186 protein-coding genes and 26 pseudogenes (2 of these 212 only partly in view) are annotated in these 230,686 nt (G+C 35.8%); 94 read left to right on the top strand and 118 right to left on the bottom strand.

The window, feature by feature from the left end; all coding sequences use genetic code 11:
• From accD to QWZ06_RS26345, 6 genes and pseudogenes are all read right to left on the bottom strand, one after another.
• Positions 1 to 452: the 5' portion of an acetyl-CoA carboxylase, carboxyltransferase subunit beta gene (accD, locus tag QWZ06_RS26370; protein WP_290302108.1), read on the bottom strand. Its footprint begins 403 nt before the window's first position; 452 of the gene's 855 nt are visible here — the first part of the coding sequence; the start codon lies at positions 450 to 452; the stop codon falls past the left edge of the window.
• A gap of 91 nt (positions 453 to 543) precedes the next feature.
• Positions 544 to 1,613 (bottom strand): annotated as a pseudogene (gene fbaA / locus QWZ06_RS26365) (class II fructose-bisphosphate aldolase).
• A gap of 69 nt (positions 1,614 to 1,682) precedes the next feature.
• The gene (locus QWZ06_RS26360) at positions 1,683 to 2,549 is read right to left on the bottom strand and encodes an NAD kinase (RefSeq protein WP_290302107.1); all 867 of its coding nucleotides are present in this window, start codon (positions 2,547 to 2,549) and stop codon (positions 1,683 to 1,685) included.
• Position 2,550: 1 nt separating this feature from the next.
• A complete protein-coding gene (locus QWZ06_RS26355; protein ID WP_290302104.1) occupies positions 2,551 to 3,204 on the bottom strand; it encodes a CBS domain-containing protein in 654 nt (217 codons plus the stop codon).
• A gap of 187 nt (positions 3,205 to 3,391) precedes the next feature.
• Entirely contained in the window at positions 3,392 to 3,922 is a 531-nt protein-coding gene (locus QWZ06_RS26350; protein ID WP_123869277.1) for an RNA methyltransferase, read from the bottom strand.
• Between the two features lie 5 nt (positions 3,923 to 3,927).
• Positions 3,928 to 4,548, bottom strand: a complete 621-nt coding sequence (locus QWZ06_RS26345) for a toxin-antitoxin system YwqK family antitoxin (protein WP_290302100.1) — start codon at positions 4,546 to 4,548, stop codon at positions 3,928 to 3,930.
• Between the two features lie 55 nt (positions 4,549 to 4,603).
• Between QWZ06_RS26345 and QWZ06_RS26340 the strand changes: the two genes are divergently transcribed.
• Positions 4,604 to 5,203 carry a hypothetical protein gene (locus QWZ06_RS26340; protein ID WP_290302098.1) on the top strand — a complete coding sequence of 200 codons (600 nt, stop codon included), beginning with the start codon at positions 4,604 to 4,606 and terminating at the stop codon, positions 5,201 to 5,203.
• Between the two features lie 12 nt (positions 5,204 to 5,215).
• Here the strand turns inward: QWZ06_RS26340 and QWZ06_RS26335 are convergent, their stop codons facing one another.
• Entirely contained in the window at positions 5,216 to 6,112 is an 897-nt protein-coding gene (locus QWZ06_RS26335; RefSeq protein ID WP_290302096.1) for a bestrophin family protein, read from the bottom strand.
• A 253-nt stretch (positions 6,113 to 6,365) separates the two neighbouring features.
• Between QWZ06_RS26335 and QWZ06_RS26330 the strand changes: the two genes are divergently transcribed.
• Positions 6,366 to 7,244, top strand: a complete 879-nt coding sequence (locus tag QWZ06_RS26330; RefSeq protein WP_290302095.1) for a cupin-like domain-containing protein — start codon at positions 6,366 to 6,368, stop codon at positions 7,242 to 7,244.
• 241 nt (positions 7,245 to 7,485) lie between these two features.
• Here QWZ06_RS26330 and QWZ06_RS26325 read toward each other — a convergent pair whose 3' ends face one another.
• Positions 7,486 to 8,016 (bottom strand): GNAT family N-acetyltransferase, encoded by a 531-nt coding sequence (locus QWZ06_RS26325; protein ID WP_290302094.1) that lies wholly within the window; start codon positions 8,014 to 8,016, stop codon positions 7,486 to 7,488.
• Between the two features lie 123 nt (positions 8,017 to 8,139).
• Here QWZ06_RS26325 and mutS point away from each other — a divergent pair.
• Positions 8,140 to 10,727: pseudogene (gene mutS / locus QWZ06_RS26320) on the top strand (DNA mismatch repair protein MutS).
• A gap of 21 nt (positions 10,728 to 10,748) precedes the next feature.
• Here the strand turns inward: mutS and QWZ06_RS26315 are convergent.
• The 8 genes from QWZ06_RS26315 to QWZ06_RS26280 all read right to left on the bottom strand — a co-directional run bounded on the left by QWZ06_RS26315 (position 10,749) and on the right by QWZ06_RS26280 (position 17,313).
• Complete coding sequence (locus tag QWZ06_RS26315) at positions 10,749 to 11,210, bottom strand: hypothetical protein (protein ID WP_290302093.1); 462 nt, start codon at positions 11,208 to 11,210, stop codon at positions 10,749 to 10,751.
• Positions 11,211 to 11,309: 99 nt separating this feature from the next.
• Positions 11,310 to 14,645 carry an FIDD domain-containing protein gene (locus tag QWZ06_RS26310; RefSeq protein ID WP_290302091.1) on the bottom strand — a complete coding sequence of 1,112 codons (3,336 nt, stop codon included), beginning with the start codon at positions 14,643 to 14,645 and terminating at the stop codon, positions 11,310 to 11,312.
• Positions 14,609 to 15,154, bottom strand: coding sequence for a hypothetical protein (locus tag QWZ06_RS26305; RefSeq protein WP_290302090.1), 546 nt, complete (start codon positions 15,152 to 15,154; stop codon positions 14,609 to 14,611). The genes QWZ06_RS26310 and QWZ06_RS26305 overlap by 37 nt, the downstream gene beginning before the upstream one ends.
• Before the next feature lie 11 nt (positions 15,155 to 15,165).
• The gene (locus QWZ06_RS26300; RefSeq protein WP_290302089.1) at positions 15,166 to 15,504 is read right to left on the bottom strand and encodes a hypothetical protein; all 339 of its coding nucleotides are present in this window, start codon (positions 15,502 to 15,504) and stop codon (positions 15,166 to 15,168) included.
• Positions 15,505 to 16,247: 743 nt separating this feature from the next.
• Complete coding sequence (locus tag QWZ06_RS26295; RefSeq protein ID WP_290302088.1) at positions 16,248 to 16,415, bottom strand: hypothetical protein; 168 nt, start codon at positions 16,413 to 16,415, stop codon at positions 16,248 to 16,250.
• Between the two features lie 50 nt (positions 16,416 to 16,465).
• Positions 16,466 to 16,624, bottom strand: coding sequence for a hypothetical protein (locus QWZ06_RS26290; RefSeq protein ID WP_290302087.1), 159 nt, complete (start codon positions 16,622 to 16,624; stop codon positions 16,466 to 16,468).
• A gap of 347 nt (positions 16,625 to 16,971) precedes the next feature.
• Complete coding sequence (locus QWZ06_RS26285; protein WP_290302086.1) at positions 16,972 to 17,130, bottom strand: hypothetical protein; 159 nt, start codon at positions 17,128 to 17,130, stop codon at positions 16,972 to 16,974.
• 24 nt (positions 17,131 to 17,154) lie between these two features.
• Complete coding sequence (locus tag QWZ06_RS26280; protein WP_290302085.1) at positions 17,155 to 17,313, bottom strand: class IIb bacteriocin, lactobin A/cerein 7B family; 159 nt, start codon at positions 17,311 to 17,313, stop codon at positions 17,155 to 17,157.
• 358 nt (positions 17,314 to 17,671) lie between these two features.
• Between QWZ06_RS26280 and QWZ06_RS26275 the strand changes: the two genes are divergently transcribed.
• Both QWZ06_RS26275 and QWZ06_RS26270 read left to right on the top strand, forming a co-directional pair.
• Positions 17,672 to 17,851, top strand: a complete 180-nt coding sequence (locus QWZ06_RS26275) for a hypothetical protein (protein WP_290302083.1) — start codon at positions 17,672 to 17,674, stop codon at positions 17,849 to 17,851.
• Positions 17,852 to 17,905: 54 nt separating this feature from the next.
• The gene (locus tag QWZ06_RS26270; RefSeq protein WP_290302082.1) at positions 17,906 to 18,298 is read left to right on the top strand and encodes a ribosomal maturation YjgA family protein; all 393 of its coding nucleotides are present in this window, start codon (positions 17,906 to 17,908) and stop codon (positions 18,296 to 18,298) included.
• A gap of 15 nt (positions 18,299 to 18,313) precedes the next feature.
• On the opposite strand, the gene QWZ06_RS26265 is transcribed toward QWZ06_RS26270, so the two are convergent.
• From QWZ06_RS26265 to QWZ06_RS26250, 5 genes are read right to left on the bottom strand one after another with little or no spacing between them, the layout of a single operon-like run.
• The gene (locus tag QWZ06_RS26265) at positions 18,314 to 19,231 is read right to left on the bottom strand and encodes a YARHG domain-containing protein (RefSeq protein WP_290302081.1); all 918 of its coding nucleotides are present in this window, start codon (positions 19,229 to 19,231) and stop codon (positions 18,314 to 18,316) included.
• Positions 19,228 to 19,863 carry a DUF2306 domain-containing protein gene (locus tag QWZ06_RS26260; protein ID WP_290302080.1) on the bottom strand — a complete coding sequence of 212 codons (636 nt, stop codon included), beginning with the start codon at positions 19,861 to 19,863 and terminating at the stop codon, positions 19,228 to 19,230. Before QWZ06_RS26260 ends, QWZ06_RS26265 begins: the two co-directional genes overlap by 4 nt.
• A 9-nt stretch (positions 19,864 to 19,872) precedes the next feature.
• Positions 19,873 to 20,019, bottom strand: coding sequence for a hypothetical protein (locus QWZ06_RS28075; RefSeq protein ID WP_353960040.1), 147 nt, complete (start codon positions 20,017 to 20,019; stop codon positions 19,873 to 19,875).
• Positions 20,020 to 20,045: 26 nt separating this feature from the next.
• Complete coding sequence (locus QWZ06_RS26255; protein ID WP_290302079.1) at positions 20,046 to 20,264, bottom strand: hypothetical protein; 219 nt, start codon at positions 20,262 to 20,264, stop codon at positions 20,046 to 20,048.
• Between the two features lie 28 nt (positions 20,265 to 20,292).
• Positions 20,293 to 21,495 carry a BaiN/RdsA family NAD(P)/FAD-dependent oxidoreductase gene (locus QWZ06_RS26250; RefSeq protein ID WP_290302078.1) on the bottom strand — a complete coding sequence of 401 codons (1,203 nt, stop codon included), beginning with the start codon at positions 21,493 to 21,495 and terminating at the stop codon, positions 20,293 to 20,295.
• Between the two features lie 115 nt (positions 21,496 to 21,610).
• On the opposite strand from QWZ06_RS26250, the gene QWZ06_RS26245 reads away from it, so the two are divergent.
• From QWZ06_RS26245 to QWZ06_RS26225, 5 genes are all read left to right on the top strand, one after another.
• Positions 21,611 to 22,105 carry an acyl-CoA thioesterase gene (locus tag QWZ06_RS26245; RefSeq protein ID WP_290302077.1) on the top strand — a complete coding sequence of 165 codons (495 nt, stop codon included), beginning with the start codon at positions 21,611 to 21,613 and terminating at the stop codon, positions 22,103 to 22,105.
• A gap of 81 nt (positions 22,106 to 22,186) precedes the next feature.
• The gene (gene thiL / locus QWZ06_RS26240; protein WP_290302076.1) at positions 22,187 to 23,248 is read left to right on the top strand and encodes a thiamine-phosphate kinase; all 1,062 of its coding nucleotides are present in this window, start codon (positions 22,187 to 22,189) and stop codon (positions 23,246 to 23,248) included.
• Between the two features lie 90 nt (positions 23,249 to 23,338).
• Positions 23,339 to 23,767 carry a hypothetical protein gene (locus QWZ06_RS26235; protein WP_290302075.1) on the top strand — a complete coding sequence of 143 codons (429 nt, stop codon included), beginning with the start codon at positions 23,339 to 23,341 and terminating at the stop codon, positions 23,765 to 23,767.
• 89 nt (positions 23,768 to 23,856) lie between these two features.
• Positions 23,857 to 24,156 carry a helix-turn-helix domain-containing protein gene (locus QWZ06_RS26230; protein WP_290302074.1) on the top strand — a complete coding sequence of 100 codons (300 nt, stop codon included), beginning with the start codon at positions 23,857 to 23,859 and terminating at the stop codon, positions 24,154 to 24,156.
• 171 nt (positions 24,157 to 24,327) lie between these two features.
• On the top strand, positions 24,328 to 25,536 hold the full coding sequence (locus QWZ06_RS26225; protein ID WP_290302073.1) for a multidrug effflux MFS transporter: 1,209 nt from the start codon (positions 24,328 to 24,330) through the stop codon (positions 25,534 to 25,536).
• Between the two features lie 68 nt (positions 25,537 to 25,604).
• Here the strand turns inward: QWZ06_RS26225 and QWZ06_RS26220 are convergent, their stop codons facing one another.
• Positions 25,605 to 25,739: a hypothetical protein gene (locus QWZ06_RS26220; protein WP_290302072.1), complete on the bottom strand. Its 135-nt coding sequence runs from the start codon at positions 25,737 to 25,739 to the stop codon at positions 25,605 to 25,607.
• Positions 25,740 to 25,812: 73 nt separating this feature from the next.
• Here QWZ06_RS26220 and QWZ06_RS26215 point away from each other — a divergent pair, with 73 nt between their 5' ends.
• Positions 25,813 to 26,721 carry a DUF6268 family outer membrane beta-barrel protein gene (locus QWZ06_RS26215; protein ID WP_290302071.1) on the top strand — a complete coding sequence of 303 codons (909 nt, stop codon included), beginning with the start codon at positions 25,813 to 25,815 and terminating at the stop codon, positions 26,719 to 26,721.
• A gap of 85 nt (positions 26,722 to 26,806) precedes the next feature.
• On the opposite strand, the gene QWZ06_RS26210 is transcribed toward QWZ06_RS26215, so the two are convergent.
• From QWZ06_RS26210 to QWZ06_RS26125, 17 genes and pseudogenes are all read right to left on the bottom strand, one after another.
• Positions 26,807 to 27,541, bottom strand: coding sequence for a LytR/AlgR family response regulator transcription factor (locus QWZ06_RS26210; protein WP_290302070.1), 735 nt, complete (start codon positions 27,539 to 27,541; stop codon positions 26,807 to 26,809).
• Positions 27,531 to 28,379 (bottom strand): sensor histidine kinase, encoded by an 849-nt coding sequence (locus QWZ06_RS26205; RefSeq protein ID WP_290302069.1) that lies wholly within the window; start codon positions 28,377 to 28,379, stop codon positions 27,531 to 27,533. The genes QWZ06_RS26210 and QWZ06_RS26205 overlap by 11 nt, the downstream gene beginning before the upstream one ends.
• A 285-nt stretch (positions 28,380 to 28,664) precedes the next feature.
• A pseudogene (locus QWZ06_RS28070) lies at positions 28,665 to 29,206 on the bottom strand (porin family protein).
• Between the two features lie 210 nt (positions 29,207 to 29,416).
• On the bottom strand, positions 29,417 to 29,650 hold the full coding sequence (locus QWZ06_RS26190) for a hypothetical protein (RefSeq protein WP_290302067.1): 234 nt from the start codon (positions 29,648 to 29,650) through the stop codon (positions 29,417 to 29,419).
• Between the two features lie 184 nt (positions 29,651 to 29,834).
• Positions 29,835 to 30,401: an energy transducer TonB gene (locus QWZ06_RS26185; protein ID WP_290302066.1), complete on the bottom strand. Its 567-nt coding sequence runs from the start codon at positions 30,399 to 30,401 to the stop codon at positions 29,835 to 29,837.
• A 4-nt stretch (positions 30,402 to 30,405) separates the two neighbouring features.
• Positions 30,406 to 31,653, bottom strand: a complete 1,248-nt coding sequence (pepT, locus tag QWZ06_RS26180) for a peptidase T (RefSeq protein WP_290302065.1) — start codon at positions 31,651 to 31,653, stop codon at positions 30,406 to 30,408.
• Positions 31,654 to 34,856: 3,203 nt separating this feature from the next.
• Complete coding sequence (locus QWZ06_RS26175; RefSeq protein ID WP_290302064.1) at positions 34,857 to 37,280, bottom strand: hypothetical protein; 2,424 nt, start codon at positions 37,278 to 37,280, stop codon at positions 34,857 to 34,859.
• Positions 37,268 to 38,614, bottom strand: a complete 1,347-nt coding sequence (locus QWZ06_RS26170) for a hypothetical protein (protein ID WP_290302063.1) — start codon at positions 38,612 to 38,614, stop codon at positions 37,268 to 37,270. Before QWZ06_RS26170 ends, QWZ06_RS26175 begins: the two co-directional genes overlap by 13 nt.
• A gap of 5 nt (positions 38,615 to 38,619) precedes the next feature.
• Positions 38,620 to 39,978 (bottom strand): hypothetical protein, encoded by a 1,359-nt coding sequence (locus QWZ06_RS26165; protein ID WP_290302062.1) that lies wholly within the window; start codon positions 39,976 to 39,978, stop codon positions 38,620 to 38,622.
• A gap of 6 nt (positions 39,979 to 39,984) precedes the next feature.
• Positions 39,985 to 40,299 carry a hypothetical protein gene (locus QWZ06_RS26160; protein WP_290302061.1) on the bottom strand — a complete coding sequence of 105 codons (315 nt, stop codon included), beginning with the start codon at positions 40,297 to 40,299 and terminating at the stop codon, positions 39,985 to 39,987.
• Entirely contained in the window at positions 40,296 to 40,709 is a 414-nt protein-coding gene (locus QWZ06_RS26155) for a hypothetical protein (RefSeq protein ID WP_290302059.1), read from the bottom strand. Before QWZ06_RS26155 ends, QWZ06_RS26160 begins: the two co-directional genes overlap by 4 nt.
• Before the next feature lie 29 nt (positions 40,710 to 40,738).
• The gene (locus tag QWZ06_RS26150) at positions 40,739 to 43,393 is read right to left on the bottom strand and encodes a hypothetical protein (protein WP_290302058.1); all 2,655 of its coding nucleotides are present in this window, start codon (positions 43,391 to 43,393) and stop codon (positions 40,739 to 40,741) included.
• 41 nt (positions 43,394 to 43,434) lie between these two features.
• A complete protein-coding gene (locus QWZ06_RS26145; protein ID WP_290302057.1) occupies positions 43,435 to 46,836 on the bottom strand; it encodes a hypothetical protein in 3,402 nt (1,133 codons plus the stop codon).
• A gap of 51 nt (positions 46,837 to 46,887) precedes the next feature.
• The gene (locus tag QWZ06_RS26140) at positions 46,888 to 47,319 is read right to left on the bottom strand and encodes a hypothetical protein (RefSeq protein WP_290302056.1); all 432 of its coding nucleotides are present in this window, start codon (positions 47,317 to 47,319) and stop codon (positions 46,888 to 46,890) included.
• On the bottom strand, positions 47,286 to 47,729 hold the full coding sequence (locus tag QWZ06_RS26135) for a hypothetical protein (RefSeq protein ID WP_290302055.1): 444 nt from the start codon (positions 47,727 to 47,729) through the stop codon (positions 47,286 to 47,288). The genes QWZ06_RS26140 and QWZ06_RS26135 overlap by 34 nt, the downstream gene beginning before the upstream one ends.
• A gap of 83 nt (positions 47,730 to 47,812) precedes the next feature.
• The gene (locus QWZ06_RS26130; RefSeq protein ID WP_290302054.1) at positions 47,813 to 48,877 is read right to left on the bottom strand and encodes a zinc metalloprotease; all 1,065 of its coding nucleotides are present in this window, start codon (positions 48,875 to 48,877) and stop codon (positions 47,813 to 47,815) included.
• Positions 48,878 to 48,900: 23 nt separating this feature from the next.
• The gene (locus QWZ06_RS26125; protein WP_290302052.1) at positions 48,901 to 51,024 is read right to left on the bottom strand and encodes a hypothetical protein; all 2,124 of its coding nucleotides are present in this window, start codon (positions 51,022 to 51,024) and stop codon (positions 48,901 to 48,903) included.
• Positions 51,025 to 51,655: 631 nt separating this feature from the next.
• Here QWZ06_RS26125 and QWZ06_RS26120 point away from each other — a divergent pair.
• On the top strand, positions 51,656 to 52,504 hold the full coding sequence (locus QWZ06_RS26120; RefSeq protein WP_290302051.1) for a hydroxymethylglutaryl-CoA lyase: 849 nt from the start codon (positions 51,656 to 51,658) through the stop codon (positions 52,502 to 52,504).
• A 189-nt stretch (positions 52,505 to 52,693) separates the two neighbouring features.
• Entirely contained in the window at positions 52,694 to 53,530 is an 837-nt protein-coding gene (locus QWZ06_RS26115) for a sulfurtransferase (RefSeq protein WP_290302050.1), read from the top strand.
• Between the two features lie 77 nt (positions 53,531 to 53,607).
• Here the strand turns inward: QWZ06_RS26115 and QWZ06_RS26110 are convergent, their stop codons facing one another.
• From QWZ06_RS26110 to QWZ06_RS26090, 5 genes and pseudogenes are all read right to left on the bottom strand, one after another.
• Positions 53,608 to 53,751: a hypothetical protein gene (locus QWZ06_RS26110; protein ID WP_290302049.1), complete on the bottom strand. Its 144-nt coding sequence runs from the start codon at positions 53,749 to 53,751 to the stop codon at positions 53,608 to 53,610.
• Positions 53,752 to 53,808: 57 nt separating this feature from the next.
• The gene (locus tag QWZ06_RS26105; RefSeq protein WP_027372057.1) at positions 53,809 to 54,135 is read right to left on the bottom strand and encodes an SUF system Fe-S cluster assembly protein; all 327 of its coding nucleotides are present in this window, start codon (positions 54,133 to 54,135) and stop codon (positions 53,809 to 53,811) included.
• Positions 54,136 to 54,138: 3 nt separating this feature from the next.
• A pseudogene (locus tag QWZ06_RS26100) lies at positions 54,139 to 54,839 on the bottom strand (3'-5' exonuclease).
• A gap of 19 nt (positions 54,840 to 54,858) precedes the next feature.
• On the bottom strand, positions 54,859 to 55,206 hold the full coding sequence (locus tag QWZ06_RS26095) for a tRNA-binding protein (protein WP_290302048.1): 348 nt from the start codon (positions 55,204 to 55,206) through the stop codon (positions 54,859 to 54,861).
• Positions 55,203 to 55,712, bottom strand: coding sequence for a hypothetical protein (locus QWZ06_RS26090; RefSeq protein WP_290302047.1), 510 nt, complete (start codon positions 55,710 to 55,712; stop codon positions 55,203 to 55,205). The genes QWZ06_RS26095 and QWZ06_RS26090 overlap by 4 nt, the downstream gene beginning before the upstream one ends.
• A gap of 297 nt (positions 55,713 to 56,009) precedes the next feature.
• On the opposite strand from QWZ06_RS26090, the gene QWZ06_RS26085 reads away from it, so the two are divergent.
• The 7 genes from QWZ06_RS26085 to QWZ06_RS26055 all read left to right on the top strand — a co-directional run bounded on the left by QWZ06_RS26085 (position 56,010) and on the right by QWZ06_RS26055 (position 63,327).
• The gene (locus QWZ06_RS26085) at positions 56,010 to 57,161 is read left to right on the top strand and encodes a hypothetical protein (protein ID WP_290302046.1); all 1,152 of its coding nucleotides are present in this window, start codon (positions 56,010 to 56,012) and stop codon (positions 57,159 to 57,161) included.
• 103 nt (positions 57,162 to 57,264) lie between these two features.
• Positions 57,265 to 57,939, top strand: a complete 675-nt coding sequence (locus QWZ06_RS26080; protein WP_290302045.1) for a hypothetical protein — start codon at positions 57,265 to 57,267, stop codon at positions 57,937 to 57,939.
• A complete protein-coding gene (locus QWZ06_RS26075; protein ID WP_290302044.1) occupies positions 57,905 to 60,073 on the top strand; it encodes a hypothetical protein in 2,169 nt (722 codons plus the stop codon). The genes QWZ06_RS26080 and QWZ06_RS26075 overlap by 35 nt, the downstream gene beginning before the upstream one ends.
• Before the next feature lie 19 nt (positions 60,074 to 60,092).
• Positions 60,093 to 60,455 carry a nucleotidyltransferase family protein gene (locus tag QWZ06_RS26070; protein WP_290302043.1) on the top strand — a complete coding sequence of 121 codons (363 nt, stop codon included), beginning with the start codon at positions 60,093 to 60,095 and terminating at the stop codon, positions 60,453 to 60,455.
• Positions 60,448 to 62,301 carry a hypothetical protein gene (locus QWZ06_RS26065; RefSeq protein WP_290302042.1) on the top strand — a complete coding sequence of 618 codons (1,854 nt, stop codon included), beginning with the start codon at positions 60,448 to 60,450 and terminating at the stop codon, positions 62,299 to 62,301. The genes QWZ06_RS26070 and QWZ06_RS26065 overlap by 8 nt, the downstream gene beginning before the upstream one ends.
• Positions 62,302 to 62,522: 221 nt before the next feature.
• Positions 62,523 to 63,011, top strand: a complete 489-nt coding sequence (locus QWZ06_RS26060; protein ID WP_290302041.1) for a zincin-like metallopeptidase toxin domain-containing protein — start codon at positions 62,523 to 62,525, stop codon at positions 63,009 to 63,011.
• 7 nt (positions 63,012 to 63,018) lie between these two features.
• On the top strand, positions 63,019 to 63,327 hold the full coding sequence (locus tag QWZ06_RS26055) for a hypothetical protein (RefSeq protein WP_290302040.1): 309 nt from the start codon (positions 63,019 to 63,021) through the stop codon (positions 63,325 to 63,327).
• Positions 63,328 to 63,852: 525 nt separating this feature from the next.
• Here QWZ06_RS26055 and QWZ06_RS26050 read toward each other — a convergent pair.
• On the bottom strand, positions 63,853 to 64,326 hold the full coding sequence (locus QWZ06_RS26050; protein ID WP_290302039.1) for a hypothetical protein: 474 nt from the start codon (positions 64,324 to 64,326) through the stop codon (positions 63,853 to 63,855).
• A gap of 226 nt (positions 64,327 to 64,552) precedes the next feature.
• Positions 64,553 to 65,377, bottom strand: coding sequence for a universal stress protein (locus QWZ06_RS26045; RefSeq protein WP_290302038.1), 825 nt, complete (start codon positions 65,375 to 65,377; stop codon positions 64,553 to 64,555).
• A gap of 288 nt (positions 65,378 to 65,665) precedes the next feature.
• On the opposite strand from QWZ06_RS26045, the gene QWZ06_RS26040 reads away from it, so the two are divergent.
• Together QWZ06_RS26040 and QWZ06_RS26035 are read left to right on the top strand one after the other, a co-directional pair.
• Positions 65,666 to 66,724, top strand: a complete 1,059-nt coding sequence (locus tag QWZ06_RS26040; RefSeq protein ID WP_290302037.1) for a sensor histidine kinase — start codon at positions 65,666 to 65,668, stop codon at positions 66,722 to 66,724.
• Entirely contained in the window at positions 66,721 to 67,485 is a 765-nt protein-coding gene (locus QWZ06_RS26035) for a LytR/AlgR family response regulator transcription factor (protein WP_290302036.1), read from the top strand. The genes QWZ06_RS26040 and QWZ06_RS26035 overlap by 4 nt, the downstream gene beginning before the upstream one ends.
• Before the next feature lie 414 nt (positions 67,486 to 67,899).
• Here the strand turns inward: QWZ06_RS26035 and QWZ06_RS26030 are convergent, their stop codons facing one another.
• A complete protein-coding gene (locus QWZ06_RS26030) occupies positions 67,900 to 68,490 on the bottom strand; it encodes a porin family protein (RefSeq protein ID WP_290302035.1) in 591 nt (196 codons plus the stop codon).
• Positions 68,491 to 68,795: 305 nt separating this feature from the next.
• Here QWZ06_RS26030 and QWZ06_RS26025 point away from each other — a divergent pair, with 305 nt between their 5' ends.
• The 14 genes and pseudogenes from QWZ06_RS26025 to QWZ06_RS25960 all read left to right on the top strand — a co-directional run bounded on the left by QWZ06_RS26025 (position 68,796) and on the right by QWZ06_RS25960 (position 88,953).
• Positions 68,796 to 69,260 (top strand): efflux RND transporter periplasmic adaptor subunit, encoded by a 465-nt coding sequence (locus QWZ06_RS26025; protein WP_290302034.1) that lies wholly within the window; start codon positions 68,796 to 68,798, stop codon positions 69,258 to 69,260.
• A 20-nt stretch (positions 69,261 to 69,280) separates the two neighbouring features.
• Positions 69,281 to 69,913, top strand: a pseudogene (locus tag QWZ06_RS26020) (efflux RND transporter periplasmic adaptor subunit); the annotation flags it as partial.
• Between the two features lie 29 nt (positions 69,914 to 69,942).
• Positions 69,943 to 73,100 (top strand): annotated as a pseudogene (locus tag QWZ06_RS26015) (efflux RND transporter permease subunit).
• Positions 73,087 to 74,502 carry an efflux transporter outer membrane subunit gene (locus tag QWZ06_RS26010; protein WP_290302033.1) on the top strand — a complete coding sequence of 472 codons (1,416 nt, stop codon included), beginning with the start codon at positions 73,087 to 73,089 and terminating at the stop codon, positions 74,500 to 74,502. The pseudogene QWZ06_RS26015 and the gene QWZ06_RS26010 overlap by 14 nt, the downstream one beginning before the upstream one ends.
• Positions 74,503 to 74,784: 282 nt before the next feature.
• Positions 74,785 to 75,360, top strand: a complete 576-nt coding sequence (locus QWZ06_RS26005) for a DUF4840 domain-containing protein (RefSeq protein ID WP_290302032.1) — start codon at positions 74,785 to 74,787, stop codon at positions 75,358 to 75,360.
• Positions 75,361 to 75,454: 94 nt separating this feature from the next.
• On the top strand, positions 75,455 to 77,404 hold the full coding sequence (locus QWZ06_RS26000) for a sigma-70 family RNA polymerase sigma factor (RefSeq protein WP_290302031.1): 1,950 nt from the start codon (positions 75,455 to 75,457) through the stop codon (positions 77,402 to 77,404).
• Between the two features lie 47 nt (positions 77,405 to 77,451).
• A complete protein-coding gene (locus QWZ06_RS25995; RefSeq protein ID WP_290302030.1) occupies positions 77,452 to 78,414 on the top strand; it encodes a T9SS type A sorting domain-containing protein in 963 nt (320 codons plus the stop codon).
• Positions 78,415 to 78,572: 158 nt separating this feature from the next.
• On the top strand, positions 78,573 to 79,259 hold the full coding sequence (locus QWZ06_RS25990; RefSeq protein ID WP_290302029.1) for an aspartate/glutamate racemase family protein: 687 nt from the start codon (positions 78,573 to 78,575) through the stop codon (positions 79,257 to 79,259).
• 520 nt (positions 79,260 to 79,779) lie between these two features.
• On the top strand, positions 79,780 to 80,331 hold the full coding sequence (locus QWZ06_RS25985; protein WP_290302028.1) for a hypothetical protein: 552 nt from the start codon (positions 79,780 to 79,782) through the stop codon (positions 80,329 to 80,331).
• A 111-nt stretch (positions 80,332 to 80,442) separates the two neighbouring features.
• Positions 80,443 to 82,185 (top strand): right-handed parallel beta-helix repeat-containing protein, encoded by a 1,743-nt coding sequence (locus tag QWZ06_RS25980; protein ID WP_290302027.1) that lies wholly within the window; start codon positions 80,443 to 80,445, stop codon positions 82,183 to 82,185.
• Between the two features lie 77 nt (positions 82,186 to 82,262).
• Positions 82,263 to 82,427: a hypothetical protein gene (locus QWZ06_RS25975; RefSeq protein ID WP_290302026.1), complete on the top strand. Its 165-nt coding sequence runs from the start codon at positions 82,263 to 82,265 to the stop codon at positions 82,425 to 82,427.
• Positions 82,428 to 82,641: 214 nt separating this feature from the next.
• Positions 82,642 to 83,610: a hypothetical protein gene (locus QWZ06_RS25970; RefSeq protein ID WP_290302025.1), complete on the top strand. Its 969-nt coding sequence runs from the start codon at positions 82,642 to 82,644 to the stop codon at positions 83,608 to 83,610.
• A gap of 132 nt (positions 83,611 to 83,742) precedes the next feature.
• Positions 83,743 to 85,278: a YifB family Mg chelatase-like AAA ATPase gene (locus tag QWZ06_RS25965; RefSeq protein ID WP_290302024.1), complete on the top strand. Its 1,536-nt coding sequence runs from the start codon at positions 83,743 to 83,745 to the stop codon at positions 85,276 to 85,278.
• A gap of 567 nt (positions 85,279 to 85,845) precedes the next feature.
• Positions 85,846 to 88,953 carry a non-ribosomal peptide synthetase family protein gene (locus QWZ06_RS25960; protein ID WP_290302022.1) on the top strand — a complete coding sequence of 1,036 codons (3,108 nt, stop codon included), beginning with the start codon at positions 85,846 to 85,848 and terminating at the stop codon, positions 88,951 to 88,953.
• A 97-nt stretch (positions 88,954 to 89,050) separates the two neighbouring features.
• Here the strand turns inward: QWZ06_RS25960 and QWZ06_RS25955 are convergent, their stop codons facing one another.
• The gene (locus QWZ06_RS25955; protein WP_290302020.1) at positions 89,051 to 90,274 is read right to left on the bottom strand and encodes a spondin domain-containing protein; all 1,224 of its coding nucleotides are present in this window, start codon (positions 90,272 to 90,274) and stop codon (positions 89,051 to 89,053) included.
• Positions 90,275 to 90,495: 221 nt separating this feature from the next.
• Between QWZ06_RS25955 and QWZ06_RS25950 the strand changes: the two genes are divergently transcribed.
• The gene (locus QWZ06_RS25950; protein ID WP_290302019.1) at positions 90,496 to 90,777 is read left to right on the top strand and encodes a hypothetical protein; all 282 of its coding nucleotides are present in this window, start codon (positions 90,496 to 90,498) and stop codon (positions 90,775 to 90,777) included.
• A 17-nt stretch (positions 90,778 to 90,794) separates the two neighbouring features.
• Here the strand turns inward: QWZ06_RS25950 and QWZ06_RS25945 are convergent, their stop codons facing one another.
• The gene (locus tag QWZ06_RS25945; protein WP_290302018.1) at positions 90,795 to 91,271 is read right to left on the bottom strand and encodes a YdeI/OmpD-associated family protein; all 477 of its coding nucleotides are present in this window, start codon (positions 91,269 to 91,271) and stop codon (positions 90,795 to 90,797) included.
• Between the two features lie 75 nt (positions 91,272 to 91,346).
• Positions 91,347 to 93,553: pseudogene (locus QWZ06_RS25940) on the bottom strand (S46 family peptidase).
• 86 nt (positions 93,554 to 93,639) lie between these two features.
• Here QWZ06_RS25940 and QWZ06_RS25935 point away from each other — a divergent pair.
• Positions 93,640 to 94,074, top strand: a complete 435-nt coding sequence (locus QWZ06_RS25935; protein ID WP_290302017.1) for an META domain-containing protein — start codon at positions 93,640 to 93,642, stop codon at positions 94,072 to 94,074.
• Between the two features lie 88 nt (positions 94,075 to 94,162).
• Here the strand turns inward: QWZ06_RS25935 and QWZ06_RS25930 are convergent, their stop codons facing one another.
• The 6 genes from QWZ06_RS25930 to QWZ06_RS25905 form a co-directional block, all read right to left on the bottom strand.
• On the bottom strand, positions 94,163 to 94,576 hold the full coding sequence (locus tag QWZ06_RS25930; protein WP_290302014.1) for a hypothetical protein: 414 nt from the start codon (positions 94,574 to 94,576) through the stop codon (positions 94,163 to 94,165).
• Positions 94,577 to 94,582: 6 nt separating this feature from the next.
• Positions 94,583 to 94,933: a hypothetical protein gene (locus QWZ06_RS25925; protein WP_290302013.1), complete on the bottom strand. Its 351-nt coding sequence runs from the start codon at positions 94,931 to 94,933 to the stop codon at positions 94,583 to 94,585.
• A gap of 221 nt (positions 94,934 to 95,154) precedes the next feature.
• On the bottom strand, positions 95,155 to 95,319 hold the full coding sequence (locus QWZ06_RS25920; RefSeq protein ID WP_290302012.1) for a hypothetical protein: 165 nt from the start codon (positions 95,317 to 95,319) through the stop codon (positions 95,155 to 95,157).
• 9 nt (positions 95,320 to 95,328) lie between these two features.
• Positions 95,329 to 97,131 carry a beta strand repeat-containing protein gene (locus tag QWZ06_RS25915; protein ID WP_290302011.1) on the bottom strand — a complete coding sequence of 601 codons (1,803 nt, stop codon included), beginning with the start codon at positions 97,129 to 97,131 and terminating at the stop codon, positions 95,329 to 95,331.
• A gap of 5 nt (positions 97,132 to 97,136) precedes the next feature.
• Entirely contained in the window at positions 97,137 to 97,616 is a 480-nt protein-coding gene (locus QWZ06_RS25910; protein ID WP_290302009.1) for a T9SS type A sorting domain-containing protein, read from the bottom strand.
• 159 nt (positions 97,617 to 97,775) lie between these two features.
• Entirely contained in the window at positions 97,776 to 98,483 is a 708-nt protein-coding gene (locus QWZ06_RS25905) for a LytR/AlgR family response regulator transcription factor (RefSeq protein WP_290302008.1), read from the bottom strand.
• A 194-nt stretch (positions 98,484 to 98,677) separates the two neighbouring features.
• Between QWZ06_RS25905 and hflX the strand changes: the two genes are divergently transcribed.
• The 10 genes and pseudogenes from hflX to QWZ06_RS25850 all read left to right on the top strand — a co-directional run bounded on the left by hflX (position 98,678) and on the right by QWZ06_RS25850 (position 109,242).
• Positions 98,678 to 99,901, top strand: coding sequence for a GTPase HflX (gene hflX / locus QWZ06_RS25900; protein WP_290302006.1), 1,224 nt, complete (start codon positions 98,678 to 98,680; stop codon positions 99,899 to 99,901).
• On the top strand, positions 99,901 to 100,530 hold the full coding sequence (locus QWZ06_RS25895; RefSeq protein ID WP_290302004.1) for a DUF4919 domain-containing protein: 630 nt from the start codon (positions 99,901 to 99,903) through the stop codon (positions 100,528 to 100,530). Before hflX ends, QWZ06_RS25895 begins: the two co-directional genes overlap by 1 nt.
• 24 nt (positions 100,531 to 100,554) lie before the next feature.
• Complete coding sequence (locus QWZ06_RS25890) at positions 100,555 to 101,832, top strand: cation:proton antiporter (RefSeq protein ID WP_290302003.1); 1,278 nt, start codon at positions 100,555 to 100,557, stop codon at positions 101,830 to 101,832.
• A 108-nt stretch (positions 101,833 to 101,940) separates the two neighbouring features.
• Complete coding sequence (locus QWZ06_RS25885; protein WP_290302002.1) at positions 101,941 to 102,879, top strand: terpene synthase family protein; 939 nt, start codon at positions 101,941 to 101,943, stop codon at positions 102,877 to 102,879.
• 56 nt (positions 102,880 to 102,935) lie between these two features.
• Positions 102,936 to 103,654: pseudogene (locus QWZ06_RS25880) on the top strand (DNA alkylation repair protein).
• 133 nt (positions 103,655 to 103,787) lie between these two features.
• Positions 103,788 to 104,456, top strand: a complete 669-nt coding sequence (locus QWZ06_RS25870) for a hypothetical protein (RefSeq protein WP_290301997.1) — start codon at positions 103,788 to 103,790, stop codon at positions 104,454 to 104,456.
• A 17-nt stretch (positions 104,457 to 104,473) separates the two neighbouring features.
• A complete protein-coding gene (locus tag QWZ06_RS25865) occupies positions 104,474 to 106,501 on the top strand; it encodes a hypothetical protein (RefSeq protein ID WP_290301996.1) in 2,028 nt (675 codons plus the stop codon).
• Entirely contained in the window at positions 106,502 to 107,740 is a 1,239-nt protein-coding gene (locus QWZ06_RS25860; RefSeq protein ID WP_290301995.1) for a hypothetical protein, read from the top strand.
• 27 nt (positions 107,741 to 107,767) lie between these two features.
• Positions 107,768 to 108,106, top strand: coding sequence for a DUF6122 family protein (locus QWZ06_RS25855; RefSeq protein ID WP_290301994.1), 339 nt, complete (start codon positions 107,768 to 107,770; stop codon positions 108,104 to 108,106).
• Between the two features lie 66 nt (positions 108,107 to 108,172).
• A pseudogene (locus QWZ06_RS25850) lies at positions 108,173 to 109,242 on the top strand (calcium:cation antiporter).
• 42 nt (positions 109,243 to 109,284) lie between these two features.
• Here the strand turns inward: QWZ06_RS25850 and QWZ06_RS25845 are convergent.
• Positions 109,285 to 109,665: a group III truncated hemoglobin gene (locus QWZ06_RS25845; RefSeq protein ID WP_290301992.1), complete on the bottom strand. Its 381-nt coding sequence runs from the start codon at positions 109,663 to 109,665 to the stop codon at positions 109,285 to 109,287.
• 143 nt (positions 109,666 to 109,808) lie between these two features.
• Here QWZ06_RS25845 and QWZ06_RS28065 point away from each other — a divergent pair, with 143 nt between their 5' ends.
• From QWZ06_RS28065 to QWZ06_RS25830, 4 genes are all read left to right on the top strand, one after another.
• Positions 109,809 to 109,949, top strand: a complete 141-nt coding sequence (locus QWZ06_RS28065) for a hypothetical protein (protein ID WP_353960039.1) — start codon at positions 109,809 to 109,811, stop codon at positions 109,947 to 109,949.
• Positions 109,950 to 109,963: 14 nt separating this feature from the next.
• Positions 109,964 to 110,779, top strand: coding sequence for an ion channel (locus QWZ06_RS25840; protein ID WP_353960038.1), 816 nt, complete (start codon positions 109,964 to 109,966; stop codon positions 110,777 to 110,779).
• Positions 110,780 to 111,268, top strand: coding sequence for a YkgJ family cysteine cluster protein (locus tag QWZ06_RS25835; RefSeq protein ID WP_290301991.1), 489 nt, complete (start codon positions 110,780 to 110,782; stop codon positions 111,266 to 111,268). It abuts the gene before it with no gap.
• Between the two features lie 253 nt (positions 111,269 to 111,521).
• The gene (locus QWZ06_RS25830) at positions 111,522 to 111,833 is read left to right on the top strand and encodes a hypothetical protein (RefSeq protein ID WP_290301990.1); all 312 of its coding nucleotides are present in this window, start codon (positions 111,522 to 111,524) and stop codon (positions 111,831 to 111,833) included.
• A 44-nt stretch (positions 111,834 to 111,877) separates the two neighbouring features.
• Here the strand turns inward: QWZ06_RS25830 and QWZ06_RS25825 are convergent, their stop codons facing one another.
• The 4 genes from QWZ06_RS25825 to QWZ06_RS25810 form a co-directional block, all read right to left on the bottom strand.
• The gene (locus tag QWZ06_RS25825; protein ID WP_290301989.1) at positions 111,878 to 112,243 is read right to left on the bottom strand and encodes an iron chaperone; all 366 of its coding nucleotides are present in this window, start codon (positions 112,241 to 112,243) and stop codon (positions 111,878 to 111,880) included.
• Positions 112,244 to 112,374: 131 nt separating this feature from the next.
• A complete protein-coding gene (gdhA, locus tag QWZ06_RS25820; protein ID WP_115968363.1) occupies positions 112,375 to 113,733 on the bottom strand; it encodes an NADP-specific glutamate dehydrogenase in 1,359 nt (452 codons plus the stop codon).
• Positions 113,734 to 113,923: 190 nt separating this feature from the next.
• Positions 113,924 to 115,033, bottom strand: a complete 1,110-nt coding sequence (gene dprA, locus QWZ06_RS25815; protein WP_290301988.1) for a DNA-processing protein DprA — start codon at positions 115,031 to 115,033, stop codon at positions 113,924 to 113,926.
• 33 nt (positions 115,034 to 115,066) lie between these two features.
• Positions 115,067 to 115,834, bottom strand: a complete 768-nt coding sequence (locus QWZ06_RS25810) for a rhomboid family intramembrane serine protease (RefSeq protein WP_290301986.1) — start codon at positions 115,832 to 115,834, stop codon at positions 115,067 to 115,069.
• 249 nt (positions 115,835 to 116,083) lie between these two features.
• Between QWZ06_RS25810 and QWZ06_RS25805 the strand changes: the two genes are divergently transcribed.
• Together QWZ06_RS25805 and QWZ06_RS25800 are read left to right on the top strand one after the other, a co-directional pair.
• Positions 116,084 to 117,013 carry a DUF3078 domain-containing protein gene (locus QWZ06_RS25805; RefSeq protein WP_290301985.1) on the top strand — a complete coding sequence of 310 codons (930 nt, stop codon included), beginning with the start codon at positions 116,084 to 116,086 and terminating at the stop codon, positions 117,011 to 117,013.
• A gap of 225 nt (positions 117,014 to 117,238) precedes the next feature.
• Entirely contained in the window at positions 117,239 to 118,162 is a 924-nt protein-coding gene (locus QWZ06_RS25800; protein ID WP_290301984.1) for a DUF3078 domain-containing protein, read from the top strand.
• Positions 118,163 to 118,373: 211 nt separating this feature from the next.
• Here QWZ06_RS25800 and sufD read toward each other — a convergent pair whose 3' ends face one another.
• The 5 genes from sufD to QWZ06_RS25775 all read right to left on the bottom strand — a co-directional run bounded on the left by sufD (position 118,374) and on the right by QWZ06_RS25775 (position 122,901).
• A complete protein-coding gene (sufD, locus tag QWZ06_RS25795) occupies positions 118,374 to 119,681 on the bottom strand; it encodes a Fe-S cluster assembly protein SufD (RefSeq protein WP_290302384.1) in 1,308 nt (435 codons plus the stop codon).
• A 167-nt stretch (positions 119,682 to 119,848) separates the two neighbouring features.
• Complete coding sequence (sufC, locus tag QWZ06_RS25790) at positions 119,849 to 120,592, bottom strand: Fe-S cluster assembly ATPase SufC (protein ID WP_290301983.1); 744 nt, start codon at positions 120,590 to 120,592, stop codon at positions 119,849 to 119,851.
• A gap of 30 nt (positions 120,593 to 120,622) precedes the next feature.
• Positions 120,623 to 121,033: a hydroxyisourate hydrolase gene (gene uraH / locus QWZ06_RS25785; protein ID WP_290301982.1), complete on the bottom strand. Its 411-nt coding sequence runs from the start codon at positions 121,031 to 121,033 to the stop codon at positions 120,623 to 120,625.
• A 21-nt stretch (positions 121,034 to 121,054) separates the two neighbouring features.
• Positions 121,055 to 122,503 carry a Fe-S cluster assembly protein SufB gene (gene sufB / locus QWZ06_RS25780; RefSeq protein WP_290301981.1) on the bottom strand — a complete coding sequence of 483 codons (1,449 nt, stop codon included), beginning with the start codon at positions 122,501 to 122,503 and terminating at the stop codon, positions 121,055 to 121,057.
• A gap of 68 nt (positions 122,504 to 122,571) precedes the next feature.
• On the bottom strand, positions 122,572 to 122,901 hold the full coding sequence (locus tag QWZ06_RS25775; protein WP_076596478.1) for a HesB/IscA family protein: 330 nt from the start codon (positions 122,899 to 122,901) through the stop codon (positions 122,572 to 122,574).
• Positions 122,902 to 123,115: 214 nt separating this feature from the next.
• Between QWZ06_RS25775 and QWZ06_RS25770 the strand changes: the two genes are divergently transcribed.
• Together QWZ06_RS25770 and QWZ06_RS25765 are read left to right on the top strand one after the other, a co-directional pair.
• Positions 123,116 to 124,072 carry a GLPGLI family protein gene (locus QWZ06_RS25770; protein WP_290301980.1) on the top strand — a complete coding sequence of 319 codons (957 nt, stop codon included), beginning with the start codon at positions 123,116 to 123,118 and terminating at the stop codon, positions 124,070 to 124,072.
• Between the two features lie 14 nt (positions 124,073 to 124,086).
• A complete protein-coding gene (locus QWZ06_RS25765; protein WP_290301979.1) occupies positions 124,087 to 124,938 on the top strand; it encodes a GLPGLI family protein in 852 nt (283 codons plus the stop codon).
• A 129-nt stretch (positions 124,939 to 125,067) separates the two neighbouring features.
• Here QWZ06_RS25765 and ypfJ read toward each other — a convergent pair whose 3' ends face one another.
• The 13 genes and pseudogenes from ypfJ to QWZ06_RS25700 form a co-directional block, all read right to left on the bottom strand.
• A complete protein-coding gene (ypfJ, locus tag QWZ06_RS25760; protein WP_290301978.1) occupies positions 125,068 to 125,928 on the bottom strand; it encodes a KPN_02809 family neutral zinc metallopeptidase in 861 nt (286 codons plus the stop codon).
• 79 nt (positions 125,929 to 126,007) lie between these two features.
• A complete protein-coding gene (locus tag QWZ06_RS25755; protein ID WP_290301977.1) occupies positions 126,008 to 126,886 on the bottom strand; it encodes a hypothetical protein in 879 nt (292 codons plus the stop codon).
• Between the two features lie 148 nt (positions 126,887 to 127,034).
• Positions 127,035 to 129,113 (bottom strand): LTA synthase family protein, encoded by a 2,079-nt coding sequence (locus QWZ06_RS25750; protein WP_290301976.1) that lies wholly within the window; start codon positions 129,111 to 129,113, stop codon positions 127,035 to 127,037.
• A gap of 214 nt (positions 129,114 to 129,327) precedes the next feature.
• The gene (ribH, locus tag QWZ06_RS25745; RefSeq protein ID WP_065395674.1) at positions 129,328 to 129,846 is read right to left on the bottom strand and encodes a 6,7-dimethyl-8-ribityllumazine synthase; all 519 of its coding nucleotides are present in this window, start codon (positions 129,844 to 129,846) and stop codon (positions 129,328 to 129,330) included.
• A 3-nt stretch (positions 129,847 to 129,849) separates the two neighbouring features.
• The gene (locus tag QWZ06_RS25740; protein WP_290301975.1) at positions 129,850 to 130,557 is read right to left on the bottom strand and encodes a YfgM family protein; all 708 of its coding nucleotides are present in this window, start codon (positions 130,555 to 130,557) and stop codon (positions 129,850 to 129,852) included.
• Between the two features lie 158 nt (positions 130,558 to 130,715).
• The gene (locus tag QWZ06_RS25735; RefSeq protein ID WP_290301974.1) at positions 130,716 to 131,252 is read right to left on the bottom strand and encodes an adenine phosphoribosyltransferase; all 537 of its coding nucleotides are present in this window, start codon (positions 131,250 to 131,252) and stop codon (positions 130,716 to 130,718) included.
• Positions 131,253 to 132,458 carry a hypothetical protein gene (locus tag QWZ06_RS25730; protein ID WP_290301973.1) on the bottom strand — a complete coding sequence of 402 codons (1,206 nt, stop codon included), beginning with the start codon at positions 132,456 to 132,458 and terminating at the stop codon, positions 131,253 to 131,255.
• Positions 132,459 to 132,639: 181 nt separating this feature from the next.
• On the bottom strand, positions 132,640 to 133,971 hold the full coding sequence (locus tag QWZ06_RS25725) for a quinol:cytochrome C oxidoreductase (protein ID WP_290301972.1): 1,332 nt from the start codon (positions 133,969 to 133,971) through the stop codon (positions 132,640 to 132,642).
• Positions 133,972 to 133,979: 8 nt separating this feature from the next.
• A pseudogene (locus QWZ06_RS25720) lies at positions 133,980 to 134,656 on the bottom strand (c-type cytochrome).
• A 1-nt stretch (position 134,657) separates the two neighbouring features.
• Positions 134,658 to 135,179 carry a DUF3341 domain-containing protein gene (locus tag QWZ06_RS25715; protein ID WP_047376185.1) on the bottom strand — a complete coding sequence of 174 codons (522 nt, stop codon included), beginning with the start codon at positions 135,177 to 135,179 and terminating at the stop codon, positions 134,658 to 134,660.
• Complete coding sequence (nrfD, locus tag QWZ06_RS25710; RefSeq protein ID WP_123858565.1) at positions 135,166 to 136,563, bottom strand: NrfD/PsrC family molybdoenzyme membrane anchor subunit; 1,398 nt, start codon at positions 136,561 to 136,563, stop codon at positions 135,166 to 135,168. Before nrfD ends, QWZ06_RS25715 begins: the two co-directional genes overlap by 14 nt.
• Before the next feature lie 25 nt (positions 136,564 to 136,588).
• A pseudogene (locus QWZ06_RS25705) lies at positions 136,589 to 139,646 on the bottom strand (TAT-variant-translocated molybdopterin oxidoreductase).
• 23 nt (positions 139,647 to 139,669) lie between these two features.
• Positions 139,670 to 141,028 (bottom strand): c-type cytochrome, encoded by a 1,359-nt coding sequence (locus tag QWZ06_RS25700; protein WP_290301971.1) that lies wholly within the window; start codon positions 141,026 to 141,028, stop codon positions 139,670 to 139,672.
• 182 nt (positions 141,029 to 141,210) lie between these two features.
• Here QWZ06_RS25700 and QWZ06_RS25695 point away from each other — a divergent pair, with 182 nt between their 5' ends.
• On the top strand, positions 141,211 to 141,768 hold the full coding sequence (locus QWZ06_RS25695) for an SPOR domain-containing protein (protein WP_290301970.1): 558 nt from the start codon (positions 141,211 to 141,213) through the stop codon (positions 141,766 to 141,768).
• A gap of 47 nt (positions 141,769 to 141,815) precedes the next feature.
• Here the strand turns inward: QWZ06_RS25695 and QWZ06_RS25690 are convergent, their stop codons facing one another.
• The 6 genes and pseudogenes from QWZ06_RS25690 to QWZ06_RS25665 all read right to left on the bottom strand — a co-directional run bounded on the left by QWZ06_RS25690 (position 141,816) and on the right by QWZ06_RS25665 (position 150,079).
• The gene (locus QWZ06_RS25690) at positions 141,816 to 143,093 is read right to left on the bottom strand and encodes a DUF6080 domain-containing protein (RefSeq protein ID WP_290301969.1); all 1,278 of its coding nucleotides are present in this window, start codon (positions 143,091 to 143,093) and stop codon (positions 141,816 to 141,818) included.
• A gap of 78 nt (positions 143,094 to 143,171) precedes the next feature.
• A complete protein-coding gene (locus tag QWZ06_RS25685; protein WP_290301968.1) occupies positions 143,172 to 144,131 on the bottom strand; it encodes a T9SS-dependent choice-of-anchor J family protein in 960 nt (319 codons plus the stop codon).
• An 85-nt stretch (positions 144,132 to 144,216) separates the two neighbouring features.
• Positions 144,217 to 145,757 (bottom strand): annotated as a pseudogene (locus QWZ06_RS25680) (protein adenylyltransferase SelO).
• Between the two features lie 75 nt (positions 145,758 to 145,832).
• Positions 145,833 to 148,206: pseudogene (locus QWZ06_RS25675) on the bottom strand (transglycosylase domain-containing protein).
• 6 nt (positions 148,207 to 148,212) lie between these two features.
• Positions 148,213 to 148,677, bottom strand: coding sequence for a gliding motility lipoprotein GldH (locus QWZ06_RS25670; protein ID WP_290301967.1), 465 nt, complete (start codon positions 148,675 to 148,677; stop codon positions 148,213 to 148,215).
• A complete protein-coding gene (locus tag QWZ06_RS25665) occupies positions 148,670 to 150,079 on the bottom strand; it encodes a PSP1 domain-containing protein (RefSeq protein WP_290301966.1) in 1,410 nt (469 codons plus the stop codon). The genes QWZ06_RS25670 and QWZ06_RS25665 overlap by 8 nt, the downstream gene beginning before the upstream one ends.
• A gap of 477 nt (positions 150,080 to 150,556) precedes the next feature.
• Here QWZ06_RS25665 and QWZ06_RS25660 point away from each other — a divergent pair.
• From QWZ06_RS25660 to QWZ06_RS25640, 5 genes and pseudogenes are all read left to right on the top strand, one after another.
• Positions 150,557 to 151,793: pseudogene (locus QWZ06_RS25660) on the top strand (OmpP1/FadL family transporter).
• Between the two features lie 10 nt (positions 151,794 to 151,803).
• Positions 151,804 to 153,359 (top strand): annotated as a pseudogene (locus QWZ06_RS25655) (G-D-S-L family lipolytic protein).
• A gap of 85 nt (positions 153,360 to 153,444) precedes the next feature.
• Positions 153,445 to 154,383 carry a ribose-phosphate pyrophosphokinase gene (locus QWZ06_RS25650; protein WP_290301965.1) on the top strand — a complete coding sequence of 313 codons (939 nt, stop codon included), beginning with the start codon at positions 153,445 to 153,447 and terminating at the stop codon, positions 154,381 to 154,383.
• 55 nt (positions 154,384 to 154,438) lie between these two features.
• Positions 154,439 to 155,092, top strand: a complete 654-nt coding sequence (locus QWZ06_RS25645) for a 50S ribosomal protein L25/general stress protein Ctc (protein WP_290301964.1) — start codon at positions 154,439 to 154,441, stop codon at positions 155,090 to 155,092.
• Between the two features lie 239 nt (positions 155,093 to 155,331).
• A pseudogene (locus QWZ06_RS25640) lies at positions 155,332 to 156,551 on the top strand (aminotransferase class V-fold PLP-dependent enzyme).
• Positions 156,552 to 156,581: 30 nt separating this feature from the next.
• On the opposite strand, the gene QWZ06_RS25635 reads toward QWZ06_RS25640, so the two are convergent.
• From QWZ06_RS25635 to hemA, 5 genes and pseudogenes are all read right to left on the bottom strand, one after another.
• Positions 156,582 to 156,704 carry a GNAT family acetyltransferase gene (locus QWZ06_RS25635; RefSeq protein WP_290301963.1) on the bottom strand — a complete coding sequence of 41 codons (123 nt, stop codon included), beginning with the start codon at positions 156,702 to 156,704 and terminating at the stop codon, positions 156,582 to 156,584.
• A gap of 151 nt (positions 156,705 to 156,855) precedes the next feature.
• A complete protein-coding gene (hemE, locus tag QWZ06_RS25630; RefSeq protein ID WP_290301962.1) occupies positions 156,856 to 157,887 on the bottom strand; it encodes a uroporphyrinogen decarboxylase in 1,032 nt (343 codons plus the stop codon).
• A 45-nt stretch (positions 157,888 to 157,932) separates the two neighbouring features.
• Complete coding sequence (locus tag QWZ06_RS25625) at positions 157,933 to 158,616, bottom strand: uroporphyrinogen-III synthase (RefSeq protein WP_290301961.1); 684 nt, start codon at positions 158,614 to 158,616, stop codon at positions 157,933 to 157,935.
• A gap of 67 nt (positions 158,617 to 158,683) precedes the next feature.
• Positions 158,684 to 159,590, bottom strand: a pseudogene (gene hemC / locus QWZ06_RS25620) (hydroxymethylbilane synthase).
• Positions 159,577 to 160,850 (bottom strand): annotated as a pseudogene (gene hemA / locus QWZ06_RS25615) (glutamyl-tRNA reductase). Before hemA ends, hemC begins: the two co-directional pseudogenes overlap by 14 nt.
• Positions 160,851 to 161,213: 363 nt before the next feature.
• On the opposite strand from hemA, the gene QWZ06_RS25610 reads away from it, so the two are divergent.
• The 6 genes and pseudogenes from QWZ06_RS25610 (at position 161,214) to QWZ06_RS25585 (ending at position 167,560) form a co-directional block, all read left to right on the top strand.
• Positions 161,214 to 162,239: a rod shape-determining protein gene (locus tag QWZ06_RS25610; protein WP_045491741.1), complete on the top strand. Its 1,026-nt coding sequence runs from the start codon at positions 161,214 to 161,216 to the stop codon at positions 162,237 to 162,239.
• Positions 162,240 to 162,266: 27 nt separating this feature from the next.
• Positions 162,267 to 163,120: pseudogene (gene mreC / locus QWZ06_RS25605) on the top strand (rod shape-determining protein MreC).
• The gene (locus QWZ06_RS25600) at positions 163,113 to 163,619 is read left to right on the top strand and encodes a rod shape-determining protein MreD (RefSeq protein ID WP_290301960.1); all 507 of its coding nucleotides are present in this window, start codon (positions 163,113 to 163,115) and stop codon (positions 163,617 to 163,619) included. Before mreC ends, QWZ06_RS25600 begins: the two are co-directional and overlap by 8 nt.
• Positions 163,616 to 165,661, top strand: a complete 2,046-nt coding sequence (locus tag QWZ06_RS25595; protein WP_290301959.1) for a peptidoglycan D,D-transpeptidase FtsI family protein — start codon at positions 163,616 to 163,618, stop codon at positions 165,659 to 165,661. The genes QWZ06_RS25600 and QWZ06_RS25595 overlap by 4 nt, the downstream gene beginning before the upstream one ends.
• A pseudogene (gene rodA / locus QWZ06_RS25590) lies at positions 165,658 to 166,886 on the top strand (rod shape-determining protein RodA). The gene QWZ06_RS25595 and the pseudogene rodA overlap by 4 nt, the downstream one beginning before the upstream one ends.
• Positions 166,887 to 166,978: 92 nt before the next feature.
• The gene (locus tag QWZ06_RS25585; protein ID WP_290301958.1) at positions 166,979 to 167,560 is read left to right on the top strand and encodes a pentapeptide repeat-containing protein; all 582 of its coding nucleotides are present in this window, start codon (positions 166,979 to 166,981) and stop codon (positions 167,558 to 167,560) included.
• Positions 167,561 to 167,727: 167 nt separating this feature from the next.
• Here QWZ06_RS25585 and QWZ06_RS25580 read toward each other — a convergent pair whose 3' ends face one another.
• Both QWZ06_RS25580 and QWZ06_RS25575 read right to left on the bottom strand, forming a co-directional pair.
• Positions 167,728 to 168,438: a C40 family peptidase gene (locus QWZ06_RS25580; protein WP_290301957.1), complete on the bottom strand. Its 711-nt coding sequence runs from the start codon at positions 168,436 to 168,438 to the stop codon at positions 167,728 to 167,730.
• 504 nt (positions 168,439 to 168,942) lie between these two features.
• Positions 168,943 to 171,135: pseudogene (locus QWZ06_RS25575) on the bottom strand (glutamine synthetase III family protein).
• A gap of 307 nt (positions 171,136 to 171,442) precedes the next feature.
• On the opposite strand from QWZ06_RS25575, the gene QWZ06_RS25570 reads away from it, so the two are divergent.
• From QWZ06_RS25570 to QWZ06_RS25550, 5 genes and pseudogenes are all read left to right on the top strand, one after another.
• On the top strand, positions 171,443 to 173,134 hold the full coding sequence (locus QWZ06_RS25570; RefSeq protein ID WP_290301956.1) for a DUF6909 family protein: 1,692 nt from the start codon (positions 171,443 to 171,445) through the stop codon (positions 173,132 to 173,134).
• Between the two features lie 152 nt (positions 173,135 to 173,286).
• The gene (locus tag QWZ06_RS25565; protein WP_290301955.1) at positions 173,287 to 173,757 is read left to right on the top strand and encodes a DinB family protein; all 471 of its coding nucleotides are present in this window, start codon (positions 173,287 to 173,289) and stop codon (positions 173,755 to 173,757) included.
• 201 nt (positions 173,758 to 173,958) lie between these two features.
• A pseudogene (locus QWZ06_RS25560) lies at positions 173,959 to 175,795 on the top strand (M1 family metallopeptidase).
• A gap of 103 nt (positions 175,796 to 175,898) precedes the next feature.
• Positions 175,899 to 176,656: pseudogene (locus QWZ06_RS25555) on the top strand (type III pantothenate kinase).
• 62 nt (positions 176,657 to 176,718) lie between these two features.
• Positions 176,719 to 177,255 (top strand): GNAT family N-acetyltransferase, encoded by a 537-nt coding sequence (locus tag QWZ06_RS25550; protein WP_290301954.1) that lies wholly within the window; start codon positions 176,719 to 176,721, stop codon positions 177,253 to 177,255.
• Positions 177,256 to 177,351: 96 nt separating this feature from the next.
• On the opposite strand, the gene QWZ06_RS25545 is transcribed toward QWZ06_RS25550, so the two are convergent.
• The 16 genes from QWZ06_RS25545 to QWZ06_RS25470 all read right to left on the bottom strand — a co-directional run bounded on the left by QWZ06_RS25545 (position 177,352) and on the right by QWZ06_RS25470 (position 193,409).
• Complete coding sequence (locus QWZ06_RS25545) at positions 177,352 to 177,783, bottom strand: nucleoside deaminase (protein WP_290301953.1); 432 nt, start codon at positions 177,781 to 177,783, stop codon at positions 177,352 to 177,354.
• A complete protein-coding gene (locus QWZ06_RS25540; protein ID WP_290301952.1) occupies positions 177,784 to 178,380 on the bottom strand; it encodes an energy transducer TonB in 597 nt (198 codons plus the stop codon).
• Positions 178,380 to 178,967: a hypothetical protein gene (locus QWZ06_RS25535; protein ID WP_290301951.1), complete on the bottom strand. Its 588-nt coding sequence runs from the start codon at positions 178,965 to 178,967 to the stop codon at positions 178,380 to 178,382. The genes QWZ06_RS25540 and QWZ06_RS25535 overlap by 1 nt, the downstream gene beginning before the upstream one ends.
• Positions 178,968 to 179,051: 84 nt before the next feature.
• The gene (locus QWZ06_RS25530) at positions 179,052 to 179,972 is read right to left on the bottom strand and encodes a helix-turn-helix transcriptional regulator (protein WP_290301949.1); all 921 of its coding nucleotides are present in this window, start codon (positions 179,970 to 179,972) and stop codon (positions 179,052 to 179,054) included.
• A 120-nt stretch (positions 179,973 to 180,092) separates the two neighbouring features.
• Entirely contained in the window at positions 180,093 to 180,383 is a 291-nt protein-coding gene (locus tag QWZ06_RS25525) for a hypothetical protein (protein ID WP_290301948.1), read from the bottom strand.
• Positions 180,383 to 182,635: a zincin-like metallopeptidase toxin domain-containing protein gene (locus tag QWZ06_RS25520; protein ID WP_290301946.1), complete on the bottom strand. Its 2,253-nt coding sequence runs from the start codon at positions 182,633 to 182,635 to the stop codon at positions 180,383 to 180,385. Before QWZ06_RS25520 ends, QWZ06_RS25525 begins: the two co-directional genes overlap by 1 nt.
• Before the next feature lie 77 nt (positions 182,636 to 182,712).
• Entirely contained in the window at positions 182,713 to 183,795 is a 1,083-nt protein-coding gene (locus tag QWZ06_RS25515) for a hypothetical protein (RefSeq protein ID WP_290301945.1), read from the bottom strand.
• Complete coding sequence (locus QWZ06_RS25510; protein WP_290301944.1) at positions 183,792 to 184,193, bottom strand: hypothetical protein; 402 nt, start codon at positions 184,191 to 184,193, stop codon at positions 183,792 to 183,794. Before QWZ06_RS25510 ends, QWZ06_RS25515 begins: the two co-directional genes overlap by 4 nt.
• A gap of 37 nt (positions 184,194 to 184,230) precedes the next feature.
• On the bottom strand, positions 184,231 to 184,380 hold the full coding sequence (locus QWZ06_RS25505; protein WP_290301942.1) for a hypothetical protein: 150 nt from the start codon (positions 184,378 to 184,380) through the stop codon (positions 184,231 to 184,233).
• Between the two features lie 44 nt (positions 184,381 to 184,424).
• Positions 184,425 to 187,943 (bottom strand): hypothetical protein, encoded by a 3,519-nt coding sequence (locus QWZ06_RS25500; protein WP_290301941.1) that lies wholly within the window; start codon positions 187,941 to 187,943, stop codon positions 184,425 to 184,427.
• 44 nt (positions 187,944 to 187,987) lie between these two features.
• Complete coding sequence (locus tag QWZ06_RS25495) at positions 187,988 to 189,724, bottom strand: autotransporter outer membrane beta-barrel domain-containing protein (protein ID WP_290301940.1); 1,737 nt, start codon at positions 189,722 to 189,724, stop codon at positions 187,988 to 187,990.
• 9 nt (positions 189,725 to 189,733) lie between these two features.
• Positions 189,734 to 190,357 carry a leucine-rich repeat domain-containing protein gene (locus tag QWZ06_RS25490; protein ID WP_290301939.1) on the bottom strand — a complete coding sequence of 208 codons (624 nt, stop codon included), beginning with the start codon at positions 190,355 to 190,357 and terminating at the stop codon, positions 189,734 to 189,736.
• A 10-nt stretch (positions 190,358 to 190,367) separates the two neighbouring features.
• Entirely contained in the window at positions 190,368 to 191,015 is a 648-nt protein-coding gene (locus QWZ06_RS25485; protein WP_290301938.1) for a leucine-rich repeat domain-containing protein, read from the bottom strand.
• A gap of 261 nt (positions 191,016 to 191,276) precedes the next feature.
• Positions 191,277 to 191,447 (bottom strand): hypothetical protein, encoded by a 171-nt coding sequence (locus QWZ06_RS25480; protein ID WP_290301936.1) that lies wholly within the window; start codon positions 191,445 to 191,447, stop codon positions 191,277 to 191,279.
• A gap of 232 nt (positions 191,448 to 191,679) precedes the next feature.
• Positions 191,680 to 192,717 (bottom strand): patatin-like phospholipase family protein, encoded by a 1,038-nt coding sequence (locus QWZ06_RS25475; RefSeq protein WP_290301934.1) that lies wholly within the window; start codon positions 192,715 to 192,717, stop codon positions 191,680 to 191,682.
• Between the two features lie 191 nt (positions 192,718 to 192,908).
• Positions 192,909 to 193,409, bottom strand: a complete 501-nt coding sequence (locus tag QWZ06_RS25470; RefSeq protein ID WP_290301933.1) for a M15 family metallopeptidase — start codon at positions 193,407 to 193,409, stop codon at positions 192,909 to 192,911.
• A 237-nt stretch (positions 193,410 to 193,646) separates the two neighbouring features.
• Between QWZ06_RS25470 and QWZ06_RS25465 the strand changes: the two genes are divergently transcribed.
• From QWZ06_RS25465 to QWZ06_RS25445, 5 genes are all read left to right on the top strand, one after another.
• Positions 193,647 to 194,336 (top strand): Y-family DNA polymerase, encoded by a 690-nt coding sequence (locus QWZ06_RS25465; RefSeq protein WP_290301931.1) that lies wholly within the window; start codon positions 193,647 to 193,649, stop codon positions 194,334 to 194,336.
• Entirely contained in the window at positions 194,303 to 194,941 is a 639-nt protein-coding gene (locus tag QWZ06_RS25460; protein ID WP_290301930.1) for a DinB/UmuC family translesion DNA polymerase, read from the top strand. Before QWZ06_RS25465 ends, QWZ06_RS25460 begins: the two co-directional genes overlap by 34 nt.
• A gap of 308 nt (positions 194,942 to 195,249) precedes the next feature.
• On the top strand, positions 195,250 to 195,456 hold the full coding sequence (locus QWZ06_RS25455) for a hypothetical protein (protein WP_290301929.1): 207 nt from the start codon (positions 195,250 to 195,252) through the stop codon (positions 195,454 to 195,456).
• 104 nt (positions 195,457 to 195,560) lie between these two features.
• Positions 195,561 to 196,382: a hypothetical protein gene (locus QWZ06_RS25450; RefSeq protein ID WP_290301928.1), complete on the top strand. Its 822-nt coding sequence runs from the start codon at positions 195,561 to 195,563 to the stop codon at positions 196,380 to 196,382.
• 89 nt (positions 196,383 to 196,471) lie between these two features.
• Positions 196,472 to 199,087 carry a DUF5977 domain-containing protein gene (locus QWZ06_RS25445; protein WP_290301926.1) on the top strand — a complete coding sequence of 872 codons (2,616 nt, stop codon included), beginning with the start codon at positions 196,472 to 196,474 and terminating at the stop codon, positions 199,085 to 199,087.
• A gap of 260 nt (positions 199,088 to 199,347) precedes the next feature.
• Here the strand turns inward: QWZ06_RS25445 and QWZ06_RS25440 are convergent, their stop codons facing one another.
• The 3 genes and pseudogenes from QWZ06_RS25440 to QWZ06_RS25430 form a co-directional block, all read right to left on the bottom strand.
• Positions 199,348 to 199,959 (bottom strand): YdeI/OmpD-associated family protein, encoded by a 612-nt coding sequence (locus QWZ06_RS25440; protein ID WP_290301925.1) that lies wholly within the window; start codon positions 199,957 to 199,959, stop codon positions 199,348 to 199,350.
• Between the two features lie 5 nt (positions 199,960 to 199,964).
• Positions 199,965 to 201,098 (bottom strand): serine hydrolase domain-containing protein, encoded by a 1,134-nt coding sequence (locus tag QWZ06_RS25435; RefSeq protein WP_290301924.1) that lies wholly within the window; start codon positions 201,096 to 201,098, stop codon positions 199,965 to 199,967.
• A gap of 120 nt (positions 201,099 to 201,218) precedes the next feature.
• Positions 201,219 to 202,759, bottom strand: a pseudogene (locus QWZ06_RS25430) (glycine--tRNA ligase).
• 568 nt (positions 202,760 to 203,327) lie between these two features.
• Between QWZ06_RS25430 and QWZ06_RS25425 the strand changes: the two are divergent.
• Both QWZ06_RS25425 and QWZ06_RS25420 read left to right on the top strand, forming a co-directional pair.
• Positions 203,328 to 204,023 carry a pseudouridine synthase gene (locus QWZ06_RS25425; RefSeq protein WP_290301921.1) on the top strand — a complete coding sequence of 232 codons (696 nt, stop codon included), beginning with the start codon at positions 203,328 to 203,330 and terminating at the stop codon, positions 204,021 to 204,023.
• 215 nt (positions 204,024 to 204,238) lie between these two features.
• Entirely contained in the window at positions 204,239 to 205,276 is a 1,038-nt protein-coding gene (locus tag QWZ06_RS25420) for a quinone-dependent dihydroorotate dehydrogenase (protein ID WP_290301920.1), read from the top strand.
• Positions 205,277 to 205,483: 207 nt separating this feature from the next.
• Here the strand turns inward: QWZ06_RS25420 and QWZ06_RS25415 are convergent, their stop codons facing one another.
• Positions 205,484 to 206,377 carry a hypothetical protein gene (locus tag QWZ06_RS25415; RefSeq protein ID WP_290301919.1) on the bottom strand — a complete coding sequence of 298 codons (894 nt, stop codon included), beginning with the start codon at positions 206,375 to 206,377 and terminating at the stop codon, positions 205,484 to 205,486.
• Positions 206,378 to 206,393: 16 nt separating this feature from the next.
• Positions 206,394 to 207,638, bottom strand: a complete 1,245-nt coding sequence (locus QWZ06_RS25410) for a DUF445 domain-containing protein (protein WP_290301918.1) — start codon at positions 207,636 to 207,638, stop codon at positions 206,394 to 206,396.
• 122 nt (positions 207,639 to 207,760) lie between these two features.
• Here QWZ06_RS25410 and msrB point away from each other — a divergent pair, with 122 nt between their 5' ends.
• From msrB to QWZ06_RS25395, 3 genes are all read left to right on the top strand, one after another.
• Entirely contained in the window at positions 207,761 to 208,288 is a 528-nt protein-coding gene (gene msrB, locus QWZ06_RS25405; protein WP_290301917.1) for a peptide-methionine (R)-S-oxide reductase MsrB, read from the top strand.
• 129 nt (positions 208,289 to 208,417) lie between these two features.
• On the top strand, positions 208,418 to 209,176 hold the full coding sequence (locus QWZ06_RS25400) for a murein L,D-transpeptidase catalytic domain family protein (protein ID WP_290301916.1): 759 nt from the start codon (positions 208,418 to 208,420) through the stop codon (positions 209,174 to 209,176).
• 96 nt (positions 209,177 to 209,272) lie between these two features.
• Positions 209,273 to 209,518, top strand: coding sequence for a hypothetical protein (locus QWZ06_RS25395; RefSeq protein WP_290301915.1), 246 nt, complete (start codon positions 209,273 to 209,275; stop codon positions 209,516 to 209,518).
• 267 nt (positions 209,519 to 209,785) lie between these two features.
• Here the strand turns inward: QWZ06_RS25395 and fabF (QWZ06_RS25390) are convergent, their stop codons facing one another.
• From fabF (QWZ06_RS25390) to QWZ06_RS25370, 5 genes and pseudogenes are all read right to left on the bottom strand, one after another.
• The gene (fabF, locus tag QWZ06_RS25390; protein ID WP_290301914.1) at positions 209,786 to 211,027 is read right to left on the bottom strand and encodes a beta-ketoacyl-ACP synthase II; all 1,242 of its coding nucleotides are present in this window, start codon (positions 211,025 to 211,027) and stop codon (positions 209,786 to 209,788) included.
• 485 nt (positions 211,028 to 211,512) lie between these two features.
• Complete coding sequence (gene fabF / locus QWZ06_RS25385) at positions 211,513 to 212,748, bottom strand: beta-ketoacyl-ACP synthase II (protein ID WP_290301913.1); 1,236 nt, start codon at positions 212,746 to 212,748, stop codon at positions 211,513 to 211,515.
• A gap of 152 nt (positions 212,749 to 212,900) precedes the next feature.
• Positions 212,901 to 214,169 carry an acetyl-CoA C-acetyltransferase gene (locus QWZ06_RS25380; protein WP_290301912.1) on the bottom strand — a complete coding sequence of 423 codons (1,269 nt, stop codon included), beginning with the start codon at positions 214,167 to 214,169 and terminating at the stop codon, positions 212,901 to 212,903.
• A gap of 10 nt (positions 214,170 to 214,179) precedes the next feature.
• Positions 214,180 to 214,785: a TetR/AcrR family transcriptional regulator gene (locus QWZ06_RS25375; protein ID WP_290301911.1), complete on the bottom strand. Its 606-nt coding sequence runs from the start codon at positions 214,783 to 214,785 to the stop codon at positions 214,180 to 214,182.
• A gap of 127 nt (positions 214,786 to 214,912) precedes the next feature.
• Positions 214,913 to 215,328: pseudogene (locus QWZ06_RS25370) on the bottom strand (OsmC family protein).
• A 256-nt stretch (positions 215,329 to 215,584) separates the two neighbouring features.
• Between QWZ06_RS25370 and QWZ06_RS28060 the strand changes: the two are divergent.
• From QWZ06_RS28060 to QWZ06_RS25315, 11 genes and pseudogenes are all read left to right on the top strand, one after another.
• A complete protein-coding gene (locus tag QWZ06_RS28060) occupies positions 215,585 to 215,746 on the top strand; it encodes a cupin domain-containing protein (RefSeq protein WP_353960037.1) in 162 nt (53 codons plus the stop codon).
• Positions 215,716 to 216,462 carry an AraC family transcriptional regulator gene (locus QWZ06_RS25365; RefSeq protein WP_353960036.1) on the top strand — a complete coding sequence of 249 codons (747 nt, stop codon included), beginning with the start codon at positions 215,716 to 215,718 and terminating at the stop codon, positions 216,460 to 216,462. Before QWZ06_RS28060 ends, QWZ06_RS25365 begins: the two co-directional genes overlap by 31 nt.
• 361 nt (positions 216,463 to 216,823) lie before the next feature.
• Complete coding sequence (locus QWZ06_RS25360) at positions 216,824 to 219,784, top strand: SusC/RagA family TonB-linked outer membrane protein (RefSeq protein ID WP_290301910.1); 2,961 nt, start codon at positions 216,824 to 216,826, stop codon at positions 219,782 to 219,784.
• 17 nt (positions 219,785 to 219,801) lie between these two features.
• Positions 219,802 to 221,532: a SusD/RagB family nutrient-binding outer membrane lipoprotein gene (locus tag QWZ06_RS25355; protein WP_290301909.1), complete on the top strand. Its 1,731-nt coding sequence runs from the start codon at positions 219,802 to 219,804 to the stop codon at positions 221,530 to 221,532.
• A gap of 64 nt (positions 221,533 to 221,596) precedes the next feature.
• The gene (locus QWZ06_RS25350; RefSeq protein WP_290301908.1) at positions 221,597 to 222,883 is read left to right on the top strand and encodes an MFS transporter; all 1,287 of its coding nucleotides are present in this window, start codon (positions 221,597 to 221,599) and stop codon (positions 222,881 to 222,883) included.
• A gap of 44 nt (positions 222,884 to 222,927) precedes the next feature.
• Positions 222,928 to 223,899: a glycoside hydrolase family 130 protein gene (locus tag QWZ06_RS25345; RefSeq protein ID WP_290301907.1), complete on the top strand. Its 972-nt coding sequence runs from the start codon at positions 222,928 to 222,930 to the stop codon at positions 223,897 to 223,899.
• 122 nt (positions 223,900 to 224,021) lie between these two features.
• Positions 224,022 to 226,252 (top strand): annotated as a pseudogene (locus tag QWZ06_RS25340) (GH92 family glycosyl hydrolase).
• A gap of 34 nt (positions 226,253 to 226,286) precedes the next feature.
• Entirely contained in the window at positions 226,287 to 227,714 is a 1,428-nt protein-coding gene (locus QWZ06_RS25330) for a glycoside hydrolase family 125 protein (RefSeq protein ID WP_290301903.1), read from the top strand.
• A gap of 108 nt (positions 227,715 to 227,822) precedes the next feature.
• On the top strand, positions 227,823 to 229,190 hold the full coding sequence (locus tag QWZ06_RS25325; protein WP_290301902.1) for an endo-beta-N-acetylglucosaminidase H: 1,368 nt from the start codon (positions 227,823 to 227,825) through the stop codon (positions 229,188 to 229,190).
• Positions 229,151 to 229,972, top strand: a complete 822-nt coding sequence (locus tag QWZ06_RS25320) for a LamG-like jellyroll fold domain-containing protein (RefSeq protein WP_290301901.1) — start codon at positions 229,151 to 229,153, stop codon at positions 229,970 to 229,972. The genes QWZ06_RS25325 and QWZ06_RS25320 overlap by 40 nt, the downstream gene beginning before the upstream one ends.
• 60 nt (positions 229,973 to 230,032) lie before the next feature.
• A protein-coding gene (locus QWZ06_RS25315) for an endo-beta-N-acetylglucosaminidase H (RefSeq protein WP_290301900.1) crosses the window boundary here: on the top strand, positions 230,033 to 230,686 show its beginning. 864 nt of this gene lie beyond the right edge of the window; 654 of the gene's 1,518 nt are visible here — the first part of the coding sequence; the start codon lies at positions 230,033 to 230,035; its stop codon lies beyond the right edge, outside the window.

Here is a 230,686-nt window from a genome sequence, read left to right as displayed (position 1 = left end):
TAATCAATCGCTCTTTTGATTTTTTCACCCATTACAGAACCTAAAGATCCCCCAATAAAAGCGAAATCCATACAAGAAACTACCATTTCAGTTCCTTTTACGGTTCCTACAGCATTTCTGATAGAGTCTGTAAGTTTAGTTTTTGCTTTTACTTCTTTTAAACGATCTTTATAAGGCTTTGTATCCTTAAAGTTCAAGATATCAATACTTTCAACATTGGCATCCAGTTCGGTAAATTTACCACCGTCAAAAAGGATGTCAAAAAATTCCGCACTTCCTATTCTTACATGAAATCCATCTTCAGGAGAAACATAGTTATTTCTCTTTAATTCATCATGTTCCACAACTTTTCCGGATGGAGTCTGATGCCAAAGACCTTTGGGAACGTCCTTTTTCTCATCAGTAGAGGTGGTAATGTTTTTTGCTTTTCTTTTAAACCAGTCGAATGCCATTTTTAATTGTATTAATGTATAAATGTAAAATGTACCAATGTGAATGTACTCCTTATGAAATACTCTTTACATTGGTACAAATGTACAGTTCTTATTTTAAAGTATTTACGTTATTTAAATCTTCAAATGCTTGTACTAATCTTGTAGAGAAAGTTTCCTCACCTTTTCTTACCCAAACTCTTGGGTCATAGAATTTTTTGTTAGGCTTTTCTTCTCCTTCAGGGTTTCCGATTTGAGCTCTTAAATAATCAATATTGTTTACCATATAATCTCTAACGCCCTCTGTGTATGCAAACTGAAGGTCAGTATCGATATTCATTTTGATTACTCCATAGTCGATCGCTTCTCTGATTTCTTCCAAAGTAGATCCTGAACCTCCGTGGAATACAAAGTTAATCGGCTTATCAGCAGTTCCGAATTTCTCCTGAACATATTTCTGAGAGTTGTCTAGGATTTTTGGAGTAAGAACCACATTTCCTGGTTTGTAAACTCCGTGTACGTTACCGAATGCAGCTGCAATCGTAAAGTTATCAGAAATAGCTTTTAATTTTTCATAGGTATACGCTACATCTTCAGGCTGAGTATATAATTTAGAGTTATCAACGTCTGAGTTGTCAACACCATCTTCTTCACCACCAGTTACTCCGATTTCTACTTCAAGAGTCATCTGAAGTTTAGCCATTCTTTCAAAATATTTAGCTGAAATTTCAATGTTTCTTCTAAAGGTTCTTCAGAAAGGTCTAACATGTGAGAAGAGTAAAGAGATTTTCCTGTTTGCTTGAAGAACTCTTCGTTAGCATCCATTAATCCGTCGATCCAAGGCAATAATTTCTTTGCACAGTGGTCTGTGTGAAGAATTACGGTTGCTCCGTAAGCTTCAGCAAGTGTATGAATGTGTTTAGCACCTGCGATAGCTCCTAAAATTGCAGACTTTTGTCCGTCATTGCTTAATCCTTTCCCTGCATTGAAAGCAGCTCCACCATTTGAAAACTGAATAATTACAGGAGAGTTCAATTTCGCTGCAGTTTCCATCACCGCGTTTACATTGCTTGATCCAATTACGTTTACTGCAGGTAATGCAAACTTGTTTTCTTTAGCATACTGAAAAATATCAGTAACTAGCTGACCTGTGGCAACTCCTGCCGGAAAAATTCTGCTCATGTTTTACTTTTTATTATAAATTTATTAGGTGTTTATTTTCGTGTAAAGGTAATCATTTTTAAGAAATCATTAATTTCTTTTGTCACGCCCCCAAAGTAGCTTCTGACGGATGGTTTCGTAGAAGCTTAAATTATTGGGCTGTACCAAAAGAAGCTGAAAATCTGCTTTCCTGATGATAATCTCCTTATCGGTTTCGATATGAATTAATCTGGAGTCTAGAGACAATGAGTATTGTGGTACTCTGCTTTCTACTCTAAATTTGATTTCTACTTTATCATTAACGACTAAAGGTCTCACATTAAGATTGTGAGGTGCGATAGGGGTGATGACAAAGTTTTCGTTATTAGGAGAAATAATTGGCCCGCCACAGCTTAAAGAATAAGCTGTAGATCCTGTTGGAGTGGAGATAATAACCCCATCGCCCCAGAATACATTTAGAAATTCATTGTTAATATAAGAATCCACCGTAATCATAGAGGTTGTTTCCTTTCGGGATACAGTGACATCATTTAATGCATATGGGAAAAATCCCTCCAGGTTTGGAGAAACCACTTGGATTACTGAACGACGGCTAGTTTTTACATCTCCTTTTAAGATGGCATCCAGCTCTTTAAAAGCTTCTTCTTTTGTAAAAAAGGCCAGGAATCCTAATCTTCCGGTATTTACCCCAACTACAGGAATTTCAAGATCTTCGATGAAGGTAAGAGAATTTACAATGGTTCCATCGCCACCAAAGGTGAAGAAAAGATCCACTTCTTTATCCACAAGATCCTGCTTATTGTTGAAAGTCTCGAAAATTTTCGAAAACTGAAGTGCTTCAGCCATTTCATCATACAGAACAGATTTTACACCTCTGGTTTCAAGTTCAGAGATAAACTTGCTTAAATATAAAAAAGTATCAAGATCTTTTTTCTGAGAATATATGGCTGCCTTCATGTTATATTTCTATAAATTTTTGGAAAAAACCGAATCGGTCTTTAAAGAGATCGGATTTCTCATCAGAATAATATTTTTCAACAATTCTGTAGTCGTACCGGTCAAAAGTTGAGTCTATCGAGGCTAAATTTTCATTGCTAATCTTGATGGTAACATGAATTACCTCATCAGACATAAAGCTAATGAATCCGCCATAAAATTTCGAATTATTGCTTTCCACAATATTAGCGATTTCCGTCATGGAGTACTTTCTGGCAGGAGCTTCTACCGTAAGAATCGCTCCAGATTCTGAAAATAACGGATAACGGGAAAGATCCTGGAAGATATCATCACAGGTAATATAGCCCAAATACTTTTCACTCTTGTTGATCACTGGGATCACATTGGTATTGAATGTATAAAACAGGCGGATACTATCCATGATATTATGATCATCCAGAATGGCAAATCTCTCGATTTGATGCTCAAGATCCTTCAAAGTTCCACCATCTTCTTCATATAAAAAGTCCTTAGCAAGGGCTCCATAAAAGTGATGGGATTTTTTGATGAAAATATGAGAATATCCGAAATCATCCAATGTATTTCTTGCCGATTCTATAGAGTCCGACAGGTTAAAGCATGGGAAATCTTTTGAGATATAGTCCTTGATAAACATTGTGCTAATTTATAAAAAATTAAACGAAACTTTTTCTGAAAACGCGACTTTTTTTAAGTTAAAACAAAAAAAGTGCCGTTAAAATTTGTTTGTAAATAAAAAAAAAGTACCTTTGTCGCCTTTCATTTTTACTTTTTATTAGATTTATTTCAAACTGCACTGTCTACTAATGACATATGCAGTTTTTTTATTTTAGGGCTTTTGCAAACTCCCACATCACAATTCCACCACATACACTTACATTAAGAGAATGCTTGGTTCCAAGTTGTGGAATTTCTAAGAATACATCAACATTAGGGAGTACCTCATCACTGATACCTTCTACTTCATTGCCTAGAATAAGGGCATATTTTTTTGATTTGTCAATTGTAAAATCTGTAATCATTTGACTCCCGGTAGTCTGCTCAATTCCAATGATCTCATATCCTTTGCTTTTCAAATCAGAGATAGCATTATTAGTGTCTTCTTCGTGAGACCAATCTACGCTTTCCGTAGCCCCTAATGCCGCTTTGTGAATTTCACGGTGAGGTGGTTGCGGAGTAATTCCGCAAAGGATTATTTTTTCAATTAAGAAGGCATCTGCCGTTCTGAAGGCTGCACCTACATTGTGCATACTTCTGATATTATCTAAAATGATGACCAACGGAATTTTTTCAACTTTCTTAAATGTTTCTACATCTATTCTGTTTAGTTCCTCCAGTTTTAGTTTCTGTACCAATTGTATTATTTTGTTGAGATTAATTTTCCGTCTTTATAGACCTCGGTTTTTTCAATGCTGCCGTCTTCACGGTAATGGATTCTGTTGCCATTCCATTTGTCATTGACAAATTCTGTTTCACGCTGTACCTTTCCCGATGGATAAAATGCTTTCCATTTTCCGGTAGCAAGTCCGTTTTCATAGGTTCCGATCTGCTTTACTGATTTTCCATCTTCATGAAAAAGTTTGGTTTCTCCATGCAGCTTTGCAAATTTATAGTTGGAAACTTCTTCCACAACTCCTTTGGGAGAATAGAAGGTACCGGTAAAACTATTGTCATAAATGTTTTTGTCTCCATTTCTATAAGCTTCCTTAGCGGTAAGGGTGCCATTTTTATCGTAATAAGACCATTCTTTTACTTTGAAGTCTTTTTTGAATTCACCCTTTGCATTTACTTTTCCATTATCATGGTAAAAAACAGCATCCCCTTCTTTTTTTCCTTTCTTCCATTCAATGACATTCTTTACCTGTCCGTTGTCATAGAACTCTTTGCAGGTTCCTTCCTGTAATCCGTCTTTATATCCACAAGGTTTCTGCGCCAAGATCATGGTAGAAGCAGAGAAAAACAATAGAAAAATGTATTTCATAGCTATTTTTATTTCAAAAATAGTAAAATACTTATATTTGATTCAAAAATATACTATGAAAAAATTACTTACTTTATTTATACTGTTGTTTGCTTTTCTGCATTCACAAGCACAGAACACCTATTATCCTCAAGCTTTCTTTGATAAAAAGCTGGCTCGTGATATGCTGGCGTTCGGAAATTCAACGATTGAAGGCGTAGCTTCTACCAAGCAAAAAAATAATTGGGGAATCAAACCTCTTCTTGGGCAAAAACATTATGCTCCGAAAGGAACCGTTATTATGCTTTTTCCTGTAACTCCTTATTTTGAAGAGTTTTATAGCATGAGAAAGAAGTATGAAAATAAAAAGACTACCGTTTATATGTCTGAGGAAGCTTTTAAATACAGAGTAGAAGCCTTAACAGATGATCATGGGCGATTTAAATTTGAAAAATTGAAACCTGGGAAGTATTATCTTGAAACCATTGTAAACTTTACAGCTACTGCAAGTTACCAGCAGCAAACAGGAACTTCAGATGCTTATAATGGGTATGGAGCTTATCTGTATTCTACTCCGATATACAGCACTTTCTTTTATGGATATGACGCTGCGAACAGGGAAAGTAAATTTGTCGAAATAAAAGCAGACGGCGAACTCAAAGAAATCAACCTTTAAAAGGTTGATTTTTTATTTTTTGCTCATAATCTGGTGAACATTTTTCTCAATATTCTGGGCGATCGTTTCCATTGGGATGTCATTCTCATCATTGTTAAAAGGATCTTCAATTTCTTCAGCAATCATTTCAAGGCTCATCAATACATAATATACAAAAACCGTAAGCGGAATCATAAAAAGCCCGATGGTGATAACGTAAGCAATAGGAAGAGCAAGTACGTATAAAATGATGAACTTTTTAATAAATGAAGAGTAAGAATAAGGAATAGGAGTGTTCTTAATTCTTTCACAGCCACCACATACTTCCAGGAAGCCGGAAAGTTGAGTGTCTAAATAAAGCATTTCGATCTCTGAAATTTTTCCTTCTTTTTTTAATTGGTTCAGTTTATGGCTTAAAAGAATCACGATTTCGCTTGGTCCATGATTTTTTAATGTTTTTTCAATTTCAGAATAATCTTCATCCAATGCCAGACGAGTAGATTCTTTGGAAAGATGTTTAGCTAAGAAGTGCGGGAAATATTTTAAATATCTTGAGATCTGTTCCGCATCTTGGCGGTTATCTCCAAGAATGGTATTCATCTTTATGGCAAAGTTTCGGGTATCATTCACCAGTTTTCCCCAAAGTTTTCTTCCTTCCCACCATCTGTCATACGCTGTATTGGTACGAAAAACCAATAAAAGAGAGAGTACAAATCCCAATAAGGAATGAATCATGCCCACATTACTGATTCCTGATTTTGCAGTAAGATGAAAATATCCCACTTCCAAATATTGAATTCCCCAAGAGTATAATCCCACCATAATCATACTAGGGAAAAGAATCTTCAGGGTATCGCTCTTGTGTAAGCTGAAAAGGATCTTAAGGAAATGTTTCGTGTTGTATACTCTCATAAATTCGCTTAATATCACAAATATAAATTTTTCATCTGAGCTCTGCTAATAAAGTAAGGATGTCTGAGACTGGAAAGGGAAATTATGGAAGCCGGGGAAGCCGTTTAAGTTGTTTAAGTTGTTTATAAATAAATTTTTATTGAATGATATATAGATGTTTACAGGCGAATAGGAACTTCCAGCCTCCCGCTCCCAGCTTTCAACCTTTTTATCTTAATTTTTTCAGTTTTCAAAAAAACACTATTTTTATTTCGCATTAAATACAAAGTACATGATCCTCGAAAACGTAGATATTGTTGATGATATCAGTAAGGAAGATTTTCAGAAAAATTATTTCAAAAAGCACAAGCCTCTTTTAATCAAGAATTTTGCGAGTCGTTGGGATGCTTTTGATCTATGGAATCTGGCTTATATCCGGGATAAAGCGGGCGATCAGGAAGTTCCTCTGTACGATAATAAGCCTGCTGATGCCGCTAAGAGTTCTGATGCTCCGGTAGCGAATATGAAGATGAAGGATTATATTGATACGATAAAAAGTAAACCTTCAGATCTTAGGATCTTCTTTTATATTATTACAGACAGGCTTCCGGAGCTTCTAAAAAACTTTACCTATCCTGATTTGGGAATTAAATTTTTCAAAAGACTTCCTACTTTATTCTTTGGAGGGAGTGAGGCGCATGTATTAATGCATTATGATGTGGATTTGGGAGATTTTATGCATATCCATTTCGAAGGGAAAAAGAGAATATTGTTATTCGATCAGAAGCAATCTCCGTTTTTGTATAAAGTTCCATTATCTGTTCATACCATCTATGATGTAGATTATGAGAATCCTGATTATGAAAAATTTCCGGCACTGAAGTATGCAAAAGGATATGAAATTTTTATGGAACATGGTGATGCTCTTTTTATTCCGGGTGCATTCTGGCATTTTAACCGATACCTTGAACCGGGGTTTTCTCTTTCATTAAGAGCGCTTCCCAATAAACCGAACGTATTTGCGAGTATGTTGTATCACGTTTTCATAATGAGATACACTGATAAGCTTATGCGTAAAATTTTTAAAGCTAAGTGGGTGAATTACAAACAAAAATGGGCATTTAAAAAGAGTTCAGAAGCAGTAGAAAGGCATTTGGAGAAAGGAAATTAATCTTAAGGGATGGAAGATGGAGGCGGGAAGAAGGACGTTATTCTTGTCGAAAAGTCACTTTAAGTATTTCATAAAAAATATTTGATTCTTATATCCAATGTTGCCTCATTGTGATTGGCCACGCCGAATTTTCGATTTCTGACGAGGGAAAAATCTTTTATATCCTTACAGATGTTTAGAATGACAAGTACCTATTTATAGACAAATAGTAATTTCCAGCTTCCTTCTTCTGGCTCCCAGCCTATCTATTAATCAGTCCAAAAATCTTAGCATCTACAAACTTTCCTTTTTCAAAAAAGTAGTCTTTAAGAGTTCCTTCTTCTTGAAAATTAAGAGAAGTTAAGAGCTTTTCAGAGGAGGTATTGGCAGGATCAATAAAAGCATCTACACGATGTAATCTCATGCTTTCAAAACCGTATGTCAGAATGGGGAGAAGCGTTTCTTTCATATAAGACTGCTTCCAGAAAAGCGGATTCAGCTCATATCCGACTTCTGCTCTGAAATGTTCGCGGTACCAATTGTGATAGCCACATGTACCAATCACTTTACCATTAGATTTTAACTGTAAAGCCCAACGGAATCCTTTTCCTTTTTCAAACTCACTGTTGAAATGTTGAATGATACGCTGTGCATCTTCAGACACTTTGAAGGCTTCAAGATCATAGTATTCCATGACCTCATCTTGGGAGAAATATTCAAACAGATCTTCGGTATCATGAAGAGAGAGTTGTCGTAAGATAAGTCTTTCGGTTTCTAAAACAGGAAATTCCATGGATGTGATTTTATGGTGAAAATACAATTAATTCCCGATAAGGAAAAGTTATTCGGGGATAAACCATGAAACAATTCTGTAACCATGGATTTATTTCTTTAAATTTGGGGCTCATTTTTTACTATGGCAAAATCGAAGAAGGAAACTCCACTCATGACTCAGTATAATACCATCAAGGGAAAATACCCTGATGCCCTTTTGCTTTTCAGAGTAGGAGATTTTTATGAAACTTTTGGGCAGGATGCCGTGAAGACTTCCCAGATATTAGGAATTGTTCTTACTAAAAGGAATAATGGTGAAGGCAGTGTTGAATTAGCAGGATTCCCACATCATTCAATAGATTCTTATCTTCCCAAATTGGTAAGAGCAGGAATGAGAGTGGCTATATGCGATCAGCTGGAAGACCCTAAAATGGTCAAAGGAATTGTAAAAAGAGGAGTGACGGAATTGGTAACACCAGGAGTAACCTTCAATGATCAGGTCTTAAACTCTAAGAAAAACAACTTCCTGCTTTCTTTGCATAAAGAAAAAGAGAAATATGGAATCGCTTTAGTAGATATTTCTACCGGAGAGTTTTTGGTAAGTGAGGGAAATCTTGAAAAGCTGTTGCATATCGTCAATACTTTTGATCCAAGTGAAATCATTTTCCAGAGAAGTGTACAGATTCCTGATCAAATAAAGAATAAAAATGCCTTTAAGCTGGAAGACTGGGCATTTCAATATAATTTTGCCTACGAGAAGCTAACCAACCATTTTAAAACGAATTCGTTAAAAGGATTTGGAATAGAAACCCATCCATTGGCTATTACAGCAGCCGGAGCTATTTTTGCTTATCTGGTAGAGGATACTCATCATAATTTACTTTCCCATATCACTAAGCTGCAGATCATTCCTCAGGAAGATTATCTGATGATGGATAATTTTACCTTAAGAAATCTGGAGATCGTTTACCCAAGTAATCCGCAAGGGAAATCATTGCTAGATATTATTGATAAAACCTCAACTCCGATGGGAGGAAGATTGCTGAGAAGGAGGATTATTCTTCCTTTAAAATCGGTAGATGAAATTGCGAGAAGACTTTCCCTGATTGATTTCTTAAACGAGAACGATCATCTTAAATATGAAATAGGACAGCTTTTAAAGTCTATTTCTGATCTTGACCGATTGATGGGGAAACTGGCAGCAGAAAAAATATCCCCTAGGGAATTGGGGCATCTGCGTCAAAGTTTAATCAATATTCATAAAATCAAAGCATTATTGCATCCTCATGCAGATGTATTGGCATGGTTAGAGCCTCTGTTTGATCTTGAAGAACTGATCAAATTCCTGCAGAACCATCTTAATGAAGAGCTTCCGGTGAGTATTGCCAAAGGAAATGTAATTAAAGGTGGGGTTTCTGAAGAATTAGACCGATTAAGGAATCTCCAGAACAAAGGTCGTGGGTTCTTAGATGAAATGTGCCAGAGAGAAATTGAAAGAACAGGTATTACAAGTCTTAAAATTGATTTTAATAATGTTTTCGGATACTATATTGAAGTCCGAAATACCCATAAAGATAAAGTGCCGGATGACTGGGTAAGAAAACAGACCCTTGTGAATGCGGAGCGGTACATCACCGAAGAATTAAAGGAATATGAAAGCCAGATTCTAGGTGCTGAAGAGAAGATAGGAGTTCTGGAAAGTCAGCTCTATAGGAGTGTATGTGCTGAAACCATGGTTTATATTGATCAGATCCAAGGGAATTCCAATATTATTGCACAGCTTGATGTTGCTGCAGGATTATCAGAATTAGCTGTTTCTGAAAGTTATACAAAACCTATTCTGAATGATGGCTATGCAATTGATCTGAAAGAAGCAAGACATCCGATTATTGAAAATGCTCTTCCTTTGGGAGAAAAATATATTCCCAATGATATCTTTTTAGATAAAGATTCTCAGCAGATCATTATGGTTACAGGGCCTAACATGGCCGGTAAATCGGCGATTTTGCGTCAGACAGCGATCGTATGTCTTTTGGCTCAGATCGGAAGCTTTGTACCCGCAAACATGCAGAAATTGGACTGCTGGATAAGATCTTTACAAGGGTAGGGGCAACGGATAATATTTCTGCCGGTGAATCTACTTTCATGGTGGAAATGAATGAAGCGGCTAATATCTTGAATAATATTTCGGAACGAAGCCTTATCCTTTTGGATGAAATTGGTCGTGGAACTTCCACTTATGACGGAGTTTCCATTGCATGGGCGATAGCAGAATACCTTCATCAGCATACTACACAAGCGAAGACTTTATTTGCCACCCATTATCATGAGCTGAATGAAATGACAGTGAATTTTGAAAGAGTAAAGAACTTCCATGTTTCTATTCAGGAAAACAAAGGGAATATTATTTTCCTAAGAAAGCTGGTTCCGGGAGGCAGTGAGCATAGTTTTGGTATTCATGTAGCCAAACTGGCGGGAATGCCTGCAAAAGTAGTCAACAGAGCCAATGAGATCCTTAAAACGCTTGAGGCCAGCAGAACCCAGGATGGAGGAGCTTCAGAGAATATCAAAAGGGTAACAGAAGAAAATATGCAGCTTTCCTTCTTTCAACTGGATGATCCGGTTCTTGAGAATATCAGGGAAGAGCTTACCAAGATTGATATCAATACTTTAACACCGATTGAAGCTTTAATGAAGCTGAACGCGATAAAAAAAATGATTGGAGGATAGTCCAATCATTTTTTATAACATTTATTCTTCTATAAATTTGTAAGTAGAATTAGGAAAGTCAAAGACCACAGTATATTTTACAAGTGATCTTACTTTTTGGCCATTTAAAATGGCCGGTTCAAAAGCCTTTGTTATAGAGAAATTTTTCATACATCTCATAAGCTCTCCTTTTGTATTAGAATCAATAGGGTTTTTAATTTCAATTCTTGATATTGACCCGTCCATTTCTGAAACAAAAGATAATTTAAAATTATTGTCGGTAGGCATCTTTTCACCATCATAAACACTGTAATCAAAGAAGACCCAATAATTTTTCTGTTTTATTTTTGCTTTTTGATCAACCTTTGTATGGATAACCATTTCAGGGTCGATCTTTTGTTGAGACAGAGGGACAGAAGGGGGTGGAGCGCCGGAAGGAGGAGTATCCTGGCTGTATAAGTAAGAAAAGGGAATAAAGAATAATAATAAAGCAAGCTTATTCATGTTTTTGATTTTTACAAATATAGAGATAGGGAAACAATGTGGATATTATTATTCTTATGTCTGTTTCAAAATTCAGAAGATGAATGAACTATAATATTTTTAGTTTCTATCTTTAACAAGAAGCCAGCCCGTAAATACTTTCCCTGTCGGGAGAGTGATGACATACCAATAAGTGGCTGTTGGTACTGGTCTGCCGGCAATGGTTCCGTCCCAATTAATTTGAGTATTTGTATTTTGCTCATAGATCAAAGCCTGATAACGGTCAAATATTTTAGCATTCGTCATTCTGTTTCCAAAAATTTGAAGATTTTTCACAATCCATTGGTCATTGTGGCCATCTCCATTTGGAGTAATCGTGTTGGCAATCAATAAAATAACTTCTTCGCGCTTAACCACACATTCTTCATCCTCATATTTTACATAAAAAGTAATAATCTCTTTTGGCAGACTGTTGAAGATATTACTGGTTTGCCATGTCAATCCATCTATAGAATAAAGGATTGTTTTAGTTCCTGTTGCAATGACTGTGCAGCTATTTCCGTTAATGTTAATTCCTTCAATAACAGGTAGGTTATAATATTTCAATTCTAATTTTCCCGTATATGAGCAGCCATTGTCTGTTGTTATGGTAAGACTGTATATCCCGACAGATTTAATATTTGACACGGTGGCAGAGGATGAGATAATATTTCCGTTTGGATCTTTCCAAACATAACTGAGAATAGTATATCCCGGAATATTTGCAGTATAGGTGAGTGAGCCATCAGGGCAGATATACTTTGTAGGCAGTGTAAAGAGGGGAGTCGGTTTTAAGGATAGATGTATTTCTGCTTTTTCGGAACAATATCCAGGAGCGCTTACTTTTACATAGATAATAGTAGGTCCTGTATTTTGATTAAATAAATAAACAGATGGGTTTACAATAGCATTTATGCCTGCATTAAGATCAGCCAAAGATGAATAATAAGAGAATATAGAATTACCACTAGAATACATCTGCTGTTCAAATTGTACTAGATTTACATTTTCAATTCCGTCATTCCCTGCATCACAAACATTGTTTAGTTTAAATGGACCTGTATTCTGAAGCGGCAATTGAGTTCCAAATACGAAACTGATACGGGCAATATCGTCACAACCGGACATCGTTTGAACTTTAACCCATATCTGTGTAGGAAAAGGCGAAGTACTGTAATTAGAAGGGTTAGCAATTGGATTTATGCCGTTTTGTGCATCCTGTTGGGAGAGATAAAAGCTGAATGTATTCAAGGCATTAGGAGTATTTACCATTGAATGGGTAAAGTTCAATAAATTAACTTCATAACTACCATCCAAATTTTCATCACAAACACTGATTGTAGAATCAATTGCTTTTGGAGGAAAATAGGTTTCCAGCTGGATTGAAGCAATAGAATAACATCCTGTGGTCTTGGATTGGAATCTTACCCAGACAGTCAATGTAGAAACATTAGTGGTTATACTGTTGCCAATCTGGCTAGCTGGATTTCCCAGATTAGCATCTGTGTTTGTAAGATAGTATGATATGATCATATCTGAAAGAGGCTGAGTATTTTGGGATGGAATAAATAATTGAGGTACAGCATCATTTAGCTGGAATGTTTCATTCAAATCAAAGTTCTTATCACAAGTACGCAATGTGGCATTATTTAAAATGATAGGTGCTAAAAATGTCATTTGTATATTGACTTTTGCTACCGAAAAACATTCACTGTTTGCAAACTCAACTTTTACATACACTACAGCGCTTCCGGTTACCAAAAACTGTCCAGGATTATTGATCTGATTTGAAAATGTATGAGTTGTATTATCATAATCCAGATAATAGCTAAAGGTCACATTTAATCCATTATAAATCTGAGGCTCAACGAGCAGTAAGCTGTATATTTCTGATCCGTCATTGTTGTTATCACAAATGTTTTTTAGAGAAATATTTACCATGGATTTAACACCAGGATTTGTTGTAAGGCTAAAATGAATAGGATAAATTTCAGAGCATTTATAAGACGTAATTTTAACAAAAATCTGTTGATTTCCTGTAACAGTCAACAGATTTACAGGATTTATCCCATTTTGCGCATCAGCCTGAGTAAGATAAAACAAAGTAGTAGCATTCTGCGTCCCAATAATGGCATCTGAATACTGAGACAGTTGTATCGTTTCAGTATTATTGTGGTCAGGATCACAAACTGTAAAATTAGACTTAAAACTAATGGGATGTACCAGGTTTACAGTGATGGGTCTTATAGTATAGCATACGTCAGATTGTTCAAAACGAACAAAATATGTTTTCACCACCAGATGGCCATCCTGTGTAATTATTTGATTGGGACTAATCGGATTCAATCCCGTGGTAGCAGAGACATAATCATCATAAAACTCTGTAACAGGAACTGAAGCGGGCGAAATAAGCATACCTGTTGAAAGCGCTGCAAGATTGATGCTGATATCATCTGTTCCATTAAAACAGATGTATTCATTTTTTTCGTCGGCAATGATTTTTGTGAAAGTTACATTCATTGTAACAGGAACAACAGCAAAACATCCATTAGGAATCTGTACTCTGATAAAAACTTGATAAATGCCTTCTTTTATTGTTGTTAAGCCTAAACCCGTACCTGCAACAGCTTCATCATAGGTTCCATATGTAGTAAAAATAGCACCTGGCTGATTGGTGATAAGCGGCCCTATATTAAGCGCAAAATCAAAAGGTTCACTATTATCCGCATTAATATCACAAATAGCATAGTCGAAATGAATGGGCGATTTTACATTTGCTCCTGGTTTAAACTGAAAACTAACAGGTCCTAGCACATAGGTACAGTTTGCATCCTGAAGTCTCACCCAAATATGTATGTTTGATGTTATGTTGGCTGTAGTAATAGCATTGGTATTGTTTTGAGCATCAGTTTGTGTTAAATGATAAGTCCCTGTAGTTCCGGCCGGAAAAAGCTCATTATTAAGCAAAGCAAGATTATAGTTTTGTTCCACATTATCATTATTGGTATCACAAATTTCGACCTTGGTTTTAAGTAAGTCCTTGGTTTGAAAATTCAATGTTAGCTTCGCTATTCTGAAACACTCGGGAGTATTGGGATTCTGAATTCTTACATATAAAACAGTATTGGTTGTAAGGGAATAAGTTGAAGGCAATGCACTTGTTCCATTCTGTGCGTTTTGTAGGGTAGAATAAAAGCTAAAGTTAAAATTAGTGGGATTTTGGGAAGTAATATTGGGTTGAAAGCTATTCAAGTTAACAGTAATAGGAGTATTTCCACAAAAATTTTGAGTAAAGTCTTTAGCAGCGGGATATGTTGGATCAAATGTCACAGGAAAATCATCTGTTAGACTAAGACTACTACTACCGCAAATATCGAAACTTACTTTTGCCGTATAGATATCATTTTGCGTGGGCAAATGGTGGTTTGTATCCCCGTTCCTATTGTTTGACCCTGAGAGTTCGTCCATGTTACCTGAGGGTCTATATTGTTTCCCAGAGGGGTAAATTTCCATCCTTCTTTTAGAATCTGCCATACTCCTGTGTTTCTTGTAGCGGGTGAATATCCAAGTGTTCCGTCATTATTAATAATCCCTATCAATGCATTTTCAAATTTTCTTGTGGAACAGGGTAACATTTTTTTGTCTACAAAAATTTCAATAATATTTGTTGTCTCATGTAAAACTATTTGTGAAGTAGATCGTTCCATACAGCCTGCTATTCTCCCTTCGTAAAAATTGATTACAAATTTTCGGTAAGGAGCATTTCCGGTGGTGGAATAGTAAATCTCTGAGGAATCTCCAGAAGAAAAGACAAGATCATGATATACTCCAAAAATAGAATTTTTAGAAAGGTCGGGGCTTGGGTTCTGCCATTGTATATTAGGGTAATTTATATTCCCTAGCTGATCAGTATTGAATGTGACCATTCCATTAGAGCCTACAACAAGGGCTTCAAAATTTTGATTGAAAAAGCAGAACTTAAAGGAAGATCCAGTTGTACAGCAAACAAATCATCATAATTGGCATTCAGAGATGTTCCTTGATCCATTGGAATGGGAGGAGCATAAGGAATTGAGTTGACCTCGTAACTGGCAGTTCTTCGTAATACAGGATATTCTACGTGAAGAGAAAGGCATCCATTGGCATCAAGATTGTGGTTGCAGCTTACATTAAAGCTTTCATTCCCATTAGCATCTTTTATCTTTATGTCTACTGGCGCTTGTGAAAAAATAAAAACGGCAAAAAACAATCCTAGTAATTGTAAAAACTTTCCCATATAGTGAGAATTTTAAATGATGAGGTATTTCTTCATGAAATTCACGAAGTTTGAGAATAAAAGGTTCGGATTTGGAATAATCTCAAACTTATATTGAGATTATTTTTCTTAGAGTATGATATGCCTGTTAATTAGATAACCTTTTTAGGTTAAGTAACTTTATCCATTTTCATAATAATTGATATCAGTCTCTTTCAAGGCTTAGAAGCTGTACTGATTTTGTATGCAGTGCCCATTTATTGCAAACATTTTCAATCTATATCTTAGTAAAAAAAATAATTTTTTCATCATAATAATTTTTTATAGAGATATGGTAATGAATATTCATTGTTTCAATGCAAATTTTTGAGCATTGTTTTTATAATTATTTCACTTTCCATAAGTGTTTTTTATTTTGATAAATCTAAACTATATTTTTTAATAAAATATAAATTGGTAATAAACTCATTACATAATTTTATTTAATGTAATAAATATGGCTTTTTAATAATAAATTTGTAAAATATTCTTAGTAAATGCTTAAAATAAAAACGAAAGCAAAGAATAGAAATCGTAAAAAATAGTGTGATTCTTTCAAAAAAGATCATTAAGAAAGAATATAATAAATGGTTTTATTTAAAAAAGAATAATAATGAAATATTGATCAATATTAAAGGAGTATCCATACAAAAGCTAGGGATAGAAATAAAAAAAATGACTGGAAATAATCCAATCATTTTTCTTTTTATAAAGGTTGAAAATACTTAACAGCAGTATCCATCTTTACCTCTAGGGCCGATAATCATAAAATGACTGCTTACTCCTCTAAGTTTGCATAGATCTTCCGCGCAGTTGGCCTTAGCGCCACCGCTGATTTCTTTAAGCTCAGCTTTGGTAAGCTTTCTTTTCTTAAGTTTTGATGTGGTTTTCATAAGACTTTTTTATTTGGATTTGATTTCGTTGTTGAGGTTTCTAAGATGCACTAGCAGCAAGGGCCATCCTGGATTCCATAGACTCCATATTGCTCGTTTCCTGTATGATCTATACAGCTGAATACTATTGGGCAGATTATTCTGGCTCCGTTAATAGTTTTCATTTCTTTCTTTGTAAGTTTCTTTTTTTGAAGGGCTGATTTTTTCATAATGATTTAGTTTTAATGAATTTAGGTGTGTCTTGTTCTATCAGTATATATTTTTTTGACAGGCAGCAATTTTGAATATTGCTATATAAGTATTCTTTTGAAAGAGACACTTAATAAAATGTGATCGGAGAAAGATCTTCGATCACATTGGATTTCTATTGAATATTATTAACAGCATCTTCCTTTAGCGGTACATGCTCTTATTGACATTTCGCCGTCAATATTGCAAAAACACGTTCCAGGACAAATTTCTGAAGCTCCACCATGAATTTGTTTTAATTCACTTTTAGTCAATTTTCTCTTTTGAGGAGTTGATTTTTTCATGATAATTTTGTTTAAGATTTTGTTTAACAGCAATATCCATCTTTTGCAACAAGGCCTTTTACCATCCTGTCTAAACCAGGAACTTTACAAAAGCCTTTCGGGCAGTATGGAGGGCCTGCACCGTTGATTTCCCTTAATTCACCTTTAGTCAATTTTCTTTTTTGAATAGTTGAGCTTTTCATGATCATTGGGGTTTAATTTTTTACTTAGCAGCAAGATCCGTCTTTTGCTACCAGACCTCTTTCGAACTCGCCTGTTTCAGGAATATAACAGAAGCCTCTTAAGCATAATGGAAGAACTCCACCGTTGATTTCCTTTAATTCACTCTTAGTCAATTTTTTCTTTTGAATGTTTGATTTTTTCATAATAAATTAGTTTTGGTTGTACCCAAATATACAAAAATATTTAATTAAATCTACAGATTGTGAAAAAATATATAAATGTAAAGTGGTAGAATATAGTGTTTTATGTTGTGTTTTTTAAAAAATTCGTATTTCAATTAAGGCGCTGTGATTAATTTCATCAACAGTTTTATCTCTGTTGTCAGAAATCTAAAACTTATTATTTTTACGTTACTCCAAGAGCTATCATTGAATTTAGTTAGTAGAAGATAAGTTCACAAAATATACTATGAAAAAAATATTTTTAATACTCTCTTTATTCTCATTATTTGGATGCAATAAAGCGGCAAAAGAATGAGCTGAGCAAAAAATTCATGATTCTGTGGCAAAAGTATATAAGGGGTATGTAGATTCAGTAAGAATTACTAATAGACGTATTGATTCTACTGAAAAGAGCAGGGAAAAACCTTTTTATCCTCGTGTAGGGATGACATTTTGTAAAAATGGAAAGGTATTTCACGTTAGAACAATTCCTGATCCTAAATCTAAAGCTAAGAAATAATATATTTGTTGAAATAATCGAAAACTTGTATCTCCAATTTTTAATAGAATATATATGAAATTCCAATTTAGTCTGAAATACCTTCTTCTTTCCATTTTTATCTTTCTGATTGAAGTACTTATCGCTACAACGTTGAAGGATATTTTCTTTGTACGAGCATATCTTGGAGATGTGATTGTGGTGATGCTTCTTTATACTTTAGTAAAGAGCTTCTTTAGAACTAACAATGAAAAACTTATTCTTGGAATTTTAATTTTTTCCTGTTGTGTAGAGATTGCCCAATATTTCAAAGTTGCGGAAATATTAGGCTTCCGGGAGGGAAGTCTAATGTATATTGTGATTGGAAATTCTTTTTCATGGATAGATATATTGTGCTATGCTGTAGGATGCCTGCTTCTTTATTTTGCGGTAAAAATGAAGCCTTCAAAAGAATTGAAGGCTTTATAAAAATGTATCTTGGTTCTATCTTCCGAAACTATCATACTTATCCTCTGCATATTTCGTAAAACGATTTAGAAGAGCAACATTGTCTTTTTCCAAAGGAGAGAGCTCATGATCTACATTGTTTGAAACAGGAATATACCAATCTGTCTGTTCAAAGAAATTTCTGTATGTTTCTTTTTTAAAGGAATAGCCGTGTCTTGCAAATACAGAGTTTTTAATGATTTCTAGATCTAATTTTCGAAGATTCTTAAGGTCTTTTTCATTCAATTTTTGTTTAGAAGCATTCAGCTTAAAAACGGCATCAGAAGCAACTCTGTTCTTTGATGTGGTATAATTTTCCGTTTTTCCGTCACCGTCTGTATATTTTTCCACAAAATCTTTAGGATTGGCCCAATCGACCAGATTAGAGTCGGGGTTTAGCATAAAATTCGGATTGTAAACAAAATCTTTCTTGGTAAGTTTAAGGGTTTTTAAAGGAGATTTTACCGCTGTTTTATTAAATGCATTCCATTTTCCGGTTAAGCTGTCTCCATTCAGTTTCACTTCAAATCTGCCATCTGTCTTGTCATTCCCGGGTTCATCGAGTACAAATGTTTTTGATGTTTCATTAAAAATACCTTTAATAGGACGTTGGTTTCCATTCACAATACTTTGGCCATACACACTATCTTTTGTAATTCTGTTGATCTTTAGGGAGATTCTTTTGTAGACACTTTCTTCGTATTCAGAACCATCTCCGTCATCAATCATTTTTTCCATGCCGGCGAAATCACCCGTGTAGATTCCATAGTATTCTTTATGGACTTCCGGAATGATCACAGAGTCTTTTTTAGCAGTCAGTGAATCTTTTCCGGATGCATTGTCCTTGCCATCCTTTTTACAGCTTATTAAAGAAAGGGTAAGCAAGGAAATAAGAGTGTAGTTTAAAATTTTCATATCTGTTTTTTTGTGATTAAATATTCAATTAATAGGATATTGGGAATCCAGCCCAGCCACGCAATGATTTGGTAAACATCCATAGGATTGGGATGAAATAAATATACGATAATAACCTTCCACATTCGCAGGGTGATGGCTGATAATGTAAAAGCAAAACTCCGCCACATCCATTGCTTGTGTTCTTTAAATCTTTTTTGCCTGGCCAGCTGATAAGCTTTGAAAGTAGAAAACCACCATGAAAAGCCCAGAATAACGAATGAAATCTTTGAAAAAATTCCCCCATTGGCAAAAAATCCCATATAAATCCCAGAAGGTGCAGCCAAAAGTAAAATGAGAAAGATATATACCTTTCCCATGTTTCTGTGTAAGTTTTTCAATCCAAAATCTTTCCGAACTATAGCTAGAAATCCTGAGAGAAGTACAAAAATACTGGTATACACATGGGTATAGAAGAAATAGAGATATTCAGGTCTTTTTTCCACTTCAGTCTGCTTAATCATTAGAAAGCTGACATTGGGATTAATTGGAATATATTCCAGCGTAATGGTAAGCATCAGCCAAAAGAAATACACAAACCCTATGATGAGAAGGATCTTTAAAAATGTGATATTTCTTTTGACTGAAAGCATACCTATGTTTTAATCAAAATTTATCGACATTGGAAGAGTATACCAATAGTCCACAGGTTTGTTTTTATAAACTGCGGGCTCCCATTTTTTGTTTATGGTATTGATGACCCGTATCAATTCTTTATTAAAGCTTTCCTGCTCTCCGTTTGCCGTCACAGAGCTCAGTTCTCCCTTGGAATCAATTAGAAACCGTACCTCTGAGTTTGCTGAGTCTGTAATGATGCTAAATTTAATTTACTCATAATGAGTGTTCTGAATACAGCAATTCCTCCTGGAAATTCGGGTCTTATATCTGCTTTATTAGTGTAATCTTTTACAGGGGATTCTGCCCGGTCTTGTTTTACCTGAGAAAAACATAATGTGAACCCAAGCGTAAATAGTAGAAATATTAATTTTTTCATGTGTCGTTATCCTTATTTTTAGTGATTGTTATAGAGAATTTAAATCCTGTGCAATCAGCCATCCCTCACTCCAGCATGCCTGAAAATTAAAACCTCCGGTTACAGCATCTATATTTAAAACTTCTCCGGCAATATAAAAATTAGGAAGAAGTTTTGAAGACATGTTTTTAAAGTTAATTTCCTTTAAATCAATACCTCCTGCGGTTACAAATTCATCTTTGAATGTCGATTTTCCGGTCACCTGAAATTTTTTCTTACAAAGATTTTCAAGGATTTTCTGCATTTCTTTTCCTGAGACATTGGCCACCTGTTTATTGAGATCAACTTTTGAGATCTCTAAGATCTTCTGCCAGAATCTATTCGTAATATCGAAAATTTTCGATTGTCCGATGGTCTTTTTAGGATTACTTTGCTTGAAGTTCTGGAAAATTTCCTCCGCATCATCCAATGCTATAGACACAAAATTGACTTCAATTTCAAAGTTGTATTTAACTTTCGCCAGACTAATGGCTTCCCATGCAGAGATCTTCAGGACAGCTGGCCCGGAAAGTCCCCAATGGGTAATCAATAAGGGGCCGCTTTCGTCGGTTTTTAATTTTGGAATCGAAATACCCGCATTTTCAAAGCTAGTTCCTGGAAGGTCTTTTAAAAGGTCATCTTTAATATTAAATGTAAAAAGAGAAGGAACAAGATCAACAATCTTATGACCCAGATTTTCAACCATTTTTAAAGATTTAGGCGAACTCCCGGTAGTATATACGATATAATCTGCCTCAAAATCACCGGAATTGGTTTTTACAAGATATTTTTCCTCCTGTTTCACAATTTCTTTTACAGTGCATTTTGTTTGTACTATTACATTTTTCTTTTGAGCTTCATTCAAAAATGTATTGATGATCGTTTGTGAAGAATTGCTTTCAGGAAAAGTCCTGTTGTCATTTTCTATTTTCAAAGGAACATTACGCTGATCAAACCATTCCATCGTGTCTCCTGGCTGGAATTTAGAAAATACGCTCAGTAATTCTTTGTTTCCACGAGGGTAGAACTGTACCAATTCTCTTGGGTCAAAGCAGGCATGAGTAACATTACATCGTCCGCCTCCGGAAATTTTAACTTTCTGAAGGACATCCGAGTTCTGTTCTAAAATTGTAATTCTGTATTTTTTTTCGTCGAGGTTAGATGCGCAGAAAAAGCCTGCAGCACCGCCTCCGATAATGATGATCTGTTTCATGTCTATGTAATCCTATGCTGAAGATTATTTTTTCAAAAGTACAATTTTTATAAACCATCTTATTTGAGTATTTTTGAAGATTATAATTTTTAATTATACCAAAAACGATTTCAGTATGATTTTCTACCATAAATTTGAAGTACGTTGGAGCGACCTTGACGCCAACAAACACTTAGCCAATTCATCATATGTACAATACTGTGCACAAGCCAGAATGGCCTTTATGACCAAGGAAAAAATGGGAGTTACCCAATTAAGCAGATGGGGAATCGGTCCTGTTATCCTACACGAAAGATACTCTTTCTTCAAGGAGATCTATGCTGACCAGATAGTTATTGTAAGTGTAGAAATAGACGGATGTTCTGATGATTCTTCTATCTACCGTTTCGTACATAAATTTTATACTCCGGACGGGATGCACTGTGCAACTGCAGAGGCAACAGGCGTATGGATCGATATGATGTTGAGAAAAATGACCACTCCACCAGATGATGTAGTGGAAGCAATGAATAAATACAAAAGCTCAGAAACAGTGGTGTTATCAAAAGAAGACTTCAAAAAGCTTCCTTTCCATCCACACAATATTGATCCGGCAGAATTTACAAAATAATTCAAAGTTCAAGGTTTAAAGTTTGAGAAGTAATTTTTAAATCATTCATACTTTTTACATTGAACATTAATACAAAAAATCATGTTTGAAGATAAATCACAGGAGCTGACGCCCATTTCAAAATTAGGAGAATTCGGTCTGATTAAGCATTTAACAGAACACTTTCCTTTATCCAATGAGTCTTCGGAGCTTGGAGTAGGAGATGATGCGGCAGTGGTTAACCCTGGCAATAAAAAAGTAGTTCTTACTACAGATGTGCTGGCGGAAGGGGTACATTTTAATTTAGGATACGTTCCATTAAAGCATTTAGGGTATAAAGCGGTAGTCGTAAACCTAAGTGATATTGCTGCCATGAATGCGGTTCCTACGCAAATTTTGGTTACTCTTGCTGTTTCTAACCGCTTTCCGGTGGAAGCTTTAGAAGAAATCTATGCGGGAATTCAAGCAGCATGTGCGAGATATAAAGTAGACCTTATTGGTGGAGATACTACAAGTTCCAACGCAGGATTAGTAATGAGCATTACTGCTGTAGGAATTGAAACTGATGAAAATATTGTGAAGAGAAGTGGTGCAAAACCAAATGATCTTCTTGTAGTGACCGGTGATTTAGGGGGTGCATACATGGGATTACAGATTCTGGAAAGAGAGCATGCCGTTTACCTGGCAAATCCAAATATGCAACCTGAAATGGAAGGGTATGACTATATTCTGGAAAGACAGCTGAAACCTGAAGCAAGAACAGACGTTAAAACGATTTTAGAAGAACTGGATATTAAACCAACTTCTATGATTGATATTTCTGACGGGCTGGCTTCGGAAATCCTTCACCTTTCAGATCAGTCTAAAGTAGGATTCAGACTGTATGAAGAAAAAGTTCCATTGGATAACCTTACGATCTCTACAGCAGATGAAATGAACTTAAACCCTGTAGTGACTGCTTTAAGCGGCGGCGAAGATTATGAATTGCTGTTCACCATTTCTCCAAATGATTTTGATAAAATGAAAAACCATCCGGATTTTACCATTATCGGCCATGCGGTTGAAAAAGAAGAAGGAAACTTTATGGTAGCAAGAGGATCAAACCAATTAGTTGCTCTTACTGCTCAGGGATGGGACGCCTTTTTAGGAAACCAGAACGGATAAAATTTATTTAATTTTAAATATTGTAGAAAACCGCAGCACTTTTTTTGCTGTGGTTTTTGTTTATAGCTTACCTATTTTAAGAAGACAGTGATGATTACACTAGAAAAAGAAATACCGATGCATCATCTTACGTCTGAAGAATTTCAGATGAGTACATTGAGTGCAGCAGGCCCTGAGAATTTTCATGATGTTCACAGGCATAATTTTTTTGAAATCATCTGGTTCAAAGAAGTCTATGAAAATAGCCGTTTAGAGCTGGATTTTGAAAGTTACAAACTTGAGAACAATCAGATCTGTATTATCGCACCAGGCCAGGCATTCAATATGAAAGTAGAAGGCGAGGAGGGCTACGCCATGGCAATAAGCCGTGAAATTTTTAATGAAGCCTGCGATATTGAATCCGTACTCACAGGAGGAGAGCTTCCGTTTTTTTTAGATCTTAACAATGAAAAAACCTGCAGTACACTTATATCACTTATTGAGCAGGAATACAAAGGAACAGCAAGGACTGAACTTTAAAGGCTTATCTGAAAGCATTCTGTATCATCATTGGAGAACAGATTAATCCACAAGAACCTTTATTGAATGACCGTCAACGTGTTCAAGACTTGATAGCACTCATCGAAAAAAATTATATATTACACAAGGAAACGGCTTTTTATGCTGAAAAGCTAAAGATAAGTACCCATCACCTGAATGATATTGTACGCCTTTTAAGAGGGACAACGGTGAAAAGAATGATCAACCAACGGCTAATCCTGGAAGCCAAAAGAGAACTGAGCTTTGGAGCACTTACGGTAAAAGAGATTGCTTTTAAACTTGGTTTTAACGATGCTTCATATTTTTCAAGGTTTTTTAAGAAACATTCAGGTCAAAATCCTGAAAGCTTTAAGAATAATGAAAAATAACAATCTTCAATATTTACAATTAGAAAGGCTTTAAATTCACAATTTTCATTTGTTATAGTATTTTAATCTTCATTTTGTCCTATACTTCCTTCAGTTCTTTTATTGTAATCATTTACTTTTTAAGGCATTTTTGCACACTGAAAAAAAACCGCCTGTGAAGGCTTACAATTTATGAAGAAGTTAGGTATCGTAGTGTTTATTTTAGCATTACTCAACACGTTAGAATCCTTAAGTATAGATCTTTATCTTCCTGCTTTCCCAAGCATGGCTGAAATTTTTAAAACCGACATCGGGCACATCCAGATCTCCATTTCGGTTTTCTTTGCAGGATTTGCCATCGGGCAATTATTATGGGGCCCTTTATCAGACAAAACAGGACGTAAGCCGATGTTGTATTGCGGGCTTTTCCTTTTTATTATAGGAGCAACAGCCATCTATTTTACCTCAGATATTTATGTTTTATGGGCGATGCGCTTCTTACAGGCATTTGGAGGAAGTGCAGGAATTGTGATCGGAAGAGCCATTATTATTGATCTTTATGATAAACAAAAATCCGTAACTATTTTCGCCCAACAATCTCAAATCAGTGGTATTGCACCAATTGTTGCACCATTATTGGGAAGTGTATTTCTAAAATATTGGGGGTGGAACAGTTCATTTGCTTTCTTATGCATTATGGGATTAATTACATTCTTTATGGTGTATAAATATGTTCCGGAAACAAATACGAGAATCAGTCTTCCCGATCATGAACTGCAGGACGAAAAAGGATTAAAAGATCAGCTGAAAATGATTATTTCCAACAAGGAGTTCATCAATAGTATGATGGTAGGAAGTATTGCTTTTGCCTCTTTGATTATCTATATTTCAAATGCTCCGTTCTTATTTATGGAACTTCACGGATTTTCCAGTGAGACCTTTAGTTTTATCTTCGCATTTAATTCATTAGCTTTAATTACGGCGGCTTATATGACACCGAGATTGATTAAGAGAATCAGTAATTCTGATCTTTTATTTGGAGCCACATTGATGCTGTTGGTGGTATGTACGCTGCATATTCTGATCGCAGCTGAAAATCTATCTGTAGCCCTGGAAATAGCCCTGTTATATTTATCACTGCTGGCTATCGGAATCCTTTTTCCTATTACTTCAGCACATGCCTTATCTCCCTTTAAAGAGGGAAGAGGTACCGCTGCTGCGTTATTAGGCTTCATGCAGTTAATGGTTACTTTTGTCATATCAGGAGTATTAGGTCTTTTAGAGGCGAGCTCTATCATTCCGATGGTCGTTACTCGTGCCGGAATGGCATTGGTTGCAGTATGGTTTGGATATCAGATCTATAAGAGTAAAAAAACTACAGTGCAGCAATCAGTTGCTTGATAAGTAAGGAAGCGGGAAACTGGAGGATGGAAGTTGTTAAGTGTTTATAAATTTCTAATAATCATTGTTTAGGATGTTTTGGATTGGAGTACTGAATGGTATGACAGCTTCCAGCTATTCAATAACACAATAGTAACTTCCAGCTTTCCTCTTCCGGCTTCCAGCTCATTGAGCTTTATCATTTCATTGTTTCTATTGGTCATACCATTCGCACACTTAATCAAGTAATTTTTGTAAAAAATAGTCAAAAGGTTCTCTTTGCATAAAATTTAAAATATGAAAAGGAACCTTTTGACGGCTTTTTGCTGTCTGTTGCCGTTAGGATACTGGGTAAGTGCCCAATCAGGAATTGCTGCTGAGCTTAAAACAGAATACATTCCAGCCTCTAATTATATCCGTCCGGAAGACAGTGTAAAGACGAATTCTAAAAGTGATTTTAAAAGAGTAAACCTTACTCTGAGTATTCCGTTATCCATAAAAAAAGATAAAGAAGGGAAGGTAAAAGCATGGTCCATGTTGCTGAGTGGATCTTATGCAAAAATGTCGCATAAGGACTATGAAACACCTTTGTTTCCTGATCAGATGCTGAACGCTCAGGTTGGATTACAACATGTGAGACCCTTAGGGAAAAAATGGAGCATGATGATGATGGCTTCAGTTGGGGTATATACTGACATGGAAAAGATAAGCTTTGATGACGTTCTGGGACAGGGAGGAATTGTTTTTATCAGACATTTTAATCCTAATCTTGCTTTGGGAGCAGGCCCGGTATTGACGACAGCATTTGGGGTTCCAATGGTGCTGCCATGGATCTATTTCGACTGGAAAACCAATGGAAAGGTCAAATTCAGAATTAATTTTCCAGAAGGAGCAGAAGCCGGATATCAGTTTTCAGATGCCTTTACCTTAAAAGCTGTAGTTAACCTTAGCGGAATGACTGTAGAAAGGAATAAAGATGGCAAATCTATCATGTTTGGTTATCAGCAGATCACCGCGGGTCTCAGACCGGAAATAAAGATTAATGATAAGCTGAGTATAGGAGTAACAGGCGGGTCAACTCTTATGAGAAGTTTCACAGAAAGTGACCGAAAGATCAAAAGCATCTTTAAAGAGAAAAAGATCGCAGACCCTAAGTTTTCCAGTACCTTCTATGCTGCTGTAGCATTACGCTGGAATTTGCCTTAATATAGGAGAAAAGAGGCCGGAGTGTATTTATTTGATCTATTTTTTAACTTGAATAATTCCCCCAAAATCTTCCGGCTTCTCTCTTTTATTTACTAATTAACTTCTTGTAAACTACCTGGTTGAGTAATTCTTCTTTTCGGGTGCGGGAAATAGGAAGCTCTGTTTTATTGATAAACAGGCGGCCTCCGGAGATCATGTCGATATGGGTAATATTGATTAGGAATGATTTGTGAATCCTGAAAAAATGCTCCGAAGGCAGGGATTCCTCTATTGCTTTCATGGTTTGATGAATGATCAGGGATTTATCCTTAAAATGCAGCTTGGTATAGTTTTGCATACTCTCAATAAATAAAATATCTACCCAGGAAACCTTGATAAAGCTATCGGATTGCCTTACATACAGAAAAGGATCATCCAGTGGAGTATTTTTCTTTAATTTTTCATTGATGATAAACTGTTGTTGCGCTTTATTGACTGCCTGATAAAAACGATTAAACGCAATAGGTTTTAAAAGGTAATCCACAACCTGAAGGCGAAATCCTTCCAGTGCATACTCAGAATAAGCCGTAGTAAAAATACATAAAGGAGGATTTTCAAGTTGTTCCAGGAAATCGATGCCATTCAGGTAGGGCATATTAATGTCCAGAAGAAGAAGGTCTATTTCGCTTTCTTTTACCTTTGTACCCGCTTCTAATGCTGTGGCATAAGTTCCTTCTACAGATAAGAAATCAATTTTATCTGCCAATTCTTTAAGATGGAATCTTGCCAAAGGCTCATCATCTACAATCAGACATTTCATTTTAGGAATATTATTGCTCATTATCAGATAATTGTAGGGTTAAAGTTACTTTGTAGACAAGATTGTCAGACTCGATTTTAAGATCGTAAGCATCGGGATATTGCAATTTCAAACGTTTCTGTACATTTTGTAACCCAATACCTCCATCTTTCTTTTTATGAACGGCTATTTCAGAATATGAATTTTCGACATAGAAGAAAAGAGTATCATTTTCTTCTTTACAAAAGATTTTCACAGAGCCGGTTTGTCCGGGAAGTCTGCAAACGTATTTAAAGGCATTTTCAATAAAAGGAACCAATAGTAAGGGAGCTATAAGTGCCTTTTTATCATTTATTTCCAATGTAGATTTTACATCTAATTCATTTCCCCATCTTAATTTTTCTACCTCAATCAGGTTTTGAAGATATTCAATTTCTTTATCCAGGGAAACGAGGTTTTGATTGCAATGGTATAACTGATACCGTAGAATATCTGAAAACTTCATCAGTAAGTAATCTGCAAGTTCCGTATCATGTTTCATCAGGATATGAATGTGGTTCAGTATGTTGAATACAACATGTGGGTTAATTTGATCCTGAAGCAATTTGAGCTGATTTTCTAAGTGAGCTTGCTGAAGAAGGATATGATCCCGTTCGATTTTTGAATGTTCCTGATAGAACCTAATGCCGCAAGAAGAGCCATTGATCAAAAAAGAGGCAGGTAAAGCCATATAAAATCCCCGCCATAAAATGGGGATCTGATCCGAAAAATAAGGAGGGAGATTTCCTTTATAGGCTTCATCAACATACGTAAATACCAAAGCATAAATTAAACTTAGAATCAGGGTGATAATAGCTACCTGAATAAGGAATCGTTTCATTTTTTTTACGCGCAAGGCCTTTGGAAGTAACGTGTTGGTAAGAAAATGAGTGAATATGAAGGAACTCACTACAATAATAATAGCCTGAATCAGTGCTGATAAACCTGTTGCCGAAACCTGAATATTACACCAGAGTACAAAGCCAAACACAAGCCAAAAAATAAATGAAAATATGTATTCTTTTAAAACAAAGGGTTTTGTCATGAGAGAAGTCTGAAGAGGGTTTACAAAAAATTAGAAACTGTAAATTCACAGTTTCTAATCAGTCAAAGATAATTCAAGTTTTTAGAATAAGAAATAACCAATTCCAAGGCTAAAGCTGTGAGGTTTGGATTTAAATTCCTTACTGATGTTGGATAGACCATGTTCGTACCTTAGATCTACCGTGAAGTTTTTATAATCTATCCCTATTCCGCCTGTCACTCCAATATTGGATTTATCAAATTTATTAAAGCCTTCCTGTATTGATTCGGAGGTTGATAACTTATTGTTGAAAGCATAGCTGTAAACACCACCAGCAAATGCTCTTACGTTAAAGTCATCGGCTTTAATGAATTATATCCTATCACTACAGGAACATCAATGGAGTTCCATGTTAGCTTTGCAGATTCTTTGTCTTTTGTTTCGTAAGATGTTTTTCTTTTGTTGAGCAAAGCTTCTCCTTGTACATACAGGCTTCCAATATCCAATCTTGCCATAGCACCTGCCTGATAACCAAAACCGTATTTCCCTTCCAAGGAAGAAGACTCCGTTGAGGTTTTTGTAAAATTTGCTCCGCCTTTGATTCCGAAGTGAAAAGCTGGAGTTTGCTGAGCCTGAGTGTCCATAGAGCATGTAATGCATAATAACAAAGAGCAGAATGCTAAAAATTGTTGTTTCATAATTTTAATTATTGTTAGAAATTTGATGCAAAACAACGAACCCGGAAGGCTGGATGAAATTTTATTTGATGAACGGCAGAAATACTTTGACAAGAATCCGTTTTTGGATGAAAAAAAAGGAAGCTATTATAGCTTCCGATAAATTGTTATTTAATTTTAAAAAGGTTGTTCTGTACAGTCATTTGGAGGAAGACACCCAGTACCTCCACCTCCTGGATTTCCGCTGCCAACACATTTTCCTGGATTTCCGTCATCATCCAGTTGACATGCTTTTCCGAAACTGCATTCGCAGTCCGTCCAGCAACTTGCAGAATCACCACCCATATGGCAGCTATCAATTATCCCATTTCCGATGATGGTGGATAAATCTTTTCTCAAAAGTTTTTTCATTGTTTTCATAATGTAATCTGATGTTAAAAATTAATAGTTTTATTTATAATGTCAAGAGTAAATATAACAAAAAAACGAATTGATTTTATCATTAACTATCCGAAAATGAGCGATATATGGAATTAGGTGTTATGCAGGGTAAGTTAGTATGAAAAAAGACCCACTCTAAAGCAGGTCTTTGTATTTATTTTTTAAATGTTAAAACTAAGGGAAGAGATACCGTAGATGATACGGGTTTTCCATTAGCTTCTGCAGGTTTCCACTTGCCTTTTTCTTTTATGCGGTAAAAGGCAGCTTCAATAAATGCATTCACATCTTCATTATTTCCTTTTGCCTGAGCGTCTAAAGCATTTCCCTTAGAATCTACTACAAAACTTAAGGTTGCCTTGTAAGAATCTGAGGCAAAATTTAAGAAAGCTAGGTCAACGGAATCATACAATGATTTTTGAAATGCCGTTTTTCCTGCTTCATATTCCGCTTCTTTTGTCAATTTTGTTTTAACGGGCGGATCATTGGCTAATGCTTTTTTGTCCTCTTCAGAAATTTTCTCCAGAGCATTTTTATAAGATGTTATTTTGTCTTCCGTAAGAAGCCACTCTAGCTTAGTTCTCAGGTCATTGGGCTTAGGGTATTTGTTGTACAATGCCGTTTTCTTTCTTTCATATTTGGAATCAGCCTTCTGGAATGCAGATATCTGAGCATTTCCGAAAGCAAAAGATAATATGAATGCTAATGCTAAGAGTTTTTTCATCTTATTAAGCTTTTACAATATTAATAATCACTTCTGTTGCCTTTTCCATACTTTCCAGTGCTACATATTCGTAAGGTCCATGGAAATTAATTCCTCCAGCAAAGATATTAGGACAAGGAAGACCCATATAAGAAAGCTGAGCGCCATCTGTACCTCCTCTGATCGCTTTGATCTTTGGCTCAATACCTGCTTCTGTCATTGCTTTTGCAGCAAGGTCTACAATGTGCATTTTACCTTCAAACTGCTGCTTCATATTTCGGTATTGCTCTTTAATCTCCACTTCGGCAGTTCCTGCACCATGTTTCTGGTTGAATTCTACTACTTTTTCCTCCATGAATTTCTTTCTTGCTTCAAATTTGTCAGCATCATGATCACGAATAATATATTGAAGTTTTGCTTCAGAGATATCAGCAGTAATATCCATTAAGTGATAGAATCCTTCAAATCCTTTTGTTGTTGCTGGAGTTTCATTAGCCGGAAGTGTTTGGGCAAACTCAGAAGCTAATAATGCTGCATTGATCATTTTTCCATAGGCATATCCTGGGTGTACACTTAATCCGTGGATTTTCACTACAGCTCCGGCAGCGTTAAAGTTTTCATATTCTAGTTCTCCAACTTCTCCGCCATCCATTGTGTAAGCCCATTCAGCGCCGAATTTAGCTACATCAAATTTGTGTGCTCCTCTTCCGATCTCTTCGTCAGGAGTAAAACCTACTGCAATTCTTCCATGCTCGATTTCCGGATGGGCGATAAGATATTCTGCAGCCGTTACAATTTCTGCGCAACCTGCTTTGTCGTCAGCTCCAAGAAGGGTATTTCCGTCAGTCGTAATCAATGTCTGACCAATATATTTTTTTAAACTTTCAAATCTTGAAGGTGATAAAGTGAATCCTGTTGTCTGGTTCAATAAAAGATCACTTCCATCATAATTTTCCCAAACCTGAGGCTTTACATTTTCTCCACTGAAATCAGGTGAAGTATCATAATGCGAAATGAATCCTATTGTTGGTCTGTCATCATTTTCAAGGTTAGAAGGAATATAACCCATAATATAGCCGTGTTCATCAATTGAAACATTTTCTAATCCTATCGTTTTTAGTTCTTCTGTGATGTAATTGGCAATATCCCACTGACGTTCAGTAGAAGGAGTTGTTTCACTCTCTGCATCACTTGTTGAATATATTTTTACATAGCTAAGGAAACGATTCAGTAATTTCTCTTTCCATAAAGGATTGAATTCTATTGTACTCATCAGATTTATCATAAATTTGAACAAATATACGACGTAATTTGTATATAGCGAGTGGATTGATTCTTTAAATCATGCCTACATGCCATATAACATACTATTAAAAAAACATTGAATAAAGGTATAGATTTATTTGTGTAATTCAAATATTAATTCTATATTTGAAGTATAGAATTGCCTCTGGTTGTTCTTATTTTATTACTCTTTAGAAGGGTAGTGAATATTAAAAAAAATCATCTCATTGTTTGAGGTGATTTTTTTTGCTTTAGGTGTGTTTTGTTTAAAGGTAGGCTGACTGTTTACTAAACTTCGATATCTAACGGTCTTGTAGATCTTACCTGTTTTCCTTAAAAATGCTATCTGAAAAAATATTGAAAAAAGTTATGTATTAATTTGTGTAATTCAAATATTATTTCTATATTTGAATTATAGAATTTCCTCTGGTTGTTCTTACTTTTATTACTCCTTTAGAAGGGTAGTGAATATTAAAAAAATCATCTCAATTGTGAGGTGATTTTTTTTGCTTTAAATGTATTTTGCTTAGAGATGGGCTGGTGGCTGTTTGTTTGACTTCGGTCTCTAATAGTTTTGTAGATCTTACCTGTTTTCCTTGAAAATGCTATCTGAAAAATATTGAAAAAAGATATGAATTTATTTGTGTGATTCAAATATTATTTCTATATTTGAATTATAGAATTTCCTCTGGTTGTTCTTGCTTTTATTGCTCCTTTAGAAGGGTAGTGAATATTAAAAAAAATCATCTCAATTGTGAGGTGATTTTTTTTGCTTTAGATGTATTCTATTTGGAGATGAGATGTTGTTTGGGTTTGGTCTCGGTCTCTAATAGTTTTGTAGATCTTACCTGTTTTCCTTGAAAATACTATCTGAAAAATATTGAAAAAAAGATATGAATTTATTTGTGTAATTCAAATATTATTTCTATATTTGAATTATAGAATTGCCTCTGGTTGTTCTTGCTTTTATTACTCTTTTAGAAGGGTGGTAAATAATAAAAAAATCATCTCAATTGTGAGGTGATTTTTTTTGCTTTAGATGTGTCTGTTTAGAGGTGGGTTTGGTCTCGATCTCTAATAGTTTTGTAGATCTTACCTATTTTCCGTGAAAATGCTATCTGAAAAATATACAAAAAAGATATGAATTTATTTGTGTGATTCAAATATTATTTCTATATTTGAATTATAGAATTGCCTCTGGTTGTTCTTGTTTTTATTACTCTTTAGAAGGGTGGTAAATATTAAAAAAATCATCTCACAATTGAGATGATTTTTTTTGCTTTAGATGTATTCTATTTGGAGATGAGATGTTGTTTGGGTTTGGTCTCGGTCTCTAATAGTTTTGTAGATCTTACCTGTTTTCCTTGAAAATACTATCTGAAAAATATTGAAAAAAAGATATGAATTTATTTGTGTAATTCAAATATTATTTCTATATTTGAATTATAGAATTGCCTCTGGTTGTTCTTGCTTTTATTACTCTTTTAGAAGGGTGGTAAATAATAAAAAAATCATCTCAATTGTGAGGTGATTTTTTTTGCTTTAGATGTGTCTGTTTAGAGGTGGGTTTGGTCTCGATCTCTAATAGTTTTGTAGATCTTACCTATTTTCCGTGAAAATGCTATCTGAAAAATATACAAAAAAGATATGAATTTATTTGTGTGATTCAAATATTATTTCTATATTTGAATTATAGAATTGCCTCTGGTTGTTCTTGCTTTTATTGCTCCTTTAGAAGGGTAGTGAATATTAAAAAAAATCATCTCAATTGTGAGGTGATTTTTTTTTGCTTTATATGTGTTTTACTCAGAAATGGGCTGGTGACTGTTTGTTTGACTTCGGTCTCTAATGGTCTTGTAGATCTTACCTGTTTTCCTTGAAAATGTTATCTGAAAAATATTGAAAAAAGATATGAATTTATTTGTGTAATTCAAATATTATTTCTATATTTGAATTATAGAATTTCCTTTGGTTGTTCTTACTTTTATTGCTCTTTGAAAGGGTAGTGAATATTAAAAAATCATCTCATTTGTGGGGTGATTTTTTTTGCTTTATATCTATTGCAGATTGGAGTGGGAGCTGGAGTTTAGTTTTTGATGATACTGTTTATTTTTCCTTGAAACTTCTTTGGAAAATAATATGTAAAAAGTTGTGGATGTATTTGTGTATATCAAATATTATTTCTATATTTGAATTATAGAATTGCCTCTGGTTGTTCTTACTTTTATTGCTCTTTTAGAAGGGTGGTAAATAATAAAAAAATCATCTCAATTGTGAGGTGATTTTTTTTGCTTTAGATGTGTCTGTTTAGAGGTGGGTTTGGTCTCGATCTCTAATAGTTTTGTAGATCTTACCTATTTTCCGTGAAAATGCTATCTGAAAAATATACAAAAAAGATATGAATTTATTTGTGTGATTCAAATATTATTTCTATATTTGAATTATAGAATTGCCTCTGGTTGTTCTTGTTTTTATTACTCTTTAGAAGGGTGGTAAATATTAAAAAAATCATCTCAATTGTGAGATGATTTTTTTGCTTTATATGTGTTTTACTTAGAGATGGGCTGGTGACTGTTTGTTTGACTTCGGTCTCTAATGGTCTTGTAGATCTTACCTGTTTTCCTTGAAAATGTTATCTGAAAAATATTGAAAAAAGATATGAATTTATTTGTGTGATTCAAATATTATTTCTATATTTGAATTATAGAATTGCCTCTGGTTGTTCTTGTTTTTATTACTCTTTAGAAGGGTTGTAAATAATAAAAAAAATCATCTCAATTGCGAGGTGATTTTTTTTTTGCTTTAGATGTATTCTGTTTAGAGATGGATTGTTGACTGTTGTTTGAGTTTGGTCTCTAACGGTCTTGTAGATCTTACCTGTTTTCCGTGAAAATGTTATCTGAAAAATATTAAAAAAAGATATGAATTTATTTGTGTAATTCAAATATTAATTCTATATTTTAATTATAGAATTGCCTCTGGTTGTTCTTACTTTTATTGCTCTTTTAGAAGGGTGGTAAATATTAAAAAAATCATCTCAATTGTGAGGTGATTTTTTTTTGCTTTATATATACTCTATAATAAGGGAATGTCTTTTAAAGTCTATTATGAATAATGCCAATACGTATATAAAAAATCCGGAGAATAGTTTCTCCGGATTGATTAATTATGGTTGTTAAATGTCTTATTTTGTTAGAGTTCTGAGATCTGTTTTAAAGTATAGTGAGTCGCTATACCATTGGTAATTAATGTAATTCGATCCATTCCTCTGTCATTCTTCGATGCGATTGCAAATTTTAATTTGTCGATATTTTTTTTAATAAAAACAGCATTATTTCCTAGATTAACAATACACTCTCGAGCTCCTGTCTGTCTGGCTCTTTTTACAGACTCACGAAGGAAATTCCCTTGGCTTCCTTGTATCGTGCCATCCCACATTCTTGTTATGGTGTAATAGCAAGCAAATTTCTTGGTATTGATATTATAAACATGAGGATTCTTTTTACGATCCGGCAATATTTCCGGTAATACGATATAACTATCTGACATTGATTTCCATAATCTAAATGTCTCACTATCTGGTACTATACCGTTAGTTGGGGTATTATAAATTGCTCCGTAAGCGTAACATGGAGAAATATAAATATTTTTACTATTGGTTAATGAGTCTGTATTAAAATAGGGTTTGTATCTCGCTAATAGAGGGTTGCTTTCAATAGAGAAAGCAAGTGGATTTCCAATTGTTAAAATATTTTCTTCCTGGCTAAGCATTCCGGATGTATTTTCAGCAACCACTTTAAAATGATGGAAAATAGGTTCATTATTGCTATCTATTGCAGGGAGAATATCAGATCCCCATGAGGTCCATGATAATGGAAGTTGAAATGAAGAAGCATTGTCTTGTACGGTCATTAGTTTTGTCCATGTTCCCTGGCTTCCCATTTTATAGAGATGGTATTTTCCTTTGTAAGCTGTTGCTGGCCAACTAAATTCGACTTCTATAATTTGTGTAGGAGTTTCTGAAGATGTAAAAGTTAATACAGGAGATTTTGGAATCACATTTTCTGTAATCGTAGTGATCATTAATTTTGAAGCTTCAGAAGGAGCATAATCGGTTACAATTACATCGGGCTGTCCCGTATAATTTGGCTCTGCGTATTGGATCTCTCTTTCTACGGTCACTTTGTAATAAAGAGGATCGTTGAATGGCACCTGATTAAGATCTGAGAAATCGTCTCCTACAGTCCACTCTGAATCCTGAATCATCCCTGTTTGTTCCAAATTGATTTCTTTAACCAACTTCATGTCCCTGATAGAAAGAGAATCCGCGATGTTAAGAGCACGATAAAGTTTTACCTTTTTTACATTATGGATCTTATCATATGAATTGATATTAACCAAAATTTTTGGACGTTCGCCGGATACCGGATTTTCTAATACGGGAAGCACTGTTTTTATTTCCGGAGTACGGAGTGGGAAAGAATTGACCATTCTTACTGGTCCTATAGCGGGACTCAGGTCACTCTGAACCATTTGTGCATTGGTTTCTTTTACTTTATAGAAATAAACATTGTTAGATGCACCATCCAGGGTATAATCTACAAATAATGTGGAATGAGGCGCTGTTCCGGTAATTTTCATCATCGGAGCCATATCAAAATCAGGAGATGTAGGATTTAATAATACCCCATTTCTATCTCTGATTACCTGTGCTTTAGGGACAGGCTGATAGCTTGAAGGATTAATATGCTGATAAATAATCGGAATTTCAGTTAAAGGAAAATATGCATTTTCAATGGTTTGTTTTATAAAATCAATGAATTTAACTTCTCCATGTTTTCCACTGGCATGTAGAGGGATAATAACGGAGTCCATATTAGCGATATCACTAAAACTTTTATGAGGAAGGGATTCTTCAAAGAAAGTATTATGCTCATCAATGAATTTATTGATTCCTTTAAACAGGTCATTATTGTTGGGAAGGGGAAATCCATAACCATTAGAAGCTTTAAACCTTGTTCTATCCGAGTCAACAATTATATCAGCTAAAGCCAATAAACGATCATTGAAAAAGGCATCATTATTTTTGAGCCTGATGTGCTGTACAGTATTGTCCTGAATAGGTTCTCCATATGGAGTCTGTTTGTATAAAGCATTCAACAGAATATTGTCATTACTTCTTAAAAAAGTAACGCTGAACGGTTTGTGTTCATATACTGTCGTAAATGCATAAGAAGAACGGCCATAATAATCAGGTCTTGTGGAGTACTTAGATCCTTTAGGCTTTTGAGGCATTTGGGGAGCTTCTATTTTTTTCGCAAACATGATTGAAGGAATAGAGATCCTTGATTTGTAATCATTATACTGAAGATCAGAGCTTCTTAACCCAAAAATAGAATATTTTTCGAGCACACCGTCCTCCTGAGGAATAATATCATTTTCCGTCAATCGACAAGGGATATTTTTATAAAGATAAACACGATATCCAGGGTAAAAGTTTACGGATGCTGGTCTTGTATTTTGAGACTGCAAAGGATCCGTACTATATGACTCGTCAAGCGCATAGACGACTAAGTCTCCAGAGTTGATATTATCAATTCTAACTACTTTAAGCACTTTCTTTCACCACCAGAGTCAGATTCTCTAGGAACTCTGATGCTTCCTCTATACCACTGAACAGAATCTGAGCCGGGAGTACTGCTAAATTGCGGGTGATTATTTAAAGTATATCCAGGGAATGTTATTTCATACATTCCTGCAAACTGAGGGTTTAATTGATCGGTAAACTTTTTAACAGTTGCATTTTTTAGAATTCCTCTAAACTTTCTGAAGTAAGTGTTTTCAGTAATATCGGGGGCTTGCCCAGACCTGATCGTTACTTCTTCTGTATGAATAGGCCATGCATTTCCGATCTTTACCTTTAAAGGGTGCGGATTGGAATTCCCCCATGTAGAAGGATTTTGCATATTTTCTACCACCATAAAAGATTCTCCGGCAAGAGGAGTTGTAAAATTAGCAGGGTCAAACGGAATGGTCAGGTTTTGTCCAAAAGCTGTACTGATCTGTTTTTTCAGCACATGAAAAGTAGGATGGTTGGCGGTTGCTCCGGTAACAATATTGTGAATAATATAATCATCAGCTCCTATTTTGAAAATTCCTCCTACATAGTTAGGGAATTGAGGAGATGGAATGTTAGGAGAAACCGTTTGGGATCCACTTACAATAGGAAGATCTTTGGTTGTAATTACTGAAACCAATGGATTTCCCGGAAGATCAGATACTGTTTCTACCATTCCGAATACTTGTTTTGGCATTTCAGGACGGAAGAAGACCTCTACATTATCTGCAAATAGTTCTTCATTGTCCGGAAGGGGATTAAAATCCGGAACAGGCACTCCATTCACTTCTTTTTGATACGTCTTCATATCCTGATTCGAATCATATTCAAAGGTTAATCTAACCAATGTTTTATCACTGTTAGTAGGCATCAATGCCAGCTGATCCTGCTCATTTTGTGAGGTTAACAGCAAAGGAAGTTCTTTCTGAATCAGGAAAGCGTTAATACTTGATGGTGGAAGCAGTGAATTAGAAGGTTTAATTTCTGATTCAACCATCCAGGTCTTGTCTGAAGAAGTAGCTCTTGAAAACCAGTTTACTCCATATGAACCATAGATGTGCTGTCCTGATCTCATTTCTTTATGTACATAAGCAGGATGGCCAAAATCAGGTAAAGAAATGGGAACAGTCTCATTTTTAGAAAGACTTTGATCGTCTCGTACGTTTTGGTACATAGGATCAGAAGGCAGTTCCGGAATTCTCCATTCATCACCTTTACGCTTGTATTCGATACCTACATATACGGGATAGGTAAATTCTGCCATAGAAAACTCATGACTGGTAAAGTAAAAAGGACTGTCTGCCGGTTCATCCGGTTTTACTTCTTCGATCATTAAGCTCAGATATCTGGCTGTTCCATCATGAGTATAGCCATCAGGGTCTGTAAGACTTGGAGCTGTACTTGCTGTAGGTTCAGAAGAAATGATTCCTGGAACCGGTTTTTCAGATCGATTGGTAACACTGAACGGGAGTCATAAATAGACGTAGGAAGAGTCATTGAAAGATGTTGTACCTCAGTTACTCCTTGTCCATCATTGAGATCGGCAATCGTCGTATATTGAGCTAAATATACGCATTGGATTCCATGTTCGGCTTCTGAACCAGTGTCTAGAACCCCAAGCCCCAGCATTCTGGCTACATGATAATCAAGTGAAGCCATCTGAAGTACAGTTAAATGCGAAATTTCTAGGGGTGCATTATCAGGATCAGAGGCATCATCATTCAGGTAATAATTTTCATTGGCTAAGGGATTAGCAGGATCATCACTAAATTTGAGATACATCTCAACAGAGTTCTTGATAAGATTTCTGGTCTCTTTAATATCCCCATTCCATTTTGTAAGGTAATTATCGACATTTACATACTCACCATCATTATATCTTGCCCATTGAGCATGGATTCGATCAGGCTGTAATCTTTCACGGATATCATCATCATTTGTAGAAAGAGCATATTTCCCTATTTCTTTCCATTGAACACTATTTAAAAAATCGTCGTAGAACTCAAATTCAAGTCCTGTAATCTGGCATCCAAAAGCTGCAAAGCGAATGCTTCTTCCATTTTCGGCAAAGATTTTTTGAGGAAATTTGGTAATATTCTTTCTAAAGGTAACATTTTTAGGCAGATTAGTTTTGTTGGCTTCTACAGAAAGAACTTCTGTTTTAATGTTTCCGCCTGCTTTTTCTCTGCTGGTACTATGGATGGTGGCAGCAAAGAAAAGCATATCTCTGCATTCCACTTCAATAATATTGCTTCCATACTGATTAATAAAAGAAAAAACATTTCCTTGCGGGTTCATGGAATTTCTGATCTGCTGATATTTATTTTTATTTCGGAAATATACATAGAACATTCTTCCGTTCACCTCATATAGCCATAGAGCTTCATTATCTATAATCGTTTGAGGATCTACTTTGGTAAAATCAAAAGAAGTGACTACAGGGTTATAGATGGCTCTTTGGATCGTAACAAAATCATCAGGCTTATTAAAGCCTTCCGGAGCATGTTGGAAATGATCTCCTTTGGGAAGGTGTTTTTCAAGAGGTCCTTTTAAAATCCATCGTAGATGATTTCCTAAAGTGCTTTCTTTTCCTTCGGAACCAGCTGCCTGTATGTACAGGCAGTTGGATTGTATGTTTTGGGGCATTCCCGCTTTTGCAATATTGTTGCTGGATTTTGAATTTATTGTTGGTGTCATTTTGGCTTAGTTTATTTGAATTTCATTAGCAGTGGCTACAGTGGATATCACATAATCAGAGACGCTATCGTCCCAAATTTTATAAATGAATTGGAAATCAAGAGTTATTTCTCTAATACCTTGAGTACCTTTCATGAGGATCGCCTGAGAGTAATCCTTGGAATAAAGGAAGGTAAACTTGGTATTTATATTGGAGCTGATTTCGTCCTTAATTCCACCAAAAGGGTTTGCTATTACTTCAATCATTCCAGATTCTTTTGTTCTTGTTAATTTTTCCAACGGAATTTTAGGATGATTAAAAGGTTCCGGATTTCTGATCAAATAGCAATTACTTTTCCGGTGTTGGTATCAATAATTTTATTGAACTCAGTCGTTGTAGCATCTTCCAAAGGAGATATATTGAATAATCCCTGGAACACTCGGTCAAACGGATGCTGGTACTGATTGGCAATCGCATCTCCCAATGGAGTTGATAAGTTCTGAATAACATTGTATGCTGCTGCAATTTTGTCTGCATCTATTGCTTTTTTGATGGTATACACTGCAGGTTTAAACTGAAGCGAATTATTTTCATCTTTATATTCCTTAAGGTAGCTGCGTACTTGTTCTCTAAAGTCTTTATATCTTGATGTTTGGAAAACAAACTTATGGACTTCTTTTCCATATTTTTGTTTGATCTCCTCTGTGATATTTGAAAGGCTTACTTCGTCTTTACCCCAATAGAAATTCATGACCTGAGCAGTATATAGCTTCTGAGGCTTTAATTTTTAGGAGTTACCAATCGATAAAGAGACTTAGGGGTTGTCAATGTTACATTCCCAGTACAGTGATCACCATTGTTCAGCATCTGAATATATTGATTTAACGCAGTTGGGATAGCAGGATTACTTTCCTGTGCCCATGCTTCAATCGTTTGAGGGATCTCCACAAAGGTTCCTTCAATTGTTTGTTCCGTAGCATCCAAATGTGGTGGGTTGATCACTTCTACACCTTCTACAGGATCTTTAATAAGGATTTTCATAGTTCCTCCCAGTCTTGACATTCCGTTATAAGAATCCCATCCGCTTAAAAGTTTAGCAGCGTATCTTGATGTAAAATACAGGAAGATCTGTGTGGTTTTATCATCGTAGAATAATGGTTTTGCATTCACAATATTTCCGTCAGCATTAGGGTAAGAACGTTGATAATCAATATAAGCCCTCAATGAAGTATGTGGATAAAGATCCGGATGCGGAGTTAGTTTGCTATCAATAACATTACCATTTGGATCTCTAATGACTCCAATTGTGTCTTCTATAACATTTGGCGAGTCTTTGATCGGAATTTCTCCATAAGTTGCATCTTTATCTAAGTGGAAGAATCCAAGAGGCCCCGCTGTTTTAAATGTGTATGCATACTCATAAGGCTCAATTTTAAATCCATTGTCTACCGTATCTTTCAACTGGAACTTTACATAATAAGCAGTATCTGGTCTCCAGATCGGCTGAATAAAATTAGTGATGGCATTTACCACAGCTCCCGTATCTTCTGCAATAGCAGGCTGCCCTGGAATATGAACATTATATTGATAATTTTCAACACTCATCCATTTCACTTCATGGAATAGGGTAAGGCATTTTTTATGATCATTACAGTTTCCAAGTCCTTTAAGAAGAGAAATGAGCTCCTGACAATATTGAGCGAACATCGCTTCATATCCTACATATCCAAAGTCTATGATTTGCTGTAAGGTCGCAAGCTGTCTGTTCAGCGTTTCTTTAAGACTGGCTTTCCAAGGATTATCCTGAATGAATTGTTCAAAGGTCTCCATGAAAGGAGAAAAATTATTATTCAAATCAAAATGAGGCTGATAAGCAAGAGCTGCACTAAGATTGCAAACACTTGCATCTTTACAAAGGTTGATGGTTTCTAAGAAGCTAAGAATTTGTTTCATTTTTGCTTTCAATAACTCGAAACGAGATATCATCTCTTCATCAGTTCCCCATCCTAAATGATCATGGAGATCTTTTAACAGGTCTTCATATTTTTGAGCATTGGCTTTCAAGAGATCCAACGGAATATTAAAATAATTAATTTTATTTAAGACTTCATCATAGACTCCTGCTTGAAGGTTTTCACGGATAAAGTTTGCATATAATGCTAATAACTCCTCGTCAGAATGGAGATTGAAGTCATCAGTCATTATAAAATTATTATTATAAATACCCACCAAAGCAGGATACAGGACACAAGCTTCCTCAAATTTCTGCTGGCTGAATCCTTCACAACCTCTTGATTGAAGTTTTTCAAGTTTATTTTGAAGTTGATCATATAAAGCTGGGTCGCTTGGTTGTACCACCCCTGATATGAAACCTCCTTGTTGCAGAGCAATCTGATATCCTTCGTTCATCAATGCTGCCATTTGTTCAAGAATAAGGTTGATTTGTACCATATCTGTGATCTCTGGAGTGATGACAATTTTTGAAGCGGCATCCAAAGCATCTACATTGAACTTAACAGGCTCTGTAAGCTCATCTCTCGAAACATTTCTATCATCTACAATTCTATATTGAACAAGTGATTGATGATCATCAATAATAGGAGCGTAGAACTTGATGTTAAGCCCGGTGCTGTAAGTGCTTAGAAGAAGTTCAATGTCCACTGCTGAAGCCGGAAGCATAATGGTAAGCGGAGTGCGGTTAGGAAACTCTAAAGATTTCATGAAATTATGAACATTAACTTCATCTGAAACCTTTGCAAAATCTCCGTTCATTGCAATACTTCCATCAGGATTTACCGTATAAAGATTATCTCCTGAAATTTGGTACGAAGCTCCCTTACTCTGGAAGAAGTTGGATGAAGAAGCATAATACTGCGTGTTCAGAGGCTTGTCCAGGAAGTCTGAAATAGAATGTTCTATATGTTGTCCTTCACAGAATAGAGTAGAAGGCAGGATGCCATATTGTTCAGGAGTGAACCATCCCGGATTTCCTTGTTCTGTATAAGAGAAAGGTGTGGTTCCAAGTAAACGGATGGCATTATACTGATTGTCTTTTTTCTGCCATTGTCCTACTTTAAGAGGAGTGTTATTCAAATGAGGATTGTTAGGATCCATTGCTCTAAATGGCTCGTAATCTACCCAACCTGCTCCGGTGTATGCTTTGATTTCAATATTATCTAGGGTATATTGATGCTTCACTTGTCTCAGTTCCAGCCCTTTCATATTTTTTTCTGGTGGAATCATGTCATTGTAGTTGCTCGCAGGATTGGTGAACCCTCCAATGGCATTGGAACTGGCTGTTGGAAGTAATCCTTTTGTTGATTTAATATCAATATAGGTATCTAAAGGAATAACCTTTTTGATCGACGCTGGCGTTAAGCCATCTAACTCACTAATCAGACGTCTTTCAAGATCAAAGGTTTCATTGGTAAGCATACTGATTCCTTTTACTAGGCTGTCTGCCTGATCTGGAGGGGCTATACCTTTAGCAAAATTAGGGTTTGGCTTAAAGTATCTATAAACGGATTGATAGGATCTCTGTCAACATCTTTATTAAACTCCCACTTCAGCTCAAGCTTCACAGAGAATGAAATCTTGAAGAACAGAATTTTGACTTTGAATGCCAGTGTGAATGCTCCATAGATGAGGAATGGCCTAGGAGATTCTACAGCTAAAAGAATAGTTACCGCTAAATAGACTCGAATGATGACAACATCAACATCAATAGTTAATCCAGCTTCAAGATAAGCTCCCATCTGCGGTTTCTGGAAACTGATTTTTCCTCCGAGTTCCAGATAAGCCAGTACAAATACTTTAATAGGTCCGAATCTTCGGTCAAATCTGAATTCCCCTCTTGCTCCTGCCTGAATTCCTTTTCCGGAAATCATTAAAAATGCTTTAAGGGTAAACAGGTCTTTTAGAAGTTTTGCTGTAATTGGATTCTGCTGGGTACCAAAATTGATATACCATGCTGAAGGGTTATTAAAGAAGAAACCAGCCTGAATTTCAGCATACAGTTTAATAACATCTCCTGTTTTTTCAGGGAATTTATAGTCTGCTCCAAATCCGAATTCCAGAGAGCTGTCTCCAAAAATAAAGAAGGCAAAGAATGGCGGATCGTCTGCAAATTTCACCCTTGAGGATAAGAGCTTCATTCTGGCATCTATCATCACCATAGATGGTAATGACAACAATAGCATGGCATTAGCAGAAATAATTGTTCCGGCAGCCATTGTATCTCCAATAATAGCACCTACTCCTAATGAGAAAGGGAAACTATAATGTTCCGTTTTATCCGGACGGTTGAATTTTTTGACATTAACACCTCTCTCCGGTGCTGTATAATATTGGTACCATGTATTCTGAGAGGTCATTCCAATGGCTTCTTTCTCTGCAACATAACGATAGCCCAATAGTCCTCTGAATCCATAAATAGAAACAGGGCCTAATGCGATTGGGTTAGGTAACTCAATATTGGCATCAATAAGAAATGCCGGATATTTAGGCGCTAAACGCATTTCTACACCTCCTGCAATACGAGGGTTCACTTTCAGGCTGACACCTCCCTGGTACTCCTGGAATTCTCCCGGTTCAGGAACGGAAAGCCATCCTTTGATCGAAACACTTGGATCGCTGGAATTAGCAGGAATGATCATATCCACATGGATGGTCTGAATGTGCAGATAAGAATCATGAGGCTTACATTGCGTTTCATCACCACCTGGTTCACAGTTCTTTATGTCGTCGTCAATTGTATAATAATACTTTATTCCGTCTCCACGGGCATCAAGACCTGCAAGACCGATGCTTACTCCACCATCAAAGCCAAAGTAATTGTATTTACGCATTTTTCCGTCTTTCATTCTTTCATGAGAACCGAAGTGGATGGCGGTAACAGATACTTCTACAGGGCCGATTGGAATCTTGATAGGTTCAGGAAGGATAAGGTTTCCTCCGTTTACGCGGAAGTCGATATGCCCGTCACTGTAAATACGAAGTGTTGAAATGCTTAAAGTTTGTCCTTTCAGTAAGGCGCCAAAAGTTCCCAGGAACTCTACATCTGCAGAGGCACCGATATAGAATCTGTCGCCTTCTTTTCCTAATTCAACAGATTTTAAATGAAGTTTGAATACCCCCGGTAAAGTGAGGGTTGGATCAAAAGGAGGTACAGCAGAGGCAGTAAGCGAAAAGTCTCCGTTACCATCAATGTGTCCTTTTACATCTATATTGGCAGGCTGTCCTTGTGAATCCGTAAACTTTGGAATGAATAAGCGGCCTTCAATATTAGAGGATACTACAGAGTTTTGTTTAAAGGTAATATCAAAAGACTTAAATCCTACTTTAAATCCATTTTCCCCGCCAACTTTTTTCCATAAAAGATTGTTATTAAGGCCGGACAAATATGTCTGATAGGCTGAAGGATTATTAAACGTTAATGAAGTAGATAGTCCATTAGGTTTTAAAGATAGCGGAAATTTAAATTCGTAAGGAGCCGTTGAACCATTATTGGTATTATTAATTTGCTGCAACGCATTTTTAAGCTCCTGATAATTATTCAGCGTAAGGGTTTGGGATTCCTGAGTAACAGGATCCTTCGTATACAAACCGATAGGATAATTAAAAGAAAACTTATCATTAAAATATTCAAATGAAGTTCCGGGATTGGCAACAGGAACAGATTCAAGCATGATCGTGCCGGAAACGCCTCCGGTTCCTATCAGCATATCATACCCTCCCAGTCTTAACGTGGTAGAGGTATTCCCTGCAGGATTATCAGCATTTGTAAACCATTTAGGCGGAAGTGTTACTGAAACAGCTCTCGCATATACTCCTGTAAAATCAGGCGAATATCCATAGGCATCCGCTTCCGGGATGTTCTTGGTTTTACTGAGGTCGAGCTTCAGTCTTTCAATCTGAATAAGCAGTCCTGTATTTCCAATCTCGGAATAGGAAGGGTTTAAGGTTCCAGCGATATCCAGATTATATCCAATTCCTTCTGTTGTATCTGCATAAAACAAAGCTTTAGCAAATTCGAAGGCTGTTTTTTTGTTAAGATCCGTTTCAGGAGTTAAAACATCGCCTACTTTTTTCCAAGGTTTTAGAATATTTCTTGGAAACTCAATAGATGCGGTGGTTTCTAGAGTTACTAAAGCTTTAGGTGTGATAATATCAAGCAGATATTGATCAATATCAGCAGGAAGAATATTCTTGAAGAATAACTTTAAATTATTTTTAGTCGTGTTTACATTGGCATTACTTAAAATATAAGTTGCAAATGCAGCGAACGCAGCTCCTTCTCCATAAGAAAGATTAATGGAATTTATAAGTTCTCTAATCTTGTTTTCTGATGTTGGATAGGGAATAGGAGAGCTTAAGTTAGTTCCAAGATTAGCATTTATATCATCTACAAATTTTTTGATTGAGTCTCCTCCTGGTGTGCTAACAAAAACATTAAGGATTTCATTAATTACCTTATCTTCGGAAAGGTTTAAACTTACCAATAGAATTCTATAAATTTCTTTAGGCGAAAATGAAAAGTTTCCTAAGTTAAACTGAGAGAAATAAGCGATTACCGGCCAGTTATATTGAACTGTAATGGGGAAGGAAGAGATTGCATTGTTTTGTGCATCTCTGTTGAGAACAAACTTGAGACCGAATGGGAGATTAAAACCTACCTGTTCTTTAGTGACAATACTCAAACTATGAAAGGCGCTACTTCCTAGTTCACTGGTGCTTACCTGGTAGTTTTTATAGTATATTTTTGAAAAAACGTCTTGGGAAAGAGTTTTTATAAATCCTAATGGTTCGGGTATTTGATCAAGAGTAATCAAATCCGAAAGCCTCGGATAGTATATTTTGGGGGTTGGTGTATTTGGCATTTTTGTTTTTTTTGTGATTCAATATGTTATCCACTATGAAACTGTTTTATTTTAGTCTCTAGGATTTACTTCTTCAATGCTTATTATTTTATTAGTTTCTGCATTAATACTGATCATCCAATAGATTCTGGTAACACCAGGATTTTCTGGAAAGATCAAAGAATATACAGGAATACTATTCTCGTTGTAGATTTTATAAACTCTAATTTTCCTATAAAAGTCATTTTTTGTTTCTAGTGCAGTCTTTAATTTTTCCTTAACGAATTGTATTTTTTCCTTTGCTGACTTTTCAATTTCACTGACCGAGACCTTCATTTGATTTTTTTCAAAATCTTCTTTTTGTTTCTTGATCCTATAATTTAATGCAGTAGTATAAAAATTATCTGGAAGATCTTTTAACATTTGCTCTTTACTTATTTTGAAATCTTCCTTATAGTTTTTTTCCAATATTAATTTGTCATTAATAAATTCCTGATAAAGCATAATGTCTTGTTTCTTGGGATCATATTTGTCTTCGATAAAATGAGTGATATAGATTTATTGTTGTTATAATCATACTTTGCATCTATCCCTTCAGCAAGATTAATAACCATAGACACTTTGTTATCTTTCTTTATTAAGCTTGCCTGTTCAATCAGGTTTCCTCCTACTGTGGTATAAATTTCTACACTCTGTCTTTCGTCTTTTACAAAAAACTCTTTATCTCCCTCCTTCAGGATAAGTTTGGATTCTGACTGTAAAGGCTCAATCCATTTTTCTTTTTTCTTTTCCTTGTCAAATAATGTTTGATTATAGTATACACCATCTTCATAAATTAGATTTTGCTTGTTTTTTTCTACCAAAGTTTCATACTTGGTCTTTATGTCACGATATTTTTGAAAAATTGTTTCCATGTTTAGATATTTTTGATTATTTAAATTTTGCTGGCTATTACAATGAATAGAAAGCAGTAGTAAAAAAAGACTTAAAATTTTCATTATTTTCTTTTTATTTTAGCATTATTATTGGTATCATATACCTTTTTCATTTGCCACATCCATATGAATTTTCTCTTTGAATCAGTGTAAAAATAATCCATTACATTATCTGTTCCATCGGCGAAGTCTGTACTGGTAGCTGAATTTTGAGTTTGGCGGAAGGTAAATTCTCCATCTATATCAAATGTATGATATAGGCCTAAAGAATGTAATGCTTCGTGTGCTATTGTATTTCCAAGTATACCACTTGTAAAAATTCGAGCTCCCTGAGCTCCACCTAAAGCATATGCTTCACCACCTAATCCAACACCTTTAGTGCCGTCTGCTTTAACAACAGCCCCATAATCATCAAAAAATAATAACACCATTGAAGCCGCTTTATCTGAATCGGTCAAAAGATTGACACAGTCTTGAAACATGATATTTGTAGATTTAATAATTGGCAGGGTAGGGAAAACATGATTATTATTAAAATTTGTTTTTGCGGTTGAAGCAGTTGCAAGATCTAATGTCTCATGTTTGAAAGTTGGCTTTAGATAAATTTGATTTAAAAAATTAGTCAATATTTCTTCTACTTTACTGTGATTACCACTAGGCAATCCTTCATTTATTGTCGTTCCGTAAATGTTTGTCTTGCAATTCACTAATAATATTTTAATATCACCCATAAGCTTATGTGAAACGAGATGCATTTTTCCTGCAATTTTACCTTTATCATCAATAACTTCGATTATCTGATCCGTATCAAACCTCTGAAGCGCTTTTACTTTGATGGTATGGTCAACCAGAGGAGTTATTTCTTTAGTAACGATAGAATCTGTGGCTGTGGCAGTTGCTGATGGGTTATCTATAGAAACGTATTTTGCATTGTATTTATAGAATAATTTGGAAGAAGTAGGAGTTGTACTTTTAGTTATTTTGCATCGAATAGTAGTTGAGTTTCCAAAATTCAAGGTAACGAAAGAATCTGTATGAAATGGGAAATCTGAGACCCCAGTTCTAAAGTTAGTTGGTTTGGGGTTATATTTATTTAATAAGCTGTAATATTCAGAACGGACTGGCATGAAATTAATTACCACACCATCTGTTAGATTTTGTGGTTTTCCACTAGAGTTAAAATATTTCCCATAATATCTCTGTATTTCTCTCTTCCATCAAATCCTATGTAATCAAATCCACATTCTTTATATCCTGTATTATGGGATGCCAAATTATGAGGTAGAAAGTCAACGGCTATATCTGCGAATGTTTCACAGTATTGGGTTGGGAAATTGTTGGCATATTCCTTTGAAAAGAAGAGAAAAGTATCTATCGTATAAATAGAAATATATACTATAGATTTTTCACGTGTTCCATCTCTTTTATCATATTCTATTTTAAGATCATATTTAAAAAAAGCACCATTAGGGGCAAGGTATTCATTGTCAAAATAAAACAATAAATTGGTAGCGTGTTCATCAGCAGCATATACAGAGTTTGTGAGCTTTATATAATCTGCTTGGGAAATACCTAATTGATGTATAGGGAATTTGCTTTCATCATTATCTTTTCTTCTATATAACAATGCTGAGATATTTTCTGCATCATATATTTTCCCTTTCCAGATTTCACCAGAACCATATATTTTTGAACAATATTCATGCGAATTATTGGCACCACTACTATAATATGTTGCATTTACATTTTGTATATCTTCAGTCTCCTGAGGAAATAAAATATAAGTTCTCAGGGTACTAGCAAGGACGGCTGGATCAGTTGGGATTGTTGTAGGGTGCGAATCAGCAAGGTATCCATCCAATATAAGTTTTAGGCTATAATTACATACATTATCTGATTGTCTGATTAATACTTTTTTTAGATTGTTAACTGCTGCGCCCAACTTACTAGTATAATCTTCACGATCAAAAATAGAAGCTAAATTGGCTGGGCCAAATAAATAATCATATTGATTGGTTGAAGAGTCATTGAAATATAAATAAGTAAAACTACTAAATACCCTAGTTCCTGAATCATTAGTGAATGGCAGATTACATTTAAAAGCTCCCATCAGTCTGGAAAATAAATATCCATTGGAGGGAGAAGAAAGTGCACTAGTAGCTGTTAAAAAAGTTGAACTATGAAAAGAATCATCAAATTTAATATTTGTAAAATCAATGCTACATTGTGATTGTGAGGTGATTATAATAGGCCATCCTGAACTGTAGTTCTGAACAGTTCCATTGATCTTTAATTCATTGGTATTATTATAGAAATTCAAGCTTCTATTTTTATTACCTTTTACATAAAAGTATGTGATATATTTGTTCTTAAACTTTTTAACGATATTGTTATAAATAGAACTCATGGAACAGTATGGAGTACTTGTGCCTCCCCCATAAATAATTCCGGTATTAGCTATGTCACTTGTATTGTCGGTAACATGAGATCCATAAAAAGCTGCCGGATCTAAAAACTTATGAATATTTTCCTTGAAAATTTTACCTGATAATTGAGTATTAGACTGTGCTCCAAATTCTGTTGTTAAATTGGCAGTTGTTGAGTCTTTAGTAGTGAGGATAGTAGAGGTGGCAGTAATAAAGGATAGATCAAAATTTAATCCTGTATCAGATTTTTCTTGTGAATAGTCTCCATCATCGAGAACAATTTCAAAGCCTCCTGAATCCTGGAAAAATTTACCTAATAGTGTTCCTTCATTGACCTTTAGAAGATTATAGTTGTTTTTGTCAAAATATTTCTTTAAGATATCTTTTGTGATTCCTGCTGTGGCATCTATTAATCCAATATCAGTACCTTTCAGATTATCAGTGGTTGCATTGAATTCAGTATAGGCCTTCCAAACTTTTTTAATTAAGTCTAAATAGCTATTTTCATTGATGAATTCTGTTCCAGCAAGATTTTTAAGAAAGTCACTGGCATTTATTCCACGGTAGATAAAATATTTAATTTTAACTCCTACGCCAATTGTTCCCGTAGGTTTTAGTATAATATTTATTTTATCTGTAGATCCAGCTTGCTTACCTATTAATAATATTCCTGCTGTTACGGCATAAGCATTTAGGTTTCCTTTAAAAGTGGTTGTAATTTGGAATCTTTCAGGATCAATAGGTCCAAAAGACTTAAGACCAGGTATAGGGGTTGTAGGATTTGTTAACTGGGTAAAAGCCGAATCCGTAAAAAAATAGGATTGAGGTGTATTTATTGTTATTGGCATTGGTGTTTGGTTTAGGTTAATAATTTCAAAGTCCTTAATAAAACTATTAAAGATTTTGGTAAATTGTAAGTCGGTAAAAAATTACAATGATTGTAAAAAATTCAGAATGGCTATTCTGAAAAATAAGAAGGGTGAGTTGGTGTTTGTTTCATATTTATTCGTTTTTCTGGTTAAATCAAATATATTAAAATACTTTATTCAAAAAAGGTCTTCATTGAGTGAAATGCAATTTTGTAATAACTTTAACTTTTTGCTTATTAATAAGTTAAATTGGTGTGAAGAAATGTTTATTTGCTCAATGATAATCTCTTTGTTTTTGTCTGAGGTAAAACTATAATGGCAAAGCGTCAAAACTTGACGTGTTATTTTTTGAACGAAAAAAAATCAATTGAGTAGTGAAAATAGAGTACCTCATTGTAATAAAACGGTTGTTTTTTAGAGGAATACAAGCCTATGCCAGCACATAATTAACCAAATCCGCGACTTTAAATCGTTTCTAGGTAATAGAATATCAATGATTGAAATTATAAATCGGATATAAAACTTTGAAAATCAAAATAATGTTAGATTTGTATGTACAGTATACTAAGTAGTTTAGTTTTATTATATTTGAGAAAATCAAAAAGTAAAAATGTTTCTTACCGAATGTCCTAGAGATGCAATGCAGGGATGGGGAGAGTTTATCCCTACTGATAAAAAAATAGATTATATCAACTCCTTAATGGATGTTGGTTTTGATGTATTGGATTGTCTGAGTTTTGTTTCTCCAAAAGCAATTCCCCAGATGGCTGACTCTGATGAGGTAGCCGAGAATATCGATAAATCCCGTTCCAAAACCAAGGTTTCTGCTATTATCGGAAACTATAGAGGGGCTGAAAAAGCGTTAAAGCATCAGTCTGTGGATATTCTGGGATTCCCTTTCTCTATTTCTGAAACGTTTCAGCATAGAAATACCAATAAAAGCCAGGAAGAAGCTTTTGAAGAGATCATTAGAATGCTTGAGCTGGTAAAAACTGAAGGAAAACAACTGAACATTTATTTCTCCATGGCTTTTGGAAATCCTTATGGTGAAATGTGGAAATGGGAAGATGTAGATCAGTGGGCACAGCGATTTTCAGATATTGGAGTTAAAGATATTCTGCTTTCCGATACAACAGGAGTGGCAACCCCTGAAACGATTGCGCTTTTGTTTGAAAAAATTCCTTCAAAATATCCTGAAATTAATTTCGGAGGACATTTCCATAACCGTTATGAAGATTCGTATTCAAAATTGAAAGCCGCTTACGACCAAGGGTGTAGAAGATTTGATAGTGCCATCAAAGGAATTGGCGGATGTCCAATGGCTAAAGATGATTTGGTAGGAAATATGCCTACAGAACAAGTGATCAATTTTATGAGTGTAGAAAAGGCAGATCACAAGCTGAATCTTTTAAACTTTGAAAGTTCTTACAATAAGGCTAAGGATATTTTTCATTTTTAGAATGAGTTGAAATTTCTCACAGAATGAGCCAATTACGCAGATAAGAAACTGAAAAATTAGGATCTGCGAAATCCGTATAATCTGCGTGAAATCAAAAAAATATAAACAGGAGCGGACTTTAGTCCGCTTTACTTCATTAATCCATTGGCTTTAGCCAAAACCTAACCAGAATAACCAAAATTCAATAATATGTCTCCAATAATTTCACCTTCCGAATTTAAAAACCTTCCAAACCATAACCTCATCATTCTTGATGCAAGGACGTGTAAAGAGGTAAAGCAAAATTATCTTGAAAAGCATATCAAAGGAGCAAGATGTATTGATCTGGATAAAGATCTGGCTGAAATAGGAGACGATGCTGCTTTCGGAGGAAGACATCCGCTTCCAACCCTGGAGAAATTTGCAGAAACCCTTGCTCATCTTGGGATCACTGAAAACTCTCATATTGTGGTATATGATGATAAAAATGGGTCAAATGCGGCTGCCAGAGCTTGGTGGATGTTAAAATCCTTTGGACTTGAAAACGTACAGGTTCTGGATGGGGGAATGCAGGCTGCAGAAAAGAATGCTATAGAATTTTCATCAGGAGAAGAAGAATTTGAAAAGACTGAACTGATTAAAAAGGAAAAATGGTCTCTGCCTCTTTCAACGCTTGAAGATGTTGAAAATGAATTGAAAAGTAGTTCTTCCACAGTCATTGATGTAAGGGATGCTTACAGATACAGAGGCGAATCTGAGCCTATTGACCTGGTTGCAGGGCATATTCCGGGAGCCATTAATATTCCTTTTTCTGAAAATCTGGATGAGAACGGATTGTTTCTTAGTCCTGAGATTTTAAAAGAAAAGTACAGCCAATTACTAGAAAATACACCTAACAATCTGATTATTCATTGTGGTTCAGGAGTTACGGCATGTCATACTATTTTAGCCTTAGTTCATGCAGGTTTCAAGATTCCGAATCTTTATGTAGGGTCTTGGAGTGAGTGGAGCAGAAGAGAAGGAAAAGAAATTGCAAAAGAAGTATAAGAATAGCCTGAATTTGAGGTTTAACAATACAAAAAAGGATGTCATGAATGGCATCCTTTTTATATTGTAATTCTACATTACTTCTTACTCAGCTGCAGCAAAGCGATAATGATAAATCCTATCCCTGTTATAAAAGGAGGTTGAGCCTGCATTTTAGATCCTAAATAAAGCATATACACTCCCAATAAAGCAAGAACGATTGCTCCTATCTTTTTTACCATAATTACTGAGTGATGGTTGTAATATTATCTTTTTATCTGCTTAGAAAATGCCTTAGATTATAGCATTCCCAGTTCAAATTTCGCTTCTTCGCTCATCATATCCTTATTCCAGCTTGGTTCAAAAGTAAGCTCTAGGTCAACACTTTTTACATGTTCTACTTCGGCTACTTTATCCTTTACTTCCTGAGGAAGAGTTTCTGCTACCGGACAGTTTGGAGTGGTAAGGGTCATTATAATTTTTACGTCAGCATCATCGGAGATCTGTACATCATAAATAAGCCCTAATTCGTAAATGTCTACCGGAATTTCGGGATCATATACGGTTTTTAGCACGCTGATGATTTCTTCACCAATGTCTGCAATTTGATCGTCTGTAAATTTCATTTTTTAATCTAAATTGATATTCCTTTTCAACAAATCTTCCTGGCGCATGCGTCGGAAAATATTTGCCAAAGTTAAGACATCTTTTTCACAATAGTCAACAATTCGCTGCAAGTCTTTCTCTATGTAGTAAATTGATGAAACCATTGAGCCGTCAATATCATCCTTCGGAGTAGGAATACCAAAGACATGAGCCAATAATTCCAGGGATACAAAACTTTTATAATCTCCAAACTTCCACAGTTCCATAGTGTCTATGTGGGGAATCTCCCAAGGTTTTTTTCCAAACATCTGGAATGGAGCAGGAGGCTGCATACCATTGATGAGGTATCTTCGCGCAATCCATGGAAAATCAAATTCTTTTCCGTTGTGGGCACAGAGAATCACATTATAAAGCCTTGGGCTGTTGAAGATTTCTCCAAATTCCTGAAGCATCTTTTTTTCATCATGCCCGGAGAAGCTTTGATCTTTAAGGTTTCATTCTTTTCAACCATTCCAATGGTGATGCAGATAATCTTTCCAAACTCTGCCATAATTCCGGCTCTGTCGTAAAATTCAGCTGCGGAAACCTCATCTTTTCTTTGAAATTTGGTCTTTTTGTCCCAAAGGTGTTGATCAGTTTCAGATAAATCATCCCAGGATTCGGCCTGTGGAACGGTTTCAATATCAAGGAATAAGACCTTCTCTAGTGGTATGTTCTGTATCATTGTGTTTTTTATTTACTATCTATCCTACCTGCATTCCGTTTTTGGAGGGTAATGAAGGTGCTAAAAGAGTGACGTCTTTTTTATCTTCGCCATATAACCCTAAGACTAAACATTCACTGAAGAAGTTGGCAATCTGCTTTTTAGGAAAGTTAACAACGGCTAAAATCTGTTTTCCGACCAGCTCTTCTTTCTGATATAATGAAGTGATTTGTGCAGATGATTTTCTGATTCCTAGATCACCAAAGTCTATTTCCAATTGATAGGATGGGTTTCTGGCTTTTTCAAAATCATTTACGGAGAGAATCGTTCCGCATCTGATGTCTATTTTTTCAAAATCTGCCCAAGTGATGTCTGGTTTTACGTTCATGGTAGTGTATTCATTAAATGTTCTACTTCTATTTTCTGTTCTGCATATTTTTGTTGTAATTCTGAATCTTCACCCATTCTTTTATAATATTCCAGGGCTTTTCCGCCGAAGAATTTTTTATGAAAGTCCGAAACTTCAGGAACTTGTGGAAAAACCTTATGAAAAAGCATTTCATAATAAGCCTGAAACTCTCTTTCATTTTTGTCTTCAATCACTTGTCCCGGAGCCTTTTGTCTTACATGAAGCATTTCGTGAGCGACCATATTAAGGACGAGATTCAGATCAAAATCAAATAAATTTCTAGGAATCATTACGGTTTGTGGCCCTCCCAGTTCACCTTCAGCTGTAAGGAGCATGGAAGTAGGAGAGAGCTCATCCCTGAATCCAAATCCTGCAAAGTTTTCATGTTCCAGATCAAAAGAATGAATCAGATATTTTGCCGCATCCAGAATCTGGTTATGCTCCTTATAAGCTTCAAGGTGTAGATTAACCTGCTCGAAATTCATTTGAAGTATGTTTTATAACAAATGTATTAAAATATTGAGAAACCCAAGGTTTTTTATATCAAAGGTTTAGGATATAAAAGTGAAAATCTTTTTTATACGTCAGCTTCTGTCGCATCTGGGGAGCATCTTTGCTTCAGAAAAACACGGGAGATGAAACTGGACTTAAAGTCGAAGAGTGGATATCTTTTGCCAGAAACCACTAAAAAAAATAAAGCTAAAACCTGAAATCGCTCTACTAAAAAGAGCTTCAGATCTTAACCTATTTAAATCAAAACAAAATTACAAAAAATGAATAATATGGAAAACAAATCTACAGAAACAACTGTAGAAAATACTCCATCACAGACCCTTTTCAGGTTTGTAAGCTTAAGAAGCCCACAATTGCTTGATGATACAAAAAATGATAAAAGATTTATTAGCATTCCAAGCGGCTTCGTAAATGATAATACTTTTTATGTTCCCGTTGTTAATGGTACGGGTTCTAAGCAAAGACTATTACAGACTTGTGCAGCAAATTATGCTAATAAACCGGAATGTATTTCTTCAGGCTCAAATAGCCAGAATAGTTTAAATGTTTTTAAAAGAGCATATAATGCTTACTATATATTTGGAACATGGTTGGCCAAAAATAAGAATACATGTACATATAAAGAGTTTATGGATCAAAGATCAGTGTTAACAAATCCACAAGCTACGCCTATTGGGCCTGATCTGATTGATTTATGGAATAATCTAATTTATCAAGTTGTCACTCAAAAAGATTTTTATGTCAAAGAAGTTGTTATGCAACAGCTATTGGTACAGCATGCTCTTTTTGTTTCCAACGAAGAAAACATGAGGAAGATATTAAGCGCCAAAATTATCCTTCCCAAAGAATTGATGATTGATGAAAAATCTCTTCCAAGCTCAAATCGTGCTTCAAGAATGGCAGCAGAAGGATCACAACAGACATCTCCATCAGAAGAAATGAAAAGACAACAGCTTATCTCCACCGCCAAAATAAAACTTGAGAGATATGATGCTTTAAGAAAGAGTCTTTCAGGAATAGAAAGAAAGTATAAAGCTGAATATCAAGATGCGTATAAGGCGAGAGAACAGGAGTATCAGCGAGAAATAGCTCCTATTATTGAGAGGTATAATGCTGAAGTAGCAGCCAATAGGGAGCGGTATTGTGAGATTAGAAAACCTGATGTAAAATATGACCCAACAGATCCATGCCAGCAGTTTCCATTAGTTCCGGAGCCAGTATTGCCGCCATTTGATTTTAATTTCAGACAGGAAATAGAACCTGAGTTGTTAACAAGAGTTTTAAAATCTGAAGATTTGGAAGCTTTATTAGATATTCTTGGTTACGATTTCTCTAAAGAACCCATTAAAGAGCGCTCAATAGCAACAGAAGCTTCCAGTCTTCATTCTTTATTGGACGGAAGAAGTACTTTCAGAAATTAGTTCTTTAATTAACGAAGCCGTTGAAACATCAAATGACAGAATTGTACAGAACACAGAGACCGATCAGGAAGCTTATACAAGTATAGGTGGAGTTATTGTTCCTATGGCAAGAACGATATCCCTTCCCTTTACCTACCAGATTTGTCCGAAATCGATTTATAAAGGCTATACGTTTGATATTTCTCTTACTGTCCCAGATTCTTCATGGGATGTACAATATATTTCCTATACTCTTATTCCTAAAAATGGTTCAGCAAGTATTACTGGTGATTATTATAAAAGATCAAGATCAGGGAATACTATTTTTTTAAGTGACCTTTGCATGCCTGGTTACGATTTTAATACGGTTCAGGATGCTGTTTTAGATCTGAACATTACTTTTACTAATGGAAAGAAGACAGGTCCTTATATTCGAGGCATACAAGCAAGAGCTTGTTTATCAGGAGATTTTTGGTTTGAAATAGAAGAAGGAGAGCCTGTTGTAATTGATGAAGATAATACATTTATTCCAGCCGGATTTGGATTTAAGCAAATTGGTATTGCAGACTATTTAAAAGTAGAGCAAACTACCCATGCTTATGTAGAAGGTGAGGTGGCTCACATTGAAAATATCATGGCACGAGAATATCGTGAAAAATCTACAAGAAGATTAAGACGAAGCGAAAATACGACTACCAAATCTACAGATAAAGAAAGAGAACAGCTTTCAGATACTACTACAGCCAATCGTTTTGAAATGCAGAATGAAATCTCAAATGATGCAGGAGTCTTCAGATAACAATACTCAATTTGGAATCAATGCAAACTATGATGGTGGAACTTATAATATCAATACTAGCTTAGGGCTAGGTAATGCTCATCACAGTTCTAAAGATGAGAGTACAAGGCAGGCTGTATCTCAAGCTCAGGATATCACTTCAAGAGCGATGGATAGAATTGTCACTAAAGTTCATGAAGAAAGAATTGAGAAGATTATTGATGAGTTTGAAGAAAACAACAAGCATGGATTTGATAACACCAAAGGAGATAGACATGTAGTAGGTGTTTACAGATGGGTAGATAAGCTGATGAAAAATCAGATTTATAACTATGGTAAACGTATGATGTTTGAGTTCATGATCCCTGAACCTGCGAGGCTTCATTTATTTGGAAAAGGAAAAAGTACACTTGTAAAGCCTGAAGATCCACGAACATCTCTGGTTATGACCATGGCGAATTATACAGCATTAGCAAATGACACTATATTTAATTTCTGGGCAGGAAAATATAATATTGCCACTATTAAAAAATTAGATCCCATTATTTATATTTCACATGCTTTTTCAGAGAAAAATATTGCAACAGATGATGCGTATGGAAATGGTAGATGGGCCGGTTTGTACCATAATAATGAGTTTAAAATTCCTGAGAATTATGAAGCTGTTTCTATAAAAGGATCGTTAGCCGGTAGTGGTGGAGTCCTATTTAACGGAGTAAGTATGTCTCAAAAAGCTACTACTTACATTTGTGGTGTCAAACAAATATCAGATAGCATCAGCATGTCTTTGGATTCTATTAGAGATAAAATTACAATTTCTTACAATTCCTGGGATATGAAAGGAGTTACTGGATCTTTGGTTGCAACCTGCCAATTAACAAAAGAGGCAAAAGCGCAATGGCAGCAAGAGGCTTTTAATGCAATCATCCAGGCATATGAAGGAGCTTTAGCAGAATATAATAATAAACTGTCTGAAGAACAAAATAAAGCCGTTGAAATTAAGGGCTCAAATCCTAACTTTTATAGAAAAATTGAAAATACAATTCTTAGAAAAAATTGTATTTCTTATATGGCAGACAGAACCTCGGGATCTACTCATGGTTATGGTTTGTCTGGATTAACAGAAGGAAGTTCATTTCTGGATTATGAAACAAAGCTGGATAAGAACCTGGACAGATACACTGCTTTTGTGAAATTTATGGAGCAGGCTTTTGAATGGGAAAATCTTTCTTATTATTTATATCCATACTATTGGGGAGATAAGCAAAACTGGGAAACACTTTACCGGGCAGAAGATACGGATCCTCTTTTTGGGGCTTTCTTACAAAGTGGAATGGCAAGAGTGATTGCTACAGTTCGACCTGGTTTTGAAGATGCTGTACAATTTTACCTGGCAACCGGTAAAATCTGGAACGGAGGAGAAGTTCCTGTCATTGGAGATGAACTTTACTTATCCATCGTAGATGAAATGAAGGAACCAAAAGGTGTAAAACAAGGAAAAGCATGGATTACGAGACTTCCTACGACCTTAAATATTCTTCAGGCAGAAAGCATTGGCTTAAAAGTGGCTCATGCATTGCCTTTCACAAATGAAAACCCTGATGATTTTGAAGTACCAGGAGAGGTTATTACAGAAGATAAATTCAACTTTGAGAAGAATGATAGCATTCTAGGAGGAAGTGGCAAGGAAAAATGGATTCAGTTTACAGCTAAAAGTTTTGATAGAGCAGGTGAATTTGACGAAATTAAAAATCTTGATGAAAAGGGCGAATTTCCAAGAAAATACTATTGTATGGGTAAAGAGATTGTAATTGATAGAGATGCAACTTGGAAGCCATATTCAAGTACTACTGTTCTTTATTATGCATTAGCAGAAAAGCTTTCAAAGATTGAAGGTATTCAAGCTTTTCCAAATGCAGAAGATGGTTATGGATTAACTTTCCGTATAGATATCAATAAAATTAAACAGTTTAAATTTGTGAAGCCTCCATATTCTGAGTTGCTGGATTCTATTGAAATAGTAGTTGGAAGTGAATCTTTAAAATTTGAAAATAATTTTATTACTTCAACAAGCAGATTGACTGATAAAAATGGAGTTGATATTACTCAGGAAGAATATTCGCAAAGTATTTCACTTTCAAGATTTCTAATCTAATTTTCTAAAAATAATAACAATGAGCCGAGTAAAACTCGAGGCTATTTGGCAGCACGAAAAAGTGCTGCCTTATATCCTCACGACCTTAAAGGATAAGATTAGTGAAATTACTGCTGTAGAAAAGATATTTCTTTTTGGAAGCAGAGGCCGGGTTCCTTTTGAAGAATGGGATACGCTGGAAGGAAAAGACTGGGATGTTTTAGTTCAGGCTAAATGTAAACTGAAAAACGCCCATGTACTTTTAGATAAAGAATATTATGTAGATCTTCTTGTGTTAGATGAAAAGAGCATAGAGAAATATCATCTAGGGAAGAATCTTAAGGTGGTTTTTCCGGAGAATGAGCTATCGCATATAATCTCTAATACTAAAGACAATGGCTGATTTTGAAAAAATTATTGAATTTCTTCGACTTTATCGAAGGTCTGAAGAAGCAGCAAAAAATGCTTTGCCACCCACAGATGTCCTTTTAACAGTTTTAGATGATAATGAAACTTATGCTGTCAATAAAAAGATTTTCGAATCAGATTTTAATAAATATAAACGGATTTTTAATATACTGAATGATCATAGTGCTGACGTTATTTACCTACTAAAAATTACGGGAGAAAGAAAGTATTATGTAAAAACATCAGGTGGAAAATATTATAATCTTTTAACTGAAACAACAGAAAGCCTATCTGATGCCTGGCTTATAGAGCTTCCCATAGAGTTTGGTACCAGCTCATATATTTATGATACTGATAAAAATTTAGTGGTCATTTTTTCTGAAAGCTTAAAGAAGATAACGATCTTTCCAGACAACATATATTATAATCCCAATGGGAAAGAACTCAAGGATATAAAAAGTGATACATATAGTTATGATTATACTGATCATGTGACCACTTTTGGAAAAATTATAAAAATTCTTTTTGAAGAGGAGCAATACTTATGGAACAATCCGGAAAAGAAAGTACAGGTTCTGAAATCTGAAAGAGAGGGGAGAATGAATTTATTTCCTTTTCTTCAAGTAGAATATGGTCTGAAGAATTTTATACTAAAATATAGATATTATGAGCAAGGAAACAGATCCAAATTATTTATGTCTGATGAAGAGTGTTCTATTATATTGAAATTTGCGAGTATAGGTGGCATACTTACCTTTTTGGATCAAACCTTATTTAACGAGGGGTTTTCTTTGCAAAAAGGAGAAAGTCAAAATGTTCAAAGAGATTTTTTCAGAGATCAATTTATAACTCAGATTATTCATAAAGTAGAAGATAGTATTAAGAGTAAAAGTACACTTGCTTACTATGATGCTATGAAAACGCTGTTTTATTTACCGGAATCTGTAGCAATAATGTTTAGCACTGATTTCTTATGGATGCTTATGGAAATGGCTATAAGCAGAGACAGTCTTACCAATAAAAAAGACCTGGCAGAGGAGAATATTTTTATAAAACTTATAAAACTTATTCAGCAGAAGGAGAGCCAGGAAGTAAAGCTTATGAATTGGTTTCTGGAGACAAAAAAAGATGGAAATAAAAATAGTACAAAATTTGAGTTTATTTATGATAGGATTAATGGTGATAATTTCTTAGAATTTTCAAAAATAGTCAGCCAAGTGTGGAAAAAGTCAAGATTTATTTATCCTGATGCAGAAAAAAATCCTGAGTATGCGACCACAGATGGCCTGTTGTTTTTGCCTTATACCTCTCAAAAGGCTTTTGGTTTTTATTTCAGTAATGTAAGTATGTCTTTTGATACCCATCAACAAAAAGAAAGATTATTAAAGACATTATATGAAACAGGTAGATTTGAAAATGAAATGAGACCAGGCTTAAAAACTGATAATTTAGTTTCTACATCAGTTGAGGTTATACATCAATTCTGGTATCATCCTTTCTATCCAATTTTTCTTAAGGATGTTGAAAATCAGGAAACAGAAATGAAACTGGATTCAGTTGTACCTGCCTTTATGTTAAAAGCTAATCGTGATAAACAATTCTGGAGTAACGTCATAACAAGTGCAGAATATGCAGCAGATATTTTAACGACTGTTTCAGGAGTTGGGAATATCGCAAAATTTAGATATCTGGAAAGCTTTGCGACCAAAGCAAGTAAACTACGTTTTGTAAGTAAAGTGGGTAATACAGTTGCTACTGCCAGAAAAGCAGTTGCTGCGACTGCAGCTGTAATTGAAATTACTAGCGGAACAGTAAATACATTATTAAACTTACAGGAGTAAGAGATGCAGCGTGGGGTAAATCATTATCTGAATATTTATTCTGGCTGGAATTATTATCTTTATCAGGTGAACTTACCGTTGCAATTCACAATGGATTAAGGAAAAGTGCAAAAGAAGTTCTGAAGCATGAAGATGATATTAGAAAATCAGCTAAGAATGTTGATGAAGCGAAACAGATTGATGACGTAATTGACGAGTTAATTGAGGTTGCGGAGCTCGACATGAGACAAATTGATCTATTTCCTGGAGGAAGTCAGTTTGAAGTTTTATCTTCTAATCTATTAAAAAAATATATTCGGGAGCTTGACAAAAAAATGATAAAACATAACTTAAAGCTTGAAGTAGTTTGGATAGATGAAGCACACAATATGTACATTACAGGATTAAAGGGTAGAGTTATGGTATATGAAACAGGACCAATCAAACTTCTGATAAGAAAGAACTGTCCTAAAATGGCGTGGTTTCATGAGATTGTTCATATCGACGATTTATTAAAATTAGGGAGAAAAAATTACAGAAAAATGGTTGCTGAAAAACCTTGGGATTTAGAATGGAATGTCTGGGAAGAGATATTCAAAACCAAAAATAAATACCGAGAAGAAGAATTAGTAAGTGCATATAAATATGTTAAGTATTTTTTTAAAGAAAATAAGCAACCCTTTTTGGAAAACCCAGAAATGGAAAGATTAATATTAAAATATTCAGATTAAAATAATTATGAAACATACGGAAGATCAAATAAAAAAAGCCATTGCCAAAGTTTATAAAGATTTAAAATTGGATCATAATGATCAGTATTCCATAAAATTAAACTTTTGGAAGAAAGAAGATAAAGATAATAGATTCAATATAGATTACTGGGCTGGATGGTATGACTACTCAAAAGGATTCCCCCCTAATGAAATGTATGAAAACTATATAATAGCTATAAGTGATGAAGATGGCAGAGCTCTATCTGTCTTAATTTTTCCTGAAGAACTGAAAATTGATATTGATAAAAATGGAAACTATGTCTGGGTAAATTAAAAATAATTTTATGTTAAAAGATAAAGAAATGCTAACCATAGCAGAACGTTATTTAAAAAGATTAGAAGAATAAGCAGGCAAAAATATTGAAGTAGTCATAATGACAGATGATATTATTGTGAAACCTTATGGCAATATTTACTATTATAATTCTAAGTAATACCTACTGACAGGAGATTTCAATAAGTCATTGAGAGGTAATGCTCCTTTTTTAGTAGAAAAAGAATCTGGGAGGGTAGTTTCTTTTGGAACAACAGCTAGATTAGAAGATCATATACGATCTTATGAAAATGGTACTATGAGCCCTAGTTTAGATCTTTACTGGCATCCAGATGAGTAAGGTCTTTTATTTATTAAAAAATATTCAGGAATAATTATGGAGCAGACAAGAAAGTAAATAGAAGAATCTATGTAAAGAATGTCTTTTTTAGGAAGAAAAACCAAATGGAAGGGGTACTTCTTGTTACTTAAAAGATAGAATTGAATATATACCACCTCACCTCGAGGTGGTTTTTCTATTCTCTCTTACAACTTCTCAAACTTCACAATCGGAATAACAGCCTTATTGTCAGGAGAATCAAGTGTATTAGAGAAAAAAGTTCCCCGTCTTGTAGCTTCCAAAAGAAACTCGCCTGTGTATAATGAGCCATCCGGATTATCACTTGTTACAGTATAAATGATTCTTCCGGATGTAAAATTATCATTCACGGTACAATTCATATTTTTAATCAGATAAGTTTGTTCGGATGGCTGTTTCTGATCCGGTTCCTTTAATATTGTTTTTATGGTAGAGTTTGCCGGATCAAGAAAGATGGCTGCTTCGATAGGTTTTTCCTGACGATTTTTTGTGAAAATCATTCTGTCTGATATCAATTTAAGTTTTTGGGTACATTGAATCTGACTATCTCCCTTATTGACTATTTGGGCAAATGATTGGATCGATCCAAAAAATAAGAAACAGATCATATACCATCGGTAATGAAAAAGAATAAATTTCATAATAACATATTTTGGTGCTTTTATAAAAATACAATTTATATTGAAATGAAGGATTATATTGTAAGTGGAATTTTATTAATCTATTTGACTATCATTAGGATGTAGTAGTCATAAAAAAACATGACCGGAGAAAACCTCCGGTCATGTTAAACAAGATTAAGTGTAAAATTTAACCCTTAAAAAAGGTAAAAAGGATAATTCAAATGTGATTTTTATTGATTGAGTCTTAATCTATGTTTAAAGGGATTGATAGTAATGGAACTTTATTCTTATAAGCCATGATGGCTGTTTTGCTTCGGTGAAAGAGAGATTCTACAAGGTTATATCGATAAGGCACCATGGTCAGTAGATCTGCGCCTGTCAATTTAACTTCCTCTTCAATCGCTTTTATAATTTCAATGGATTGGATCATCTTGAAGCTGTACTTAATGTCATCAAGATCATAGCCGGAATTCAGATCAATATCATGAATAACTTCCTGAAAATCCTCCAGCCTCTCACTTACATTGAATACCTCAACTTCCGAATTGAACTCATTAATAAAGTAATAAATATCATTCATCGCTGACCAGGTTATTGATTTATGAGTATCATACGCAAATAACACCTTTCGGATACCTGTATATTCTATATGCTCAGGAATAATTAATATAGGTTTTTTGATTCTGTGAATCGCTTTGGTTACGGTATTTCCCAGCAGTCTTTGTTCAAGAGTCTTGTCTGCCATGCCCATGACAATAAAATTGCAGTTTGTGGCTTGTATGCAGTTGTTGAGTTCTTCAATAAAATTACCCGCAGCCAGATAATATTCCGCCTTTACAGTATATAATGTATTGATTTCATTAGCTTTATTTTCAAGTTTCTTTTGATTTTTAAGCGTCTGTTCATAGAAGAAATCAGCAGAGGACTGTGCGTTCAAGGCGTGAATAGAAACGCTTTGTAAATTAAACAAAACGATATTATATTGGTTTTCCTTAGCCATGGAAGCTGCATAATGAAGAGCATTTTCAGCTTCCGGAGAAAAATCTGTGCAGACAATTATTGTTTTCATTGTACCGATTTTGATACTACAAAACTAGGGTAGGACGAGGCAGTCTTTTATTAAAAATATTGTGATGTTGCATAAAATGATGATGAAATGTACTTTTCAGGTGATGAAACGTTAGACTACATTTGAACACCTCAATTTTACGTTTCAACGATAGTTTTGGCGGTCTCGTTGAAAATAGAAGATGCCCTTCTAAAATCTATTTCTATATTTACATTCATAAAGTCCGATATGAATAGGGTTTCTACCATTAGGAAAAATTTAGTACGAGGCAAAAAGATCCTTTCCACTATGAAAAGGAGGGCATTGATCTGGGCAGTAGCTGTGGTTGCTTTCTGTGGATTTTCCTATCTCATTGATCCTTTTGATCCGGTTTGGCAAGGATATCTGGATACTCCATTGAAGATGATCATTGAAGATACTCTCTGGATATTGCTTTTTTCAGTCATTATTTCAGAGGTGAGTATATTGATTGATCTTAGTCTTAATAAACTACTCCCATGGAAGGATAAAACCATTAAACGATTACTCATTCAGGGAGGGCTTCAGATTGTGGGGAGCGTTTTGATTGTCATCATCATCAATGCCATTGTAGATTGTACATCAGATAATTTACCGGAAATGGATTACAGAAAAGAATATACTTTGCTGGGGCAGTGGATCGCTACCAATATCGTTATATCACTTATCATAAGTGGTTTTAATACAGTGGATTATTTACTTCAAAATTGGAAAAAGACAGCTGTAGAAGCAGCTCAGCACAAACTGAGAGCCTCTAAGCATAAGCAGGCTGCTATGGCTGCTGAACTTCAGGCACTTAAGTTGCAGATAGACCCGCATTTTATTTTTAATAATCTGAGCGTTCTTTCAGAACTTATCCTTTCAGACCAGCAATTAGGCTACGAATATTCAGAAAAGTTTGCAAGAGTATACCGATACTTGCTGGTAAACTCAAAGAAAGATATCATTGCAGTAGAGGAAGAACTGAAATTTCTAGACTCTTATATTTTCCTGATTGAAAAAAGAATAGGAGAAGGGGTTATATTTAAAATTGATATTCAGGAAGAATACAGATCGATGTATACCCTGCCACTATCCCTGCAGTTATTGGTTGAGAATGCTATTAAACATAATCAAACTTCAAAAGCAAACCCATTAGAGATCCAGGTTTATACCAATACGGAAGGAGAACTGGTGGTTTCCAATACCTTTTTACCATTGATCAATAAGCCGGATTCCTCTGGAGTGGGGCTCACGAATATTATTGCAAGATATGAGATCCTTGGATACACAAAACCGATTATAGAAAAAACCGAAGATAAATTTATTGTAAAACTTCCATTGATATGAAGATTAATAAAATTTTAATAGTCGAGGATGAAAGGCCTAATGCAGACCGATTAAAAAGACTGTTGCAAAAGCTTAGACCCCATATCGAAATTCTCTCTGTAGAAGATTCAATTACTTCCACCGTAAACTGGCTGGAAAACAATGTCGTTCCGGATATTATTATGATGGATATCCGTTTGGCAGATGGCTTAAGCTTTGAAATTTTTAATAAACATGAAATTAAAAGTGCCGTAATTTTTACCACTGCGTATGATGAATATGCGGTACAGGCCTTTAAATATAACAGTATAGACTACCTTTTAAAGCCTATAGATGAAGAAGAACTGGATGCCGCTCTGAAGCGTTATGAAACCTTTATGGAAGCCGTTCCTGTTGTAGGATCTGCCATTGAAGGACTCCTTAATTATATCCAACCTAAAGATTACAGGAAACGTTTTCTTATTGTTCATCGTGATGGGTATAAAACCGTATTGTCAGAAGACATTTTATACTTCTATACAGAATTAGGCATTAGTAAAGCAATGCTCAACACCGGAGTTGTAGAAAATATCCCTCAAACTTTGGAAGAGCTTGAAAAACAATTGGATCCGAAATTCTTTTTCCGTGCCAACAGACAGTTTATCATTCACATTGATTCTGTAAAACAAATCTTTAATCATTTTAACGGTAAGCTTAAACTGGAATTGAGAAAACAACCTGAAATGGAGGTGATTGTAAGCCGTGAAAAAGCTTCTATTTTCAAATCCTGGATGGATTATTAGGTAAGGAAGTTGGATGAAGGAAGTTATTGAAACCCGAATATAAAAGAAAATCATTTTTAATTAAAGCCCGTAAAAGGGCTTTAAACTTTTCTATATCTATAAAACGTTCTTTGATTCATCTAAAAGCTGACGGGTAATATTATTTGTATTTATGGGATCAATTTCATTGATTCTTTCTAAGAGAATGCATAGCGATAAAGTCACACTTCTTAGTTCCCTAAAGTAAAACAGGTGAATCCATCTGTCTTTGCGATTAAAAATAATCTATTTCATTCAACAAAAACCTTCAATTTCTGCACTTCATTCGTTCTTTGCTGAATAGTAACTTCCAGCTTCCCGCCCTGTCATACCAAAATCCCCTCACCAATTGCTAGTGAAGGGATCATATATAAAGAAAAAGCTATGAGTTAAAGATTATAAAGGAATAGCATATCCTAAAGAGATGGCGAAACCTCTGTTCTTCACATCTACACCCTTCTCATCAGAGATATTATTTAATCCTAAGTTATACCTTCCGTCTACAATTACTTTTCCGGAGCCGGCAGGAATGGCAACACCTGCTCCCATTTGTAGTCCGAAATCTATTGATCTTGTTTTGCCATAGGCAGCCTTTACTTTATCATTTTTCCCCATAAGGAATCCGATGGAAGGCCCTGCGTTTACATATACCGGACCGAAGCTGTACTTCGCCAATACCGGAACTTCTATATAATTAAAGTTGTAGGTTTCACTTCCAAAACTACCCTTAAACTTTGTTCCTTTGCTGATAAAGTTTACTTCAGGCTGTATAGAAAAATTCTTTATACCTGTCTGGATATTTACTCCTAAGCCAGCTTGAAAGGAGGTCTTTGATTTCTCACCATTCACATTTTTAATAGATTGATTGGCAATGTTGATTCCAGCCTTTGGAATCAATTCTATCCCTGATGCCTTTTTCGGTTCTGTTGTTTGAGCTTGTACCCCTAGTCCTAATACGATTGCTGTGATTGCTAAAAACTTTTTCATTTGATAAAAATTTAAATTATTGACTTATTTTTTGATGTTTTAATACAGCAAAATTAAATTGGGAAATAGCCCGATCCGGGAGTTTTAAAAGCGAAACGTATAAATTTAAACGTCAACCGTATTTCTGAAATACTAAAGCGAAAAAGCCCTTTTTTATCGATCTGAATGGTGAAAATAACCGCTTTTCTTTTCATTTTTGGTATCATACGTTTCATCTGCGATTAATTACGTTTCACCGGATTTTTAGATCAATATCCTTATTATATGAACTTATTTTGCTGCTGTAAAATTTAAAAACAAATGTTATGAATTACAGAAAAGGATATCTGGCACTTTCACTTGCAGCTGCAGCAATATTGTACTCCTGCGGTTCAGGAAATGCCCAGGAAAATGCCCAGCAAGCGGTAGCACTTCCTACAGATTTCGTTCAGGTGAAATCTGGGAATGAAGACGTTTCAACAGGATACCCTGGAAGTATAGAAGGGCAGGATAACGTAGAAATAAAAGCTCAGGTAACAGGATATCTGGAAGCTGTATACATAAAAGAAGGACAATATGTGAGCAAAGGGCAAACATTGTTTAGAATCAACCCATCTGTATACAATGAGCAGGTTAATACCAATGAAGCAGCTTTGAAATCTGCTTTGGCGGCTCAGGAAACAGCGAGATTGGAAGTGGAAAAACTAAGACCTCTTGTAGAAGGAAAAGTAGTTTCTGATATGCAGTTGAAAACAGCTCAGGCGAATTTAAAGCAGCATCAGCACAAGTAGCTCAGGCACAATCTTCTTTAGGCTCTTCAAAGATCAATGCTAATTTCACCTATATCAAGGCGCCGGTAAGCGGATACATAGGAAGAATTCCAAACAGAGTCGGAAATCTTATCAGCCCGGCTGATGCATCACCATTAACAACGCTTTCCAATATCAGCACTGTAAATGTTTACTTCTCAATGAACGAAGCAGACTTTATTGCTCATAGCAGATCCGCCGCTTCAGGGGGGAATTCAGAAAATGTAGAACTTATTTTAGCAGATGGCTCTACCTATGGATTCAAAGGAAGGCTGGAAAATGCCAGTGGAAACTTTGACAAAAATACAGGAAGTATTCAGATGAAAGCGGTTTTCCAGAATCCTGATAAATTATTAAGATCAGGAGGAACAGGAAGAGTAATGATTCACAATGAATTGGATGGTGTGGTAAAACTTCCAAAAACCTCTGTAAAAGATATTCAGGATAAATTCTTCGTCTATAAACTGGAAGGGAAAGATAAAGTAAAAATGACGCAGATTGAAGTATCAGGAAGCACTTCTCAGGATTACTTTGTGAAGACAGGAGTGAATGCAGGAGATAAGATTGCCATCAATAGACTAGATGCTCTTACAGATGGAGCACAGGTTGTGGCTAAAGTAACTCCTTCGAAATAATTTTATAATCATTCTTAGAAAATTCGAAAATGTTAAAAAAGATAATAGACCGTCCGGTACTGGCGACAGTAATATCCCTTATCATTGTCATTTTAGGGATCATAGGATTAAACCAGCTGGCGGTGACCAGATTTCCGGATATTTCTCCACCTACCATAACGGTTTCAGGTTCTTATCCGGGAGGAAACAGTGAAACGGTAATCCGTTCTGTAGTAACTCCTTTGGAAGAACAGATCAACGGGGTGGAAGACATGAGCTACATGAAATCCACGGCAAGTAATGACGGAACATTTACCATCTCAGTAATATTCAAACAGGGTGTAAATGCCGATCAGGCCGCAGTAAACGTACAGAACAGAGTACAGCAGGCCACTCCGATATTGCCTCAGGAAGTAGTGAGAATGGGATTGACGACCTCAAAACAGCAGAACAGCATGGTATTGATTTTCAATATTTATACTGAAGATAATAAACAATATGATGAAACCTTTCTTCAGAACTTTGCCAATATCAACCTTATCCCACAGATCAAAAGGGTAAAAGGAGTAGGACAGGCTCAGATCTTCGGGATTAAAGATTATTCCATGAGAATATGGCTTAATCCACAGAAAATGTCTTCCTATGGATTGGAGCCTGCTGATATTTCCCGTGCTATTGCAGATCACAGTTTAGAATCTGCTCCGGGTAAATTGGGGGAAGAATCTGATGCTGCATTAGAATATGTCATCAGATATAAAGGAAAAAAGAATAAGCCGGAACAATATGAAAACATGGTCGTTAAAAATGATGGCACCAATGTGATCAGGCTTAAAGATGTGGCGAGAGTGGAGTTCGGCTCTATTAACAATACCGGAGATAACCTTTCCAATGGGAAAAATGCGGTTACTGTTGCCATTATGCAGACAACAGGATCAAATGCCAATGAAATTGAGATAGGAGTAAATAAAGCCATTGATCAATTGTCAAAATCCTTTCCTCCAGGGATTAAATATACCAAGGTAATGAGTACCAAGGAAAGACTGGATGAAGCAACAGGTCAGGTGAAATCTACTCTGATAGAAGCATTTATCCTTGTATTTATTGTGGTTTTTGTCTTTTTACAGGATTTCAGATCTACCATTATTCCGGCCATTGCAGTTCCGGTAGCGATTATTGGTACCTTCTTCTTCCTTTTGGTATTAGGATTTACAATTAACGTATTAACGCTATTTGCCCTCGTGTTGGCAATTGGAATTGTCGTCGATGATGCCATTGTTGTAGTAGAAGCAGTGCATAGTAATATGGAAGGAACAAACCTTTCGGGAAGAGATGCTACGCACAAAGCGATGAATGAAATTACAGGAGCAGTTATCTCCATTACGTTGGTAATGTCAGCGGTGTTTATTCCAATTGGTTTCATGTCAGGTTCTGCAGGATTATTCTATAAGCAGTTTGCCTATACATTAGCGATTGCGATTATTATTTCTGCGGTGAATGCCCTTACTTTAACACCAGCTTTATGTGCGGTATTCTTGAAAAACCACCATGCAGAAGAAGGCGGAAAACCCAAAGGATTCGGAAAAAGATTTGCTGTGGCCTTTAATGCAGGCTTCAATAATATGACTGATCGCTATGCGAAAGGAGTAAGATTTTTAATTGGACGTAAATGGATTGCTGCAGGACTGGTAGCTGGAATTATAGGGCTTTCAGCATGGTTGATGACAAGTACAACTAAAAGTTTCGTTCCTATGGAAGATGACGGATTCTTTATCTATTCATTGAGCATGCCGCCAGGAACAGGATTGACCAAAACAACTGAGGTTTCCAATAAAATCAATGCTATTTTAAAAACAGTAGATGCTGTTCAGGAGAATACATCTATTACAGGATTTAACCTTTTAAGTAACAGTGCTGGGCCAGCTTATGCAATGGGATTTGTGAAGCTAAAACCGAAAAAGAAAGAGGAGCCGTTCAGGATATTGATGAGATCATGAATATTGTGAATGGAAAGCTTTCCGTCATCAAAGAAGGAAGTGTAATGAGCTTCAGAATGCCGCCGGTAGAAGGATATGGAGTAACAAATGATGCAGAAATCGTTCTTCAGGATCGTATGGGTAGAGATCCTCAGGTTCTGAAGGCGAAGGCAGATGATGTGATCGGGCAATTGATGCAGGTACCGGAAGTGGCTTATGCTTACACCATGTTTAGAGCAGATTATCCACAGCTGGAACTTGAAGTGAATGAAGATAAAGCAAAACAGCTGGGAGTAAGTATTTCTAATCTATTAAACTCAATACAGACTTATTTCTCAGGAGATCAGTCGCAGAATTTCTCAAGATTCGGGAAGTTCTACAGAGTAAATATTAAAGCAGATGGTGTTTTCAGAATGGATGAGCAGGCGTTCAACGATATTTTCGTGAAGAATGATAAAGGAGAAATGGTTCCAGCTAATACTTTGATCACTTTGAAAAAAGTATATGGTCCGGAATCTGTTCAACGATATAATCTCTATAATTCATTAAATATTAACGTGGTGCCGAAACCGGGAATCAGTAATGGAGCCCTGATGGATAAAATTGAACCAACACTGAATAAACTGCCATCGGATTACAGCTATGAATGGACAGGATTAAGTTTAGAAGAAAAATCAGCAGGAAACCAAACCGTGATGATCTTAGGACTATGTTTACTATTCGTATACCTGCTTCTTGCAGCACAATATGAGAGTTACATTCTTCCATTAGCGGTAATGCTTTCCATTCCAACGGGAATTGTAGGAGCATTCTTAGGAATCAAAGCCATTGGATTAGATAACAATATCTATGTACAGGTAGGATTGATCATGCTTATTGGATTGTTGGCAAAAAATGCGATCCTTATTGTAGAATTTGCCGTCCAAAGACGAAAATCAGGACTTTCTATTCTGGATTCAGCATTGGAAGGAGCGAAGGCGAGATTACGTCCGATTATCATGACATCATTAGCCTTTATTGTGGGGATGATCCCATTGATGATCTCTACAGGAGGAATGGCTTCAGGAAATAAATCTATCAGTGTGAGTGCTGCTATAGGAATGTTGAGTGGAGTCGTATTAGGGGTATTTGTAATTCCTATCCTGTATATGTTCTTCCAATATCTGGATGAGAAGTTTTCATCCAAAAAGAATCATCCTGTAATCCAAAATCAATTGACAAATGAGAATATTTAATATAAAGAATTTCCTTATTTCAGGCGCAATGACATCAATACTGGTGTCCTGCGCCGTGGGGAAACCTTATGCAAGAACAGATCTTCAGATGCCGGAAGCCTATAAAGAGTCTACAAAGGTAACAGGAGATACCGTAGTCCTTCCATGGAAAACATTCTTTAAGGATCCGAAACTGATCGGGTTAATAGATAAAGCTTTAACCAGAAATAATGAAGTAAATGTTGCTCTGAAGAATATAGAACAACTAGACCTCATCTATAAACAAGCTAAACTATCTCTTCTTCCGACACTGGATCTCAATGCCGGAGCGAACAGAAGCTGGGCTTCTACGAATACGCTTAACGGATCTCTTAATGAGCAGTTTGTGGGAACAAAGTATATGGATGACTTTAGTGCCAACCTGAGATTGACATGGGAAGTGGATATCTGGGGAAAAGCTAAGATGCAGAAAGAATCCGCGGCCGCAGAATATTTTGCTCAAAAAGAAAATCTAAATGCTGTAAAAAGCAGGATCATTGTTCAGGTAGCGCAGGCTTATTATAATCTGATAAGTTTAGATGAGCAGATGAAAATTGCAGAGCAGAATATTGAATTAAGCAATAATACGCTTAAAATGATGGATCTTCAGTTTAAGGCAGGGCAGATCAATTCACTCGCTGTACAGCAATCAGAAGCGCAGAAGAAAACGGCTGAGCTTTTGATTCCTTTGGCTAAACAGAATATATCCATTCAGGAAAATGCTTTGAGTATCCTTTGCGGAGAATATCCAAGTAAGATTGAAAGATCAGGAGATCTGAGAACAATGATTCCAGGAAATAAGCTTTCAGAAGGACTTCCTGCACAATTATTAAGCAGAAGACCGGATCTGAAGATGGCAGAATTTAATGTGATCAGCCTGAATTCAAAAACAGGATTGGCAAAAGCGGCAATGTATCCAAGCATTAGTCTGAGCCCACAGATTGGAGTGAATTCCAATAAATTCAGTTCATGGTTTGATATTCCGGGCTCCATAACTAAGGCTGTTGCAGCGAATTTAGCAGCCCCTATTTTTCAGAAGAAACAGTTGAAAACCGCCTATGAAACGGCATTAATTGAACAGGAAAAGGCGGCGGTCAACTTTAAACAATCCGTCATGACTGCTGTTGGCGAAGTTTCTGATGCAATGGCAAAAACCCAAGGATCTTCTGAAAGACTGCAGCTTCTAGACCAGAGAACAGCCATTTTAGATAAAGGAATTGGGGATGCTTTGAAGCTGTATAAAAGCGGAATGGCTACTTACCTTGAGGTGATTACGGCACAGAACAATAAGCTTCAAAATGATCTGGAAGCGGTCAATGTGACGCTGGAAAGATTAAATGCTGAGGTGGATCTTTACCGTGCACTAGGTGGTGGAGTAGAGTAAAAAGAGAAATAGAAAGATAACAAAGAGGAAGTTACATAGGGTAGCTTCCTTTTTTAGTTATAAAAATCTTCTTCTACCGGAATCATTATAATGTGAATTTCAGAGTATTCATTATTCTTTATTGGGTAAATATTGATTTTGTGTTAATTTTTTAACCCATATAATCAATGAGTTATGAAAAATGTTGCGTTTTTTTTAAAAATAGATGCAAGATTTCCGGAAAATGAGATTTATATCAATGAGTACTCAAAATAATTAATGTTTAATGAAAAAAATAATGCAATGAAAAAATTTACAGTATCTCAATTTTTAACAGCTATTTTACTTGTGTTCACAGGTTTTACTTTGTATTCATGTAGTCTTGATGGCCCGGAAATCAGGCCGGTAAGACTCGAAGATTTGAATGGAAACTATAAAGGAAGACTTATTACAATACAAGGAGAGCGTAAAACAGAAACAATAAAGAATTTTAAAGTAAAAAAGGATACGATCATGTTTTCTGAATTTCCGATAGAAGAAATTGTGAAAACTGTAGTAAAAGACCCTGTAAAAGCGGAAACAGCGATTAAGGCGATAGATAAGGTGAAGTATAATATTCAATATAAAGCCTCACTGAATGCTGCCAATAATGTTGTAGAATTGTCTTTGTCCCCTAAGCCTCTTGAAGTTCTGATTCCTGTAGATGGAGGAACTAAAAAGGCAGAAGTGCTATTAGCTGCTAAACAGAAAGGGTTTTATGTAGGGATGGACGGGTCGCTAAGATTTGTGGTTACAGCAGATAAAGTTACTGTAGATGGAACAGTACTTGCCCCTTACGAGACGATTGGTTATAATTTTCCGTTCTGCGTAAAATATTAATTAATGGTTATTATTAGAAATAGATTGTATTTATACGATGCAGTCTATTTTTGCCCTACAATTTAAAAGAATATATCGTATACCGGAGCAGGACATGGGAGAAAGTAAAGAACAGATTTTGGTACACCGTCTTCTGCAGAAGGAGGAAGCCGCCTGGAAAGAGCTTTTTGGAGCTTATTCAGGTAATCTGGCCTATGTATGCTCCCGATACATCACTGAAAAAGAAGATGTGCATGATGTCCTTCAAAATAGTTTTATCAAGATGTTCCGCTCGATAGAATCATTTGAATACAGAGGAGAAGGCTCCCTTAGGGCATGGATGAGCCGTATTGCAGTAAACGAATCCCTGAAACACATCAGGCAGAAAGGAGATTTTAAATCTTCCGTTGAAGTAGATGATCTTCCAGATCTAGCCAATGAAGAGGAACCAGACTTTGAAGAAATGCCAAAAGAAGATATTATGGATTTAATCCGTTCTCTTCCAGATGGATATAGAACGGTTTTCAACCTTTACGTATTTGAAAAGAAAAGTCATAAGGACATTGCTTTATTGCTGGGAATTGCAGAAAATTCTTCTGCATCACAGTTTCATCGTGCAAAAGGGTTGTTGGTTCAGAAGATAAAGGAATTTAAATGTCAAAAAAAGCACAATATGAATAACGAATGGCTCAATACCCTGCGAAGCAGAATGGAGGACCATGAAGAAGAGGTTCCGGAGGGATTGTGGGATGACATTAAAGATGAATTATTTTCACAAGAAGAGGATAATAAGCCAGTAATGGACTTTGCTCCCGCAATTGATACTGAAAACGAAAGAAAAAAAATAACAAAAGATGCTGCTGGAAGTAAGTCCTGGTTGTATCGTATTGGAGGTATTGCTGCCGCGGCTGTTTTGATTTTTATGATGATAAAGATGTTGCCGGATGAGAATCAGAAGAAGATTTCACAAAATTTGGCAGATTCTAATAAAGAGACAGATAGAAATCAGCCTTTGAAAGATGAAGAACAACAAAAAAGGATAAGCACAGAAAAGGATACAAAGGCGGATGTTTCTTTAGCTCAAAATAATGTTAATGTGGGACAGCCTTCTGCAAAAGGTATAGAACAGATTAAACCTGAGCAGGTGAGAAGAAAGACCACAGAGAATAAGGAAAATACTCAGACTATTATTAAAATGGCTGAAGTTATGGATCCTGCATCTGTGGAAAATAAACCAAGAGAAATGCCTTTGATTGATAATGGAATGAAGGATGAAAGTTTTAATAAAGAGGTAAATAAGATAGATGAAGAGTTGTCTGAAAAATATCCAGATAATACAAAGAAGAAGATAAATTCCAAATCAGAAAGAAAATGGATGCTCAGCATGCTTACAGGAAATGCATCTTCCAATTCAGCGGAACAACAGTTCCATGGTTATGCCTCCGTTAATGGAAAGCCAATGAACTTTGAACAGGTATGGAGTGCTTCTGAATATGTAGATGATCCTTTAACACAAGTGTTGCTGGCCAATCAAAGCAAACCCGTAGAAGCTAGGATCAGACATAAGGTTCCGGTAACATTTGGGCTGTCTCTGTATTATAATTTAGGTAAAAAATGGGGAATAGGAACAGGGGTGAATTATACCAAACTAGCCTCAGAACTCCATTCAGGAAGTAATGATAATTATATTAAAGGAGAGCAGGTGGTGCATTATATCGGAATCCCTGTTCAGGTTAATTATAATGTCATTCAGAAAGGAAGGTTTACAGGATATATTACTGGTGGAGCGATGTTGGAAAAGCCTATATCAGGAAGTGTTACGACAAGTTATGTGGTGCATGATGAGGTGAGGGAAACATCAAAAGAAAATATGGAACATAAGCCACTGTCGTTTTCCGTGAATACTGCAGTTGGGCTTCAGATGAAGGTAGTTAATAGGTTAGGGATTTATGCAGAACCGGGGATAGGATATCATTTCAGAGATGAGGAATCGCCTAATACTATTTACAAGGAGAAACCTCTGCATTTTAATGTGAAGTTTGGGATCAGATTGTTGATTGATTAATGCTGATGATTTTTTAAAATAGAAATCAACCTTAAATGTCAATATATATGAAAACAAAACTGATTTTTTTAACATTTTTATTATTCAACCTTCTGAATGTGAGAGCACAATGTGAGCCCACCATTACCAGCCCGAGATTAGGAGCTATGTTTGCCGATAAGATCCTGTTCTGTGATACTGAAGATGAGATTCTTTCCACTACACAAACGTATTCTTCTTATCAATGGTATAAACAGGAATGGACTTGGCAGACTCCTAATAATAATCCTTGGGTAGCAATTTCCGGAGCAACAGCCCAGCAGCTGACTATTAATGGGAATGACCAATTGTATTATTTTAAAGTAGAAGTTACCCAAGGAGATTGTATGGCTGAAAGCCCTGCAGTGATGGCAGATGGATATGTTTATGGCCTTCCTGCGATGATGTCTACGTTTGTTCCCGGAACTTACGAGATTGTAGATGGCGGAATAGTACATGTATGCTCGGAAGCGCCTGTAAAATTTGATGATGTGTTTCCTGTGGTGTATGGCCCTCATACCTGGTTTAAATGTATTCCGACTACCACTGCACCTTTTACCGGAGACCCTTGCGTGATTCCTAATGTAACCGGGGATAGCTATACTGCTTCTAAATCTGGAGTATATGGATTTTATGCCTGCACAGAATATTGCCCTACTCAATGTCAAATGTTAGATCCGTTTGCTTTTGTTGAGCTTCAATATGATAACTGGGAATTTTGTGGGGGGCTAGGAACAGGAGAAGTAAAACAAAAAGAAAATAAATTAAATATATACCCGAATCCTACAACCCAGTTCCTTTATATTGGGAAAGAATCAGAACAATATAATGAGGTTACAATCATAGATATGTCAGGGAAACTGGTTCTTAAGAAAAATGATCATCAGTACAAGCAGGGAATTGATGTAAGCCATTTAGTGCCTGGAAACTATATTATTGTTTCCAAAAGTACTAAGGGAGATGTCTATAGAAATAAATTTATAAAGAAATAAAGGATTAAATAATCTTTTCGTTAGTTTTTAATAGTGGTTAAATCGGTACATGTATTTGTGCCGATTTTATTTTACTCAAAAGCCTTGTGGTAGATGTGTTTCAGAAGAGAATTGCAGAATAAAATGACTATTTTTGTTAGTAAATCATTGGAGAAGATATGAGAAATAAGGTATTGGGGATTTTAGGAGGAATGGGCCCCAGGTCTACCACTCCTTTTCTGGAGCAGGTGTTAGATGAATGTCAGGAACAATATAATGCCCAATTAGATGAAGAATTTCCTGAAATTATAATCTATTCATTACCTACCCCTTTTTATTTAGATCGTCCTATTGATCATGAGCTTATGCAGGAGACCATCATCAAAGGATTGAAAAAGCTGGAAAATAATGGTGTTGATTGTATTGCAATGCCTTGTAACTCTGCTCATATTTATATTCATGATCTTATCAATTCGGTCAATACCCCTTTGTTGAATATCGTGGAAGAAACTTGTAAGCAATTACCTTCAACAGCTCAGAGGATAACTCTTCTTGCTACCAAAACAACATTCGATTCCAATATATATCAGAATGAAATTATAAATCAAGGGCACCAGTTTATATTTAAAGAAAGCTGGCAAGATGAAGTCATTCAGGTCATCCAAAGGATCAAAAAACAAAAAGATGATCCGGAAAATACAGTTTTATGGGAAAAACTGATGGAAAAAATAGATCAGGAAGTAGATTTCATCATTATTGCCTGCACAGACCTTAATGTTGTAATGAATACAACAGAGAAGAATCATAAACTATTAGATTCATCAAAATGCCTTGCTCATTCACTAATCAAAAACTATCTTTCATAAAAACGACCTTATGAGGATTGTTTTTTATACAGCCCAGCCTGATCTTTCGATTTCTTGAGTATCTGTCTCATTTATAGGTATAAATATTTTGTTATTTGAACCTTATTTTACATAATTGAGCATTTCTACTTGATTATCATTAATATTGAAAATAACCCATTATAAAATGGGGGGTAATATATTCTTTATGTTTCACATGAAACACTGAACGTGTTTTTTTTGTTTCGGTTGAGTTTATTTTGGTGTAAATTTTAATGTAAGATATTTATTTTAAGTAAATTATAGGAAGGATGTTTTTGTCGGTACTAGATGATATCTTCTATGGATAAAACCATTAAATCATGCTTTAATACAAAAACTACCATTTGTGGAAATTTGGATATGGACATGTGAGAATGGAAAACTTTGATCTGAGTCAAAAAATGACTGATGGAAAAAAGTTATTGTTTAAGAAAAATATTTCGTAATCTATTTGTTGGTACCGGAGAATCTAATATATTGCAATTAACATAAATAACCAATGATGCCATTGAATAGGATAGGAAAGTTCAAGTTTATATTTTTTATTTTGCTCATGTTCTCATGCAAAGATGAACAAAAGAATAACGAGCATATTGCAGCTAGTATTATTGATCAGAACTTTACAGTTTTGATGGATCATATTTCATATTTTGATATGTCTAAAATACCGGGAAGTAAAGTAAATAATGATAGCATAGTTGTTCATCTATATGCAGGAATCGGGACGATGTATTTAAAAGATGCTATTTCCTTATTTAAAGAGAAATTTAAACTAAACCAGGAAAAATTTGAGCCTTTATATTTTGGGATCACCCACATTCCGCTGAACTCTGTTGATAATTATCCTATTAAGTTAATTCAAGAAATCCCCAAACCTTATAATACTGTTAATGTTGAGTTACTAAATTGCTTAATGGATCAATCCGGAAAGTTTGCAACGATTACTGTTGTAAAGAGCCGGGGAATAGGCTCTAAAATTGAAATTTATTTTTTCAAACAAAGGAATGGGAAGTGGATATTTGATGGAAAAGAGCTTTTTGGATTAGGGTAAAATAAAAATCAAAACATTTATAATACGTCGTCTTTTGGCGCTATGGCTTTGTACTTTTGAAGACAATTAAAACCAAAATCATAAAGTACAATGGCAATTATTAAAAATTCAATGAGCGAGCTACAAAATCTAAGTGTAGCTGAGATTTCAGAACTAGTAACATCTTTTGAAGATCTAAAACCACAATATGTGCAGCTAACGGGATATTATCCGGGAATTTCTTATGATAAACCTGTTATCTATTATTTATCAAAAACAGCTGCTTCAGAGGATCATTTCAGTAGTATTAAACTCACCAACAATGGACAATACAAATTGGAAGCAGCATTTGGAGATACTGTGGATCTTGCTTATTGTGGTATTAAAGGGGATGGTCTCCCCGAAGAAATTGAAAAAGTCAATATAGCTCTTGTTAGACTATATGCTATGAACGTTAAAAATGTTATTATTTCAGGACTTTATAAAATTAATGTAGATGTAGATAAGAAAACAGTTCCAACTGCAGATTTACAAAAAAAGATTCAGCTTCAGAGTGATACCAATTATTATTTGAATGGCAGAGTTGAAGCACTACCCGGAAGTAATAATGGTTATGAATTAATTTCCTTTACGGGCACGTTAAACACTAAATTGAGTGGAGGAAAGATTAAAGGAAATAAATATAGTTTTAAGGCTAAAAATGGGAGTTATTACAAAATTTGGAAACCTAATGAATCCTATCAGGTGGATGATTATGTTTATGTAAATAATACCCCCTTGAGAGTGAAAAAAGCTGGAATCTCAGGCGGAGTGAAACCATGGGTGTATCCGAATGTACCATGTGAAGAGATAACTCCAGTTAAAAAACCATCTTATTGTAATATAGATTATAAGGAAAATATCCTGATTGAATTGACTGATGGTTCTATTAAATATGAAAGCGTAAACAACCTTGATCTCGGAGAATGGGGGTTTGGTATTAATGTACTTCAAGCTAATAATTTCATTATTGAAAATGTAGAAGTGTCAGAATGCTGGGGAGATGGTATTTATATCATAGATTCCTATAATGGTAACATTACAAATGTTATTTGTCGTGATAACCGTAGACAAGGTCTTTCAATCATAGATGGTGACGGTATTAATGTGGTAAATAGTCAGTTTATTAAAACTAGCGGAACTATCCCGGAGGCAGGAATAGATATAGAGCCTAATAAAAATCAAAAAGTTAGGAACGTTAACATTGTGAATTGTATTTGCGATCAGAACAATGGTTATGGATTACTGATAACAACTCCGGATGCAACTGCTGGAGTATCCGATGTTAATGTTTTGAATTTGGCAACAAGAAATAATGGTCTTGATGGCTTTGCTTGTAAAACAGAAGGAGATGAGTATTCTCATACGATCTTTAATATCAATGTACAAAATCTGGCATCTTCAGGAAATAAAGCATCGCAAATCTTTATTGAAGGAGCAAATGGGGTTAAAGTAAGAAATGGTAGAATTGAAAATGCATTTGACTCTCCTCTGGTTGATTTGTATAAAGTACATAATGTAAAAATTAGTGACCTTGAAATGGTAGGAAATGGAGACGGAATTAAGATTAGAAAAGGAGCTGATAACGTAACCATTGAGGGGAATTATATTGAAACAGTTAAAACATGTATTACAGACGATCATACCAATTTTAAAAAAGAAAATATTACCATTAAAGGCAATAACCTAAAGTCAGTACAACAAAGTGCTATTGATATCTTGGAATATACTTCACTTACTGTAGCAGATAATGCGATTTTGAGAACCGGCACTGACGGGATTAAAATAGGAAATACAAACGAGCAATCATTAGCGGTAATAAGACTAATAATGTAGGTCTGGCAAATAATAAAGAGTATGGCCATATTGTGATCCAGGGTGAGGCAAGTGAAATTATTTGTGAAAATAACATCTTGGCTAATTATACAGATCTAACAATTTTACCGGTAGGAATTATTGCAGAATCTCCACAAATGAATTACTGTACATTCAGAACTCTACATTCTCATAATAATAGTAACTTCGGTCCGGATAAAATTCTATCCAATTCCACAATAAAAGTGCAGGATATCAGATAATTAAAGATGTTTTATATCTAACTTATAAAGTAACGATGGCAGGTAATGCCATCGTTTTTTAGTATTTAGGGTTAGGGAAAATATTTTATTTGATCTCAAAAAATGCATCAGACTGATTCCAATTTACCATGTTGAAGACTTATTTTGTTTGATGTAAAAGAACTTTAAATTCGACTTCTTTCTAACTTTTTTACGATATTTATCAAAATGTTTAATGATGAAACTGAATTTTAAAAGAATACTTTTGCCTTTAATGGTATTTTGTACAATACTGCTGCAAGCTCAAAAAAATGCTGAAAATATTGATGGAGTGTATCAAACAAAAGGTGCTGCTTTTGTTATCAATAAAAATAAAACGTTTCTGGTCATTGCTTATGCAACGCTGATAAAAGGGACATGGAGCGTTGAAAAAGATCTTCTTTACCTTAAACCTAAAAATCCGGAATCTAAATTTTACGTATATGCCCGTAAAAATCCAGATATTAAAACAGGAATGCGTATTAATTTTACAGGAGATGGCATTGGAAACAGTAATATTGTTGTAGGTGAATTTCCCAACAAAATGCAGCCTCTTTTCAACGATGATGCCAACTGTCTGAATTATCCTAATGTTCACGTTTTCAAAGAAAAATGGACAGGCATTACCCTATTGGAAGAAAAGAACTATGAAAATGGGTTAGAAGTTGATATTCCAAAACTGATCTATAACTTCCCAACCGGTGATTATAATGATTTCATTGTTCAGCATATGCAGGATAGTCTGTATCATCATGACTTTATTTTAAAAATTACAAAAAAAGGATTGGCTGAAGTGAATAGTGAGTCAGGAGAGGTAATTAAGAAATCTACTGTAAAAGAAGTGTTTTCCAATGATAAAGAATTGGAATTTATGAATCAATCTTTCGATATGGCTTTTGATGCAGATTATAAATTGGTAAACTATGCATATAATACGAATGATGATATGAATGAAAAAATAGATCTTAATTATTATAAATATGACAAACTAAGAAATGTGTACATAAATCCTGCGGTGCCAATTAAGCAATTGAATTTTAAAAGTAAAGATTACCACTATAATGATGTATTAATGAAATTTGATAAAATTACAGCCACTTCACAGCCCCTGGTTGCCGTAAAAAAATTAGAGAAACCTTTATTTATTGCAAATTGTAATAAATAAGGATTAAATAGATTTCAAATATCCACTTTTCTTAAAACCATTTTAAAAATTCACTTTTCTGTAGAAAATTATCAGCGTAACTGTCAGATTTTTAAAATAGTATATTAATTATATTTACTTTAAAAACACACCATGCTGATCAAAATTTACGGTAGCGCCATTCATGGAGTTGCTGCCCAAACCATAACAATTGAAGTAAATGTAGATACCGGAGGCGTAGGGTACCATTTGGTAGGACTTCCTGATAATGCAATCAAAGAAAGTAGTTATAGGATTTCTGCTGCATTGAAGAATGTAGGCTATAAAATTCCCGGAAAGAAAATTACGATTAATATGGCTCCGGCGGATCTTAGAAAAGAAGGCTCCGCCTATGATCTGAGTATAGCGATTGGTATCTTGGCTGCGTCAGATCAGATTCTGGCTGAAGAAGTTCATGACTATATTATTATGGGTGAACTGTCTCTGGATGGGAGTTTACAACCCATAAAAGGAGTATTACCCATTGCTATTCAGGCTAGGGAAGAAGGGTTTAAAGGAATTATTCTTCCTATTCAAAATGCCAGAGAAGCAGCTATTGTCAGTGATCTTGAAGTATATGGAGTAGAGAATATAAAGCAGGTCATTGATTTCTTTCATGAAGGAAAGGCTATTGAAAGAATGATATTGGATACGAGAAAAGAGTTCAATGAGAAAATCAACGATTTTCCGTTTGATTTTTCAGAAGTTAAAGGGCAGGAAACAGCTAAAAGAGCGATGGAAGTCGCTGCTGCCGGTGGACACAATATCATCCTGATTGGCCCTCCCGGAAGTGGAAAAACAATGTTGGCCAAAAGAGTTCCGAGTATACTCCCGCCATTAACATTGAAGGAGGCATTGGAAACTACAAAAATCCACTCAGTAGCAGGGAAAATAGGGACACAAGCATCATTAATGACGGTACGTCCTTTCAGATCCCCACACCATACCATTTCCGACGTAGCACTTGTTGGTGGTGGAAGTTATCCTCAGCCTGGGGAAATTTCACTAGCTCATAACGGGGTTTTATTTCTGGACGAAATGCCCGAATTCAAACGGACAGTGCTGGAAGTGATGAGGCAGCCTTTAGAAGATCGGGAAGTGACCATTTCAAGAGCAAGATTTACAGTCAATTATCCTGCAAGTTTTATGCTGGTCGCTTCTATGAATCCTAGTCCAAGCGGGTTTTTTCCTGATGATCCCAATAATACCTCATCTGTTTATGAAATGCAACGGTATATGAATAAACTTTCCGGGCCACTTTTAGATAGAATTGATATTCATATCGAAGTTCAGAAAGTAGAATTTGAGCAGCTTTCAGAAAAAAGGAAGGGTGAGAAAAGTAAAGATATCAGGGAGCGGGTTTTGAAAGCAAGAGAAATTCAAAATGAACGATATAAAGATCTTAATATCAGTAGTAATGCTCAGATTGGCCCAAGGGAAATTGAAGCATTCTGTGACTTAGATGAGGTTTCTTTTAGCCTTATAAAGCTGGCGATGGAAAAGCTCAACCTTTCTGCAAGAGCATATGACAGAATTTTAAAAGTAGCTCGCACTATAGCGGATCTTGAAGGATCTGAAAAAATACTTTCCCATCATATTTCCGAAGCTATACAATATAGAAGTTTAGATAGGGAGTTTTGGAATTCTTAATGATTTTAAAATATTGCTAAAAATATAAAATTTATATTCTGTGCTTTTGACAAAAATTAAAAAGCTTTCATATAATGAATATTCTTTTGTTTATTGGGCTTTAAATGTATTTAATTGTTATTCAGTAATTTGTTTCAATAATCTAATGCGTCGTGTGGGATGACATGATAATTATGTAACGGATTATATTAATTATTATGTTAAATTTGATTATTGAATTATCAAACGTATTGCATTATTAAATTCAAATAATTAATCAGGTAATTTTGTTTTAAAACTAAAATTAAAGAATAAATATTCTTTTTCGAGAGTAATAAATAAGGTAAGACTTTATTTACAGTTCTGTTTATTAAACAGTTCATCTGAATTTTCTCTACAAGCACTTTTTATAAAACTATTATCATTACACATTGAACTCATCATTGTGCCCATTTTCTATACTCTATTATGATTCTTTTTTTTAATTAGATGATAGGCTAATTTGTATACTGACAGTTATTTATAAGAGATCGTGCTTGGCGGAAAAGCGATAAAAAAGTAGACTTTTAACCAAATTACATCATTACAATGCCAAATTCAACATCAACATTAGGATCCCAATCCTTGGGAGACGCTGTACTATTGTCTTCAGTAGACAGAGAAAAACTTTTGAAAAACTTCAATACAACGGAATGGAACTACAAAAGGGAAGAAACATTGGTTTCCCTTTTCAAAAAACAGGTAGAGCTTCATCCTGATCATATTGCAGTTGTATACAGAGATCAGACAATGACTTATAAAGAGTTGGATCAGAAGAGTAATCAACTTGCTAATAATTTAATAGACAAAGGAATACAAAAAGAAATGTTCGTTCCCGTATGGCTTGGTCGATCCCTTGAGTGGGTGGTTGCCATTCTCGGAATTGTAAAAACGGGAGCAGCTTACGTTCCGATAGATCCGGCATATCCGGTAAAAAGAGTGGAGTATATTCTTTCGGATACTACTGCTAAAATTATGATTACCAATCAGGATCTTGGAGCTCTCTTATCAGGAAATGAGAAAACTGAAGTATTTCAGTTAGATACAATGACCGATTTGGAACCTTTTTCTTTGGAACAGCCACAGGTGGAAATTCACCAGGATGCACTGGCGTATACGATTTATACATCAGGTTCAACAGGGAAGCCTAAAGGCGTGATGGTTGCACATCTTGCTATTCAGCATTTGGTAACATGGCATAATCATTATTTTCATGTGAATCAGACTTCGAAGGTAACTCTTGTGGCAGGGCTTGCATTTGATATTTCTGTATGGGAAACATGGTCAGGACTTACTTCCGGAGCAACCCTTTTTATTGCAGAAAATGAAGAAAGAACAGATGCTTCTGCTTTGGTGGAATATTTCCATAAAAATCATATTACCCATGGATTTGTACCAACAGTTCTTGTTCCTTCTTTTATAGATAAAACCAGAAGCTATAACGATCTGTCCCTTCAATATCTTTTCACAGCAGGTGAGAAACTAAAACCGGTGCTTACTACAGAATTGAGTTATGAACTTATAGACTATTACGGACCCACCGAATGTACAGTATATGCTACATTTAGAAAAGTTAAAGATAGAGAAGGTAAATATGTCTCTTCAATAGGGAAGCCGATAGCCAATGCTAAAGCATACATTTTGAGTGAAAACATGGAATTACTTCCTGTAGGAGCTATAGGGGAGCTGTTTATAGGCGGAGAAATTCTGGCAAAAGGCTACCTTAATAATGAAGAGCTTACCACTGCAAAATTTATCAATAATCCTTTCAGGGAAAATGAAAAAATATACCGTACCGGAGACCTGGCTAAATGGCTGCCTAATGGAGATGTTGAGTTTTTAGGCAGGATAGATAATCAAGTGAAAATAAGAGGTTTCCGGGTGGAGTTGGGAGAAATAGAACGTACCTTGAGCCAACAGGAAAACATACAGGAAGCGACTGTCATCACAAAAGATACCAAAGGAAATAATAAATACCTTATCGCATTTATTGTTGCAAAACCTGGTTCTGAAAAAGAGGTTACCATGGTCAGAAATCTTCTAAAGGAAGAATTACCAGGATATATGATCCCTGCCCAGATTATTTTTATAGATAAAATTCCTCTTACAGTTAATGGGAAAACAGATTCTCAGTATTTAAAAGATCTGGCGGATAAAGAAGCGAAAGATCTGGTTTCTTTCGAACCTCCAGCTAATGAAACAGAAAGAATCATAGCAGATATATGGTCTTCAGAACTGGAGCGACCTGTTATTAATACAACAGATAACTTCTTTGATATTGGAGGAAATTCTTTGTTGGTTGCTGTTGTAGCAGTTGCATTAGAGAGAAAGCTTGAGGTAAAGGTATACCTGAGAGATATCTATCAATACCCTGTATTGAAACAACTTTCAGAAGTGTTGATTAACAGATCCAAAGAAGCAAGAGTAGCTATTCCAATAGAAGATGTAGAGCCATATGTAGAACTACAGCAGGATGTTTATCTCGCTCCGGGAACTGTATTTGCAGAAGGCTTTGATCCTAAACAGCTTGAAAATCCTTCAGCTATATTTTTAACCGGAGTTACGGGATTTGTTGGAATTCACCTTTTACAAGAACTTTTAGATACAACGAATGCTGATATCTATTGCTTGGTAAGAGCTCAGGATGATTTTCATGCAAAAGAAAAGATTGATGGTTGCTTCAAACAGTTTGCTATTTCTCAAAAGAAAGAACAGGAAGGAAGAATTATTCCAATAATAGGAGATCTTGCACAGCCATCCCTGGGACTTTCAAAAGATACATTTAAGATGTTGGCTGAAAAAGCAGATGTGATTTACCATTCTGGAAGTTCTGTGAATTTTATAGAACCTTATTCCTATATGAAAGCACCGAATGTAGAAGGGCTTAGGGAAATTATAAAACTTGCAGGCGCAGAAAGAACAAAATGTCTTGCGCTGCTCTCTACGATATCGGTTTATAGCTGGGGACACTTATTTACAGGGAAAACGGTTATGTTAGAATCTGACGATATCGCCCAAAATCTGATGTCGGTAAGTAAGGATATTGGCTATGTAAGAAGTAAATGGGTCATGGAAGCAATCGCGGATCTGGCAGTAAAAGAAGGTTTGCCTCTTATTACCTATAGATTGGGTTATGCGATGTGTCACAGTGAAACAGGAGCAAGTGCTCCCTATCAATGGTGGTCTGGATTAGTGAAAAATTGTGTAGAGTTTCAGTCTTATCCGGCACTCACAGAACTGAGAGAAGGCTTAATAACGGTAGACTATATGACTCAAGCGATGGCTCATATTACAAGAAATAAAGAAGCGATAGGGAAGAAATTTAACCTTATAGCCAGCCCGGAAACGAATCTTACTCTAGAAGACTTTTTTGGACTCATGAAAAAATATTACCCATTTACATTGAAAGGTCTTCCTTACAAAGAATGGAGAAAACAATGGGAAGACGATAGTAAAAATAGACTTTACCCTTTAACTAGTCTTTTCAGAGATAATATGCATGAAGGTTTGTCAACTGTTGAGCTCTACCAGAATACTTATATGTGGGATTGCTCTAATGTGATTAAGTTTTTGGAGGGATCAGGTATTAAAGAGCCTGTATTTGATAAAAAAATATTGGATTCTTATTTGAAGTATCTTGGTATTCCAATCTCATGATTATTGTAAAACAAATCCCAGGCAGCAAAACTACCTGGGATTTTTGATAAAACCATACCTGTCAATAAAAAATTGAATAGGCTGGTTCCAGCAAACTTTAATTCACAGTTACTTTTATTACATTCTGTACAGCAGGAACCGGATATTGTGTTCCAACTTTAGAAATGACCATGTTTTCACTTTGTGGAGTTCCTCCAAATAAAGCCTGGCGATTTCCTGCACCCGGATATTGGTCTACACCCGTTCCTGAATCAAATAAGGAAGTTTTTGAAGTAAGATCTCCTTTAACATTAGCTTCAATACTTTGCTCATTAGCGTAGAACCAGTCATTAGAAAAACCGAACATCGTTACATAAGCAATCTTATCACCTGGATTTGCCTGGAAGTTCGTCATGATCTTATTTCCCGGAGGAACAGGAGCACTTCCTGCCACATAAATCCCTTTAACACCTGGAAAAGATTTTAAACTATTTTGAAGTTTACTTACATTTCCCATTTGGGCAATTTCTTTCAGTCCCATTCCGTTATCTACTTTTCCCAATTCGTAAATTGGATTTTTATCTCCTCGATAGACTACTACAAGAGTAGGAGAAAGGCCTGTCATAATTCCGGTATTGGCAGTAATTTTAGCTTTCATTTTATCAATATTTCCCATCTGAGCAATATCCGTAATTTCAGGATTGGATAAAGCATTAGGGGTAAAGAACGGAGCACTGTTTAGAAGTTGAGTGCCGTTATAATTGGAAACAGCCCAAACTCCGGGAGAAAAAGGAGTCTCATTAGCTGTGCCACCTGAAGTATTGGTTATAGTTAAAGTAAACTCAGAAGACATCTCATCGTATGCAAGGTTAAGCTTCATAAGCTGTGAAGCATTTACATTAGGAACTTGCATAATAGGCTTGCTTTCTGTCTGGCCGGTCATATTATCCTTGGTTCCATTATCCCATAATAAAACGCTTGAAGAAACATCTCCTGTAATTGCTTTTCCATTAGCATCAAACAGCTTTATTCCAGGCTGCTGAGAGGCAAAAAACCAATCTTTGGAAAGTCCATACATCGTAGCAAACATAAGAGCCTGTGTCTTTCCGGCACTGAACTTTATGGATACTGATTGCCCAGGCATAATAACCGGGGGATTTCCCATTCCCTGAAAGCTTCCGCTTTGTACGAAATCTTTAGGAGTAACAACATTTTCAAAGGTGATCGTTCTCTGATAAGAGTCGTCCATCATGTTGTTGTCTGAATCGCTACATGAAAATAGCGTCAATGCAGTTGTAACAGCTGCCGCAAATACTTTGATTTTTAAAAAAGTCTTTTTCATAACGTGAATTTTATAGTTATAACTGGTATCTACAGAGATAGTCGGGTATATTCTAAAATCCTGACGAAAAAAATAAATAATTATTGAAATAATTGTGTTAGGTGCTGTAAATCAGATCATTTGTTTTCTGGAATTTAATAAATAATACGTCGAGTTCTGTCGCTACAGACCAATATCTTTGTTTTACGATAAAGAAACATTGATAATTAAAAGGACAGTAAATGAATAATTTCATGGTATTAGCTAAAGATTTCGTAGCCAATGAAAGCATAGTTATAGATCTTAAATCATCAGGAGTTGCAAATAAGTTGAACTCATTGATTTTTCAAAACCAAAAGGGGCAAGGGGCGCAATTTTTATGGCAATCCAATAGCCTGGAAAAGAGAGGATATTTTAAAGAAATAAATAACGACCTTGGAGTAAGGGTTGCCCACTATGACGGATTTCTAACGGTTACCAATGGAGGAGGACAACAATATTTGGAAGCAAAAGTAAAGGTGTGAAATGTAGAGAAAAGAGTTTATATTCCCTTTTTACCATCCAAGATCATTTGAATCATTTTGATCTTTCGGGTTTCTCTTGTTTCCGGTTTTTTAGCATCCTCAATCCAACGAATGTATTCCTTTTTGTGAGTATAACTCATTGTATCAAATAATACTTTAGCATCTGGATTTTCATGAAAGACCAAAGCGATGTCATCTGCAATTTGAACAATGCGCTCTTCCTTATCTTCTATGAGAGAAATAGTAACCTCGTCTCCAAATGTTTTTCCAAGCTGCTTTCTGATGTCTTGGGTCAATCCTAGTATATGACAGGCAGATTTCATTTTGGCCAGGCTTCCACGATACTCAACCTTATCATCGAATGTCGCTTTAATTTTTACCTGTCCCTTTTTGTTGAATAGCTCTTCTGTTGAAAAAGGAAATTCCACAAAAGCAGCGTTCGTTTCTCCATTTTGTTTTATGATGGCAGTGAATAATGCAGGTTGGGGATTCATAATAATATTTTAATATTCAAAAATAAAAAAACCGTGAAAATTATTTTCACGGTTTCAAAAATATATCAGATAAGATTATTTTTTCTTTGTTTTCTTAGGCATTGTTGTAGTCCCAGAATTTTTAGTTTTTGTATCAGCAGGAGTATTTGCATCTCTTACAAGCTTCAACTCATCAACTATTCTTCTAGCACCTGCAAATTTATCGATTGTCCAAAGAACGAAACGAATGTCTACGTTGATGGTTTCTGCCATTCAGGCTCGAATACGATATCACCACTTAATGCTTCGCTGTTTCCGTCAAATGCAATACCGATAAGGTTTCCGTCTCCATCAATTACCGGAGAACCAGAGTTACCTCCAGTAATGTCATTATTAGAAAGGAAGTTTACAGGCATATACCCTTTTGCATCAGCATACTGTCCGAAATCTTTAAGATTATAAAGATCGATTACTCTTTGAGGAAGATCGAATTCTTCATCCCCTTTCTTGTATTTTCCAACAAGACCAGACATATCTGTATAATAGTTATCAGTAACACCGAAGTAGTTTCTGTCTTCTCTGATAGGAAGCTTATCTACAGTACCGTAAGTTAATCTCATAGTAGAGTTAGCATCCGGATAGAATTTCTTTTCAGGCATTGCTTTTACTAAACCAGCTAAGAATAGACGGCTGTTTTTAGCAAAGTTATCGTCTATCTTAACGAATCTTTCATTGCTCATTCTCTGATCTGCAACGATACCGTTTGCCGCTTTCCAAAGTGGATCAGCATCAAGCTTTAATGCATCTGGATTCAATAAGAAGTTAGTAGCAGAAGTTTTATTTGCAAAAATAGAAGAATAGGCAAGGTTAGAAACATTCTTAGCATCTAATCCTAGAATTGTAGCAGAAGCTACTTCACTATTTTTTACTCTTGCTTGGTAAAGGCTGGTCATTGCAGCAAGCATTTCCCCTTCTAAAGATGGGCTGAAATTTTCGTATGCAGCTTTAATGGCAGCTTCAGTTTTAGCTTTCATAGCTAATCTTCCCTGCATATCCTGAGCAGAATAAGCTTTTAAAGCAGAACCTACCTGTAAAGCAAGAGAAATATATTTAGCATTTCTTGAGAACTGAGAAGCATAATTTCTTTCAACATTTCTGTCAGAAACCTGTTTGTAATAAGCCTCAATATCAAGCAAAATACCATCGTAAGCCTCGTTTCCTGGCTTTGCAGACCATTTTTTGTAAACGTCTTCAATCTTTTGCTTATCAGTGATTGTACCGTTTTTCTCTACAGCATCAATGGTTCCCTGTCTGTTTTTCCAGTAGTTAGCAACAGAAGCATATTGAGAAGCATAGTTAAGCTGAGTAGCTTTATCTTTATCCATGTACTTCTTCATTACGTCCATAGCAGTTTTGGAAGCTTCAACCCAAGCCGGGTAATCTTTACCTACCATTTGCTGAATTCCGTAAGAAGTTAAATAACGGTTTGTTCTACCAGGGTATCCAAGGATCATTGAGAAATCACCAGGCTTAATCCCCTTAATAGAAACCGGTAAGAAATGCTTAGGTTTCATTGGAACGTTGCTTGGAGAATATTCAGCAGGGTTTCCTGCAGCATCAGCATATACTCTGAAAACGGTAAAGTCTGCAGTATGTCTTGGCCATTCCCAGTTATCAGTATCACCACCGAATTTTCCTAAAGATGAAGGTGGAGCACCTACTAATCTTATGTCTTTGTAATCTTGATATACAAAATAGTAGAATTCATTTCCGTTGAAGAAATCCTTTACCACCACAGTGTATTTCCCGTTTTCAGAGTTTTCTGTTTGAATAGCTTTTGTTTCAGCATCAATAACAGCTTTTCTCTCTGCTCCGGTCATATTGTTGTTTAGCTTGGATGTGATTCTTTGAGTCGCATCATCCATTCTCACTAAAAATCTTACATAAAGATCCTTTGCGTTGAACTCGTCTTTCTGTTTCATTGCCCAGAAACCATTCTTTAAATAGTCTTTTTCTGGAGTTGAAGCAGCCGCTACGGCACCATAACCACAGTGGTGGTTCGTGAATATAAGTCCTTTGTCAGAAACAATTTCTCCTGTACAGAAACCACCGAAACTTACGATAGCATCTTTTAAGCTGGAATTGTTAACTGAATAAATTTCTTCAGGCGTAAGATGTAGACCTTCTTTTTGCATATCAACACTGTTAAGTCTTTTGATGAGCATTAGCAGCCACATCCCCTCATCCGCCCTCATCTGAGCAAAGCTCAGCAAGAAAGTGAATAGTAGAAATAGTCTTTTCATTTTATAAAATAATTTTTGTGTCGCTAATTTACTAATTTTTACGAGATTCTATCTCGGGTTGGTACGAAAATGGGATGATAATCAGCATGAAAAAAATATTATTCTCCCTTTTGGCTGTGTTATGCTTAGGGCTGGTATTAAATTGCTCTGCTGTACCAGATAAAAATCCTTATTTACAAAGACAATGGATGATGGTTTCTTTTGATGGCTTTTCTAAAGATCAGCTGATTGCCCATAAAGCTGAAATTAACCTGACCGGAAAGATGGAAAAAGGTAAGATTTACGGAAGTGCTTATATGGGTTGTAACCAGATGTCCTTTACTTCAGAATTTAAGAAAGGGGGGATAGTGAAGATTTCCCAAGGGGTAAGTACATTGAAGGCCTGTCAGGATATGAATCTTGAAACTTCTTTTCAAAAGAAATTTGAAACTATGACAAGATATTCTGTAGAAGGACATTTTCTTACATTATCTGATGATCATGGAAATTCTATGAAATTTGTTGCAGCTGATTGGGATTGATAGCCTGATTATAAAATATAGGAAGTCCGCTCAATAGCGGACTTCTTTTGTTTGAAAAATTGAGTTTGATTATTAGTTTTTGCTGGCATTAGTTTTTAGGGATAGTTTTTTTTATTTCTTCAAGAGTTGCCGTATTAGGTAATCCAATGATAGTTTTATTTGTGTTCCTAGAATGCGCTGTATGAGATGCCTGTCTGCTGGGGATGCTTTTTTTAATGTCTTCAATGCTGGCCGTGTTAGGAAGCATGATGCCAGATTTGTCGGATGATGGTTTGGGTTGTGCTTCCTTATTTTTAATTTCCATTCCATAATCGGAAACCAGGCCTGTCTGGGGAGTTTCTTTTTCTATATTTTCCTTAGTTTCTTTCAGAATTTTAGCTTCCTGTTCTTTGATCTGTTTTACAGCCAATGTCTGATCTTCTGCTGGAGAAGTTTGTTTTGCTTCCTGAGAATAAATCAAGGGGCTTAAAAATAATAGTGGGATGATATATGCTATTTTCATGACGATTTATTTTATGTTAACTAATACTTGAATTTTTCCAATCTCTTTTTGATTGTAATCCTGAAGGGCCTTTCCGATAGCCTGTCCTATTCTTACCTTTTTAGGATTTGCTTTCATAGCAATACCGGCTTTAGATGAGGTAACCAAAAGATCGCCTCTTTTTATGGCTCCGTTTTCCAGACATACTTTAGTTGGAATCACACCAATTACACCCATGGGAACTTTGTTAGAAATATCAGTGTCAATGTGTTCCTCGGTCAAAAGTACTCCTGGCTTGGTAGCATATACACCAGCGACTAGATTGGAATAAGGTTTTGAAGATTTTTCTACGGTTCTGTCAGAATTTGTGGAAATCACTAATATATCACCGGCTTCATATTCAGAAATAATCCCTTCTACATCAAACGCTTCTGCAACGTCTGCGCCGCTATTTTGTGTTCCTCCATTGAAAAACCCTGTTCCTGCTTTATTAATACGGGCTACATTGGCTGATGCGCTTTGATAGATAGCAATATTGCCTGATGGTCCCTGATGATTGACAAGTAGAGTAGAACCTGTACCATTAGTAGTTACATGAACTACTGGCTGGCCATTAGCACTGTTGAAGTTAGCAAATCTACCTGCTCTACCGGTACCAAAATTGGGGATAAAACCAGAGATGGCATTACCAGATCCGTCACAGGAAGCTTCAATACCATCACCATTTCCCCCTGCATTGGCAGTAATTCCATTTCCGTTTCCATCTGTTAAGGCTAATAGAGCAGGGCCATTCCCTGCAGGGTTTGATGAGTAAATAAGCCAGCGTAACCGCCTGTTCCTGAAGAAACCCCATATATTCCGGCTGTTCCGAAATTAGCAAACTGCGAGTTGACTTCACCCTTTAACGCAGAGGAGGTTCCGGTAACCTTATCAACTTTGAAATTCCCCGCAATACCATTTCCAACGGTTTTTACCGTTATGACATCGCTGGTATTATTTTCATTAAAAATTTCAAACCTGCCCGCTCTGCCCGTAGAAAAAGTAGGTACCCATGCATAAAGGGCATTTCCTGCTCCGTCTATATTAGTTTCTACTCCGTTTCCGTCTTTACCGGCATTCGCTGTAATCGCATTTCCGTTTCCATCAGTTAGGGCGATAAGTGATGCTCCGTTCCCTGCTGGGTTTGAGGCATAAAATAAACCTGCGCGCCCTCCGGTTCCTGACGAAACTCCAAAAACAGCAGCAGCACCAAAGTTTCCAAAAATAGTATTTACTTCCCCCCTTACAGCAGCACCTACACTATTGTTATTGTTGAGCAGAAACGATGCCGCATTTCCTTTTGTGTTATCGGGAATATTCCCATTTCCGTTAGATACTACTTCAAAAGTATTTGCATCAGTATTTGTATTGTTAAAATTTTCAAATCTACCTGCCCGCCCGGTACTATTATTTATGCCTACTTGTCCATAAACACCTATACCTGTTCCGGTCGTACTAGTTGCAACAAATCCTCTTACCCCATATCCTCCGCCATCATTACGGCCTACTATAGCTCCGGCAATATCGCTGGTTGTTCTTCCGACTATAGCTTCACCAGCTGCGTTATTATCGCCTACAACACCTGCCGACGTTTGAGAGCTCGTGATTCCGTGTATCGCAAAACCGCCAACCGCTGAGCTTCTTACTCCAGCTCCATTTCCTGATGTTGTAACGTTAACAACCGTTCCGTTTCCAACGGTGGAAACATTAAGTGCATTATTGTTATTGGCATTGTTGAGCACCGAAATACTGGCAGGAATTCCGTTGTTGCTGGTTGCTGTAAGCCCGGTTCCTGTATTACTGTTGGCATAAACCCCGGTTCCGTTGCCTGTTGCATTTCCATAGATTCCGAGTCCGTTAGGGGTAGACCCATACACTCCCCATCCGCTTCCGGCTTGGCTTCCGTAAACTCCTACGCCAAGACCTCCCGTTCCGTTGTTAATTCCTCGTACCGCAGAAGAAAACCCTCCTGGAGATGCACTGGTTACGACTCCTCTTATCGCTGCAATATTGGATGTTGTTGTGTTATTGTTTCCCTCTAAGGAGGTTCCATCTCCATCATTTGTTAATGAAAATAGAGTAGCGGCATTATTTACAACATTGGTATAGGGGATTGTAAAACTGCCACCGCCGCCGCCGGCAGATTTTGCGTACATGGCATACGGAACGCTCAGCAATTGGCTGCTTCCTGTTATCGTGTAATTTGTTCCTCCCGAAGGATCAGTTTCTGTTTTTAAATAATAGTTTCCTGAAGGCCAGTCGATAGAAGTAAATGTTCCGGAAAGTATGGTTCCTGTTCCTATTTCCATAGTGATCAGCCCATTGGCGTTGGTATTGCCGGTAAGCCGTTCAGAGTATACCAAAGTACCTGCAGGAGAACCTTGTAATATGCTTGCTTTTACAGCAATTCCCTGATTGTTTAATAGCTGCCCCGATCCGTTTCTTATAACAGCCTGATAACTCATTTTTTCAGGAACCTGTGAGAGCCCTACAAAGAGCCCGGACAGAGTCCAGAACAATAATAATATTTTTTTCATGGTGATTATTTTTTGATGATTTTGAACGTTTTTATATTTTCTCCATGCTTATTAATCCTGATGATATACATCGCAGAAGGAAGTTCGGAGAAATTGAGCTCAGATTTTGACTGTAAAATCAAATCTTTTTTGATGAGTTTGCCCTGAGCATCGTATAGCTGATAATCTGCATTTTTAAAGTCATTAGTTGTAAACTCCAAGTACAGAAAATCTTTGAAAGGATTAGGATATAACAGAATACCCTCCAGGTTTGACGCTCTTGTTTCATGCGCCGCAAGTGTTGTAATTTCATAAGGCTGTTGAACACCTTCCAGAAGCTGATTGTTTGCTCCTTTATAAAGATATGCTGTCTGGCCGATACTGTAAGAAACAGACCCATTGCCTCCTGAAATATCTGCTCCCGTTGCCAGAACTGCTGATTGAGCATTCAGATTTGAAAGAGAAAAGGCAAACAGAAGAGGAAAATGAATAAATATTTTTTTCATGGATAACAGTTTTAAGGTGATGAATTAAATGTCTTTCCATTGTAATTTGGGGAAGACTAAATTACCACCTATCCGAATCTGTTCACTGAAAAATAGACTAACGACAGGAATAATCGACTAATGGCGTTTTGTGAATTATTGTAAAGATGAAATATCTTTTTAAGGCTCAAAAAAGGATAAATTTTCTTTATAAGTTCTGCCGATAGGAAGCTTAATACGGTGGATCAGTTCAATTTCATGATAACTTTTTCCACGGATGAGATGTTTGGGAACAGCATAGCTCCTGTGTATTCTTACAAAAGAATCAAAAAAGCTTTTACGCAGAAGATTACCCAGGGAATCAAGAATACAATGGTTTTTCTCAAGAGTGATGATCCGTGTATAATCTTTGAGAGCCTCCAAATAAAGAATGTCTGTCTTTCTGATTTGAAAAATATTCCCACTTTCTTTGACCTTGATAAGATCCTGACCCAGCATGGCATCATAACATTCGCATTTTTCTTTTACCTTAAAAAAATCAAAAAGCTTCTGCATAGAGTAATGAAAACGTTCTTTAGTAAGTGGTTTGGTAATAAAATCAAGAGTATTGATTTCAAAAAAACAGGATGCCAGTTCCGGACGGGAGCTTACAAAGATGCAGGCAGGGATCTTATGTGCCAGGTTTCTGAATTCAAGGCCGCTCATTCCTTTTAAATTGGTTTCAATGATCAGAAGATCAATAGGAAGTTCAAGGTAAGGAATTGCTTTTTCAGCCGAATCAAAAGAAGCGACAATTTCTATATTTTCATACTGTTTGATATAATGCTGAAGAACCAGCCTGTCCAGTTCATCATCATCAATAATCATACATCTAATATGGGTAATCATGATCTTCTGGAATTAATTTTTAATTTAAATATTTAAAAATCAGAAAATTATTATATAAAGTTATTGAATTTTTATAAAATAATAAAGTGTTGAACTTAAATTTATATTAAAAAGTGTTATTAACTAAAAATTGATTTTGTTTTTTTTCTGAAAAATATTATCTTGTAAAAATCATAAACATAGACAGAACTTTAATGTTAGAAAAGAAAGAACATAATTATGAGAAGGCAGTCCTGGTGGGTATTATTACTCAAAATCAGGATGAAGAAAAACTGGTGGAATACATGGATGAACTGGAGTTTTTAGCTTTCACAGCTGGGGCAACCGTACAAAAACGTTTCACCCAAAAATTAACACAGCCTGATTCCAAAACCTTTATTGGAAGCGGAAAAGCAATAGAGATAAAAGAATATGTAAAGGAAAACGAAATAGGAACGGTAATTTTTGACGATGAACTCTCTCCTTCACAGCTTAAAAACCTGGAAAGGGAAATGGAAGTTAAAATCCTGGATCGTACCAATCTTATCCTCGATATTTTTGCACAAAGAGCACAGACTTCTTATGCGAGAACTCAGGTGGAATTGGCTCAGTATCAATATCTTTTGCCTCGATTGACCAGAATGTGGACTCACTTGGAACGTCAGAAAGGAGGAATCGGGATGAGAGGTCCCGGGGAAACGGAAATTGAAACTGACCGTCGTATTATCCGTGACAGAATTACTCTATTGAAGGATAAACTGAAAATCATCGATAAACAAATGGCCACTCAGCGTAACAATCGTGGAAAAGTGGTGCGTGCAGCTTTGGTAGGATACACGAATGTTGGAAAATCTACCTTGATGAATTCTATTTCAAAATCTGAAGTTTTTGCAGAGAATAAATTGTTTGCAACACTAGATACTACCGTACGAAAAGTTGTAATCGGAAATCTTCCGTTTCTCCTTACTGATACTGTAGGATTTATCAGAAAATTGCCTACTCAATTGGTAGAATCATTTAAATCTACGTTGGATGAGGTTCGTGAAGCTGATCTTTTGATTCATGTGGTTGATATTTCTCACGAAAGTTTTGAAGATCACATCAACTCTGTTAATCAGATCTTAATGGATATCAATGCTCATCAGAAACCGATGATTATGGTATTCAACAAAATTGATGGCTTTAGCTATGAGAAAAAAGATGAGGATGATCTGACGCCTAGTACAAGAAAGAATGTTTCCCTTGAAGAATGGAAAAAGACATGGATGGCTAAATCAAAGCATCCAACTGTTTTCATTTCTGCTCTTACGAAGGAAAACTTCCCTGAAATGAAAAAAATGATCTACGATGAGGTCATGAAAATTCATATCTCCAGATTTCCATACAATGATTTCCTTTTCGAGTACTTCGATGACGAAGAGGATGAAAATAACAATTAATGAAATATCATTTTTTCCTTTTATTCATTCTATTTTCGGTTTTTGGGTTCAGCCAGAAATCAAAAATAGACTTTAAGGCTATTGAAAAAAGTCTAAAAAGCTCTGATTCACCGTACAATTACGAGAAACTCCTTTTCAAATATAAAGGATATCCAAAGTCTTTAGATAGTATCGAAGCACAATATCTGTACTATGGAAGAAATTTCAGAGCCGATAGGGTAACCACATCAGATGAAGGGTTTAAAAATTTGGCAGAAGCTTTTAAGCAAAACAAGTTTGAAGACTGTATCAAGCAAGGGAAGGTCTTATATGATAAAGATCCTACCAATCTCGATATTTTGCTTATTTTGCTCAGGGCTTATGATTCTTCAAAAGATGGAAACAATTTTATGCATCACCTGAATCAGTTTAGAGCTTTGGCAGATGGAATCAAAAGTTCCGGAGACGGAAAGTCTGAGAAAACCGCTTATCTTGTCAATTCGGTGGGAGATGAATATATTCTTTTGAATATTCTGAATATAGGAAATGATTATACAAGAGGATCAAAGCCTTCAAAAGACGGAATGTTTGACATTTGGGAAAAAGGTAATCAAAAAATATACATCAAGGTCCTTTACTTAGACTTATAAATTAATTTTAAAAAAGAACACTTAGTGGAATTATATTATTCATTTTCAGCATTAATCGTGCTAGCATCCATATTTGCCTACCTTAATTACAGATTTTTAAAACTTCCGAGTACCATCGGGATCATGGTGATTGCCATTGTGGTTTCTATTTTTCTGGTATTATTCGGAGAAACGATACTTCCAAGAACTTTCGGGCATCTTAATAATTTAATGGAAAGCATAGACTTTACAGAAATTCTGATGGGAGCCATGCTTAATTTCCTTCTTTTTGCGGGAGGAATTCACATTAATATCAACGATCTTAAAGAACAATTCAGGCCTGTACTGATATTCTCCACTGTAGGAGTTGTAATTTCCACATTTGTGGTAGGTTTTGGGATGTTCTATTTACTTCCTTATGTAGGCATTCAGCTTCCGTTTATTTATTGTCTTGTTTTTGGAGCACTGATTTCACCTACCGATCCGGTAGCAGTTCTGAGTGTACTGAAACAGGCTAAAGTTTCCAAATCGCTGGAAACAAAGGTGGCGGGTGAATCTCTTTTCAATGATGGTATGGCTGTTGTGGTCTTTACAGTAGTACTACAGTTAGCCGTAGGAAAAGAAGTAGATCTTGGGGTAGAAAGTATAGGACTGCTATTGCTTCATGAAGCAGGTGGGGGGCTTTTACTTGGTGTTTTGTTAGGTTGGGTTACTTCCAGGTTAATGCGTGAAGTAGATGATTATATTATTTCCGTTCTGGTAACGCTTTCCGTGGTAATGGGAGGTTATCTTATTGCAAGACAGATGCATATTTCAGGGCCATTAACGATGGTTGCCGCAGGATTATTTATGGGGAACTTTAACATGAACTTTAAAATGAAGTCTGTTACCCAGGACTATCTTATCAAATTTTGGGAGCTGATTGATGAAATTTTGAATGCTGTATTATTCTTATTTATCGGATTTGAGCTTTTAATGATTAAAGACCTGAAACATTTTATGATCCCTGGTCTACTAGCAATCTTTGTCGTTCTTTTTGCAAGATTTATTTCCATTTGGGGGCCTACGAAATTTACTTCTTTGAGAAAAAGTTTTAGTCCGCAGACTGTAAAAGTCTTAGTTTGGGGTGGAATTCGTGGTGGAGTTTCTATTGCACTGGCGATGTCTATCCCTAAAAGCGAATATAGTGAAACGATTTTGAGTATTACCTATTGTGTAGTCGTGTTCTCCATCATTGTTCAGGGACTTACGATTGCGAAGGTTGCCAATCCTAAACAGATTGTGAAAGAAGAGGAAGAGCAAGAGAATAGTGTTTCTGAATAATGGGATTAAATATTGTTATGTTTGCAATATAATTTAACATAAAATGTAAAGGAATAAAATAAAAGGATGTTTTTTTTATTATTAATTTTAAAAAAGCAAATCCTTACTATGAAAATACAAAAAATCCTTTTTGAATATCCTTTTTTATTCAAAAGCAGCACCTACGAAGACCTATCAGAACAACTGATGATTGATTTAATAGATAAATATTCTATTTTGTCAGCCTCTCAGAAGAAAATATACAAGAAAGCACGATTGGGAAGTTTGACGGCACAGGTGTATCCAAATGCTGGAATTGACAAGTTGATCGTTTTGGGAAGATGGATGTTTTTTGGATTCTGTTTCGATGATTTTTATGGGTCACGCCCAATTAATGAATTAAAGATAGCGTGTCAAAGAGCTATTGATATTCTCAAAGGAGAGTTACCTGAAGAGGGTGAACCCGAATTTTTTCATCAGCTTACTATTATCAAAAAAGAATTTTCTCCTTTTGTGACAGATTATTGGTTCGAAAGATTGATAAGACATCATCAAGATTGGTTTGAAGGAATGGAAATTGAAACTGAGTATAATAATGAGAAGACTCAGTCATTTCCTTCAGTAGAAGACTATATGTTGATTCGTGAAAAACTGGTAGGTGGTGAATTGGTATGTGACCAATTGGAGGTGGTCTCTGACTTTATAATGACTGAAGAGATTTTCACACATCCTGACATTAAAAGATACCGTCAACTTTTCTTTAGACTTATGGCATGGTTCAATGATCTTTATTCCTTCGAGAAAGAAGCCCTGAATGGGGAAAAAATGAATTTGGTATTGGTTATTGAGAATGAAAGAAATTGCTCCCGGAGTGAAGCTTATATAGAAGCTGTTCATTTTCATAACGATGATTTGGAAGAGTTTATCAGAATAGGTAAGAATATTCCGGATTTTGGAATTCAAAATGAAGGGCTAAAAAGATATGTCCACAATGCAGAACTATTCTTAAAAGGTCAGGAAGCATGGTACAAGAACGGGACAAAAAGGTATATCATCACAGAAGAGTAATTTTTAAACCTTTATTTTCCTTTTGCAGAATAGCTTTACAAGATTTATCAATTTAAATGAGTAGTATCATCAAAGAAATACAGGAAGCCCTGGCCGTTTTGTCTATTCCTGAAAAAGCCGAATTCTTTCCAAGATTTTTTAAAACGGGTAAAGGAGAATATGGAGAAGGCGACCTCTTTTTAGGAGTGAAAGTTCCCGATCAGAGGACTGTTGCTAAGGAGTATTACTCAAAAATCAATTTAAATGAACTTAGTGAACTGCTTTCTTCAAAATACCATGAACATCGGCTTACCGCTCTTTTTATATTGATTTCAAAGTTTGAAAAGACAAAAGATAAAGAGGTGAAAGATGAAATCATAGCATTTTATCTTAATCATCTACCCTGCATCAATAACTGGGATCTGGTAGATTCCACTTGTTATAAGATTCTTGGCAGATATGCTTTTGAAAATAACAAGGAAAATCTGTTGAGAGATCTTTCAGAAGCAGAAGAAATGTGGCATAAGAGAATTGCCGTTGTGGGAACCATGCATTATATCAAAGAGGATCATTTGATCTTACCAAAGAATTTGTAACGAGAAATTTGAAACACCCACATGATCTGATGCATAAAGCCAATGGATGGCTATTAAGAGAGATGGGAAATAAGGATGAAAGAGCGTTGATAAACTATCTGAATCAGTATTACAAAGAAATGCCCAGAACCTGTCTTCGATATGCTATTGAAAAACTAGATGAAGATCTTCGTCAGGATTATCTGAAAGGACGTATTTAAAAAAATCTAAAATAAAAAAGTAGTGTTGTATCTGTCAGAAAAAGTACCGGAAAACAGCTATTTATGCTCAAAAAATCAAAGATTATAAGGATGTAAGGCTAGAATTGAGTAATTTTGTCGCTTTAAGCCAATCATGAAAAATTTTCTAAAATTATTTCTTCTATTCTTTCCTTTGCTATGCCTGACAAGTTGCTTTGATATTTTGGATAAGGTAAATGTAAAGGCTGATGGTTCGGGAGAGTATACTATTATTCTTAACGCCAGCAAAAGCAAAACAAGGCTGGCTTCCATTTCCAAAATGGAAACCATCAATGGAAAAAAAGTTCCCAAAAAAGCTGAAATTGAAAACAAAATCAATGAAGCTGCCAAAATTTTTAAAGAAACTCCAGGAATCAGCAATGTAAAAACCTCTATGGATTTTGATAATTATATCATCAAGCTGAGCTGTAATTTCAAAAAAATTGAAAATATCAATACAGGTCTTGAAAAGCTGAAAGCTCAGAAGATATTAGGTAAGATGATTCCAACACAAGTCTATAGTCAGAATTTTGAGAAAAAGACATTGACACGAAATAAAGTCAATACCTTCAAAGAAGATTATGATAAGATGAGCAAAGCAGATAAGGAAGTTTTTACTGATGCCCGATATACTTCCATTATGCAATTTGAAAGTACCGTGAAATCACAAACGAATAGTACTTATGTGCTTTCTCCCAACAAAAAAGCCCTTAAACTGGAGGCGGACATATTGGATCTGATTCTTCAGAAAAGACAAATACAAAATACCATTCTTTTTCAATAAATTTCTAAACTATAGTCATGAAATCTATATTCTTAAAAACGCAAAAAATTATTTTCATACTTTTTGGTTTTACGTTGGCTTTTGCCCAAAGCAGCATGAAACTTCCGTCAGATGCCGTATTTTATATGGAAGTCAACGGAAAGGAGCTTAATAATAAAATCAACTGGAATAAACTGAATCCATTGCTGCATGAACTTAGCAAGAAAAGTAAGGAAAAGCCTACATGGACAGATTATTCCAAAACAGGAATTAAATACGATGCCGTTCAATATCACTATGCAAGTTTTAATGATTCTATAAAGACATATAATACCCATTTTATCATTGATAATAATGAAAAGTTCCAGGAGTTTGTTCATTCTATGAAGAAAAAAGGACAGGAAGTTTTCAACAGAAAGAACTATTCTTATGTAGATATTGATGATGATATTTTTGTTGCATGGAATGGTAGTAGAGCTGTTCTCAGCATGATAAGCTATACCAAACCTTATAAAGATCTTTGGTCTTCAGAGGCAGAGGCTGTCACAGACAGTACTGCTGTTGTCGCTATTGATTCGGTTGCAGTAGATGCTAGCACAGATGGTATTTATACTGCTGAACCTGAAAAACCTTTTGATTATAAAGAGGAAATTAAAAATCTTAAGGAAGATGTTAAGTACCTGAAAGAAAGTATTAAAGATAATAATAACGAGATCGCAAGAATTCAGAAAGATATCAAATACCTACAAAAGCATCATCAATATCCTGCAGAAAAAGAAAGCGCTGAAAATCCTGAAAATGGAGAAGAAATGCCTAACGAAGCTTATGATGATGAATATGAAAAAGCCTATCAGAAAGAACAGGACTCTATCCGCAGAGAAAACTTCAAAATTGTTCAAAAGAAGGCTGAAGATAGGTTTGACCAATACTTCAGTTCAAATTTAGAAATTGATGTTCCCAAAGAAATGCTGTCGTTCAGAGATGCCAATTCCGATGTTTTTGTCTATACGGACTATGGCAGAATTGTAAATGAAGGGATTTATGGGAAGATGACGAAGTATTATGCGTATGGAGAGTTCTTCAAAAATATGTACAATTCCAACTCTTCATACAATCTGTATTTTGATAAAGATAAAGTAAGATTGGTTAATAATTATCAACATCGAAACAATGATATTCAGAAAAATATATCGGCCATTTATAAAGGAAAGAAAAATAAAAAATTGCTGGAACTGATCAATGAAAAAAGCGTCGGTTACTATGCGATGAACGTAAATGGAGCGAAATGTTTTGATATGATGTATAGCCTTCTTCAGAATTCCGGAGAGCTTGAGTACAAAAAAGAAATGGAACTGATCATGGAAACCATGAAGATTGTTCTGGATGAAGAAGCGATTGCTAAAATAGCACCAGGAAATGGAATCTTTGTTTTGAATGAATTGAAATCTAAAAAAGTAGAGTATACTGATTATGAATACGACGCTGATTTCAATGAAAAAGAAGTAAAGAAAACCAAGGAAATTGCTGTTCCTAACTTTACTTTTGCTTTTGCCACAGAGAACGAAGGCTATTGGACTCGTATTTTTGATTTACTGACTACGAATAAAAAGCTGTCTAAAAGGTTCTCTAAAAAAGGAAACTTATACACCTTTAAGGAAGAGAAAAACGGAGGCTACATTGACCAGTTGTTCTTTACTGTAAAAGATGGGGTGGTATATCTGATGAGTTCTGCAGATAATATTTTACCTGTAAACCAATCTGATATTTCTAGGAAATGGGCGAAAGACTCAGCTAAATATCCTTTATCCGGAAGATTAGATATCCAAAAACTTTTAACCGGATTAGATAAAGAATTCAAAAGTCCTAAAGAGAGAAAAGCGTTGGATGCCATCAAAAAAAATATAGGCGAATTGTATTATAAAACAGAAGTAAAAGGAGAAAGTATCCAGACTGAAATGAATTATAATATCAAAAACTCTTCAGAAAACAGTTTAATGTATTTCTTTGATGTATTCGATCAGGTTTTTAAAACAAAAGAAACCGAAAAGAAGTCACCAGTCTTATAGATGAAAAAAAAGAAGATTATTATCCCGTTACTTTTATTGCTCGCTGTTGCAATATATTTTGTGATTTTTCATAAAGATAAGAACCTTAGATACATTTCTAAGCGTGCAGATGCAGTGGTTCTAATCGATAGTAAAAAATTGACGGGACAATACCTTTTTAACTTAGCTATTCATCCTTCAAAGTGGGCAGGAAGTAAGACAAAAGGAGATCACGTAAGCTCTCCGAAAAATGCAGGAATCAGGATTCCGGACTTTTTGCAGGTTTTCCACATTAAAGACACTAAGTTTTCTGAGTGGTATAGCGTTTTAGAGCTTAAAGATGCTCAAAAATTCATTTCTTTTTTAAAAAAACAAAAGTTTACAGATCAGGGAAATAATCATTTTCGAAAGGGGCAGTTTTTCCTTATGATAAAAGGGAATCATTGTATTGTAGGAACTTCTGATCATGCTTTGGAAATGATTAATCAGGAGTTTTTCCTGCAATCTGAAAACTCTGTTAGAGATGCAGATCAGTTGATTCAGAATTCATTGGGAAGTATTTCATTCATTTCAGGGCAAAAAATTCAAAGCTTTGCTATTGAACTGAACCACGATGAAATTGAAATAAAAAATAATTCAAACCCGGAAGTTTTTAATTCAATTGCTTCAAAGCTTCAAAAAGGAAATCACTTTTTTCAAGCAGAATTAGACAAAGAAAATATTATAAATTTTACCCGACTTTTCAATAAGAGCTTGGTTGATTCCTCAAGAATTACTTCCTTAAAAGGTATTGCTGATCTAGAACAAATCAACGATACTATTATCAGCTATGGGTATGATGATAACTTTAATGAAATTGAACAAAAGACCTTTCAAAAGATTACTCAGCCTACTTATACTATAGATATTCAAAGTATAGATCCTGGAAGAACATGGAAGTATTTCCAATCTCAAAAATGGATCAATGATGAAAACCAATTCACCGCAATTCCTTTTCAACCCAATACAATCAGTCAGAATAATCATGGAGTTGTCATAAAATCTACAAGAAAAACAGTAGTATTATCGCCGTCATTAAACGCAAATTACATCTTGATCCGAAATAATGCTTTGTTGTATTCATCTTTAAAAACATTGAGTAATACAGAGAAACGAATTATTTCTGAAGTTGAGTACGTGTTATATGGAAATCAGTCGCAGAATTATTGGGTGAAAATAAAAGCGAAGAAAGGAGATTTACCCTTAATTTTACGGTGGTAATTATAGAACCTGAAAAAATATCCATTAATGGCTCCATCAGAAATTGCTTTGCTTAAAACCTGCACCCATTATTTTTTGCATTTTGTTTTTCCCGTGTTTATAGCGCTGGTCTTTTATCCTAAAGATTGGAAGCGGGTATATCTTATATTATTGGCAACAATGCTGGTAGATCTGGATCATCTTTTTGCCAATCCTATTTTCGATCCTTCAAGAGAAAGTATCGGTTTCCATTTTTTACATTCCTATTATGCCATTGCGGTGTATTTTTTGATGTTATTTTTTAAAGGAAATACCAGAATTATAGGAATTGGACTTCTGTTTCATATGTTTACAGATTATCAGGACTTTAACTTCTGGCCTCATTAAAATAACATTAATATTTTCTTTTAATATTGAAAATGTTATAGATTTTTTGTATTTTGTAGTCACGATATGAAACCTAAAGAACTTTTACACTACACCTATATTTTTCCTGTCCTTGCGGTAGGTTATTACTTTTCCGGACTGATGGGAGGCGGCGTTACTTATGATATTATTGCCGGTATTTTACTCATTGGGAGTGTTTTATCGGCAGTACACCATGCTGAAATGGTGGCTCATAAAGTAGGAGAACCTTTTGGTACCATTATTTTGGCTCTTTGTATAACGATCATTGAAGTTGCGCTGATCATCTCACTGATGGTTGCCGGCGGAGATCAGGCGATCACGCTGGCCAGAGATACCGTTTTCGCTGCCGTAATGTTGATCCTGAATGGGATTTTAGGAATCTGTATTTTGGTAGGTGGTGTGAAATATCATGAACAATTCTTTGCAAGAACTTCAGCAACTACTTACCTGGTAAGTACGGTTTCAATTCTTATTCTTACGCTGGTTCTTCCTAACTTTACATCAAGTGTCAATGGGCCTTTCTATAATGAAGCACAACTTATATTTATTTCCATTGCATGTCTTGTAATTTATGGAGTTTTCCTAATGGTACAGACAGTGAGACACAGAAGTTACTTTATAGTTCCTGATGAACATCCTGAAGAACATTATATTCCTACTTTAACAAAAACCTTGATAAGCTTCGGCTTCCTGATTGTTTGTCTTGTAATTGTCGTATTAATGGCAAAAGGACTTTCGAATACGATTGAAGGAATGGTACAAAGTGCTGGGGCTCCAAATCACTTGTAGGGGTAATTATTGCAGCCGTAGTTCTTCTTCCGGAAGGTGTGGCAGCAATCAGAGCTGCAAGAAGTAATCAGATACAATCTAGTTTAAATCTGGCATTAGGATCTGCATTAGCGAGTATTGGATTAACAATTCCTGCTGTTTCCGCAGTATGTATTACATATGATATTCCATTGGTCTTGGGATTAGATAAAAAAGATATTATCCTCCTTTCCCTTTCTGTCTTTATCGTAATGCTTTCATTAAGCCGTGGAAAAACAAATATATTATACGGAACGGTACTATTGGTGAATCTAGCTGCATATATTTTTACGGTCATTGTCCCTTAAAAGAGATATCCCGAAACTCGTATCGTGAAAATTTGCAACGCATTACAGTCTTCTCGCTAATTCCATTTTAAAGGCCATCAACTTGGCAATATTTTCGGATTTATAGATCGCCATATCAGCGTTTTCACCTACAAAATTTTCCTCAATGGTCGTTCTCCATAGTTCCAGCCATCTGTCGAAGTGTTTTTGTTCCATAGCCTGTATTTCATTGATCGGAAAGTGTACTCCCATTGGATTTCCTTTATAAGTCATTTGCCCAAAAAGAATAGATTCCCAAAAAGAATACATTTTGGGAAGATGCTTATCCCAATCTACTTTGGCAACATCATTAAAGAAGAAACCAATGGTTTCATCCTTTATTACTTTGGTATAGAATGAATTGACCAGGTGTTCAATATCCTCTCTTGATTCAAGCTTTTTCATATTCCAAATGTACTGTAAAATCAAATTGAATAAGTAATGATTCGATTGATAAAATTCATGAAAACAATATTTTATCTTTGTACCCGGAAATAGAAGTAGGTGAATGATCATGGAGTAAATTATTCAGAAACAAATGATATAAGATGACAAGAGGGTTCAGAAAAAAGATCCGCCAGAAAAACACTGAAAATAGTGGTTTTGGAAGCAATGCCTCAGGAAGGTTTATCAATAAGGATGGCCTCCCAAATGTGAAAAGAACAGGAGTGAATGTTTCAACAGCCTGAGTTGGTATCACACGATGCTGAATCTATCTTCATTTCGGTTTATTTCATACCTGGTAGTGGCTTATATCCTCATCAATCTTGTATTTGCAATGATCTATTACCTGATAGGAGTAGAACACCTTACGGGAATTGATAAAAGTGACCCTTTGAATGAATTTATTGATGTTTTCTTTTTCAGTTCGCAGACCTTTACAACAGTAGGATATGGAAGAATTGCTCCTGTTGGATTTTTAGCCAGTCTGGTAGCTACTTTTGAAGCTTTTCTGGGATTGCTTACCTTTGCCATTGCAACAGGGCTTTTCTATGGAAGGTTTTCAAGGCCGAGGGCTTATTTAAGGTTTTCCGATATTGCCGTGATTGCTCCTTTTGAAGATGCTACAGCTTTAATGTTCAGATTAGCTCCCTATAAAAATAATGCCCTTACAGATGCTGATGTCATTGTATCTACAGCAATAGAAGTGGTTGAAAATGATGTTGCTAAAAGTAACTTCTACAGATTGCAAACCCATTTAAGTAAAATAAATACATTAGCATTGAACTGGACTGTTGTTCATAAAATAGATGAAGACTCTCCGTTTTATGGTTTTTCTGAGGCTGATTTTAAAAGTACAGATATTGAAATTATTGTTCAGGTGCGGGCATTTGATGAAGTGTTTTCCAATACGGTAGTTCAGAGATCTTCTTTTGTAACAGGAGAAATTGTATACGGAGCAAAATTTGTCCCTATGTATTATCCTGATAAAAATAACCTTGCTACCATTTTAGATTTGGACAAGATCAATGAATATCAAAAAACAGATCTTCCGGTTCAGGCGGGAAATAAAGAATAAATGAATTTAGATTTTTATAAAAAACAGGCTTTACAAAAGCAGAAAGAACATAAGAAGTTTTTGGACGGATTGAAGAAAAAGCCGCCCAAAAACCTAGATTATGTAGTACAGGAAACCCACGATGAAGTTTTTGAAAAAATAGACTGTTTACAATGTGCCAATTGCTGTAAAACCACCGGGCCACTGTATACGGAAAAAGATATTGAGCGTATTTCCAAACATCTTCGCATGAAGTCTGCTGATTTTGAAGCTAAATTTCTAAGAGTAGATGAAGACAATGATAAAGTATTGCAAAATCTTCCCTGTTTTTTCCTTAATGATGATAATACTTGTTCTATCTACGAAGTAAGACCGAAAGCTTGTAGAGAATATCCACATACAGACCGTAAAAAAATCTATCAAATCAATAACTTGATGCTGAAGAACACGATTATTTGTCCGGCCGCTTTTGAGTTTGTTGAAAAAATGATGAAGAATATAGGGAAGTAATCTTGAAACAGAAGAGTAATCCTTGTCAAGGTTCAAAACCTTGACAAGGATTAGGAAGGAAAACGCTAAGAAAAGTCCTTTCAACCAGGAAAAACCTCCATGATCCAGTTTCGATTCTCTTGAAAAATTCATCCGATTTATTTTTTTGTAAATTCTTCTTAAAAAATAATAAAGTCCGTTAAATAAGATACTTGCGCATAATTTTTATAAATGACATCCCGTTTAGTTTAAACAATCATTTAAATATTACATTATGAAAAAGTTATTTTTAACAGCAGCGTTTACATTAGTCGGAGTAATCGCAGTGTCGGCTCAGACACAGACTCAGAAGCCAGTAGAAAGCACGACTAATAACCCAACAACAACTCATCAAACTCAACCACAGACATCAGAAGCGAAGACGGATTGGAATTCTACCACCACAAAAAGCCAAAATACAACTGCAACGGAAGCATCAACAGCGACTCCGGCGGCAGAAGCCACTGCAACTACAGGATCCACTATGGAAGCTACTAAGCCTGCAGAAGCAACCAAAGAAGAAAAAAAGTCTAAAAAGAAAAAGTGATAGTACTTTAGTAAACACTAGTCGGAATCCTGAAATCTTGTATTTCAGGATTTTTTTTGTTCAATTTCTTTCATTTTGAACGCTAAAATTTTATCGACAAGATCTAAAGGATTCTCTTCATCGAGCGGAAACTGTACGGCGCCTTTAGAGAACTTATAATTTCTTTTTTCAAAATCTTTTTCAAAATTTTTAATACCCTCGGCTCCCGGGTAAAATCCAATATGCTTTTTGTATCCGGCAAAATAGATAAGAGGTTTTCCTTTATACCTGAAAGCGGGCATCTGGTAGCCAATATATTCTTCAAGATGGGGAACTTGAGAGGTAATGAATACTCTTAGCTCAATAAGTTTTTCCTGAGCCTCTACAGGAAACAGGAGAATATATTCATCAATATTTTTGGAGGAGTTCATCCTATAAAAATAAAAAAAGCGCTGCATATAGCAACGCTTTCTCCTTTCACTTTTTACTTTTTTCCCATTATCCCGGGAACAGGCTGTATCAAAAAAGGTCGGGAGTTTCTCCCAACCTTTATTATTTTTCGTTACACAACTCCTTGAGCTAACATTGCTTCTGCTACTTTTACAAAGCCGGCAATATTGGCACCTTTTACGTAGTTTACATAACCGTCTTCGTCTTTTCCGTAGTCTCTACAAGCTTTGTGGATACCGATCATGATTTCCTTTAATCTTGCATCAACTTCTTCAGAAGTCCAGTTAAGACGGATAGAGTTCTGAGTCATTTCTAATCCTGATGTAGCAACACCTCCAGCATTGGAAGCTTTACCAGGAGAGAATAATACTTTATTGTCTAAGAAATAGTTGATTGCATCTAGTGTAGAAGGCATGTTAGCTGCTTCAGTTACACAAAGACATCCGTTTTCAACTAATTTTCTAGCATCATCTAAATCTAGTTCGTTTTGAGTTGCAGACGGGAATGCTACATCACACTTCACTTCCCAAGGACGTTTTCCAGCGTGGAATTCAGCAGATGGATATTTTTTAGCATAGTCTTCAGCTCTGTTGTTTCCAGAAGCTCTAAGCTCTAATAAATAATCAATCTTTTCTCCGCTGATACCATCTTTATCATAGATATATCCGTCTGGGCCAGAAAGTGTTACCACTTTTGCTCCAAGCTCAGTTGCTTTTTTGATAACTCCCCAAGCTACGTTTCCGAAACCTGATACGGTTACTGTTTTTCCTTGGAAATTTTGTCCGATCGTTTTAAGCATTTGCTCTGCGAAGTATACCACTCCGTATCCTGTAGCTTCAGGACGGATTAATGAACCTCCATAAGCAAGACCTTTTCCTGTAAGTACTCCGGTAAACTCGTTTCTGATTTTCTTGTATTGTCCGAATAAGTAACCAATTTCTCTAGCTCCTACACCAATATCTCCTGCAGGTACGTCTGTTTCAGGACCGATGTGCTTGCATAATTCTGTCATGAAAGCCTGGCAGAAACGCATTACTTCCATATCAGATTTTCCTTGCGGATCGAAATCTGAACCTCCTTTACCACCACCCATTGGTAGAGTAGTTAAAGAGTTTTTAAACACTTGTTCGAAAGCTAAGAACTTAAGAACTGATAAGTTTACAGTAGGGTGGAAACGGATTCCTCCTTTGTATGGTCCAATAGCAGAGTTCATTTGGATTCTGAAACCTCTGTTAACTTGAATTTCTCCCTTATCGTCAACCCATGGAACTCTGAAAATAATAATTCTTTCAGCTTCAGCCATTCTTTCAAGCAGCTTCATTCCGGTATATTCTTTTCTCGTAGCAATGAATGGAATTACAGTTACGGCAACTTCTTTTACAGCCTGTAAGAATTCCGGTTCGTTAGGATTTTTTGCTTCAATTTTTGCAATAAACTCTTGGATTTTCTGGTCAATATTATATTGTTCCATATATTAAGGTTGAATATTATTGTCAACAAATTTAATTTTTTTTTCAAGATTCACAACACTATATTTTAACATTGTTAAAAATTAAATAATAATGTTTTGAAATATTATTAAATTGATAATTTATGATTAAAATTTATTAAAAATGAAATGTTATGTATGAAATAATGCAGTATTAAGAAATCGTTAATTCTTAAATTGCTATAAATTGCCTCCCGGAAAATGATTTTACTTTCCCCAAAAGTTCTAATTCTAAAATTATCGGTAAGATTTTATACGAAGAAATGGCAATTTCCTGTGCCAGATCATCCAATGATATCTGCGGATGACCTTTTATGAATTGATAAATTAATTCTTGATTATCAGTTAATTGTATTGTTGTTTCGCTGTGAGGAAATAGCTCTCCAATTTTTTCTTTAGGACTGTTTAATCCAAGCATACTGATAAGATCTTTAATAGTAGAAATAGCAGTTGCTTTGTTATGTAATATCAATTGATTACAACCCTGACTGTGAATATCAGTGATCTTTCCCGGAAGAGCGAAGACGTCTCTGTTATAATCATTGGCGAAAGCTGCGGTGCTTACGGATCCGCCTCCAAATCCTGTTTCCACAACGATGGTTGCCGGAGAAAGACCTGCTACAATTCGGTTTCTCTGAATGAAATTTTCACGATCAGGCTTCCTCGTTGAATTGAATTCTGTTAACAAAATACCACCGTCCTGCAGAATTTTTTCTGACAGTTTTCTATTCTTTGCAGGATATAAAAACTCAAAGCCGTGGGCAAGAACAGCAATAGTAGGCTTTTGGTTCAGGATAGATTGTTCATGAACTTCCTTGTCTACTCCTAAGGCAAGACCACTTACCGAGACATATTTTGAAGATTGGGTGGCTTCAAAAAAGTCTCCAACGAATTGTTTCCCATAGGCAGTCATGTTTCGGGTTCCCACAATGCTTATCATTTGAAGAGAATCGTCAATATTTCCTTTTTGATAAAGAATAGAAGGAGCATCAATACATTCATTAAGAAGAGATGGTACCTTTTCAAGATGCCTTAATTGGATACGAATATTGTTCTTTTCGCAGAATTTGAGCTCTTTTTCTGCAAACTTCAGATGGTTTTCATTTCCAATGTCCGAAACAGTTTTCTGCCCAATTCCGTCTAATTTTTTGTATTCTTTTTTTGCTTTTTTCCATGCATTTTCTGCACTTCCAAAGGTTTTTACAAGTTTATGGAAATTGATGTCACCAATTTGGTTGCTTTCGCGCAAAGCGATGGCATATAAATATTCTTCGGAGATCATGTGTGTTTTTTATCAAATGTAATGAATTAAGTCTTATTTTTTCCTTAATTCATCCAAATGATCCCATATATCATCTCTTTTTTTATAGGGAAGTTCCAGAAAATCTTCCGGATGATTTTCTTTGTACTCTTGCCATAATTTATCATCTTTTTCACTGTAGTAATTAGGGTACTCCCAGATGAATTTTTTCTTTTTTTCACCCACATTTTTAAACATAAAGGCTATGATACTGCCTACAATTGCTCCGGATAAATGCGCTTGCCATGATATTTTACTGGGTTCCTGCATATTGTAAAACAACTCTTCTGGAAGCATCCCCCAAATTAAACTACCATAGTATAATACAACAAGTAAGGAGATCGTCAGAAGTTTTGTATTCCATTTAAAAACGCCGCTGAAGAAGAGGAAAAAGGCCAGTACATAGACTACACCACTGGCTCCGATAGTACAAGTGTACATATATTCACCTGTCATGATATCAATAGGAGGAAGTAACCATACCAAAAGTCCTGTTGCCAGCCATCCGATAATGAAAACTTTATTGGCCACTAAAGGGTAAAATTGATATAATAAAAACATCAGAGCGGCAATCGGAATGGAGTTCCCTATAATATGATCGATATTTCCATGTAAAAGAGGAGCGGTAATCACTCCCAGAAGTCCTTCAGGAACGAGAGGTATGATGGCTCCGAAGCAACTTCCAAAAAAGCCATGCATTTGTAAAAAATATCCGAACCACATTGCGGATAGCATCAGCAAAGGGTATATAATCGCTCTTTTGGAAATTACATTTTTAAACATGAATATTTTACGTCAAATCAAAAGCCAATGCTAAATTTCGGAAAATTTGTCGATGAAAAGGTTTCTACTGATCTGATTTTAAGACAAAAGGTATCAAATTTAACTTTAGAATCAATTATTTTGGCATCAATTTTATTGAAATATTTTGTTGTCAGGGGTTGAAACTAGAAAAAGTATATTGTTTAAGGGCAAATTTTACCTTTAAAAAAAATTATATTAATATTTTTGCATTGAAAATTATTTAGAGTAATGAAGAAGTTTTTATTAATTCTTTCCATATTTATGGGGGTTTATGCAAGTGCACAAGAAGAATTGAAAAAAGATTCAGTAGTGGTAGACACCATAAAATACTGGTCGGTGCTAGGAAAAAATACTGTAATGATTAATCAGGCCGCCTTTTCGAACTGGGTAGGAGGTGGAGCCAATAATGTAGGATGGCTTGCGGGTGCTAATTATAATATTACTTATGAAAAAGACAATGATCTTTGGGAAAACATTATCATCCTTGGGTATGGGCAGAATGATACAAAAGGATTGGGCATAAGAAAAACGCAAGATGTTATTAATGTTTCTACTAACTATGGGAGAAAGTTTTCCAAAAGCTGGTATTTCTCTCTAGGTGCAGGTCTACAGTCCCAGTTTGCGCCAGGATATGAGGACGGAAATAATCCCGAAGCCAAAAAAATATCAAACTTTATGGCTCCCGGTTACCTGAACGTCGGTATGGGTATCACATACAGACCGAATGATAATCTGACGTTAACTTTACGTCCTACCAACGCCAGATGGACGTTTGTGTTGGATAAAGAGCTACAACTTGCCGGAAACTACGGTTTAAAAAGTGATGGAGCAACATCCTTATTACAATTCGGTTTCCTGGGAACAGCTATATATAAGATGAAAATTATGGAAGATATTTATTTAACAAATACAGCTTCTGTCTTTTCAAATTATCTGGATCGCCCTGATAGGCTTGTATTGGCGTATGGCGCTCTTCTTAATTTAAAAGTTAATAAATATATCTCATCCAATATCTCATTAGATCTACTGTATGATCATAACCAGATTGAAAAAACACAGTTAAAGCAAACGCTGGGAATTGGATTTGCCTATACACTGGATAATGGAGTAAAACGATCTGACCGTAAAGATAGTCAGTGGTGGATAAAAAATAAATAAGCAATCATGATTCATTCATAAAAGCACTTCATTATTGAAGTGCTTTTTTCTTTTCTAAATATTCAGATTTTAAGTTGCTTTAAGTTTGCTATGTGCAGAATGGTTTTTTAAGTGTTTTATTTTCATTTTGTTATGGCTATGACTGCTTTGGATTTCAATTCATTTTAAAGTGAATTTTATTTAGGCATAAATTATTATTTATACATTTGTAGGAAATCGTTAATTATGAAAAAAGTTTTATTAATCGCTTCCATTTCTTTTGGAGCTATGACCATGGCTCAGGAAACAAAAACTGATGCTCCCGTAACAGATACTGTTAAAGCCTGGTCTATTCAAGGGCAAAATACTTTAATGCTTAATCAGGCTGCCTTTTCAAACTGGGTAGGGGGTGGAGCCAACAATGTGGGCTGGCTTGCTGGTGTCAACTACAATCTTACTTATGAAAAAGGAAAAGATCTTTGGGAAAACATTATTATTCTTGGTTACGGCCAAAACAACACACAGGGTACCGGAGTAAGAAAAACTCAAGATGTTATTAATTTATCTACAAACTATGGTAGAGAGTTTGCTAAACATTGGTATATCTCTGGGGGGGTCGGAATTCAAACTCAATTCGCACCAGGTTATGAAGATGGTAATAATCCTGATGCAAAGAAAATCTCCAACTTTATGGCACCCGGTTACCTAAGCGTTGGAGCAGGGGTTACTTATCGTCCTGATGATAATCTTACAGTAACATTACGTCCTGCGAATGCCAGATGGACTTTTGTATTGGATAAAGATCTTCAAAAAGCAGGAACGTATGGACTTAAAAATGATGGTGATTCTTCTCTTTTCCAGTTCGGTTTCTTGGGAACAGCTATGTACAAGCTAAAAATTATGGAGAATATTACTTTGCTTAATACGGCTTCTGTTTTTTCAAACTACCTGGATCATCCGGAAAGATTAGTTCTTGGATATAGCGGAGTTTTAAGCATGAAAATCAATAAATATATTTCCACGAATGTAACACTTGATCTATTATATGATCACAATCAGATATGGAAAACTCAGTTAAAACAGACTTTGGGAGTAGGACTAGCTTATAATTTTGATAACGGAAAGAAACGTTCAGATAATAAGGATAACCAAAGCTGGTTAAAGAAATAAACTCAGATATAAAATAAAAATAGCTCTTCAAACCGAAGAGCTATTATTTTACTAATCTTTAACGAAAATATCGAACATATTGCCTTTATTTAAATAAACTTTCATGGTTTTGTTTCTTATAAGATGATAAAAAAGAGAAAGGTTGCAGTTACAATGCAAAATAAAAAAGCACTTCATTTTGAAGTGCTTTTTATGTATCAATATATAACGGTTAAAATTCTATATCTACTTCTAATTTCTCAGCCAATAGCTTTGAAATTTTTTCTTTTAGAGGCTCAATATCGATGTTTTGCATGGCATCATTGGCAAAAGCATATAAAAGTAATGCCTGAGCTTCTTTTTTGGAGATTCCTCTTGCTCTCAGGTAGAATAGGGCATCTTCATTCAACTGGCCTACTGTACATCCGTGGGAACATTTTACATCATCTGCAAAAATCTCTAACTGAGGTTTAGTATCAATGCTTGCTCCTTCACTTAGCAATACGTTATTGTTCTGTTGGTAAGCATTGGTTTTTTGAGCGATTTTATCAACAAAAACTTTCCCGTTGAAAACTCCGTGAGCATTACCATCGAAGATTCCTTTGTAGTTCTGATAACTTTCACAGTTCGGGAAGTTATGGTGAACCGCTGTATGGTGGTCTACCAATTGATCTTTTCCGATAATTGTGATTCCGTTCATGAATGAATTGATATTAGATCCATTCTGAATGAAATCCAGGTTATTTCTTACCAGCTTACCTCCGAAAGAGAATGTATTTACAGTCGTTAAACTGTCTTTTTCCTGTTTTGCGAAAGTGTTGTCGATAAGATATGAAGTATTATTATCGTTTTGAAGCTTATGCCAGTCTGCTTTAGCATTTGGATAAGTGAAGATCTCTGTAACAGAGTTCGTTAACACATATGTGTCATCAAAATTGTGGTGACTCTCAATTACTTCAACTTTTGCTCCTTCTTCTACAATTAATAAATTTCTTGTATTGTAGAATGTATTTTCATCCTGATTCTGAGAAATGTAGAAAACATGAATTGGTTTTTCAATCACTACATTTTTAGGAACCTTCAGGAAGAAACCATATTTGCAGTATGCAAGGTTTAAGTTTGTGAAAGCTAGGTCTTTGGAAGCAATCGTGTTAAAGTACTTTTCAAAGATCTCTTTATGCTTATCATCATTCAATGCATAATTGAATGAAAGAAACTCTACATTTTCAATAGAAACTTTTGAAAGCTCTTTGTGAAGTTTACCATTTACAAAAACAATCCAATCAAAGTTCTCTTCACCAAGGTGCAGTTCATCAAACTGCTCTTTAGTGATGTTATGGTTTTCTTTCGGGAAGAAGCTGTAGCTTTTTTCCGTGATCTCCTTTAGATTGGTATATTTATATTCTTCGTCTTTTTTTGTTGGAAAACCAATATTTCCAAACTTTTGAAGAGCTGCTTTTCTATCATCATCCAGAAATCTGTGACGAAGACTCTCCAAAAATTCATTATGGTTCTCTATAATTTGTTCTTTTAATGCCATTACTGGTATATCTGTGGTCTGCACCATTTTTTCTTTTTATTTGAACTAAAACATTGTCATTCCAAAGAAAGGAATTCAAATTTAATAGCAGAGATTCTTCATTTCGTTACCTTTCATTCAGAATGATGGCGAAAAACTTTTAATCCCTGAGATAATTGGTTTTCTTCTTAATTAAGAAGCCAGTCGTAACCTTTCTCTTCCAATTCTAATGCTAAAGATTTATCACCTGTTTTGATGATTTTTCCATTTGCCAGAACGTGAACGAAGTCAGGTTGAATATAGTTAAGCAATCTTTGATAGTGAGTAATCAAAAGAACTGCGTTTCCTTCATTTTTAAAGTGGTTTACCCCATCCGCTACAATTCTTAATGCATCGATGTCCAATCCTGAATCTGTTTCATCAAGGATCGCCAATTTAGGGTTAAGCATCATCATCTGGAAGATCTCGTTTCTTTTCTTTTCACCTCCGGAGAATCCTTCGTTCAGTGATCTTGAAAGGAAATCTTTTTTGATACCTAATTTCTCAGATTTTTCACGGATTAATGCAAGCATTTCTTTAGCAGGCATTTCTTGTAATCCGTTTGCTTTTCTTGTTTCGTTTAAAGCTGCTTTGATGAAGTTCGTTACAGAAACTCCCGGAATTTCCACTGGATACTGGAAAGATAGGAAGATTCCTTTGTGTGCTCTGTCTTCAGGAGCATCTTCAATGATATCTTCTCCTTGGAAAAGGATTTCTCCACCTGTCACTTCGTAATCCTCTTTTCCAGCGATTACAGAAGAAAGGGTAGACTTACCAGCTCCGTTCGGCCCCATGATGGCGTGAACTTCGCCTGGCTTTATTTCAAGGTTAATCCCTTTTAATATTTCTGCGCCGTCTTCAATTTTGGCGTGAAGGTCTTTAATTTGTAACATTCTTGCTAACTTTTTCTTTTTATAATTGTACTAGCTTCCTCTGTACGTGGAATATCCATAAGGTGATAAAGTAATCGGAACATGATAATGCTCGTTGTCTTTTATCTTGAATATTACTTCAATGGACGGATAGAAGCTTTCTATATTTTTATGTTTGTAATAATCCTCTATGAAGAATACAAGTTTGTATTTTCCATTATTACCGGCCTTTTGATATGGTAAAAAATCTGAAACCCTGCCATTATTATCAGTTTGCTTTTTACCAAGAGAAACCCATTGTTTGGTGGTTTCATTATATTTTTCCAATTCTATTTCAACTTTTCCTGCAGGCTGACCCTGTGAGATGTCAAGAATATGACTTGAAAGTTGAAATCCTGCTTTTTCCTGAGCAGAAAGGTTTAGAAAAATAAATCCAAAAAATACGAGTAAGAACTTTTTCATAGGGATCATCTTTTCAGTGGATTATCCTACTGATCCTTCTAATGAAATTTCTAATAATTTCTGTGCTTCAATAGCAAATTCCATTGGAAGTTTATTTAAAACTTCTTTACTGAAACCATTTACGATCAAAGCAATTGCTCTTTCTGTATCGATACCTCTTTGGTTACAGTAGAAAATCTGATCTTCTCCAATTTTCGAAGTGGTAGCTTCGTGTTCCAATTGAGCCGTAGGATCTTTGATTTCAATATAAGGGAAAGTATGTGCTCCACATTCGTTACCCATCAATAAAGAGTCACACTGAGAAAAGTTTCTTGCTCCTTTTGCGGAAGGCATTACTTTTACCTGTCCTCTGTATGAGTTTTGAGATTTTCCTGCAGAGATTCCTTTAGAAATGATCGTTGACTTGGTGTTTTTTCCAATGTGGATCATTTTTGTTCCCGTATCTGCATACTGGTGGTTGTTCGTTACCGCGATAGAGTAGAATTCTCCGATAGAGTTGTCTCCTTTCAGAATACAAGAAGGGTATTTCCATGTTACTGCAGAACCTGTTTCAACCTGTGTCCATGAGATTTTTGCACTTCTTTCACAAAGTCCTCTTTTCGTTACAAAGTTGAATACCCCACCTTTTCCTTCTTCATTTCCTGGGTACCAGTTCTGTACAGTTGAATATTTAATTTCAGCGTTGTCTAAAGCGATCAGTTCCACAACTGCTGCGTGAAGCTGGTTTTCATCTCTTGACGGAGCTGTACATCCTTCAAGGTAAGAAACATAACTTCCTTCATCGGCAATGACAAGTGTTCTTTCAAATTGTCCTGTTCCTGCCTGGTTGATACGGAAGTAAGTAGAAAGTTCCATTGGACATTTTACGCCTTTAGGAATATAACAGAAACTTCCGTCAGAGAATACTGCGGAATTCAATGCTGCATAGAAGTTATCTCCTCTTGGCACTACTTTTCCAAGATATTTTCTTACTAAATCAGGGTGGTTTTTAATAGCTTCAGAGATGGAACAGAAAATAATTCCTTTTTCTGCCAATGTATCCTGGAAAGTGGTTTTCACAGAAACTGAATCTATTACAATATCTACAGCAACTCCTGAAAGCCTTTTTTGCTCCTCAATATTAATCCCTAGCTTTTCGAAAGTTTTCAATAATTCAGGATCTACCTGATCAAGACTTTCCAACTCCGGTTTTGTTTTTGGAGCTGCGTAGTAACGAATCGCTTGAAAATCCGGTTTTTCATATTTGATATTAGCCCATGTAGGCTCTACCATTTTTAACCAGATTTTGAAAGATTCCAAACGCCATTCAGTCATCCATTCCGGCTCCTCTTTTTTCGCGGAGATGGCACGGACGATATCCTCATTTAAACCAATTGGGAAATCTTCATAATCAATTTTGGTTTCCCAACCGAATTCATATTTTTTATTTTCTAGATCGACTCTTAAATCGTCTTCAGTATATTTACTCATTACTATTTTTTAGATTTCAGATTGTAGACTTCAGTTTTGTCTGAAGTCTAGTATCTTATGTCTTTTCTCTAAAGACTAAATGATTCTCCACATCCACATGTTCTGGATGCGTTCGGGTTGTTGAAAACAAACCCTTTTCCGTTCAATCCTCCTGAATATTCAAGAGTGGTTCCTGCTAAATAAAGAATGGATTTTTTATCGATAATAATCTTAATATTGTTATCTTCAAAAATCTGATCCGTTTCTGTTTTTTGGTTGTCAAACTTTAAAACATACTCTAAACCAGAGCATCCGCCGCTTTTCACCCCAACTCTTATATAATCTTCAGCAGGGTTAAAACCATCTTCCGTCATAAGTTGGATGGCTTTCTCCTTTGCATAGTCTGATACTTTTATCATTGTATTTATTTAGAATGATTTAATGATGCAAAAATACGAACTAATTTCCGCAATCTCAAATCGAAGATATCTATTTTAATGATTCTGATCTTAATAGGCAATTTTAATGCCGATGATTTATGTTAAAGTTCTATAAATTTCTCCTTTAAACCTAAGGATCTGCTTTTTGATTTTAACCTTGAATTCTATTTTTGATCTATAAAGAAAATTAATCATGAGACAAAAACTGCTTGTTTTTTGTGTTTTGTTTTTGGCGATATTGTCTAATGCACAGACCATAAGATATGTATATGCAACATTGGTAAACCCGGATTCCATTAATCTGGTAAGTATGAAGAGTGAAAGAACTTTTTTGGATATTAAGAACAATAAGTCTTTGTTTATCAGTGAAAACAAACTAAAACGGGATTCTCTTTTGGCTTCTTTCAGATCAGAGATGAAAGAGAATTATAAAAAGGAAGAAAAAGATTTTTCAAAACTGGAGGGAAGAAGACCTATTGAACCTACTTTTTTTGAATATTTTATTACTAAAAGTATTCCGGAACAGAAAGTGTATTATTATGATAAAGTAGCTGGAAAACAAATTTACTATCAGGAGGACAGACCTGTCAAGTGGAACATTTCCAGTAGTATAGAAAAACAGAATGGATATTCTGCACAAAAAGCGGAGGCTAATTTTGGAGGTAGGATTTGGACAGCTTGGTTTACAAAGGATATTCCCCTTTCCGATGGTCCTTATAAGTTTTCGGGGTTGCCGGGCTTGATTGTGAAGTTGGAGGATGATAAAGGAGATTACAAGTTTGATCTGGTTCAAAAAATAAAAATTAATAATGCATTTGAAGAGCCAATAAGTATAGAAGCGAAACAAAGTACGAGAATTAATTTCCATGGAGATAAGGCGGCTTTGGAATTAGAATTAGGAAAGAATTATAGAATGATGGCTGGGAATATGAGAAATAATGGTGAGGAAACCATGGATAGTAATGGAAGCGGAAGACATGGAGGAGGAATGAATGGTGGTGGTATGAGAGGTGGTGGTCATTCAGGTGGCGGAATGCATCATGGGATGAACGGCGGCGGTCAAGGCTTTCCTACGCGAACAACAGATACGAGTGCCTTTTCTGCTAAAAGTGGAATGGGACAGAATCAAAACCCGATTGAGTTGAATTAAATAAAAAAATATAAATGAAAAAATTAGGTATTATTGCTTTAGCGCTGTTTATTCAGCAGTTTTCTGCGCAAACTAACCGATTTGTATATCAGGTAACGATGAAGCCGGATGCTGAAAATAAAGCAGATAGTAAAACTGAAAATGCATATCTTGATATTGCTCAGGATAAATCAGTTTTTTATTCTGAAAATAGGATCAAAAGAGATTCTATCATGCAGAAGGCATTTCAAGGTGGTGGTGGAAGAGGAAGTATCAACAGGGATCAGATGGAAGGTTTAAGAACAAACATAAATTATACTGTTGAAAAAGATAAAGCGAGCCAGAAGACTTATTTTAAAGACAGAATAGGACGTGATATTTATTCTTACGAGGAAGACAGACCTTTGAACTGGAAGATTTCTTCAGAAACAAGAAAGATAGGTGAGTATAAGGTTCAAAAAGCAGAAACGGATTTTGCGGGTAGAAAATGGACGGCATGGTTTACTACAGATCTTCCTTATCAGGATGGTCCTTATAAATTTGGTGGTCTTCCGGGGTTAATTGTAAAAGTTGAAGATGATAAAGGAGATTATTCTTTTGACCTGATGAAGAATTACAAGATTGCAGAACTTCCTACTCTCAATCAATTTGGAAATACCTTAAAAGTAAAAAGAAGTGATTTTGTGAAGCAGCAACAAAAGTTTAAAACAGATCCAATGTCATTTATGACTCAGCAGGGTTCCGGTGGTATGGCAACTACGATGAGAATAGGCGGTGGAAGGGGCTCAGGTGGTGGGAATCAGGATCCTGCTGAGATGAGAAAGAGAATGGAAGAAAGAGTGAAGGAGGAAGCCAAAAAGAACAGTAATCCAATTGAATTACAATAAATAAGTACGTATTCTCAATAAACCTAACAGGTTTTTAAAACCTGTTAGGTTTAAAGAAGTAAGATAGAAGAAATAAAATCGCCAGTGAAAATTTTCACTGGCGATTATTTTATAATGTAAGTCTATTTATTATTTTAAAAGCTGGTTGAATGTATCACCTTGTTTGATATCACCCGTATTATATCCTTTCATAAACCATTCTTTACGCTGAGCGGATGACCCGTGCGTAAAGCTTTCCTGATTGACATATCCTTGGGATCTTCTTTGAATATTATCATCTCCTACAGCTTCAGCAGCATCTATTGCAGACTGAATATCGCCAGGTTCCAGAATCTGTTTGTTATCATTTGTTCTTCTCGCCCAAACTCCGGCATAAAAGTCAGCTTGTAGTTCTGTAGCTACAGATACTTTATTCATTTCGGCTTCAGAATATCTTCCACTTCTTCTTAGAGCATCTACTTTTTGAGTAGTTCCTAAAAGAGTTTGTACATGGTGGCCTACTTCATGAGCAAGAACGTAAGCAATGGTAAACTCAGTGACTTTAGCTCCAAATTTCTGTTGTAACTCATTGAAGAAGCTCATATCCATATAAACCTTTTGATCGGCAGGACAATAAAACGGACCCATGGCTGATTGTGCAGTACCACATGCCGAAGTTGTCGTATTTTCAAAAAGAACGATTTTGGGAGCAGTGTAATTCATTCCATTTTCTCTGAAGATCTGTTCCCATGTCACGATGTTCCATTTTCCCATCATGTCAACCATTTCTCCTATTTGCTTTTCTTGTGTAGTAAGCTCTCTTCTTTCAGAGTTTCCTGAAGATTGTATGCTTCCAGAATTCAATATACCAGAAGGGTCGCCTCCCAAAAAGAAGACAATGGCTGCTATAATTAAAGTTCCGAGTCCGCCACCTACAATCATACCACCACCTCCGCCTCCGGAGCCACGGCGATCATCAACGTTACCGCCTCTGTCGTCTGTCCATCTCATAATAATATCTTTTTTGTGACGTAAATTTATAAAATTAAAGTTTACAATGGCTAAAATGTTAGCATCGTAATATTAAAATCTATTCTTCATTAAACTTTTCAGTGAGCACTTTTTTGTAATACTCTTTGTTATGTCCATTGATATGTTCCAGATAGTTATATTTCTGCTCAAAATATTGTTTTTGACAGTTTTGCGGTAGGTATTGGTTAATATTATCCTCATCAGTATGTTCAACAATAGGATAGGTAGGAAGTTCTGCTGACAATATAGATTTATTTTTTGCTAAAACTTCAATGACCTTGTATTGTAAGAAAGTTGTACAACTGAATCTGGGAATATCTGTTTCTATATACTTTTTGTAATAATAATTAAGAGCCCCTTTTTTAAATGTCTTCTCTAAGTTTTGTCTGTCAATAGTTATAAATAGCGTATAAAGCCAAAGATACTTGACATAATTTTTTAGTCTTTTTACAGAATGCTTATCATCCTGTGAAATAAGGATATTTGAAAGTTTAGATTTCTTTAAAATATCTACAAGAAGCAATTCTGAAACATTTTTTAATTCCCCGAGATTTTTTTTATCTTCAATACTATAGTAGGTATCCAGCTTTCCATAGGTTTCGAGGGCTAGTCTTTCGTTGATGTACTCGTGTAGAGCAGAATGATCTCCTGTGTAAATAAATTTTTTATCCTTATCTACAACAATATTTAATTTTTCTTTGGGCTCAAGAAATAAGTTAATATTTTGAGTAAGTTCATCTGGTATATGTATTGAGATTCTATCAGTTTCCGTAAATTCTTTTTTATCAAGGCTTTTGAGGGGCATTTCCTTTTTACCATTTTTTACAATGATGGAGTTATTGGTGTTATTAATAACCAAAATTTTCTGAGCCCTCAATCCTGAAAATAAAAATAAGAGGATGAAAAACACCCTCTTATTTTGAAATAAATATTTCATATTTTAAAGTATACATTCAATAGAACAGCGAATTAACTTTCATACAGTTTCTTAATTCTATTCCTGAATTTTTAATTTTGGTTACCGTTTTCTTCTCCCAAATATAAATAAAATATCTATTGACGTTGGTTTTTATAAAAGATCTATCTTATCGATTAAGTTGTTTGGTTTTTAGCCAGTAAGAAGTTGATTGGTATGCTGAAATAGCATCATCTACCAGTTTCTGATCTGTATTTTTTAATAGTTTCTCATCATAATACAATTTGAATTCAGGAGCGAGATCACTTTTTTCCAGTTCCAAAGAGTATTGTTTTGCCTTTTTAACCGGAGAAATGATGGTTAAACGATTGTCTTTTACAAATCCAAGATCCTGATATGTAGCAATATAAGCCTTCGGCTGGAATTCCGGTTTGAAAACATCCTGCCCCAGGAATTTAGACTGATAACTGAAGTTTAGCAATCCAAAAAGAGTAGGCATAAGATCAATCTGTGACATCAATGTATCAAATTTTTGTGGCTGGATAAATCCTTCTGAAAAGATCATTGCAGGAATTCTGTACTTATCCATTGGCAGTTCCGTTTTTCCGGCACTGGAAGCACAATGGTCTGCAATGATAACAAAGACTGTATTTTTATACCAATCCTGTTTCTTTGCCATTTCGAAAAACAGTTTTAGAGAATAGTCTGTATATTTTACACCGCCTTCACGGGATTTTGAAGTTCCGGGAATATCAATTCTTCCATCCGGGTAGGTGAAAGGTCTGTGGTTGGAAACAGTCATCCAATGGTTGAAAAAAGGCTTTCCAGATTTTGCCTCAGCATTCATTACCTGAATAGCTTTTCTGGCCATATCTTCATCCGCAACACCCCACACATTGGCGAAGGAAATCTCTTCCGGCTTGAAGTTGTTTCTGTCTACAATATCATATCCGTTTCCTGCAAAGAAGTCCTGCATATTATCAAAATAGCTGTATCCTCCATACAGGAATTTAACATCATATCCCTTTGATTTGAACACGCTTCCAGTAGTAAATTTGTTCTTGTTGTCATTTCTTTTGATGATACTTTCCCCGGCAGTAGGAGGAATACACAGTGTTAAAGCTTCCAGCCCACGTACTGTTCTGTTTCCTGTTGCATAAAGATTGGTAAACATTAGCGATTTATCAGCAAGACTATCCAGGAACGGTGTAATCTTCTGTGTATTTCCATAATGTTCAAGGAAATCTGCAGAAAGACTTTCAATAGAAATGAGAACTACATTCTTTTTTGCTTCCGGTTGTTCTGCCACAATATTTCTTGATAAAGTGTGCTGAGGAAACTGGCTTAAGAAATTCTTCTCAGCCTGTTGCTGATTGATTTGTGAATAAAACTGGAAGTAATCTAGCTCATTATGCGTGAAAGCCCAATAAAACTTAGGAAGTCCGTTTGCTTCAATTTCATCAGCAAAAACATTATCTGATTTAATCTGCATTAATGATGGGAGGGTCATCAGGCTGATTGCACAAAGTACAGCAAAAGATCCCAGCAAAATCAGTTTTTGTTTAAAATTAGGAAGCTCTAATAACTCATCTTTTGTCTTTTTATAAATAAACCATGTAATAGCTATTGTAACAATCATTATTCCTGAAAATAATGGGACAACCGGATAGCTTTCCATGATGTTTCCTATAACTTCATTTGTATATATCAAATAATCAACGGCAATGAAATTATAGCGTACTCCAAATTCATTATAGAAGAAATATTCACTTACTCCATTGAAGATGATCAATAGAACGTACAACAAAAGGGTGATAAAATATAAAACGTTACGAATTTTAATTCTTTGGGTAGGCAGAAAAAGCATTAAACCAAATAGGAATGTCTTTACCCCTACAAATGAAAGGGCAACTTCGGTTACAGAACCTCCGTATTGCTTGAAAATATTATTTGGAACGAGCCAGATGTACAGGAAAAAGGCAGCTAATGCTCCAAAAATAATGTATCCATAGGGCTTTTTATATTTCGAATTGGAAAGGAATAAAAAGTACAAAGCGAGGATGGCGCTGGCGAGGATAAAAACAAAAATATCGTTGATAAGACCTACAAACAGCACTTTAATGATCTCAAAAAAACCAAAAGTGGCTGTAGTAATAGGATGGAAAAAGAATATTGTCCTTATTATCAATGAAATAATCAGATAAAATACTCCTAAATATAGGAAAGGTTTTATTTTTTTTAGAAACATGGATTTATGGTCTATACGATTTTCACAAAGATAGTTGTTGTATACAAATTTTAGGTCAAAAAAAGCAAAACCTGATATTTATTAATAGGATTTTAAGAGTTAAGAGATATAATTTAAACGTGTGTTTAAAAAAATGTCTTTATTTTGAAATTTTATAACAAAAAAGGACTATTAAAAAATAGTCCCTTTATATATTGTTAAAGTATATCAATGATTAAGAATGTCCAAAACCAATGTTTCCTTTTTTATCAGATAAATTCTTTTTGAAATCGATCATTCTTAAAGCAGTTACTGCTGCTTCTACTCCCTTATTTCCAAGGTCACCACCGCTTCTGGCAATAGATTGTTCTTTGGTATCGTCTGTAAGGACACAGAAGATGGTAGGAGTATCCGTCATGATGTTACAGTCCTTAATTCCTTGTGCTACAGCAGAGCAAACATAATCGAAGTGAGGAGTTTCTCCACGGATTACACATCCAATAGAGATTACAGCGTCATATTTTCTTTCTTTGCAAAGCTGCATACTCGCATAGCTTAATTCAAAAGCTCCTGGAACCGGAAAAAGCTTGATGTTTTCAGGTTTTACACCTTCTTTCTCAAGGATTTCCAAAGCTGCATCACGAAGATTGTACGTTACAAAATCATTCCACTCAGAAAAAACAATGCCGATAGAAAAATCTTCGGCATTGGTTATATGAAGTGGCTTGTAATCGGAAAGATTAACTGTTGCCATTTTTTAATAATATTTAGTCATTTCAATGTAAGAATCAGACATTCCGTTGTCATAATCCTGATATTTCTCGTTAATTGCGGAGAAGTATTTTTTAGCATCTGCATTTTTCTTTAATCCTAATGCTACAATACCTGCTTTTCTTGTGAAGAAATAGGTCGTATAAGGATCATCAGAAGCAGTAGCAGCTTTATCTAATAATGATAACGCTTCATCATTTTTGTTCAATCCTGATTTTGCATCAGCCATAGCACCGTATTTCATTGCCATTAGCGTTTTGTTGTCAGAAGAGAATTTATCTAAAAGATCGTAAGCTTCCTGGAATTTTCCTTCTTTGAATTTCAATAAACCAGCGTTGTAAGCAGATAACTGACCGATGCTAGTTGCTGAATATTCGTTAGCAGTTCCAATGAAACCTGGGTTTGCAGCAGATTTTCCTCCTAGAGCTTCAGCATTTTTATTTTCTGTAAGGTTTTTCTGAGCAGCAAGGAAGCTTTTCATTGCTTCAACGTTTTTAGGAGCAACTACAAATTGCTTATATCCGAAGAATCCTAAAACTCCTAACACTAAAACTCCAAATACAATCCCTAGTGGTTTTGAATATTTTTCAAGAAATCTCTCAGTGTTCAAGGCCTCTCTGTCAAGATCTTTGAAGAACTCAACTGTTTCTTTACCTTCTTGCTCGTTCTGAGCATTCTTTCCCAATTTTGCCATAAGTTTTTAAAAATTGAATTGCAAATTTAATTGTTTCTTAGAGATTTACAAAATACTTTTAGAGCATTATTCTATAAATGTTATGAATTATCAATTGTTAACAAGAAAAATGCCTCGAAAACATAGTTTACGAAGCATTAATTTTTTATTTCTTGAGATTAATATTCTAAAATGTGGTAAACCTCGGCACCAAACTTTTTAAGTTTTTCATTACCGTTAAGACCTTTTAGACCAATCAGGAAACTGAATTGAGAAACAGTAGCTCCTTGTTTTTCTACCAACTTAGCAGCTGCTTCCGTTGTTCCGCCTGTTGCTAAAAGATCATCATGAATTAAAACTCTTTGTCCTGGTTTTATTTGTCCTTCACGAGTTTCGATGATAGCACTTCCATATTCCAGATCATATTTTTCTGAGATAATAGGGGGTGGTAGTTTTCCTGCTTTTCTGATTAAGATAAAAGGAACTTCCAAAGCTACGGCAATTGCAATTCCAAAAAGATATCCGCGACTTTCTATTCCGCATACTGCATCCACTTTTCCTTTACTGTTGGCAGCAAGGTCTGCAATGACATCTTCATAAAGTTTTGGATCTAAAAAAATAGGTGAAATATCTTTAAACTGGATTCCTGGAATAGGAAAATCAGGAATATTTTCAATTGTTTCTTCGAGTCTTTTGATTAGTTCTGCTGAAGCCATTTATGGGTTGATTTTATAGCTGGAAATTTTCCAGTCTCCGTTTACATTTTTAAGTCCGAAAGTTACCTTTAATGAAGTTGTCTTTCCGTTTTTATCCGTTACATCATAAGTAGCGTTTACACTTGCACCGCTTGCATTAGATGCACTGGTGGTAATATTTTTTACGCTTACATTTTTTACAGCCCCAAAGCCTGAATTAGGGTTGGAGAAAGATTCATAGCTTCCCCAGCTTGGGTTATTGGATGTATCATAAGCTGCTTTAAGGTTCTGAGAACTTACGCTGCTTAAAAACTTACTTACTGTATTCTTAGGATCTGCAGTTGGCTGTTTTGGAGCTGCCGGTGCTGCAGGAGTTGTTGTACCAGGTTCTGTAGTAGCAGGTGGAGTAGTGGTTGCCGGATTATTCGGATCTACTACTGCACTTGGTTGTTGTGGTACTGCGGTTGTATCTGTTTTTGGAACAGCAGGAACTTTCAAGGCAGCTGCATTTACATCCAATCCAATTTTAGACATTTTGAATGTCTTTGCTGTTGTTTTTACAGAAACTGTGATATCGATTTTGTTATCTACTACTTTTGAAGCCGGAATAGATGAGAACTTAAGGTTGAATCCTTTAAAGTTGTTATCCTGCATCAGGTTTTTAGCGGTGGAAAGTCTTACTCCATTACTAAATACTTCTAATGTAGCTTCCAAACCTGCTCCGGTAAATGATACAGGATTTCCTGCTGCATCTACTAATCTTGGAACGATCTGGATGGATGTTGGTGCACCGTTTCCATCATCTCCTATTGGTCTGGTTACAATGCTTAACGCCCCTGCTTTTACGTCATTAGGATCACTTTCTTTGGCTTTATCATCACCAAAGATATTCATTTCACCTAATGATGGTGGGGCAGTACTTACCCATTCAATTCCATTTTTCTGAGCCACTTCGTCTGCTAAGGTCATGATTTCAGGAACTTTTTTTCCATTAATCAGCTTTCCAAGAGCTTTTAGTTCGTTTACATCTCCATCAGCTTCTACGCCAAATGTTTTAAGGATATAAAGAGCTTCATTAAACTTAATCTGTTTAATGGTTGGTAAGCTGGAAGTCATATCATTGATACTTGACTGCAGCGTTTTAGTATTCGTAGCATCTACATGATCTTTCTTACATGCTGTAAAAAGCAACAGACTGAAAACAAGTAGAAAAGAAAACTTTTTCATTTTTATTTGGTTTGTTGCAAATTTACTAAAACCTTTATTAATAGTAGATTTTATTTTTATATTGTTTTTTCTGGAAATCATTTTTAAAATAAACTGTTGAAAATAGTTGATATATTTTAGAAAAAAAAAGACTGATCGTTTAAACAATCAGTCTTTTAGAGTTTTATTGTGTTATAAGTCCTTAGAAAGGATACTCATAAATTTCAGATTCGTGTAAGTATGGGTTTCCTGTAGGAATCAACTTCAGTTTAGATAAAGCTGAAAGTACAGTAAACATAAATAGTCCAGCTACAAATAGAACTGCTCCTAGGATTAACAAGAATACTTCAGGAGTGTTCCAGAATGGTCCTACCGTTCCTGGCATTACCATGTTGAAGTAATCTAAAAGGTGACCTAAGATAACTACTACTGCCATTGTGGTAACCACTTTATAGTTTCTCTTGATGCTGCTACTTACTAATACCAATAGTGGTAATAAGAAGTTAATAATCAGCATTGGTAAGAATGTAGTACCGTAGTGTTGGAATCTTCCGAAGAAGTAGTTAACCTCTTCCGGAACGTTTGCATACCAATAAAGCATGAACTGAGCGAACCATGTATATGTCCAAAGCATACTTGTAGCGAAAAGGAAAACTCCTAAATCGTGTAAGTGGTTGTCATTGAACTGTGGTAAGAAACCATTTTTCTTAAGATAAACACTTAATAGAATGATTACAGCAATACCACTTGAAAGGCAGCTAACCATTGAATACCAGATATACATTGTAGAATACCAGTGAGGGTCAATAGACATCAACCAGTCCCAAGCCCAAGCAGCAGAAGCAAATCCGAAGAATGCAATATATCCTACTGCCCATCTGTAAAGCATTTGATACTCAACTTTAGATTTAGTATCATCTACTTTTTTAGACTGAGCTTTAAGTTTCCATGCGAAGAAAGAAGCACCTACAACATAAATGATCGTTCTGATCGCATAGAAAGGTATGTTTAAGAATCTTTTCTTTTCGAATAAAATTACGTCAAAGTGCGCAGATTCAGGATTCGTTAATTCCGGATCCATCCAGTGGAATAAGTGGCCATTGTGAGTGATATTTAAGATCATCATAATAACCAGTATAGCACCTCCGTAAGGAATATAAGAAGCAATAGCTTCCATTACTCTTGTGATGATAATAGGCCATCCTGCGTGAGCTGCGTGCTGAATACAGTAGAAGAACAGTACAGCGCAACTTACTCCAAAGAAGAACACTGCCACAAAGTGCAATGATGCTAGAGGCTGGTTGTGGATCTGCATAGTAGCATGCTCTAAGTGAGCTTCATGATCCTGCGGTCCAACCATTTCACTTGAGTGAGTAGGAGCATCATGACCAGAAGCGTGAACAGCCTCCATCATTTGTTCTATTTTCTCAGTAGAAAGTCCTTTGTTCATAAAGAAACCAATACCAAACAGAACTAAACCTACAACAAGAAGTATTATAGAAGTTGATTTTAATTTTGGTGAAAAACTATACATTTCTTTTCTTATTTTTTAGTTTCGGTAGTCGTTTCAGTTGCTGGTGCTGCGGCTGCCGGAGCTGCTGCGCCTTTTTTGAAGGCACTCATCACATACATTGCCACTCTCCATCTATCACCAGGGTTTAGCTGTCCAGCATAAGATCCCATCGCGTTCTACCGTTTGTTAATACATAATGAACAGATCCTACAGTAATTTCTCTGTCTGCATAGTTTGGAACTCCAGAAAATGCGCCAGATTGTACGATTGGTCCTTGTCCATCACCTCCTGTTCCGTGACATGCAGCACAAGTATGGTCAAATAATACTTTTCCTCTTTCAAGATCCTTAGCTGCATTAGCTGGATTTAGAGGAGAAGCTGCCATTTTTTTAGAAGCATCATAGCCTGCGTTGTACTCGTCAACATTCTTTGGCAATAAGCTTTCTTCAAAAACTCCGTCTTTATTTTGAGCAACCGATCCTTCTACTGGAGAAAGACCTGTTGCACCATTATTTTTTACAAAAGCTGGGATTTCATTTTCATGATCTGAATACGCATCCTGAGCTTTCATCAATGGATCATAAGCTACCGGAAAATACATGTCCGGGAAATATACCAACGGAGTGTTCTCCTTTGGCCCGCAAGAGTTAAGTAAAACTGTTGTTAAACCTAAAACTGCTGTAATTCTTAATACGTTCTTTTTCATTTTAAGCGTCTTTAACAGTTATTTCTTCAACTCCAGTTTCAATTAGCAACTGCTTTACAGATTCTACATCTTCAGTTACGAATTCCATCATGAATTTATCATCAGTAGTTCTTGGGTCCGGGTTCTGAGCTGGAGCACCTGGATACATTTTGTTTCTAACTAAGAAAGTTAAAGACATCATGTGAGCTGCACAGAATACCATTAATTCGAACATTGGAACTACGAATGCCGGCATGTTGTGTGCCCAGTCAAATGCTGGTTTACCACCGATATTCTGAGGCCAGTCATGATTCATCACATACCAAGTTACAGTAGCACCGATAGTAACACCGTAAAGAGCATATAAGAATGCGGCATCAGAAATTCTAGTTTTCTTTAACCCTAAAGCCTTATCTAGTCCGTGAACCGGAAACGGAGTATATACTTCGTTTATAGCGATTCCTTTATCGTTGAATGCTTTAACGCCGTTCATTAAATCGTCGTCGTCAGCATAAAGTCCGTATACAATTTTAGTGGTGCTCATCTCCTTCTTTTGCTTTATAAGTTTCACCTGAGATTTTCAGAATCGATTTTAATTCAGCCTGTGCAATTACAGGGAATGTTCTTGCATATAATAAGAATAATACGGAGAAGAATCCGATTGTTCCTAAGTATACACCCACATCAATGATCGTTGGCTTAAACATAGTCCAAGATCCTGGTAAGTAGTCTCTAGAAAGGTTGATAACGATGATATCGAAACGCTCAAACCACATACCGATGTTGATGATCAAAGCAACGATGAATGTCCAGATAATGTTCGTTCTCGCTTTTTTGAACCAGAAAGAAGCTGGAATTACAAGGTTACAGATGATTAGTGACCAGAAAGCCCACCAATAAGGTCCTACTGCGGCACCTGGAGAAAGATATGTGAAATCTTCAAATCTAGATCCTGAGTACCATCCGATGAAATATTCAGTTGCATACGCTACCGTTACCATACCACCTGTAAGAACGATTACGATGTTCATAATTTCGATATGATACATTGTAATATATTCTTCTAAGTGACACACTTTTCTAGCGATTAACAATAGAGTCTGTACCATTGCAAATCCTGAGAAGATTGCTCCAGCAACGAAGTAAGGAGGATAGATCGTAGAGTGCCATCCTTTAATTACTGAAGTCGCGAAGTCAAAAGATACGGTAGTGTGTACTGAGAATACAAGTGGAGTTGCCAAACCTGCAAGAACCAAAGAAAGTTCTTCAAATCTTTGCCAGTGTTTTGCTTTACCACCCCAACCGAATGCAAGGAAAGTATAAATCTTCTTAGTCCAAGGAGTTTTAGCTCTATCTCTGATCATTGCAAAGTCAGGGATTAGTCCCATGAACCAGAATACAGTTGATACAGAGAAATACGTAGAGATCGCAAATACGTCCCAAAGTAGAGGAGAGTTAAAGTTCCCCCAAAGAGAACCGAATTGGTTTGGTAATGGGAATACCCAGTATCCAACCCAAACTCTACCCATGTGAATTACAGGGAAGATTGCTGCCTGTACAACCGCAAAGATCGTCATCGCCTCTGCAGATCTGTTTACAGACATTCTCCATCGCTGTCTAAATAATAATAATACTGCTGAGATTAGGGTTCCGGCGTGACCGATACCTACCCACCATACGAAGTTGGTAATATCCCAACCCCAGTTAATAGTTCTGTTAAGCCCCCATGATCCAATACCTGTCCCGATCGTATAAGCGATACATCCGAATCCATAGATGAATAGAACTAAGGCTGCATATAATGAGATCCACCATAATTTACCTGCTCTTTCTTCGATAGGTCGTGCAATATCTTCTGTGATATCGTGATAAGTTTTGTGACCAATAATTAGAGGTTCCCTTATCGGAGCTTCGTAATGTCCTGACATTTTTTACCTATTTATTATTTAAACTTTATTTTTCTACTCTGTTTCTTACTTTAGTGTGATAGAACACGTTTGGTTTGTTCCGATCTCCTCTAGTAAATAATATCTTCTGTTAGAGGCATACACCTTTCTAATTGAAGAATCTTTATCATTCATGTCTCCAAATGTCATTGCACCAGTAGAACAAGCTTTAGAACAAGCTGTCTGGAATTCTCCATCCTTCACTCTTCTTCCTTCTTTCTTAGCCTCAAGAATAGTATTCTGAGTCATTTGGATACACATTGAACATTTCTCCATTACCCCTCTAGTTCTAACAACTACGTCAGGGTTAAGTACCATTCTTCCTAAATCGTTGTTCATGTTGTAATCGAACTTGTCATTTAGGTTATAAGTAAACCAGTTGAAACGTCTTACTTTGTACGGACAGTTGTTTGCACAATATCTAGTACCGATACATCTGTTGTAAGCCATATGGTTTTGACCTTGCTTACCGTGTGAAGTAGCCGCTACCGGACATACCGTTTCACATGGAGCGTGGTTACAGTGCTGACACATTACCGGTTGGAAGATTACATCTGGATTATCAGCCGGGTGGTTCAATGCCCCTCCGTCTCCGAATGCAGTACCATACAATTCAGGTACAGCCATTCCTTCTTTTAATCCTTCGTATACTTCTACCTTTTGTCTTGAAGAATAGTAACGGTCAATTCTTAACCAGTACATATCTCTAGACATTCTTACTTCTTCTTTACCTACTACAGGAACGTTGTTCTCTGCCTGACAAGCAATGATACATGCTCCACAACCTGTACAAGAGTTCAAGTCAATAGATAAGTTGAAGTGAGGCCCGTCAGTATCATCAAATGCATCCCAAAGGTCGATTTTTCTTGCTGGAAGAGCTCCACTGATGGTGTGGTATTCCAAAGGCTTATTCCATCCTTTGTGCTCGTCATCAAATGGTACGTTGATAAATTCTGCTAAAGGAACTTCCTTAGCGATTTCGTAACGACCCATTAATGTATTTTGAAGCTGGATACCTGCGAATTCGTGATCTTCTCCTGTTTTCTCGATTTTAGCACCAGAAAGAACAAGGTTAGAACCATCGAATAAAGGATAAGCATTTACCCCTGTATCAGCAGTTGCTCCTGAGTTTTTCTTACCATAACCAAGCGCAAGACCTACTGATCCTTCTGCCTGACCTGGTTGTACGAATACAGGAACATCTTTTATTGTTACTCCGTTTACAGTAAGGTTTACAATAGAACCGTCTAACTGCATTCTCGCGTTAAGATCGTTGTCAATTGCAAACTTCTCTGCATCTTTGGAGAAATCGTCAAGTAGTTATCCCAAGACATTCTTGTGATTGGATCAGGTAACTCTTGTAACCAAGGGTTGTTTGCCTGTGTTCCATCTCCCATTGCAGTCGTAGTATATAATACTAATTCTAAATCAGAAGCTTTGAAGTTTCCTAGTTCAGCAACAGCTTGTGCAGCGTTTCCACCAGCATAAGATAATGTTGTTGAGTTAGTAGAAGGATTAATACCGTTGTACAATGCTTTGTTGAAAGAAGTACTCCCTAAAAGAGAAGCAGAGCTTGCCTTTAAATAATCGTAGTAGTTATTTGCAGCATTGTTTTTACCATTTTTCCAAACCAATAGAGATTCTTCAATCTGTCTTGATTTGTAGATCTTCTGGATCGTAGGCTGCATTAATGAATATACACCAGTCTGTGGTTCGATATCTCCCCAAGACTCTAACCAGTTTGCTACTGGAATAACAGCTTTAGCTGCTTTGTACATTTCATTTTTCTTATCAGCAACAGCAATTACGTAAGGAACTTTTGATAAAGACTTTTTGAAGTCTTCTCCTTTTGGATGAGCATAGATAGGATCTACGTTGTTAGTAACTAATACTCCAACTTGTCCACCGTTTACCCAACCTAGGAATTCCTGGTATCTTGCACCGTTGAATTCTTTTAGTAAGTTTGCTTTACCTGTGAAAGCTACTGAACCTAATTTTTGGTTGATTAAGTGTGCTAAAACCTGTGCACCTTTAGAACCGTCAGCAAAAACAACAGCTTTGCTTCCTTTTGCTTTCAGTTCGTTAGCAATTTCAGTAGCCGTCTTATCAGAAGTACCACCACCTACGATTGCATTGTAAACTTCAACTAAAGTTTTGTTTACAGCACTTGGCTTTAATCTATATCTTGAGTCAGCGTTAGCACCAGTCAATGACATGTTAGATTCCACTTGGATGTGTCTCAACATGGTTGCACTTGGTTTTCTAGCGGCTGCGTAAGAAGACTCTAAGCTTGAAGCATTGTAATCTCCTAAGAAATCAGCCTGGAAAGAAACTACCAATTCAGAACCGTTAAGGTCATAAACAGGTAATGCTCTTTGTCCGAATACTTCTTGAGCAGCATCTAGTCCTGCAGCATAAGGATAAGCATCGAAAGTTACTAATTCAGCTGTAGGATATTTAGCTTTGAATTCTGAGAATAACTTTTTGAAAGTTGGTGAAGCAAAAGAGTGTGATAAAACCACAATCTTTTTGCCTGACGCTTTAGCTTCTTCCAAACCTTTAATAACGAAACTGTCTACTTTATCGAAAGTCTCGTCTTTACCATCTAGTTTAGGCTGTTTTACTTTATCATTATCATAAAGAGAAAGTACACTTGCCTGAGCTCTTGCATTAGTTTTACCTAAATCACCACCAGCCGGGTTTGGTTCAATTTTGATAGGTCTACCTTCTCTAGTCTTTACTAAAACACTAGCGAAATCAAAGCCATCAAAATAAGTTGAAGCGTAATAGTTAGGAACTCCTGGAATAATATCATGCGGTTTTACCACATAAGGAATCGTTTTGATTACCGGAGCTTCGCAGGCAGCTAATGTAACTGCTGCTGTAGAGAACCCTAATAATTTAAGGAAATCTCTTCTTGAAGTACTTGATCCGTTTGTCTCAGCATCTCCAAGGAAATCTTCTACCGGAATTTCTTCCTGAAACTCTTTCTGAGCCAGCTTATTATTCAAAGCTGGATCTTTAAGTTCATGAATACTTCTGAATTGTATTTTGTTTGAAGCCATTTATACTTCTAATTTTTTAGTTATTAATAATGACATTTACCACACTCAAGACCTCCAATTGCATCTACAGTGATTTTACCTCCATCTTGTGGATATTGTTTTTTCAACTTGTCATGTAGATTCTTGAAGTACTCTTTATTATAACCGTTGTTCATATCAACCTCAGTAGTTCTGTGGCACTCGATACACCATCCCATAGTAAAGTCGTTAGCCATTTGAACAACATTCATTGTATCAATCTTACCGTGACAAGCCTTACATACAACATCAATTTTGTTGTTAGGATTCTTTTTGTTGAAAGAATTGATGATCGCTTGTTCACCAGCAATAACGTGCTGAGAGTGGTTGAAGTAAACGAAGTCTGGCATGTTGTGGATTCTTGTCCATTCAACCGGTTGTGTTTTTCCTGTATACTGTTGTTTAGCAGGATCCCAACCTGTTGCCGCGTAGATCTTCTGGATTTCTCCGTCATAGAATGCCTTATCTTTTCCTGGCTCCATGTAGTGATCTGCGTTGTATTCAGAAATTGTTCTGTGACAGTTCATACAAACGTTCATAGAAGGAATCTCAGATACTTTTCCGTATTTAGCACTAGAGTGACATAATTGACAGTCAATTTTCTGTTCTCCAGCGTGGATTTTGTGTGAGAAGTAGATTGGTTGCTCAGGCTTATACCCTTTGTAAACCCCGATCCACATTAACCAGTTCCAAACTCCGTAAGCAGCAAGAATAGCAAGTACAGCTATAATACCTTTTCCTACATAGTGGAACTTCTCGTACATTTCCTTGAACGAACGAACTCTCGTTTCGTTAAGCCCTGTTAATTCTTCAGATTGCCCCAGTTTCACTAATTGTCTTAGTTTAACCAAGATCCAAACTAATAAACCAGCAATGGCTAATAGGGAAATGATTACAATGTTTGTGGTTGATTTGTCTGCAGGAGCTGCCGTAGCTGTGCCAGCTGCAGGAGTTGCTTCCGCTTTTTTCTCTTCCGGAGCCGGAGGATTAGTAGTGAATGCTAAGATGTCATCAATATCCTTCTCCGTAAGGTTAGGAAACTGCAACATTTCAGTCTTATTGTACTTTTCGAAAATTTCATTGGCGTATTTATCCCCTGAAGCTCTTAAAGCTTTGTTGTCCTTGATCCACTTATGAAGCCAATCTCTGTCTACACCGCCTTCTGTCTTTACACGTTCTACAACCCCCTTTAATGGTGGTCCTATTACTTGTTTGTCCAGCGCGTGACATGCAGTACAATTCGCTTTGAAAAGTTTCTCTCCGTTTTTAGGATCGCCGTCTTGCCCGTAAAATGAAGCACTGGTTGATAGCAATAAGCCTATTGCGATCAACGTTTTTTTATAATGCTTTCTCCAACTAATCATTTAAATTATCTTATGTTAGTAAATTATTGAAACATATCAATTCCGCAAAAATAATATTTTTAACAGAAATTTAACGGCATATAGAAAGGGGAAAATATCATTTACGTTTAATTTGTATTGATTCTAAATAACTCGTTTGGTATAGTTTTTTAATTTGTATAAATTTGCGGAAACAAGTTTAAATGAGAAATTTGATCAAAATATTTTCGATATTATCATTGTTTGGTTTTTATCGTATTGAAGCCCAGCAAGTTGTTAAAAAGGATACACTTTCAGGAACGGAGCTTGTTATCTCTATGGATTCCAAAATAAATGCTGCTTTGGAAGGGGTGGAAGATAAATGTTCAAAGGTTGTCACTAATAATCCAACCAGAGATTATAGTAATAATGACTCTGGAATTTCTTCCGGAACAATTACAAAGCCTAATAAGATTTATGTGCCGAATAGGGAATTGACAAATGCTGAAATTTGTAGAAAAAATCCAAGAATTTTAGGTTTTAAAATTCAGATTACAACTGTGAAAAGTAACGAGGAAGCTAATGAGGTAAAGGCTTACTTCAGAAAAAGATTTCCTAACCTTAAAGTAGAAACGGATGCTTCTTTAAGGCCAAATTATAAAATTTTAGCAGGAAGTTATTTTACTAAGCAAAGTGCTGCTGGTGATCTTTCTAGAATAAGAGAGTACTTTAAGTCTGCCGTAGCAGTTCAATATAGAATTTTCTGTTCAGAAGCAAAATAATATTGAGCATTTAAAAATATACAAGCCGAGAATTTTCTCGGCTTTTTTTATTGATAATAGGTTTCTAAAAACCAAAAGAATTCTGACATTCTGAATAGGTTGTTGGCCAGTAAGTAAACAAACATTAAGCAGATGATGAATGTTATGAAAGCCATTGTTTTTGCAGAGGCTCGATAAGCATACAGCAGCCATCCAAGCAGTAATGGGTATACAAAAATAAAATGGCCACCGTAGATATAAGATGTATGAAGGCCGAATCTCATGATGCAATGGATGGAGATATCAATGAAGAATGAGATCATAATGACCTGCACCCATTTGTTCTTGAAATTCTTTAGATAACTCCAACTTATTAATATCAATAATATGATGATGAAAATATAAGAAAAAGGAGAGGAATAAAGATCCATATAAAGACCCTTAAAGTTAAAACCTTTCATATTATGTTTATCAGATATGATAAAACTTGGGAAAAGAATATTTCCTCCAAAAAAGAAAGAAAGGATCATGTCCCAGGTCGGCATAGATTCTACATTAGAGAATTTTTCATACTGTTGATTCGTTTTTGAGAAAATGTTCTGATATTTGAAATCAATTCTATAAAGATAAAGCAGAGCATAGAGTAAGATGGCTATTGTTCCTCTTAAAATAGCGCTGCCTAATTTTTTCCAGCTTTTAAAAAGTCCTTTTTCAAAAAATACAGGAATGAAAACTTTTACAATGTTGGTAATGGTAAGTCCTCCGATGGTAATACTTGCCAATGATAAAGCAGCTGCAGGTATTTTTTCTTCTTTTCTAAGTTTTATAGCTGCATAATGGTTATACAGTGAAAGTAAAAATAAGGTGTAAGTAAAGTTTTCTGGAGTGAAGGAGAGAATGATGTTGGTGGAAAATAGTCCAAAAAATAAAGTAATCAATAGGCAATAGGCTAATGGAAGCCTGATGATATTCTTAAGGTATTTGAAAATCTGAACAACATTTAAGGTAATGATAATATTGCTGAGCCATGCCAGGGTTAGCCTGAAGGTCATATCCATTTTTCCCCCTGATAGATATAAACAGAATTCTCTGACCCAATTGAAAAAATAATAGGATAAAGGGTGTCTTTCAAAGCTGCCTCCTGTCATCAAGATGGATTTGTTGTCAAAACTGAAGTAAGCATCCCATGGAATTCTACTGTCGAAGATAATTCTATAATGAATGGCAATATAAGATCCAAGAACCCCATAGCAAGTAATGAAAAACAAAAAAACAGCCAGTTCTGTATAAGAGGATGGAAAAACCAGCCTTAAAAAGTTAATGAATTTTGTTTTGATAAATGACACGTATCGTATTTTTTTGCAAAAGTAAAACAAAAAACCACCAGAAGTGGTGGTTTTAGGAAGATTGTATGTACACTGTGATTATTGTTTGATTATTTTCTCCGTTGCAGAAGTTCCATCAGCAAATTCTATTTTCATCAGGTAGGTTCCTTTTGGAAGGCTGGAAATATTAGGATTATCAGATTCCGTTCTGCTAAGTGTTTTTCCAGACATGTCTATAATGGAAGTAGATTTTACTTTTTTGTCCGTTTTAATATTGATCTCTCCTCGAGTAGGATTAGGGTAGATGGCAGTATTGTTTTTTGCTTTTGAAGTTTCATGGGTTCCAAGTGATCCGCCGGTAGTGATTTTTACATCATCTAACATAAACATATATTTGTTTTCAGCCATATAATTGAAACCTACTCTTATGGTTTGTCCTGCATAAGCGTCAAGATTATAAGTTACCATTTGCCATGCCGGATAGGTGGCATTCAGAGCGGTAGCTCCGGAAATGATTGTAAAGTTGCTGTCACTAATAGGGGTGCCACTTCCTGTATATACCCCTATCTTGTATTGTTCAGTATAATCTGGGGAAAGAGCTTTTACCCAGAATGTTAAAGTATTGGATGTTGCCCCTAGTGTTACAGAAGGAGTAATAAGCCAATCGTTATTAGCAATTGTCCCTAGCTGAGCAGATGCGGCCCATGCAGCAGCATATTTTAGCCCAGTATGTGGAGTGAAGTCTCTTACTTCTTCATCTACCCCTGCTACTACTGAAAGATTGTTTGTAGCATTGGACGCGGAAGGATTAAATATTTGAAAGGCTTTAGCTGATGATGCGTTAGGCCAATCGGGAGTCCATGAAGAAACAGTGGTTCCATTGATTACCGGGCCGCCACCATAAAAGGTGCCTGCTTCATCAAGATCAAGGGTAAGCCAGCTTCCAATTCCTGTAACAACAAAGTTCGGATATGTTTCAAAGCTCTCATTGAGCAAAACTGTTTGGGAATATGCGACAGTTCCCAACATTAAACTTAAAGAAAGTATAATTTTTTTCATATTAAAAGATTTTTCTAAAATTAGTGAAAATCATTCAATATGATGTTGATAATTTAATGAATATTTGAAATTTGTGTTATATTTATTAAGAACTACACGAGAGTGTAGAGCATCCGGCGGTGTCATCATACCCGGATGGTCTTTTGGTTGAAAACTCGGGATATAGCTCTGTATAAGGATTTTCTAGTGCTTGGGTTAATTTATTCAGTATTTCGTTTCTCCCATTGCTGATTTCCTCAATGCACTCATAAAGTAAATAATTTCTGAGAATAAACTTCGGGTTAGATTTTGCCATCATTTTTAAAGAATCTTCTCTTGAAATTGAATTTGAATTCAGTCTTGATTGATAATTTTCAATAAAGTTTTTAAGCTTGCCAACGTTTTCTTCATTTAAAAAAGAGTAGGAGGCGATGCTAAAGTGTTCTTTTAGGTTCGTATCAGCCGTTAAGTTTTCTAATTGAGAGAAAAATAAAGTATGATCAAATTCTAATTCTTGCATCAATCCCTGCCAGTTGGTGAAAAACTCTTCATCTTCTTTTTTCAGTTCATCAAATCCAAATTTTCTGCAAAGCATTTTGTCGTGAGCTTCCCAGAAGTAGTTACCATATCTGTTTAAGGTATCTTCTAAAAACTTTTCATCTTTAATGATGGGATGAAGAGCATTCGCTAATTGCCAAAGATTCCATTGAGAGATTTGGCCTTGTTTTCCAAAAGCATATCTTCTGCCTGGAAGATCGGTTGTATTGGGGGTGAAATTTAAATCGTATTCATCCATCATGGAATAAGGTCCATAGTCGATAGTGAGTCCCAAATCGACATATTATCCGTATTCATCACTCCATGTACAAAGCCAACCCTGAACCATTCAACCATAAGATTTGCTGTACGGGTGCAAACGTTTTCAAAAAAGTCTTTATATTTTTGAATATCAGATGATGTGATTTCTGGAAAGTAATTGTCAATGGCGAAATCCAGCAGATCTTGTAAGTTTTTATACTCCTGCTGAGCAGATAGGAGTTCAAAGTGTCCGAAGCGAAGAAAGCTTTCAGCAGTTCGGATAACTACAGCTCCTTTTTCCAATTGTGGATTTCCGTTGTACATGATATCACGAACAACATCCTCCCCAGTAAATGAAAGGCTTAAAGCTCTTGTTGTAGGAACGCCTAAGTGATACATGGCTTCACTCATAAGATATTCTCTTACAGAAGATCTGAGAACGGCTCTTCCATCTGCATGACGTGAATAAGGAGTTGCCCCAGCACCTTTCCATTGGATTTCTGTTTTTTCTCCTGAATTATTAGTGATTTCTCCTGCAAGGATTGCTCTTCCATCTCCAAGTTGACCCGCCCAGTTTCCAAACTGATGACCCGCATAAGCTGTTGCATAGGTTTGGATGTTACCAGGAAGATTGTTTCCTACTAAAAAATCAAGATCTTTATCTTCGAACTTGCCTAATCCTATTTCTTCTGATAACGGCTCATTAAAGGCTATTACCTGTGGAGTATCAAAACCTGCGGGCTGAATTGTTGAAAACAAAACCTTAGGAGTATTTCGCTGCATAGGGTTGTTGGAAAAATCTCCGGGAAATTTCTTGATAAAAGGCTGGCTGATGCGTTCGATATTCATTCTTCAAAGGTATTAATTATAAAAGAAAAGACCTTCCAAATTATTGAAAGGTCTTATGTATTTCTAAAAGAGAATTTATTTATTAAAATCTACCTCATCGTTTGAGTGAAGGTTTCATTAATGTTCTCTTCTTTCTTTTCTGTAGGTTTCTTAGGAGTTGGATCTGCTGCTCTTGGATTCTTGATCTCATCAATGGTTTGTAGACTTCCGTCATCTCCATATCCGCCGCCTAATCCTTTAAGATTTGAACATCCGTCTTTCCAGTCTGAAGGTTTGATGAACTTATCATCAGGAGTTACTCCTAGTGTTTTGTCTGCCCATACCTTCTTCATAAAAATTGCCCAGATTGGTAATGCCATTCTCGCCCCCTGACCTTCACCGGTTCCAAAGAAGTGGGTTGCTCTATCTTCCCATCCTACCCATGCTCCGGTTGCCAGTTTTGGAGTGATTCCCATAAACCAACCATCGGAGTTGTTCTGTGTAGTACCTGTTTTAGCAGCAATTCAACTGCTTTTGAGATTCCTCTTCTTCCTAGTTCTCCTGATGCCGTACCATATTGTGCAACACCCTTCATCAGTTCAATCATGGTATAAGCATACATTGGATTCATTACCTCCTTAGGCTCTACGTTTACTTCCTTAATTACTCTACCATTGGCATCTTCAATTCTCCAGATCATTTCCGGTTTATTGTGGTTTCCATAGTTCGCGAAAGTACTGTAGGCACCTAGCATCTCATAGATGGTAATATCTGATGAACCTAGTGCAATCGTATTGTTTCTAGGGATGTCTTCTGTTACCCCAAGATCTCTTGCCGTTTGGATAACAGCATCTACGCCTGTCATTTCAATAAGTCTTGCGGCAATCGGGTTTTGTGAATGCGCTAAACCATCTTTTAAAGTAAGCATTCCTCCTCTTCCTGGCACATGCCACCCATTATGATCGTATGTTCCGTTAGAAATAGTTGAACAAGGAGTCATTCCCAGCTTCATAATAGCCGTTGCATATACAAAAGGCTTAAAGGTAGATCCTACCTGTCTCTTACCTTGTTTAATGTGGTCATATTGGAAATGTTGCCAATCGATACCTCCTACCCATGCCTTGATTTCTCCGGTTCCCGGAACCATAGACATAAGTCCTGCCTGTGCAATTTGTTTGTGATATCTGATAGAGTCCCAAGGTGACATTTCAACCTCCTCTTCTCCAGCCCAAGTGAACCTGGAGGTTTTGATAGGTTTTTTGAATTCCATCATGATAGAGTCGTCAGGCATACCATCTGCTTTTAACAGCTTATATCTGCCGGTTCTCTTCATGGCCTGAAGCATTACATCATTGATTTGTTTATCAGTAAGATAATAGAAAGGTCTGTTCTTTCTTCCTCTTTGTTCTGCATCAAATCTTTTCTGAAGATCGGTTAAGTGTTCCTTAATAGCTTCTTCAGCATACTTTTGCATTTTAGAATCAAGAGTAACATAAATTTTTAAACCGTCTTTATAAAGGTTTAGTTTTTTTCCGGTTTCTTTTTCGTTGGCCTCAAGATATTTGTCAATCTCTTTTCTTAGATAGAACTTATAATAAGCAGAATATCCATCGGTAATACTTTTAATTGGGTGGAAATCTACTTCTATAGGAGTATTGGCTGCTTTTTCATAAGTAGCGGCATCAATATATCCTGTTTTTTGCATCTGATCCAATACAACATTCCTTCTTTCTTTCGCTTTTTCAGGATATCTGTAAGGGTTGTTTTTTCTTGGATTTTCAAGCATAGCTACAAAAGTAGCCGCTTCCGGAAGAGTAAGCTCAGAGGTTTTTTTATTAAAATAAACTCTGGATGCCATTTCAATACCGTTAGCGTTGAATAAGAAGTCAAATTTATTGAAGTAAAGAGTGATGATCTCTTCTTTTGTGTATCTTTTCTCAAGACTTACAGCTACTACCCATTCTTTCAGTTTCTGGAATGCTCTTTCAACTTTGTTCTGAGAGGCATTTCCTGTAAAAAGAAGTTTTGCTAATTGTTGAGTGATGGTAGAACCACCACCACGACCCCCACCATAAGCCACGGCTCTGGCAATGGAATATAAATCGATTCCCGAGTGTTCTTTAAAACGTTCGTCTTCTTTTGCCTGAAGGGCATAGATAACATAAGGAGGAAGATCCTTATAAACAATAGGCTGAGTCTTTTCCTTCTCAAATTTACCTAATGTTACCCCATCTGAGGAAATAATTTGAGAAGCGACGAAAATATCTGGGTTCTCAAGTTCTTTTACATCTGGCATCTCTCCAAGGAATCCTTGTGAAACCGCAAAGAAAAGCCCTGAAATCCCTAAAACTACCGCAATGAGCCCAATCCAAATAAAGGAGACCCATTTTTTCCAAGAGGTGTTCTTTTTTTTAGGAGGTAAAGGGAATTTTTTTCCCTTATTTCCTGCATTTTTATTGTTTACTTCCATTTATGGTTACGGTTTAGCCGTTTCTATTTTTATCCCAATATCTTCAATTCCCGGTAAGTTATCATTTCTCATAGCTTGTGTAAGCCCAATTTGATATTTTCCTTTCTCTGGAAATTTATAATTTAATTTATACTGAAACAATGTTTCCTTTGTGTCACCAAAGCCTGTACCAAGCCATTCTCCGTTTGGCTTTGCCAAGACGTAATTTAGGGTATCAGTCTCCTTTTTCTTGTTTTGAAGGTTAGTGAAATTCACAATAAACCTTATATTGCTATAGGGATAATTGTTGTTGTTTCTTACGACAAATATAATATTTTTAGGATTCTGCGGATCTGAAATTTCAAGATTAAATTTTTGTTCACTTTTCTTATTCCATTTATTGTCAACGGAATTCATAATAACATCTTCTCCAGAAGAAGAATTACAACTAAAGAAAAGGATAAAGGTGAATAATCCTAAAATTTTACGCATTTTTATCTTTTTTTGGAGGATATTTCTTCTTAAATTTTTTCTTGTTCGGGTTGCTTTGTTGAGCGTTATCTGTATCAGGATTAGCCTCAGCTTTTACTTTTTCCACAGGTGCTTTTTGTTGCTGTTGTGGTTTGGGTTGCCTAGGCTGGTTTCCTGCATTTGCATTAGGGTTTTCTGATTTTTCAGGTCTGTTAGGTCTTTCCTGTCTTTCAGGTCTGTTTTTCTTTTGTCCCTGCGCTTGTGCTTGCCCTTGTCCCTGATTTTGATTATTGTTTGGCTTGTTTTGATTGTTTCTGTTTCTGTTGTTTCTGTTTTTCTTCTCGAAGCGGTCTACATTATTCTCCTGGATCAGGTCAATACTTTGAGATGGCGTTTCTGGCTGTTTTAAATCTTCCAAAGGAAGTATTTTTTCACCTCTTTTGTTCTTGGCAATTAACTTTTTAACAAGGTCAATATCGAAATCATACCATGCAATAGAGCTTTCTACATAAGCAAACCACATTTTCTTTTTGAAAACATCAATTTTGATACAGAATGCCTTTCCTTTTTCTGTTTCCAACATGGTGGAAGAAGAAGGGAAGTTACTTAGTGCATCCAGGTAGCTATCAAGCTCATAGTTTAGGCAGCATTTAAGCTTACCACACTGTCCGGCAAGTTTCTGAGGGTTAATACTTAGCTGTTGGTATCTGGCTACGTTTGTGTTTACAGATCTGAAGTCTGTCAACCATGTAGAACAACAAAGTTCACGTCCGCAAGATCCGATTCCACCTACTTTTGCCGCTTCTTGTCTGAACCCGATCTGCTTCATGTCAATCTTGGTTCTGAAAGCTCCGGCGTAATCTTTAATTAACTGTCTGAAATCAATACGGTTGTCAGCAGTGTAATAAAATGTGATTTTTGAGGAGTCTCCCTGATATTCCACATCAGTGACCTTCATTTCAAGACCTATTCTCTGAGCAATTTTTCTTGCTTCAAGTTTTACAGCGTCTTCTTTTTTTCTTGCTTCCTGCCAGACCTCAAGATCCTTTTGGTTGGCCTGTCTGTATATTTTAAGTGCTGATTCTTCAGAAAACTTTTTCTTTTTCATTTGAATCTTTACTAATTCTCCCGTAAGGCTTACTACGCCTACATCGTGTCCCGGACTAGATTCTACTGTAATTACGCTACCAATATGTAAAGGAATATTATTTACATTCTTATAAAACGATTTTCTGTCATTTTTAAATCTAACTTCTACAAAATCACACCTGTTTGGTGCCGGATTGTTGATGTTAGAAAGCCAGTCAAAAACACTTAATTTATAACTATTCCCGCAGGTATTTACATTTTCACAGCCATTTGCGGTTTTTTTAGGACCACAAGAATGTGCAGAATCGCCGGATGTTTTGCATCCACAACTCATATTACTATTATTTATAATCTTGCAAATTTATGTATTTTTATCTTTATGCAATTCTAAAATACTCAAATAACCTGAATTCAGTGGTAAAACATGTCTGGATTTTTATAAGAGACAAATTTTAAGAGGTGGAGATAAGCCTGCTTCAGGGGATTGGCTGTTCTTTTTTAAGCTGTTTTTATTTCCAGATATCTGAAAAAAGATTGTTGATGATTTTAACATCTTTTCAGATTTACCCAATATTTATTTATCAATAGAGGTAATACCCTTGTATTGTTAAACGGTAGTTTAATATTAAACAGAAATGTATATTTGGTTTCCGGATGTTTATAATTACTTGTAAATTATTATTTTGTGGTATATTATGTTTAGAATGCTATTTTAAACATAGTTTTCTTTTTGTTTATTGTTTAAAATGTTGGCAAATATTAACAGACCTATTCAAAATAATTTTATATTTGGGTTATATAATAATAGTCTATGAAAAAAATATTAGTATCAACTGCTTTATTGGCGGGCGTTTTATCTTACGCAGGAGGCTTCAGAGTTTCTTTGCAAGGGGTAAAGCAATTGGCAATGGCGCATACTAGTGCTCATGCTGAAGATGCGAGTGTGACATTCTTCAACCCGGCAGGTATGTCATTTATTCCTACCAAGCTGAGTGTAGTAGCTGGAGGATTTGGTGCAAGTAATAAAGTTACTTTTCAGAACTTAAATACTTTACAAAGTACAGAAACGGATAACCCTATGGGAACCCCAATCTATGCAGCGATTACTTATAAACCAATAGAAAATTTATCTGTAGGTTTCAGTTTCACGACACCTTTTGGAAGTACGGTTAAATGGCCGGATACTTGGGAAGGTAAGGAAATGGTGCAGAGACTGGAGCTGAAGAGTTATTATTTCCAACCTATGGTTTCCGTGAAACTAGCTCCTTGGTTAGCTTTTGGAGCAAGTTATATTTATGCAAGAGGAAAGTAGATTGGGATAAGGCTGTAACACAATTTAACGGACAGGTAAACATTAATGATAGCAAAGCAAGCGGCCATGGATATGGGTTTGGTTTCTATTTCAGACCTGATCCAAAATTAGATATCAGTGTTGCTTACCGTTCAGCGATTGATATGAAGGCTAAAAATGGAACCGCGACATTCCAGTTCCCAACAAAAACACCTTATTCATTGTTGAAATTGAATGCTGCGGGGCAGGACGGATTCACGGCTGAGCTTCCATTAGTTGAAGAATATACGATCGGTTTAACTTATAAAGTGACACCAAAGTGGCAGGTTTCTGCAGACTTTAACTACCACGGATGGGAGAGATACAGTAACTTGTACTGGACTTTAACAATGCACCAATTGGGAATAATCCATCAGATCCAACAATACTTGTAAGCCCTAAGAATTTCAGAAATTCTAAGACATTTAGACTAGGTACTCAATATGCATTCACTAATATGATCTACGGACGTTTAGGAGCATATTATGATGAATCTCCTTATACTAATGAGAACTTTATTCCGGAAACTCCTTCATTTGATACCTATGTGATCACTGGTGGGGTAGGATTTAAGCTAAAACAATTTGGAATTGACATTGCGGGTGGATATGCAATGCCTCAATACAGATATGTAAACAATGCAAATTTAGGATTCTACGGACAGGCTAAAGCGAGAGCATTCTATTTTGGTCTAGGTTTATCTTATAATCCTTTTTAATTAAAAGACTATGAAAAAAATTATAATATCGACAATAGCAGTTTCTGCGCTTCTTTTTACTGTAACAAGCTGTAAAACTGATTTTGATACCGATGTAAAAGATATCCAGGTATCAAAAGGAAGTGCTGATTTCTCAAAATATGTTGCTTTAGGAAATTCACTGACTTCCGGATACAGAGATGGAGCTCTTTACATAGATGGGCAAAATGAATCTTATCCCTCTATGATTGCTCAGCAAATGAGACTTGTAGGTGGAGGAGACTTTAAACAGCCTTTAATGGGAGATAACAATGGTGGATTGCTTCTTACTGTAGCACCAGGAATTAACGCTCAAATTCAGGATACAAAGCTTTATATAAAAGGATTTGTTGACGGATCTCCTGATATAGGTAATATCAATGACAATAAAGCGACAAACATAGTTAATACTGTCCTTAAAGGACCTTTTAATAATATGGGGGTTCCCGGAGCAAAAGTAGCTCATTTACTGGCTCCAAATTATGGAGATGTTGCTGGAATAGCAACAAAAACAGCAAATCCTTATTTTGTGAGATTTGCTTCATCATCTACTGCGTCTGTCATTGGTGACTTCGCGAGCCAGAATCCTACATTTTTCTCTCTATGGATTGGAAATAATGATGCTTTATTATACGCTTTGGCGGGTGCAGATAGTTCTATTGAAACCCTTACACCACCTGCGCAGTTTAAGCAATATTATGATCTGTTGATTTCTAAAATTGAAGCAACAAAGCTAAGGGAGTTATTGCTAATATTCCGAGTGTAACATCTATTCCTTCATTGACAACTATACCAACAAATCCTTTGACTTCTGCAGTGTTAGGAAAAGGAAATGTAGCGGTAGGAGATGCTACAATTGATGACTTGAATAAAAATGTATATGGGCCATTAAGCCAAATTTTAACAGCATTAGGAGCTGGTGACAGAATTAAACCTCTTTCTAAATCAGCTGCTAACCCATTACTGATTAAAGACGAAAGTATTACAAACTTAGGAGCACAGATCACTGCTGCTGCTACAGCTTCCGGAAATCCAACTTTAATGGCGCTTGCTGGTTATCTTGGTGTTACTTATGGACAGGCTAGACAGGCAAAAACCGGAGATCTTATTCCTTTAACAACAAAAGCTGCTATTGGTTCAATGGAGACTCTTCCTGCGGGAATTCCAGCATCTCTTGGAGCTAGAGGAGTTGCTTACCCATTTGCAGATAAATATGTCCTAATTCCATCTGAGATCAAAGAAATCAATGATGCTATTGATGCTTACAATGTAACTATTAAAGCTGCAGCTGTAGCAAAAGGATATGCTTTTGTAGATGCAAATGCTAAACTTAAGCTATTAGCTGGAGATTCAGGTATTTCTTGGGATGGTGTAAAATATACTGCCAAATTTGTATCCGGAGGTGCATTTTCACTGGATGGAGTACATTTAACAGGTAGAGGATATGCTATTATTGCTAATGAATTTATTAATGCAATTAATGGAACTTATAATTCGTCATTACCTCTTGTAAACCCTAGTAAATACTCAGGAGTTACATTACCATAATTATTGATTAAATAAAAACTTAGAAACCACAGGAGTAAATCTTGTGGTATTTTTTTAAATTTGCAAAATCTTTTAAAAAGTAAAAATGGCCGATCAGTTAAGTTATCTATTTTGTACAAGAACCAGCAGGGACTTGGCAGAGAAAATTGCCCAGAGTTATGGGAAAGAATTAGGAAAAATCAACTTTCAGGAGTTCAGCGACGGGGAATTTGAGCCTGTTTTGGATGAATCTGTAAGAGGGGGAAGAGTTTTCCTAATCGGATCTACATTCCCTCCTGCAGACAATCTTTTAGAGCTTCTTCTAATGATTGATGCAGCAAAGAGAGCTTCTGCAAAGAGCATTACCGTTGTAATTCCTTACTTCGGACTTGCTAGACAGGACAGAAAGGACAAACCAAGAGCGCCGATCGGTGCCAAGTTAGTTGCGAACCTTCTTACTGCAGCAGGTGCAACAAGAATAATGACAATGGATCTTCACGCAGATCAGATTCAAGGGTTCTTCGAAATTCCGGTAGATCATCTTTATGCTTCTACAATTTTCGTAGACTACATCAAATCTTTACATCTTGACAACCTTACGATTGCGTCTCCAGATATGGGAGGAGCAAAAAGAGCGAAAAACTATGCAGGTCACCTAGGTGCAGAAGTGGTAATTGCTTACAAGGAAAGAAAAAAAGCAAACGTTGTGGAAGAAATGTTCCTTATTGGAGATGTAACAGGTAAGAATGTAATTCTTATTGATGACATGATCGATACTGCAGGTACACTTTGTAAAGCAGCGGATATCCTGATTGAAAAAGGAGCAAAAACAGTAAGAGCTATGGCTACTCATGGAGTGCTTTCAGGGAAGGCTTACGAGAATATTGAGAACTCAAAAATCTTGGAAGTTATTGTAACTGACTCAATTCCTGTTAAAAATAATTTGTCATCTAAAATAAAAGTGCTATCTTGCGCCCCGTTATTTGCAGACGTTATGACGATGGTTCATGAGCACAAATCAATCAGTAGTAAATTTGTTATTTAATTGATTTTAAACAGTTTGCAAATTAAATTAAGAACAATTTTTTAAATTTTTATAAATGAAATCTATTACAATTCAAGGTACAAAAAGAGAAAGCGTGGGCAAAAAGTCTACAAAAGCTTTACGTGATGCTGAATTAGTTCCTTGTGTTGTTTATGGAGGTGAAGCACCTTTGAACTTCTCTGCTGAAGAGAGAGCTTTCAAAGGATTAGTATACACTCCTGAAGCACACACGGTATCTATTGAAATTGACGGGAAGGTAATTCCTGCAGTTCTTCAAGATATTCAGTTCCACCCAATTACTGACAAAATTCTTCACATTGACTTCTTCCAATTATCTGACGATAAGCCAGTTGTTATGGAAGTTCCAGTAAGAATTACAGGACGTTCTAAAGGTGTTGTTGCTGGTGGTGTTTTACGTCAGTCTTTCAGAAAACTAAAAGTAAAAGCTATTCCTGCTAACTTACCTGACGAGATCGTTGTAGATGTTACTCCATTAAGAATCGGTAACAAACTTTACATCGGTGGTATCAAAACTGAAGGATATTCTTTCGTGCACCCAGACAATGCAGTAGTAGTTGCTGTTAAGATGTCTAGAAATGCAATGAAAGGTGGTGCTGCAGCAATGGATGATGAGGATGAAGAAGAAGCAGAAGAAGTTGCAACTCAATCTCCTGACGTTCCAACAACAGAAGAGAAATCTGCAGAATAAGTATTGCTTATTTGAACAATATAGACCTGTCAATTTATTGACAGGTTTTTTTGTATTCCTTATGAAGAAGGGCGAGCGGCATTTCGCCTTTTCAGTTTATCGGTTTTCTTTACTATAAATCATTGAATATTTCTATCGGCTGACAAGTATCAGTATCGTTCCGGATGCTTCCTTTCGAAAAAAAAGCCGTAAATTTGAAGGGTTCTAAATAAGAACTTTTTAATTTAAAAAATAAATAAATGTTTGACATTCAGGAAATAAGAAGCCAGTTTTCAATATTGGACAGAGAAGTGAATGGTAAACCATTGGTTTACCTGGATAATGCAGCTACATCTCAAAAGCCAAATTCGGTTTAGAAGTCTGTCACGCATATTATACGGAACTTAATGCTAATGTTCACAGAGGAATTCATACATTAAGCCAATTAGCAACGGAAGAAATGGAGCTTTCAAGAAGGAAGATCCAGAAATTCATCAATGCCGAACATGATTTTGAAGTAATCTTTACCAAAGGAACAACCGAAGGATTGAACCTCATCTCTTATATTTTAACACAGAAATTACAAAAAGACGATGAGATCATCATATCTTATCTGGAACACCACTCTAATATTGTTCCATGGCAATTGCTTTGCGAAAGAACGGGAGCAAAGCTTCGTGTCATTCCTATTGATGAAAACGGAATTCTTCAATTAGATTATCTTGATCAGTTCCTTAGCGAAAAGACAAAGGTAGTTTCTGTAAATCAGGTGTCTAATGCATTGGGAATTGTGAATCCTATCGAAGAGATCATTGCCAAAACAAGAAAAAATTCAGACGCATATATTGTTATTGATGGCGCTCAGTCTGCTCCGCACTTCAATATTGATGTTCAGAAGATGGATTGTGATTTCTTTGTGTTCTCCGGCCATAAAATGTATGCTCCAATGGGAACAGGTATTTTATATGGTAAACGAGAAATACTAGAAGCTTTACCGCCATTCCATGGAGGAGGAGAAATGATTGCAACATGTTCTTTTGATGGAACAACTTATGCAGGACTTCCATTTAAATATGAAGCTGGTACACCTAATGTAGGCGGGAATATTGCTCTAGGAGCTGCTGTTGATTTTATGAACAGGGTAGGACATGAAAATATTCAAAACCATGAAAATGCTTTATTAGAATATGCTCAAAGGCACCTTTTAGAAATTGAAGGTTTGAAAGTATATGGTGAAAAAGCGAAGAGAACAGGAGTTGTTTCTTTTAATTTGGAAGGAATAGGGATTTCTTCTGATGTAGGGATGATTCTGGATAAAATGGGTATTGCTGTAAGAACAGGACACCACTGTACGCAGCCTATTATGGAGTTTTTTAATATTGCAGGAACCGTAAGAGCCAGCTTTGCGGTTTATAATACCTTTGAAGAGATTGATCTTCTGGTAGAAGGAGTGAAGAAAGCACAGAGAATGTTGGGATAAAAATAAAAAGCAGCTGATTTAGCTGCTTTTTTAGTCTTCAATGCATTTGCATCTACCGTTAATAATAACTTGGTGGTATCCAATTTCGCATTCCAGGCAACGTTCACCTCCTGCCATGATACTTTTCATTTTGTCTTTGTTTAGTTTTTTCATAATAAATGGATTTAAAGTGTTAATTGTCAAATATAAAGATAAAATGATGATAAAAGAGGGTGAGAATATTTTATAGGATAAATTTCATATAAATTAAAAAGCCCTTGTCATCATCTGACAAGGGCTTTTTATATTGTATTAATTGTAATGTTTATAGGTTGGGCTTCCAATCCACAACTGCTCTGATAAATGCTTCAGCATTTTCAACAGGAACGTTTGGAAGAATACCATGTCCAAGATTAGCAATATACCTGTCTTTTCCGAAGCGGTTAATCATTTCATTTACCATTTTCTTGATGGTTTCAGGCGTAGAGTGTAATCTTGCAGGATCAAAGTTTCCTTGTAAGGTCATGGTGTGGTTGGTTAAAGTTCTTGCGAATTCCGGCTTAATTGTCCAGTCAACACCAAGAGCCGAAGCTTTAGACATCGTCATATCTTCTAATGCAAACCAGCATCCTTTTCCAAACACTACCACGTGGGTAAGTGGGCTTAATGCTTCAACGATCTGGTTGATATACTGCCAAGAGAATTCTTGATAATCCGTTGGAGAAAGCATTCCACCCCAAGAGTCAAAAACTTGTACAGCAGAAACTCCTTTTTCTACTTTTCTCTTTAAATAAGCAATTGTAGTATCAGTGATCTTTTGAAGTAACAGGTGAGCTGCTTCAGGTTGTTGGAAACAGAAAGATTTTGCAATATCAAAAGCTTTACTTCCTTTTCCTTCCACACAGTAGCAAAGAATTGTCCATGGTGAACCAGCAAAACCGATCAATGGAACTTCATTATCTAGTTTTTGAAGGGTCAATTCAATAGCATCAAAAACGTATCCTAAAGTATCATTCACATCCGGAGTTTCGATATTCTGAACTTGTTCCATTGTTCTGATAGGAGTATCCAACCATGGGCCAACAGATTCTTTCATTTTGAAATCGATCCCCATTGCTTGTGGAACTACCAAAATATCAGAAAACAAGATCGCCGCGTCTAAAGGAAATCTGCGGATAGGCTGTAAAGTGATTTCTGCAGCAAGTTCAGGTGTCTGACATCTTGTAAAGAAATCATATTTGTCTCTTAAGGCAATGAATTCCGGCAGATATCTTCCAGCCTGCCTCATCATCCAGACAGGAGGTCTTTCAACGGTTTCTCCGCGAAGTGCTTTTAAATATAGGTCGTTTTTTATCATAATCTATTTAAACTAATGTCACCGCCTAAATCGGCAACAGATATTCTAAAGTTTACTCGTAATTTCTTGTCTAATCAACTCAAATATAGAATTCAGAGTGTTTTCCTCAGACGTAAAAATGTAATCGTGAGTATAATTTCTCAGTTCCCCTGATGTAGTTTCTCCAATTGAAAACAGCTTCATATCTTTCAGGGAATTTTGCTTTGCAAAACTACGAACTCCACTTGGACTAAAAAATACTGCGGCATGATATTTTTCAGGAATTAAAGGATTGATTTCCTCAGTGTTGTAGATCGTAATCTTTTTATACTTAATATTTTGAAGAGGAAGCTCCTTATCAAGAACATTAATGGCAAGATTGCCACAGAAATGAAGAAACTGTTCATGCTGGCAGTTTCCGATAATAAATCTCGAAAGGGCGTCAGCGTTCCTCAATACCTTAAATGTTCCGAAGCCATGTTTTCTTAATGCCTTTTTTGTTTTTTCACCAACACAGTAGATCTTGTTGTAATTTTTCGCCGTAAAATTTTCATTAGGCTTAAATCTGTTTTTAAAAAACGCAGCTACACCATTTACACTGGTGAAAATCAGGGAATAGTTTTTTAATTCAAACGGGCTGATCAGAATAGGCTTGGTCTTAATTACCTCAACACAATCAGCCACGATATCCTGTCCTAATTCTTTGGATAGTATTGATGGGTCTATATTTTTGGTAAATAAGATTTTCATGTCTGTGGGTTAGAAGATGAAAAGGATCTAAAAAGGAATCTGAAATCTAAAACTGAATAAAATAATCTTAGATCTGGCTTTTGATTTCCGCCATCAGTTCTTTTCCGCCATTCTCAAGTACTACCTTTGCAAACTTTTCTCCAAAGTTTTCTTCCGGGTTGTACTCGAAGTTTTCATCAAGAGCAATGCAGTTTTTACCATTCAGCGAGCAAAGTGCTGCTGTAAAGCGAATCTGATTGTCAATAATTTCGGCAAAAGCTCCGATAGGTGCTGTGCATCCACCTTCTAAAGTGCTTAGGAAGTTTCTTTCGATTTCTACACAAATCTGGGTTGGTTTGTGGTTGATCTGTTTAGGATTTCATTGATCTCCGGCTTGTCGGAATGTCCTGCAACTGCAATAACGCCCTGAGATGGGGCAGAAATCATTATCGGTAGCATTTCGTAATCAATTTCCATTTTCATTCTTTTGATCCCAGCCAAAGATAAAATGGTTGCATCAAAATCTCCATCCTCAAGTTTTTGAAGACGGGTTTGGATATTTCCACGGATATCAGAAAACTCGGTATTCGGGAAATGTCTTAACCAAAAGGCTCTTCTTCTCAAACTGCTTGTTGCTAATTTTAGTTCGTGAAGTTCTTTGTTTTTGGCTGATTCTTTTCTGATCAGAATGTCTTGTGGATAATCTCTTTCCAAATAGGTTATCATCTCAATATTTTGAGGTAATAGGGTAGGGACATCTTTTAAAGAGTGAACAGCAATGTCTATTTCATCATTCAATAGAGCAATATCAAGGTCTCTTGTGAAACCCCTGTAATACCTAGTGAATATAAAGGTTGATTAAGGTTCTTATCGCCAGAAGAAACGATAGGAACGATTTCCGTTAAATAATTGTTGTTCTGAAGGTGCCTCGCAACCTCTCTAGCCTGCCAAAGTGCAAGTGCGGAATTTCTTGTTCCGATTCTAATGCTTTTCATTGAATTCGTTGTTTGGTTGTTCAACTAATATTTCGTGCATTAATTTACTAATTTCTTCGGCTTTTAAAGGATTATCGATGATATATTTTGCAAAACGGTTGGTGATCTTCTGGATCATTTTATCAGAAAGTTCCATATCCGTGATGTCTATATATTTATTTTTCTTGTAAAAGTTATGCATTTCATTGCGTTCCATGTTCTTTAAAACAGCTTTGAAATGATGAATGTTTGGTGCTAGTTTTCTTTTTTTCTCCCATTCAATGAAGTCTTTCATCAGTTCCTTAATGATCTTTTCAGCTTTAGGGATCTCTTTTTCTCTTTGCTGGATTGTCTCCTGGATCTGTTTTGAAAGCTCATCAACATCAATTAATGTTACATTTTCATTTTCTGTAACATTTTTTTCAACATTATGAGGAATGGAAAGGTCTATTACCAATGTTTCTTTTCCGTTCGGGAAATGAGATTGGTTGATAATCGGGTGTTTGGCTCCCGTAGCCACGATAAGAATATCGGTATTTTTTAATTCCTTGTCAAAATCAGAATAATCAACATGAGGAATATTATATTTCTGGGAAATCTTTTCAGCTTTCTCCTGAGTTCTGTTGGCAATTTTAATTTTTGGCTGATAAACATGCTTTACCAGGTTTTCAACCGTATTCTGTCCAATTTCGCCTACTCCAAGAAGAAGAATGTTCTTTTCATTGATTCTTTTCTGGCTGTTTAAATGTAATGAACAGCAGCATAAGAAACAGAAGCAGCTCCGTTGGAAATTCCGGTTTCATTCTTAATCCTTTTAGAAATCTGAATAGCAGCATTAATAGCTCTTTCCAGATATGGATTAGAATTTTGTCTTTCCTTTTTAAAACGGCTGTATGCTTTTTTGATCTGGCCAATAATCTCAAAATCTCCAATAATCTGGCTTTCTAAGCCGGCAGCGACTCTGAAAAGGTGTATTAAAGCCTCTTCTTTAGTCAGAATATTAGCAAACTGAAGAAAATCTGTAATGTTTACTCCAATCGTTTTGCAATACTCTTCTGCTACTAAAAGATAATTGGAAGAAGTAGTATAGATCTCTGTCCTGTTACATGTGGAAACCACAAATGCATCCCCAAGATCTTCCTGATGGACGCGGGAAACAAAGTTTTTGATGTTTTCATCAAAGAATGCAAACTTTCCTCTCGTTTCTACGTCGGCCTTTTCGTAGCTTATAGAAAGCACGGCAAAATTCGATGTTCGATGGATGTTGGAATACTGTAACATAAGCAACGGCAAATTTACGCTTTTTTTAATTAATCATCCTCTGATAGTGTATATGATAATTATCGTAAAAAACTATAGCATGGAAAGTGAATTTTGTGCAGGAGAAAAGCTCAAAAGTAAAGCTGCTAAAGGTAATTTTGAAAATTCACATATCAGGTCATTTGTTTTCTTTGTTTTTCTTCATGTTTTTATCCGCAAATTTCGTCGTTAATTTTAGTTGAAATCAAACTCTGTAATTGTCTAAACAGAAAGTTAATAAAGAATTATAAATTTTAATAAAATTTTAACCAAATTATGTTGCGTGGAAATTTCTTTCGTCGTGTTTAATTTATATCTTTGTAAACTTAAAATCAGAAGAAAAATATGAGTTTATTTGATATGTTTACGCAAGAAATTGCGATAGACCTGGGAACAGCCAATACCCTTATCATCCATAATAATAAAATTGTTATAGATCAACCGTCAATTGTTGCAATTGAACGTTCTACGGGTAAACCCATTGCTGTAGGGGAACAGGCTAAACATATGCAAGGTAAAACTCACGAGGATATCAAGACGATCCGTCCATTGAAAGATGGTGTTATCGCAGATTTTCACGCTTCTGAACATATGATTAAGGAATTCATTAAAAAAATTCCTGGAATCAAAGGTAAATTCATACAGCCTGCATTAAGAATTGTAATCTGTATTCCTTCTGGTATTACTGAAGTTGAAAAAAGAGCGGTAAGAGATTCTGCTCAGAAAGTAAACGCAAAAGAAGTAAGATTGATCTATGAACCAATGGCAGCTGCTATAGGAGTAGGGATAGATGTTCAGAAACCTGAAGGAAACATGATCATCGATATAGGTGGAGGTACTACGGAAATTGCTGTAGTCGCTTTAGGAGGTATTGTATGTGATAAATCTGTGAAAATTGCAGGAGATGTATTTACCAATGATATTGCTTATTACTTAAGAACTCACCATAACCTTTATATCGGAGAAAGAACAGCTGAAAGAATCAAAATTGAAGTAGGTTCTGCAGTAGAAGATCTTGATGTAGATATCGAGGATATCCCGGTACAAGGTAGAGACCTTATTACAGGTAAACCAAAAGAAATTATGGTTGGGTATAAGGAAATTGCCCGTGCATTAGACAAATCTATCATTAGAATTGAGGATGCTGTAATGGAAACTCTTTCTCTTACTCCACCGGAATTGGCTGCTGATATTTATAAAACAGGTATTTATCTTGCTGGAGGAGGTGCATTATTAAGAGGTCTAGCGGACAGAATCCACAAAAAAACTGGTCTTCCTGTATTTGTAGCAGAAGATCCGTTGAGAGCGGTAGTTCGTGGAACTGGTATTGCCCTTAAGAATATGGATAAATTCAATTTCTTAATTAAATAATTTTAACTTTTACGACTATATATCTGAATGGGATTTTTGCTGAGATTATTTTCGAAGAACACACTTTTTGTCTTCTTTATATTCCTGCAAATTATTGCTCTGGTTCTGATATTCTCTAGAAATGCCATGCAGAGATCCTGGGTTGCAGGACAAACGGCAGCGTTAAATTCATGGATTTCGGGGTATATTGATGAGGGGGTTTCTTATCTGAAGTTAAAACAGATCAATGAAGATCTTGTAGTTCAGAATAAAGCCCTTATGACAGAACTGTATGGGAAAGACGGGGCAAAAAACCCTGTTTTCAAAAGAGTACATGATACCATCGGAGGTGGTCAGATCTATACTTTTGTTGATGGTGAAATTGTTTCAACAGTATCAACAGAAGAAATAATTATTTTACAATCAACCGTGGCCGTAGAGATGGAGTCTTTCCTCAAATGGGAGTAATGGCGCCTAGAGGTATTGCGGGGATTGTTATTAATTCAACGGACAGTTACGCATTAGTACAGTCAGTATTGAGCGTAAATACGATCAGAATTAATGCTGCGCTGAAAAATTCCGGATATTTTGGAACATTAACATGGAATGGGGATAACTCCAGGGTAATGCACCTTGCTGATATTCCTAAATATGTTGCTTTAAAAATCGGAGATACCGTTGTTACAGATGGTAAATCTGCGATCTTCCCGAAAGGGGTAATGATTGGAACGGTTGCAGGGTATTCGGTAGATAATAAAACCGGTTTCTGGGATGTCTCTGTTGAGTTGAGTGAAAAAATGGGTGCCTTAAATAAAGTGTATGTTGTAAAGAATCTGAAGAAAGCCGAAGTGCAAAAGATTCAGGACACATTGAAAGCTGTAATAAAAAAGGAAAATGATTAGCAGAACTTTATTTACTGATATATTAATCATGATATTTCTTGTTGCATTACAGATTTTTGTATTGAACAGGATTACTATTTTTGGGAAATATACTCCGGTATTATATCCTGTATTTGTCATGTTCTATCCTTTTTTCAGAAATAAATTTCAGTTTTTAGCACTTAGCTTTTTAATAGGGCTCTCTATAGATGGATTCCTCAATTCATGGGGGATCAATGCTTTTGCTACAACGTTAATTGCTTATTTCAGAACATTGATATTCAGAACGTCTACAGATACCTCTACAGACTTTTTCTCCTTTCAGTCCCTTCAATGGGCGCAGTTTTTGCTGTTTTTATTTTCAAGTATATTCCTGCATCAGCTTTTAGTACAATATATAGAGTTCTTTAAGTTTAGCAGATTTTTTGAAATATTATTTAATGTGTTGGTGACCAGTGTAATTTCATTTATCTTTATCGTTATTTACGCATTAATATTTAAAATCAAACAAAAAGTTTGAACACACGTTATTTAAAAATTTTTTCCATTCTTGTTGTGATCGCCCTTATTTTTGTGGCGAGGCTTTCGTATTTACAGTTATTTACAGATCGCTATGCACTGAATGCAGCCAATACTTCTATCAAAATTGAATATGTAATTCCCCAGCGTGGAGTTATTTTTGACCGAAACGGGAAGATCATGGTAGGAAACCAACCTGCTTATGAAATTTCTTTTACCCAGGCTCTCATGAAACCTGATTTTGATACACTGGGCTTTTGTAGCTTAATGAAGATCAATAAAACGGATTTCATCAGCAAGATTAATCTTATTAAAAAAGAAAAGTACTATTCTAAACTTACTCCTATGACCTTTTTAAAGGATCTGAGCAGGGAAGATATTGCAAGGGTACAAGAGATTATTTTTAAATATCCTGCCTTTAATATTGTACAGAGACCTCAGCGTCAATATGAAGTTTCTACATCCGGAAACCTTTTAGGATATACCAGTGAAGTAAATGAAAAAGAGATTAAGAAAGACTCTGTTTACTATTTACCTGGAGATTTTATTGGGAAAACAGGTGTGGAAAAATCTTATGAGAAGGAGCTTCGTGGGATAAAAGGGATGAAGTACATTCAAAAAGATATCAGGCTTCGAAATATAGGTTCTTATAAAAATGGAACTTTGGATAAGGATGTAGTAACGGGTAAAGATATTACTTTAACTATTGATTATGATCTTCAGAGAACAGCTGAAGAAATGCTTGTTAACAAACATGGTGCAATTGTAGCTATAGATCCCAATAACGGGGAAGTATTAGTGGCCGCAACCGGACCGGATATTGACCCAAATCTTTTCACCGGGCCTTATAAATCTAAAAATTTATATGCGTTATCGAAAGATACGCTTTATGAGAATAAACCTACTTTTGATCGTTCTTTACAAGCAGGATATCCACCAGGATCAACGTTCAAATTGCTTACAGCACTTGCTGCCATGCAAATGGGAGTAATGGATGAAAAGACTGTTTTCCCTTGTGGTGGCGGATTTTTCTATAAAGGTAAAAGGATTAAAGGACATGGCGGGGCAGACCCACTCATCCCTTCTATTCAGGTTTCCAGTAACTGTTTCTTTACCTATGCATTTATAGCCATCATTAAAAAATATCCGGGAAACCCTTCAAAAGGTGTTGATGAATGGAAAAAGATTATGAGCAGCTTTGGTGTTGGGGAGTTTCTAAATAACGACTTTGCGGTGGGTGCAAAAGGTAGAATCCCTTCAGGAGATTTTTACGAGAAAAGGTTTAAGGCTATCATGAAAGCAAGTGGTTCCAAAAGAACTGACTATACAAATTGGGATGAAATGTCAACCGGAGCCATTTACAATGGGATGGGACAAGGTGATGTTTTGGTAACACCTATTCAGTTGGCTAACTATGTGGCAGCTATTGCCAACAAAGGATGGTATTACACCCCTCATATCGTAAAAGCAATTGACGGAAAGGCAAACCCAGACCCAAGATTTAAAGTTAAGCATCAAACTTTAGTGGATCAAAAACATTTTGAACCCGTTTTAAAAGGAATGGAAGCTGTAGTTTTGAGAGGAACTGCTAGAGGGTTGAAATCTAACGACTTTACACAATTAGCAAAAACAGGTACAGCACAGGTTCCACAAGGAAAGGATAACTCTATCTTCGTGTTGATTGCCCCAGCTGATAAACCAAAGATTGTTGTGGTTGCCGTAATGGAGCACGCAGGATTTGGAGCCACGTGGGCAGGGCCAGCTTGTACGGTGATTGCTGAAAAATATATTACGGGTGACTTAAAAAGAGAAAATCTATATAAAAAGATGATCACTTCGAGTTTTATGCCCGAGTATAAAAGGCAGTGGATTGCAGATTTGAAGCGTAAAGGACTTTATAAAGACCCTAAACCTGATTCAATTAAGCAGAAAAGAATAAAGGATAGTCTGGAATTGGTTAAACAACAAAAAGCCAAGCTTCAGAAAGAAATAGAAAAAGAAACTAAGAATAATAACACTGCTAAAAAACCTGTTAAGCAATGAAATGGACAGAAGGAATAGATAAACTGGGCCTTGGGCTGTATTTCCTGCTTTGCATTTTTGCTATTGCTAATATCTACAGTGTTGATCAGAAACTAGGAGAGAAGCAGTTGATATTCTTCTGTATATCTTTAGTAGTAGGGCTAATCATATTTGTAGGAAGAAGTAAATTCTTCGAAAATATGGCGGGTATTATTTATATAGGTGGCGTTCTCTTGCTGATAGGGCTTTTTCCTTTTGGAAAAGAGATCTTGGGGCAGAAGAACTGGTATAAGTTCGGAAGTCTTACTATGCAGCCTGTAGAATTTGCGAAAATAGGAACAGCATTGATGTTGGCAAACTATGTTTCGGGGCCTGACTTTAATCTTAAGAATAGGAATCTCTGCTTACGGCTTTAGCAATTATAGGTATCCCGGCTGTTGTCGTATTGGCTATTCCGGATGTAGGATCTATGTTGGTCTTTATTGCATTTTTTATTGCCTTGTACAGGGAAGGCTTAAGTGGCCTTTTGTTTGGAGTAGGATTTGTTTTTGCAGCAGTCTTTTTGGTGGCATTAGCAATTCCTCCTGTATATGTTGCAGTAGCCATTTTAATCATTGCGGGTGTTCTTATTGCGATGAATTACCATAGAATGTCCTGGGATGTGATTTCAATTTCCGGAATTTCGGGATCTATCCTTTTATTATGTGGTTTAGCATTTGGTTCGCCTTATATTTTAGAAAAACTTCCTAAGCACCAGAGAGAAAGAATTGAGGTTCTTTATAAAGGAGAAAAAGCATTTAGGGATACTTCAGGATATAACTTACTATATTCGAAAACAGCTATCGGATCTGGAGGGCTGTTAGGAAAAGGATACCGTGAAGGATCTGTTACTCAAGGGAAATTCGTTCCTGAGCAGGAAACCGATTATATTTTTTGTACCGTGGGAGAAGAATGGGGGTTCATAGGAAGTGCTACGCTTATTTTATGTTACATGGTGTATATAGGAAGAATTTACTATCTGGCAGAGAAGCAGAAATCTACTTTTAACCGTGTGTTTGGGTATTGCTTTGCCTCGATTCTATTGATGCACTTTTCGATCAATTTAGGGATGGTTATGGGGCTTTTCCCAACGGTGGGGATTCCGCTTCCCTATTTCAGTTATGGAGGAAGTTCCTTGTTGGCCTTTTCTATGATGACTTTTATTTTCTTTAAACTCAATTATTCTGATAAAAATAGTTTAGTATAGTTATTTTCTTTGTCAAAAACAAAGGATGTTTAACTTGCTTTTTTAAGTCTGCAAAATTTGTGGACAGTTGTTGCTATAAATAATTACTTGCTATGAACGATGTTTATATTTTAGATCAAAATTTTGAAAATACAGATTTTGTACAGTTTCCTTTGGATAAAGGTGAGTATGAGAATTGTGTTTTTAAGAATTGCAGCTTTGAATATGGAAACCTCTCGGGGTTCAGTTTTACAGACTGTGAATTTATAGGATGCAACCTCAGTATGGCAAAGCTAACCTCAACGTCATTCCGTGATGCGCTTTTCAACGAATGTAAAATGCTTGGTCTGCAATTTAATGACTGCAATGGTTTTGGGTTGTCTTTTACATTTGATGGCTGCTCTCTTCATAATTCTGTTTTTTACCAAACTTCTATAAAAAAAACTGTTTTCAAAAATTCTAAACTTATAGAAGTAGATTTTACTGAATGTGATCTGTCTAATGTTATATTTAGCCATTGCGATTTATCAGGAGCAGTATTTGATAATACAAATCTCGAAAAGGCAGATTTGAGAACTTCTGTTCACTATTCGATAGATCCTACTTTAAATAGGCTTAAAAAGGCTAAATTTTCGATTTCTGAAGTCTATGGACTATTGTATAAGCTAGATATTGAAATAGACAGGCATAGCTAGGTTCTGGAGGCTCGTCTTAAAGTGGCTTTTAAAGAATATAATGACATTCAATAGGAGTAGGCATTAATCCGCTTTTTATTTAGCCAAAATACAGTAGAGGATAACATCAATAAAAAAGCCATCAGAATTTCTGATGGCTTCATTATTTAAATCAATTATTTATAAAATTAAAAATTTGCTGGTGTAGCTTGAGTAGTAGAAGCTAGGTTGTTGTAAACTTCTCCTTCTTCGTTGATTACTCTTTTTGCGAATCTGAATTTAGGTCCCCAATAAGAGTCATTCAGTGAAGAAACCATTACTCCTTTAGATGTTGCTGCGTGGATAAATTTGATCTCACCTTCTTCAGTAACACTTTCTACAATACCTACGTGAGAAATTCTTCTTCCATGAGAAAAGAAGATTAAATCTCCTTTCTGTAAATTTCCTTTTTCGATTCTTTCACCTTCCTGAGCCTGAGAAGCCGCTACTCTTGGTAAAGTAAGACCTGCTGCAGCCCCGAATACAGAAAGAACGAAAGCTGAACAATCAATACCTCTTCTTGTAGTTCCTCCATATCTGTAAGGAGTTCCAAGGTATGTTTCAGCTTCTTCTAGGATACCGTCAATGGTTTTATTATGTTTGATTGCTTTTGCAATCTCAGAATTCTTAACAGCTTTTTTAGCGTTTGCTATAGATGCAGCCTTTTCAGCAAGGAAAGAGTCTATCAATTTCTGCTTATCCAGCTCCATTTTTTTGTTATCAATAGAAGCTAGTTTGGCATCTGTTTTGTATTCTTTACTGTAAGTTGCTGGTTTTGAAACTACATAATTAGTAGCGCACGATTGCAATGATACTGTAGTAACTAGAGCAACTAAATAAAACAAAACTCTTTTCTTCATATATATTTGATTAACCGTGTTAAAATGGAATATTTATTTTCAAAAGCAATACAAAAGTAGAGATTCCGAGCAAAAGACCCCTGATATGATAATTGTCAGGATCTTATTTTAACACTATTTAACATATTATTTACATATGTTAAAGAAAAATAAACCGCAACTGCCTATTTTTGGTAAGACTGCGGTTTTTTTTATTAAGATTCTTTAACAAAATATATCGATATTCTTCTATAAATCATACTTTGTAATTTAAAACTCTAATTTTCAAGGCTGTTAAGAAAACAAAATAAATTCCTTAAAAACCTAGTATTAATGGTGTTTTTGGGCTTTTTGGGTCTGCTGTCGTTAATATTAAGTCTCTTAACGGGTAAATTTGATTTAGCTCAACTTTTTTATTAAGACCGGAAGTCATTTTAACAAAGCCTATGTTGGATATTTAAGATGCGGCCATAAAAAAATTCCTCAGCAAACTGAGGAATTTAACTAATATGGAACTTTACAGAGTTATTTTGTAAACAACATCTCTCTGTATTTGTCATCGGCCAAAGCTCGTCGTCTACCATCATTTCAAGAGCATCAGAAGCTTCTCTGATGACATCAAATAATGGCTTTACTTTGTTGCAGTATTCTTCTGCTTGCTTTTGGCTGTTTGATATGCTTTTTGCCGCTTCTCTGGCTTTGATAAGATCTTCAACACCCAGCTTGATTTTTGAAACATTTTCAGAAATGCTGGTAATAAGGCTCATCTGTTCTTTTGCCAATGGCTTAAATTCTTTGTCTCCGAAAATATCCTTAAGACCTTTAACGTTCTCAATTAATCTGTTTTGATAATTTAAAGCAGAAGGGATAATGTGGTTTCTTGCAATATCACTTAAAACTCTTGCTTCAATATCAATAACGGTAGAATATTTTTCTAATTTAATTTCGTTTCTGGCCTCAACTTCTCTATGGTTGAAAATTCCGATCTCTTCATATAGATCTAAGAACTTTTTATCCATTTCCTGTTTAAGAGCTTCAGGAGTGGTTTTCAGGTTGTTTAAGCCTCTCTTTTTAGCTTCTTTTGCCCAGTCGTCAGAATATCCGTCACCTTCAAACATAATGCTTTTACACTGCTTGATGTATTCTCTTAATATATTGAAAATAGCTTCGTCTTTCTTCAGTCCTGTTTCGATCAGAGCATCCACTTCTTTTTTGAAATCACCCAATTGTTTTGCAGCAATCGTGTTCATTACCGTCATAGATTCTGCACAGTTTGCAGATGATCCTACGGCTCTGATTTCAAATTTATTTCCTGTAAATGCAAATGGAGAAGTTCTGTTTCTATCTGTATTGTCTAATAGAATTTCAGGAATTTTTCCAACTACATTTAATTTTAATTCTGTTTTTTCTTCCGGAGATAGTTTTCCGTTGGTTACTTTTTCAAGTTCTTCTAAAACGCTGAATAACTGGCTTCCGATGAATACGGAAATGATTGCTGGCGGAGCTTCGTTGGCACCCAATCTGTGATCATTACTTGCAGAAGCGATACTAGCTCTTAAAAGGTCAGCATATTCATAAACAGCTTTAATGGTATTCACGAAGAATGTTAAGAACTGTAGGTTTTTCTTTGGATTTTTTCCTGGGCTTAATAGATTTTCACCAGTGTCAGTAGCTAAAGACCAGTTGTTGTGCTTTCCGCTTCCGTTTACGCCTGCGAATGGTTTCGTGGAATAAGATATGAAAGTGGTGTTTGTGAGCAACTCTTGCCATAATATCCATCAATAAAGAGTTATGGTCTACGGCAACGTTTACTTCTTCAAACATTGGAGCAAGCTCAAATTGATTTGGAGCTACCTCGTTGTGTCTTGTTGTTGCAGGAATTCCCAACTTCATACATTCGATTTCCAATTCTTTCATGAAGTTCATTACCCTTGTTGGGATAGAACCGAAATAATGGTCATCTAATTGTTGTCCTTTTGCTGGAGAATGTCCTAATAATGTTTTTCCTGTTAATACAAGATCCGGACGCGATTGGTATAACGCTGAATCAACCAGGAAATATTCTTGCTCCCAACCTAAAGTAGGGGTTACTTTTGTTACGTTTTTGTCAAAATACTGCATTACGTTGGTTGCAGCCTCATCTACAGCATTTAAAGCTCTTAAAAGAGGAGCCTTATAATCTAAAGTTTCTCCAGTGTAAGAGATGAAGATTGAAGGGATACATAATGTAGTTCCCATGATGAATGCCGGAGAAGTAGGATCCCAAGCTGTATACCCTCTAGCTTCGAAAGTATTTCTGATTCCTCCATTCGGGAAAGAAGATGCATCCGGTTCCTGCTGAATCAATAAGTTTCCGCTGAATCTTTCGATAGCTCTGCCTCCTTCAATAGGAGTGAAGAAAGAATCGTGCTTTTCTGCAGTTGTCCCCGTTAAAGGCTGAAACCAGTGAGTGTAGTGAGTTACTCCCTTGCTCATTGCCCAGTCTTTCATTGCTACGGCAACCTGATCTGCAATGTGTCTCTGGATTTTAGTCCCTTTTTTTACCGCATCCATAATAGACTGGAATGCTTCTTTCGTTAAATATTCTCTCATTGTTTCTTCTGAGAAAACATTTTGACAGAATAGTTCTGATAACTTCGCAGGGATTTCGACATTGTTGTCTTTTCTGAAATCCTTAAATGGAAGAGTTTCTAATGCTTTGAATCTTAAGGTTGACATATTTGGGTGAATTTTGATAGGGCAAATTTACAAAAAAAACAAAACGAAAATCATCTGACCCTTATTTTTTTAGGGGTTGTTTGAAAATTTATATATTTTAAACAATTGTTTGGTGTTTTTTTAATAGGGGGGTGTTGAAATATAAAGCCTAAAGTCTAATGTTTAAGGGTGTTTTTAAAGGGGAGAAAAGTTATGAATACATTTTAGGTGATACAATCTGTAATCCTATGCGAATTTAAGCTACTTATTAAAAGATAGTTAAAATAAAATGGACAAAGATTTCGTATATTTGTGTGAAATTTATTTTATGACAAATTCTAGAGCAAGAGAAACAACAGAAGCTATTGAAAGACTATATATCTCTATGAGACACTTATTTTATAGAGGATTTTTCAAACCAGCAGGTGTTTCAGGAGAAAGTATCAGAAGCTTGTTGAAAACCATCAATCCAGAAATTTATGGAACCATGAGTGTTCCGAGTAAATTAGAACTTGATGGTCTAATGTATGTATTAGACAGGCTTCCGGAAGGGATTGAAGAATGTGCTTTTATTCATCTTACATCTGATGAAGGGTTTGATAAAGGAAGTTTCGAACCTATTGTTCCAAAGAAAAGAAGAAGAAACTGTTATAGAATAGACGAACACCAGATGAATATTGAGGTTCTTTTGGGCCGTTCCGAAATTTATGACATTCTTACCCACCTTACCTTCCTATTTATAGAAGCTGATAAAATCCGTAACCTGGCATTCATCCAGGATGAAAACTGGAAACCAACACGTGCCTTCAAAATTATTGAAGAAGTAGTGAAGGGAGAGAAGAAATTCAGCAGAAAAGAAAAAGAAGTAGCCTTGATTCATCTTTCTTCTTTAATAGGAAGATCTTTTGATGAAACATTAAGAGCTTATAATACTTTTGGTGATGATAATAACCCAGACCGTTTATTTAAAATTATCTATAATCTGGCAAAAGTAAGTCTTGAAGATGCAAAAGGAACTACGGAAAGAGAAATTCATTTCAGTGCTATATTAAAGGAAAGAGTAGGACACCACTATTTTGGTGAGAAATGGGCGAATAAAGTGAAAGAAGTTTTATTTGAGAACAATCTTCACACTCGTCCGCTGCATATTATTTCAGCCAATATGCACTCCGTAAAAAATATGCTGTATGCGAATGATGCCCTTAAAAAGAAGCATAACAATGAGGTAGATTATAAGCTGTATGAAGAAATCTCCAATAAAAAAGAGCTTCGTGACAAGGTGTTAAAATTTGCTATGGATGAAGGAATGATTCATATTGCAGATAAAAGCGGAAGTAATATTGATGTACAAATTATAGACCTTAGTAAAACAAATCTAAAAAATACCCCATTTGCAGATTGTAAATTTACAGGAGATGATGTGGTGATGGTATTCGACTATGCTTTCGGAGAGCAGGCTTTTGAGGTTATGGATGAATTGCTGAAACCTTATGAACATAAAGGCGAGGTATACATGATGCATGTAAAATCTGTTTCCATTATGGGTAAAGCAGGTATTCTTACCGGGGAAAAAGGAGATATTATGATTCCTACTTCTCACATCTTTGAAGGAACAGCAGATAATTATCCTTTTGAAAATGCATTGAAACTTGATGATTTTAATGATGATGAACTGAAGGCTTTTGAAGGTCCGATGATTACTGTTTTAGGAACATCACTTCAGAATAAGGATATTTTATCCTACTTTATGAATACTTCATGGAAAGCAATTGGTCTTGAAATGGAAGGAGCGCATTACCAAAAAGCAATTCAGGTAGCCTCTAAAATCAGACATCATATTTCACCAGATTTGTTCGTTTGCTATGCTTATTACGCTTCGGATAATCCTTTGGAGACAGGAAGTACTCTATCTTCAGGGGGGTTAGGTCTTACAGGAGTAAAACCAACCTATCTGATTACTTTAAGAATCCTTGAAAAGATCTTAAGAAGTGGAAAGAAAGAAGCTTCTGCTAAGAAATAATTATAATTTCTAATGATAATATAAACCTCAGCTGTTTTTTTACAGTTGAGGTTTTTTGGTTTTTAAAGAGAGCCTTGACAAGGTTAATAGAAATGTGAACTTAAAAAGCCCAAGCTTTAATTACTTATCTTTAGAAAAAAAGATAATTTACTATGAGTTCTGTATCACAATTAGTCAAAAGATTCAGAGAGGTCATGCTTGATGGTCTATGGATTGCCAATACCAATTTTAAAGATCAGCTTTCTGATGTAACCTGGGAACAAGCTGTAACCAAGATTGGTACTTTAAATACAATTGCCATGCTCACTTTTCATATTGATTATTATATTGCCGGAATTATCCCTGTCTTTGAAGGGGGAACATTGGAAATAAAAGACCGATATAGCTTTAATCTTCCGCCAATAGAATCCCAGGAACAGTGGGAAAGTCTGTTGAATAAACTGTGGATGGATGCTGAAAAGCTTGCAGAGTTATTAGAAAACATGCCGGATTCAAAACTTGAAGAGGTATTTGTTGATGAAAAGTATGGGACATATCAGAGAAATATTGATGGGATGATAGAACATGCATATTATCATCTGGGACAGATTACTCTGATCAGGAAATTATTGCGAGATCAATAGCTGTAGTGGTTGCATGGGTGATATCCATATTGAGCTGTGAAAACCATGCTATCCATGGTTAAAAAATATTTTAAAGTTTATTTAACAAATCAAATAAAACTACATCTAAAAAGCATATTAAAACAGTACAAAACCCTCGTATAATTCCGTATTTGAGGGTTTTGTTTAAATTACCTACCTTTAGAAAAAATAAAATTTTAAATGAGAAAATCGGCTGCAATCATTTTTGCGTTTATCATTTCACAATTCCAGGCTCAGCAAGGAGCTTATTATCAGCAGGCTGCGAAGTACAAGATGGATATTGATGTCAATGCTGAAAAATTTACCTATCAGGGAAAACAAACCTTAGAATATACCAATAACTCACCAGATGAGCTGAATGTGGTCTATTTCCACTTGTATTGGAATGCATTTAAGCCCAATTCCATGATGGATCAGAGGGTATCTTCCCAAGGGAAAAATGGTGACGGAAGGTTGCAGAAAAATGGAATTTCAACATTGTCTTCTATTCCAAAGATCAGGAAGGAGCTCAGAATATTCACTGGATTAAGCAGAATGGAAAGGATCTGAAATTTGAAGTTCAGGAAACCATTATGAAGGTATATCTTGCTGAACCTATCAAGCCAAACTCTACCACTACATTTACTATGGATTGGGATGCTGTGATTCCTCAGCAGATCAGAAGAAGTGGAAGAAACAATAGAGAAGGGGTTGATATGACGATGACGCAGTGGTATCCAAAAATTGCTGAATATGATTATGATGGCTGGGCAACTTTTGATTACTTAGGAAGAGAGTTTCATGCACCGTTCTCAGATTTTGATGTGAATATTAAAATCAACAAAGATTACGTAGTGGGAGCAGGAGGGATTCTTGAAAACCCAACGGAAGTAAAAGGGTATGATGCTGCTGCAAAGATCAAAGCAGAAAAAGATAAAAAAGCAACCTGGAGATGGACTGCAAAAAATATTCTTGATTTTGCATGGAGTGCAGACAGGGATTATTCTGTAGAAAGCTTTACTATTCCGGAAGGACCAAAAGTATATTTGGTATATCAAAAAAATGATAAAACTAAAGCTTGGGGTGAAGCTCAGCCTTATATTACAAATATTTCCAGATCATGAATTCTCACTTCGGGAAATATGTGTATCCTACTTATGCCTTTATTCAAGGAGGTGACGGTGGAATGGAATATGGAATGTGTACAATGATCCTTGGAGAAGCTAAAAATATTAAAGACTTAATGGGTTTAATGGCTCACGAAGGCTCTCACTCATGGTATCAGCAAATGCTTGCTACTAATGAATCAGTTCGTCCATGGATGGATGAAGGGTTTACAAGCTATGCAGAAGGGTATACCATGCACCAGTTGTTTCCAGAGCAACTGCCTAATCCTTTTGTGGAAAGATTGGATGCTTACAGAAACTTTGTTAAAAAAGGAATTGAAGAACCTGCAGTTTGGTTAGGAGATCACCATGACAACGGAACTGCTTATACCTATGCTTCTTATGTAAAAGGAGAGTTGTACTTGGTAGAGTTAGGGTATATTATGGGCGAGCAGAATCTTGCAGAAACGTTAAAGCAATATTATGACCAGTGGAGCATGAAGCACCCGTCTGACAGAGATTTCCTTCATATTGCTCAAAAAGTTTCAGGAATGGATCTAAAATGGTTCCACAATTACTGGATCAATACAACGAAAACAATTGATTACGGAATTAAGGATGTAAAGTATGAAGCAAAATCTACCACGATTACGCTTGTGAATAACGGTCAGGTTCCTATGCCAATTGATTTCAGTGTAATGACAACCGATAAGAAGATTGTTACTTATCAGATTCCATTGAACATGACACATACCTGGAAAGAAAAAGATACTTACGGTGAATTCAAAACGATGCCTTACTGGCCTTGGACTCAGAAAGAGTATACGATCACTGTTCCTTATACAAAATCCCAATTGTCTGTACTAGGAATTGATTTCAGCCAGAGACTTGCAGATGTTAATATGGCAGATAACTTTGTAGAAGTAAAATAAAAAGATAAACATAGAGATAAAAGGAGTATTTGTAAATACTCCTTTTATTTTTTTATAAATTTGGGATTCAAATTTTTTCAAATCCTAGCCTGTTAAAATAGAAATGAATTCAATTGTAATCAATGTAGGGAACAGCAATATCAGATTTGGCCTTTTTAATGGTGATAATTGTGATATTCCTGGGTAATCAATACAAAGCCTTACAGAACGGCAGACGAGCTTTATGTACAGATGCTGATGCTTTATCAGACCTATAAAGTGGAACCAAAAGAAATAGAGAAAGTAATCATCGGATCTGTAGTACCTCAGCTTACCAAAGTGATGAGTTCAGGAATCAAGAAGATTCACGGAATTACTCCGGTCATTGTTGATCGCGCAACTCCTTCAGGGGTACAAGCAAAGTCAAAGCAGATGGGAACGGATATTTATGCCAATCTTGTAGCTGCCCATAATCTTTATCCCAATAGGAAAAAGATTGTGATTGATTTTGGAACGGCGCTTACAGCAAGCTGTGTCGCAGAAACTGGAGAAACCTTAGGCGTAATTATTGCTCCGGGAATTGTAACTTCTTTAAATTCTTTAATCAGTCAGACGGCTCAGCTTCCTGATATTGAACTGAAAAAACCAAAATCAGTGCTTGGGCTGGATACTGTTACTTGTATGCAAAGCGGAATGGTATATGGTTTTCTGGGAATGGTAGAAGGTTTCATTAATCGTATTAATGATGAGGTAAATGATGACTGCTTTGTTGTAGCAACAGGAGGGGTTTCTCATGTATATAAGCCTTTAACAGATAAGATCCATGTAATGGACAGGCTGCATACCTTGAAAGGGCTTTACTTCCTTGGAAAAGATCTATAAGTATCATCCAAAACAGTTGAGGTAAGGTCAACTTGGTACTCAAATATAATCATGAACAAAATATGAAAGAATTAAAAGAATTTCCAAAATTAGAAACAGAAAGACTTATTCTCTCACAGTTGGAAGAGAAGGATATTCCTTTTATTGTTGAATTTCTTGAACATAGAATTTATTCGGATCTTACGTCTAATATTCCGTATCCTTATACAGAAAATGATGCTAAGCTTTGGGTGGAAATGTCCAAAGAGGTTTTTGAGGATAAAACTGGTTTTACCTTTGGAATTAGAAATAAAGAAGAGGAACTTATAGGTGCTATTGGGCTTCATGACAGAGAGGATGATAAGGCAGAATTGGGATATTGGATCGGAATTCCTCACTGGAACAAAGGATATGTAACCGAAGCCGCGAGAGCTATTGTAGATTTTGGCTTTAAGGAACTGGGTCTTAATAAAATTTATGCGACTCATTTTCTTCACAATCCTGCTTCGGGGAAAATTATGGAAAAAATAGGGATGAAGCAGGAAGCTCTTTTGAAGCAACATGCCAAAAAAGATGATGAATATTTTGACCTTGCCATGTATTCTATTTTTAAAGACTAATTGTGTAGGTACAACCTTATAAAAATAAAAATCAGAGAATATCACATTCTCTGATTTTTTTATGTTTGTCAAAAGGGACTTTTTAAAGATTTTGAATTATCTTTTGCTTTTAAAAAAGTCTTTCACAATGGAAGAGCATTCATTTTCCATAATGCCTGTAATAATTTCAGTTTTAGGATGTAAAGAAAGGTGTTTATTGATGAAACCTCTTTGTTCATCTCTGGCTCCAATGACCACTTTGGAGATCTGTGACCATGAAAGGGCTCCTGAGCACATGACACATGGTTCCATCGTTACATACAATGTACAGTCTTTTAAATATTTGCCGCCTAGGAAATTCGCAGCAGCAGTTATCGCTTGCATTTCTGCATGAGCAGTCACATCATTTAAGGTCTCAGTAAGATTATGAGCTCTTGCAATCACACGATTGTTGGCAACTACCACACATCCAATAGGAACCTCATCTTGTTCTAAAGCGGCCTCTGCTTCCTGCAGAGCCATTTTCATATAGTATTCGTCAGTGAACATTTAATCAAAGTTTAATGTTAAAGGAACTCTCATCCGGGACCTTTGAGGTTGTCCGTTCTTTAGACAAGGCTCCCATTTCTTTTGAGTGAGCAGCACTGCAAGCTCAGCCTGTCTATTAAAATTTTGGTTTTCACCAAAGCCTTTTGCTGTAATAATACTCCCGTCCTTTTCGATGATAAATATTACACTACATTGGATTGTACCTTTACCAGTCACAGCTTCACTATTAAAGTTATTAATGACTTCTTTTTTGAAAGCATCCATCCCGTCGGGATATTTAGGGAGGTTATCAACTTCATCATCTTTGGGAGTTATTAAGTTGGAATCAGCTATAGGATAAGAAGCTTGTAGCTTTTCAAGTTCTTTCTGATACTCCTGATCTCTTTTAACTTCCCGATCGTATAGCTCCCTGTCTTTTTTCAGAGCCATTTTAGCTTGTTTTCTTAAAGGTACTTTTGAGACCTGATCCAGGTATTCATTTTTTATTTTTTGAATATCAGATTCATATTTTTCTTTAATAAGTCTAAAACCGTCTGTCTGCTGCGAAAAATAAAAATTAAGGATGAATAGCAGTAAAAAGCTGCAGTATTTTTTCATTATTCGGTCATTGTTAGCGTTAGTGGGATTTTAAAACGGTATATGGTAGGATCCTCTTTAAAGGTTGCCGGAGAAAACCTTTGAGCAAGAGAGTAGAGGGCAATTTCAGCCTGTCTGTTGAAAGTAAAATTGTCTCCCTGGGCATGTACATTGCTTATACTGCCATCTTTTTCCACAATAAAGGCAACATCTGTCTTTACCGTTTTCTCTTCAGAATACACCCCGTCAATATACAGGAGATCAGCCACTTCCTGTCTCAGTGTATTGATTCCTCCGGGATAATCAGCGACTTTTTCTACCTGAAAAGATTTTTCAGCAGAGAGATCTTTTGTTTTTTTTATGGATTGAAGGTCTTCAAGATTTCTTACCCTCAGCAAAGCACCGATCATTGCTGTATTTTCAATGCTGTCCATCTTTTTCATAAAAAAAAGAAAATCACCCTTTATAGCCGCTTTTTTAAAGGTATCGGATTCTGCATCAAATTTTTTCTTAAACTCTTTATTCAGCATACTTCTGTGCTGGTTATAATAGTTTTTTACCAATCGGAATTCTTCCTTCTGCTGAGATAAGCAAAAAGAAGAAATCATACAAAAGATACAAATGAATGACGTTCTCAATAGGGGATATTTATGTAAATATAACTAAAAAATATGAGAACTATTGATGATCTCTTAGCTTTCAAGATAGCGGTTTAATGATTCCTGAAGGTGAGTGCGAATGTCATCAACTAAACCTTTCGGTTCTAAAACCGTTACCTCTTTTCCATAGGATAAAATCTCCTGCATAAAATCATAAGTAGGGTGGAGAAAAAACTCAAAATAGATTTCTTCCGGAGTTTCTTTTGTCTCTTTTTGTGATTGGTGAAGTGGGAAACTTCTGATATATTCTCCCTGGTGGCGACTGCATTTTAAGACAATATTCTGTGGTTTCTGTTCTGCCAGATTCATCACTCCGAAGGCATTTTTAAAGTGTTCTCTGAAGTTATATTTGTATTTTTCTCGGAATTGGTTTTTAGCCACATCCAGGTAATTGATTCTGTCTAATCCAAATGACTTTAAAATCTTATCCTTAGTATCAATAGCGATGAGGTACCATCTGTCTTTAGATTCTTTTAAGGCTAGAGGATGAACCTTTCTGGAAGTCATCAGTTTGTTTTTGTAATTGTAATGTTCAAAGGTTACCACTCTTTTATTACGGATGGCGAAAAACAAATCATAAAAATTTTCTATACCAGTAGGTTTACGGCTTTCAAAGAAAATGAAATTTGAAAAATCAGGGTGAAGATTCAGGGCATTGCTTACCTGGAAAGATTCCAATAGTTTTTGATTATATTCATCCACTTCCATAATAGGACGGCTCTCAATATAATATCTATTGTCCCCTTTTTTCTTATTATGAATGGAAAGATTGAAAAGATCGGATATCTCACGGATATCTCTCTGCAAGGTACGGATAGAGTAGCTTTTGATCCCAGCATCCTGGAATTCAAAAGAATTTAAAAGATAGTCCTCCAGCTGTGAATAGGTGGCCGGAGAACTTTCTAATCTTTTAATAATTAAGGCATATCTTGTCAGATAAAAATCTTTTTTCATGGTAAAACTTTGTACCACAAATATATGGGCTTAATGCGACAAAACGTGTCGTGTTTTATTTTTTTTGGAGAAACAATATTGAAAATTAATATCACTATATCTCTTAAAATCTGGAGTGATTTACAATTCTTCTTCGTCTTCCCATTCCTCAGCATAACCATGAGGTGTTGAAGTAAAAAGGACTTCTCCTTCCTCAGCATCTACAATAACAAAATGAGGGATGGGTTCCTGATATCCTTCAATTTTATAACTGACAACAAAAACATTTCGCTTAATATCCTCATATTTTCCATATTCTACAACTTTATTTTCCATGTAAATTTTATCCTTTTCTGCAATGGATACATATTCTCTTTTTCGATTTTGTAAGTATTGCTTAACAATTTCTAGTGCTTTTTCCTTTGTAATCATTATTTTAGATTTAAAATTTTATTTATATTTATTCTTTGCCTTTTTTTAGGAATATCATTTAAATTGAAAGGTAGGACTTCTACTACTGGATTACCAACTTTATCCGTTACAGATGCCTCTTTGAGGTTATAGTTAACATAATTTTCGGCATGTTTTAGCTCTCTTCTATTTATATACTGTTTGTATTCGATAACTTTATCATATACATACTTTTCTTTGTCTACTAAAGGTTTTTTTAAAAATGCTTTTTTTCCTGTTTTCATACAGTCTCTAAAGTGCATTAATTCATGCAAAACTTCATATGTAGTGGCATCCTCTCTTATAACAAATTTCATACTTATTCCATCTGTAATAAACATAGCGGCTTGATTGGGTTTTAATGTAACAACATTTCCTGATGGATAAAAATATCCATCTACCTCTACAATGCCTTTTGCTTTTCCTAATTGAAGATCAACTTTAAAATTTTTAAGAAACCTTTCAAGAAGAATAATATCTGCCTCCTCTAAAACCTGACCTATATATCGTCCTCTTTTTATCAGAGATACTCCTTCAAAAGATTCATCAATACTTTTTTTTATGGTTGGCCAACCTTTTTTTAAGAAAGTCAGAAGCTCTTGAAATCCCTCAATTACATTTTTGACTGACTTAACAATAAACTTAGTGAATGTTCTTATTTTAGTGACAGCTCCTTTTACAATACCCCATCCTAATCTAAAAATACCAAAAATCGTTTCTTCAATTTTTTGTATTATGATGGGAATATCTAATGTTCCACCACTAACAAGAGTTCCTACAATTATTTCAATAATTAATGAAATAATGAAGCCATAAATATAACCAAGCAAATAAGCACAAGGTATAGGATCAAAAGTAAGTTTTATTTTCTTCAATTTTCCATAAACATATTTTATAATTTCATCAATGCTAAGATTTTTAATAGCTTGGATGATCTCATCAAATTGTTCTAAAAGAATAGGAAGATATTTATCTATATTCTGAACAAAATCTTTACCCAATGTAATTCCATCATATATCATTTTTATCATTGAAAATAAAGCTGATACTGCATCTATAAGACTGTTCCATATACCACATAGTAGGGCATTATATACTTTTGTTCCGTATTTTAGAATCTCAATATCAGATATATTTTCCAAGTTAGAAGCTATATCATCCATAATGTAGTATGCATCCAAATATGATTTATATAAAATCTCCAACAAGCCTTTTGGTGGGTTATTGTATTTAAAATCTTTACTAATATGCAGTGATTGTTTTACTAAATTGTTTTGCTCAATTAGCATTGTTTTTAAAATGCGACTAATCTTAGTGAAATTCACTGCTCCATTCGTATTTGCTCCTGACGAAATAATGGGTTTATATCTATAATTTTTGTCAATTTGACCATTTTCAAGTTCTGGAGCATCTGGTTGCCATCTGTTCTCTTCAAGTCGTGCTTCTTCAATAGTTTCAATAACTTTTTCAAGAATGGAACTTGTAGCAGCTCTCATTGCATCATTTGTTAGAATCCCGAGGCTAGGGTGGATGAAAGAAATTCCGCTGGAAAAGAAAGAAGCAACTTTGAAGTATGTTTTGGCGACATCAATCCGAGTGTCTTCAATATATCCTTTTTGTAAAAGGCTTTTTATCTGATCATCCGTCAGTTCAGGAACTACAGCCTTTATTTCTTTATAAATTTCAGTATTGTTATAGACGTCATAGGCAAGTCTTTTCTTTGAATTCAAAAACGTTAATACTTCTTCTGAAATTTTTATTGCTCCATAAGTTCCACTAATATTGTCTTTAGAATTATCCTCTACAAATATTAAGATTTCTCTGCCTTTAGGGTTTGAAACTTCAAAACATTCTTTAAGTTTTGTTGCTTCTGTAGAAGAAAATATGATGACTTTAAAAGCAAAATTTTTAACATCCTTTACACCATAATAATAGAAGTCCTTAACTGTCGTTTTGATTACCGATGTTAAATCACTTCCGTTATCAGGAATGTAGGTAAAAGAGCCTTCTATCGGTGGGTTTCCATCCGGATAATATTTTGATTGTATATCTTCTGCTGATTGGTTAAACAGTTTTACCGTTGCCAAAGGACTTACATTACTCATTCCACGTATATTTTCTCCTATAGTAAAAGCATTTTTAAATGAAGGAAATGCAGGGAAAGGGAATTTATTATCCATTGATAATGCTTCATTACCAATGTCAAAAACATCTTTATAATCTGTGTTTTTCATTTTTAATAATTTTAAAGATTAATAAAAAAGGCAGAGTTTTTAAGTCTGCCTTCTTTAATAATAATTCTTTGCTATTTTTACAGCAATAATAATTCAGTAGGTTTTGCAGTGAATGAGCCAACACCTCCTTCTGCGCGGACTGCGTAAAAATATCTGGGTTTGGAAGGTATAGAAGTGACGGAAAATATACGAGTTCTTCCATTTACTTCAGCAGCTAAAGTAAGGAGACCATTATAGTAGGATATGTATAATACATCCACTTTTGTATTGAATCCGCCTACAGCTTCAGGATAGAAATCTAAACTTCCGGTTAATGTGACTCCATACTCCAAGCCATCATCTCCTTTCATCGTGAAACGTGTATGACCTGCGAAATTAGCTCCAAAATTGGTTACAGAAGTAGCAACAGAACATTTTACAACAAAACCATTGATCATCTGCGGTGTGTTGATCAAAACATTGGTCCTTGCACTTCCTCCAGCTGGTAGCACAATGTTGTTATTGCCATCTACCTGTGCAGTTCCTGTTAAATCTTGCCAAACAGGATTTAGTGTTGTAAACGTAATCCCTTGTTTCACTAAAAGTTCTGGGCTGCTTAGGTTGGTAAGCAGATTGTGGGTGCAAAAGAACTGGTAATAGCCCTGGGGATATTCATTCCATTTCAATCCAAAGTTTAAAACATTGGGCATGTTTTGAAGGACATTGAAATTATCAATTTTGTATTCTTCGGGAGTTGTTAAAAGATTTCCATTAATATCTTTTACACGTTTCATGACAAGTTTTGCATTGGGCGTCTGATTGTCTACAAACAAATTCAGACCAATTAATGTGATGTACTGTGTAAAGGTTAACGAGTTATCTATGAATGGGAGAATAACACTGTCGATTCTTGGCTGGCCTGTAGAATAAATTTCGTTTGACAAGCGCATTGCTTTTCTCCATGAAATCTTTTCACTATCATTTAATGATGCCGGAAGTGCCATAAAAGGTTGTTTTCCATTCGTTTTTCCAATCTGACCAGAAGCATTTTGAGCCATTAATGTATTAAATTGCACATCACCGGAAACATCTGCCAGCCCTGTAACTGAGTAGGGGCGGCCAGAGGTATTGATGCCCCATCGGTCTCCCAATGTTAACCCTGCTCCTGTTGTGGAGGTCAAAGCTGAATTAGCAATATTTTTCCTAAATCTCCGGCAGGTAGTTTGGCTGTATTTCCATTCTGATCCATACCTAAAACTTTTGGGTAATCCTGAAGATTTCCATCTTGAGCAGGCTTATTTATTTTATTTTCAAGCTTTTGTTTGGTGTCTGCATTATATTTTTTTTGAGTATTGATCCCGACAGCCAATAGTTCCGGGTCGGAAATACTGATCATGCTATCTTTTAAATCTTCTGTTTGAAGACCAACAGCAGCCGTTTTCAGATCTCCATTTTCATCAATTGCATAGTCTTTATAAGTAGCTGAACCTGGTTCAGCTACTTGATAAATGACATTATTCTCTCTTTCCTGTTGTGGAGGTAGTATATTTACCCTTATGATTTTTCCTATATTGGACATATTTTTTATTTTAGTAATTGGTTGATTGATAATTGAATTATTGCCAGTCTCCGGAAATGATTTTTTCTGAAGATGTTCCAGAATTTTGAACACCAAGTAGGTTATTATTCTTTTTAAAATTGACATCCTCTATAACTACGTCAGAAGGAACTTCAAATTCTTCGGGATTTTCCTTAGTAAATGGCAACGCTGTAAGAGTTTCTAAGCCTGCAGAACCTTCCTGTAGAATGTTCAGGGAAGTTGGAAGTACGGTAATCCATGGTTTTCCTTGTTTACTCCTACCGGCTCACGCAATTCATCTACAATACTCAGGTACATTGGATCTCCGATTACCGGTACCTCTCCGCCGCTCCAGATTCTACCTGTAGACATAAAGAATTGTACAGCATCTTCAAATCCTGGTTTAACAGTCACAATGACTCTGGCCATACCTGCCTGTAGGAAACTTCTGAATAATGGGTCCGTATTTTGAGAAAGATACATATCCTGCCATCTTTTTTTATCAGCCCAATAGTATGGATAGAAAGTATAATCCATAATGTTCCATTCGAATGCCTGCTCCATGAACTTAGCTAAAGCAGTATACTGATCAAGATCATCATTTAGAATAATACTGAAGTCCTGCATTGTTTTGGCATTGTTGGTAAGATTTTTACCTAAACTTCCATAGTCTTGTAGTAAGTAAGCAATACAGTTGTGTTTCAGAATTACTGATTCCATAGAACGGTAGAAGTTTCCAAGGCTGTCTTTTTTCTCACTCGCCGCTTCTGAATCTGCTTTTGCTTTATCATCCAGTTCTTTTTGCTTAACAAGGAAATCCGCATACGCTTCTTCATACGCTTTAATAATTGCTTCAAAGCCTTCTTTTTTCCAGGATTCTATGAATTCCTCAGAAAGGGTACAGTATTTTGTAATGTTAAATGAAACACGACCAATAAAATAAAGGTAGTAGGTAAATGTGAACTTTGTTACAGCATTAGCAGGGAACGTTTTAGTATCTTCATGTGCTGTTAGTTCATCACTATTGTTGATTCTGATTTTTCCCTTTTTTTTGCTTTCCTGATAAGAATAACGGACATTATAATGAGTACATATATAATTCTGAGGGACAGATATTTGAGCAGTCCTCATTTCCCATGCTGAAGCTCCTGCACCGTCTTCGTGATACTGATCTTCAGTGATATTTGCTTTTGGCATTTCAGCTAAAGTAACTCCGTAATGTTGAGCCCAGCGCAGAAGCTGTTCTTTTGTAGCTGTTTTAAAATCCGGCATTTTCCATTCGTCATTTGCTTTTCTTGGGTCAACAGGAACTTTAAGTTTATCTGCAGCTATAGAAGGTGTTGCCAGATTATGTAACCTTGCCGGTTCTGGAACCATGAATTCAAACATGGTACGCTTACCATAGTTGTAAATCTGATTTTTCATTTTTTTATCAACCCATCTGTATACTCCTACTACATGCTTGTCTCCATTTCTGTTATCAAAACCATGCGCATTATTTTCTTCAAATTCTTCGATAATTTTTTCAATTCTTTCTTCTGCTACTTTGGTCAGGATTCTTTCTGTCGCTTTTGCCGTAATTTCCTGGGATTTTTCCATAGCCTGCCTTGTACTGGTCTCTTTGGAGTTATGAGCCGCAAAGCTTCCCCCGATTTCAAAAGATTTACCCATACCACCATATCTGAAGTGTGCTTCAGTATTGATGTCCTGCTGAATAACATTCGCTACTTCAGACTGCATGTCATTTCTTGTAGTAGTGGTTGTGTCACTCAGCGTTTCTCTTTCCGTAGATTTTGAAGTTGTGGTCTGAATTTCACTTCTTCTTAACCTTCTTGTTGATTTTTGCTTAAATTCTTTGGCCATTACGTTTTCGATGTGCGTAACTTCCCCTGGTATATAAGCATGGGTAGACTGTACTACTTTAAGGTAATCTGCAATCCCCAATCTTTTTACTCCGAAATGTTTAGGGATAAATGTCCCTGGTTGTGGAGTGGTTCCACCTGTATTTCCACCTCCTTCACCAGTGCCACCGCCAGTATTTCCGCCGCCTTCGCCTTCACCATCATCTACCATCGTTTTGAATGTGAACTTTCCGGTATATTCCTGATTTGGAGCAGTGGCGTGCTCTACTACAGTATGTTCTCCGTTCTTAAAATATAAATTGATCCTTACTTTTGATACATTTCTCATGTGATTCAAAGCAGGCGGGAAAACAACTTTTCCATCAACAATGCTTGTGGCAGGTATACTTATATTTTCCTGTTTGTCACCAATAACTTCCATAATAGCAGAGGACAATGCCAGGGAATCACTGTCTGTATTATAGTAGAACGTTACAATATTCAATGTAAGTAACATTGCTTTTCTGGAGACTACTTTTAAATAGTATGTTCCTGAGATTTCGGTATAGGTAATTTTATTGGCTACAGGTACCAGAACACTTCCGATCTTTGCATACTCCATTTGATGAATAGGGGATTTTGCAAATAGTTCCTGTGTTTTGGATGTCGTTTGCTCATCAATAGTTTCAAAAACTTCAAGGAAGGTGTCATATTCCTCTGTAATGGATACCGGAACTTTATCAATAAGGATTTCTTTATCCGATACAAATTCAATTTTAGAAAAATCTAATTCTCTTTCTGTAGGTAATCCGTTGTTGACCAGCGTGAAATTCTTAATAAATACTTCAAGTAAAGCAGCTGGAAGCTTCGCAATTATATCTTCAAAGTTAAGTTCGTTTTTATATTCAAATTTAAACGCAGGAACTGCTAACCTGTCTAAAGCTACATAAAGAGCCTCAATTTCTTCAGGAGATAGAGTTCCTTTGTCAATCTGAGCATTAATGCTTGCCAGTTGTGCATTGTAAGCGGCAATACCAGCCTGATTAGCATCCAGATATTGTTTATAAGCTGCATCATAAGCTTTTGCTTTAATACTGAAATATAATTTCTGCATTTTTTCAAGCTCTGTCCTTAATGCAACCAGCTGATTTCTGTCGAGGCTAAGGATTGATCTTTCTGCAATCTCTTGTCCATCTACCTTTAGCTGTTGCTTCACTGCTGCTGGAATAGGAGTACCATTGATAACGCCTTGTCCTACTGAGGATACATTGACCTGAAAAGCATTTCCGGACGGGGATGGAGGTGTTGTGTTTCCATCACCTTCATATCCATCACCTAAAAGCTTCATAGGAAGTACAACTCTGGCTTCAAGAGCTTTAGCTTTAAGATCATTTCCGTTAATCTTTGTGAGTTCTGGAGTTACAGGCAGATTGGCCACATATCCCAAGTGAAGGGCTCTTAGAATGTGAACAAGTGCTTCTTTTGTGTAAAAATTATCCTGGGTTACAGTCTGATAGATCAGGTTATCCCAGATTTCTCCTAATTTGCTCTGAATAGCATTAGAGTTGTAAAGGCTTTTAGCTGTAGCTTCATCGGCTGCGGAAAGGGTTTCTTTTTTAGCAATTTTTCTACCGATTTTTAAAACATCAGATAATGCACCTGATTCAATTTCCTGTTCCGTTTTATATCCTACAGGGTTGAAAGATTTCACCGCTTTTTCCAAAGCTTTGAATTTTAATAAAGCAGGATCTTTAGGGTTTACTGCTACATCAAATGAGCCTGTAAGTCCGGAAGGTCTGTGAATGAATCCGAGATTTAGTTTTTTAGTTTCAGTAAGTTGTGGATTTCTTAAGCTCACAAATCTGAAAAGTGTTTGTGGAGTGTTATTTTGTGTGTTTTCTGTTGCCATTTTTAAATACTTTGTTTATGTTTTTTTTGTTTGATGATGGGATATTAGTACACCGGTTGATCTCTTTTTTTCGTGTATTCAAGAGTTAGAGTGAAGGAATTGATTGCAGAATAATTGTAAGTTGGATAATTTTTAAGCTGAAACTGTACAAACTCTTTTTGTAGGGAGATAAAAGCTTCGTTTCTGAGCTGGTTACCTGCAAAGTCTGCTTTCATATCATACCATTCTGTAAACATTTGGTTGGAAACGATCATTTCCATGTCTTCAAAAATTTTGTCTATCCTAATAATTCCTTCATCTGGAATTTGGGTAAAAACAACTGTTTTTCTGTAAATAGGTTTATTATCAATCCATAACCCACCGGTTTTTACTTCTTCTTTAGTGTAGGAATGTTGTTTATCAGCGTATTTTTTTTGGATGTAGTCAAGATCTTTTACATTATCTGTATAATCTAATGCTCCTCCTGATAACCCTCTTGCATTCGTTGCATGACAAGTAATAGTGTATATATTTTCTGTAATAATCTCGTTGGATGTCATTTCAGCAACAACACCGGATCCGGGCTCAAGGAATTTAAGTGATAAGGTATCTATAATGGTTCCCTTATCTGTATTGTCTAAGCAGAAAATACTTCCGGAGGAAAGTGTTGTGCTTCCAATACTTCCTTTGCTGCTGCTTTTGATAACAATATTTCCTGTCACAGGTTTGTTGAAGCTTGTTCCGCCTAATGAAATAAATTCTGAGCTGGTTTTGTCTTCCCAGCCGAATGTTCCGTCAGGTCTTGCAACGATATTTTTAGTATAACTAGCATCTGCTGCTGGAATCTGATTAGGAGTAATTGAAAGTTTACCATTCAGATTTACATATCGGTCTACGAAATTTCCGGAGATTAAAGCGTCGGATAGGGTGACATTTTTACCTGAATTATTATTGTGAAGATATAAACTGTTTTGTAATTGAGTGTTGGCAAATACAGAATTATTTCCCACTATAATATTACTGCTTGAACCAGAAGAGAGCGAGGAACCTGCATTTTGACCTAAAATAATATTTTGGTTATTTCCTTCTCCGCCTGAACTTGCAGCATAAGTTCCTATAATGGTATTTCCATTGCTATTTTTAGCATTATTAAAGGTGCTATACCCGATAACAGTATTATCTGATGAATATAAACCATTTGAATAAGTGGAGTTACCAATCACTGTATTTCCTATAGAACTGCTATCAGATGTAACACATGTTGAGTTTCCAATAATGAGATGATCTGAACCACTTGGTTTAGAATTTTTACCTATTGAAATCGTATTACTGGCCTGAAAATTGAGTCCTTCTATATTATCGCCGATTATAATATTATTCTGTTGAGAAGAGCCGCCGTAACTTATTCCCTGTACTTTAATAGAATTTGTGGTTTCATTTCCTCTGTCTGTTGCGGATTGTAGGGTTGAAAGTTCTCCTTGGGTGATATCAATATATCTTGCACCAGTCCATCTGTAGAGTTTATTGGTGTCTTTGATAATGTAAATCTTTCCGGATTCGCCTTGCTGAGGTAAGCCAGAAAAGGTATCAAACTCTAAGACATCATCTACGTAGCTTGGTAATTGTGAAGCAGGAACGACTCCGTCTACAAGATCCGCTTTTTTGGAAAAATCATAAGCTAATTTATCCAATGGAATCTTTTCGTCTTTATGCCAATAGGATTCCTGCCATTCCCAAAATTCGTCCTGATTGGGGATGTCTCCGTTTTCGAAATATTGTTTTAATTCTTGTTTTGTTTTCATTTTTTACTGTTATCTATATGTAATTGTAGCAGTTGCTGGAATTCCAGCTTTGCTAAGGTCTAGTCCTGCTTTGGCAGAAACGGTTTGTAATGAAGGAATATTAAAAGCATTTTCTCCTATGGATTTGACGGAATTCGGGATGTATAAATTTTTTAGATTTTTACCACCATTAAATTGAAATGCTCCTATCCCAATTGTTTCTATACCTTCTTCGAGTATTAATTGTGATAGGTTAGCACTATAGCTGCCAAATGCTGCTGCTTCAATTATTTTACAGGATCCAGGTATTTTTAAAGTCCCTGTTAGGTATTGGAGAGCGAAAGCACTGGATTTTATTTTTTCCAATGTGCTGGGAAAAGTAACCTGAGTAATAAAGTTTTTACCAGCTGGAATAAATGAGAAACCTCCAATAACTTTGATTCCTTCAGGGAAAGTAATCCTTTTTCCGAGTCCAATAATTTCTGTATTATCTGTAGAGGAATAGACAAATTCTTCATAAGCTGGGAAGGCAAGTGATGTTTTATCCAGTTTTTCCTCTTTATGCCAGTATGAGTCCTGCCATGCCCAGAAATCTTCCTGTCTTGGAATATCTCCATTTTCGAAATAAAGTTTTAATTCTTCTTTTGTTTTCATATTTTGTATGTTAAGGAATTGGTGTTGAATCTTTAACCCTGACAATTATAATAGCTGTACTAGGAAGTCCTGCATTGCTTATATCCAGGTCTTCTGGTACTATGACAGATTTAAGAGAGGGGATAGCAAATGCATTTTTCCCTACAAATTGTACAGAATCAGGGATGTCTAAAGAGGTTAATTCAAAGCTTGACGGCAATTGAAATGCACTTTCCTCAATTGTTTCGATACCATTTTCTAATATGAGTTCAGACAAATGAGTATTAACAGAGTTAAAAGCAAATGACTCAATAACCTTGCAATTTCCAGGGATTCTTAAAGATCCTTTTATATGCTGTATTTGAAAGGCTCTGCTTCGTATTCTTTTGAGGGAGTTGGGAAATTTAATTTTAGAAATACGATTTTGAAGTGTAATTGAGTATTGAAAACCTCCAATAACTGTTATTCCTTCAGGGAAGATGATCACTGAATCAAATCCTGTAATTTCTGTATTATCTGTTGGAGAATAGGTAAGTTCGTTGTAAGCTGTTAAATCAAGAGATACTTTGTTGATTTTCTCGTCTTTATGCCAATAAGAATCCTGCCATGCCCAGAAATCTTCCTGCCTTGGAATATCTCCATTTTCGAAATAGAGCTTGAGCTCTTCTTTTGTTTTCATTAAAATTGTGATTGGATTTATTAATAGTTGATTACTGAAATATTTTTACATGTTTCAGGATCTGCTCTTGTTTTTATAGTGGCTGCAGATTAGATTTCCACTGTTGTACTTTAATTTTTAGACATAGTTCTGGCTGTCCAACATTTTGTGAATGGTGAATTCAAAGGATTTGAGAATGTTTAATGAGACTGCTGTGTATGATAAGGATATCAAAAGTAATGATGGACAGCGTCAGAACTTGTTGTATAATAAAGTTTTTACTTAAAAAACATCTTCTTCAAGAATGTCTTCGTCGAAGTCTTTTCTAAAGAAGTTTTCAATGTCATTGAGATAGTTTTCATAATCCATCTCAGCATTTTCGATATCGCTCCATTCTACGGTGTAGAGCTCTTCATCGAAAAGGATATCTGAATTGTGATTTGGTGTTTCCATGTTCTGTGTTATAAGGTGTTGGTTATATTTTGAACATATTTTTGGCTGTTCAGCACGTACGAATGTTGAATTCAAAGGCGTTTTTAAGTTTTTTGTTGATAGTTGTTTTGTGTCTTTTTGATACTCCAAAGGTAGTAGTGGGAAGCGACAAAACTTGACGTGTTAAAAATAATTTTAAATAAAATAAATATAATCTTTAGAGCTTATATTAGGTTGTTATAAGCTTAAAAGCTTATATTTTGTTTTTGATGAGTTTCTGAACAATTTGGTTCAATGTTTCTCTGTTGTCATCAATATAGCTTAATCCGGCTTGTATTAGGTTTTCAATATTAGATCGTCTTACGTTATCCATTGCCGGAGAAGCGTTTTTCAATGAGGGATTCAGGCGGTAATAATTTTTCTGATTTCTCAGTCCCAAGGTCTGAAACATTTGAGAAAGCTGATAATCTACAGTTTCTGCATTGGCAGACATTAAAATGTCAATGATCGGATTTACCCAGCCTATTTTTCCAGCTTTTTCCAGTTTATTAAAAGAGTAAGGTCTCGCTTCAATTCCTGTTCCGATAGAAATAATAATCATATCGTTTACTCCGGGATGATTGGCTTTCTGATGATTTTTTAAAACTTCTGCAAAAGGAATTTTTCTGGCTTCTGCATACGCACAAAGTGCAGGATTATTCGCAAACATACCGCCATCAATCAGGCTGAAGATTTGTCCGTACATAGATTTGATTTGTACCGGACTGAAATAGGTAGGGGCTGCGGATGTAGCTCTGCAAACATCTTTTACATAGAAATTATCTGTGCTGAGATGAGCTTCACAAGAGTTAAAAAGTTTAGCTCTTCTGTTTTCGATATCATAACTTGTGATTAAACATGGTTTTATTAATTCCTTTAATTCTAAATTTCCAAAAAAGTCATTCAGGTTTTTTTCAAGTGCTTCCTGAGAAATCCTTTCATTCAATAATCCAAATGGATTAACCAGCTTTTCCCAAAAGGAAACCTGGAAAATATCACCGCCCCTTTCAGCATACAATTCCAATCCTTTCTGAATAGAATATTTTGCCTTGCGGACTTCATCAGGACATAGAATAATGGAAGCAATAAGCCCTCCCGTGCTACTGCCTGCCACCAGATCAAAATAATCCCCAAGTTTGGCACCTGGTTTATCATAATACTGGAGTTGTTCTTCTATGTAGCGCAGAATAATACAGGTAATGATCCCCCTTATTCCACCTCCGTCCAAAGAAAGAATGGTTGTCTTTTTCATGTGATGTTGTTAATTGTTTTTTTTAAGAATACATTGCAATATAATCCCGTGGAACCTATGATTTTAGTTAGAAAATGTTTTGAGTTCCATGTGTGGAATTTGTTGTTTTTACTGGCTTTCTTGTAAAACAAAGATAGGACGGAGAAGCGACAGAACTTGACGTGTTTTATTTAATTTCAAATAAAAAAGCGTTAAAAAATGACATAATTTTGTTTGTCGCGAGACAGCTTAAACAGTGTTCTCCAGCTGGTTTTTACAGCTCCTTTCTTCGAAGGGATTGTCTTTTTTTCAAAGTGGGGAAGATCTTTAAATGTTTTCCAGTTTCCACCCCAGTCCCAGCCATGTTTTGCAAAAACTTTTACACATTCATACCAATCGGCTACTTTATCGTTATCCCAGTCTTTTGCGGTGTCCCAACTGGCTGTTTTTCCGTCAATCATTAGACACATATCTACAGCAAGCCCATAATTGTGAATGCTTTGGCCTGCTTTTGCATTGGTTACTTTTTTACCGGAGGTAATTCTCCCGATCGCATAAAGCTTCTCCTGTTCCTCAAAAGACCTTAGTCCTTGGGTGATTCTTATCTTGGCTCTCCCTGTAAGTGCTTCATCACATTCCTTAATAATTTGTTTTACTTCCTCTCTTACCAGTGGGTGAAGCTTCTGAATTCTTTCTAATGTTACTTTATCCATAAATCTTTATTATTTGAAACAAAAGTAGGAGTGCAAGGCGACAAAAATTGACGTGTTTTAATTAAAAAGAAGAGAAAAGAAGAGAGGATTTGGGAATTGTTTTTGAAAACAAAGCTATTACCCTAATACGACAAAATATGTCGTATTAAAAAATAATATGTATATGTTTTTCAATGTGTTAAAAGTGGTGTTAAATTCCTGATTCAAAAGTGATATTGTTCTTTAAAAAGAATAATTTTGTATAAATATTTCACGATCGTCATGTATGCGCTGGTAGATTGTAATAACTTTTTTGTTTCTTGTGAAAGGACTTTAGATCCTGACCTTGAAGGCAAGCCCGTTGTGGTTCTTTCCAACAACGATGGGTGTGTTGTATCCCGAAGCAAGGAAGCAAAAGATCTGGGAATTCCTATGGCAGCTCCGGCATTTAAATACAAAGATCTTTTCAAACAGCATGATGTAAAAAGCTTTTCTGCAAAGTTTGAACTTTACAATTATAAGAGCCAGCAGGTCATCAATATTGCCCGTTCTTATGTTTTGGAGTATGAGATATACAGTATTGATGAGCTTTTTCTAGACCTTACAGGCTTTAAATATATTGATATCCACGAGTATTGTTCTAAAATTAAAATAGAAATTCAGGAGAAAGAAAATATTCCTGTAAGTATAGGAATTGCTCCTACTAAGACACTGTGCAAAGTAGCTAATAGGATTGTAAAGGATTTTCCTAAGCAATTTAATGGAGTCTATATCATGGATACTCCTGAAAAAATAGAAAAAGCATTAAAATGGCTTAATATAGGAGATGTTTGGGGAATAGGAAGAAAATTAGCAGCTAAAATGAATGACAGTGGCGTTTATAAAGCCTGGGATCTTCTTCAGAAGCCTGAAATGTGGGTTCGGAAATCATGGGAATTCATGGGGTAAGGATGATTAATGAATTAAAAGGAATTCGCCAGCTTGAATTGGATGCTCCCTCTCCAAAAAAATCAATTGCGGTTACCAGAAGCTTTATGGAAATGCTTACCGATAAAGAAGCGGTAAGGGAGCGTGTAGAAACCTTTGGAATGTATTGTTCAGAAAGATTGAGGAAGCAAAACACCTGCTGTAAAATGATTACTGTTTTTGTGCAAACGAATCGCTTCAGAAAAGACCTCCCTGAATACAGAAATGCCATGACCCAGATTTTACCCAATCCTACTAATTCATCTATCTTAATAGGACGAATTGTGAATGAATTGTTTGAGGCAGTGTATCGAGACGGTTTTCACTACAAAAGGGCCGGAGTAATGGTGAATGACTTTGTTCCTGAAGATCAGAGACAGATCAGTCTTTTTGAAGAAGATATACAAAACCAGCACCTCCCTGTGATGAAAGCAATGGATGCCATGAACCGAAAGTTCGGTAAGGATAAAGTCCGCCTTGGAAGCATGAGCGGTGAAAATACCTTTGGCCGTGCCAAGCTTTCTCCGGAATATGAGGCTTTTCTGAAAAAAAATACGCTGCCTGAAGCTAATTTTAGGTTTCATTAAATTTCCCTATTTTGTTTTCTGCTCTCAATTACTCCGGTTTTAATGAATCGAATACTCTAAGTATGTAATTTTTTTTAAAATATAACTTGCTTTATTTCAGTTTCATATATTTCCAAAAGAGATTGTGAGTTTTTTTTGCTTTTTAATTAAGCCGCATTACATGATTACACGTTTTTTATAGCTGTGATTTTAGAAGATAAGAAACGTGATAAAACTCACCCGCATCCTTCCTGATAAATCTTTTTATCGAGAAATAAAAAGAATACTTTTGCAGCCATTTTTAATAATAACTCGAAAACAACACGGGAATGAAGAAACTTTATCTCAGTGCATATTCATTATGCACAGTTTTAGGTATGTCTGCTCAGGAAATGGTTTGGCAAAAAGACATCGGATCCTCTACTCAGGATTTTCTAAGTCAGGTTACCACTACAATTGATCAGCAATACCTTATCACAGGAAGCCCTATGCTTCAGGAAATAAACAAAACAACGGTTACGACTTTCACCTGGTAAAAAGGTGAGAGCAGTCATTCAAATAGGTGGAGATTGGGTTTGATCTGATAATAAAAACTGATAATAATAAAACAGCGAATGCAAAGCTGATTAAAAAATAATTAATGAAGAGATTTGAAATACAATTGCTTATTGTCTTATTGATGATTTGTCAATTTTCTAAAGGGCAGGGTAAAGTATTTGAAGATTACCTTATTGGAAGAAAAACCAATGCATCAAATAACTATAATACAGGTACTGTTAATTTATCTATACCTATGTATAATATCAATGTAGGGGAAACATCTTTAAATGGTAGTTATGATTATGAAGGGGGGTATTGGAGATTAAATGTGTTTGGTAAAATCACAATAGCCTATAAAAGCCCAGGTTCGCTTCATTCTCCAGCATACAAGTCTATACAAGAAGGATCTGTAGCATCTACTGCTTATAATTGTTTAGTTAAAGATCCAAAAATTCTACTATCAAAAAAGGAAATTTTAGATAATCCTAATGTTAATATACAAGATGCTTATGAGCCTAATACTTTCTATTTTGACTTTTTAGGATATAATGGGTATTTTGTTTATGATAATACAGGGAAATTTTTAGTGTATTCCGAAAATGGAAATTTTCAAGTAGCATATAACGGCAAAAAATGCTTTAATGCTACAGAACCCCTTATGGAGTTTCCTGAAATACTTATAAAAGATGATAAAGGAAATGAATATTATTTCGGAGGGGATTTTAACTCAACGGATGTGTATTATGGAAAAACCAATCACACTTACTCTTACTCGTATGATAATGGATCTTATACTCAAATGGAGGACTATTATGCTAATAAACGTGTAAATTATATTTCAGCATTTTATCTTAAAAAAGTAAAGCTTTCTAATGGAAGAGTTCTGGAAGCATTTATGCTAATGGTAATAAGTCTATCTTAGATCCATTTACTAACGGATTAGAATATATAAATGCAGATTATCCAACAGTAATGCCAGATGTAAATATATTAAAAAGTAATAACCTGTATATGGATATGGATTTGTCAGGAGAGTTTAATAGTATGTCAACAAATGTTGCTGGCCATCAACCAATTTTTGCTGATAGATCTACTACTGAAATTTTTCAGAAATTAGCCATACTGGATTCTATAAAGATTTCGGACTATGGAACATTGTCCCTTTTTCATGATAGAATTGATTACGACGCACTAAAGTACTTCCATGAAAGACAGCAGAACCCCAATTCATATCAGACGGTAGGAAGGATTAAAAAGTTACTCCTGAAAGATAAAAACAATAAAGTAATCAGAAATGTAGAATTTAATTATAATAAAAGATCACTAAATCCTGTATTTATAACCAATAATGGTGAAGAGTATGGTTTTGAATATGGCTGGGGGGGAGTTACCAGTATTCGATATCCTGCTGGAGGGAGAAAGGAATTTGAGTATGAAGATGGAGATATCTCAAAAAGTAATGACTTTATTTATAGGAACTATAATTCCGAGAATATTTTGAGAAATGTGGAAAGAAAGGCTGGTAGCAGGATAAAGAAAATAACAACTTTTGATAATACTAATGCACAACCACAAATAACTAAGTATTCATATAAAAACGATGATGGCAAATCGTCTGGAATCTCAACGTTTAATGCAATTAGTTCTAATTACTCGACAAGTGGTGGATGGTTGCAGGATAATGTGGTGTATACAACTACTGGGAATAGGGGAAGATATGATTCTCAAATTAGATATAGTAAGGTTACAGAAGAAATTGAAGGAAAGGAAAAAAATGAGTATTATTTTACAGATATCATTACTAACCCGGATTCAATAGCCACTAAGGTATATTACAATACACTTACAGATATTTATAAAGCTTGGATCCCAATGATGGTAAATAAAAATCATGAGAGAGGAAAGCTTTATAAAAAGGTGAGCTATGATGCTAATAATGTTCCTGTTTTTACTCAATATATTAAGTATACTAATTTTTTGAATAATGCCAATCCTATAAAACAATACTCAGAAAATTGTAATGATTGTAGAATTAGTGATGATAGATTTTATATTGAGTCAGACAACCGTATTTGGCGAGCCTATAGTGGACAACGTGACTATTATGGATTTTATCAATACCAGCCGGTTATTCCTTATTTACCATCTTCTGTAAGGACAATAGAACTGATTAATCCTAGTTCACCTAGTTTTTTAGAATCAAAAAAATATATCAAGTATAATACTTTGAGTAAATACTGGCATCCTTATGCTATAGAAACCACAGAATACCTTCCTGCCCCATGGGATGTTACAACGAACACATCTGCTAATGGAGAAAAAAAGATTTCCAAATTATTGTATGCCCATGATTTGATAAGAAATAATTGCCCTTCGGGGAATTGTCCGGCAGATAATGATTTGGTTGGAGGTAAATTTTCTATTTATAAATATATGGCAGATAATTATCTGGTGAATCCTGTCATAGAAATGGAAACGAATACTAAAGGAAAAACAAGCCTTTTAGAATATCAATATGTAAAGAATGGTTCTTCAAGTAATTTCTTGAAAACTGGAAAGACCCGTAAATCATTTCTGAATTCTAATTTTTCTTCCGATAATCCTTCATCAGCGGAAGTTGAAGATAAAATGAGTTATGAGCTTTATGATAAGGCAGGGAATCTTTTACAGTCTAAAGGTAGTAATAGCATTCCAACAACGGTATTGTATGGTTATCATCAAACGTTACCTATTGTTGAAGTTGTGGGTGCTACCTATAGCCAGGTAATGGAAGCATTTAACCTGGATCCCAACTCTGTGGACTCTTATCTTCAATTGGACATTGTGAAAAAATCAAACCTGGATAAAGATGTTTACTCTGAAGAAAGCTTTGCTTCTGCTCTGAATGAATTTAAAAATAATCCAGCATTTAAAGATGTTACAATTACAGGGTATGCTTATGACCCGTTGATTGGTATAAAGACCATTATTCAGCCTTCCGGAATGAAAGAATCTTATGAGTATGATACTTTGGCCAGACCTTTCCGAATTATTGATGAGAATAAAAATATTCTCAAAGAATATAATTATAATTATAAAGAATCCTTGAAATACTTCAGTACAGAGAAAAGTAAGACATTCATAGGGAATAACTGTAATATTTATCAGGATACCACTCCTTATAACTATATCGTTCCACAAGGAAGTTATATTTCTTTCAAACAGGGTGAGGTTGAACAATTGGCTGAGAAAGATGTTAATGACTGGGGGCAAAAAGCTGCAGATACTTATGGAGTCTGTACCAACAAACCTTTTGATTGTACTATTTCAACAGATATGAATTTTTATGATAATGCATCTACTGCTTTCAATAAAGTTTATAATAATAATTATGCTAGTTACGCAGGAACTATATGCTTTAATACCAAAGGTCATAATTGGGGAGCTATTGGACAGACTCGTCAAAAGGTAGGAAAAATTAATGGGATATGTAGACCTAAAACTTTTAAGTCTTATAGAGGTAGCAATTGGTCGCTAACCATATATAACAATGGAGATATTTATGCTTCTTGGGAAAAACCATTTAGTAACGTAACCCCTTATGATACTGTTATTTTATCTTTCCAGATACCTTTTGATAATTTTTAACAATTTAGATGATCCTACATTGCAATATACAGATGATGGGAAAATGATTTTTGAAATATTAATTATTGGAAATGATCCATCCTCTATATCCAATGAATGTATCAGTTTTTGTAATGAAAGATATATGCCTGATCATGAATGATACTTTCTTTTAAATGTTTCATGATGTTATTATATCATAACTAATAAAGCCCCAATTTTGGGGCTTTAATTTTCTATAATTGGTAATGTTTTAATGGTGGATTAAAGAATAATTTAGGTCATTTTCTTTCATACTTCCAGTTCCTTCCTTTGCCTTCTCCAATCCATTCCAAAGCCTGTTCCATTCTTTTATTTCTGGTAGCTTCTGTCTTGGCTTCTGTAATCCATGTGATGTATTCTTTTCTGAATGATGGTGATGTTTGTTCAAAAACTTCTAATGCTTTTGGCTGTGCCTGTAATGCAGATAAAAAATAATCAGGAGTTTCTATTTCTGTTTTGGAGGGAGCTGCTTTTTTCATGGTAACACCCATGTCTGTGAGCTCCATAGCTTCTTTAATAGCCTTTTTCAGCTGAGGTTTTGAGGGAAGATCTTCCAATTTAGTAATCTTTCCCAGGCTGAACATGGAGTTCTTCTCAATATCCTGTGTGATTTCCTGCATGGTCTTCATTTCCTTTTCCAGCCAGAATCCAAACGTACAGTGTTGCTTGAAGGAAGCCATAGCACAGAGATTTTTACCCTTGTAGATAAAATGTGGAAAACTCCACTTCATGGTTTCTTCTGCGTCAGGACAGTATTCATGAACCGTTTCGCGGATATAGTTCAGAATTGGCTTTGCAAAATCCTGAGACTTTTCGATATAAGTGTCTATTTTTGAACTGTATTTTTCCATACTTTTTATTGAAACAACTGTACAACTTCGTTCACAAGAAACTTCACCTGATCAGGTCTTCCTCTGTCATTTTTAGGATTATTGGCGTAGCTTCCGGTCTTTACAATGACCATATTATGCTCCGGAACCATAATGATATATTGTCCCTGAAGTCCTAGGAAATAGTAATGTTTAATAGGATTGTCGTTATTGATCCAAAGCCCCATTCCATAAATCTTTTCAGACTTTTCTGTAGAAGTTCTCATCTGTTCAATAAAATCTGTATTAAGAATCTGTTGGTTCCCAAATTTACCATCATTCAGAAATAACTGACCAAGTTTGGCAAAGTCTCTTGCATTAGAATGAATACAGCAATAGGTTTTTTCTATTCCATGATCATCTGTGCTCCATTTTGCATCCTGTTCCATTCCCAGTGGAATCCAGAATTTTTCAGAAAGATAAGTGGCTAATGGTTTCTTCAACGCTTTTTTTAGAGCGAAACCAAGTAGCTGCGTTGAGCCGCTTTGGTATTCAAATCTTGTTCCTGGCTTTTCTTTAAATTTTCTTGAGAATACAGCTTTTACAAGGCTTTTTCCATAATAGGCTTTGGCATTGGGAAGGAATGGATTATTATAGTTTTCATCCCAGTCGAGCCCCGATTCCATTTGAGCCAGGTTTTTAAGAGTCACTTCATTTCCAAAAGTTTTCTCTTTAAACTCAGTATAAAAATCAGATAGCTTTTCATCCATAGTACTAATGAGTCCTTCTTCCAGAGCCTTTCCCAAAAGCATCACCGTAACAGCCTTTGCCATAGAAAAGGAATTGGTTTGTGAAAGCTGATTATATCCATTCCAGTATTGTTCGTGAAGGATTTTGCCATTCCTAATGACTACAAATGCGGCTGTTTTGGAATGTTTTAAATCGTCAACTAAAATTTTAGGTAGTTCTTTTGTATTGTATTCGGGATCTTCTTTCCACCGCTTTGGAGACTCTGTAATAATAGGATTGCTGGGGAACAGGTTTCCATCATCAATAAAGGCACTTGACTTTCCTTTAAGATAAGTCTTGGAAATGCCACTGAATAAATAATCATATCCTAAAAGGTAAGCTGCTGCGGCTCCGGCTGCTGCCCCACCTATCATATACTTTAGTATTCTCATTTTTTGGTATTCGGTCTTTAACAAATTTAAAATAATTTTAGACAGAAACACATAATATAAAATGAAATAAGATAGATCGTATAAAAATAAAAAAGCCTTGACTTCATCAAGGCTTTTACATTATATTTTAGAAAGTAGATTTCTGAAGTTGGTCTTCTCATCAATGATTCTTCTTAATTCTGAAACCGGAACTCTTTCCTGTTGCATTGTATCTCTGTCTCTGATGGTTACCGTATGATCCGTTAATGAGTCGTGATCTACCGTAATACAGTAAGGAGTACCAATTGCATCTTGTCTTCTGTAACGTTTTCCGATCGCATCTTTCTCTTCGTAGAATAAGTTGAAATCGTACTTCAGGTCGTTGAAGATATTCTCTGCATACTCAGCTAAACCATCTTTCTTCATCAATGGAAGAATAGCTGCTTTAATTGGAGCTAATGCCGGAGGTAAAGATAAAACGGTTCTTTCTGAACCATCTTCCAACACTTCGTCTTTTAAGCAATGTGAGAAGATAGAAAGGAATAACCTGTCTAAACCTACAGAAGTTTCTACTACATAAGGAACATAGTTTTCATTTCTTTCAGGATCGAAGAACTGAAGCTTTCTTCCGGAGAATTTTTCGTGTGCCTTAAGGTCAAAATCAGTTCTTGAGTGAATTCCTTCCAATTCTTTGAAACCGAATGGGAAATTGAATTCGATATCAGCTGCTGCATTCGCATAGTGGGCTAATTTCTCATGATCATGGAACCTGTAATTATCATTTCCTAATCCTAAAGCTAAGTGCCAGTTCAGACGTTTTTGTTTCCACTGTTCGTAGAATTCAAGTTCAGTACCCGGAGCCACAAAGAATTGCATTTCCATTTGTTCGAATTCACGCATTCTGAAGATAAACTGTCTTGCAACAATCTCGTTTCTGAACGCTTTACCAATTTGTGCGATACCGAAAGGAAGTCTATGGCGTGAAGTTTTCTGAACGTTTAGGTAATTTACAAAAATACCCTGAGCCGTTTCAGGTCTTAAGTAAAGATCCATAGCACTATCTGCAGAAGCTCCAAGCTTAGTTCCAAACATTAAGTTAAACTGTCTTACGTCCGTCCAGTTTTTAGAACCGGTATCAGGATCAGCAATTTCAAGCTCTTCAATCAAAGCTTTTACATCAGCAAGGTCTTCATTTTCTAAAGATTTGGCCAATCTCGAAAGAATAGCCTCTCTCTTCGCTCTGTATTCCAGAATTTTTGGATTAGTAGCTACAAATTGATCTTTATCGAAAGCCTCTCCGAATCTCTTCGCTGCTTTTTCAATTTCTTTATTCTCTTTATCTTCAATTTTAGCACAATAGTCTTCTACCAAACGTCTGCTCTGAAACGTTTCTTAGAATCTTTGTTATCAATCAATGGATCGTTGAAAGCGTCTACGTGGCCTGATGCTTTCCATGTCGTTGGGTGCATAAGGATCGCTGAATCAATACCCACAATATTTTCGTTAAGCTGTACCATAGCTTTCCACCAGTATTGTTTGATATTATTTTTAAGTTCAGCCCCGTTCTGTCCATAATCATAAACAGCGGATAAACCATCATAGATCTCACTTGAAGGGAAAATAAACCCATATTCTTTAGCGTGAGAAATTACTTTCTTGAAAACATCTTCTTGCTTTGCCATAATTTTTACGTCTGATGTGCAAAAATAATGTTTTTTATTGGGAAAATATTAATATCTGTAAGATCCCACATTAGATACGGTCATTAAAAAGCATCCTCCTGCACCGATGATAAATAAAATACCGGCAAAAATTAACAATAATATCTTTGCTATTTTATACTTTTTAAAGGGTACGAAAATAATTGTGGCGACTGCAATAATGACAGAAATCACAGTCAATTTTACAAAGAAACCAAAATAATCTGTCATTGTTTTTTACTTAAAGTTATACCTGATACTAATATAAAAAAAATATTCGAAGGATAATGATTAGGTATAATGAGCCGGGAACCTGCTTTCCACTGTATCTTTTTGTTACGGCCTCCGCTTCGCTCCGGCCGCAACAAAAAAGGATGCCGTTGCAATCAGGGCTAGATCAGTGAACGTTTTAGTTTCTACTCTATATACTTACAAAACCTAACAGGTTTTTAAAACCTGTTAGGTTTAGATAAGGTTTATCCATTAAACTTTAAACCTTAAACGTTTCTTGCTTAAACAAGAATCAGTAGAAAATCTCTACTTTTGCCCCATGTTAGAAATTCTTTATCGTGACGAGCATATTATTGCCATCAATAAACCCAGCGGGCTATTGGTTCATAAATCCTTTTATGCCGGGGAAGCAGATACCTATGCTATTCAGGAATTGAGAAATCAGATTGGGCAAAAAGTATATCCTGTGCATCGTTTAGACCGTAAAACTTCAGGGGTTTTGCTGTTTACCTTAGATAAAGATACGCTTAGAATCATGAGTGACCGTTTTGCAAGCAGAGAAGTGGAAAAAAAATATATTGCCATTCTGCGAGGCTGGGCGAAAGAAGAAGAAACTATTGATTACGACTTGGTTAATGAAAATGAAGTCAAGCAAAATGCAGTTACCTACTATTCTCGTTTGCAGACTTCTGAAATAGATTTACCCTTTTTAAAGCATCAGACTTCTAGATATTGTTTGGTAGAAGCTATTCCTGAAACGGGAAGATTTCATCAGTTGAGAAAACATTTTAAACATATTTTGCATCCTATTTTAGGATGTAGAAAACATGGCTGCAATAAACAAAATAAGTTGTGGCTTCAAACATTTGGAATCAACAAAATGACCCTTCACGCCCATCAATTGATTTTCAATCATCCTATTTCCAACGAAAAAATGATCCTGAATGCTAAGGTAGATGAAGAGTTTAAAAGAGTAGGGGACATTCTGAAATTCGATTTGAGTTCATACTCTTAATTTATAAACTTTCTGTATCAAAGGAAAAATTTTCGGGAAACATCCTTGTCAAGGTTTAAAACCTTGACAAGGATAGTAGCCACATAGTTTTAAAAAACAACTTGCCAGATATTGTATCCCTTATAGATGGTATAGATAAAAAACATTTTGATAAAATATCATACATTAATCAACGATTAATTTTAAAATGAGTAATTTTGTAAAACTTTTTTTCAATGTACAAATCGCTCATTCGTCCGATTCTTTTCAAATTTGATCCCGAAGAAGTGCATCACTTTACTTTTTCGATGCTAAAGAATTTTGGATTTCTTACTCAATTATTTTTCCCAAAACCTATTGAAGACAAACGTCTGGAAAGAGAAGTTTTTGGATTGAAATTTAAAAATCCTGTAGGACTGGCTGCCGGTTTTGATAAAAACGCGGTTTTGTTCAACGAATTGGGAGACCTTGGTTTCGGATTTGTAGAAATTGGAACAGTAACACCTAGAGCTCAGGCAGGAAATCCTAAGAAAAGATTGTTCCGTCTTATTGAAGATGGAGGGATTATCAATAGAATGGGATTCAATAATGATGGGTTGCAGGCTGCGATTGAAAAGCTGAAATCCAACAAAGGAAAAATCATCATCGGTGGAAACATCGGAAAAAATACAGATACCCAACCTGAAAACTATACCCAGGATTACCTGGACTGTTTTGAAGGCCTGCATCCACACGTGGATTATTTTGTACTGAATGTAAGCTGCCCGAATGTAGGAAGCCATGCCAAACTGGAAGATGTAGAATATCTTCGTGAGTTGATTACAGAAGTAAAGAAAATCAATCAGGCAAAATCTGTACAGAAACCCATATTACTCAAAATTGCACCGGATCTTAATCATACTCAGTTGGATGAAATTGTTGAGCTGATTGCAGAAACAAAAATAGATGGTGTCATTGTTTCCAATACTTCTGTCAATAGAGAAGGACTAAAGACTTCACCTGAAGTTTTAGAACAAATCGGAAACGGAGGATTAAGCGGAAAGCCTATTCGCGAGAGAAGTACAAAAATGATTAAATACCTTTCGGATAAAAGTAACAGAGCATTTCCTATCATTGGAGTAGGAGGTATTCACTCCGCAAAAGATGCCATCGAAAAGCTAGATGCCGGGGCAAGCCTGGTTCAGTTATACACCGGATTTATTTATGAAGGTCCGGAATTGATTAACGAAATCAATAAAGAGATTTTAAAAAGAGCAAGCAGATTGCCAAGATAAATAGAGAGAGACCAGAGGGTCTCTTTTTTATTTTAGCTCCGAATACACGAATTTTCATTAATTCTATCTGTTATAAGCTCAAAAAAAATATTCATTTTTTAAATTTAATTAAAACTATATCTGTCTATTTCTTCGAATGCATAAATAAAAAATTCGCGTATTCGTGGCAAGAAAAAATATTAAGTGGCTCAATCACACAGAACCCTTTTATTTTGACTTTGTTACAGCAGTATTTTTAATATCAACGGTTAGTGTATGAGCGGGATAGGAATCAGATTTACCGATTTTATACTGTATCGTTTTACCATCCTTTGATTTTGTTTTGGTCGTATCATAAATGTTTTCCAGGCAGCTTTCGGTAAGAAATTCTTCATAACGTTTATAATTCCAGTCTTTGGTAAAATAAAGAATTCTGTATCCCTTTTCACCTTCACTGGCACCACATCTTCCACATGCATTAAGATTGGACATATGATCGAAATACAGTAAAACCCGGTTTCCCTTTTCATCAGAGGCATAAGAAATCAGTTCATTTCCTCCATATTGATTGATGAAATCAAAGGTGTTGATTTTTTTATGATTGGGTAAGGTAATATAATTGTTGTAACGATAGATCATATCATTAGCAGTAAACAGCTTTGCAGGCTGATTTTTATCCTTGCTTTCCATATAAAAGCTTCCTGTAACAGGATTTTCTCTGGCTTGCTCTTGTCCTAATAGAATTGATTCTTTAGGATTAAGATTTTTTGCAATTTCAACGATCTTTTCTACATCTTGAGGCGAATTGATTAACGCTTTAAATCGTTTAGAATTTTGCTTATGTTTTGTTCCGAAATTATATAAAAAAAGTTTACCATAATCATAAAGTCCGGTCAAAGGAATTTTCTTCTGATATGTGTCGTAATAATACCATCCATCTACAAAGTATTGATATAAACTACAATCCGGAATCCCTGCATAATGAAGTTGTAAAGTAATGGGAACACTCGCAATTTCTCCTTTAAAGATCTGCGAAGAATCTGTTACTGCTTTTAATTCAACTTTTTGGCTCTTACCGGGAAGGAAAAAGGAAAGGAAGAGAAGGATAAGAAGTTTTTTCATGGTTATATTGCCTTTTTTAAATAAAGAAATGGGCAATTGTGTAGATAATAAGTCCTACCAGGCCGCCCACCAAAGTTCCGTTCACACGTATAAACTGAAGATCTTTTCCTACTTCCAGTTCCAACTTTTCACTTAATTCTTTACCCTGCCAGTTACCCACAGTAGTACTGATGAGGTTTCCAAATTGATGGGTGTTTTTTAGAATATATTTATAGGCAGTTACCTGAACCCAATGATCTATTTTATTCTGAAGATTTTCATCAGACTTTAAATTTTGAGAAAATTCATTCAGGTTTTTGGAAAGATAATTTTTCAAGGCAGAATGGTCTTCCTGGAGCTCTTTCATCAATGTTCTTTTGATCGAAACCCAGATGTCATTAGAATATTCATCTAGCTTATCATTTTTAAGAAGTCCGTTTTTAATGGTTTTAAACTCTTCATCCCATTTGGGATCTTCTTTAAGGTCAACAGAAAATTCATGAATTTTTTGAGTGATTAATGTTCTTACTTCATGTTTCGGGTTTTCCTCTATTTCTTTGAAAAAATCAGACAGGCCATCAGCGATTTTATCAGCAATTTTATTATCTACAAAAGATGGGATGAAAGTATAGCTGCCTTTTTTCACCCGATCTTTGATCATTTCATCATTTTGAATAATGTATTCCTTGATCTGCTTTGAAAGATTGGTAATGATTCTCTGATGGTCATTTTTTTCCAGAATATAATTGATTCCGTTGCCTACCACTTTGTTAAGTTTGATATCATCCGTCATTTCTGACACCTTTTTACTGATGAACTGACTCACGGTAGAATCATCAAGCTTATTGAGAATATCAAGAACAATATCCGAAATATTTTTGATGAGAATATCTTGGTTTTTTTCTTTTCCAAGCCATTCACCCACAAAATTTGAAACCTTAATTCTTTGAATATAAGGGCGGATATTTTGAGGCGACAGAAAATTACTCACAACAAAGCTTCCCAGGTTGTCTCCCAATTTTTGTTTACTGTTTTCAATTAGATTGGTATGGGGAATCGGAAGCCCAAGCGGATGACGGAATAGGGCAGTGACTGCAAACCAGTCGGCTAACGCACCTACCATGGCGGCTTCAGCAAAAGCCCGTACATATCCGACCCAGTGGGAAGAACTGGATTTCTGCATTATGGTCGTCACAATGAAAATAAGAGCCATCAAAACAAATAATCCTGTAGCGAACGCCTTATATTTTCTAAGCTGTTTTCTTTTTGCTTCGTCATTCATATTCTCAAATTTACTAAATTTGGTTATGAAACTATTTAAGATTAAATCATAAAAGTCATAAAAGTTTTATTTTAAATACTTTAGTTCATTTTAAGATGAAGAAGTAAATCATTGAAATCATAATGAAATTTTTAATTTCAACCATCATATTAATTGTTCTGCTTGGATGTACGCAGAAACAACAACCCATTAAAATTACTTCTATGGAAAATAAAGAAGCAAATAACAATCCATATTATTCAAGAACCGATACTGCCAAACTGAATATTTCCAACGACGAATGGAAGAAAATCCTGGCTCCGGATCTTTATGCAATAGCAAGAGAAGCGGCAACAGAAAGAGCTTTTACCGGAAAATATAATGAATTTGACGAGTTGGGAGACTACTATTGTGCGGTTTGTGGAAATCATTTATTCCGCTCTACATCAAAATTTTCGAGCAGTTGCGGATGGCCAAGTTTCTTTGAGGCTGATAAAGAAGGCGTTTATTATAAAAGAGATACAGCTTATGGAATGGAAAGAGTAGAAGTGCTTTGTAAGCGATGTGACTCACATTTAGGACATGTGTTTGATGATGGCCCAAAGCCTACAGGATTGAGGTATTGTATGAATTCCATCAGCCTTGAATTTGTTGGAGATTCACAAAAATAATGGGCTTTATTTCACAGAATCAGGACGTTAAAGTTTCTTAAATTCAGTTAAACTTTGTAGACTTATAAGTGGCTGATAGCAATGTTTTTATAATTTTGCCCCACTAATTTGGTACTAATATATTATTGAATGAAAGGATTTTATGGCGTAATAGGCCTTGTTTACATGGTGACGACCTCATTCTACATTTCTCCGAAAGCGGTGGTGAAGGATGAAAATGTCAACATAACAAAGACAAAAAAAGTAACTGACACGAAATCTGAGAAAAATGCTGCTACAGCAGTATCTTCGTCAGAAGCACTATACCAATCAATTGAATTTGATCCTGACCATGAACTGAACTACGAAGTTTTCTCTAAAGCATTAACGGGATTTGAAAACCTAAAGAAAGCAGGATTGCTTACTGGTGAGTCGCATTTATTGACTATCTGCGATTTTTCTATGTCCTCCAATACCAAAAGACTTTGGGTAATTGATCTTAATGACAAGAAAGTAGTATTCAACTCATTGGTTGCCCATGGTAAAAATACAGGCGAAGAATTTGCCACGAATTTTTCTAACACGGAAAGTTCGCGACAGAGCAGCATGGGATTTTATATCACAGATGCAACCTATCAGGGAGATAATGGATACTCATTGAGATTATTAGGAATGGATAAAGGATTCAATGATGCCGCGTATAGAAGAGCTATCGTTATGCATGGAGCAGACTATGTAAGTGATGCATTTGCAGCTGTGCATAAAAGAATAGGAAGAAGTTGGGGATGCCCTGCCGTTCCTAGAGAACTCTCACAATCAATGATCAATACGATAAAAGGGCGAAATTTATTATTCATCTATTATCCCGATCAGAATTACCTTTCCTCTTCGGAATGGTTAAAAGCTTAAAAGTAAAGCAGTCAGATTTGACTGCTTTTTAATTTTTGAATACATTTATGATCTGAAACCTTATCGAAAACATTAACAACAATTAGCATTGGATTTATGGATGCAGAAGATAAAAATATCCAACATGGGAATATATCACCAAAAATATCACCAGAGTTTGTCCCTGCTATAAGATTAATGAGCAATCAGGATGGATCATGTACGTTTGAAGAAGGAAAAATACCTGCTTTGACTCACATTAATGCTAATGTATTTGGATCAGTAATCAAACAGAAGAATGGGAAAAAAACACCCATATTGCTCCACGAAGACAATATGTTGTTACCATTAAAGGAACTGTAAGATTTAAGGTTACTGATGGTTCAACATTGCTAATTGAGCCAGGTGTTATTCTCTTAGCAGAAGATATTGAAGGCGAGGGACACAGTTGGGACATGATAGATTGTGAAGAGTGGACAAGACTGTATATTCCAATGACAGAAAATTCGGAAGATTGGTTCACTGCGCGCCCTATTGTACCTTAAGCTATTTATGGTTGCTTATCTATTTAAAATTAAAAATCCCCGTACATTGAAGAACGGGGGATTTTTAATTATTTTTATTTCAGTACTACCTGAACTTTTTGAATACTAAAGTTGCATTATGCCCTCCAAAACCAAAGGCATTACTCAATGCAAAATTGATCTCTTTTTCTTTAGCTTCTCCGAATACAATATTAATATCTTTCGGAATATTCTCATCAATATGGTGAAGATTGATGGTTGGCGGAATAATTCCATTCTGAATAGCCTTAATAGAAATAATCGCTTCAACGGCGCCAGCAGCTCCCAATAAGTGCCCGGTCATTGACTTTGTTGCACTGATATCGAGTTTTTTATTTCCTTTAAAAGCATTGTTAATTGCTTTTAATTCAATCAAGTCTCCCAAAGGAGTAGAGGTAGCGTGTGGATTAATATAATCAATATCTTCCATATTGGCTCCTGCTTCTTTTACAGCCAATTGCATAGCTTTAATTGCTCCCACTCCATCTGGATGAGGAGCAGTCATGTGGTACGCATCAGCCGTCATGGCTGCACCCGCTAATTCCGCATAGATTTTTGCACCTCTTGCTACGGCATGCTCATATTCTTCAAGAACCAATGCTCCTGCACCTTCTCCCATTACAAAACCATCTCTTTCTGCATCATAAGGACGACTGGCTGTAGCAAAGTCATCATTTCTTGTAGACATTGCTTTCATAATAGAGAACCCACCAATGGAAGCCGGAGTAATCGCTGCTTCAGAGCCACCACTGATGATTACTTTTGCTTTTCCGAGACGGATGTAGTTGAAAGCATCCATCAATGCTGTATTTCCGGTTGCACAAGCAGATACTGTTGTATAATTGATTCCCTGAAGTCCATATTTCATGGAGATCATTCCTGAAGCCATATTGGCGATAAATTTAGGGACGAAGAACGGATTAAAACGAGGGTTACCATCACCCTGTGCAAACTCCATTACTTCCTTTTCAAAAGTCCACATTCCACCTTGCCCTGTTCCCCAGATCACTCCTGAGTCGAAAGGATCCATATTTTGAAGATCTAAACCTGAATCTTGTATTGCTTCTGCAGAAGCGTACATGGCATATTGCGTAAAAAGGTCACTTCTTTTGATTTCGTTGTGGGTAAGGTGTAGCTTTGGATCAAAGTCTTTTACCTCACAAGCAAAATGAACTTTAAACTTTTCTGTATCGAATTGCTTGATTAATCCTGCACCGCTGATACCTTTAAGGCTGTTTTGCCAAAAATCTTCAACATTGTTTCCCAAAGGTGTCACAGCACCTAATCCTGTAATGACAACTCTCTTCATACTGTAGTTACTAATTTTAAATCGATTAGACTTTCATGTGATAAACCTGGTCTATCCATGTATTTTGCTTCTTTCTTTTATCATCTGAATTTCCGTTTGCAATATTATCATTTTTCTTTCGCTGTAGACGAATAATCAATCATATTATTTAGTGCATAATAAAAGATTTTAGTTTTTGAAGCTATTTTATATTTATATTATTTTTTTCAAAATTATTTCTGCTCCTTTGTTCATGAGCGATATCTTGAGATTTAACTCTTGCATTCAGCTTATTTTGTTAAATTTTTGAATGCTTTTTTATAAAACGTCTTCACGAAGTTATTTGAAGTCTTTCATTGATCATAAAATGAATTAAATAAAATCAATGAGAGAATATGAGGAGACCATAATGGCTCTATCTATAAATTGATTCACATCATTTCCTGTTTTTCAAATCCCTGAATGGTAACCACGCAGGGATTTTACTAATTACCTTTCTTTCAGAACTAGCTGAACTTTTTGAAAACTACACTTGCATTGTGGCCTCCGAATCCAAAGGCATTACTCAATGCAAAATTAACTTCTTTTTCTTTAGCCTCTCCAAAGACAATGTTGACATCTTTAGGAATGTTTTCATCAATTTTGTGGAGGTTAATTGTTGGCGGTATTACTCCATGTTCAATGGTCTTAATCGAAAGAATCGCTTCCACAGCTCCGGCAGCACCCAATAAGTGTCCTGTCATTGATTTTGTAGCGCTGATGTCCAGATTCTTACTTCCTTTGAATAATTTACTGATTGCTTTTATTTCAATAAGATCTCCAAGGGGAGTAGATGTTGCATGTGGATTGAGATAATCGATGTCTTCTGTATTAGCTCCTGCTTCTTTTAAAGCCAGTTCCATTGATTTCATAGCTCCGGTTCCATCAGGATGAGGTGCGGTCATATGATGGGCATCAGCCGTCATTGCTGCTCCTGCTAATTCGGCATAGATTTTAGCTCCTCTCGCTTTTGCATGTTCATATTCTTCCAATATCAGAGCTCCTGCCCCTTCACCTATTACAAAACCATCTCTTTCTGCATCATAAGGACGGCTTGCTGTTTTATCATTTCTGGTAGACATGGCTTTCATCACCGAAAAGCCTCCTACTGATGCAGGAGTAATTGCTGCCTCAGAACTGCCGCTGACGATTACTTTTGCTTTACCAAACCGGATATAGTTGAAGGCATCCATCAGGGTTGCATTTCCTGTTGCACATGCGGATACGGTTGAATAGCAGATTCCCTGAAGCCCATATTTCATAGAAATCATACCTGACGCCATACTGGCAATAAACTTAGGAACAAAGAAGGGATTGAAACGTGAAGTACCATTTCCATTGGCAAACTCCATAACTTCATTTTCAAAAGTCCACATTCCGGCCTGTCCTGTGCCCCATATAACCCCAATGTCAAAGGGGTTTGTTTTTTCTAATTCCAGACCAGAGTCCTGAAGGGCTTCTGAGGAAGCATACATGGCATATTGTGAGAACAAGTCACTTCTTTTAATTTCATTATGATTCAGATATACTTTAGGATCAAAATTTTTGATTTCACAGGCAAAGTGAACCTTGGATTTTTCTATATTAAAATGGGTGATCAATCTTGATCCGCTGATTCCATTGATACTATTTTGCCATAGCTCTGTGACATTGTTTCCCAGGGGGGTGATAGCACCAAGCCCTGTAATGACAACTCTTTTCATAATTAATTGAGGATTTGAGGGTTAAATAAATTAAATTTCCATAAGATAAAGGGCTTGATATCTGTTTCATTTCGTGTGTTTTATCATGTTGTGTTGTGGTTCTTATTGCTCTATAACGAGCCAATGAATTTTCACCAGAAAATAGGAGGGTTCTATTTTTCTAAAATCATGGTGACCCCTTGCCCACGGGCAGCGCAAATAGAAATGAAACCTTTTCCGCTTCCTTTTTGATCGAGAAGCTTTGCTAAGGTTCCAATAATTCTTCCGCCTGTTGCCGCAAAGGGATGGGCAGCTGCTAAACTACCTCCTTTCACATTTAGCTTATTTCGATCGATTTTCCCTAATGCTTTTTCCAATCCGAACTCTTTAGCCAAATCATCATTTTCCCAGATCTTTATAGTAGCCAGTACTTGAGCAGCAAAAGCTTCATGGATTTCATAGTAGTCAAAATCTTCCAGATTCATATTTGCCTTTTTCAACATTCTTTCTGCGGCAAATACAGGGGCTAACAGGAGATTTTGTCTGTTTTGGACATATTCTATTCCTGCTAACTCTGAAAAAGAAATATAAGCGAGTATTGGGAGGTTATTATTTTTTGCCCATTCTTCACTTGCCAGTAATACCGCTGAGGCTCCGTCTGTAAACGGAGTCGAATTTCCGGCAGTTAATGTTCCGTTCTGTTTATCAAAGGCCGGTTTCAGTTGGGATAGTTTTTCCAGACTGGTATCGCGGCGGAGATTATTATCTTTATCCAGTCCAAAAGCAGGCGTAATCATGTCATCAAAGAAGCCTTCATCATATGCTTTTGCCATATTTTGATGACTCTTTAGTGCCAGCTCATCCTGTTCATGTCTGGGTATTTTATAATATTGTGCCGTTATTTCAGTATGCTCTCCCATTACCAAACCCGTTTGGGGTTCCTGACCTTTGTAGGGGATAGGCATCCAGTCTTTGAATTTAGGACTAAGTAAATGTTTTATTTTTCCAAATACTGATTTTTCCTTATTAGCCTTTAATAATGCTTTTCTTAATCTTGGAGAAGATTCGAAAGGAATATTGCTCATGGCTTCCACTCCACATGCAATTCCGCATTCTATCTGTCCCAGGGCTATTTTATTAGCAATATAAATGGCTGCTTCAATTCCGGTATCACACGCTTGTTGGAGATCACATGCAGGTGTCGCAGGATTAAGGGAAGTATTCATCACAGTTTCTCTGATGAGGTTACTTTCCGAAATATGTTTAATCACTGCACCACCTGCTACTTCACCAAGAATTTTACCTTCCAGATGACAGCGATCTATTAACCCGCCGAGGGCAGCGAGCAAAAGATCCTGATTTCCTTGCTCTGCATAAGCAGTGTTCATCCTTGCAAAAGGAATTCTGTTGTAGCCTACAACAGCGACTTTTTTTGTTGTCATAGCTTGAGTTTTATAATGAATTGATGCTAAGTTCTTTACCGATCATGCTGTTTACTTTGTCTAAAGCCATATTGAGAAACTTGTCATCACCTGTTGTCTTAGAGAGTAAGATCCCTCCTTCAATAAGCATGATGAAAATAGAAGCATAATACTCTGCATCTGCTTCTTTGTTGATTTCCTCTTTATTTTGGCCTTCAAGAATTACCGCTGATATTTTTTTACCCCATTCTTCAAAAGACTTTTTTACCTGATTTTTTAAAAGTGGGAAAGCATCATCAGATTCTGTTGCTGCATTCATAAGAGGGCAGCCGCCGTTTAAAAACACAGTATGCCAGTTTTTTCGGTAAAAATCTGCAAAAGCATAAAGTTTGTCAACAGAGGTTGGGTATTGAGAGCTAAAAGAATGGCTCATTATTTTTCCCAATTGCCCTGCATTATATTTATATACTTCAATAGCAACATGATCTTTGTTCTCAAAGTTTCCATAAATACTTCCTTTAGTCAGCCCCGTTGCATGAGTGATATCTGATAAAGACGTAGAAATATACCCTTTGGTATTGAACAAAGTTGCTGTTTTCTCAATAATAAATTGTTTGGTCTTTTCTGCTTTTGACATTTTCAATTCAAGTTTACAATGCAAATATACAAAATATACCAATCGGTATATTTTTATTTATAAAATTTACCTACACTGATAAGAAAACTCAGGCTATGAATGAAATGACAAACGAAATTGAAATATATCAGGCCAATGTTGCGTTGAGTGTAATTTCAAAATTGAATGCCGCACTTACCGGGCATCCTTCTTCTGCAATTTTGGCATATTTTTGAAATTCTTCTTCTGTAATTCCGGGAACTTTTGCTGTTAGGGTAAGTTCTGATTTTGTGATTTTTCCAATGTTGGGGTCAAGGGTTATCACAGAAGTTGTAGTTAATTCTTCAGGAGTGAATCCTGCTTGTGAAAGTTCTGCACTTAGTTTCATCGTGAAACATCCGGCATGTGCTGCTGCGAGTAACTCTTCCGGATTGGTGCCCACTCCATCTGCAAAGCGGCTATTGAAAGAATACTGGGTTGGTTCAAAGTTGTACTTTGAGTGGTAAGGTGTCCTTTACCTTCTTTAATGGTACCGTTCCAAACGGCTGTTGCATTACGTTTCATATTATTTAGTTAAATATTGGTTGATTTAATGTTTAAAATACACCTTTTTATGGGTGTTTTTTTTAGCCTTAGTATTATTTCGGATTAAATATACAAAAAAACATGATTCGTAAATATTAAATTATAAATCGTGAATGGAGAGAAACTTTTCAATGAAAAAATAAAAAACATGAGGTTATATTGATATTATTTTATCATTTTTACCAATATTTGTAATGCAAACCTTATTATTAATTTTTTTTTCAAAGCTGCCTGTATGAACGGACTAGAAAATATTCTTAGAGAAATAACTCCACTATCTCCTGAAGACAGTTTTCTGGTGTTTGACAGAATAAAGGCATCGTTTGATTTTCCTTACCATTATCACCCGGAGATTGAAATTAATTTGTGTACAAAGGAAAGGGGTACCGCAGGATGATTGGGGATCATACTGGAGAAATAGGTGATATAGAATTGGTATTGGTAGGCCCTAATTTACCACATTGCTGGGCAAATTATAGATGCAAGAACAGGAAGACTCACGAAATTACGATACAGTTTAATCAAGACTTCTTTAATCAGTCGATGATGCAGAAAAATGTCCTGAAACCGATTAATAATCTAATGAAAGATTCAATCAGAGGGATTTTGTTTTCAACAGAAACAGCTGAAAAACTAAAAGATTCGTTTCTCAATCTGTCCAAGATGAACAGCTTTGAGTCCTTTATAGAAATTATGAAAATTCTCAATGAATTGGCGATAGCAGAAGATAAAATACTTTTGTCTTCGTATAGTATTGAATCGGAAACATTTGATGATAATGATAAAATGAAGGTTATTCATGATTTTGTTCATAAGAATTTTGAAATCAAAATAACCTTGGATAATGTGGCCTCATTGGTCAACATGAGTAATGTAACATTCAATAGATTTATTAAAAAGAGAACAGGAAAGACATTTATCAACTACCTTAATGAGATTAGAATAAGTTATGCTGCCAGATGGTTGATGGAAAAAAATCTTACTGTTTTTGAAATTGCTTTTGAAGCTGGTTTCAATAATATTGCCAACTTTAATAAAGTCTTTAAGTCCATTAAAAAGACTACTCCTACCGAGTTCAGGGAACAGTTTAAAGGAGTTAAAAAAATTGAATAATATTATTTTTATTCTATAGTTTCCTTGATTTTTTACAAATCTTTCTTTTTCCATTTGATAAATTCTAAGATAATTCCCCTTTTTTTGATAGAGTTAATTGTTGTTTAATTAACTGGGATGTAGTTATTTATGTGTTTTTAAATTAATGTACTGAAAAAATAATATCGTTTTATGATAAAATAGTATTATATCTGACTGTTAACAAAATTTAGATTTGTTAATGTGAATTAAATCTTAACGAAACTTTAAATAATCTAATGCATAAATGCCAAAATATTGCTAAAAAAACAATAAACTTTTTGGTATTGAAATATAAAGCAATGTGATTGATTCTCAATTAAATCTAACTAATCTAAACCTTATGAGAAAAGCAGTTATACCGGTTCTATTTGTTTTTTCCCTTTCTGCAGTTGCACAGGAAAAAAAAGCGGCCGACACTACGAAGGCAACCGATATTCAGGAGGTCATAGTCACCTCTTTGGGGGTTAAAAGACAGGCTCGCTCTCTTACCTATTCCAGTCAGCAGATTGGAGGGGATGAGCTGACAGAAGTGAAAACGCCCAACCTTTTAAACGCCGTCAATGGAAAAGTTTCCAATGTACAGATCAACAGAACCAATGGTGTAGGTAGCTCGGTAAGGGTGATTATGAGAGGTAATAAATCGGTATCCAATAGCCAGCCTTTGTATGTAATTGATGGAATTCCTATTATCAACGGGACTGGGAAATCAGCAGAGATAGGACAGTATTCAAATATGCCGGATCCAGGGGATGTACTGAGCTCCATTAATCCAGATGATATTGAAAGTATGAACTTCCTGAAGGGGGCTTCTGCTTCTGCATTATATGGTTCTGCCGGAGGAAACGGGGCGATTTTGATTACCACTAAAAAAGGACGTATCGGTAAAAGTTCAATCTCTTATAGCAGCAGTCTCACAGTAGAAAATGCATATAGTCTGCCAAAACTACAAAATAGTTATTTATCTTATGATCCGGCAATATCCGGTCAGGCTCCGGGGGATAATGAATTTAGTTGGGGAGCAAGAGGTGCTTCTAAGAATTATCTTAAAGATTTTCTGAAAACGGGTACCACTTGGGTGAATAGCCTTTCTTTCCAGTCTGGAAATGAGAAATCAACAAACTATTTTTCCATTGGAAATACAACGAATAAAGGGGTCGTTCCAATGTCTTATTTTGATCAGTACAATATTTCTTTCAGAAACTCCAGTAAGTTCTTGGATGATAAATTGACATTGGATGCCAATTTTATCGGTTCAATGCAGGAAAGTAAAAACAGGCAAACACCGGGAGCTTCCTTCTCACCTTTGACTTCTTTATACTGGTTACCGAGAGGAGTAGATTTTGATCAATACGGCCCGAATAATTATTCCTATCTCAATAAAGAAAGATTACTGCCTGCACAAAATTGGTGGGAGATAAAGCCTGATGGAACTTTCAAAAGAAATCCGGAAACTCAGAACCCTTATTGGATTTTAAACAGAAATCCGGTTACAGTGAGCAATAAAAATGCATATGGTGCCGTATCATTGTCCTATCAAATTAATCCTTGGTTATCAACAAGAGTAAGAGGAAACTACAGTTGGAATATTTCCGATAGCCAACGTGATATTGCTGCTTATTCAGCGCCTAGTCTTGTAGCAGGAGGTGAAAATGGAAGAATTTTAAAGAATGTCTATGAAAATTCCTCTACCTATGGAGATGTTTTATTAATTGGTAACCCTAAAATAAGTGAGTCTATTTCATTAGACTTTACAGTAGGAGGAAGTATCAATACGACAAGAAACAAAATTACAGAAATAGATAACGCTTATCTGGCAGCTCCTAACCTGTTTACATTAAATAATTTAAAATGGAATGTAGATAGAAAACCTGGAGACGGATATCACAATATCTATACAAATATGAAAAAGCAGGTACAGTCTGTATTTGCAAGTGCTTCATTAGGGTATAAAAATATGTTTTATGTAGATATGACCTTTAGAAATGACTGGGACTCTACATTATCTCTTACTGGAAGAACCGGATTTGATTACGAATCTGTAGGAGCAAATGCTATCTTATCTTCTATTTTTAAGCTTCCGGAAGTGATTAATTTTTGGAAAATCAGAGGATCTTATGCCACTGTTGGTTTAGGTTTACCTGCTAATATTTCTAATGCAATGGTTGAGTATAGTAAAGGATATTCTTACGGAGTAGATGCAGGAAATATTGTATATCCTAAGAGTTCATTTGTTACGGATCCTAGATATAAAGAACTTTTCCCTAGGCCGGAATTAAACAAAACTTTTGAAGCAGGAACAGAGTTCAGATTATTGAATAATAGATTAAGTTTTGATATTACTTACTATAATTCAAATGCAACGAACCAGTTGTTGGAAACAACAATTTCTTCCAACCTAGGAGGAATTCCTACAGGTTCATACTATATCAATGCAGGTAAAATCAAAAATACCGGTTTTGAAGCTTCATTATCTTATAAAGTATTGAATTCAGAAAAATTAGGTTGGACAACTATGGTGAATGGTTCAGCCAATAAAAATACAATTGTTGAGTTGTTTCCCTCTAGTTTAAGTATTCCACAGGATCAGCTTTTCACTCTTACCGGTGGTGGGCAATATACACAACTTAAGTTAGGCGGATCTTTTGGTGATCTTTATGGAATCAAATTCAAAAGAGATGGTGCGGGACATATTTTGGTTAATGAGAAAGGTGTTCCTCTTGCGGAAAGTAATCCATCTTACTTAGGAAATCCAAACCCTAAGTTTATTATGGGATTCAATAATAGCTTTAATATTGGGAAACTTGGAATTTCTTTCCTTATTGATGGTAAGTTTGGTGGTCAGGTTCTTTCTCTTACTGAGAAAGCAAATGATTTCTATGGAGTAAGCCAGGCTTCTGCTGATGTAAGAAATGCAGGGGGTGTATCTATTCCTAATGCGGTATATGCACCAGGAACTCCTAACGCTGGACAAGCTTATACAGGTTTGACGGATCCAAGAGAATATTATAAAGCAGTAGGAACTACAGAAGGGTATGCAAAAGGAATTGATGAAGCTTATATATACAGTGCTACAACAGTACGTTTACGCCAAGCTACCATTTCATATACATTTGATCTTAATTCAAAATACATGCGAAATGCTACCGTAAGTTTAGTAGGATCCAATCTCTTTTTCTTCTATAAAAAAGCACCGTTTGATCCTGAACAAGTATCTGGAAATACACCAGGAGGAGTAGGAGTAGACTCATTCGGATTACCAGTTACCAGATCTATCGGATTATCATTAAAAGCTAATTTCTAACCTTTACAATTACAAAAATGAAATTCAATCATATTAAAATATTAGCAATTGGAGCATTAATACTATTTTCTGCTACGGGATGTACCAATGATTTTGAACAGTATAATCAAGAAAAATTAGGCGGGCCTGAAAACTTTTATGCAGATTTTATTGCGATCGTTGATCCTATGAAATCTATGCAGAGAGAGTTGCAGGCAGACTATCAGAGATATCCTAACCTTAGTGCAGATATGTATAGTGGAATGTTCAGTACAGCGACTCCATTCAATGGGGGAGTGAATAACCTTACATACTCCATGGTGGAGGATTGGAATAATAAAATTATCAATAAACAAAAGGATATTTTCAATTTTTCTCTTATTATTGATGATGCTGCAAATAAAGTATATTCAGGAATAGATTTCACAGGATTTTTTGCGGTAAAAAAAGTGCTTAAAGTAATTACTGCAGCAAGAGTGTCTGATAATCATGGCCCTGTAGTTTATAGTAAATATTCAACACCTAATCCTAATGGAGTAACCGATTTCGATTCTCAGGAAGCAGCTTATAATTATTTCATAGCAGATCTTACTTCCGCAATCAATGATCTACAAAAAGTAATTGCAAGTTCTGCTAAAGAAAGAGTAGAAGATAAATCTGCTTTGAAGAAAGCCGATTTAGTGTATGGTGGAAGTATGGCTCAATGGGCAAAATTAGCCAACTCTCTGAAGTTGAGGTTGGCCATGAGAATGAGTTATGCAGATCCGGTAAAATCAAGACAATACGCAGAGGAAGCCTTATCTTCATCCGCAGGACTTATTACAGAAAATACCGATAATGCTTTAATTAGTGTAGGGCAATCTGAGTTGAGTTTTATTATCTATTCTTGGGGAGATTGTATGATAGGAGCTCCTTTAATGGCTTATATGAATGGCTATAAAGATCCGAGACTTTCCGCTTATGCTCTTCCTACAACAGATGTTCAGATTAAAGATATTGCTCAATTTAAATATTTAGGAATACGTCAGGGAATTAATTTATTAAATGGTAAATCAACCTATGGCGAATTTTCTAAACCACAAGCAAAAGCGGCATCAGGAGATTACTTTTCAGCAACAGATGGTAAGCTTAAGATATTTACTGCTGCGGAAACCTGGTTTTTGAAAGCTGAAGCGGCGTTGAGAGGATATGCAGGAGCAGGAGATATACAAACCAATTATCAAACCGGCGTACAACAATCTTTCGGAGAATGGGGAAAGGCAGCGGATGTAAATACTTATCTTGCTAATTCTACAGACACAGAAATGCCTTATGTGGATCCTAAAAATGCTTCCAATAATGTAAATGCAGGAGATTCTCAGCTAAGTACAATTACTATTGCATGGAATAATAGTGATTCTAACGAAAGAAAGCTGGAAAGAATTATTACTCAAAAATGGCTTTCTCTTTATCCAAATGGCCCTGAAGCTTGGGCTGAACAAAGAAGAACAGGATATCCAATTCTCTTTAAAGTAAGAGAAAATAATAGCGGCGGAACTATTAGTACTGAAGAAATGATCAGAAGAATTCCTTATACCATCAGTACCAAACGTCATTGTATAATTATCAGCAAGCCGCACAAATGCTTAATGGGGCGGATACTGGAGGAACCAAGCTATGGTGGGATAAAAAATAATCAAATCACTTCAATAATACAGAGGCATCTCAGGTCAGATTTATCTGATTCATTCAGGCAGGAGAGGTACGTAGGCTCTCCAAAAAATTTATAGTTTCGTTTTTTAGCCGGAATGAGTCTTGAGGTGTTCTCTTTTTTCTAGAATCTTATTTTTAAATATGGGAAAAAACAACTCCGAAACCCGTCGGATTCAGCCGATTCTTTGGATATCCACATTATATTTTGCAATGGGTGTACCTTTTGTGACCATTAATGCGGTTTCAGGAATTATGTATAAAGACATGGGCGTTTCGGATTCACAGATCACATTCTGGACGGCATTTATTATGTTTTCATGGACGCTAAAACCGCTTTGGAGCCCGTTTCTGGAGATCTATAAAACCAAAAAATTCTTCGTTGTTGTTACCCAGTTTGCCATAGGGATTCTGTTTGCTCTGATCGCATTAAGTCTGCCGTTACATGATTTTTTCAAATACAGTATTGCACTTTTTGCAGTCGTTGCATTTTGTGGAGCAACTCATGATGTCGTTGCAGACGGAACCTATATTGGTTTTCTGAGTAATAAAGAACAGGCCAGATATATCGGTTGGCAGGGAGCGTTTTACAATCTTGCTAAAATTATCAGCAGTGGAGCTTTAGTATATGTTGCCGGAGTTTTAGAGAAAACAAAAGGAGTTACCAATGCCTGGATGATCATTATGGTGATCTATGCCTTATTATTCTTTGCATTGGCTGTTTATCATTATTTGATTTTACCTAAAGAAGAGAAAAATCAGAAAGAAGAAAAGACAGCAGGAAATGTTCGCCAAGAATTATGGGAAGTAATTACTTCTTTCTTTACCAAAAAGAAAATTCTGTGGTGTATCCTGTTCATCATCTTGTACCGTTTTGCAGAAGGTTTTGCAATCAAAATTGCCCCTTTGTTTTTTAAAGCACCAAGAACTTCAGGCGGACTAGGGTTGTCAACTTCAGATATCGGTCTTATCTATGGGACATACGGTTCTGCAGCATTTATTTTGGGATCTGTTTTGGCGGGATATTTTATTTCAGCTCGCGGATTGAAAAGATCTTTGATATGGTTGTGCTGCGCATTCAATATCCCGTTTGTAGTATATGCATTATTGGCTTATTATCAGCCGGTTGATCTTTTGCCTGTAGGAATAGCTGTTGTCGTAGAATATTTTGGCTATGGTTTTGGCTTTGTGGGATTAATGCTTTACATGATGCAGCAGATTGCTCCCGGAAAACATAAAACAGCCCATTATGCTTTTGCCACAGGGATTATGAACCTCGGAGTAATGATTCCCGGAATGTTCAGTGGAATGATTAGTGACTGGATAGGATATAAGATGTTCTTTATCTGGGTGTTGGTTGCTACAATTCCTGCATTTCTTGTGACCTTATTTGTTCCTTTCCCTTATTCAGAAAATCAGAAAGAAGAATAATTCAATTATTAAACAAATTTTAAATAAAAAGTAAAAAATACTTTATGACAGCTCAATCAGTAATGATCCCTTGGCAGGATCGCCCGGAAGGTTGTAATGATACGATGTGGAGGTTTTCCGAAAACCCGATCATTGATAGATATGCCATACCAACATCCAATAGTGTATTCAATAGTGCTGTAATTCCTTTCGAAGATGGTTTTGCAGGAGTGTTCCGTTGTGATAATAAAGCCGTACAAATGAATATTTTTGCAGGGTTTAGTAAAGACGGGATCAATTGGAATATCAATCATGATCCGATTAAAATGCAGGCAGGAAATACCGATATGATTGAATCCGATTACAAATATGATCCCCGGGTTACCTTTATAGAAGACCGTTATTGGATCACATGGTGTAATGGATATAATGGACCTACCATTGGAATTGGATATACTTTTGATTTTAAAGAATTTTTTCAATGTGAAAATGCATTCCTTCCCTTCAACAGAAATGGAGTTCTTTTTCCTGAGAAAATCAATGGCAAATATGCAATGTTGAGCCGCCCTAGTGATAACGGACATACTCCTTTTGGAGATATTTATATCAGTTATAGTCCTGATATGAAGTATTGGGGTGAGCACCGTTGTATAATGAAAGTAACTCCTTTTGAAGACAGTGCATGGCAGTGTACTAAAATTGGCGGTGGGCCGGTGCCCATCAAAACAGAAGAAGGATGGCTGTTGTTCTATCATGGAGTTATCAATACCTGTAATGGGTTTAGATATTCAATGGGAGCGGCTTTACTTGACCTTGAAGATCCTTCGAAAGTATTGTATAGAACAAAACCTTATTTACTGGCTCCCGCAGAGTTGTATGAGTTGGCAGGAGATGTACCAAATGTGGTTTTTCCTTGTGCAGCCTTAACGGAAGGAGACAAAGTAACCGTATATTATGGTGCAGCCGATACTGTAGTGGCGATAGCCTTTGGATATATTTCAGAAATTATTGATTTTATGAAAAAGAATTCAATCTAAATATTCTAAGATTAAAAAAATATGCTAAACAGCTTAATTTCTCTCCTTTTTGGGATTTTTGTAATGGTTTTCATATTTTTAAACAAACTTTTAAATTAAACAATCCCTGATACTCTCTTATCATGAAAAAAGAATTGCTGATCTGTTTTTTTACCACTCTGATTTCTATAACGAATGCTCAACAAAATAAAAATGACATTTTATCCTGGGTAGATCCGTTTATAGGAACAGGAGGACATGGGCACACTTTTCCAGGAGCAACTACACCATTTGGAATGATTCAGCTGAGTCCGGATCAAAATACAAAGAGTGGCGATTGGGACTGGTGTTCCGGATACCATTACAGCAGTAAAACGATTATGGGATTCAGTCATAATCACCTTAGTGGAACAGGTTGGGCTGATCTTGGAGATATTCTGGTAATGCCAACAGTAGGACAGGTGAAAATGGTACCTGGATCGGAAGACAAGCCTGAAACTGGATACCGATCAACATTCAGTCATGATAAAGAAACAGCTGCGCCAGGATATTATTCAGTAATGCTGGATAGTTATGGGATTAAAGCAGAACTTACCGCTTCACCAAGAGTAGGATTCCATAAATACACATTTCCGAAGAGTGATGAGGCCAATATTATTATTGATCCTACCAATAAGATCTTCGGAAATATTTATCATACATTGGTAAGTGTAGAAGGGAATAACAAAATAAAAGGGTATTGCTACAGCAATGGCTGGGGCGGAAAGAGATTTGCTTATTTCGTCATGGAATTTTCCAAGCCGTTTAAATCCTATGGAGTATATGCTGAAGGGAAAATAAAAAACAACGAGAAAATTGCTTTGGCAAAAGATGCAAAAGCATTTGTAAGATTTGCGACAGAAGCCAATGAAAGCATTGAAGTAAAAGTTTCCTTATCGCCTGTAAGTACAGAAAATGCTCAGGAAAACTTTGATACGGAAGCAAAAAATGTGGATTTTGCAACAGCTAAAGAAACAGCACAAAAAACATGGCGCGATCTTATTGGCAGATTCCAGGTAACCGGAGGAACCGATAATCAGAGAAAAATTTTCTATACAGGAGTTTACCACACCTTTATCGCTCCCAATCTTTATATGGATGCTAACGGAGATTATGTAGCGGCTGAAGAAAATATGAATACCAAATGGTTTACCAATTACAGTACTTATTCTTATTGGGACGGATTCAGAGCAACGCACCCGTTATTGACCATTATGGATCAGAAACATACTAAAGAATTTGCAAATTCCTTAATCAGTAGATATACCGATCGTAAAGATCATATGCCGATCTGGGAACTTTGCGGATATGATAATTTCTGTATGTTGGGCTATCACAGTGCATCAGTAATCTGGGATGCAATTTCAAAAGGAGTGCCGGGTATTGATGGTGAAAAAGCATTTGCCGCAATGAAAGATGCTTCTCTGACAGATAAAATGAGCAGTAGCGATGGTGGCGGCGGTCTTAATGATTATATTAAATTAGGTTACTCTCCTTCAGAAAATGGAGCTTCTGTTTCTGCTACATTAGAATATTCATATGATGACTGGTGTATTCAGCAGCTGGCTGAAAAATTAGGAAAGAAAGAGGAAGCAGAAGTATACAGAAAAAGATCTATGAACTTCCTGAATACTTTCAATAAAGAAAATAACCATTTTTGGCCAAGACAGAAAGATGGTAAATTCTTAGCAGATTTTCCGCTTAACGATTGGAAAAAGCTTCAGCCCCATTGGGTTTCCGGAAATATTTGGGCTTATGATTTCTTTGTTCCCCATCAGATAGATGAAATGATGAATTTGTATGGTGGGAAGAAAGCTTTTGAAGAAAAACTGGATAAGACATTTACTGAAAACCTTAAGATGGAAGGAGAGCAGCATGTTGATATTTCAGGATTCATTGGGTCTTTAGGATTTGGAGATGAACCTGGGCATCATGTTCCTTATTTGTACAACTATGCAGGAAGTCCTTATAAAACACAGAAAATGGTAAATACATCCGTGATAATATGTATGCTGCCAAACCAGATGGAATTGTGAATAACGAAGACTGCGGACAAATGTCAGCATGGTATATTTTCTCATCATTAGGATTCTATCCTGTAACACCAGGAAAACCTGTATATGCTATTGGAGCACCACAGTTCCCGAAAGCTTCATTACAACTTGAAAACGGAAAAACTTTCACGGTGATTGCTGATAAAATTTCAGATAAAAATATCTATGTACAGAAAATGTTCCTGAACGGAAAAGAGTATAAAAGCTGGGAACTGAATCACAGTGATATTATGAATGGCGGCGAGCTGAGATTTGTAATGGGAAGTAAGCCTGTAAAATAAAGACTAATAAAAATTAAACGAAATAAACGTATCAATGGAAAGGAGAGATTTTATTAAAACAAGTGCACTGGCAGGAGCTGGATTGCTATTTACTCAGAATGTTTTTGCCAAAAACCTGGTGACGGAGGATTTTCCTATTGTCCGTGTTCCTAAAGATAAAAGACATTTTACTAGTGAATCTGTAGAAAGTGCTATTGCAGCTTTTAAAAAGAAAGTAAACAATAAAGAATTGAGCTGGCTTTTTGAAAACTGTTTCCCTAATACATTAGATACTACTGTCTTCTATAGTGAAACCAACGGAATACCGGATACTTATGTGATTACAGGAGATATTGACGCGATGTGGCTTCGTGACAGTTCTGCACAGGTATTTCCTTATCTGCAGTTCTCAAAGAAAGATGAGAAACTTCATAAACTGATTTCCGGAGTTATCCACAAACAGACCACTTTCATCCTGAAAGATCCTTATGCCAACGCATTCTACAATGATGACAAGAAAATAAGCAAATGGGAGGAATATGACCATACCGATATGAAACCGGGAACCCATGAAAGAAAATGGGAAATCGATTCTCTGTGTTACCCTATCCGTCTGGCCTATCATTTCTGGAAAACAACCGGAGATACAAAACCATTTGATAACAATTGGCTACAAGGAATAAAACTTACTTTACAGACTTTTACCGAACAGCAGAGGAAAAAAGATTTAGGATCTTATAAATTTGAACGTACAACAGCCTGGGCTACCGATGGTGTTCCTATGGGTGGATATGGGTATCCAACAAAACCTGTAGGCCTTATCAGCTCCATGTTCCGTCCAAGTGATGATGCTACAATCTATGGATTTTTGATTCCTTCGAACTTATTTGCTGTGGTAAGTTTACGTCAGGCAGCAGAAATGGTTGCTCAGATAAAAAACGAAAAAACATTGGCTCAGCAATTAAACAGCCTTGCTGATGAGGTAGATGCAGCCATTAAAAAATACGGAATTTACAATCATCCTCAATTTGGAAAAATATATGCTTTTGAAGTGAATGGCTTTGGAAGTTATAACCTGATGGATGATGCGAACTGCCCAAGTTTGTTAGGATTGCCTTATCTGGATGCGGTGAAAGCAGACGACCCTGTGTATCAGAACACGAGAAAATTTGTTTGGTCGGAAAATAACCCATTCTTCTTTAAAGGTAAACTGGCAGAAGGGATAGGAGGTCCACATATTGGACTGGATATGATCTGGCCAATGAGTATCATTATGAAAGCGCTCACTTCAAAAGATAAAAGTGAGATCAAATGGTGTATAGATACCTTACAGAAAACGCACGGTGGGACAGGCTTTATGCATGAATCCTTCCATAAAGACAACGACAAAAAATTTACCAGAGAATGGTTTGCATGGGCAAATACATTATTTGGCGAATTGTTGTGGAAAACCTTTAACGAAAACCCTGAATTACTGAAATAACCCTCCATCCTATATGGCTTATTCATCTTAAGATACCTTCCTTGAAAAGAGGGGATCAAGGGATCGCTATATAAAAATCAGACACCAAAACACCCTAAAAATTATACAATGAAAAAAAAATCAATCCTTACCACAGCACTGATGGCCATTGCGCTTCATTCAGGTTCTCTGCTTAATGCACAACAGCTTAATCCTACAGGGATATGCTATGTAGAAGTGAACAATAATAACATCCTGAATGCAGGATCGTACAAACTGCAAACATCGGGTAGTTATCTGTTCAATGTGGTGAATATTTTTGCGGCTAATATTAATTATGATACCAGCCGTGGAAGAGCCTACTTGTATTCTAATAATAATGTGACCAAAGTTCTTACCAATGCGGATACCTATATAAAACCACTTCAGCAGAAAGGAATGAAAGTAGTTCTTACCATTCTGGGAAATCACCAGGGAGCAGGAATATGTAATTTCCCAACCCGTGAGGCAGCAAAAGACTTTGCATTACAATTAGCCAATACAGTAAATACTTATGGTCTGGATGGGATTGATTTTGATGATGAATATTCAGAATATGGAAAAAATGGAACAGGGCAGCCTAATGACAGCTCTTTTGTAATGCTTGTTCAGGAATTAAGAGCACTTCTTCCGGATAAAATCATTTCATTCTATTATTATGGAGATGCCGCTTCAAGGCTTTCATGGAATGGAGCCAGAGTAGGAGATAACGTGAATTACAGCTGGAATGCCATGTACGGAACATTCTCTGCTCCAAATGTCCCTCCGCTTACCAAAGCCCAGATCTCTCCTGCAGCCGTATGGATGGGAAATACTTCCAATTCTACAACAACCAGTCTGGCCACTCAGACAAAGAATGGCGGATATGGAGTATTTATGTGGTATGATCTTCATGGAACCAATGAAACTGCACAACTCTCCGCAGGAACCCAAACATTATATGGACAGCCAACCGTTTTAAGCGGTACTTTACAATCTTGGACACAAGGAACCAATTGTGATGCTCCTATCGGATTGTATACAAGCAATATTACCGGAACCAGCGCAAAACTAAACTGGTCAGCAGTAGGAACCAGTACTTATGATATTGATTATAAACCAGCTTCTTCAACAACATGGACTAATGCGGTATCTGCAACAAATTCAACGTCTGTAACGGTTTCCGGATTAGCTGCTAATACCGAGTATGACTGGAGAATCAGAACAAACTGCAGTGTAAAAAGTGCTTATATGTTCGCCCCAAGATTCAACAGTGGATCAGGGGGAACAACACCGTCCGGTTCTTATGCTCTTTCTTTGGATGGAACAAGTGAATCGGGAGCTGCAGGAAATCTTAATCTGACAGGTTCAGCATTGTCTTTGAGGGATGGATCAAACCTTCCTCTTTCAAATCAGCATCTCCGTTTATCTCATCTATTATGGGAACAGAAATTGGTGATACTAATTCAGCGTTATTAAGATTAGGGGATGCCGGTCTTGTCAATAATAAACTTCAGTTTGTATTGAGCATCAATAATGTGCAACAAAAACTGGCTTCCACTACAGCCTTGAATGCTAATACCTGGTATCATGTAGCAGCAACTTACGATGGAGCTTCAATGAAACTTTATATCAATGGTACTCTAGATGCAAGCAGAGCTCAAACAGGAAGTCTTAGTTCAAACGGAGCTTTTAATGTTGGTTATTCCTATAATACATCTAGAAATTTTAACGGTAAAATAGATGAGGTTAGAGTTTGGAAGCGAGCATTAAGTCAGACGGAGATCAGTCAGAATATGTGTGCTATTTCACTTCCTGCTTCTTCGTTGGCTGCTTATTGGAAATTTAACGAAGGAAGTGGTTCTACCGTTCAGGATAGTTCAGGAAATGGAGCAACTTTAACCTTAACAGGAGTAGATGCTTCAAACTGGGTGACAGATCTTCCATGTCCTGCAGGAACTTCAAAGACAACATCCACTCAAAGAAGTATAAGTACTGGAGAAATAAATACTAAAGATTTAATCAAAATTTTCCCGAATCCAATCAATAAATCTTCATCGTTTACGGTTTCTGTTCCCGATGAATATAACAAAGGAAAATTGACAATCTTTGATTTTTATGGAAGAATTATGGGAACAAAATCATTGAATACAGGAAATAATCAGTTTGATTCCTCCGGAATGCAATCAGGAAATTATATCCTTCAGTTCGAATCTCAAAATGGAAGCATAAAACAAACAGAGAAATTAATGATAAAATAATAAAACAGTCATTGGGCTCAGGCTCAATGGCTTTTCCTATTCTAATAAAATTAATATACAATGAAAAAAAAATCCTTTCTTATTCCCCTGATGGCCTTAATGCTACAGGCTGGTTCTCAACTTAAAGCCCAGCAGCTTAACCCTTTGGGAGTCTGTTATGTGGAAGTAAATAACAACAATATGCTGAATGCAGGTTCTTATACTTTACAGAATACGAACAGACAGCTTTTTGATGTGGCTATTATCTTCGCTGCCAACATCAATTATGATGTATCTAAAAGCAGAGCCTATATTTCCAATAATAATAATGTGACCAAGGTTCTGAATGATGTAAATACTTATGTAAAACCTTTACAGCAAAAAGGAATTAAGGTATTACTGGATATTCTGGGAAATCACCAGGGAGCAGGGATCTCCAATTTTCCGAATCGTGAAGCAGCAAGAGATTTTGCTTTACAGGTAGCTCATACAGTAAACACCTATGGTTTGGATGGAGTGGATCTTGATGATGAATATGCTGGATATGGAAATAACGGTACAGGACAACCCAATAATAGCTCTTTTGTCATGTTGTTGCAAGAACTTAGAGCCGCGATGCCTGATAAACTGATTACTTTCTATTATTATGGGCCTGCAACTTCCAGACAAACGTATAATGGGGATTTAGCAGGAAATTATATCAATTACAGCTGGAATGCCATATATGGAAACTAT

The sequence above is a fragment of the Chryseobacterium tructae genome, from assembly GCF_030409875.1.
In the GTDB taxonomy this organism is placed as follows: Bacteria; Bacteroidota; Bacteroidia; order Flavobacteriales; family Weeksellaceae; genus Chryseobacterium; species Chryseobacterium tructae.
Note: the sequence above shows the minus strand (reverse complement) of the source record. Positions and strands in the feature narration are given on the sequence as shown.

Coding starts and splice junctions, on each gene's coding strand:
- QWZ06_RS26360 (WP_290302107.1), bottom strand. CDS start 2,549: ATGAAGGCAGCCATATATTCTCAGAAAAAAGATCTTGATACTTTTTTA.
- QWZ06_RS26355 (WP_290302104.1), bottom strand. CDS start 3,204: ATGTTTATCAAGGACTATATCTCAAAAGATTTCCCATGCTTTAACCTG.
- QWZ06_RS26345 (WP_290302100.1), bottom strand. CDS start 4,548: ATGAAATACATTTTTCTATTGTTTTTCTCTGCTTCTACCATGATCTTG.
- QWZ06_RS26340 (WP_290302098.1), top strand. CDS start 4,604: ATGAAAAAATTACTTACTTTATTTATACTGTTGTTTGCTTTTCTGCAT.
- QWZ06_RS26330 (WP_290302095.1), top strand. CDS start 6,366: ATGATCCTCGAAAACGTAGATATTGTTGATGATATCAGTAAGGAAGAT.
- QWZ06_RS26325 (WP_290302094.1), bottom strand. CDS start 8,016: ATGGAATTTCCTGTTTTAGAAACCGAAAGACTTATCTTACGACAACTC.
- QWZ06_RS26315 (WP_290302093.1), bottom strand. CDS start 11,210: ATGAATAAGCTTGCTTTATTATTATTCTTTATTCCCTTTTCTTACTTA.
- QWZ06_RS26305 (WP_290302090.1), bottom strand. CDS start 15,154: ATGGTCACATTCAATACTGATCAGCTAGGGAATATAAATTACCCTAAT.
- QWZ06_RS26300 (WP_290302089.1), bottom strand. CDS start 15,504: ATGGGAAAGTTTTTACAATTACTAGGATTGTTTTTTGCCGTTTTTATT.
- QWZ06_RS26295 (WP_290302088.1), bottom strand. CDS start 16,415: ATGAAAACCACATCAAAACTTAAGAAAAGAAAGCTTACCAAAGCTGAG.
- QWZ06_RS26290 (WP_290302087.1), bottom strand. CDS start 16,624: ATGAAAAAATCAGCCCTTCAAAAAAAGAAACTTACAAAGAAAGAAATG.
- QWZ06_RS26285 (WP_290302086.1), bottom strand. CDS start 17,130: ATGAAAAGCTCAACTATTCAAAAAAGAAAATTGACTAAAGGTGAATTA.
- QWZ06_RS26280 (WP_290302085.1), bottom strand. CDS start 17,313: ATGAAAAAATCAAACATTCAAAAGAAAAAATTGACTAAGAGTGAATTA.
- QWZ06_RS26270 (WP_290302082.1), top strand. CDS start 17,906: ATGAAATTCCAATTTAGTCTGAAATACCTTCTTCTTTCCATTTTTATC.
- QWZ06_RS26265 (WP_290302081.1), bottom strand. CDS start 19,231: ATGAAAATTTTAAACTACACTCTTATTTCCTTGCTTACCCTTTCTTTA.
- QWZ06_RS26260 (WP_290302080.1), bottom strand. CDS start 19,863: ATGCTTTCAGTCAAAAGAAATATCACATTTTTAAAGATCCTTCTCATC.
- QWZ06_RS26255 (WP_290302079.1), bottom strand. CDS start 20,264: ATGAAAAAATTAATATTTCTACTATTTACGCTTGGGTTCACATTATGT.
- QWZ06_RS26250 (WP_290302078.1), bottom strand. CDS start 21,495: ATGAAACAGATCATCATTATCGGAGGCGGTGCTGCAGGCTTTTTCTGC.
- QWZ06_RS26245 (WP_290302077.1), top strand. CDS start 21,611: ATGATTTTCTACCATAAATTTGAAGTACGTTGGAGCGACCTTGACGCC.
- thiL (WP_290302076.1), top strand. CDS start 22,187: ATGTTTGAAGATAAATCACAGGAGCTGACGCCCATTTCAAAATTAGGA.
- QWZ06_RS26235 (WP_290302075.1), top strand. CDS start 23,339: ATGATTACACTAGAAAAAGAAATACCGATGCATCATCTTACGTCTGAA.
- QWZ06_RS26225 (WP_290302073.1), top strand. CDS start 24,328: ATGAAGAAGTTAGGTATCGTAGTGTTTATTTTAGCATTACTCAACACG.
- QWZ06_RS26220 (WP_290302072.1), bottom strand. CDS start 25,739: ATGACCAATAGAAACAATGAAATGATAAAGCTCAATGAGCTGGAAGCC.
- QWZ06_RS26215 (WP_290302071.1), top strand. CDS start 25,813: ATGAAAAGGAACCTTTTGACGGCTTTTTGCTGTCTGTTGCCGTTAGGA.
- QWZ06_RS26210 (WP_290302070.1), bottom strand. CDS start 27,541: ATGAGCAATAATATTCCTAAAATGAAATGTCTGATTGTAGATGATGAG.
- QWZ06_RS26205 (WP_290302069.1), bottom strand. CDS start 28,379: ATGAAACGATTCCTTATTCAGGTAGCTATTATCACCCTGATTCTAAGT.
- QWZ06_RS26190 (WP_290302067.1), bottom strand. CDS start 29,650: ATGAAAAAACTTTTGAGAAAAGATTTATCCACCATCATCGGAAATGGG.
- QWZ06_RS26185 (WP_290302066.1), bottom strand. CDS start 30,401: ATGAAAAAACTCTTAGCATTAGCATTCATATTATCTTTTGCTTTCGGA.
- pepT (WP_290302065.1), bottom strand. CDS start 31,653: ATGAGTACAATAGAATTCAATCCTTTATGGAAAGAGAAATTACTGAAT.
- QWZ06_RS26170 (WP_290302063.1), bottom strand. CDS start 38,614: ATGATCGAAGAAGTAAAACCGGATGAACCGGCAGACAGTCCTTTTTAC.
- QWZ06_RS26165 (WP_290302062.1), bottom strand. CDS start 39,978: ATGACACCAACAATAAATTCAAAATCCAGCAACAATATTGCAAAAGCG.
- QWZ06_RS26155 (WP_290302059.1), bottom strand. CDS start 40,709: ATGAATTTCTATTGGGGTAAAGACGAAGTAAGCCTTTCAAATATCACA.
- QWZ06_RS26150 (WP_290302058.1), bottom strand. CDS start 43,393: ATGCTTACCAATGAAACCTTTGATCTTGAAAGACGTCTGATTAGTGAG.
- QWZ06_RS26145 (WP_290302057.1), bottom strand. CDS start 46,836: ATGCCAAATACACCAACCCCCAAAATATACTATCCGAGGCTTTCGGAT.
- QWZ06_RS26140 (WP_290302056.1), bottom strand. CDS start 47,319: ATGCTTTATCAGGAATTTATTAATGACAAATTAATATTGGAAAAAAAC.
- QWZ06_RS26135 (WP_290302055.1), bottom strand. CDS start 47,729: ATGGAAACAATTTTTCAAAAATATCGTGACATAAAGACCAAGTATGAA.
- QWZ06_RS26130 (WP_290302054.1), bottom strand. CDS start 48,877: ATGCCAGTCCGTTCTGAATATTACAGCTTATTAAATAAATATAACCCC.
- QWZ06_RS26125 (WP_290302052.1), bottom strand. CDS start 51,024: ATGCCAATAACAATAAATACACCTCAATCCTATTTTTTTACGGATTCG.
- QWZ06_RS26120 (WP_290302051.1), top strand. CDS start 51,656: ATGTTTCTTACCGAATGTCCTAGAGATGCAATGCAGGGATGGGGAGAG.
- QWZ06_RS26115 (WP_290302050.1), top strand. CDS start 52,694: ATGTCTCCAATAATTTCACCTTCCGAATTTAAAAACCTTCCAAACCAT.
- QWZ06_RS26110 (WP_290302049.1), bottom strand. CDS start 53,751: ATGGTAAAAAAGATAGGAGCAATCGTTCTTGCTTTATTGGGAGTGTAT.
- QWZ06_RS26105 (WP_027372057.1), bottom strand. CDS start 54,135: ATGAAATTTACAGACGATCAAATTGCAGACATTGGTGAAGAAATCATC.
- QWZ06_RS26095 (WP_290302048.1), bottom strand. CDS start 55,206: ATGAACGTAAAACCAGACATCACTTGGGCAGATTTTGAAAAAATAGAC.
- QWZ06_RS26090 (WP_290302047.1), bottom strand. CDS start 55,712: ATGAATTTCGAGCAGGTTAATCTACACCTTGAAGCTTATAAGGAGCAT.
- QWZ06_RS26085 (WP_290302046.1), top strand. CDS start 56,010: ATGGAAAACAAATCTACAGAAACAACTGTAGAAAATACTCCATCACAG.
- QWZ06_RS26080 (WP_290302045.1), top strand. CDS start 57,265: ATGGCAAGAACGATATCCCTTCCCTTTACCTACCAGATTTGTCCGAAA.
- QWZ06_RS26075 (WP_290302044.1), top strand. CDS start 57,905: ATGAAATCTCAAATGATGCAGGAGTCTTCAGATAACAATACTCAATTT.
- QWZ06_RS26070 (WP_290302043.1), top strand. CDS start 60,093: ATGAGCCGAGTAAAACTCGAGGCTATTTGGCAGCACGAAAAAGTGCTG.
- QWZ06_RS26065 (WP_290302042.1), top strand. CDS start 60,448: ATGGCTGATTTTGAAAAAATTATTGAATTTCTTCGACTTTATCGAAGG.
- QWZ06_RS26060 (WP_290302041.1), top strand. CDS start 62,523: ATGAGACAAATTGATCTATTTCCTGGAGGAAGTCAGTTTGAAGTTTTA.
- QWZ06_RS26055 (WP_290302040.1), top strand. CDS start 63,019: ATGAAACATACGGAAGATCAAATAAAAAAAGCCATTGCCAAAGTTTAT.
- QWZ06_RS26050 (WP_290302039.1), bottom strand. CDS start 64,326: ATGAAATTTATTCTTTTTCATTACCGATGGTATATGATCTGTTTCTTA.
- QWZ06_RS26045 (WP_290302038.1), bottom strand. CDS start 65,377: ATGAAAACAATAATTGTCTGCACAGATTTTTCTCCGGAAGCTGAAAAT.
- QWZ06_RS26040 (WP_290302037.1), top strand. CDS start 65,666: ATGAAAAGGAGGGCATTGATCTGGGCAGTAGCTGTGGTTGCTTTCTGT.
- QWZ06_RS26035 (WP_290302036.1), top strand. CDS start 66,721: ATGAAGATTAATAAAATTTTAATAGTCGAGGATGAAAGGCCTAATGCA.
- QWZ06_RS26030 (WP_290302035.1), bottom strand. CDS start 68,490: ATGAAAAAGTTTTTAGCAATCACAGCAATCGTATTAGGACTAGGGGTA.
- QWZ06_RS26025 (WP_290302034.1), top strand. CDS start 68,796: ATGAATTACAGAAAAGGATATCTGGCACTTTCACTTGCAGCTGCAGCA.
- QWZ06_RS26010 (WP_290302033.1), top strand. CDS start 73,087: ATGAGAATATTTAATATAAAGAATTTCCTTATTTCAGGCGCAATGACA.
- QWZ06_RS26005 (WP_290302032.1), top strand. CDS start 74,785: ATGAAAAAATTTACAGTATCTCAATTTTTAACAGCTATTTTACTTGTG.
- QWZ06_RS26000 (WP_290302031.1), top strand. CDS start 75,455: ATGGGAGAAAGTAAAGAACAGATTTTGGTACACCGTCTTCTGCAGAAG.
- QWZ06_RS25995 (WP_290302030.1), top strand. CDS start 77,452: ATGAAAACAAAACTGATTTTTTTAACATTTTTATTATTCAACCTTCTG.
- QWZ06_RS25990 (WP_290302029.1), top strand. CDS start 78,573: ATGAGAAATAAGGTATTGGGGATTTTAGGAGGAATGGGCCCCAGGTCT.
- QWZ06_RS25985 (WP_290302028.1), top strand. CDS start 79,780: ATGATGCCATTGAATAGGATAGGAAAGTTCAAGTTTATATTTTTTATT.
- QWZ06_RS25980 (WP_290302027.1), top strand. CDS start 80,443: ATGAGCGAGCTACAAAATCTAAGTGTAGCTGAGATTTCAGAACTAGTA.
- QWZ06_RS25970 (WP_290302025.1), top strand. CDS start 82,642: ATGATGAAACTGAATTTTAAAAGAATACTTTTGCCTTTAATGGTATTT.
- QWZ06_RS25965 (WP_290302024.1), top strand. CDS start 83,743: ATGCTGATCAAAATTTACGGTAGCGCCATTCATGGAGTTGCTGCCCAA.
- QWZ06_RS25960 (WP_290302022.1), top strand. CDS start 85,846: ATGCCAAATTCAACATCAACATTAGGATCCCAATCCTTGGGAGACGCT.
- QWZ06_RS25955 (WP_290302020.1), bottom strand. CDS start 90,274: ATGAAAAAGACTTTTTTAAAAATCAAAGTATTTGCGGCAGCTGTTACA.
- QWZ06_RS25950 (WP_290302019.1), top strand. CDS start 90,496: ATGAATAATTTCATGGTATTAGCTAAAGATTTCGTAGCCAATGAAAGC.
- QWZ06_RS25945 (WP_290302018.1), bottom strand. CDS start 91,271: ATGAATCCCCAACCTGCATTATTCACTGCCATCATAAAACAAAATGGA.
- QWZ06_RS25935 (WP_290302017.1), top strand. CDS start 93,640: ATGAAAAAAATATTATTCTCCCTTTTGGCTGTGTTATGCTTAGGGCTG.
- QWZ06_RS25930 (WP_290302014.1), bottom strand. CDS start 94,576: ATGAAAATAGCATATATCATCCCACTATTATTTTTAAGCCCCTTGATT.
- QWZ06_RS25920 (WP_290302012.1), bottom strand. CDS start 95,319: ATGGAAACGGAAATGGAATTACTGCCAATGCAGGGGGAAATGGTGATG.
- QWZ06_RS25915 (WP_290302011.1), bottom strand. CDS start 97,131: ATGAAAAAAATATTATTATTGTTCTGGACTCTGTCCGGGCTCTTTGTA.
- QWZ06_RS25910 (WP_290302009.1), bottom strand. CDS start 97,616: ATGAAAAAAATATTTATTCATTTTCCTCTTCTGTTTGCCTTTTCTCTT.
- QWZ06_RS25905 (WP_290302008.1), bottom strand. CDS start 98,483: ATGATTACCCATATTAGATGTATGATTATTGATGATGATGAACTGGAC.
- hflX (WP_290302006.1), top strand. CDS start 98,678: ATGTTAGAAAAGAAAGAACATAATTATGAGAAGGCAGTCCTGGTGGGT.
- QWZ06_RS25895 (WP_290302004.1), top strand. CDS start 99,901: ATGAAATATCATTTTTTCCTTTTATTCATTCTATTTTCGGTTTTTGGG.
- QWZ06_RS25885 (WP_290302002.1), top strand. CDS start 101,941: ATGAAAATACAAAAAATCCTTTTTGAATATCCTTTTTTATTCAAAAGC.
- QWZ06_RS25870 (WP_290301997.1), top strand. CDS start 103,788: ATGAAAAATTTTCTAAAATTATTTCTTCTATTCTTTCCTTTGCTATGC.
- QWZ06_RS25865 (WP_290301996.1), top strand. CDS start 104,474: ATGAAATCTATATTCTTAAAAACGCAAAAAATTATTTTCATACTTTTT.
- QWZ06_RS25860 (WP_290301995.1), top strand. CDS start 106,502: ATGAAAAAAAAGAAGATTATTATCCCGTTACTTTTATTGCTCGCTGTT.
- QWZ06_RS25855 (WP_290301994.1), top strand. CDS start 107,768: ATGGCTCCATCAGAAATTGCTTTGCTTAAAACCTGCACCCATTATTTT.
- QWZ06_RS25845 (WP_290301992.1), bottom strand. CDS start 109,665: ATGAAAAAGCTTGAATCAAGAGAGGATATTGAACACCTGGTCAATTCA.
- QWZ06_RS28065 (WP_353960039.1), top strand. CDS start 109,809: ATGACAAGAGGGTTCAGAAAAAAGATCCGCCAGAAAAACACTGAAAAT.
- QWZ06_RS25840 (WP_353960038.1), top strand. CDS start 109,964: ATGCTGAATCTATCTTCATTTCGGTTTATTTCATACCTGGTAGTGGCT.
- QWZ06_RS25835 (WP_290301991.1), top strand. CDS start 110,780: ATGAATTTAGATTTTTATAAAAAACAGGCTTTACAAAAGCAGAAAGAA.
- QWZ06_RS25830 (WP_290301990.1), top strand. CDS start 111,522: ATGAAAAAGTTATTTTTAACAGCAGCGTTTACATTAGTCGGAGTAATC.
- QWZ06_RS25825 (WP_290301989.1), bottom strand. CDS start 112,243: ATGAACTCCTCCAAAAATATTGATGAATATATTCTCCTGTTTCCTGTA.
- gdhA (WP_115968363.1), bottom strand. CDS start 113,733: ATGGAACAATATAATATTGACCAGAAAATCCAAGAGTTTATTGCAAAA.
- dprA (WP_290301988.1), bottom strand. CDS start 115,033: ATGATCTCCGAAGAATATTTATATGCCATCGCTTTGCGCGAAAGCAAC.
- QWZ06_RS25810 (WP_290301986.1), bottom strand. CDS start 115,834: ATGTTTAAAAATGTAATTTCCAAAAGAGCGATTATATACCCTTTGCTG.
- QWZ06_RS25805 (WP_290301985.1), top strand. CDS start 116,084: ATGAAGAAGTTTTTATTAATTCTTTCCATATTTATGGGGGTTTATGCA.
- QWZ06_RS25800 (WP_290301984.1), top strand. CDS start 117,239: ATGAAAAAAGTTTTATTAATCGCTTCCATTTCTTTTGGAGCTATGACC.
- sufD (WP_290302384.1), bottom strand. CDS start 119,681: ATGGCATTAAAAGAACAAATTATAGAGAACCATAATGAATTTTTGGAG.
- sufC (WP_290301983.1), bottom strand. CDS start 120,592: ATGTTACAAATTAAAGACCTTCACGCCAAAATTGAAGACGGCGCAGAA.
- uraH (WP_290301982.1), bottom strand. CDS start 121,033: ATGAAAAAGTTCTTACTCGTATTTTTTGGATTTATTTTTCTAAACCTT.
- sufB (WP_290301981.1), bottom strand. CDS start 122,503: ATGAGTAAATATACTGAAGACGATTTAAGAGTCGATCTAGAAAATAAA.
- QWZ06_RS25775 (WP_076596478.1), bottom strand. CDS start 122,901: ATGATAAAAGTATCAGACTATGCAAAGGAGAAAGCCATCCAACTTATG.
- QWZ06_RS25770 (WP_290301980.1), top strand. CDS start 123,116: ATGAGACAAAAACTGCTTGTTTTTTGTGTTTTGTTTTTGGCGATATTG.
- QWZ06_RS25765 (WP_290301979.1), top strand. CDS start 124,087: ATGAAAAAATTAGGTATTATTGCTTTAGCGCTGTTTATTCAGCAGTTT.
- ypfJ (WP_290301978.1), bottom strand. CDS start 125,928: ATGAGATGGACAGACGACAGAGGCGGTAACGTTGATGATCGCCGTGGC.
- QWZ06_RS25755 (WP_290301977.1), bottom strand. CDS start 126,886: ATGAAATATTTATTTCAAAATAAGAGGGTGTTTTTCATCCTCTTATTT.
- QWZ06_RS25750 (WP_290301976.1), bottom strand. CDS start 129,113: ATGTTTCTAAAAAAAATAAAACCTTTCCTATATTTAGGAGTATTTTAT.
- ribH (WP_065395674.1), bottom strand. CDS start 129,846: ATGGCAACAGTTAATCTTTCCGATTACAAGCCACTTCATATAACCAAT.
- QWZ06_RS25740 (WP_290301975.1), bottom strand. CDS start 130,557: ATGGCAAAATTGGGAAAGAATGCTCAGAACGAGCAAGAAGGTAAAGAA.
- QWZ06_RS25735 (WP_290301974.1), bottom strand. CDS start 131,252: ATGGCTTCAGCAGAACTAATCAAAAGACTCGAAGAAACAATTGAAAAT.
- QWZ06_RS25730 (WP_290301973.1), bottom strand. CDS start 132,458: ATGAAAAAGTTTTCTTTTCTACTTGTTTTCAGTCTGTTGCTTTTTACA.
- QWZ06_RS25725 (WP_290301972.1), bottom strand. CDS start 133,971: ATGTATAGTTTTTCACCAAAATTAAAATCAACTTCTATAATACTTCTT.
- QWZ06_RS25715 (WP_047376185.1), bottom strand. CDS start 135,179: ATGAGCACCACTAAAATTGTATACGGACTTTATGCTGACGACGACGAT.
- nrfD (WP_123858565.1), bottom strand. CDS start 136,563: ATGTCAGGACATTACGAAGCTCCGATAAGGGAACCTCTAATTATTGGT.
- QWZ06_RS25700 (WP_290301971.1), bottom strand. CDS start 141,028: ATGATTAGTTGGAGAAAGCATTATAAAAAAACGTTGATCGCAATAGGC.
- QWZ06_RS25695 (WP_290301970.1), top strand. CDS start 141,211: ATGAGAAATTTGATCAAAATATTTTCGATATTATCATTGTTTGGTTTT.
- QWZ06_RS25685 (WP_290301968.1), bottom strand. CDS start 144,131: ATGAAAAAAATTATACTTTCTTTAAGTTTAATGTTGGGAACTGTCGCA.
- QWZ06_RS25670 (WP_290301967.1), bottom strand. CDS start 148,677: ATGCGTAAAATTTTAGGATTATTCACCTTTATCCTTTTCTTTAGTTGT.
- QWZ06_RS25665 (WP_290301966.1), bottom strand. CDS start 150,079: ATGAGTTGTGGATGCAAAACATCCGGCGATTCTGCACATTCTTGTGGT.
- QWZ06_RS25650 (WP_290301965.1), top strand. CDS start 153,445: ATGGCCGATCAGTTAAGTTATCTATTTTGTACAAGAACCAGCAGGGAC.
- QWZ06_RS25645 (WP_290301964.1), top strand. CDS start 154,439: ATGAAATCTATTACAATTCAAGGTACAAAAAGAGAAAGCGTGGGCAAA.
- QWZ06_RS25635 (WP_290301963.1), bottom strand. CDS start 156,704: ATGAAAAAACTAAACAAAGACAAAATGAAAAGTATCATGGCAGGAGGT.
- hemE (WP_290301962.1), bottom strand. CDS start 157,887: ATGATAAAAAACGACCTATATTTAAAAGCACTTCGCGGAGAAACCGTT.
- QWZ06_RS25625 (WP_290301961.1), bottom strand. CDS start 158,616: ATGAAAATCTTATTTACCAAAAATATAGACCCATCAATACTATCCAAA.
- QWZ06_RS25610 (WP_045491741.1), top strand. CDS start 161,214: ATGAGTTTATTTGATATGTTTACGCAAGAAATTGCGATAGACCTGGGA.
- QWZ06_RS25600 (WP_290301960.1), top strand. CDS start 163,113: ATGATTAGCAGAACTTTATTTACTGATATATTAATCATGATATTTCTT.
- QWZ06_RS25585 (WP_290301958.1), top strand. CDS start 166,979: ATGAACGATGTTTATATTTTAGATCAAAATTTTGAAAATACAGATTTT.
- QWZ06_RS25580 (WP_290301957.1), bottom strand. CDS start 168,438: ATGAAGAAAAGAGTTTTGTTTTATTTAGTTGCTCTAGTTACTACAGTA.
- QWZ06_RS25570 (WP_290301956.1), top strand. CDS start 171,443: ATGACAAATTCTAGAGCAAGAGAAACAACAGAAGCTATTGAAAGACTA.
- QWZ06_RS25565 (WP_290301955.1), top strand. CDS start 173,287: ATGAGTTCTGTATCACAATTAGTCAAAAGATTCAGAGAGGTCATGCTT.
- QWZ06_RS25550 (WP_290301954.1), top strand. CDS start 176,719: ATGAAAGAATTAAAAGAATTTCCAAAATTAGAAACAGAAAGACTTATT.
- QWZ06_RS25545 (WP_290301953.1), bottom strand. CDS start 177,783: ATGTTCACTGACGAATACTATATGAAAATGGCTCTGCAGGAAGCAGAG.
- QWZ06_RS25540 (WP_290301952.1), bottom strand. CDS start 178,380: ATGAAAAAATACTGCAGCTTTTTACTGCTATTCATCCTTAATTTTTAT.
- QWZ06_RS25535 (WP_290301951.1), bottom strand. CDS start 178,967: ATGATTTCTTCTTTTTGCTTATCTCAGCAGAAGGAAGAATTCCGATTG.
- QWZ06_RS25530 (WP_290301949.1), bottom strand. CDS start 179,972: ATGAAAAAAGATTTTTATCTGACAAGATATGCCTTAATTATTAAAAGA.
- QWZ06_RS25525 (WP_290301948.1), bottom strand. CDS start 180,383: ATGATTACAAAGGAAAAAGCACTAGAAATTGTTAAGCAATACTTACAA.
- QWZ06_RS25520 (WP_290301946.1), bottom strand. CDS start 182,635: ATGAAAAACACAGATTATAAAGATGTTTTTGACATTGGTAATGAAGCA.
- QWZ06_RS25510 (WP_290301944.1), bottom strand. CDS start 184,193: ATGTCCAATATAGGAAAAATCATAAGGGTAAATATACTACCTCCACAA.
- QWZ06_RS25500 (WP_290301941.1), bottom strand. CDS start 187,943: ATGGCAACAGAAAACACACAAAATAACACTCCACAAACACTTTTCAGA.
- QWZ06_RS25495 (WP_290301940.1), bottom strand. CDS start 189,724: ATGAAAACAAAACAAGAATTAAAACAATATTTCGAAAACGGAGACATC.
- QWZ06_RS25490 (WP_290301939.1), bottom strand. CDS start 190,357: ATGAAAACAAAAGAAGAATTAAAACTTTATTTCGAAAATGGAGATATT.
- QWZ06_RS25485 (WP_290301938.1), bottom strand. CDS start 191,015: ATGAAAACAAAAGAAGAGCTCAAGCTCTATTTCGAAAATGGAGATATT.
- QWZ06_RS25480 (WP_290301936.1), bottom strand. CDS start 191,447: ATGGAAACACCAAATCACAATTCAGATATCCTTTTCGATGAAGAGCTC.
- QWZ06_RS25475 (WP_290301934.1), bottom strand. CDS start 192,717: ATGAAAAAGACAACCATTCTTTCTTTGGACGGAGGTGGAATAAGGGGG.
- QWZ06_RS25470 (WP_290301933.1), bottom strand. CDS start 193,409: ATGGATAAAGTAACATTAGAAAGAATTCAGAAGCTTCACCCACTGGTA.
- QWZ06_RS25455 (WP_290301929.1), top strand. CDS start 195,250: ATGAAGAAACTTTATCTCAGTGCATATTCATTATGCACAGTTTTAGGT.
- QWZ06_RS25450 (WP_290301928.1), top strand. CDS start 195,561: ATGAAGAGATTTGAAATACAATTGCTTATTGTCTTATTGATGATTTGT.
- QWZ06_RS25445 (WP_290301926.1), top strand. CDS start 196,472: ATGGATATGGATTTGTCAGGAGAGTTTAATAGTATGTCAACAAATGTT.
- QWZ06_RS25440 (WP_290301925.1), bottom strand. CDS start 199,959: ATGGAAAAATACAGTTCAAAAATAGACACTTATATCGAAAAGTCTCAG.
- QWZ06_RS25435 (WP_290301924.1), bottom strand. CDS start 201,098: ATGAGAATACTAAAGTATATGATAGGTGGGGCAGCAGCCGGAGCCGCA.
- QWZ06_RS25425 (WP_290301921.1), top strand. CDS start 203,328: ATGTTAGAAATTCTTTATCGTGACGAGCATATTATTGCCATCAATAAA.
- QWZ06_RS25420 (WP_290301920.1), top strand. CDS start 204,239: ATGTACAAATCGCTCATTCGTCCGATTCTTTTCAAATTTGATCCCGAA.
- QWZ06_RS25415 (WP_290301919.1), bottom strand. CDS start 206,377: ATGAAAAAACTTCTTATCCTTCTCTTCCTTTCCTTTTTCCTTCCCGGT.
- QWZ06_RS25410 (WP_290301918.1), bottom strand. CDS start 207,638: ATGAATGACGAAGCAAAAAGAAAACAGCTTAGAAAATATAAGGCGTTC.
- msrB (WP_290301917.1), top strand. CDS start 207,761: ATGAAATTTTTAATTTCAACCATCATATTAATTGTTCTGCTTGGATGT.
- QWZ06_RS25400 (WP_290301916.1), top strand. CDS start 208,418: ATGAAAGGATTTTATGGCGTAATAGGCCTTGTTTACATGGTGACGACC.
- QWZ06_RS25395 (WP_290301915.1), top strand. CDS start 209,273: ATGGATGCAGAAGATAAAAATATCCAACATGGGAATATATCACCAAAA.
- fabF (WP_290301914.1), bottom strand. CDS start 211,027: ATGAAGAGAGTTGTCATTACAGGATTAGGTGCTGTGACACCTTTGGGA.
- fabF (WP_290301913.1), bottom strand. CDS start 212,748: ATGAAAAGAGTTGTCATTACAGGGCTTGGTGCTATCACCCCCCTGGGA.
- QWZ06_RS25380 (WP_290301912.1), bottom strand. CDS start 214,169: ATGACAACAAAAAAAGTCGCTGTTGTAGGCTACAACAGAATTCCTTTT.
- QWZ06_RS25375 (WP_290301911.1), bottom strand. CDS start 214,785: ATGTCAAAAGCAGAAAAGACCAAACAATTTATTATTGAGAAAACAGCA.
- QWZ06_RS28060 (WP_353960037.1), top strand. CDS start 215,585: ATGAACGGACTAGAAAATATTCTTAGAGAAATAACTCCACTATCTCCT.
- QWZ06_RS25360 (WP_290301910.1), top strand. CDS start 216,824: ATGAGAAAAGCAGTTATACCGGTTCTATTTGTTTTTTCCCTTTCTGCA.
- QWZ06_RS25355 (WP_290301909.1), top strand. CDS start 219,802: ATGAAATTCAATCATATTAAAATATTAGCAATTGGAGCATTAATACTA.
- QWZ06_RS25350 (WP_290301908.1), top strand. CDS start 221,597: ATGGGAAAAAACAACTCCGAAACCCGTCGGATTCAGCCGATTCTTTGG.
- QWZ06_RS25345 (WP_290301907.1), top strand. CDS start 222,928: ATGACAGCTCAATCAGTAATGATCCCTTGGCAGGATCGCCCGGAAGGT.
- QWZ06_RS25330 (WP_290301903.1), top strand. CDS start 226,287: ATGGAAAGGAGAGATTTTATTAAAACAAGTGCACTGGCAGGAGCTGGA.
- QWZ06_RS25325 (WP_290301902.1), top strand. CDS start 227,823: ATGAAAAAAAAATCAATCCTTACCACAGCACTGATGGCCATTGCGCTT.
- QWZ06_RS25320 (WP_290301901.1), top strand. CDS start 229,151: ATGGGAACAGAAATTGGTGATACTAATTCAGCGTTATTAAGATTAGGG.